The sequence below is a fragment of the Nonomuraea sp. NPDC049129 genome, from assembly GCF_040648495.1.
GTDB lineage: Bacteria > Actinomycetota > Actinomycetes > Streptosporangiales > Streptosporangiaceae > Nonomuraea.
The window spans coordinates 1-227,644 of the sequence record NZ_JBEZDU010000017.1 but is presented as its reverse complement, the minus strand read 5'-3'; the positions used below and the strand labels follow the sequence as shown (position 1 = coordinate 227,644).

200 protein-coding genes and 2 pseudogenes (1 of these 202 cut by a window edge) are annotated in these 227,644 nt (G+C 69.8%); 111 read left to right on the top strand and 91 right to left on the bottom strand.

Annotated features, from left to right (window positions below; translation table 11 throughout):
• Positions 1-1,260, bottom strand: partial view of a sensor histidine kinase gene (locus AB0B64_RS40945; RefSeq protein WP_358184792.1) — the 5' portion only. Its footprint begins 258 nt before the window's first position; the window shows 1,260 of its 1,518 coding nt (coding positions 1-1,260); it begins with the start codon at positions 1,258-1,260; its stop codon lies off the left edge, out of view.
• Positions 1,261-1,365: 105 nt separating this feature from the next.
• On the opposite strand from AB0B64_RS40945, the gene AB0B64_RS40940 reads away from it, so the two are divergent.
• On the top strand, positions 1,366-2,706 hold the full coding sequence (locus AB0B64_RS40940; protein WP_357952574.1) for a cation:dicarboxylase symporter family transporter: 1,341 nt from the start codon (positions 1,366-1,368) through the stop codon (positions 2,704-2,706).
• Between the two features lie 40 nt (positions 2,707-2,746).
• Here AB0B64_RS40940 and AB0B64_RS40935 read toward each other — a convergent pair whose 3' ends face one another.
• The 3 genes from AB0B64_RS40935 to AB0B64_RS40925 all read right to left on the bottom strand — a co-directional run bounded on the left by AB0B64_RS40935 (position 2,747) and on the right by AB0B64_RS40925 (position 6,550).
• Positions 2,747-3,565, bottom strand: a complete 819-nt coding sequence (locus AB0B64_RS40935) for an SAM-dependent methyltransferase (protein ID WP_358184789.1) — start codon at positions 3,563-3,565, stop codon at positions 2,747-2,749.
• Positions 3,566-3,642: 77 nt separating this feature from the next.
• The gene (locus AB0B64_RS40930) at positions 3,643-4,983 is read right to left on the bottom strand and encodes a HAMP domain-containing sensor histidine kinase (RefSeq protein ID WP_357952576.1); all 1,341 of its coding nucleotides are present in this window, start codon (positions 4,981-4,983) and stop codon (positions 3,643-3,645) included.
• A 79-nt stretch (positions 4,984-5,062) separates the two neighbouring features.
• Positions 5,063-6,550, bottom strand: a complete 1,488-nt coding sequence (locus tag AB0B64_RS40925) for a glycoside hydrolase family 13 protein (RefSeq protein ID WP_358184786.1) — start codon at positions 6,548-6,550, stop codon at positions 5,063-5,065.
• Between the two features lie 267 nt (positions 6,551-6,817).
• Here AB0B64_RS40925 and AB0B64_RS40920 point away from each other — a divergent pair, with 267 nt between their 5' ends.
• From AB0B64_RS40920 to AB0B64_RS40900, 5 genes are read left to right on the top strand one after another with little or no spacing between them, the layout of a single operon-like run.
• On the top strand, positions 6,818-8,101 hold the full coding sequence (locus tag AB0B64_RS40920; protein ID WP_358184783.1) for a maltose ABC transporter substrate-binding protein: 1,284 nt from the start codon (positions 6,818-6,820) through the stop codon (positions 8,099-8,101).
• 4 nt (positions 8,102-8,105) lie between these two features.
• Positions 8,106-9,674, top strand: a complete 1,569-nt coding sequence (locus AB0B64_RS40915) for an ABC transporter permease subunit (protein ID WP_357952579.1) — start codon at positions 8,106-8,108, stop codon at positions 9,672-9,674.
• Positions 9,671-10,510, top strand: a complete 840-nt coding sequence (locus AB0B64_RS40910; RefSeq protein ID WP_358184781.1) for a sugar ABC transporter permease — start codon at positions 9,671-9,673, stop codon at positions 10,508-10,510. Before AB0B64_RS40915 ends, AB0B64_RS40910 begins: the two co-directional genes overlap by 4 nt.
• 6 nt (positions 10,511-10,516) lie before the next feature.
• Complete coding sequence (locus AB0B64_RS40905; RefSeq protein WP_358184778.1) at positions 10,517-12,292, top strand: glycoside hydrolase family 13 protein; 1,776 nt, start codon at positions 10,517-10,519, stop codon at positions 12,290-12,292.
• 59 nt (positions 12,293-12,351) lie between these two features.
• Complete coding sequence (locus AB0B64_RS40900) at positions 12,352-13,596, top strand: right-handed parallel beta-helix repeat-containing protein (RefSeq protein ID WP_357952582.1); 1,245 nt, start codon at positions 12,352-12,354, stop codon at positions 13,594-13,596.
• Positions 13,597-13,604: 8 nt separating this feature from the next.
• Here AB0B64_RS40900 and AB0B64_RS40895 read toward each other — a convergent pair whose 3' ends face one another.
• The gene (locus AB0B64_RS40895; protein ID WP_357952583.1) at positions 13,605-14,723 is read right to left on the bottom strand and encodes a hypothetical protein; all 1,119 of its coding nucleotides are present in this window, start codon (positions 14,721-14,723) and stop codon (positions 13,605-13,607) included.
• Positions 14,720-15,220, bottom strand: a complete 501-nt coding sequence (locus AB0B64_RS40890; protein ID WP_358184775.1) for a SigE family RNA polymerase sigma factor — start codon at positions 15,218-15,220, stop codon at positions 14,720-14,722. The genes AB0B64_RS40895 and AB0B64_RS40890 overlap by 4 nt, the downstream gene beginning before the upstream one ends.
• 145 nt (positions 15,221-15,365) lie before the next feature.
• Here AB0B64_RS40890 and AB0B64_RS40885 point away from each other — a divergent pair, with 145 nt between their 5' ends.
• Positions 15,366-17,045 carry a family 43 glycosylhydrolase gene (locus AB0B64_RS40885; RefSeq protein WP_358184772.1) on the top strand — a complete coding sequence of 560 codons (1,680 nt, stop codon included), beginning with the start codon at positions 15,366-15,368 and terminating at the stop codon, positions 17,043-17,045.
• Positions 17,029-17,217 carry a helix-turn-helix domain-containing protein gene (locus AB0B64_RS40880; RefSeq protein WP_358184845.1) on the top strand — a complete coding sequence of 63 codons (189 nt, stop codon included), beginning with the start codon at positions 17,029-17,031 and terminating at the stop codon, positions 17,215-17,217. Before AB0B64_RS40885 ends, AB0B64_RS40880 begins: the two co-directional genes overlap by 17 nt.
• Positions 17,218-17,262: 45 nt before the next feature.
• Here the strand turns inward: AB0B64_RS40880 and tnpA (AB0B64_RS40875) are convergent, their stop codons facing one another.
• Positions 17,263-17,691 (bottom strand): IS200/IS605 family transposase, encoded by a 429-nt coding sequence (tnpA, locus tag AB0B64_RS40875; protein ID WP_358184769.1) that lies wholly within the window; start codon positions 17,689-17,691, stop codon positions 17,263-17,265.
• A gap of 23 nt (positions 17,692-17,714) precedes the next feature.
• Between tnpA (AB0B64_RS40875) and AB0B64_RS40870 the strand changes: the two genes are divergently transcribed.
• Complete coding sequence (locus tag AB0B64_RS40870) at positions 17,715-19,028, top strand: transposase (RefSeq protein WP_358184766.1); 1,314 nt, start codon at positions 17,715-17,717, stop codon at positions 19,026-19,028.
• 121 nt (positions 19,029-19,149) lie between these two features.
• Here the strand turns inward: AB0B64_RS40870 and AB0B64_RS40865 are convergent, their stop codons facing one another.
• Together AB0B64_RS40865 and AB0B64_RS40860 are read right to left on the bottom strand one after the other, a co-directional pair.
• The gene (locus tag AB0B64_RS40865) at positions 19,150-20,163 is read right to left on the bottom strand and encodes a LacI family DNA-binding transcriptional regulator (RefSeq protein WP_358184763.1); all 1,014 of its coding nucleotides are present in this window, start codon (positions 20,161-20,163) and stop codon (positions 19,150-19,152) included.
• Positions 20,164-20,318: 155 nt separating this feature from the next.
• Entirely contained in the window at positions 20,319-20,843 is a 525-nt protein-coding gene (locus tag AB0B64_RS40860; protein ID WP_358184760.1) for a hypothetical protein, read from the bottom strand.
• A gap of 98 nt (positions 20,844-20,941) precedes the next feature.
• Here AB0B64_RS40860 and AB0B64_RS40855 point away from each other — a divergent pair, with 98 nt between their 5' ends.
• Positions 20,942-21,718 (top strand): TetR/AcrR family transcriptional regulator, encoded by a 777-nt coding sequence (locus AB0B64_RS40855; protein ID WP_358184757.1) that lies wholly within the window; start codon positions 20,942-20,944, stop codon positions 21,716-21,718.
• 32 nt (positions 21,719-21,750) lie between these two features.
• Here the strand turns inward: AB0B64_RS40855 and AB0B64_RS40850 are convergent, their stop codons facing one another.
• Positions 21,751-22,422, bottom strand: coding sequence for a class I SAM-dependent methyltransferase (locus AB0B64_RS40850; protein WP_357952591.1), 672 nt, complete (start codon positions 22,420-22,422; stop codon positions 21,751-21,753).
• Positions 22,423-22,490: 68 nt separating this feature from the next.
• On the opposite strand from AB0B64_RS40850, the gene AB0B64_RS40845 reads away from it, so the two are divergent.
• Positions 22,491-23,468 (top strand): aldo/keto reductase, encoded by a 978-nt coding sequence (locus tag AB0B64_RS40845; protein ID WP_357952592.1) that lies wholly within the window; start codon positions 22,491-22,493, stop codon positions 23,466-23,468.
• A 131-nt stretch (positions 23,469-23,599) separates the two neighbouring features.
• Here the strand turns inward: AB0B64_RS40845 and AB0B64_RS40840 are convergent, their stop codons facing one another.
• The 3 genes from AB0B64_RS40840 to AB0B64_RS40830 form a co-directional block, all read right to left on the bottom strand.
• The gene (locus tag AB0B64_RS40840) at positions 23,600-24,748 is read right to left on the bottom strand and encodes an FAD-dependent oxidoreductase (protein ID WP_357952593.1); all 1,149 of its coding nucleotides are present in this window, start codon (positions 24,746-24,748) and stop codon (positions 23,600-23,602) included.
• A gap of 139 nt (positions 24,749-24,887) precedes the next feature.
• Positions 24,888-26,015: a S1 family peptidase gene (locus AB0B64_RS40835; RefSeq protein ID WP_357952594.1), complete on the bottom strand. Its 1,128-nt coding sequence runs from the start codon at positions 26,013-26,015 to the stop codon at positions 24,888-24,890.
• Positions 26,016-26,163: 148 nt separating this feature from the next.
• Positions 26,164-26,724 (bottom strand): WHG domain-containing protein, encoded by a 561-nt coding sequence (locus AB0B64_RS40830; RefSeq protein ID WP_358184754.1) that lies wholly within the window; start codon positions 26,722-26,724, stop codon positions 26,164-26,166.
• A 56-nt stretch (positions 26,725-26,780) separates the two neighbouring features.
• Here AB0B64_RS40830 and AB0B64_RS40825 point away from each other — a divergent pair, with 56 nt between their 5' ends.
• The 6 genes from AB0B64_RS40825 to AB0B64_RS40800 all read left to right on the top strand — a co-directional run bounded on the left by AB0B64_RS40825 (position 26,781) and on the right by AB0B64_RS40800 (position 35,746).
• Complete coding sequence (locus AB0B64_RS40825; RefSeq protein WP_358184751.1) at positions 26,781-29,894, top strand: cytochrome P450; 3,114 nt, start codon at positions 26,781-26,783, stop codon at positions 29,892-29,894.
• Positions 29,895-30,073: 179 nt separating this feature from the next.
• Complete coding sequence (locus AB0B64_RS40820; protein ID WP_357952597.1) at positions 30,074-30,688, top strand: amino acid-binding protein; 615 nt, start codon at positions 30,074-30,076, stop codon at positions 30,686-30,688.
• A gap of 31 nt (positions 30,689-30,719) precedes the next feature.
• A complete protein-coding gene (locus AB0B64_RS40815; RefSeq protein WP_358184748.1) occupies positions 30,720-32,150 on the top strand; it encodes a hypothetical protein in 1,431 nt (476 codons plus the stop codon).
• A 74-nt stretch (positions 32,151-32,224) separates the two neighbouring features.
• Entirely contained in the window at positions 32,225-33,388 is a 1,164-nt protein-coding gene (locus AB0B64_RS40810) for an acyl-CoA dehydrogenase family protein (protein WP_225294962.1), read from the top strand.
• A gap of 51 nt (positions 33,389-33,439) precedes the next feature.
• Positions 33,440-34,522 carry a cation diffusion facilitator family transporter gene (locus AB0B64_RS40805; protein ID WP_358184745.1) on the top strand — a complete coding sequence of 361 codons (1,083 nt, stop codon included), beginning with the start codon at positions 33,440-33,442 and terminating at the stop codon, positions 34,520-34,522.
• 42 nt (positions 34,523-34,564) lie between these two features.
• Complete coding sequence (locus AB0B64_RS40800; RefSeq protein WP_357952600.1) at positions 34,565-35,746, top strand: acyltransferase; 1,182 nt, start codon at positions 34,565-34,567, stop codon at positions 35,744-35,746.
• Between the two features lie 122 nt (positions 35,747-35,868).
• Here the strand turns inward: AB0B64_RS40800 and AB0B64_RS40795 are convergent, their stop codons facing one another.
• Complete coding sequence (locus AB0B64_RS40795) at positions 35,869-36,333, bottom strand: hypothetical protein (protein WP_358184742.1); 465 nt, start codon at positions 36,331-36,333, stop codon at positions 35,869-35,871.
• Between the two features lie 89 nt (positions 36,334-36,422).
• Between AB0B64_RS40795 and AB0B64_RS40790 the strand changes: the two genes are divergently transcribed.
• Positions 36,423-37,598, top strand: a complete 1,176-nt coding sequence (locus tag AB0B64_RS40790; RefSeq protein ID WP_358184739.1) for a hypothetical protein — start codon at positions 36,423-36,425, stop codon at positions 37,596-37,598.
• 33 nt (positions 37,599-37,631) lie between these two features.
• Positions 37,632-38,768, top strand: a complete 1,137-nt coding sequence (locus AB0B64_RS40785) for an SPFH domain-containing protein (protein ID WP_358184736.1) — start codon at positions 37,632-37,634, stop codon at positions 38,766-38,768.
• Between the two features lie 45 nt (positions 38,769-38,813).
• Here AB0B64_RS40785 and AB0B64_RS40780 read toward each other — a convergent pair whose 3' ends face one another.
• Positions 38,814-40,214: an MmgE/PrpD family protein gene (locus AB0B64_RS40780; protein ID WP_357952604.1), complete on the bottom strand. Its 1,401-nt coding sequence runs from the start codon at positions 40,212-40,214 to the stop codon at positions 38,814-38,816.
• Positions 40,215-40,227: 13 nt separating this feature from the next.
• Complete coding sequence (locus AB0B64_RS40775) at positions 40,228-41,025, bottom strand: cyclase family protein (protein WP_358184733.1); 798 nt, start codon at positions 41,023-41,025, stop codon at positions 40,228-40,230.
• 77 nt (positions 41,026-41,102) lie between these two features.
• Between AB0B64_RS40775 and AB0B64_RS40770 the strand changes: the two genes are divergently transcribed.
• Entirely contained in the window at positions 41,103-41,861 is a 759-nt protein-coding gene (locus AB0B64_RS40770) for an IclR family transcriptional regulator (protein ID WP_357952606.1), read from the top strand.
• A gap of 447 nt (positions 41,862-42,308) precedes the next feature.
• On the opposite strand, the gene AB0B64_RS40765 is transcribed toward AB0B64_RS40770, so the two are convergent.
• A complete protein-coding gene (locus AB0B64_RS40765) occupies positions 42,309-43,307 on the bottom strand; it encodes a hypothetical protein (protein ID WP_357952607.1) in 999 nt (332 codons plus the stop codon).
• 395 nt (positions 43,308-43,702) lie between these two features.
• On the opposite strand from AB0B64_RS40765, the gene cutA reads away from it, so the two are divergent.
• The gene (cutA, locus tag AB0B64_RS40760; protein WP_357952608.1) at positions 43,703-44,050 is read left to right on the top strand and encodes a divalent cation tolerance protein CutA; all 348 of its coding nucleotides are present in this window, start codon (positions 43,703-43,705) and stop codon (positions 44,048-44,050) included.
• Here cutA and AB0B64_RS40755 read toward each other — a convergent pair.
• Positions 44,047-44,577 (bottom strand): NTF2-like N-terminal transpeptidase domain-containing protein, encoded by a 531-nt coding sequence (locus AB0B64_RS40755; RefSeq protein ID WP_358184729.1) that lies wholly within the window; start codon positions 44,575-44,577, stop codon positions 44,047-44,049. The two genes, cutA and AB0B64_RS40755, sit on opposite strands and share 4 nt — an antisense overlap.
• Positions 44,578-44,956: 379 nt before the next feature.
• Positions 44,957-45,580: an NAD(P)H-dependent oxidoreductase gene (locus AB0B64_RS40750; RefSeq protein ID WP_357952610.1), complete on the bottom strand. Its 624-nt coding sequence runs from the start codon at positions 45,578-45,580 to the stop codon at positions 44,957-44,959.
• Between the two features lie 247 nt (positions 45,581-45,827).
• On the opposite strand from AB0B64_RS40750, the gene AB0B64_RS40745 reads away from it, so the two are divergent.
• From AB0B64_RS40745 to AB0B64_RS40735, 3 genes are all read left to right on the top strand, one after another.
• Complete coding sequence (locus AB0B64_RS40745) at positions 45,828-46,100, top strand: hypothetical protein (protein WP_357952611.1); 273 nt, start codon at positions 45,828-45,830, stop codon at positions 46,098-46,100.
• Positions 46,101-46,165: 65 nt separating this feature from the next.
• Positions 46,166-46,666 carry a hypothetical protein gene (locus tag AB0B64_RS40740; protein WP_358184726.1) on the top strand — a complete coding sequence of 167 codons (501 nt, stop codon included), beginning with the start codon at positions 46,166-46,168 and terminating at the stop codon, positions 46,664-46,666.
• Between the two features lie 499 nt (positions 46,667-47,165).
• Positions 47,166-47,666 carry a hypothetical protein gene (locus AB0B64_RS40735; protein ID WP_357952613.1) on the top strand — a complete coding sequence of 167 codons (501 nt, stop codon included), beginning with the start codon at positions 47,166-47,168 and terminating at the stop codon, positions 47,664-47,666.
• A gap of 474 nt (positions 47,667-48,140) precedes the next feature.
• Here AB0B64_RS40735 and AB0B64_RS40730 read toward each other — a convergent pair whose 3' ends face one another.
• Positions 48,141-49,421, bottom strand: coding sequence for an ATP-binding cassette domain-containing protein (locus AB0B64_RS40730; protein WP_357952614.1), 1,281 nt, complete (start codon positions 49,419-49,421; stop codon positions 48,141-48,143).
• Between the two features lie 352 nt (positions 49,422-49,773).
• Here AB0B64_RS40730 and AB0B64_RS40725 point away from each other — a divergent pair, with 352 nt between their 5' ends.
• Together AB0B64_RS40725 and AB0B64_RS40720 are read left to right on the top strand one after the other, a co-directional pair.
• On the top strand, positions 49,774-50,799 hold the full coding sequence (locus tag AB0B64_RS40725; protein WP_358184723.1) for a LacI family DNA-binding transcriptional regulator: 1,026 nt from the start codon (positions 49,774-49,776) through the stop codon (positions 50,797-50,799).
• Positions 50,800-50,833: 34 nt separating this feature from the next.
• The gene (locus tag AB0B64_RS40720) at positions 50,834-51,751 is read left to right on the top strand and encodes a PfkB family carbohydrate kinase (RefSeq protein WP_358184721.1); all 918 of its coding nucleotides are present in this window, start codon (positions 50,834-50,836) and stop codon (positions 51,749-51,751) included.
• A 48-nt stretch (positions 51,752-51,799) separates the two neighbouring features.
• Here AB0B64_RS40720 and AB0B64_RS40715 read toward each other — a convergent pair whose 3' ends face one another.
• Positions 51,800-53,008 carry a hypothetical protein gene (locus AB0B64_RS40715; protein ID WP_357952617.1) on the bottom strand — a complete coding sequence of 403 codons (1,209 nt, stop codon included), beginning with the start codon at positions 53,006-53,008 and terminating at the stop codon, positions 51,800-51,802.
• A gap of 221 nt (positions 53,009-53,229) precedes the next feature.
• Between AB0B64_RS40715 and lexA the strand changes: the two genes are divergently transcribed.
• On the top strand, positions 53,230-53,889 hold the full coding sequence (gene lexA / locus AB0B64_RS40710) for a transcriptional repressor LexA (RefSeq protein WP_357952618.1): 660 nt from the start codon (positions 53,230-53,232) through the stop codon (positions 53,887-53,889).
• A gap of 153 nt (positions 53,890-54,042) precedes the next feature.
• On the opposite strand, the gene AB0B64_RS40705 is transcribed toward lexA, so the two are convergent.
• From AB0B64_RS40705 to AB0B64_RS40695, 3 genes are all read right to left on the bottom strand, one after another.
• Positions 54,043-54,522 (bottom strand): NUDIX hydrolase, encoded by a 480-nt coding sequence (locus tag AB0B64_RS40705; protein WP_358184718.1) that lies wholly within the window; start codon positions 54,520-54,522, stop codon positions 54,043-54,045.
• Positions 54,523-54,706: 184 nt separating this feature from the next.
• A complete protein-coding gene (locus tag AB0B64_RS40700; RefSeq protein ID WP_357952620.1) occupies positions 54,707-55,342 on the bottom strand; it encodes a transcriptional regulator in 636 nt (211 codons plus the stop codon).
• Positions 55,339-55,734 carry a DNA-binding protein gene (locus AB0B64_RS40695; protein ID WP_358184715.1) on the bottom strand — a complete coding sequence of 132 codons (396 nt, stop codon included), beginning with the start codon at positions 55,732-55,734 and terminating at the stop codon, positions 55,339-55,341. The genes AB0B64_RS40700 and AB0B64_RS40695 overlap by 4 nt, the downstream gene beginning before the upstream one ends.
• Before the next feature lie 59 nt (positions 55,735-55,793).
• Here AB0B64_RS40695 and AB0B64_RS40690 point away from each other — a divergent pair, with 59 nt between their 5' ends.
• The 4 genes from AB0B64_RS40690 (at position 55,794) to AB0B64_RS40675 (ending at position 59,630) form a co-directional block, all read left to right on the top strand.
• Positions 55,794-57,062, top strand: a complete 1,269-nt coding sequence (locus tag AB0B64_RS40690; RefSeq protein WP_358184712.1) for a PEP/pyruvate-binding domain-containing protein — start codon at positions 55,794-55,796, stop codon at positions 57,060-57,062.
• 143 nt (positions 57,063-57,205) lie between these two features.
• The gene (locus AB0B64_RS40685; RefSeq protein ID WP_358184709.1) at positions 57,206-57,820 is read left to right on the top strand and encodes a histidine phosphatase family protein; all 615 of its coding nucleotides are present in this window, start codon (positions 57,206-57,208) and stop codon (positions 57,818-57,820) included.
• Positions 57,821-57,867: 47 nt separating this feature from the next.
• Positions 57,868-58,893 (top strand): histidine kinase, encoded by a 1,026-nt coding sequence (locus AB0B64_RS40680; protein ID WP_357952624.1) that lies wholly within the window; start codon positions 57,868-57,870, stop codon positions 58,891-58,893.
• A gap of 113 nt (positions 58,894-59,006) precedes the next feature.
• Positions 59,007-59,630, top strand: coding sequence for a response regulator transcription factor (locus tag AB0B64_RS40675; RefSeq protein ID WP_357952625.1), 624 nt, complete (start codon positions 59,007-59,009; stop codon positions 59,628-59,630).
• A gap of 424 nt (positions 59,631-60,054) precedes the next feature.
• Here AB0B64_RS40675 and AB0B64_RS40670 read toward each other — a convergent pair whose 3' ends face one another.
• Positions 60,055-60,615 (bottom strand): helix-turn-helix domain-containing protein, encoded by a 561-nt coding sequence (locus AB0B64_RS40670; RefSeq protein ID WP_357952627.1) that lies wholly within the window; start codon positions 60,613-60,615, stop codon positions 60,055-60,057.
• Positions 60,616-60,695: 80 nt separating this feature from the next.
• Here AB0B64_RS40670 and AB0B64_RS40665 point away from each other — a divergent pair, with 80 nt between their 5' ends.
• Both AB0B64_RS40665 and AB0B64_RS40660 read left to right on the top strand, forming a co-directional pair.
• Positions 60,696-61,322 carry an NAD(P)H-dependent oxidoreductase gene (locus tag AB0B64_RS40665; RefSeq protein WP_357952628.1) on the top strand — a complete coding sequence of 209 codons (627 nt, stop codon included), beginning with the start codon at positions 60,696-60,698 and terminating at the stop codon, positions 61,320-61,322.
• Positions 61,319-61,633: a multidrug efflux SMR transporter gene (locus tag AB0B64_RS40660; protein ID WP_357952629.1), complete on the top strand. Its 315-nt coding sequence runs from the start codon at positions 61,319-61,321 to the stop codon at positions 61,631-61,633. The genes AB0B64_RS40665 and AB0B64_RS40660 overlap by 4 nt, the downstream gene beginning before the upstream one ends.
• A 62-nt stretch (positions 61,634-61,695) precedes the next feature.
• Here AB0B64_RS40660 and AB0B64_RS40655 read toward each other — a convergent pair whose 3' ends face one another.
• Positions 61,696-61,848 (bottom strand): hypothetical protein, encoded by a 153-nt coding sequence (locus AB0B64_RS40655; RefSeq protein ID WP_357952630.1) that lies wholly within the window; start codon positions 61,846-61,848, stop codon positions 61,696-61,698.
• 288 nt (positions 61,849-62,136) lie between these two features.
• Between AB0B64_RS40655 and AB0B64_RS40650 the strand changes: the two genes are divergently transcribed.
• Entirely contained in the window at positions 62,137-63,420 is a 1,284-nt protein-coding gene (locus tag AB0B64_RS40650) for an MFS transporter (protein ID WP_358184706.1), read from the top strand.
• Here the strand turns inward: AB0B64_RS40650 and AB0B64_RS40645 are convergent.
• Together AB0B64_RS40645 and AB0B64_RS40640 are read right to left on the bottom strand one after the other, a co-directional pair.
• A complete protein-coding gene (locus AB0B64_RS40645; protein WP_358184703.1) occupies positions 63,407-65,194 on the bottom strand; it encodes a protein kinase in 1,788 nt (595 codons plus the stop codon). The genes AB0B64_RS40650 and AB0B64_RS40645 overlap by 14 nt on opposite strands.
• Before the next feature lie 186 nt (positions 65,195-65,380).
• Positions 65,381-65,905, bottom strand: coding sequence for an NUDIX hydrolase (locus tag AB0B64_RS40640; RefSeq protein WP_357952633.1), 525 nt, complete (start codon positions 65,903-65,905; stop codon positions 65,381-65,383).
• 209 nt (positions 65,906-66,114) lie between these two features.
• Here AB0B64_RS40640 and AB0B64_RS40635 point away from each other — a divergent pair, with 209 nt between their 5' ends.
• The gene (locus AB0B64_RS40635) at positions 66,115-67,269 is read left to right on the top strand and encodes an RtcB family protein (RefSeq protein ID WP_357952634.1); all 1,155 of its coding nucleotides are present in this window, start codon (positions 66,115-66,117) and stop codon (positions 67,267-67,269) included.
• Between the two features lies 1 nt (position 67,270).
• Here AB0B64_RS40635 and AB0B64_RS40630 read toward each other — a convergent pair whose 3' ends face one another.
• From AB0B64_RS40630 to zwf, 6 genes are all read right to left on the bottom strand, one after another.
• Positions 67,271-67,651, bottom strand: coding sequence for a hypothetical protein (locus tag AB0B64_RS40630; protein ID WP_358184700.1), 381 nt, complete (start codon positions 67,649-67,651; stop codon positions 67,271-67,273).
• Between the two features lie 80 nt (positions 67,652-67,731).
• On the bottom strand, positions 67,732-70,722 hold the full coding sequence (locus AB0B64_RS40625; protein WP_357952636.1) for a BTAD domain-containing putative transcriptional regulator: 2,991 nt from the start codon (positions 70,720-70,722) through the stop codon (positions 67,732-67,734).
• A 428-nt stretch (positions 70,723-71,150) separates the two neighbouring features.
• Positions 71,151-71,762 (bottom strand): bifunctional 4-hydroxy-2-oxoglutarate aldolase/2-dehydro-3-deoxy-phosphogluconate aldolase, encoded by a 612-nt coding sequence (gene eda, locus AB0B64_RS40620; RefSeq protein ID WP_357952637.1) that lies wholly within the window; start codon positions 71,760-71,762, stop codon positions 71,151-71,153.
• The gene (gene glk / locus AB0B64_RS40615; protein ID WP_357952638.1) at positions 71,759-72,772 is read right to left on the bottom strand and encodes a glucokinase; all 1,014 of its coding nucleotides are present in this window, start codon (positions 72,770-72,772) and stop codon (positions 71,759-71,761) included. Before glk ends, eda begins: the two co-directional genes overlap by 4 nt.
• A gap of 43 nt (positions 72,773-72,815) precedes the next feature.
• Complete coding sequence (edd, locus tag AB0B64_RS40610; RefSeq protein WP_357952639.1) at positions 72,816-74,756, bottom strand: phosphogluconate dehydratase; 1,941 nt, start codon at positions 74,754-74,756, stop codon at positions 72,816-72,818.
• A 41-nt stretch (positions 74,757-74,797) separates the two neighbouring features.
• Positions 74,798-76,273, bottom strand: a complete 1,476-nt coding sequence (zwf, locus tag AB0B64_RS40605) for a glucose-6-phosphate dehydrogenase (protein WP_357952640.1) — start codon at positions 76,271-76,273, stop codon at positions 74,798-74,800.
• 142 nt (positions 76,274-76,415) lie between these two features.
• Between zwf and AB0B64_RS40600 the strand changes: the two genes are divergently transcribed.
• The gene (locus tag AB0B64_RS40600; RefSeq protein WP_357952641.1) at positions 76,416-77,606 is read left to right on the top strand and encodes an ROK family transcriptional regulator; all 1,191 of its coding nucleotides are present in this window, start codon (positions 76,416-76,418) and stop codon (positions 77,604-77,606) included.
• 78 nt (positions 77,607-77,684) lie between these two features.
• Here AB0B64_RS40600 and AB0B64_RS40595 read toward each other — a convergent pair whose 3' ends face one another.
• On the bottom strand, positions 77,685-78,203 hold the full coding sequence (locus AB0B64_RS40595; protein ID WP_358184697.1) for a hypothetical protein: 519 nt from the start codon (positions 78,201-78,203) through the stop codon (positions 77,685-77,687).
• A 121-nt stretch (positions 78,204-78,324) separates the two neighbouring features.
• The gene (locus AB0B64_RS40590; protein WP_358184694.1) at positions 78,325-79,026 is read right to left on the bottom strand and encodes a DUF2470 domain-containing protein; all 702 of its coding nucleotides are present in this window, start codon (positions 79,024-79,026) and stop codon (positions 78,325-78,327) included.
• Between the two features lie 76 nt (positions 79,027-79,102).
• On the opposite strand from AB0B64_RS40590, the gene rpsD reads away from it, so the two are divergent.
• Positions 79,103-79,717 carry a 30S ribosomal protein S4 gene (gene rpsD, locus AB0B64_RS40585; RefSeq protein WP_358184842.1) on the top strand — a complete coding sequence of 205 codons (615 nt, stop codon included), beginning with the start codon at positions 79,103-79,105 and terminating at the stop codon, positions 79,715-79,717.
• Positions 79,718-79,719: 2 nt separating this feature from the next.
• Positions 79,720-80,982, top strand: a complete 1,263-nt coding sequence (locus tag AB0B64_RS40580) for a low temperature requirement protein A (RefSeq protein WP_358184691.1) — start codon at positions 79,720-79,722, stop codon at positions 80,980-80,982.
• On the opposite strand, the gene AB0B64_RS40575 is transcribed toward AB0B64_RS40580, so the two are convergent.
• Together AB0B64_RS40575 and AB0B64_RS40570 are read right to left on the bottom strand one after the other, a co-directional pair.
• Positions 80,963-81,844, bottom strand: coding sequence for an ion transporter (locus tag AB0B64_RS40575; RefSeq protein ID WP_358184688.1), 882 nt, complete (start codon positions 81,842-81,844; stop codon positions 80,963-80,965). The two genes, AB0B64_RS40580 and AB0B64_RS40575, sit on opposite strands and share 20 nt — an antisense overlap.
• 53 nt (positions 81,845-81,897) lie before the next feature.
• Positions 81,898-82,374: a nitroreductase family deazaflavin-dependent oxidoreductase gene (locus AB0B64_RS40570; protein ID WP_357952646.1), complete on the bottom strand. Its 477-nt coding sequence runs from the start codon at positions 82,372-82,374 to the stop codon at positions 81,898-81,900.
• A 91-nt stretch (positions 82,375-82,465) separates the two neighbouring features.
• Between AB0B64_RS40570 and AB0B64_RS40565 the strand changes: the two genes are divergently transcribed.
• Positions 82,466-82,783: a DUF4190 domain-containing protein gene (locus AB0B64_RS40565; RefSeq protein ID WP_357952647.1), complete on the top strand. Its 318-nt coding sequence runs from the start codon at positions 82,466-82,468 to the stop codon at positions 82,781-82,783.
• Here the strand turns inward: AB0B64_RS40565 and AB0B64_RS40560 are convergent.
• Positions 82,706-83,416, bottom strand: a complete 711-nt coding sequence (locus AB0B64_RS40560) for a TetR/AcrR family transcriptional regulator (protein ID WP_357952648.1) — start codon at positions 83,414-83,416, stop codon at positions 82,706-82,708. The two genes, AB0B64_RS40565 and AB0B64_RS40560, sit on opposite strands and share 78 nt — an antisense overlap.
• A gap of 67 nt (positions 83,417-83,483) precedes the next feature.
• On the opposite strand from AB0B64_RS40560, the gene AB0B64_RS40555 reads away from it, so the two are divergent.
• Together AB0B64_RS40555 and AB0B64_RS40550 are read left to right on the top strand one after the other, a co-directional pair.
• Positions 83,484-84,224 (top strand): ATP-binding cassette domain-containing protein, encoded by a 741-nt coding sequence (locus AB0B64_RS40555; RefSeq protein WP_357952649.1) that lies wholly within the window; start codon positions 83,484-83,486, stop codon positions 84,222-84,224.
• Positions 84,224-84,949 carry an ABC transporter permease gene (locus AB0B64_RS40550; protein ID WP_357952650.1) on the top strand — a complete coding sequence of 242 codons (726 nt, stop codon included), beginning with the start codon at positions 84,224-84,226 and terminating at the stop codon, positions 84,947-84,949. Before AB0B64_RS40555 ends, AB0B64_RS40550 begins: the two co-directional genes overlap by 1 nt.
• Before the next feature lie 27 nt (positions 84,950-84,976).
• On the opposite strand, the gene AB0B64_RS40545 is transcribed toward AB0B64_RS40550, so the two are convergent.
• On the bottom strand, positions 84,977-86,335 hold the full coding sequence (locus tag AB0B64_RS40545; protein ID WP_358184683.1) for a S8 family serine peptidase: 1,359 nt from the start codon (positions 86,333-86,335) through the stop codon (positions 84,977-84,979).
• A gap of 183 nt (positions 86,336-86,518) precedes the next feature.
• On the opposite strand from AB0B64_RS40545, the gene AB0B64_RS40540 reads away from it, so the two are divergent.
• Entirely contained in the window at positions 86,519-88,558 is a 2,040-nt protein-coding gene (locus tag AB0B64_RS40540) for a spermidine synthase (RefSeq protein ID WP_358184680.1), read from the top strand.
• A 58-nt stretch (positions 88,559-88,616) separates the two neighbouring features.
• Here the strand turns inward: AB0B64_RS40540 and AB0B64_RS40535 are convergent, their stop codons facing one another.
• On the bottom strand, positions 88,617-89,549 hold the full coding sequence (locus tag AB0B64_RS40535; RefSeq protein WP_358184677.1) for a MurR/RpiR family transcriptional regulator: 933 nt from the start codon (positions 89,547-89,549) through the stop codon (positions 88,617-88,619).
• A gap of 130 nt (positions 89,550-89,679) precedes the next feature.
• Between AB0B64_RS40535 and AB0B64_RS40530 the strand changes: the two genes are divergently transcribed.
• The 3 genes from AB0B64_RS40530 to AB0B64_RS40520 are packed head-to-tail and all read left to right on the top strand — an operon-like array spanning position 89,680 to position 92,736.
• A complete protein-coding gene (locus AB0B64_RS40530) occupies positions 89,680-91,071 on the top strand; it encodes an MFS transporter (RefSeq protein ID WP_357952654.1) in 1,392 nt (463 codons plus the stop codon).
• The gene (locus AB0B64_RS40525) at positions 91,068-91,514 is read left to right on the top strand and encodes a GAF domain-containing protein (RefSeq protein WP_358184674.1); all 447 of its coding nucleotides are present in this window, start codon (positions 91,068-91,070) and stop codon (positions 91,512-91,514) included. The genes AB0B64_RS40530 and AB0B64_RS40525 overlap by 4 nt, the downstream gene beginning before the upstream one ends.
• 10 nt (positions 91,515-91,524) lie before the next feature.
• A complete protein-coding gene (locus tag AB0B64_RS40520; RefSeq protein ID WP_357952656.1) occupies positions 91,525-92,736 on the top strand; it encodes an amidohydrolase family protein in 1,212 nt (403 codons plus the stop codon).
• A 7-nt stretch (positions 92,737-92,743) separates the two neighbouring features.
• On the opposite strand, the gene AB0B64_RS40515 is transcribed toward AB0B64_RS40520, so the two are convergent.
• From AB0B64_RS40515 to AB0B64_RS40505, 3 genes are read right to left on the bottom strand one after another with little or no spacing between them, the layout of a single operon-like run.
• On the bottom strand, positions 92,744-93,556 hold the full coding sequence (locus AB0B64_RS40515) for a carbohydrate ABC transporter permease (RefSeq protein ID WP_357952657.1): 813 nt from the start codon (positions 93,554-93,556) through the stop codon (positions 92,744-92,746).
• A complete protein-coding gene (locus tag AB0B64_RS40510) occupies positions 93,553-94,467 on the bottom strand; it encodes a sugar ABC transporter permease (protein ID WP_357952658.1) in 915 nt (304 codons plus the stop codon). Before AB0B64_RS40510 ends, AB0B64_RS40515 begins: the two co-directional genes overlap by 4 nt.
• A 2-nt stretch (positions 94,468-94,469) precedes the next feature.
• On the bottom strand, positions 94,470-95,774 hold the full coding sequence (locus AB0B64_RS40505) for an extracellular solute-binding protein (RefSeq protein ID WP_358184671.1): 1,305 nt from the start codon (positions 95,772-95,774) through the stop codon (positions 94,470-94,472).
• 268 nt (positions 95,775-96,042) lie between these two features.
• Here AB0B64_RS40505 and AB0B64_RS40500 point away from each other — a divergent pair, with 268 nt between their 5' ends.
• Complete coding sequence (locus tag AB0B64_RS40500; protein ID WP_357952660.1) at positions 96,043-96,777, top strand: DeoR/GlpR family DNA-binding transcription regulator; 735 nt, start codon at positions 96,043-96,045, stop codon at positions 96,775-96,777.
• A gap of 50 nt (positions 96,778-96,827) precedes the next feature.
• Positions 96,828-97,778: an RNA polymerase sigma factor SigJ gene (gene sigJ, locus AB0B64_RS40495; protein ID WP_358184668.1), complete on the top strand. Its 951-nt coding sequence runs from the start codon at positions 96,828-96,830 to the stop codon at positions 97,776-97,778.
• A gap of 61 nt (positions 97,779-97,839) precedes the next feature.
• On the opposite strand, the gene AB0B64_RS40490 is transcribed toward sigJ, so the two are convergent.
• Positions 97,840-98,103: a nuclear transport factor 2 family protein gene (locus AB0B64_RS40490; RefSeq protein ID WP_358184665.1), complete on the bottom strand. Its 264-nt coding sequence runs from the start codon at positions 98,101-98,103 to the stop codon at positions 97,840-97,842.
• A 31-nt stretch (positions 98,104-98,134) separates the two neighbouring features.
• Entirely contained in the window at positions 98,135-98,743 is a 609-nt protein-coding gene (gene wrbA / locus AB0B64_RS40485) for an NAD(P)H:quinone oxidoreductase (protein ID WP_357952663.1), read from the bottom strand.
• Between the two features lie 203 nt (positions 98,744-98,946).
• On the opposite strand from wrbA, the gene AB0B64_RS40480 reads away from it, so the two are divergent.
• Together AB0B64_RS40480 and AB0B64_RS40475 are read left to right on the top strand one after the other, a co-directional pair.
• Positions 98,947-99,441, top strand: coding sequence for a cupin domain-containing protein (locus tag AB0B64_RS40480; protein WP_358184661.1), 495 nt, complete (start codon positions 98,947-98,949; stop codon positions 99,439-99,441).
• A gap of 72 nt (positions 99,442-99,513) precedes the next feature.
• The gene (locus AB0B64_RS40475) at positions 99,514-100,542 is read left to right on the top strand and encodes an AsnC family transcriptional regulator (RefSeq protein WP_357952665.1); all 1,029 of its coding nucleotides are present in this window, start codon (positions 99,514-99,516) and stop codon (positions 100,540-100,542) included.
• Here AB0B64_RS40475 and AB0B64_RS40470 read toward each other — a convergent pair.
• The 5 genes from AB0B64_RS40470 to AB0B64_RS40450 all read right to left on the bottom strand — a co-directional run bounded on the left by AB0B64_RS40470 (position 100,475) and on the right by AB0B64_RS40450 (position 104,777).
• Entirely contained in the window at positions 100,475-101,629 is a 1,155-nt protein-coding gene (locus AB0B64_RS40470) for a carboxylesterase family protein (protein WP_357952666.1), read from the bottom strand. The genes AB0B64_RS40475 and AB0B64_RS40470 overlap by 68 nt on opposite strands.
• A complete protein-coding gene (locus tag AB0B64_RS40465) occupies positions 101,626-102,507 on the bottom strand; it encodes a VOC family protein (RefSeq protein ID WP_358184658.1) in 882 nt (293 codons plus the stop codon). Before AB0B64_RS40465 ends, AB0B64_RS40470 begins: the two co-directional genes overlap by 4 nt.
• Before the next feature lie 149 nt (positions 102,508-102,656).
• Positions 102,657-103,517: a haloalkane dehalogenase gene (locus tag AB0B64_RS40460; protein ID WP_358184655.1), complete on the bottom strand. Its 861-nt coding sequence runs from the start codon at positions 103,515-103,517 to the stop codon at positions 102,657-102,659.
• A gap of 10 nt (positions 103,518-103,527) precedes the next feature.
• Positions 103,528-103,971 (bottom strand): TIGR03618 family F420-dependent PPOX class oxidoreductase, encoded by a 444-nt coding sequence (locus AB0B64_RS40455; RefSeq protein ID WP_358184652.1) that lies wholly within the window; start codon positions 103,969-103,971, stop codon positions 103,528-103,530.
• Entirely contained in the window at positions 103,968-104,777 is an 810-nt protein-coding gene (locus tag AB0B64_RS40450; RefSeq protein ID WP_357952670.1) for an NAD(P)H-binding protein, read from the bottom strand. The genes AB0B64_RS40455 and AB0B64_RS40450 overlap by 4 nt, the downstream gene beginning before the upstream one ends.
• 169 nt (positions 104,778-104,946) lie before the next feature.
• Here AB0B64_RS40450 and AB0B64_RS40445 point away from each other — a divergent pair, with 169 nt between their 5' ends.
• From AB0B64_RS40445 to AB0B64_RS40430, 4 genes are all read left to right on the top strand, one after another.
• Complete coding sequence (locus AB0B64_RS40445) at positions 104,947-105,930, top strand: LacI family DNA-binding transcriptional regulator (RefSeq protein ID WP_358184649.1); 984 nt, start codon at positions 104,947-104,949, stop codon at positions 105,928-105,930.
• Positions 105,931-106,085: 155 nt separating this feature from the next.
• Complete coding sequence (locus tag AB0B64_RS40440; RefSeq protein ID WP_357952672.1) at positions 106,086-107,255, top strand: MFS transporter; 1,170 nt, start codon at positions 106,086-106,088, stop codon at positions 107,253-107,255.
• A gap of 41 nt (positions 107,256-107,296) precedes the next feature.
• The gene (locus tag AB0B64_RS40435; RefSeq protein WP_358184646.1) at positions 107,297-107,761 is read left to right on the top strand and encodes a hypothetical protein; all 465 of its coding nucleotides are present in this window, start codon (positions 107,297-107,299) and stop codon (positions 107,759-107,761) included.
• A 126-nt stretch (positions 107,762-107,887) separates the two neighbouring features.
• Positions 107,888-109,438: a M4 family metallopeptidase gene (locus AB0B64_RS40430; protein WP_358184643.1), complete on the top strand. Its 1,551-nt coding sequence runs from the start codon at positions 107,888-107,890 to the stop codon at positions 109,436-109,438.
• Positions 109,439-109,504: 66 nt separating this feature from the next.
• On the opposite strand, the gene AB0B64_RS40425 is transcribed toward AB0B64_RS40430, so the two are convergent.
• Both AB0B64_RS40425 and AB0B64_RS40420 read right to left on the bottom strand, forming a co-directional pair.
• Positions 109,505-109,981 carry a MarR family transcriptional regulator gene (locus AB0B64_RS40425; protein WP_358184640.1) on the bottom strand — a complete coding sequence of 159 codons (477 nt, stop codon included), beginning with the start codon at positions 109,979-109,981 and terminating at the stop codon, positions 109,505-109,507.
• Positions 109,978-111,456 (bottom strand): MFS transporter, encoded by a 1,479-nt coding sequence (locus AB0B64_RS40420; RefSeq protein ID WP_358184637.1) that lies wholly within the window; start codon positions 111,454-111,456, stop codon positions 109,978-109,980. The genes AB0B64_RS40425 and AB0B64_RS40420 overlap by 4 nt, the downstream gene beginning before the upstream one ends.
• Positions 111,457-111,606: 150 nt before the next feature.
• Between AB0B64_RS40420 and AB0B64_RS40415 the strand changes: the two genes are divergently transcribed.
• Positions 111,607-114,066 carry a glycoside hydrolase family 3 C-terminal domain-containing protein gene (locus AB0B64_RS40415; RefSeq protein ID WP_358184634.1) on the top strand — a complete coding sequence of 820 codons (2,460 nt, stop codon included), beginning with the start codon at positions 111,607-111,609 and terminating at the stop codon, positions 114,064-114,066.
• A 121-nt stretch (positions 114,067-114,187) separates the two neighbouring features.
• On the opposite strand, the gene AB0B64_RS40410 is transcribed toward AB0B64_RS40415, so the two are convergent.
• On the bottom strand, positions 114,188-115,246 hold the full coding sequence (locus tag AB0B64_RS40410) for a hypothetical protein (RefSeq protein ID WP_358184631.1): 1,059 nt from the start codon (positions 115,244-115,246) through the stop codon (positions 114,188-114,190).
• Between the two features lie 131 nt (positions 115,247-115,377).
• Between AB0B64_RS40410 and AB0B64_RS40405 the strand changes: the two genes are divergently transcribed.
• Positions 115,378-116,646 carry a histidine kinase gene (locus AB0B64_RS40405; protein WP_358184628.1) on the top strand — a complete coding sequence of 423 codons (1,269 nt, stop codon included), beginning with the start codon at positions 115,378-115,380 and terminating at the stop codon, positions 116,644-116,646.
• On the top strand, positions 116,643-117,353 hold the full coding sequence (locus AB0B64_RS40400; protein WP_358184625.1) for a response regulator transcription factor: 711 nt from the start codon (positions 116,643-116,645) through the stop codon (positions 117,351-117,353). The genes AB0B64_RS40405 and AB0B64_RS40400 overlap by 4 nt, the downstream gene beginning before the upstream one ends.
• Here AB0B64_RS40400 and AB0B64_RS40395 read toward each other — a convergent pair.
• Positions 117,348-118,370, bottom strand: a complete 1,023-nt coding sequence (locus AB0B64_RS40395) for a LacI family DNA-binding transcriptional regulator (RefSeq protein ID WP_358184622.1) — start codon at positions 118,368-118,370, stop codon at positions 117,348-117,350. The two genes, AB0B64_RS40400 and AB0B64_RS40395, sit on opposite strands and share 6 nt — an antisense overlap.
• Before the next feature lie 96 nt (positions 118,371-118,466).
• On the opposite strand from AB0B64_RS40395, the gene AB0B64_RS40390 reads away from it, so the two are divergent.
• From AB0B64_RS40390 to AB0B64_RS40350, 9 genes are read left to right on the top strand one after another with little or no spacing between them, the layout of a single operon-like run.
• Positions 118,467-120,410 (top strand): primary-amine oxidase, encoded by a 1,944-nt coding sequence (locus AB0B64_RS40390; RefSeq protein WP_358184619.1) that lies wholly within the window; start codon positions 118,467-118,469, stop codon positions 120,408-120,410.
• 12 nt (positions 120,411-120,422) lie between these two features.
• On the top strand, positions 120,423-122,042 hold the full coding sequence (locus AB0B64_RS40385) for an ABC transporter substrate-binding protein (protein ID WP_358184616.1): 1,620 nt from the start codon (positions 120,423-120,425) through the stop codon (positions 122,040-122,042).
• A gap of 2 nt (positions 122,043-122,044) precedes the next feature.
• Positions 122,045-122,953, top strand: a complete 909-nt coding sequence (locus AB0B64_RS40380; RefSeq protein WP_357952692.1) for an ABC transporter permease — start codon at positions 122,045-122,047, stop codon at positions 122,951-122,953.
• Complete coding sequence (locus AB0B64_RS40375; RefSeq protein WP_357952693.1) at positions 122,950-123,795, top strand: ABC transporter permease; 846 nt, start codon at positions 122,950-122,952, stop codon at positions 123,793-123,795. Before AB0B64_RS40380 ends, AB0B64_RS40375 begins: the two co-directional genes overlap by 4 nt.
• Positions 123,792-124,790, top strand: a complete 999-nt coding sequence (locus AB0B64_RS40370) for an ABC transporter ATP-binding protein (protein WP_358184610.1) — start codon at positions 123,792-123,794, stop codon at positions 124,788-124,790. The genes AB0B64_RS40375 and AB0B64_RS40370 overlap by 4 nt, the downstream gene beginning before the upstream one ends.
• Positions 124,787-125,524, top strand: a complete 738-nt coding sequence (locus AB0B64_RS40365; protein ID WP_358184607.1) for an ATP-binding cassette domain-containing protein — start codon at positions 124,787-124,789, stop codon at positions 125,522-125,524. Before AB0B64_RS40370 ends, AB0B64_RS40365 begins: the two co-directional genes overlap by 4 nt.
• Positions 125,521-126,489: a P1 family peptidase gene (locus AB0B64_RS40360; protein WP_358184604.1), complete on the top strand. Its 969-nt coding sequence runs from the start codon at positions 125,521-125,523 to the stop codon at positions 126,487-126,489. The genes AB0B64_RS40365 and AB0B64_RS40360 overlap by 4 nt, the downstream gene beginning before the upstream one ends.
• A gap of 5 nt (positions 126,490-126,494) precedes the next feature.
• Positions 126,495-127,112, top strand: coding sequence for an FMN-binding negative transcriptional regulator (locus AB0B64_RS40355; RefSeq protein WP_358184601.1), 618 nt, complete (start codon positions 126,495-126,497; stop codon positions 127,110-127,112).
• On the top strand, positions 127,109-128,191 hold the full coding sequence (locus AB0B64_RS40350; protein ID WP_358184598.1) for a C45 family peptidase: 1,083 nt from the start codon (positions 127,109-127,111) through the stop codon (positions 128,189-128,191). The genes AB0B64_RS40355 and AB0B64_RS40350 overlap by 4 nt, the downstream gene beginning before the upstream one ends.
• Positions 128,192-128,197: 6 nt before the next feature.
• On the opposite strand, the gene AB0B64_RS40345 is transcribed toward AB0B64_RS40350, so the two are convergent.
• Entirely contained in the window at positions 128,198-129,358 is a 1,161-nt protein-coding gene (locus AB0B64_RS40345) for an acyl-CoA dehydrogenase family protein (RefSeq protein ID WP_358184595.1), read from the bottom strand.
• Between the two features lie 66 nt (positions 129,359-129,424).
• Here AB0B64_RS40345 and AB0B64_RS40340 point away from each other — a divergent pair, with 66 nt between their 5' ends.
• From AB0B64_RS40340 to AB0B64_RS40330, 3 genes are read left to right on the top strand one after another with little or no spacing between them, the layout of a single operon-like run.
• A complete protein-coding gene (locus AB0B64_RS40340; protein ID WP_358184592.1) occupies positions 129,425-130,870 on the top strand; it encodes an aldehyde dehydrogenase family protein in 1,446 nt (481 codons plus the stop codon).
• Positions 130,867-131,982: a CoA transferase gene (locus AB0B64_RS40335; protein ID WP_358184589.1), complete on the top strand. Its 1,116-nt coding sequence runs from the start codon at positions 130,867-130,869 to the stop codon at positions 131,980-131,982. Before AB0B64_RS40340 ends, AB0B64_RS40335 begins: the two co-directional genes overlap by 4 nt.
• Positions 131,979-132,653, top strand: a complete 675-nt coding sequence (locus tag AB0B64_RS40330) for a GntR family transcriptional regulator (RefSeq protein ID WP_358184586.1) — start codon at positions 131,979-131,981, stop codon at positions 132,651-132,653. Before AB0B64_RS40335 ends, AB0B64_RS40330 begins: the two co-directional genes overlap by 4 nt.
• 27 nt (positions 132,654-132,680) lie before the next feature.
• Here the strand turns inward: AB0B64_RS40330 and AB0B64_RS40325 are convergent, their stop codons facing one another.
• Genes AB0B64_RS40325 through AB0B64_RS40315 form a run of 3 tightly spaced genes read right to left on the bottom strand, consistent with a single transcriptional unit; the run spans position 132,681 to position 135,410 of the window.
• Positions 132,681-133,817 (bottom strand): mandelate racemase/muconate lactonizing enzyme family protein, encoded by a 1,137-nt coding sequence (locus tag AB0B64_RS40325; protein WP_357952724.1) that lies wholly within the window; start codon positions 133,815-133,817, stop codon positions 132,681-132,683.
• Positions 133,814-134,749, bottom strand: coding sequence for a dihydrodipicolinate synthase family protein (locus tag AB0B64_RS40320; RefSeq protein ID WP_358184583.1), 936 nt, complete (start codon positions 134,747-134,749; stop codon positions 133,814-133,816). Before AB0B64_RS40320 ends, AB0B64_RS40325 begins: the two co-directional genes overlap by 4 nt.
• Positions 134,736-135,410 carry a GntR family transcriptional regulator gene (locus AB0B64_RS40315; protein ID WP_357952726.1) on the bottom strand — a complete coding sequence of 225 codons (675 nt, stop codon included), beginning with the start codon at positions 135,408-135,410 and terminating at the stop codon, positions 134,736-134,738. The genes AB0B64_RS40320 and AB0B64_RS40315 overlap by 14 nt, the downstream gene beginning before the upstream one ends.
• A 176-nt stretch (positions 135,411-135,586) precedes the next feature.
• Here AB0B64_RS40315 and AB0B64_RS40310 point away from each other — a divergent pair, with 176 nt between their 5' ends.
• From AB0B64_RS40310 to AB0B64_RS40290, 5 genes are all read left to right on the top strand, one after another.
• On the top strand, positions 135,587-136,945 hold the full coding sequence (locus AB0B64_RS40310) for a sugar ABC transporter substrate-binding protein (protein ID WP_358184580.1): 1,359 nt from the start codon (positions 135,587-135,589) through the stop codon (positions 136,943-136,945).
• Positions 136,942-137,874 carry a sugar ABC transporter permease gene (locus AB0B64_RS40305; RefSeq protein WP_358184577.1) on the top strand — a complete coding sequence of 311 codons (933 nt, stop codon included), beginning with the start codon at positions 136,942-136,944 and terminating at the stop codon, positions 137,872-137,874. Before AB0B64_RS40310 ends, AB0B64_RS40305 begins: the two co-directional genes overlap by 4 nt.
• Positions 137,871-138,776 carry a carbohydrate ABC transporter permease gene (locus AB0B64_RS40300; protein ID WP_358184574.1) on the top strand — a complete coding sequence of 302 codons (906 nt, stop codon included), beginning with the start codon at positions 137,871-137,873 and terminating at the stop codon, positions 138,774-138,776. The genes AB0B64_RS40305 and AB0B64_RS40300 overlap by 4 nt, the downstream gene beginning before the upstream one ends.
• A 96-nt stretch (positions 138,777-138,872) precedes the next feature.
• Positions 138,873-139,142, top strand: coding sequence for an FCD domain-containing protein (locus tag AB0B64_RS40295; protein ID WP_358184571.1), 270 nt, complete (start codon positions 138,873-138,875; stop codon positions 139,140-139,142).
• Between the two features lie 70 nt (positions 139,143-139,212).
• Positions 139,213-140,280, top strand: coding sequence for a DUF6461 domain-containing protein (locus tag AB0B64_RS40290; RefSeq protein ID WP_358184568.1), 1,068 nt, complete (start codon positions 139,213-139,215; stop codon positions 140,278-140,280).
• A gap of 334 nt (positions 140,281-140,614) precedes the next feature.
• Here AB0B64_RS40290 and AB0B64_RS40285 read toward each other — a convergent pair whose 3' ends face one another.
• Positions 140,615-140,899 carry a hypothetical protein gene (locus tag AB0B64_RS40285; protein WP_357952732.1) on the bottom strand — a complete coding sequence of 95 codons (285 nt, stop codon included), beginning with the start codon at positions 140,897-140,899 and terminating at the stop codon, positions 140,615-140,617.
• Between the two features lie 195 nt (positions 140,900-141,094).
• The gene (locus AB0B64_RS40280; protein WP_358184565.1) at positions 141,095-141,349 is read right to left on the bottom strand and encodes a GTP cyclohydrolase I; all 255 of its coding nucleotides are present in this window, start codon (positions 141,347-141,349) and stop codon (positions 141,095-141,097) included.
• Between the two features lie 159 nt (positions 141,350-141,508).
• Here AB0B64_RS40280 and AB0B64_RS40275 point away from each other — a divergent pair, with 159 nt between their 5' ends.
• The 3 genes from AB0B64_RS40275 to AB0B64_RS40265 are packed head-to-tail and all read left to right on the top strand — an operon-like array spanning position 141,509 to position 143,304.
• Positions 141,509-141,880: a helix-turn-helix transcriptional regulator gene (locus AB0B64_RS40275; RefSeq protein WP_358184562.1), complete on the top strand. Its 372-nt coding sequence runs from the start codon at positions 141,509-141,511 to the stop codon at positions 141,878-141,880.
• The gene (locus AB0B64_RS40270; protein WP_358184848.1) at positions 141,813-142,916 is read left to right on the top strand and encodes a transcriptional regulator; all 1,104 of its coding nucleotides are present in this window, start codon (positions 141,813-141,815) and stop codon (positions 142,914-142,916) included. The genes AB0B64_RS40275 and AB0B64_RS40270 overlap by 68 nt, the downstream gene beginning before the upstream one ends.
• Before the next feature lie 7 nt (positions 142,917-142,923).
• Positions 142,924-143,304 (top strand): hypothetical protein, encoded by a 381-nt coding sequence (locus tag AB0B64_RS40265; RefSeq protein ID WP_358184559.1) that lies wholly within the window; start codon positions 142,924-142,926, stop codon positions 143,302-143,304.
• A gap of 9 nt (positions 143,305-143,313) precedes the next feature.
• Here AB0B64_RS40265 and AB0B64_RS40260 read toward each other — a convergent pair whose 3' ends face one another.
• Positions 143,314-143,625: an ATP-binding protein gene (locus tag AB0B64_RS40260; protein ID WP_358184556.1), complete on the bottom strand. Its 312-nt coding sequence runs from the start codon at positions 143,623-143,625 to the stop codon at positions 143,314-143,316.
• 39 nt (positions 143,626-143,664) lie between these two features.
• On the bottom strand, positions 143,665-144,780 hold the full coding sequence (locus AB0B64_RS40255; RefSeq protein WP_358184553.1) for a branched-chain amino acid aminotransferase: 1,116 nt from the start codon (positions 144,778-144,780) through the stop codon (positions 143,665-143,667).
• A gap of 96 nt (positions 144,781-144,876) precedes the next feature.
• On the opposite strand from AB0B64_RS40255, the gene AB0B64_RS40250 reads away from it, so the two are divergent.
• Positions 144,877-145,020: a hypothetical protein gene (locus AB0B64_RS40250; protein WP_357952737.1), complete on the top strand. Its 144-nt coding sequence runs from the start codon at positions 144,877-144,879 to the stop codon at positions 145,018-145,020.
• 63 nt (positions 145,021-145,083) lie between these two features.
• Here the strand turns inward: AB0B64_RS40250 and AB0B64_RS40245 are convergent, their stop codons facing one another.
• The 4 genes from AB0B64_RS40245 to AB0B64_RS40230 form a co-directional block, all read right to left on the bottom strand.
• Positions 145,084-147,699, bottom strand: a complete 2,616-nt coding sequence (locus tag AB0B64_RS40245; RefSeq protein WP_357952738.1) for a hypothetical protein — start codon at positions 147,697-147,699, stop codon at positions 145,084-145,086.
• Positions 147,696-149,534, bottom strand: a complete 1,839-nt coding sequence (locus tag AB0B64_RS40240; protein ID WP_357952739.1) for an HSP90 family protein — start codon at positions 149,532-149,534, stop codon at positions 147,696-147,698. Before AB0B64_RS40240 ends, AB0B64_RS40245 begins: the two co-directional genes overlap by 4 nt.
• Before the next feature lie 180 nt (positions 149,535-149,714).
• Positions 149,715-150,131, bottom strand: a complete 417-nt coding sequence (locus AB0B64_RS40235; protein WP_357952740.1) for an ATP-binding protein — start codon at positions 150,129-150,131, stop codon at positions 149,715-149,717.
• Positions 150,132-150,269: 138 nt separating this feature from the next.
• Complete coding sequence (locus AB0B64_RS40230) at positions 150,270-150,581, bottom strand: STAS domain-containing protein (RefSeq protein ID WP_357952741.1); 312 nt, start codon at positions 150,579-150,581, stop codon at positions 150,270-150,272.
• A gap of 193 nt (positions 150,582-150,774) precedes the next feature.
• Here AB0B64_RS40230 and AB0B64_RS40225 point away from each other — a divergent pair, with 193 nt between their 5' ends.
• The 6 genes from AB0B64_RS40225 to AB0B64_RS40200 all read left to right on the top strand — a co-directional run bounded on the left by AB0B64_RS40225 (position 150,775) and on the right by AB0B64_RS40200 (position 159,373).
• Positions 150,775-151,824: a LacI family DNA-binding transcriptional regulator gene (locus AB0B64_RS40225; RefSeq protein ID WP_357952742.1), complete on the top strand. Its 1,050-nt coding sequence runs from the start codon at positions 150,775-150,777 to the stop codon at positions 151,822-151,824.
• A gap of 111 nt (positions 151,825-151,935) precedes the next feature.
• Positions 151,936-154,101: a CBM35 domain-containing protein gene (locus tag AB0B64_RS40220; RefSeq protein ID WP_358184549.1), complete on the top strand. Its 2,166-nt coding sequence runs from the start codon at positions 151,936-151,938 to the stop codon at positions 154,099-154,101.
• A gap of 40 nt (positions 154,102-154,141) precedes the next feature.
• Entirely contained in the window at positions 154,142-156,238 is a 2,097-nt protein-coding gene (locus AB0B64_RS40215) for an alpha-galactosidase (RefSeq protein ID WP_358184546.1), read from the top strand.
• Between the two features lie 28 nt (positions 156,239-156,266).
• A complete protein-coding gene (locus AB0B64_RS40210) occupies positions 156,267-157,589 on the top strand; it encodes an ABC transporter substrate-binding protein (protein ID WP_357952745.1) in 1,323 nt (440 codons plus the stop codon).
• Positions 157,590-157,593: 4 nt separating this feature from the next.
• Complete coding sequence (locus tag AB0B64_RS40205) at positions 157,594-158,472, top strand: sugar ABC transporter permease (RefSeq protein WP_358184543.1); 879 nt, start codon at positions 157,594-157,596, stop codon at positions 158,470-158,472.
• A gap of 28 nt (positions 158,473-158,500) precedes the next feature.
• The gene (locus AB0B64_RS40200) at positions 158,501-159,373 is read left to right on the top strand and encodes a carbohydrate ABC transporter permease (RefSeq protein WP_358184540.1); all 873 of its coding nucleotides are present in this window, start codon (positions 158,501-158,503) and stop codon (positions 159,371-159,373) included.
• Between the two features lie 55 nt (positions 159,374-159,428).
• Here the strand turns inward: AB0B64_RS40200 and AB0B64_RS40195 are convergent, their stop codons facing one another.
• The 5 genes from AB0B64_RS40195 to AB0B64_RS40175 form a co-directional block, all read right to left on the bottom strand.
• Complete coding sequence (locus AB0B64_RS40195) at positions 159,429-162,239, bottom strand: AAA family ATPase (protein ID WP_358184537.1); 2,811 nt, start codon at positions 162,237-162,239, stop codon at positions 159,429-159,431.
• Between the two features lie 231 nt (positions 162,240-162,470).
• Complete coding sequence (locus tag AB0B64_RS40190; RefSeq protein ID WP_357952749.1) at positions 162,471-162,848, bottom strand: hypothetical protein; 378 nt, start codon at positions 162,846-162,848, stop codon at positions 162,471-162,473.
• 124 nt (positions 162,849-162,972) lie between these two features.
• Positions 162,973-163,377: a hypothetical protein gene (locus tag AB0B64_RS40185; RefSeq protein ID WP_357952750.1), complete on the bottom strand. Its 405-nt coding sequence runs from the start codon at positions 163,375-163,377 to the stop codon at positions 162,973-162,975.
• Positions 163,378-163,412: 35 nt separating this feature from the next.
• Positions 163,413-165,449 (bottom strand): sugar-binding domain-containing protein, encoded by a 2,037-nt coding sequence (locus AB0B64_RS40180; RefSeq protein WP_358184534.1) that lies wholly within the window; start codon positions 165,447-165,449, stop codon positions 163,413-163,415.
• Positions 165,450-165,485: 36 nt separating this feature from the next.
• A complete protein-coding gene (locus AB0B64_RS40175; RefSeq protein WP_357952753.1) occupies positions 165,486-166,328 on the bottom strand; it encodes a carbohydrate ABC transporter permease in 843 nt (280 codons plus the stop codon).
• A 65-nt stretch (positions 166,329-166,393) separates the two neighbouring features.
• On the opposite strand from AB0B64_RS40175, the gene AB0B64_RS40170 reads away from it, so the two are divergent.
• On the top strand, positions 166,394-167,596 hold the full coding sequence (locus AB0B64_RS40170; RefSeq protein ID WP_358184530.1) for a transposase: 1,203 nt from the start codon (positions 166,394-166,396) through the stop codon (positions 167,594-167,596).
• Here AB0B64_RS40170 and AB0B64_RS40165 read toward each other — a convergent pair.
• Positions 167,579-168,508, bottom strand: a complete 930-nt coding sequence (locus AB0B64_RS40165) for a sugar ABC transporter permease (protein WP_357952755.1) — start codon at positions 168,506-168,508, stop codon at positions 167,579-167,581. The genes AB0B64_RS40170 and AB0B64_RS40165 overlap by 18 nt on opposite strands.
• Positions 168,508-169,869 carry an extracellular solute-binding protein gene (locus AB0B64_RS40160; RefSeq protein ID WP_358184527.1) on the bottom strand — a complete coding sequence of 454 codons (1,362 nt, stop codon included), beginning with the start codon at positions 169,867-169,869 and terminating at the stop codon, positions 168,508-168,510. Before AB0B64_RS40160 ends, AB0B64_RS40165 begins: the two co-directional genes overlap by 1 nt.
• A 127-nt stretch (positions 169,870-169,996) precedes the next feature.
• Between AB0B64_RS40160 and AB0B64_RS40155 the strand changes: the two genes are divergently transcribed.
• Positions 169,997-171,007, top strand: coding sequence for a LacI family DNA-binding transcriptional regulator (locus AB0B64_RS40155; protein WP_358184524.1), 1,011 nt, complete (start codon positions 169,997-169,999; stop codon positions 171,005-171,007).
• A 508-nt stretch (positions 171,008-171,515) separates the two neighbouring features.
• Positions 171,516-174,689 (top strand): S8 family serine peptidase, encoded by a 3,174-nt coding sequence (locus AB0B64_RS40150; protein ID WP_358184521.1) that lies wholly within the window; start codon positions 171,516-171,518, stop codon positions 174,687-174,689.
• 753 nt (positions 174,690-175,442) lie between these two features.
• Here AB0B64_RS40150 and AB0B64_RS40145 read toward each other — a convergent pair.
• Positions 175,443-176,024 (bottom strand): annotated as a pseudogene (locus AB0B64_RS40145) (aminoglycoside phosphotransferase family protein); the annotation flags it as partial.
• An 86-nt stretch (positions 176,025-176,110) separates the two neighbouring features.
• On the opposite strand from AB0B64_RS40145, the gene AB0B64_RS40140 reads away from it, so the two are divergent.
• The 10 genes from AB0B64_RS40140 to AB0B64_RS40095 all read left to right on the top strand — a co-directional run bounded on the left by AB0B64_RS40140 (position 176,111) and on the right by AB0B64_RS40095 (position 190,927).
• Positions 176,111-177,034 (top strand): hypothetical protein, encoded by a 924-nt coding sequence (locus AB0B64_RS40140; RefSeq protein WP_358184518.1) that lies wholly within the window; start codon positions 176,111-176,113, stop codon positions 177,032-177,034.
• A 202-nt stretch (positions 177,035-177,236) separates the two neighbouring features.
• A complete protein-coding gene (locus AB0B64_RS40135) occupies positions 177,237-178,049 on the top strand; it encodes an SAM-dependent methyltransferase (protein WP_357952760.1) in 813 nt (270 codons plus the stop codon).
• A gap of 437 nt (positions 178,050-178,486) precedes the next feature.
• Positions 178,487-179,389: a helix-turn-helix transcriptional regulator gene (locus AB0B64_RS40130; RefSeq protein WP_358184515.1), complete on the top strand. Its 903-nt coding sequence runs from the start codon at positions 178,487-178,489 to the stop codon at positions 179,387-179,389.
• 27 nt (positions 179,390-179,416) lie between these two features.
• Positions 179,417-179,635 (top strand): hypothetical protein, encoded by a 219-nt coding sequence (locus AB0B64_RS40125; protein WP_357952762.1) that lies wholly within the window; start codon positions 179,417-179,419, stop codon positions 179,633-179,635.
• A 194-nt stretch (positions 179,636-179,829) separates the two neighbouring features.
• Positions 179,830-182,127, top strand: a complete 2,298-nt coding sequence (locus tag AB0B64_RS40120; RefSeq protein WP_358184512.1) for a TIM-barrel domain-containing protein — start codon at positions 179,830-179,832, stop codon at positions 182,125-182,127.
• Complete coding sequence (locus tag AB0B64_RS40115) at positions 182,124-183,431, top strand: extracellular solute-binding protein (RefSeq protein WP_357952764.1); 1,308 nt, start codon at positions 182,124-182,126, stop codon at positions 183,429-183,431. The genes AB0B64_RS40120 and AB0B64_RS40115 overlap by 4 nt, the downstream gene beginning before the upstream one ends.
• A complete protein-coding gene (locus AB0B64_RS40110) occupies positions 183,421-184,287 on the top strand; it encodes a sugar ABC transporter permease (RefSeq protein ID WP_357952765.1) in 867 nt (288 codons plus the stop codon). Before AB0B64_RS40115 ends, AB0B64_RS40110 begins: the two co-directional genes overlap by 11 nt.
• A complete protein-coding gene (locus AB0B64_RS40105; RefSeq protein ID WP_357952766.1) occupies positions 184,284-185,096 on the top strand; it encodes a carbohydrate ABC transporter permease in 813 nt (270 codons plus the stop codon). The genes AB0B64_RS40110 and AB0B64_RS40105 overlap by 4 nt, the downstream gene beginning before the upstream one ends.
• 8 nt (positions 185,097-185,104) lie before the next feature.
• A complete protein-coding gene (locus AB0B64_RS40100; RefSeq protein WP_358184509.1) occupies positions 185,105-188,038 on the top strand; it encodes a glycoside hydrolase family 3 C-terminal domain-containing protein in 2,934 nt (977 codons plus the stop codon).
• A gap of 177 nt (positions 188,039-188,215) precedes the next feature.
• Positions 188,216-190,927: a cellulose binding domain-containing protein gene (locus AB0B64_RS40095; protein ID WP_358184506.1), complete on the top strand. Its 2,712-nt coding sequence runs from the start codon at positions 188,216-188,218 to the stop codon at positions 190,925-190,927.
• A gap of 40 nt (positions 190,928-190,967) precedes the next feature.
• Here the strand turns inward: AB0B64_RS40095 and AB0B64_RS40090 are convergent, their stop codons facing one another.
• Genes AB0B64_RS40090 through AB0B64_RS40080 form a run of 3 tightly spaced genes read right to left on the bottom strand, consistent with a single transcriptional unit; the run spans position 190,968 to position 194,525 of the window.
• The gene (locus AB0B64_RS40090) at positions 190,968-191,864 is read right to left on the bottom strand and encodes a carbohydrate ABC transporter permease (protein ID WP_358184503.1); all 897 of its coding nucleotides are present in this window, start codon (positions 191,862-191,864) and stop codon (positions 190,968-190,970) included.
• Positions 191,861-192,883 (bottom strand): ABC transporter permease subunit, encoded by a 1,023-nt coding sequence (locus AB0B64_RS40085; RefSeq protein ID WP_357952770.1) that lies wholly within the window; start codon positions 192,881-192,883, stop codon positions 191,861-191,863. The genes AB0B64_RS40090 and AB0B64_RS40085 overlap by 4 nt, the downstream gene beginning before the upstream one ends.
• Positions 192,870-194,525, bottom strand: a complete 1,656-nt coding sequence (locus AB0B64_RS40080) for an extracellular solute-binding protein (RefSeq protein WP_357952771.1) — start codon at positions 194,523-194,525, stop codon at positions 192,870-192,872. The genes AB0B64_RS40085 and AB0B64_RS40080 overlap by 14 nt, the downstream gene beginning before the upstream one ends.
• A 295-nt stretch (positions 194,526-194,820) precedes the next feature.
• Here AB0B64_RS40080 and AB0B64_RS40075 point away from each other — a divergent pair, with 295 nt between their 5' ends.
• From AB0B64_RS40075 to AB0B64_RS40065, 3 genes are all read left to right on the top strand, one after another.
• Positions 194,821-196,005: an ROK family transcriptional regulator gene (locus tag AB0B64_RS40075; protein WP_357952772.1), complete on the top strand. Its 1,185-nt coding sequence runs from the start codon at positions 194,821-194,823 to the stop codon at positions 196,003-196,005.
• 161 nt (positions 196,006-196,166) lie between these two features.
• Entirely contained in the window at positions 196,167-199,034 is a 2,868-nt protein-coding gene (locus tag AB0B64_RS40070) for a glycoside hydrolase family 3 C-terminal domain-containing protein (RefSeq protein WP_357952773.1), read from the top strand.
• Entirely contained in the window at positions 199,031-200,104 is a 1,074-nt protein-coding gene (locus AB0B64_RS40065; RefSeq protein ID WP_357952774.1) for a LacI family DNA-binding transcriptional regulator, read from the top strand. The genes AB0B64_RS40070 and AB0B64_RS40065 overlap by 4 nt, the downstream gene beginning before the upstream one ends.
• Positions 200,105-200,125: 21 nt before the next feature.
• Here the strand turns inward: AB0B64_RS40065 and AB0B64_RS40060 are convergent, their stop codons facing one another.
• Together AB0B64_RS40060 and AB0B64_RS40055 are read right to left on the bottom strand one after the other, a co-directional pair.
• Positions 200,126-200,770 (bottom strand): TetR/AcrR family transcriptional regulator, encoded by a 645-nt coding sequence (locus AB0B64_RS40060; RefSeq protein WP_358184500.1) that lies wholly within the window; start codon positions 200,768-200,770, stop codon positions 200,126-200,128.
• Positions 200,771-200,814: 44 nt separating this feature from the next.
• A complete protein-coding gene (locus AB0B64_RS40055) occupies positions 200,815-202,002 on the bottom strand; it encodes a cytochrome P450 (RefSeq protein WP_357952776.1) in 1,188 nt (395 codons plus the stop codon).
• A 215-nt stretch (positions 202,003-202,217) separates the two neighbouring features.
• Here AB0B64_RS40055 and AB0B64_RS40050 point away from each other — a divergent pair, with 215 nt between their 5' ends.
• Positions 202,218-203,609, top strand: coding sequence for a glycoside hydrolase family 43 protein (locus tag AB0B64_RS40050; RefSeq protein ID WP_358184497.1), 1,392 nt, complete (start codon positions 202,218-202,220; stop codon positions 203,607-203,609).
• Positions 203,606-204,871: a hypothetical protein gene (locus AB0B64_RS40045; RefSeq protein ID WP_357952778.1), complete on the top strand. Its 1,266-nt coding sequence runs from the start codon at positions 203,606-203,608 to the stop codon at positions 204,869-204,871. The genes AB0B64_RS40050 and AB0B64_RS40045 overlap by 4 nt, the downstream gene beginning before the upstream one ends.
• A 45-nt stretch (positions 204,872-204,916) precedes the next feature.
• Here the strand turns inward: AB0B64_RS40045 and AB0B64_RS40040 are convergent, their stop codons facing one another.
• Genes AB0B64_RS40040 through AB0B64_RS40015 form a run of 6 tightly spaced genes read right to left on the bottom strand, consistent with a single transcriptional unit; the run spans position 204,917 to position 213,382 of the window.
• The gene (locus AB0B64_RS40040) at positions 204,917-206,419 is read right to left on the bottom strand and encodes an Ig domain-containing protein (RefSeq protein ID WP_358184494.1); all 1,503 of its coding nucleotides are present in this window, start codon (positions 206,417-206,419) and stop codon (positions 204,917-204,919) included.
• Between the two features lie 16 nt (positions 206,420-206,435).
• Positions 206,436-208,349: an Ig domain-containing protein gene (locus AB0B64_RS40035; protein ID WP_358184491.1), complete on the bottom strand. Its 1,914-nt coding sequence runs from the start codon at positions 208,347-208,349 to the stop codon at positions 206,436-206,438.
• Positions 208,350-208,362: 13 nt separating this feature from the next.
• Positions 208,363-209,265, bottom strand: a complete 903-nt coding sequence (locus AB0B64_RS40030) for a carbohydrate ABC transporter permease (RefSeq protein WP_357952781.1) — start codon at positions 209,263-209,265, stop codon at positions 208,363-208,365.
• Positions 209,262-210,143 carry a sugar ABC transporter permease gene (locus AB0B64_RS40025; protein ID WP_358184488.1) on the bottom strand — a complete coding sequence of 294 codons (882 nt, stop codon included), beginning with the start codon at positions 210,141-210,143 and terminating at the stop codon, positions 209,262-209,264. The genes AB0B64_RS40030 and AB0B64_RS40025 overlap by 4 nt, the downstream gene beginning before the upstream one ends.
• A complete protein-coding gene (locus AB0B64_RS40020) occupies positions 210,143-211,510 on the bottom strand; it encodes an extracellular solute-binding protein (RefSeq protein ID WP_358184485.1) in 1,368 nt (455 codons plus the stop codon). The genes AB0B64_RS40025 and AB0B64_RS40020 overlap by 1 nt, the downstream gene beginning before the upstream one ends.
• 12 nt (positions 211,511-211,522) lie before the next feature.
• On the bottom strand, positions 211,523-213,382 hold the full coding sequence (locus AB0B64_RS40015) for a beta-L-arabinofuranosidase domain-containing protein (RefSeq protein WP_358184482.1): 1,860 nt from the start codon (positions 213,380-213,382) through the stop codon (positions 211,523-211,525).
• Positions 213,383-213,571: 189 nt separating this feature from the next.
• Between AB0B64_RS40015 and AB0B64_RS40010 the strand changes: the two genes are divergently transcribed.
• Positions 213,572-214,561, top strand: a complete 990-nt coding sequence (locus AB0B64_RS40010) for a LacI family DNA-binding transcriptional regulator (RefSeq protein WP_357952785.1) — start codon at positions 213,572-213,574, stop codon at positions 214,559-214,561.
• Positions 214,562-214,877: 316 nt separating this feature from the next.
• Here the strand turns inward: AB0B64_RS40010 and AB0B64_RS40005 are convergent, their stop codons facing one another.
• Positions 214,878-215,222 (bottom strand): Lsr2 family protein, encoded by a 345-nt coding sequence (locus AB0B64_RS40005; protein WP_214643165.1) that lies wholly within the window; start codon positions 215,220-215,222, stop codon positions 214,878-214,880.
• A 124-nt stretch (positions 215,223-215,346) separates the two neighbouring features.
• Positions 215,347-215,823: an Lrp/AsnC family transcriptional regulator gene (locus AB0B64_RS40000; RefSeq protein ID WP_357952786.1), complete on the bottom strand. Its 477-nt coding sequence runs from the start codon at positions 215,821-215,823 to the stop codon at positions 215,347-215,349.
• Between the two features lie 71 nt (positions 215,824-215,894).
• Between AB0B64_RS40000 and AB0B64_RS39995 the strand changes: the two genes are divergently transcribed.
• The 5 genes from AB0B64_RS39995 (at position 215,895) to AB0B64_RS39975 (ending at position 223,364) form a co-directional block, all read left to right on the top strand.
• Positions 215,895-219,506 (top strand): indolepyruvate ferredoxin oxidoreductase family protein, encoded by a 3,612-nt coding sequence (locus AB0B64_RS39995; protein ID WP_358184479.1) that lies wholly within the window; start codon positions 215,895-215,897, stop codon positions 219,504-219,506.
• A gap of 37 nt (positions 219,507-219,543) precedes the next feature.
• Positions 219,544-220,683, top strand: a complete 1,140-nt coding sequence (locus AB0B64_RS39990) for an acyl-CoA dehydrogenase family protein (RefSeq protein WP_358184476.1) — start codon at positions 219,544-219,546, stop codon at positions 220,681-220,683.
• Between the two features lie 1,066 nt (positions 220,684-221,749).
• On the top strand, positions 221,750-222,010 hold the full coding sequence (locus AB0B64_RS39985) for a hypothetical protein (protein WP_357952789.1): 261 nt from the start codon (positions 221,750-221,752) through the stop codon (positions 222,008-222,010).
• 414 nt (positions 222,011-222,424) lie between these two features.
• The gene (locus AB0B64_RS39980) at positions 222,425-222,976 is read left to right on the top strand and encodes a TetR/AcrR family transcriptional regulator (protein WP_357952790.1); all 552 of its coding nucleotides are present in this window, start codon (positions 222,425-222,427) and stop codon (positions 222,974-222,976) included.
• Between the two features lie 7 nt (positions 222,977-222,983).
• Positions 222,984-223,364 carry a DUF5360 family protein gene (locus AB0B64_RS39975; RefSeq protein WP_358184473.1) on the top strand — a complete coding sequence of 127 codons (381 nt, stop codon included), beginning with the start codon at positions 222,984-222,986 and terminating at the stop codon, positions 223,362-223,364.
• 94 nt (positions 223,365-223,458) lie between these two features.
• On the opposite strand, the pseudogene AB0B64_RS39970 reads toward AB0B64_RS39975, so the two are convergent.
• A pseudogene (locus tag AB0B64_RS39970) lies at positions 223,459-223,581 on the bottom strand (IS5/IS1182 family transposase); the annotation flags it as partial.
• 288 nt (positions 223,582-223,869) lie between these two features.
• On the opposite strand from AB0B64_RS39970, the gene AB0B64_RS39965 reads away from it, so the two are divergent.
• Together AB0B64_RS39965 and AB0B64_RS39960 are read left to right on the top strand one after the other, a co-directional pair.
• Positions 223,870-224,871 carry a hypothetical protein gene (locus tag AB0B64_RS39965; protein WP_358184470.1) on the top strand — a complete coding sequence of 334 codons (1,002 nt, stop codon included), beginning with the start codon at positions 223,870-223,872 and terminating at the stop codon, positions 224,869-224,871.
• A 347-nt stretch (positions 224,872-225,218) separates the two neighbouring features.
• Positions 225,219-225,428 carry a hypothetical protein gene (locus tag AB0B64_RS39960; RefSeq protein ID WP_357952793.1) on the top strand — a complete coding sequence of 70 codons (210 nt, stop codon included), beginning with the start codon at positions 225,219-225,221 and terminating at the stop codon, positions 225,426-225,428.
• Positions 225,429-225,570: 142 nt separating this feature from the next.
• Here the strand turns inward: AB0B64_RS39960 and AB0B64_RS39955 are convergent, their stop codons facing one another.
• On the bottom strand, positions 225,571-226,461 hold the full coding sequence (locus AB0B64_RS39955) for an aminoglycoside phosphotransferase family protein (protein ID WP_357952794.1): 891 nt from the start codon (positions 226,459-226,461) through the stop codon (positions 225,571-225,573).
• A gap of 38 nt (positions 226,462-226,499) precedes the next feature.
• Here AB0B64_RS39955 and AB0B64_RS39950 point away from each other — a divergent pair, with 38 nt between their 5' ends.
• Complete coding sequence (locus AB0B64_RS39950) at positions 226,500-226,625, top strand: hypothetical protein (protein WP_358184467.1); 126 nt, start codon at positions 226,500-226,502, stop codon at positions 226,623-226,625.
• A gap of 297 nt (positions 226,626-226,922) precedes the next feature.
• Here the strand turns inward: AB0B64_RS39950 and tnpA (AB0B64_RS39945) are convergent, their stop codons facing one another.
• Positions 226,923-227,339 carry an IS200/IS605 family transposase gene (gene tnpA / locus AB0B64_RS39945; RefSeq protein ID WP_358184464.1) on the bottom strand — a complete coding sequence of 139 codons (417 nt, stop codon included), beginning with the start codon at positions 227,337-227,339 and terminating at the stop codon, positions 226,923-226,925.
• 67 nt (positions 227,340-227,406) lie between these two features.
• On the opposite strand from tnpA (AB0B64_RS39945), the gene AB0B64_RS39940 reads away from it, so the two are divergent.
• The coding region (locus AB0B64_RS39940; RefSeq protein ID WP_358184839.1) for a helix-turn-helix domain-containing protein at positions 227,407-227,644 on the top strand (238 nt) is incomplete at its 3' end.

Sequence of the window (227,644 nt, the reverse complement as noted above, 5' to 3'; positions counted from 1 at the left end):
GATCGCGTTGTCGATGAGGTTGCCGACGATCGTGACGAGCTCCCCGGCGTCCAGGCCGAGGTCGTCCAGCTCGCTGTCCTCGCTGATCACCAGCTCGCCGCCGCGCTCGGCCGCCTCCGCGCTCTTGCCCAGCAGCAGCGCGGCCAGGACCGGCTCGCGTACCGCGCCCATCACCCGGTCCGTCAGATGCTGCGCCGCCCGCAGCTCCGCGGTGCCGAACGCCACGGCCTGCTCCGTGCGGCCCAGCTCCACCAGTGTGATGACCGTGTGCAGCTTGTTGGCCGACTCGTGGGCGGCCGACCGGAGCGACTCGGCGAACCCGCGCTCGGCGTCCAGCTGTCCGGCCAGCGCCTGCAGCTCGGTGTGATCGCGCACGGTCACCACCGTGCCCAGCCTGCTGGCCGCGCCGTTGACGGCCAGCACCCGGTCGCCGACCAGGTGCACCCGCTCCTCCTGGCCGGCGTCCAGCACCTCCGACAGGCCCAGCTCGTCCAGGTGCCGCCCTTCGGCGTCGGCGGGCAGGCCGAGCAGCTGCCGCGCGGCGTCGTTGCAGAGCGTCAGCGTGCCGTCCTTGCCGACCAGCAGCAGCCCCTCGCGTACGGCGTGCAGCACCGCGTCATGGTGCTCGTGGATGCGGCCCAGCTCGGCCGGCCCGAGCCCGTGTGTCTGCCTGCGCAGCCGGGCCGTCACCAGCCAGGTGCCGGCGGCGCCGAGGGCGAGCACGACCAGCGCGATGAGCCCGGTCCAGAAGAGCAGGCCGCGCAGCCTGGCGCTCACTCTCTCGACCTTGATGCCCGCGCTGACCAGCGCCCGCACCGGGCCGGTCGCGCCGTGCGCGCGGACCGGGGCGACCGCCCGCACGGACGGGCCGAGCGTGCCGGTGTAGGTCTCCGTGAACGTCTGCCCGCGCAGGGCCTGGTCGATGTGGCCGAGGAAGCGCTTGCCGATCTCCGCCGGGTTGGGGTGGGTGTAGCGGGTTCCGTCGGGCTTCATGATGGTGACGAAGTCGACGCCCGTCTGGGTACGCACCTGCTCGGCGAACGGCTGCAGGCGGCTGGTCGGCGACGGAGCGTCCAGCGCGGCCAGCACGTCGGGCGAGGCCGCCACCGCGGTGGCCGCCGCCCTGGCCTGGGCCGCCGCCTCGGCCGTGACGAGGTTGCCGGCCAGCACGGAGACGAGCGTGGCGGCGCTCACCAGGGTGAGGACGACAACGAACAGTTGCAGGGCCAGCATCTGGCCGGCCAGGGTCCATCGGCTCATGGGAATCTCTTCAGTGTACGAAACTTACGCAATGGTGACCTGCGTCACCACAGAGCGCATATTCGCATGGTTAGCAGTCTCGTCCATACGACCGGAGACCGTCCCATGCGTCGTGATCGCACCCACCTTCTCTACATGGCCGTCATCGTGGCGGTGCTGCTAGGGATCCTGGTCGGATTCGTCTGGCCGGACGTCGGCAAGGAGCTCAAGCCGCTCGGCACCGCGTTCGTCAACCTCGTCAAGATGATGATCGGCCCGATCATCTTCTGCACGATCGTGCTCGGTGTCGGCTCGGTCAGCAAGGCGGCCAAGGTCGGCAAGGTCGGTGGCCTCACCATCGGCTACTTCACCATCATGTCCACCGTAGCCCTGATCATCGGACTCGTGGTCGGCAACTTCATCGACCCGGGCTCAGGGCTGCACCTCACCGACGCGGCCAAGCAGGCCGCGGAGGCCGAGGCGGCCAAGGGGGCCGCCGCCGGATCGACCGACTTCCTGCTCAGCATCATCCCGACCACGCTGGTGTCGGCGTTCACCGAGGGACAGACGCTGCAGACGCTGCTGGTCGCGCTCCTCGTCGGGTTCGCGCTGCTGGCCATGGGACCCAAGGCCGCGCCGATCCTGACGGCCGTCGAGCACATCCAGCGGCTGGTGTTCCGCATCCTCGCCATGATCATGTGGGCGGCGCCGATCGGCGCGTTCGGCGCCATCGCCGCCGTCGTCGGCGCCACCGGCCTGGACGCGCTCAAGGCCCTGGGCATCATCATGGTCGCCTTCTACATCACCTGCCTGCTGTTCGTCGGCCTCGTGCTCGGCCCGCTGCTGTGGATGGTGGCCAAGGTGGGCATGTGGCCGCTCTTCCGCTACCTGGGGCGCGAGTTCCTGCTGATCCTGTCCACGTCGTCGTCCGAGGCCGCGCTGCCCAGGCTGATCGCCAAGATGGAGCACCTCGGCGTGAGCCGTACGGTGGCCGGCATCACCGTGCCGACCGGTTACTCCTTCAACCTCGACGGCACCGCGATCTACCTGACCATGGCCACGCTGTTCGTCGCCTCGGCCACCGGAGCGCCGCTGTCGTTCGGTGAGCAGATCGCGCTGCTGCTGTTCATGATGATCGCCTCCAAGGGCGCGGCGGGCGTGACCGGAGCGGGCCTGGCCACGCTGGCCGGTGCTCTCCAGTCGCACCGGCCGGCGCTGGTCGACGGCGTCGGCCTCATCGTCGGCATCGACCGGTTCATGTCCGAGGCCCGCGCCCTGACGAACTTCGCCGGCAACGCGGTCGGCACCATCCTCGTCGCCACCTGGACGGGGGATTTCGACAAGGAACGAGCCGCCGAGGTGCTCGCCGGCAACGCGCCGTTCGACGAGTCGACGCTGCTGGACGAGGACGAGCGGCCCGAGCCGCCCGCGGCGGACGACGAGCGGCGGGAGATGTCGCCGGTCTGAGCCGCTGGTCGCCGCAAGCTCTGCTCCGTCGTCAGATGGGTCAGAGCTTGCGGCCGATGCCCGCGTAGCCCATCCGCGCCATCTCGTCGTCGAGGAAGATCGTCTCCTGTGGGTCGTTGAACGGCCAGCCGACCTCCGGCCCCAGGCCGCTGGCCAGCCCCGGCGGGATCAGCTCGAAGTCACCGAAGAACCGGGCGATCTCCGCGCCGGGGCGCGGGCAGAACGGCGAGTTGGCCTTCTGGTAGAACTCAACGATCTTGGCCACCCGCTCCGGCACGACGTCGTTGCCGACATGGGAGATGGCCAGGTAGCTGCCCGGCGCCAGCGCGTCCCGGTAGGCGGCCACGAACTCCTGCGGGCGGTCCTCGTCGGGCACCAGGTGCAGGAAGAACATCATGAGCACCGCGACCGGCTGGTCGAAGTCCAGCACCGACAGCACCTCGGGATGCCGCAGGAGCTTCTCCGGCTCGCGGCCGTCGCCCAGCACCATGGCGACCTTCTTCGGGTCGGCCAGCAGGGCGCGGCCATGCGCGGCGACCACGGGGTCGTTGTCGACGTAGACGATGCGCGCGTCCGGCGCGAACCGGTGGGCGACCTCGTGCACGTTCTCCGCGGCCGGGAGGCCGGAGCCGAGATCGAGGAACTGGGTGATGCCCTGACGGCACAGGTATTCGACCACTCGCCCGATGAACTTGCGGTTCTGCCTCGTGCCCTCTCTGACCTCGGGGAGGACGCTCATCACCAGTTCGGCGAGATCCCGGTCGGCCTTGAAGTTGTCCTTGCCACCGAGAAAGTAGTCGTACATCCGCGACGCATTGGGGATGTGCGGGTCCACACCTTGCGGCGCTTGTTCCGTCATGTGCCCATGATCTCGGACAAACAATCAGGAAATCCACCGTTTCATGTCACAAGGTGACTAACGGGAGGTGGATCGTGTCACACGGCAGGCAGCCTCAGGACGAAGCGGGCGCCGCCGCGACACTCCTCGACGTGGATCTCGCCGCGATGCGCCACCGCCACGTCGCGCGCGATGGCCAGGCCCAGGCCGGTGCCGCCGGAGTCGCGGCTGCGGGCCGCGTCCAGGCGGGTGAAGCGCTCGAAGATGGACTCGCGGTCGGCCCGCGCGATCTCCACGCCGTCGTTCTCCACGGCCAGTACGGCCATGTCCCCGTCCCTGGTGACCGCCACCTTGACGATGCTCTCGGCATGGCGCTGGGCGTTGTCCAGCAGGTTCGTCAGCACCCGGGCCAGTTGCAGGCGTACCCCCTCCACCACCACGCCCTCGTCCAGCATCAGCTTGACGGGCAGCCGGTCATTGCGGGTTGACAGCTCGTCGCGGACCAGGACGGCGAGATCCACCCGCTCCTTCACCACGTCCACGCGGGAGCCGATCCTGGCCAGCAGCAGCAGGTCGGTGATGATCGCTTCGAGCCGGTCGGTGTCGCGCAGCGCGCTGTCCACCAGCGCGATGAAGTCGGTGTCCTCGGGGTAGAGCTGGGCGCTCTCCAGCTGCGCGCGCAGCCCGGCGATGGGGGTACGCAGCTCGTGCGAGGCGTCGGAGGCGAACCGGCGCTGCTGGTACGCCGAGCGTTCCAGGCGGGCCAGCGTGCCGTTGACGGACCTGGCGAGCTGGGCGACCTCGTCCTTGCCCGGCGGCTGGCTCACCCGGCTGCTCAGGTCGCTGGCGTTGACCGCGTCGAGCTCGGCCCGCATCGCGCCCACCGGCCGCAGCGCCCGGCCCATGACCAGCCAGGTCGTCCAGGTGGCCAGCGCGATGAGCACGAGGATCTCGGTGAGTACGACGGCCTCCAGGATCCTCGTGTCCAGCAGGCCGGGGGTGGTGCGCCCGGCGTACACGACGTTCGAGGTCGGGGACGGCGACGTGCGGACGGCCGTCAGGTGGACGCACTGCCTCGGCAGGCAGTGCGTGGTGCTGATGACCCGGTTGTCCGCGGTGGGCCAGACGTCGCTGAGCGGCGGCAGGTTGCGGGCCGCGTCGCTGGTCGCCACCACCTGACCGGTCGGCGTGACGACCTGGATCAGGTCGACGGAGGGGTCGATCAGCGGCATCGCCGCGCCCAGCGGGAGGTCGCCCACGCGCCACTCGGCCGCCACCTGCTCGGCGGTGTCCCTGGTCTGCTTCCACACGTTCGCCTCGACCACGGACCTGGCCACGAGGATCGTGCCGGTCCCCACGGGAATCAGCACAGCGGTAGCCACCGCGGCCGCCACCAGCGTGATGCGGCCGCGGAGAGAACTCGCCCATAGGCGTGACATCAAATCGAGGCTACTAACGGCATTTACCCCGATATGTCGGACAAGGGGAAAGTTTGTCCCATTCTCCAACAGCCCCGTGTCAGTGCTGGAGCCACACCGTGGTGTCGGGCGGCAGGGTGCCGTCCGCGGTGAGCGGGCCGCTCGACAGCAGCACCTCGCCGGTCACCTCCACCGGCTGGTCACTGGTGTTCAGCATGACGACCAGGCCGGGCGAGCGCTCGATGGCCAGCACGTCCTTGGGCGAGTCGAGCCAGGTCAGCGTGCCGCCGCCGAGTGCCGGGTGGGCCTTGCGCAGGCGCAGCGCGGTCCGGTAGAGGTTCAGCGTGGAGCCGGGGTCGTCGTGCTGGGCCTCGACCGACAGCGCCGCCCACGAGGCGGGGATCGGCAGCCACGGGTCCTGCCAGCCGAGGCCGGGGGCGGTGGTCCACGGGATCGGCACCCGGCAGCCGTCGCGGCTCTCGCCGCTGCGCAGGAACGCCGGGTCCTGCCGCAGCTCGTCGGGCAGGTCGAGCACCTCGGGCAGACCGAGCTCCTCGCCGTTGTAGAGGTAGGCCGAGCCGGGCAGCGCCAGCATCAGCAGCGTGGCCGCCTTGGCCCTGGCCAGGCCGCCGTGGCGGGTGACGTGCCGGGGCTTGTCGTGGTTGGACAGTACCCAGGTGGTCGGCGCGCCCACCAATTCCGCCTCGGCCAGCGCCTTCTCGATGACCGCGCGGAAGGACTTGGCGTGGAAGTCGGCCAGCAGGAAGTCGAAGTTGAACGCCTGGTGCAGCTCGTCGGGGCCGACGTAGCGGGCCAGCCGCTCGGGGGAGGACACCCACGCCTCGGCGACGGCCATCCGCCCGCCGGGGTAGGAGTCGAGGATCGGCCGCCACTCGCGGTAGATCTCGTGCACGCCGTCCTGGTCGAAGTACGGCACGCGCTCGTCGCCGAGCATCTCGGCCTGGCGGCCCTCCTTAGGCCCCACGTCGGGCAGCCCGGCGGCCTTGACCATGCCGTGCGCCACGTCGACGCGGAAGCCGTCCACCCCGCGCTCCAGCCAGAACCGCAGGATGTCGCGGAACTCGGCCCGCACCTCCGGGTTGTCCCAGTTGAGGTCGGGCTGTTCGGGCGCGAACAGGTGCAGATACCACTGCCCGTCGGCCACCTGGGTCCAGGCGGGGCCGCCGAAGATGGACTCCCAGTCGTTGGGCTCGTCCCGGAAGATGTAGCGGTCGCGCAGCCCTGCCTGGAACCACGGGTGCCGGTCGGAGGAGTGGTTCGGCACCAGGTCCACGATCACCCTGATGCCCCGCTCGTGCGCGTCGGCGATCAGCCCGTCGAGGTCGGCCAGCGTGCCGAACATCGGATCCACGTCGCGGTAGTCGGCCACGTCGTAACCGCCGTCGGCCATCGGCGAGGTGTAGAAGGGGCTCAGCCAGATGGCGTCCACGCCCAGCTCGGCGAGGTAGTCCAGGCGTTCGCGCACGCCCGGCAGGTCTCCCATGCCGTCGCCGTTCGCGTCGGCGAAGCTGCGTGGGTAGACCTGGTACACGACGGCGTCCCGCCACCAGTCGTCGTTGCCGAGCATGGGGGTCCTTCCGGGGTTTGTCCGTGATGTCTGGTGCAGGATGGCCTGCATGGTTCAGTGGGGTCAAGTGTAAGTTGCGGAAAGTTGCAGATGGGGCCCCACTTCTCCGCCGCGTTCGGTTGGCGAGGTCAAGGGAGTATCCAGCGGGTCTGGATCGGGTAACGCTCTTTCGCAAGTTCTTCCAAATTTTGCAAAGAGTCGCTAACGTCCCGGAAACATAAGCCGCGAAAGCGGTCAATTGCTCCCTCCGTGACCTCAGGAGGTCCCATGCGCAAGCGAGCCCTGGGTGTGGCCGCTCTCACGTCCCTGGCATTAGCCGCCACGGCCTGCGGCGGTTCTCAGCCCGGCACCCCCTCCGCCGCCCCCAGCGGTTCCGCCGCCGCCTCCTCCTCGGCCCCCGCCGACAAGGGCAGCGGCAAGCTGGTGATCTGGGCCGACCCCAACCGAGTCAAGGCGCTCAAGCCCTTCGCCGAGCAGTTCGGCACCGAGAACGGCGTGACCGTCGAGGTGAAGGAGATCAGCAAGGACAACCAGCAGACCTTCCTCACCGCCTCCCAGCAGGGCAGCGGCCCGGACATCATGGTCGGCGCGCACGACTGGATCGGCAACCTGGTGCAGAACGGCGCCATCGACCCGGTCAACCTCACCGACGCGCAGAAGGCGGCGTTCCCGGAGATCGCCATCAAGGCGGTCACCTTCGACGGGCAGGTGATGGCCGCGCCGTACGCGGTGGAGAACATCGCGCTGATCCGCAACACCAAGCTCGCGCCCGAGGCCCCCGCGACGCTCGAGGACATGGTCAAGAAGGGCAAGGAGCTCAAGGCGGCGGGCAAGGTCAAGGAGGTGCTCTGCCTGCCGGTGGCGCAGAAGGGCGACGCCTTCCACGTCTACCCGATCTTCGCGGCGGGCGGCGGCTCGCTGTTCGGCACCACCGCCTCCGGCGACCCGGACCCGAAGAAGGTGCTGCTCGGCTCGCCCGACTCGGTCAAGGCGTTCGGCAAGCTGAAGGAGCTGGGGGAGAAGGGTGACGGCGCGCTCAAGACGTCCATCACCAACGAGAACTACATCGCCAGCTTCGCCGGTGGCAAGTGCGCGTTCCTGATCTCCGGACCCTGGGCCATGGGCGATGTGAAGAAGGGCGGCATCAGCTACGACATCACGCCCGTCCCGTCGTTCAAGGACGGCAAGCCCGCCACCCCGTTCGTCGGCGTCCAGTCGTTCTTCGTGGCCTCCAAGGGCAAGAGCAAGACCCTGGCGCAGGAGTTCGTCGCCAACTACGTGACCAACAAGGACGTGGCCAAGGCCCTGTACGCGGCCGACCCGCGGCCCCCGGCGCTGACCGAGGCGCTGCAGGAGGTCGGCGCGACCGACCCCGACGCGGGCAAGTTCATGGACGCGGGCAAGAACGGTATGCCGATGCCGGCCATCCCCGAGATGCAGGCCGTCTGGGAGCCGTTCGGCATCGCCGAGGCGGCGGTGGTCAAGGGCGGCGACGCGGCCAAGGCCGCCGAGGCCGCGCAGAAGGCCATCGACAGCTCGCTCAAGAACTGACGTCATGTCCCTGGACGTGCGTGCGGCCGCGGGATCCCATGCTCCCCCGCGGCCCCGCCGCGAGATCACCACGGCGTTCCTGGTCAGCAGAGTCGTGGTGCTCGCGGTGGCGGCGGCGCTCCTGGTGTACGCGGCGCCGCCCCTGATCGCCGCCGGGTCGTGGCCCGCCCTGGCGGTCCTCGGCCTGGCCACCGCGGCCATCGCCTACCTCTACCTGACCCGCCGCTTCATCCCGGCCAAGTACCTGATCCCCGGCACCGTCTTCCTGATCGCCTTCCAGGTGTTCCCGGTCCTCTACACGGTCAGCACGGCGTTCACGAACTTCGGCGACGGCCACCGCGGCGACAAGCAGGCCGCCATCACGGCGATCGAGACCGGCTCCGTACGCCAGGCGCCCGGCTCACCCGAGTACAGCCTGACCACGGCGCTCAAGGGCGACCGGCTGGTCTTCCTCCTCGTGGACCCGAAGACCAAGCAGGTCCAGGCCGGCGACCCGGCCGGGCTCGCGCCGGTGACCGGTGCCGAGGTGGGCGTGACGGGCAAGGTGCTGCGGGCGCCCGGCTTCACCGTGCTGACGGCACCGCAGGCGGCGGCCAGGGCGCAGCAGATCGCGGCGCTGGCCGTACCGACCCGCGGCGGCCTGATCAAGGCGAACGGCCTGAGCCGCGCGGTCGAGGGCCGCTCGGCGCTGGTCTATGACGCGCGCTGCGACTGCGTCCAGGGCGAGGGCGACCGATGGAAGGCCGACGAGGGGCAGGGTTACTTCGTCAACGCCGCGGGCGCGCACCTCGCGCAGGGCTGGCAGGTGAGCGTCGGCTTCGCGAACTTCACCCGCGTCCTGACGAATCCCACGATCTCCGGATATTTCATCGGGGTCTTCGGATGGAACGTGGTGTTCGCCCTGGTATCCGTGGCGGCCACGTTCGCGCTCGGCATGGCCGTGGCGCTCGCGCTGCACCATCCGCGCATGCGCGGCACCCGCTTCTACCGGATCGCGCTGATCCTGCCGTACGCGATGCCCGCCTTCGCGATGCTGCTGGTCTGGCGGGACATGTTCAACCGCGACTTCGGGCTGATCAACCAGCTGTTCGGGCTGGACGTCGACTGGATGGGGCAGCCGTCCACCGCCAGGTTCGCGGTCATTCTGGTCAACCTCTGGCTGGGCTTTCCATACATGTTCCTGGTGACCACGGGCGCGCTGCAGGCCATCCCGCGCGAGCTGACCGAGGCGGCCTCCATCGACGGGGCGACGCCGTGGCAGGGCTTCCGCAAGGTGACGCTGCCGCTGCTGCTGGTGGCGCTGACGCCGCTGCTGATCTCGTCGTTCGCCTACAACTTCAACAACTTCAACGCGATCGCCCTCACCAGCGAGGGCGGCCCGTTCCCGGCGGAGAGCCCGCAGGTGGGGGCCACCGACCTGCTGATCACCTACACCTTCCGGCTGGCGTTCGGCACCTATGGCGCCCAGTTCGGCTTCGCCGCCTCGATCTCGGTGTTCATCTTCGCGATCGTGGCGATCATCTCCGCGGTGGCCTTCCGCCGGACCCGCAGACAGGAGGAGGTCTACGCATGAGACTCGCGCTGCGGCACGTGTTCGTGCTGGTGGTGTGCGCGTTCGCGGTCTTTCCGATCCTGTTCGTGGTCTCCGCCGCGATCAACCCGCTGGGCACGCTGGCCTCCACCGACCTGCTGCCGACCGGGGCCAGCCTCGGGAACTTCGCCGACCTGTTCACCTCCGACCGGTATCCGTTCGCCAGGTGGTTCATCAACTCGGTGTTCGTCGCGCTGACGTCGTCGTTCGCCAGTCTGCTGCTGTCGATGTTCGCCGCCTACGCCTTCAGCCGGATGCGCTTCCGGGGGCGCCGGGTCGGGCTGCTGGCGCTGCTGCTCATCCAGATGTTCCCGCAGTTCCTGGCCATCGTGACGATCTTCATGATCTTCACCAAGGTGACCGAGCTCTATCCCGCGTTCGGCTTCAACACCGTGTGGGGGCTCATGCTGCTCTACCTGGGCGGCGCGCTGGGCGTCAACACGTGGCTGATGAAAGGCTTCCTCGACACTGTCCCCAAGGAGCTCGACGAGGCGGCCACGGTCGACGGCGCCACGCACGCGCAGATCTTCTGGCGGGTCATCATGCCGCTGGTCACGCCGATCCTCGCGGTCACCGCGCTGCTGGCCTTCATCGGCACGATGAGCGAGTTCATCATGGCCAACGTCTTCCTGCGCGATCCCGAGAGCAAGACACTGGCCGTGGGCATGTACGGGATGATCGCGGGGGACCAGCGCAACGCCAACTTCGGCATGTTCGCCGCGGCCACGCTGCTCACCGCCGTCCCCACGGTCGGCGTGTTCCTGTGGTTGCAGAAGTACATCGTCTCCGGGCTCACGGCCGGTGCCGTCAAGGGATAGGTCTCATTGCGCTTCCTCGGCGAGCCGCATCACGACGGCTCCGCTCTGTACGTCTCCACCCAGGCGCCGGCGCCCGGCTCGACGGTGACGGTCCGGCTGCGGGCGCCGCTGTCGGCCGGGATCACCGGTGTGCACGTCCGTACGGTCCGCGACGGCGAACCCCGCTTCACCGCCGCCTCACCCGACACCCCCGGCTCCGTTGGCGGGTACGGCGAGACGGACATCTGGTGGCGCGCGGACCTCGTCGCCGCCAACCCGGTCACCCCCTATCGCTTCCTCCTGCACACCACGTCCGGCCAGGCGTGGCTGACCGCGGCCGGGCTCGTCGCGCACGACGTCACCGACGCCACCGACTTCCGGCTGGTCTGCCACGAGACGCCGCCCCCGTGGCTGGCCGACGCGATCGTCTACCAGATCTTCCCTGACCGTTTCGCCAGGTCCAGGCCGATGCGGGAGCTGCCGGACTGGGCGCTGCCGCGCGACTGGGACCGCGACCCGGTCATCCCCTCGGGCCCCGGCACGTCCCAGCAGTTCTACGGCGGCGACCTCGACGGCATCGTCCAGCGTCTTGACCACGTCCAGGCGCTCGGCGCGGACACCGTCTACCTGACACCGATCTTCCCGGCCCGCTCCAACCACCGCTACGACGCCGCCGACTTCGACCGCGTCGACCCCCTGCTCGGCGGAGACGAGGCGCTGCACCGGCTCGCCGACGCGCTGCACGCGCGCGGCATGCGGCTGATCGGCGACATCACCACGAACCACTGCGGCCAGACGCACCCCTGGTTCACCGCCGCGATGTCCGACGCGGGCGCGCCGGAGCGGGAGATGTTCTACATCGACCCCGCCACCGGCGACTACGAGTCCTGGTACGGCGTCAAGTCGCTGCCCAAGCTCAACTGGGGCGGCGACCTGGTGCGGGCGCGGATACCGGCCGTACTGAAGAAGTGGCTGGGCCCGCTCGACGGCTGGCGCGTCGACGTCGCGAACATGACCGGCAGGCACGGCCGCGACGACCACAACCACGAGATCGCCGCCCTGCTGCGGCGCGAGATCGGGCCCGGCGCGGCGCTCATCGCCGAGCACTGCCATGACGCCTCGCCCGACCTGGACCGCGACGGCTGGCACGGCACAATGAACTACGGCGGCTTCACCCGGCCGGTGTGGGCCTGGCTGCGCTCGCCCGACCTGGAGCTGGCGAACTTCCTCGGCGTGCCCGGCGGGGTGCCGTCGCGTGACGGGCTCCAGACGTACGCGACGTTCCGCGCCTTCGCCTCCCACCTGTCGTGGCGCTCGCAGGCGCACTCATGGCAACTGCTCGACTCGCACGACTCGCCGCGCATCCGCACCGTGACCGGCTCGGCGGAGCGCCACCTCGTCGCGCTCGGGCTGCAGGCCACGCTGCCGGGCACGCCGATGGTGTTCGCGGGCAGCGAGTTCGGGCTGACGGGGGTCAACGGCGAGCACGCGCGTACCCCCATGCCCTGGGACCGGCCCGCCGACCAGGACCTCGCGACGCTGGCCGCCTATCGGGAGCTGCTCGGCCTGCGCCGGGCCGAGCCCGCGCTGCGCCACGGCGGGCTGCGGTGGCTGCACGCCGACGCCGACTGCCTGGTCTTTCTCCGGGAGGCCGCCGAGGAGTCGCTGCTGGTGTGCGCGCGCAGAGCACCGGGCCAGGCCATTCCCCTTCCCATGCGTGCGGCAGGGGTTTATAACGCTTCTGACACCGATGTGTTGCCGGGTGATGGCCCTTCGCTGCGTGTCTGGCGCCTCGCGCGGTGACGCGCTAGCGTGGGCGGCCCCCCATCGTTCAGATTTAAACTAGATAGTGGTGTGTTCGCATGAGGTTGCTCTCCGTGGCCGTCATCGCCTCGCTCGCGCCCGCCCTCCCGGCCTCGGCCCTGGCCCGCGCGGGCACCACCTACTACGTCGATTCGCGGACGGGCGACGACTCGGCTGCCGGGACCAGCGCCACCAAACCCTGGAAATCCCTCGAGAAGATCGGCGCCGCCGACCTCAAACCCGGCGACGCGGTCAGCGTCAAACGCGGCAGCAAGTGGACGGGCACCCTCACCCTGAGCGCCAAGGGCACGGCGGCCAAACCCATCGTCATCCAGCCGTACGGGACCGGCCCCATGGCGAAGATCTCCGGCATGGACGGCAACTGCGTCGTCGTGACCGGCAACCACTGGCGCATCAGCGGCCTGCGCGCCTCCGGCTGCCAATGGGCGGGGTTCGAGCTGAGCGGCGACGGCAACGAGCTCGTCGGCGTACGGGCCGACCGCAACATCGCCGGAGTGCTGGTCACCCCCAGCGGCTCCCGCAACGTCATCAGGGACAGCACGCTGACCTCCAACGCCCGGATGAGCGTGAACGACTCCGAGCCCGACAACGACTCCGGGGCGTTCGGCATCCTGCTGAACGGCGACGACAACACGGTGACGGGCAGCACCATCACCGGCAGCTACGCGCCGAGTAACGACTATGGCTTCGACGGGGCGGCGATCGAGATCTTCGACGGCGACCGCAACCTGATCACGCACAACACCGCCCGCGACAACGAGACGTTCACCGAGCTCGGCGCCCGCAAGGGGAAGACGGCCGCCGGGAACGTGTTCGCCTTCAACGTGGTCACCTCCTCGCGCAAGCATGGATCGTTCCTGATCACCCGTGGCCCCCAGCACATCGTCGGCCCGGTGACGGGGACCATCGCGGTGCACAACTCGGTCTACCTGCCCGCGCGCGAGACGATCGGCTGGTCCTGCCACGGCGGGTGCTCGCCGTCGATACTCAAGCTGCGCAACAACGCGATCTCGGTCGGCGGTGAGGCCGGGTACGAGGACGGGAAGGGCGCCGACGACGCGGGCGGCGTTTACAAGGGGCGGACGTACGCCTTCAAACTGGGGCCCAAGTCGGTGAAGGCGGACCCCCGCTTCGTCTCCCGTACTGACCTGCACCTACGGCCCGGTTCGCCGGCGCTGGGCCGGGGCGTCCGGCTCGGTGCCGCGTGGTTCGGCCGGGCGTCGGGCGGCACGGACATCGCGGGCCTGCCCGCCGCCCCGAACGCCGGCGCCTTTCAGCGCTGAAACCCTGTTCAGCGCTTTTCTTGGGTCTGCTGCCAGATCTCCACGCCCGCGTCGTCGTAGCCGATGATCTGGAAGCGTTCGTAGATGATGCTGCGGGCGCGATCGTGCGTCCCGGCGAACAAGCGGATGCCGAGGTTCCACGGGTCCGGCCGGGTGACGGCCGACAGGGAACGGCCGTCGCCGAAGAGCAGGGTGACCCGGGCGGTCTTCGCGCTGGCGATGCCCAGCCAGCGCTTGTCGTGCTCGGCCAGCTCCACGGGGTACTTCTTGCCGCCCATGTCGGTCATCAGGCGGTCGGGATCGACGAGATTCATGACGACGGTCTGTCCGTTCAGCTTCCAGAGCAGCGTCTCGCCGGGCACCTTGTAGAGACCTACGGACAGACCTCCCGGCATCCGCACGGCCGGGCCGACCGGCTGGGCCTTTTCCTCGGGGAAGATGGCGGGCTCGTTCTTGATCCGTGCCACGATCTGGCCCTTGGCATCCGTGAACTCGAACGCCGTCACCGTCTCGCTCGTGGGCGCGGACACGGTCCAGATGCCCTGGGGAGCGCCCTTCGGCCGGTGGATCGTCCCGGTCACCCGGTCGCCGCCCTCGATCAGGGCGGTCACGCGGGCGACCTCGGGCCGCGCGGTGCCGAAGAACATCACCACGCCCGTGGACGGATAGGGGAACGAGTCGGTCGAACTCTGCTTGGTGGCCTTCCGGTCGTCGAGCGGCTTGCCGCACCCTTGCGTCGTGACGCCGGTCCTGCTCTCGTAGGACTGGCAGAGGAACGTGCCCGTCTTACCCTTGGCGTACCAGAGAGTCAGGGGCCGCTCCTCGGACGGGTTGTCGATCAGCAGACGGTCGCCCATCGGAGTCTTGCCCTCCATGACGTCCCAGCTGCGGCGTGGGTCGATGGTGCCGGTGGCGACGTCGCCACCCTGCTGCCCGCCGGTGGCCGTCAGCGTGACCGGCAGGGCCACGGCGGTGACGGCCAGTGCCACGACGAGGGCCTGCCGGCGCGTCCTGCGCCGCCGCGACCGCGACACGACCTCCGCACGCAGCCCGAAAGGCGCCTTCGGCGCATGCTCGGCGGCGTGGCCGAGGGTCGAACGCAGGTGGGATTCCAACTGGTCGGTCATGCGGGGCTCCCGTCGATCGCTGAGGGGTGGGGCACGGTGGAACGGAGCTTGGCCAGGCCGAGCGACGCGTGACTGCGCACGGTCCCCCGGGAGATGCCGAGGACGCCGGCGATCTCCTCGTCGGCGAGGTCCTCGTAGTAGCGCAGGACCAGTACGGCCCGCTGCTTGCGCGGCAGGCCGGCGAGCGCCTGCCACAGGTCCTGCTCGATGCCGGAGGGCAGCACGTCGAGCTGGGCGGTCTCGGGCAGCGCCCAGTCGAGCCGCTCGCGCCTGCGCAGCCGCCAGACGCTGATGTGCAACCTGGCCATGATCATCCTGGTGTAGCTCTCGGGAGCCTGCTTCTGGCGCACCCGTGGCCAGGCCCGGTGCAGCCGGATCAGCGCCTCCTGGGTGAGGTCGGCCGCGTCGTGCGGGTTGCCGCTGAGCAGGTATCCGTAGCGCAGCAGGGCATCGGCCCGTTCCGCGACGAAGTCCTCGAAGCGCGAAATTTCATCCAATGGCCTATGCCTTTCCTTGGTCCGTCACGGCATAGACGGGCCGAGGGGCCGAACCGTTGAATCGGATCTGGATCGGAGCGGCGACGGAGGGCGTGCCAGAATAGCGGGGAAACGTTTTCTCAGCTGGCTGCGGGAGCTTGGACACATGGCAGACGAACCGGCCGGGCGGCTCACGTACCGCAACCCCGTGCTCAACGCCGACTGGCCCGATCCGGACGTCATCCGCGTCGGTGAGACCTACTACCTGGTCACGTCGAGCTTCAACCGCGCCCCCGGCCTGCCTGTCCTGCGCTCGCCCGACCTGTTGCGCTGGGAGCTGATCGGCCGCGCGCTGCCCGCCGTGCCACCGGCGGAGCACTTCACGGTGCCCCGGCACGGCGGCGGGGCGTGGGCGCCCTCCATCAGGCATCACGACGGCCTGTTCTGGATCTTCTACCCCGACCCCGACCACGGGGTTCATGTGCTGACGGCGACGGACCCCGCCGGGCCGTGGTCGGCGCCCCACCTCCTGCTCCCCGGCCCTGGGGTGATCGACCCCTGCCCCCTTTGGGACGACGACGGGCGCGCCTGGCTGGTGTTCGGGTGGGCGAAGAGCCGCAGCGGCATCAGCAACCGGCTGTCGCTGGTGGAGATGACGCCGGACGCCCGCGAGATCATCGGCACACCCGTCACCGTCATCGACGGGGACGCCCTGCCCGGCTACTCGACGCTGGAGGGGCCCAAGGTCTACAAGCGCGACGGCTGGTACTGGATCTTCGCCCCGGCCGGGGGAGTCGCGACCGGCTGGCAGTCGGTGTTCCGGTCACGGTCGCTGGCGGGCCCGTACGAGGACCGCGTCGTCCTGGAGCAGGGCGACACGCCGGTCAACGGGCCGCACCAGGGGGCCTGGGTCACCACACCGGAGGGCGAGGACTGGTTCCTGCACTTCCAGGACCGTGGCGTGTTCGGCAGGGTGGTCCACCTGCAGCCGATGCGATGGGGGGACGACGGGTGGCCGGTGATGGGGGCGGACGGACATCCCGTCCTGGAACACCCGGCCCCGGCGCGCGCCTCGGCGGCGGTCCTTCACTCGGCACCCGCGCTGGGACCGCATCCGGCTCCGGCCCGTGCTTCGGCGCTGGACCCTCGCCCTGCCTCGGCTCGTGCTTCGGCGCTGGACCCTCGCCCGGCCGGTTCCGGGCAGGCGGAGCCGGGGCGGGACGACGACTTCCGGGCGGGGGAGCTGGGGCCGCAGTGGTACTGGCAGGCGAATCCGGCTCCCGGCCTGCTGCGTCTGGACGGCGACGGTCACGCCAGACTGCGCGCGGTGCCCAACGACGAGGGCAACCTGCGGAACCTGCCACAGGTGCTCGGCCAGCAGGTGCCCGGTGTGGCCGCGCGGTTCACCACCACACTCCAGCTGGCGGCGGATGAGCCGGGGACCAGAGCCGGAGTGGTCGTGCTCGGCGCCTCTTACGCGTATGTGGGATTGGCGCGCGACCGTGACGGGCTCAGCGTCGAGGTCCGGACGTACCAGGACGGTGATGAGGGCGAGGTGACACGGTTCAGCGCACGGCTGCCCGACGAGACCGCGATCGTCGGGCTACGGATCGACTCCGACGGCGCGGGGGTCTGCGTGCTGCGCTTCCGCCACCGCGGTGGCAACGGCGGCGCTGATGAGAGTGGCGCTGGTGACGGCTGGGTCACCGGATTCGAGGGGTTCCAGGCGGAGCAGGGACGGTGGATCTCGGCGGAACTCGGCCTGTTCGCGGCCGCCCCGCCCGGTTCGCCCGGCGAGGGCACGGCCGTCTTCGGCCCGGTGACCATCCATCCCCGCGCGCGTTGACAGCAGCTCCGGCTTCGCCGAGCTGGAACGCCGCGGGTTCTTCCTGGTCAAGCAGGCACCCGAAACGGCGGCCGCCGCACTCGGAGTCAGCCGCTTCACCATTTACCAGAATGTGGGCCAGTGCTCCGGCGTTTACACCGGGGGTGAAGGCCCACGCGGGAGTGCCCGCTAGGGCGCGAGCGTGCCCTGACCTTTCAGGTTTTGTCGGCAGTTTCGCTCACACGGGTCGTTTCTGCTGCTCGATGTACTGCTTGAGCACGGTGAGTGGCGCCCCGCCGACCGACCCGGCGAAGTAGGAACCAGACCAGAAATGTCCGCCCCAGAGGTATGTGCGGACGTGTGCGCTGTATTCCTTACGAAGGATCCGGGCCGAGACCCCTTTCAGCGAGTTGACGAGTTTGGACAGGGCGACCTTGGGCGGGTAGTGGACCAGCAGGTGGACGTGGTCGTGCTCGCCGTTGAACTCGCGCAGTTCGACCTCGAAGTCGGCGCATACCTCGCGCATGAGTTCCTCGCAGCGAATCAGCATCTCGTCGGTGAACACCCCACGCCGGTACTTTGTCACGAACACCAAATGGGCATGAAGGTGGTAGACGACATGTCGTCCCCTTCTCACATCGGGATTCGGATTCCATCGCGGTGACATAAACCAAACGATACGATCAGCGCGTGGAGCAGGTGAAGCGGACTCGTGCGCACGTGGCGCGACTCGACCTCAGCCCAGCCCAGGAGGCCGCTTTGGACGGTCAAGCCCACACCGCGCGTGCCGTGTGGAACCTGCTCCATGAGTTCACCACCTTCCGCCAGGCCCGCCTCGCGTCGCTGAGGGAGTGTGACGCGGCGATTCGGCAGGCCCGCCAGGAGATCGCGTGGATGGGGCAGCTGCCCGCTCAGGCCGCGCAGGCGGTGCTGAAGATCTACCGGCAGGCGTGGGCGAACTTCTTCAACCCCGACCACCCGGCCGAACGCCCGACGTTCAAGGCCCGGTTCGGGTGCCGGATGGCCGTGGACGTCCCCCAGGCCCGCGACTTGCGGATCACCCGGATCAGCCGCAGGTGGGGTGCGGTGAACCTGCCCAAACTCGGGCGGGTGAGGTTCCGGTGGACGAAAGACCTGCCTGGCGTCACCAAGGGCGGCCCGTCTGGGAGGGTCACTGGGGCTCGCCTGGTGAAACAAGCCTACGGGTGGAACATCGTCTTCCGCATCGAGCTGCTCGTTGCCGCTCCCGTGCCGCACACCGGGCCGAAGGTCGGCATGGACCGGGGCATCGCGGTCGCCCTGGCTCTGTCCAACGGGGAGCATCTTCGGCATGGTCCGTGGCTCAGTAGCGGGCAGCGTGAGCGGCTGTTGCGTCTGGAGCGCAAAAGCGCCCGTCAGCGTGCCAGCCGCAGGAAAGGTGCCCCGGTCTCCAATCGGGAACGCCGCACCTATGACCAGATCGCCCGGCTCCGCGCGACAGCCAAGCGCCGAGCCGTCGACTGGCAGCATCGGAGCACGACCGACCTCGCGCGGCGGTTCAGTGGGATCGTGGTCGAAGACCTGAACATCACCGCCATGATGGCCTCGGCGTCCGGGACGGTGCGGCAGCCGGGGCGGGGCGTCGCCCAGAAGCGGGGCCTGAACCGCTCGATCGCGGGTGAGGCGTGGGGCCGGACGGTGGAGTTGCTGACCTACAAGGCCGCCGACCGTGGCGGTCTGGTCGCCACGGTCGACCCGCGCGGCACCAGCCAGGAGTGCCACCGCTGCCACACCACCACGAAAGGATCGCGCGAGACGCAGGCGCGGTTCGTGTGCAAGAACCCGGCGTGCGGATGGATCGGCAACGCCGACACCAACGCCGCCCGAAACCTGCTTCATCGGTACAACTCTGCCGCCGGACGGGCGGTCACAGGACGTGGAGACTCCGCGATAGCGGGGCCTGTGAAGCGTCAAGCATCCTGTCCCACAGTCTCGCCCGCACCCGCGCTGCGAGCTGCTGCGTAAGCAGCACAGGAACCCTCCACATCTATTTATGTGGAGGAGCACATCAAAACTACCTCAACGAGCTGAACGGCTCCGCTGAGCAATCCGCTTGACGGCCGGACACGCCCGTCGGCACGGCGCATCAAAGGCCGGGGACGGGACCCGTGCTGCCACGCACTTCGATGCGGGGACGGAAGCTGAGATCGTGATCCGGCGTGTCACCGTTGAGCAGCGCGTGCAGCCGCTTCCACGCCTCCTCGCCCAGCTCGACGACCGGCACCGACGCCGTGGTCAGCGGCGGCGTCGTGTACTTCGCGAACGGGATGTCGTCGAACCCGGTCAGCGACAACTGCTCCGGCACCCGTACGCCCCGCTCGTTCAGCGCGCTGAGCAGCCCCATCGCCACCAGGTCGTTGAACCCGAGCACCCCGGTCGCCCCCGACGCGAGCACCGCGTCCGCCACGGCGTGCCCGCGCTCGAACGTGACCCCGCACGGAATGCCGAGCACGTCGGCGTCGGGATGCTCGGCTCGGAACCGGGCGAGCCCGGTCCGCCGCTGGGTGTTGGAGACGCTGTCGGGATTGCCCTCCAGGTAGGCGATCCGGCGGTGCCCGAGCTGATAGAGGTGCCGGGCGAGCGGCTGGATGCCCGCCTCGTAGTCGGCGGTGAGGGTCGGCGCCGGGACGTACGGGCTCTCTCGGTTGATCAGGACGACCGGCGCCAGCTCGGGCAGCAGGACCCTGAGCTTGTCCTCCGGCATCCTGGGCGCGCAGAGCACGATCGCGTCGCAGCAGCGGCGCGTCTCCAGCGCCAGGATGCCCTCCTCATCGGCCGTTTCGAGGGAGTCCGCCACCAGTACGTGGTAGCCGTCCCTGGCAGCGGCGCGGGTCAGGCCGCGCAGCACGCTCTGGAACGTCGGATTCTCCAGGTCCGGCACCAGGATGGCGACGCGCTGCGTGCGGCCCAGCACAAGCGAACGGGCCAGCGGGCTGGCCGAGTAGTGCAACTCGCTCGCCACGGCGCGAACCCGCTCGGCGATCGCCGGATCCACGTGCGCGTTGCCGTTCATCACCCGGGACACCGTGGAGATGGAGACCCCGGCCTGCTTGGCGACGGCGGTGATGGTCGCCGGCCTGCCGCTCGCGCCCCTGGCCATGCGCCGTCCTTTGTGTGACTCGCTGGAGGTGGCTCGGGAATGCCGCCGAGAAAACCCTTTCAAGCGATGATATCCACAGCCGGGGAGGGGAATCCGTCGCCGCGTCCTGATCACGTTTCACACGCGCATCCACGCCTCAGCCCATCTGACGACAATCAGACGATCGCCTCCAGCCCTGCGACAACACCTCCGCTCAGCAAGCCGACGACCAGGATCAATGGGCTGCCTTTGAGCGCCGCCACGGCGTGGAAGCGTAGGTCCCTGTACTCCCGCATGCCCTCGGTGCCCGGTAGCACCATCAGGCGGGGGCGTAGTCCGGCGAAGACGATCCAGTCGAGCACCACCAGGTCGTACACCGACAGGGTGAGGAACATGAGCGTCCCGGCCACGGCGGCCGGGCCGAAGCCCAGGTCCGTGCCGAGGTCCGCGCGCAGGCGGAGCATCGCCGCGACCGTGAGGGGCACGCAGCAAACTCCCCAGAAGAGCACTCCCACCCAGACCGCCACCCGGCGGCCGCGCGCGCTCTTGGGTTTGGCGTAACGCTCCTGGATGGCCGGCGGGTAGTCGTCCAGCAGGAAGTCCCGGCTGACGAACGCGCCGGCGAAGATCGCCACGGTGAAGAGCACGCTCATCACCAGCCCGAATCCCACTCCGTATTCGACGACCAGGGACCACCGCATGCCGTTTCCTCCTTGGTAAGGGTCGCCTAAGTGTGGCGGGGGAGGCGGCTTAAAGTCAACGGTGTGTGAAGTTCAAGGGATCCGGCTAGCATGGCTCGGTGCCCGCCCGCCGCCGACGCCCCGAAGTCCGTATGGGCAGGCCCACCCTGACCAAGGAACGGATCGCCCGCGCCGCGCTGCGCGTTCTCGGCCGGGGCGGTCCCACGGAGCTGACCATGCGCAACGTCGCCGCCGAGCTCCAGGTCTCGCCGCGCGCCCTGTACAACTACGTGAGCGACCGTGACGACCTGCTGCGCGAGGTGCTGGCGATCTGCCACGCCGACCGCCCCGAACCGCGCCTGGATCCCGGGCGGTGGCGCGAGAGCCTGCGCGACTACTGCCTCGACCTGCGGTCCTGGTATCGGGCCCACCCCGGCCTGCTGGCGCTCGCCCACGCCGAGAACCTCACCCACCTGGCCACCCCCGGCCTGCTCGACGCCGACGACGCGCTGGTGGGCTTCTTCCTTGCGCTCGGGCTGAGCTCGCAGAACGCCTACCGGGCCTGGACGATCACCGTGCTCCAGGTGGCCGGGTTCGCCGAGATCTGGGACACCTGGCACGACCGCCCACCCGCTGGGCTGCTCCCCGCCGCCGTGGCGACGGCACCGCCCGCCGAGGGCCGGCCACACCTGGGGCGGATCAGCGAGGAGGCCGTGGTGGAGCCGCCGGACGTGCTGTTCGAGTCGGTGGTGGTCATGCTGACTGCCGGTATCGAAGGGGCCCTTCTCCGCCCGGCCTCGGGAGGCGCCGACGCCCCGGTCTCGGGAGGCGCTGGCGCTCCGGCCTCGGGGGGCGCTGGCGCCTCGGCCCCGGGAGGCGCCGATGCTCCGGCCTGAGCGTCGGCCGATCCGTCCGGCTGTACGTCGGGTCAGCTGTACGTCGTGGCGCCGCCGGTGTGGCAGCTGATCTCCATGCCGTCCTCCACCGGGAAGGCGACGCTGACGTATCCGTTGGCCGGATCGCGCACATAGTCCAGATAGTCGGCCATGGAGGCGAAGGTGACGTCGTCGGCCACCACCAGCGCGCCCGGCGCCAACCGGGGCTCCAGTAGCCGGAGCACCGGCACGCTCAGCTCCTTCCACCCGTCCAGCAGCACCAGGCCGATCGGTCCTGGCACGTCGGCGAGGGTGTCCAGGGCGTTGCCGGGCAGGATCGTCACCACGTCGCCGAGACCGGCCTCGTCCAGGTTCGCGCGGGCGGTGGCGACCTTGGTCGCGCTCATCTCGGTGCCGTACACCCGGCCCGTCCCGTTGTCGGTGACCGCGGCGGCGAGGTACACCGTGGAGATCCCGAACGAGGTGCCGAACTCCACGACGGTCTCCGGGCGGGCGGCCCGCACCAGCGTGTAGAGGAGGTCGCCGCCCCGAGCGGAGACCGGCATGTACACGGCCGCCAAGGCGTCGGCGCGCTCCTGCGCGGTGGCCGTCTCCAGGGAACCGCCGGGGAGCGGCCCGTGAGGCGCGTCGTCGTCGAGCGCCGCGGCGGCGAACAGCCGGTCGAGCACGGTACGGACCAGCGGAGAGTGCAGAGTGTTTGCCATGGCCCGTAGATTAGACTCACCGTTGCGTCTTGTCTATCGGGAAGGTGTGTGCCCTTACGATCGGGAATGTGGAGAAGCGTGAGCTGGGCAGGACGGGCAGACAGGTCGGCGTGGTCGGCCTCGGGGCATGGCAGCTGGGCGCCGACTGGGGCGCGGTCGGAGAGGATGACGCGCTGGCGACGCTGCACGGCGCCGTCGACGCCGGGGTGACGTTCATCGACACCGCCGACGTGTACGGCGACGGGCGCAGCGAGCGGATCGTCGGGCAGTTGATCAAGGAACGCCCCGGCCTGACGGTGGCCACCAAGATGGGGCGCCGGGTGCCGCAGGAGGTGTCGGCCTACACCCTGGACAACTTCCGGGCCTGGAACGACCGATCCCGGAAGAACCTCGGCGTGGACACCCTCGACCTGGTGCAGCTCCACTGCCCGCCGACTCCGGTCTATTCGGACCAGGCGGTCTACGACGCGCTCGACACCATGGTCGAGGAGGGCAGGATCGCCGCCTACGGCGTGAGCGTCGAGACCTGCGCCGAGGCGCTGACCGCGATCGCGCGGCCGAACGTCGCCACCGTGCAGATCATTCTCAACGCCTTCCGGCTGAAGCCGCTGGAGGAGGTGCTGCCGGCGGCCGCCGCGGCCGGGGTCGGGATCATCGCCCGGGTCCCGCTGGCCAGCGGTCTGCTGTCAGGCCGGTACGACGAGCACACCCGCTTCTCCGACGACGACCACCGCGCCTACAACCGGCACGGGGAGGCGTTCGACGTCGGTGAGACGTTCTCGGGCGTCGACTACGACACCGGGCTGCGGGCCGTGGCGAGGCTCAAGCCGCTGGTGCCGGAGGGGATGACGACCGCCCAGTTCGCGCTGCGGTGGATCATCGACCAGCCCGGCGTCAGCGTGGTCATCCCCGGAGCCCGCGACGCGCGGCAGGCCGGCGCCAACGCCGCCGCGGCCGGGCTCCCCGCGCTCACGGAGGAGACCCGGGCGGCGGTCACCGCCGTCTACGACGAGCTGATCCGCCCGCAGGTCCACGACCGCTGGTAAGCAAGCCGCCACTGGTAAGAAGCCGGACCCGAGAAGCGCTAGCTGGGGCGCACCCGCCTGGGGAGCACCCGCCCGGGAGCGCGGGCAAGGGAAGCGCGGGCCCGGGGAGTGAGCGCCGTTTCCGGGCCGGGTTACTGCTGGCCGGGCCGGCGGGCCGGGGTCGGGGCGGGCCCGGCCGTGCCGTCCGTGAAGCGGCCCGGCCGGAACGTCGCCAGCAGCGCCGACTCCTCCCCGAACAGCTCGCCCGCCACCTCCTCCATCAGCAGCGGCGCCAGCGTGATTCCGCTGTGCGTGGCCACCGTGTACACCCGCCGCCCCGCGTCCGCGAACCCGGCCACGGTCAGCCCGTCGCCGGGCATCGCCCGGCGGCCCACGACGGCGCGCTCCACCGTCGCGCCCTCGGTGCCCCGCAGCACGTTCGGCAGCAGCCCCATGATCTCGTCCAGGACCGCGCCCGGCACGTCGGCCGCCGGGTCGTTCGCCCGGTCGTCCAGGTGCAGGGAGTGCAGCAGCAGCCGCCCGCCGCCGTCGGGCCGCAGGTTGAGCCCGGTGGTGGTGAGGAACCGGGACAGCCGCGCCGGCACCGGCGAGGTGGTGACCAGGAATCCGTTGGTGACCCGACCGGACACCGCCGGATCCAGCATCGGGACGGTCAACCCGGCCAGCGCCGCGACCCCTTGCGTCCAGCGCCCGGCGCAGGTGACGACCACGTCGCAGACGAACGTACGCCCGTCGGCCAGCGTCACTTTCGCGCCCGCCGCCGTCGTGTCGATGGCGGTGACCTCGGCCCCGCACTCGACCGTGGCGCCCCGGTCCCGCGCCTCGCCGAGCAGCCGCCCGAGCAGCCGCAGCGCGTCGACGTATCCCTCGCCGGGGAAGAACGCGTACTCGGTGCCGGTGGGCGGCGGCACCAGGTCGGGTTCCAGGGCCAGAGCCCGGCGGGCGGTCACCCGCTCCACCGGGTAGCCCAGGCCGACCAGCCGCTCCACCCGGGCCGCCAGCAGCTCCTTGTGCTCGGCGCTCACCGCGTACTCGAGCATGCCCGTGGGGAAGAACCAGTCGCCCGCGAGCTGGTGGTGCGCCCACACGGCGGCGTGGTTCAGGGCGAAGTACGCCTTGGGCGTCTTGTTGTTGGCGTTGACCCACGCCATGGAGGTGGACGTCGTACCGGATCCCGGCGTACGTGCCTCCAGGACTGTGACCTGCGCGCCGCGCCGGGTGAGCCCGGCCGCGACGGCGGATCCGACCACCCCCGCACCGATGACGACGACTCGCACCATGACTCCTCTCGGTGGGGGGGACGGCTCAGCACCAGCGCAGTGTGATCCCCTGCGGCCGGAATGTCACGTACCGGCCGTGACCGGGCACACGTGAAGCGTGCCCGGCGCCGAGGGCACCGGGCACGCGAGGGTGTGGGAATCAGCCGGTACGGAGCGTCAGCCCGTACACGCTGAGGATCTCGTTGACCGGCTGGAAGTAGGTCGTCCCGCCGCTGCTGCAGTTTCCGGAGCCGCCGGAGGTGACGCCCTGGGCCTGGCTGCCGGAGATGAACGATCCGCCGGAGTCGCCGGGCTCGGCGCACACGTTGGTGCGGGTGAGGCCGGTGACGGTGCCCTCCGCGTACCTCACGGTGGCGTTGAGCTGCTGGACGGTCCCGCAGTGCCAGCCGGTGGTCGAACCGGAGCGGCAGATGGAGGAGCCGACGCCGGCCACGGTGGAGCCGCGGACGGTGACGTTCGCGCCGCCCGCGCCGCGTACGTACGGCGTAGCGGTGTTACCGGGAGCCGAGACCCAGGAGTAGTCGTTGCCCGGGAACGAGGCGCCCTGGAAGGTGCCCGTCGGGTTGGTGGTGTTGTTGGCTACCCGGCAGTGCCCGGCGGAGACGAAGCCGGGGGTGCTGCCCTTGGTGACGGCGAAGCCGATGCTGCACCGGGCGCCGCCGATGTAGTAGGGGGCGCCGCCGACGATGTTGATCAAGGTCCGCGGCTGCTCGCCGGAGACGGTCACGCGGATCGCGTTCCGGTCGACGCCGGCGGCCGCGGCGAGGGCGTCACCGGCCGCCTGCTGCCCGGCGACGATGACCACGCTGTTGGTGGTCACGTCGATGTACCACAGGGACGCGCCGGCCTTGGCCTGGTCCGACGCCCGGTCGATCTGATCCTTGACCGCGGTGAGCTGGGCCAGCGTCCGCGAGACGAGCACGGGTTGCGCGCCCTTCGCCTCGATGGCGCCGGTGGTGGCCGGGTCCGTCGTCGCGACCATGAGCTTGGCGGCGTCGGCGGTCAGCCAGGATCCGCCGTAGGAGGCGCCGAGCGAGGACGTCAGTGCGGCCTCCGTGGCCGCCGCGCGCTGCTCGTTGGCCAGCCGGGTGATGACCTGCTGCTCGGACAGGCCGAGGTCGCGCTCGAGGGAGTCGATCACGGACGGCGGGGTCGACTCCGAGGGGACGGGAGACGGGGAGGACGCCGCGGCGGGGGTGAGGGGGGTGGTGGCCAGGCAGGCGGCCACGATGGTGGCGCCTAAGAGAGGCCAGCGCTTACTCCGCATGTGCACTCCTTTGTGGGGGTGCCTGTCAAGCTAGCGGTTGCTAGGGATTGGCATAGATGGCAAACGACCCCTATCACGGTGATATGGCCCCGGCTCGCGGTGGTGGGACGCCCCCCGGTGGCTGATCAGCCAGGCCCTTAGCGGTTGGTCAGCCGCCCAGGCCGCGGATGATGAGGTCGACCGCCGCCTCGAAGGTGCGGTCGGCCTCCTCGGTGTCCTGGCCCTGGCCGATGTGCCCGGCCGTCTCGGCGAACACCAGGCCCGCCACGAACCCGTACAGCACGTCCGCCGTGCGCCGCTGCTCCTCCTGCGGCACGCCCGCCGCCTCCAGGATCGGGAACAGCACGCCCCACAGGCCGCCCTCCCGGTCGGCGGTGATCTCCGGGTGGGCGTACACGTAGCGCCACATCGCCGGGTGGTCGGTGGTGAGCCGGCGATAGGCGCGCCCGAGGATGCGCAGCCGCTCCTGCCAGGGCAGTGTCTCGTCCGGCGGGAGGTCGAGGCGCTGGACGTTGGTGTCGCAGATCTGCGTGAGCAGCGCCATCTTGTTGTCCACGTGGTGATAGAGCGACATCGGATTGACGTCGAGCTCGGCGGCCAGCCTGCGCATCGACAGCCCTTCCACGCCCACCTCGTCCACCATGCGCAATGCCGTGGTGTAGATCTCCTCCAGGGTCAGCGGGGTTCCCCTGCGCGCGCTCACTGCCATACACCGTATGGTAGCGTGAGCCATACGGTGTATGGCTACCAGGACCAGGAGTGCTCATGAGAGAGATCCCCGCCCCCAGGGGGCTGCCGATCGTGGGAAACGCGTTCCAGATGCCCGCGCACTCGCCCATGACCTACTTCGAGGAGGTCGCGCGGGCGCACCCGGAGGGCATCTATCAGCTCGACCTGCTCGGTCGTCATGTCGTGGTGATCCACGATCCGGACCTGGTGGCCGAGGCGTGCGACGAGACGCGGTTCCGCAAGGAGATCAACCCGCCCTTGTCGATCGTCCGCGACTTCGCCGGCGACGGACTGTTCACGGCCAGGCCGGACGAGCCCGTCTGGGGTCACGCGCACCGGATCCTCATGCCGGCCTTCAGCCAGCGGTCGATGAAGGCGTACTACCCGCAGATGCTGGAGGTCGCCGACCGGCTCGTGGAGTCCTGGGCGGCGCGCCCGGGGCAGGATCTGCCGGTGGCCGACGACATGACCAGGCTCACCCTCGACACGATCTCGCTGACCGGGTTCGGCTACCGGTTCGACTCCTTCGACTCGCCTGAGCTGCACCCGTTCCTGACGGCGATGGGCGGCGCGCTGACCGAGGCGATGCTGCGCAACCAGCAGCTCCCGTTCGTCACCAAGCTCAAGCGCAAGCAGGAGGTCGCCTACCGGGCCGACATCGAGCTGATGCGCGAGCTGGTCGACGACGTGATCAGGCGGCGCCGCGCGGAGGACGGCGCCGCCACCAAGGACCTACTCGGCCTGATGCTGGAGGCGTCCGACCCCAAGACCGGCGCCCGGCTCTCCGACGCGAACATCCGCGACCAGGTCCTCACCTTCCTGATCGCCGGGCATGAGACCACCAGCGGCCTGCTCTCCTTCGCGCTGTACAACCTGCTGCGCGACCCCCACACCCTGGCCAGGGCCTACGACGAGGTCGACCGGCTGCTGCCGGGCGACGAGCCGCCGGCCTACGAGACGGTCATGAAGCTGGACGTGATCTCCCGGATCCTGGAGGAGACGCTGCGGGTCTGGTCCCCGATCCCGGCCTTCTCCGTGAACGCCATCGCGGACACCACGCTCGGCGGTGAGTACGCGCTGGCGGCGGGGACGCCGGTCATCATCCTGCTGCCGTCGCTGCACCGCAACCCGAAGGCGTGGGAGCGGCCCGACGAGTTCGACATCGACCGCTGGCTGCCCGAGAACAAGCGTGACCATCACCCGGCCGCCTACAAGCCGTTCGGCAACGGCGAACGGGCCTGCATCGGCCGCCAGTTCGCGCTCACCGAGGCCAGGCTGGCGCTGGCGATGATCCTGCGGCGCTTCGCCGTCTCCGACCCCGCCGTCTACAAGATGAAGATCAAGCAGACGCTCACCCTGAAGCCCGACGGGTTCACCGTCCGGGTGCGCGAGCGCCGTCCCCACGAGCGCGTCACCGTGCTCGGGCAGCCGATCGAGGTGGAGGAGCAGCAGGACATCGCCGTCACCGGCGTCGCGCTCACCGTCGCCTACGGCTCCAACCTGGGCACCTGCGCCGACATCGCCGAGCGGCTGGCCGAACGCGCCGGGCGGGCCGGCTTCGCCACCACGCTGACCACCCTCGACGAGCTGGTCCCGCCGAGCGAGGGGCTGCTCCTGGTGGTCGCCTCCTCCTACAACGGAAAGGCGCCCGACAACGCCCAGCGCTTCGACGCGCTGGAAGACCTGCCCGACCTGTCGGGAGTACGGCTGGCGCTGCTGGGCTGCGGCAACACCCAGTGGCCCACGTACCAGGACTTTCCCCGCCGCGCCTTCGCCAAGCTGACGGCGGCCGGTGCCGTACCCCTGATCGAGCGGGGCGAGGCCGACGCCGACGGCGACTTCGACGGCGACGTGTCGGCGTGGACCGCCAAGCTGTGGGCGGCGACGGCCGAGGAGTACAGCGCCTCAGCCGCCGACGCGGGCCCCCGCTACCAGATGGAGGTGCTCAGCGAGGCGGAGGTACGGCCCGCGGTGGTGTCCGCGCGGGCGTTCCCGCTGACCGTGGTCTCCAACGAGGAGCTGACCGGCGACCCGGCCGGGCTGTGGGACTTCTCGCTGGAGGCGCCGCGGCCCGGCGTGCGCTCGATCGTGGCGCGGCTGCCCGAGGGTGTGACCTACTCGGCGGGCGACCACGTGGCCGCCTTCGCCAAGAACGACCCGGAGCTGGTGGAGTGGGCGCTGCGCTGCCTGCGCGTCCCGCGTGAGCAGGTCGTACGCCTGCGCACCGGCGGGGCCACGCACCTGCCCGTGGACACGCCGGTGACGGCCGGGCTGCTGCTGACCGAGTTCGCCGAACTGCAGGAGGTGGCCACCCGGTCGGACCTGGCGGCCCTGGCCGCGCACACCTCGTGCCCGTGGACGCGGAGCCAGCTCGACGCGCTGACCACGGACTACGCCGACGAGATCCTGGCCAAGCGGGTATCCCCGCTGGCGCTGCTCGACCGCTTCCCGGCGATCGAGCTGCCGCTGCCGGTCTTCCTGGAGATGGCCGGGCCGATCCGGCCGCGCTACTACTCCGTCTCCTCCTCGCCGCTGGCCGACCCCGGCCTGGTGAGGATCACGGTCGGGCTGGTGGAGGGGCCCGCCTGGTCGGGCAGCGGCGAATACCGCGGGATGTGCTCGGCCTACCTGGCCGGGCTGGCTCCGGGGGAGAGCTTCTACGGCTACATCCGGGTGCCCGCGCCGCCGTTCCGGCTGCCCGAGGACCCTGCCACGCCGGTGATCCTCGTGGGTCCCGGCACCGGGTTCGCGCCGCTGCGGGGGTTCCTGGAGGAGCGGGCGCTGACCGGGGCCACCGGGCGGGCCGAGGTGTTCGCCGGGTGCCGCCATCCTTCGCATGACTGGCTCTACCGGGACGAGGTGGAGAGCTGGGCGTCGGCTGACGGGGTGCACGTCACCGTGGCCTACTCGGCGGTGGCCGGGCATCCGTACCGGTTCGTGCAGGACGCGATCGCCGCGCGGGGCGAGGCGGTGTGGGAGCTGCTGGAGGCCGGGGCGCATGTGTACGTCTGCGGTGACGGGCTGCGCATGGCGCCCGCCGTACGGCGTGCCTTGCTCGCCATCCACCGGGACAAGACCGGGACGGACGGAGAGGCGTGGCTGGCCGCGCTCGAAGAGCAGGGTCGTTACCAGCAGGACGTCTTCGCCTGATCTCCGCGTTCTTGGGCGCCACCTGCGGCTTTCCGCAGGTGGCGCTGGGCGAACCTTTATCCCAAAACCCGGATTAGCGGACCATCCTTGGATATAAGTGCAGCATGCGTGACATATCCGTGGAACATGCTGGAAACCTTCCACGGGCACTGTGAAAGCCTCTGGAAAGGGGGCGGGTCATGCTGCTCAGACTGAGGGTGTCGTTGCCGGACCGGCCCGGGGGGCTGGGCCAGGTCGCGCGGTCACTCGGTGCGTTGGGTGCCGACATTCTGCAGGTCACCGTGCTGGAACGGGAGACGGGCCGGGCGGTGGACGACTTCACGGTGTCATGGCCGGGGAAGGTGACCCCGGACGAGGTGCGCGACCGGCTCTCGGCCGTCCCGGGCGTACGCGTCGAGGGGGTCTGGCCGACCAAGGACCTCCCGGGCTCGGCGCCCGACTACGACCTGCTCATGCACGTCGCGTCGGAACCGTCGCGGGGGATCGCGACGCTGGTGGACGCGCTGCCGGGGCTGTGCGGCGCCGAGTGGTCGATTGCGCTGGCGGGTGACGTCGTACGGCATGCCAGTCTGGGCGCGCCGGAGGTGTTCGAACTGCTGGAGCCGCCGCTCAGGGCCGCCACACGCGCGGCCGACGATCTACGGCTGATGCTGCTGCCGGTCGCCACCCACGGGCTGCACGTGGTCGTCGCCCGCGCGGCGGGACCGCACTTCCACCGCGCCGAACTCGAACGCGCCGCGCGCATCGTGGCCGTGGTCTCCAAGCTGTCCTCTGTGCTGCCCGCCCCCAACTGACTTTCCTTCGCGGTGCCTTAATGTCGGTGTCGTGCCTCGACGATCATGGATTCTGTGGAGTACGGCGTTATTACTAACGCTGATTCCCGACGTCTTCTTCTGGATCCGCTCGCTTCTGGTCGGAGATGACGGCGGCCGGAGCTACGCGTGGATGTGGGTGGGTTCGTGCCTGGGTAACCAGATCAACGACCTGATCGGATATCCGGAACGCCTGATCAGGGTTCTCCCCCTTTTCTGGTTCGGCGGCGCGCCGATGATCGTCGTGGCCTGCGCCTGCTGTTACCTGAGCGTCCGGACCGGGCGTGCCCGGCTCGGCCGGATCATCGCCCGCTCAGGCGCCGTGACGTTGCTCTTCTTCCGCCTCCCAGAGCTTTTGCTGTTCACGCTCGACGGGGCGCTGGGCCCGCGATGCCTGGAGGCGTGGGGTCCGTCCGCGATTCTTAGCTGGAACGCGGGCATGGACCTCTACTTCCTGGCGCCGCCGATCCTGGTTCTGCTCGCGGTGCGCCCAGCCCGCCGCGGCTACGTCCGCAGAGGGCGCTTCGCCCGTACGGCGGTCGCGGCCCTGACGCTGATGACGACCCTCCTGGTCGTGGACCGGGCGGCCCCACCCGGCAAAGTGAGCAGTGAAGGCGAGCTCGACTGCGCCGGTTTCGGGGGCGGCACCGTCCACGACCTGACCAAGGCGGAAAAGGACTTCCTGTGCCAGGTCCGCGGCTACGCCCCCTTCATGAACAACGGCATTGAGATCTGGGACAAGGCTCCCGACCGGGTGGTCCTGACTCAGGGCCGCGACCTGTGCCGTCTGGCCGAACAGCACGGCGGCGAGATCAACGCTCCCGCCGTGCGCGAGGCACCCCACGCGGCGCTGGCCGGCGCGCTGGGATCGTTGTGCCCTGCGGTGGCCCGGGCCCAGGAGCTGGCCGGCCGGCGGCAACAGGAGGAAGAGGACGCGTACGTCGCCAAGGAGGAGAAGGCCTGCGCCGCGCACCCCGCGCACCGCCCGAAGATCAAACCGGTCCGGCAGCACCGCGCCACCACGTGGACCGAGTTCTGGACCATCAACGGCTGGGAGGACGGATATGAAGACGCCTCTCCTGACCTGGTCAAGGAGCTGATCGGCAGCGAACGGGGCGCGCTGGCCATCTGGGCGGCCGACGAGGTCGGGTACGCCTGCGTGACCACCGAGTCCTATACCCGGCGGCCGCCGCTGGAGACCAAGGGGTGGAAGGAGGTGGTCGAGGTCGCCTACGAGAGCCCGACCGGCTCGCTGACCCTCGGCGACGGCTTGGGGAACACGTCGCCCAAGCTGACGACCAGCGGCCCCGGGTCCTACCGGGTCCGGGTCCACCTGCGCGGCCGTGAACGCGTCTACCAGGTCCCCTACCCTCCGGACGGCGCCGTGGAGTTGCTGATCATGGTGTTCCCCGGCAAGCGGAAGGAGCCGGCCGTCTACCGGTGACGGTCCGTCCGAGGGGATGATCCTCCGGCGCGCGTATCGTTGGCCCCGGCCGTGGTAGCACTGAGGAGGAGCCGGTGGATTTCGAGCTGAGCGACGAGCAGAGGGCCTTCCGGGAGACCCTGCGGGCCTTCGTCGACAAAGAGATCATGCCCGTCGCCATCGAGTGGGAGCACTCCGGGCGATACCCCACGGAGATCGTCGACAAGATGAAAGCGATGGGGCTCTTCGGCCTCAGCGTGCCCGAGGAGTACGGCGGGCTCGGGGCGGACATGGTGTCGTTCGCCCTGGTCTTCGAGGAGATCGCCCGGGGCTGGATGGGGGTCGCCGGCACCATCGGGTCTCACTCGCTGGCCTGCTGGATGATCGCCCGGCATGGCACCGAGGAGCAGAAGTCGCGCCATCTCCCGGATCTGGCCACCGGAGCCCGCCGTACCGGCATCGCGCTCACCGAGCCCGGGGCCGGGACGGATCTGCAGGGCATTCAGACCAGGGCCGTACGTGACGGCGACCACTATGTCGTGACCGGCACCAAGACGTGGATCACCAACGCCCGCCACGCCGATCCGTTGCCCGTGCTGGTGAAGACGTCCGTCACCGAGCCCGCGCACAAGGGGATGTCGGTGCTGCTCGTCGATCCGGCGGCCGAGGGGTTCGGGGTCAGCCGGGATCTGCCCAAGCTCGGCTACAAGGGGACCGAGACGTGCGAGGTCGTGCTCGACGGTGTGCGCGTGCCCGTGGACGCGCTGCTCGGCGGGGTCGAGGGGCGCGGCATGCAGCAGGTGCTCGGCGGGCTGGAGATCGGGCGGATCAACATCGCCGCCCGCGCGGTCGGCGTCGCCCAGGCCGCCTACGACGCCGCGCTCGGCTACGCCCGTGAACGCAACGCCTTCGGCCAGCCCATCGCCGACTTCCAGGCCGTACAGCTCAAGCTGGCCGACATGGCGACCGAGATCCAGGCGGCCCGGCTGCTGACCTACTGGGCGGCCTCCCAGGCCGACAGCGGGAAGCGGGTCGACATGGAGGCGGGGATGGCCAAATACTTCGCCTCCGAGGTGGCGTTGAAGGCGTCGCTGGAGTCGATGCGCATTCATGGCGGATATGGCTATTCGCAGGAGTTCGTGGTCGAGCGGCTCTACCGGGACGCGCCGCTGATGGCCATCGGCGAGGGCACCAACGACGTCCAGCGGCTGGTGATCGCCCGCTCGCTCGTCTCCGGCAAGAACCACGTCGGGTGGTGATGACTCGGGGGGCGCGGTAGAGCACGCGACTTGTTGGGCAAATGAGGTGCTATGACCGGTCAGCACGATTCCACCTCTTCAGGCCTTTCACCCGAACCTGCGCATGGACACGGGCACGGTCATGGGCATGAGGGCGAGCGCGGGCGCGGTGGGATCAGAGGGCTGCTGGCGAAGGCCGGGCATGCCCTCACGCCGCACAGTCACGACAGCGCCGACAAGACCGACGCCGCCCTGGAAGGCAGCAGTCGCGGGCTGCGCGTACTGGCCGTCTCGTTCGGTGTGCTGCTGGTCACCGCCGCCGTCCAGGCCGTGATCGTCGTCATGTCCGGCTCCGTCGCGCTGCTCGGCGACACCCTGCACAACGTCGCCGACGCGCTCACGGCCGTACCGCTCGCGATCGCCTTCTCGCTCGGCCGCCGGGCCGCCACCCGCCGCTTCACCTACGGGTACGGCAGAGCCGAGGACCTGGCCGGCATCGCCATCGTGCTGATCATCGCCGCCTCCGCCGTCCTTGCCGGGTACGAGGCGGTCACGCGGTTGCTCCACCCCCAGGACATGCGGGCCGTCGGGTGGGTGGCCGCGGCGGCCGTGGTCGGGTTCCTCGGCAACGAGTGGGTGGCGCGCTATCGGATCGGGGTCGGCAGGGAGATCGGCTCCGCCGCGCTGGTCGCCGACGGGCTGCACGCCAGGACCGACGGCTTCACCTCGCTCGCCGTGCTCATCGGCGCGGGCGGCGCCGCGCTGGGCTTCCCCCTCGCCGACCCGATCGTCGGCCTGCTCATCACCGTCGCCATCTGCTTCGTGCTGCGCGACGCCGCCCGCGAGATCTATCACCGGCTCATGGACGCCGTCGACCCGGCCATCGTCGACGAGGCCGAAGCCATCCTGGGCGGAGTCGAGGGAGTGGAACGCGTCGGCTCCGTACGATTGCGCTGGATCGGCCACGCGCTGCACGCCGAGGTGGAGATCCTGGTGGGCCACGAACTCTCGCTCGTGGACGCGCACGCTGTGGCGGTGGCCGCCGAACACCGCCTCATCCACGAGCTGCCCAGACTGCGCGCCGCCACCGTACACACCGACCCGCACGGCCCGGCGGGCGCCGACCATCACGCCCCGCTGACCAGCCATCGCTGACGACAGGGCATTATCGGTGCGGGTCAGGGTAGGTTTGGGCGGGTGTCGATCGCCCCCGCCACGACCACACCCACCACGACCCCCGCCCCCGCGCGCCTCGCCTGGCTCGACGCCCTGCGCGGCATCGGGGCGCTCGCCGTGGTCGCCGAGCACCTGCTGCCCTGGTTCCTGCCGGCGCTCCGGCCCTTTTGGTTCAGTCTCGGCGTCTACGGCATTCTGGTGTTCTTCCTGGTCAGCGGCTACATCATCCCGACGTCGCTGGAGCGGCACGGCGATGTGCGGACGTTCTGGGTAAGCCGCGCCTTCCGTCTCTACCCGCTCTACCTCGCCGTGGCGGCCCTGGTGCTGGCGGCGGCCTGGTGGGTGCCGGTACGCGCGGAGGTGCCCCGCGACGGCACGGCTGTGGCGGCGCACGCGACGATGCTGCTCGACGTGGTGGGCGTCGGGGGTGTGGCCGACACCATGTGGACGCTCTCGTACGAGATGGTGTTCTACCTGCTCGTCACCGCGCTGTTCGTGACCCGGCTGCACGAGCGGAGCGGGCTGTTCGCAGTGCTGTTCGCGGCCGGTTCGGTGGTCGTCGGGCTGCTGGTCGGTGGGGCGCTGCTGAAGGGCGGCTGGGTCGCGTACGCCTCCGGGGCCGCGTTCTTCGCCGGGCTGGCGTGCGTGATCTCGGGCAGATTCCGTACGGCGGCGGCGTGCGCGCTGGGCCTGATGGCGGTGGCGCTGCTGGTCCTCGGCAGCCGGGTGCCGTGGATGGGCGTGGCCGTGCTGGGCGTCATGTTCGCCGGGACCGCGATCCACCGCTGGGAACGCGGCACGGGCGGGCTGTGGCCGGTGGCGGCGACTGCCGGACTGGTCGCGCTGGCCCCGATCTGGGCGATCGAGGCGGGATGGTGGTGGGTCGAGCCGGACGTGTGGATCACCACGATCGCGCTGGCGGCGGCCACCTTCGCGGGCGGGATGGCGCTGCGGGGGCGGCGGGTGCCGAGGGTGCTGACCTGGCTCGGGCTGATCAGCTACTCGCTGTATTTGGTGCATCATCCGCTGCTGAAGTTCTTCGTGGAGGTGAGCGGGGATCTGCGGCGGTCGCCGCTGCCGCTGCAGCTCGGGATGGCTACCTTGGCCATCGTGCTGGTCCTGCTGGCCAGCGCCCTGGCTTACCGCTTCGTCGAGAAGCCGATGCAGTCGTTAGGCCGTCGGGTGTCCCGTCGCGCCGCCTAGGGCCAAGGGTTTCCTGGGTGGTTCGTCACGCGACCGCCTCAATCCGTGTGATGGTCCGTGGTGGCTGGGGTCCCGTGGAGGGACAACCTCGTCGGGGGCGGACGGCGACGACCGGCTGGTGCTTAGAGAGTCGGGACGCACCGCCGGGGCTGGTCCAGGGCTGAGACGATCTCCGGGTGGTGGGCCAATGCCTGCCGTACGACGGGATCCTCGGCTGTCAGGAACGCCAGGTGCCGGATGGCGTGGGCCACCACATTGGCCACCTCGACGCGGCCGGGCGCGGGCGTGGCGGGTGCGTCACCGGCGACGATCTCCAGCACGGGCAGGTCGATCGCGGGCAGCCACGGCTCCGGGTCCGGGCAGACGGCGTACGTGAGCACGATCTCGCCCTCGGGACGGCAGCGCCAGCTCGTGGAGTGCACGACGGTGGACGGCGCGTCGGCCGGGATCCCGCTGACCCGGCGCGCGGTCTGGTCGGGCGTCTCTCCGGGGGCGGGCACGGCGGTGGCGTGCCGGTACGCCCACTCACTGTCAGTGCTCGCCCGTAGCATGAGCGTCTCGACCGAGACGACGTGTCTTCCCGTCACCCCCGACAATCTACTGCCAGCTGTATGCAGAAGCGATCTATTCGCAGAAGGCCGTAGGTGGGGAGGCGCGAAGAGAGAGGCGGACAGCCATGCCCGGGTTGCTGGTGCTCATGGGGTCGGGCGAGACGAGCCCGACCATGGTGGAGGTCCACCGCTCCGCCGCGCGGCGGCTGCGGCCGGGCGCGCGGGCCGTGCTGCTCGACACCCCTTACGCCTTCCAGGAGAACGCGGCCGATATCTCCGCCCGTGCCCGCCGCTACTTCGCCCGGAGTGTCGGCCTTGAGGTCGAGGTGGCGACCGGGGCGGCCGGAGCCGACTGGGTGTTCTCCGGGCCCGGCAGCCCGACCTACGCCCTCGATCAGTGGACGGCCGCGCCCACGGCGGGCGACCTGCGGGCCCGCGTCCGGGCCCGCCAGGGTGTGACCGTGCTGGCCTCGGCCGCCGCCTGCACGGCCGGGCTCGCGACGGTGCCGGTCTATGAGATCTACAAGGTGGGCGCCGAGCCGCACTGGCGCGAGGGCCTCGACCTGCTGGCGGCGCTCGACCTGCGGGCGGTCCTGATCCCGCACTTCGACAACGCCGAAGGCGGCACCCACGACACCCGCTACTGCTACCTGGGGGAGCGGCGGCTGTCCCGGATGGAGCGGGAGCTGCCGCCGGGCACGGCCGTTCTCGGCATCGACGAGCACACCGCGGTCGTCATCGACCTCGACGCCGAGACCGTCGAGGTGGCGGGCCGTGGCGGGCTGACCGTACGTCGTCCCGGCTCGCAGGCGGTCCTGCCCGCGGGCACCCACATCGGTCTGGAGGAGGTCCGCCGCCTGGCCGAAGGCGGTCGCGTCGCCGCCGCGCCATCGCCCCGGCCCGCCGCCGTCTCGGCGCCGGCCCAGATCACGCTGGAGGAGACCGTACGCTCCTGCGAGCGGCGCTTCCAGCTCGCGGCGGCGGCGCCCGACCTGGTCGCCGCGGCCCGCGCCGTCCTCGACATGGAGGCCGAGCTGGTCAAGTGGGCGGCCGACACCGAGGAGGACGCGGGCGGCGTCGACGAGGCAAGAGAGCTCATGCGGCTGCTGATCGCTCGGCTCGCCGAGGTGGCCACCACCGCCGATCTGCGTGCCCTCGTCGAGGCCCTCCTGGCGTTCCGCAACGACCTGCGCAGGCAGGGCCGCTACGAGGTCGCCGACGCGCTGCGGGCGGCGATGCTCAGCGGCGGCGTGCTCGTCGAGGACACCCCTGACGGACCGCGGTGGACCACCTCGCGGTAACCGGCCTACTCTCGGAGCGGAAGGGACACCACCATGGTCACCAGCATTCTCTTCTCCGTCCTCGCCGTCATCCTGCTCTGGTCCGCCTTCAGCTTCATCAGGGTCGTCAACCAGGTCGAACGGGGCATCGTCTTCCGCTTCGGCCGGGCTCAGAAACAGGTGCGGCAGCCGGGGCTGAGCTTCCTCATCCCCTTTGTGGACAAGATGAAGAAGATCAACGTGCAGATCGTCACCATGCCGATCCCCACCCAGGAGGGCATCACCCGCGACAACGTCTCGGTCCGGGTCGACGCGGTCGTCTATTTCCGGGTCCAGGACCCGCTGCGGGCGGCCATCGAGGTCCAGGACTACCTGTTCGCGGTCGAACAGGTGGCGCAGACCTCCCTGCGCTCGATCATCGGCAAGAGTGAGCTCGACGACCTGCTGTCCAACCGCGAAGAGCTGCACAGGGGCCTCGCCCTCATGATCGACAGCCCGGCGCTCGGCTGGGGCATCCACATCGACCGGGTCGAGATCAAGGACGTGCAGCTGCCCGAGTCGATGAAGCGCTCGATGTCGCGGCAGGCGGAGGCCGAACGCGAGCGCCGGGCCCGGGTCATCACCGCCGACGGGGAGTTCCAGGCCGCCCAGAAGCTGGCCGACGCCTCCGCCATCATGTCCGAGACGCCGGCGGCGTTGCAGCTGCGCCTGCTGCAGACGGTGGTCGAGGTGGCGGCGGAGAAGACGACCACGCTGATCATGCCGCTGCCGGTCGAGCTGCTGCGCTTCTTCGACCGCATGGGGCGCGACCCCGCGCCGGTCGACGCGTTGGCGGACGCATCTGCCGCGGCCGCGACCTCCCGGGAGGAAGCCATTCGCGAGACGCCCATTCGCGAGACGCCCACTCGCGAGGAGACGGCTCCGCTGGAGTCGCTCCGGCGGGAGGTGCCCGCCCAGCTGCCGCCGCTCGACGAGGTCCGCAAGGTCATGCCGCCGCCGTCCCCGGAGGCGGAGATCCCGGAGGCGGCGTTCGCTGCCACGGCGGACCGCTCAGAGGCGGACCGCTCAGAGGCGGGCCGCCTGGAGACAGGCCTTCCGGAGGCGGTGGACAGCTCTGAGATGGCCGACCGGGTGGAGACAGCGGAGCGCTCGGAGGCGGCGGAGCGGACTCCCGGCGCACGGTCGATGTAGCCGCCCGAGCGGCTCCCTAGCGGTTCGTCGAGCCGGCGCGGTGGCTCAGGCGGTCGTCAGCCGGAGGAGCGGTGCCACAGTAGGGGCCTCGGGCAGGTCGCGGCCCGCCGCGACGAGAGCCGCCACGCGGTCCGGGTCGAGCGCCCGCCCCGCGTTCGTGCGGAACTTCACCGCGAGCTCCTCCGCCGTCAGCGGATGTTCCGGACCGCCACGGGAGGAGTCGACCCGATGCTCCAGCAGCGAGCCGTCACGCAGCCGTACCCGCAGCACGGCCGCGAACGCGTGCGGGAAGATCTCCGTCGCCCGCTCGTCCGCCACGCAGCGCACCCGCTCGGCCAGCGCCAGCCGTGCGGGATCGAGGGCGGCGAAGTCGTCCAGTGACAGCCCCAGCCCGCCGCCGCCGTGCAGCGCCGCCGCGACCGTGTACGGTCCCGAGAACTTCGCGTGGTACGGCGACTCCGGCCTGACCTTGTCGGCCCGGGGCTCGGCGATGGTACGCAGCACCGGAGCCGCGACCCCCAGTTCGACCTCCTCGATGTCGGCGGGGGACAGGCCGCCGGCGCGCAGGGCGAGGGCGCAGTCGATGGCCGGATGGGTGAAGTGGTTCGTCGGATACGGCTTGTAGACCGTACGCAGGAGTTCCCACCGCTCGCCCAGCCCCGACAGCAGCGCCTCGGCGTCGAACCGGCCGTCCAGCCACGCCTGGAAGAAGCCGAACCGGCCCTCCAGCACCGTGGGCGGCCCCGTCAGCCCCTCCAGCGCGAGCACGGCCGCCGTAACCCCCGAGTGGGCCGCCCAGCCGCAGTGCACCCGCTTGATCGTGCCGCCCGTGCGGTTGGCCTCGAGGACGCCGGCGCCCATGCTGGCCGCCACCCCGACGGCGTGGGCGATGCCGGCGGCGTCCAGGTCGTACAGCAGCCCGGCCGCGACCGCCGCGCCGAGCGTGCCGCAGATCGAGGTGGCGTGCTGGCCCTTCTCGAAGAACAGCGAGTTGCCGGCCTCCGGCAGGTAGGAGGCCATGCCGAGCCGGTTGCACACCTCGACGCCGGCCGCGACGGCCGCGATCAGCCGCTCGCCGGACGCGCCCGTGGCCTCCGCGGCGGCCAGCGCGGCGGGCACCACGGGAGCGCTCGGATGCAGCACGGACGGCAGATGCGTGTCGTCGTAGTCGAGCGCGTGCGCCAGCGTGCCGTTGACCAGCGCCGCCGACGGCGCGGGCAGCCGGTCGCCGCTCCCGATCGCGGTCGACTCCCCGGCCCCCTGCCACCGTCGTACGGCCCGCAGCACGGCCGGGGCCGCGTCACCCGCCGGCTCCGCGTAGGCGGCCAGGCAGTTGCCGAGCACGTCGAGCACCCGGCCCGTCACGTCGTCGCGCACCTCGGCCGGGACGCCGCGATCCCGGCAATCCACGGCGAATTCCGCGAGCCGCTGAACATGAGTGGTCACTTCCGCTCCCCGATCAGGCGATGACGGCGAGCGGGCGGACCGGGGCTCCCGTGGCGCCGACGATCGGCAGCGGGTTCAGCACCAGCAGGAACTCGCGGACTCCAGAGTCGAGCAGTTCGGCCAGCCGCATCGTCTCCACGATGTTGATGCCCGACTCCACCAGCATGATCCGGTGCACGGGGAGCGTGGCATGCCCGCGGCCCGCCGCGATGTGCTCGAAGGCGATGGTCTCGCCGCCCACCACGCGCGGTCGCCGCGCGGCCAGCCAGCGGCCGGCATCGGCGCCCGGACCCGGAACGCCGTTCCGCTGACCGACGAAGTCGTCCCCCGACTCCCACAGCCGTGACCAGCCGGTCCCGACCAGTACGGCGTCGCCCGCGCGGATCTCCAGGTCTCCGGCGGCCCGCTCCAGATCGTCGGCGGTGACCTCGTAGCCGGCGGGCAGCGTGGTCACCCCGTGCACGGCGGCCACGTCGAGCAGCACGCACCGGCCCACGTACGGCTCGAACCCGTCGATGCCCATGGCGCTGAACCCCTCGTGCGACATCACCTCGCCCGCCGGCCGCCCGCCGTACAGCAGGCCCTCCTGGGAGACGTGCGCCAGCGCGTCGACGTGCGTGCCGACGTGGCCGCCCGTGACGATGATCTCGTTGGCGGCCGAGCCGCCGTCGGTCCTGACCAGGTCGCCGTGCCGGCGTTCCAGCGCCATCCGGAACGGCGGGTGGTTGGGGGACTGCGGCATGCCCTTGCGCATCGGCTGCGCCAGGTCCAGCACGCGCGAGCCCTCCAGGGCCTTCCACAACGACGACATATCCGGTGGCTCCTTGTGTTCCAATAGTAGGAATGCTGTTCCCGACAGTACACATGATTCACCGGGGAAGGCCCACCATGCCCAGCCAGACCGCCGCCACCGTCGAACGGGCCGCCGACATCCTCGTCCGGTTCGCCGAGGCGGGCACGGACACACTCGGCGTCACCGAGCTCGCCGAGAGCCTGGGCATGTCGAAGGCGGCGGTGCATCGGGTGCTGGCCTCGTTCAGGAGCCGGGGGCTGGTCGTGCTCGACGAGGAGAGCAGGCGCTATTCGCTGGGGCTGACGGCGATGCGGCTCGGCCTGGCCTACCTCGACCGCATCGACGTACGGCGGCTGGCCGCGCCCGAACTGCCCGCCCTGTCGAGGCTGACCGGCGAGACCGCCACTTTGTCGATCAGGACCGGCGACACCCGCGTCTACATCGACCAGGCGACACCCGAGCGGGAGGTGATCATGTCGGTCTCGCTGGGCGTGCCGTATCCGCTGCACGCGGGCGGATCATCGAAGGCGTTCCTGGCGTACCTCTCGGAAGAGGAGATCACCCGCTATCTCAGCCGATCACTGGAAGCCATGACGCCCGCCACCGTCACGGACCCCGGCCGCCTGCACACCGACCTGACCCTCATCCGCCGCCGCGGCTACGCGATGTCGATCGCCGAACGGCAGAGCGGCGCGGCCTCCGTGGCGGCCCCCATCCTCGACCACCATGGCCGGCCGGCGGCGGTCATCAGCGTGTGCGGCCCGGCCGACCGCTTCATGGCCGAAGCCGACGCCTGCGCCGCCGCCCTCCTGCGGACCACCGACCGCCTGTCTGCCGAGCTTGGCCACCACTGACCCGACCACAACGGGCCTTCGCTTCGCTCCGGGCGTTCTTCCTCCCCGCCCGTTACCCGATTCGGTGGTTGGCCGTCTGATGCCCACCCGCCCAAAAAGGGCCTCCGCTACGCTCCGGACGTCCTCTCAGGCGGGCTTACGCCCGCCCCCTGAAGGGCCTCGCTGCGCTCGGACCGCCTTCCCGAACACGCTTCGCCGGGTCGGCTGGTTGGAGCGGGTTTGACCGTCACGGCAACATCATCGAGACCGGCATCGACTCCTACCGCCTGGCCCAAACCCGCGTACCGCGGAGGGGAACTCCAGCGCGGTGGCCGACATTACGATCATGCGCAATGCACGCATGGTGCCCCCGAATCCCGATGGTGCTGATCATGGGTGTTCGACGATCGGTGCCATCGGAAAGTTCGTGGGGGATTCGCATCCCAGAGCGCCTGCGAGTCCGGAGGCCTATGTGTCGAGCAGTTCCGGAGCGAAGACATCTTCGAGCTTCCATTGCCCGGAGGACAGGCCCTGCTCGTGGTGGTAGCGCAGATAGGTGTCAAGAGCGGAGCGGTTGGACGAGATGCCGTACGGCCACCAGTCCTCGGAGAATTGCTCGCCGTTGCGCTCGACCAGGGCATTCATCCACGGCACCATGGTCGGGACCTGGTAGAGCCTGCGGTTGCGGCGGTAGCGGTCGGCGGCGGCGTCCTTCGCCTCGGCGAATGCGCGGTAGACCTTGTGCGCGAGGTCAGGACGGTGGCGGAGGAGCTCTCGCCGGATGACGATCGTGTGCATGATCGGGAAGATCCCGGTTCGCCGGTGGTAGTCGCGCTCCAGCGGCTCGAAGTCGGGGAACAGACGGGCGACGTTCGGGGATCCATCGAGCACGCACTGCGGGACGTTCGCCGAGAACAGGGCGTCGATCTCGCCCGCGTCGAGCATCGCACCAAGTGTCTTCCCCTCAGGCGCGACGGTCACGTCGACGTCGGCCGGATGTGGATGGGGGATGAAGTCGAAGGGAGTCGCAGGGTGCTCCAGACCGCCGATCACCCAACGGCTCTGTTCGGGTTTGAATCCGTACTCGTCCATCAGGATTCCCTTGGCCCACACGCCGGAGTCCTGACCGTAGGTGCCGAATTCACCGATGGTCTTGTCCGCGAGATCACCTGGTTCAACGATCCCGCTGTGGGTGTTGATGAAGATGCACGAGTGCCGGAATACGCGGTTCGGGAAGATCGGCAGCGCTACGAACGGCAGACCGGTGCCCAGTAGCCGCAGGTAGAACGTGAGGCCGAGCTCGGCGACGTCGAACTCGTTTCCGCGGATCAGCCGATCAAAGATCTCCGGCAAGGTGACCCCGGTTTTCATCCTGACGTCGACGCCGTCGACGCTTACGCTCCCGTCGAACAGCGGCTGTGTCGTGTCGTACTGGAAGCACCCGATCGTGAGAACGGAGTCGGCCATGTGTATCGCTCCCATCGTTGACCGTCTCGGGCCTGCTGTCCAAGCCCATCCCGGCACGACCCCAGAACGGACCCGGCCGGTTAGCCGTGAGCGATCTTCGCAGCAAAGGCGCACAGCAGACCGGACAGAAGCGTGCCGATCGCGGCGGTTGTCACCTGCGCGCGGCTTCCCGTCCTGTCGTAGGTCATCTACCCGCTGCCTCGATCCCGCCGGGCGCAATCAGCGAACCGCGACGCACACGTTCCTTTCTTGGATGTTCACTTCCCAGATGCTCGAAGCGTAGGCACACTGCGCAGCAACTCGGGTACGGCCGTCATCTCGCCGTGTCCTTCGACGACGGAGGCGATCGTGACCCACAGAGAAGGTGATCGTTCATGGGACGTACGCTCGGAGCCATGACCCGCCATGTCGAAGTTCGCGTGACCGCCGACAGCCGCGAAGAGGCCGAACGCATCGTCAACGCGGCGGTCGAGAGCCGGGTGGCGGCCGGCGCCCAGATCAGCGGTCAGATCGTCTCCACCTACTGGTGGAAGGGCGAGATCCAGACGGCACCGCGCGAGCGCTATCTCTGCCTTGACGACGCACAACTTCATTCGCCGGGCCGGCTGATCGGAGTGGGCTTGCCCGTAGTGGCAACACCATCGAGACCGGCACCGACTCCTACCGCCTGCCCCAGACCCAAGCGCGCCACCGACCCCACCGCGCAAGCAACGGAGCCGAATCGCCTGATCTCAGTGGTCTAGCCGGTGACCCCTGGTTGGGCCGAGTCGGCCAGGGTTGCGACCAGTTTGAGGCCTTCGTCGGCGAAGAGGGATCCTGCCTGCTCTCCCTCGGCCCGCGTTTCTAGCAGGACCAGGCGGGAGGAACCATCGGGTTGGGGGACGACGCGGATCTGCCGTATCTCGCTGGAGCCGACCTCCTGCAGGCAGGGGTGGATCGCCGTCGGGGTCCAGTGAACTTTCCACGCGCGGTCGAAATCGATGACCTCGAAGTGCCCCTCGTAGGAGTAGGGGACCGGCCCGTCGAGAGTGACAGAGAACATGGCGTCATAGGCGGCGGCCTGCCCGAAATTCCGGTTGGACTCGGGACGGACGCGGGTCTCCCGGATGGTGATCTTCTTGGCCTGGGAGCCTCTGGTGAAGGCGTCATAGATGCCGTCGAAGTCGCGAGGCGGTTCCAGTACCTGGGCTTTCATGGCGGGCAGGTCGCCGCGTTGCCAGGCCGTCAGGAACGCGGTCGCCGTCTGCTGGGGTGAGCCTTCGGTGCGCATCGACAGGTAGACGGCAGTGCCCAGACCGAGGACGGCAGCCAGGGCTAGGGCGATGGTGATCCCTGGCCGTCGCCAAAATGGAGAAAAGACTGACATTAGTGGGCGATTTTACTGGCTAGATGCGGCTGTGGCCGCCCGAGTTGCGACATGTGCACAAGATCCGCACTTATCGCCAGACGGCGTCAAGGCCCCTAGCCAGATCGGCTTGTTCACCACGGCGACCCTGCGGCCCAGCTCCGATGCCGTCCATTATGAGGGTGTCGTTGCCAGTGCCCTGCTGGCAGGCGAGGACAGCTCCGCTTCGCCGACGCGGCCTACTCCACCGGCTCCTACCGCCCTCAGGCTGTCAAAAAAGGATCCAGGAACATCAGCGGATTCGCTAGAAGCGCCTGGCGACCTCGCGGGCCCGCTCGTCGGCCTGCTTCCGCTCGTCCTCGTACGACCCGGTCAACGTCGGATGGTGGCGGATCTCCTGGACATCGTCGATCCCGGCCCAGCGCAACCACCCGTCGAAGAACGTCGACTGGAAGTCACTCCCGAACTCGGCCCCGATCCCCGGCCCCCAGACCGAGCTGGTGTAGACGACAGCTGCCCGCTTCCCGCTCAGCAGGTGCTGGTACCCGGTCTCCGGGTCCACCCCGAACACCATGCCCGGCTGGCTGACCACGTCGATGAACTGTTTGAGCTTGTACGGCACGCCCATGTTCCACATGGGCACGCTGAACAGATACCGATCATAGGCATCGAAGCGCTCGAACATCCGCACAGCCGCCTCCCAGGCCACCGCCTCCTCTCCTACGGGCGTACCCCCTCCGAACACGGTCATCTTGGCCTTCGCCGCAGCGGGCCCGAACTCCGGCAGGCTCCCGTCCCACAGATCGAAGTGGTCGACCCGCCCCCCGGGATGCGTGGCGAGGTACTCCTCGGCAAAGGTCGAGGCGATGGCGATCGAGATCGACTCCGCTCCTCTGGGGGAGGCGGAGATGTGCAGCAAACGGCTCATGATTGTCCCCTTCCGGACTGCGGTCCGCTTGTGGGAAAGACAATACGGACCACGGTCCGGTTGGTCAACTACGGGTCGTACGGGCGTCCGGTCCCGTGTGGGCTCAGGGGTGGCCTCCCTGAGCTGTAGATCTTGGAGGGACCCCCATGAGGTCGGCTCCGAAACGGTTCGGCAACCGTCGTCGGCTTTCCCGGTCATCGCGCGGCGGAATGAGCCCGGCGCGCTGGGCATTTCAATTAAGTGATAAGTGGAATGGCAAGAGTGGATCATCTCCGTTTGCCGTCCTGATGGCGAGGAAATCAAGGCGATGCCGCGCATTGGCAATGGGTGGCCGGAGTGGGCGTTCCCGATCGAAGTGGGCAATTCGGAAACCAGCGCGATGCTGAGCGCCAATAAACGCGACAACGGCGGGGGTTGCACATGTCCCGAGCGCGTACACAGCGGCGCTCATTCGCGCCTGAGCCGTCGCACTTTCGGAACCCGCGCTCCTCTCTTGCCGCCCGTTCGTGGCATTTCCTGACCGGCGCGTACGCAGCGCGCCCTCTGCAGCGTCCATAGCCCTACCGGCCCTCCTGAGGAGTTCTCATGAAGCGACTCTCGATCCTCGTTTCTACGCCGCTGGCCCTGCTTGTCGCGGCGGCACTACCCGCGCAGGCTGTAAGCCCGCACTTCGTTTCAGCCAGCGCCCAGCTGGGTGGTACGAACTTGATCGTCTCGTTCAAGGAAGCCGGACTCGGCACCAACGAGAGCATCGACTATGCCGCGAGGGCGAGCGCGGCGGCCACGTACGTCTGCGTCAACCGGGGCGGGAGGAATCCCAGTGCCCAGAACAAGCAAGTCAATTCCGGCGAGGTGACCGCGACCGGCACATTCAGCTCCGGCAGGAACGGCCAGGTGACGGCCTCGCTCGCGATCCTCCCGCCGTCGCCGGAGGGCTTCTCCTGTCCGCCTGGACAGAGCCTGGAGATCGCGCAGGTGACCTATAAGGAGGTGGAGATCGCCGATGACACGAATGGTGTCACGGCGTCGATCCCGGGCACGTTCGGCACTGGGTGCCTGTTGCCTGAAGTGAAGGGTGCCTGCTAGGGAGCCAAGGGCTCGAGCGCGGAGGACCGGCCTGTGGGCCGGTCCTCCGCTGTTTGATAGCGGACAACTATCGCGCAGCGGACACGCCGACTATATAGGGCAATATGGCTTACATTATTATACCTAGCGGCGCAGAGAGTATATTAGCGGCCGAAGTAGGGCGGCTGGGTGAGCATTTCAATTAAATGACAAGCGGAGTGGCAAGTGTGCATCATCTCCGTTTGGGGTCCTGATGGCGAGGAAATCAAGGCGATGTCGAACGCCAGGCAATGGGCGACCTGGAACGAGCGTTTCTGATCGAAGCGGACAATTTCCAACACATCGGAATTGGTATCCCTGAAAGGAAACAGAACTTGCTCAGGTCGAATGACATTGTTGGCGTTTCGGTCTGATCGGCAGGTAATTCGCACTTCTGTCGAACAGTGACTCTTCCCTGCACCTCATGTCGGCAAATGCCAAAATCCCGAATTCAGTGTAGAGCAACGCCTGAGGAGTTCCCATGAAGCGACTCTCGATCCTCGTTTCTACGCCGCTGGCCCTGCTTGTCGCGGCGGCACTACCCGCGCAGGCTGTAAGCCCGCACTTCGTTTCAGCCAGCGCCCAGCTGGGTGGTACGAACTTGATCGTCTCGTTCAAGGAAGCCGGACTCGGCACCAACGAGAACATCGACTACGTCGCGAGTGCGACCTCGACGGCGACGTACGTCTGCGTCAACCGGGGCGGGAAGAATCCCAGTGCCCAGAACAAGCAAGTCAACTCCGGCGAGGTGACCGCGACCGGCACGTTCAGCTCCGGCAGGAACGGCCAGGTGACGGCCTCGCTCGCGATCCTCCCGCCATCGGCGGGGACCTTCTCCTGTCCGCCTGGACAGAGCCTGGAGATCGCGCAGGTGACCTACACGAGCGTTAAGATCACCGATGACACGAATGGCGTCACGGCGTCGATCCCGGGCACGTTCGACACCGGGTGCCTCTTGCCTAACGTGCGGGGCGCCTGCTAGGGAGCCAAGGGCTCGAACACGGAGGGCCGGCCCATGGGCCGGCCCTCCGTGTTCGCTCCTCCCGATCAGGCGGCCACGACCCGGACGATCTCACGGAGACCTGGTGCACACGTGCGATGAACTCCTCTCGGTGGGAGGCGTGCGGATGGTGGCTTGCGATCATTCCGACCTTCACGATGCGCTCCTTCGCCGGCTGCGTCCGATCGGTCGAATCAATGCCGGGTCCACGATCAGGTGGCGGAAGGGCCCGATCGCGGCCCTCACCGGTGACCATGCCGCACCAGCCGTTCCAGGGCGCCGGGCCGCCGGGTGCGGGAAACTCAGTGACAACACGACGAGAGCAGACCAGCAACGAGAGTCGCGAGTTGATCCTCGACGCGGCGGCGGAGCTGTTCGCCGAGAAGGGGTACCGGCAGACGACCTTCATTGGCCGCCCAGATGGCGCAGTGGCCGCCGAAGATCGCGCCGACGCGGTCAGCGGCGGGGTGGGTCGATGCGGGCGCCGTCCGGGGTGAAGATCATCAGGCGGCTCTGGTCGATGGCCACCTTGGCCGGTTCACCGGCGCGCCAGACCGGGCGGCCGCCCAGGCGGACGATGATGTCGGAGCGGCGGTGGATGCCGCTGCCGACGTTCTGACCGACCTGTTCTTGTTCCTCCCGCTCCTCGCGGTTGGAGAACATCCGGCGGACCAGCCCGCCGAGTCCGGCGGAGCGGTCCTTGCGACCGTTGACCTGGGCACGCCGGTCCGGCGGCTCGGGCACCGGTACGGCCGGGACGCCGCACTCGATGTAGGCCAGCCACTCGTGGCCGTGGTACTCCAGCGCCCGCACCCGGCCGAAGAACGACGGCCCCTCGTACGACTCGGGCACGGGCGCCAGGCCGTCGGGGCGCAGGCCGACCAGCACCTGGCCGCCGGTGTGCTGGGAGATGGCGTAGGCGCGGGGATCGCTCCACGGGAGCGTCAGCCGGTGCGGGCCGAAGTCGAGCATGACGTACTGGTTCTGCGGCGTCCGGACGGTCGCGGCCAGGAGGTTCAGCTGCTGGGAGTTGAGAAAGGCCGCCACGAACGCCGTCGCCGGGTCGTTGTAGATCTGCGCCGGAGTGCCGACGTCCTGCAGGACGCCGCGGTTGAGTATGGCGATCCGGTCGGCCAGCGTGAGCGCCTCGACCTGGTCGTGTGTCACGTAGATGGTGGTGACGTTCAGCGACCTGACCAGGGCGGAGATCTCCATGCGCAGCTCGGTGCGCATGCCGGCGTCGAGGTTGGACAGCGGCTCGTCCATGAGGAACAGCTTGGGCTGGCGGACGATCGCCCGTCCCATCGCGACGCGCTGACGCTGGCCGCCGGATAAGGTGCCCGGGCGGCGTTCCAGCGTGTCGTCGATGTGCAGCGCCTTGGACAACTCGGTGACGCGCTCGCGTACCTGTGCCGGGTCCGACTTGGCGATCTCCAGGGGGAAGGCGATGTTGCCGCGTACGGTCCTGTGCGGGTAGAGGGCGCCGTTCTGGAACACCATGGCGACGTCGCGGTCACGCGGCGCCAGGTTGTTGGCCAGCTGGCCGTCCAGCCAGAGGTCCCCCTCGGTGATCTCCTCGAGGCCCGCGATCATCCGCAGCAGCGTGGACTTGCCACAGCCGGAGGGGCCGAGCAGAACGAGGAACTCGCCATTTTCGGCCTTCAGGCTCAGTCGGTCTACCGCCAGGTAGCTACCCGGGTACACCTTGGTCACTTTGTCGAGAACGACCGAGCTCATGGGCCCAACACCTTGCGCACGTGTCACCTGTGACGGGGCTGATTGAAGGGGTAGTACATCGCGCCTTAACGCCACATGTCCACCCTTGTCATAAAAGATCTCTGCCCAATCGGGTTTCGGCTAGGGGTTTTGGGCATCCGATGGCGGAAACATCCGGAAAAATCGTGACTTGGAAGGGCTTGCGGGAAATTGCGGCAAGAGCTTTCATTGTCGGGACCGTCTTAGGGGCTGCGGAGCATGATCAGGGGTGGCGCGAGGCTGTGACGTACTCCGTGTACAGGCGCGGCTTCGCCGCCCCCGACGTCCCGCGCGCGTCACATCCGGCGGCCCGGTGGAAAGTAAAGTGGCGCGCATGACCGGTCACGCGCGCCTCGCCGACATCGCCGTCCAGGCCGGGGTGAGCGAGGCCACGGTCAGCCGGGTGCTCAACGGCAAGCCCGGCGTCTCCGTCGCCACCCGCCAGGCCGTGATGACCGCGCTCGACCTCATGGGCTACGAACGGCCACCCCGGCTGCGGCAGCGCAGCAACGGGCTCGTCGGCCTGGTCACCCCCGAGCTGGACAATCCGATCTTCCCGGCGTTCGCCCAGTCCATCGAGAAGGCGCTGACCCAGCACGGCTACACGCCCGTGCTCTGCACGCAGCTGCCGGGCGGCGCGCCCGAGGACGAGTTCACCGAACTGCTGGTCGACCGCGGGGTGAGCGGCATCGTGTTCGTGTCGGGGCTGCACGCCGACACCACCGCGCGGATGGACCGTTACACCAGGCTCACCGACCGCGGGCTGCCGATCGTGCTGGTCGACGGCTACAGCGAGCACATCGACGCGCCGTTCATCTCGCCCGACGACCGGCTCGCCGCGCGGCTGGCCGTACAGCATCTCGTGGACCTCGGACACGAGCGGATCGGGCTGGCGCTGGGGCCGCGCAGGTTCGTACCCGTGATCAGGAAGATCGAGGGTTACCGGCAGGCCATGGCCCAGCTGCTCGGCACGAACGCCGTCGACGAGCTGATCGCGCACTCGCTGTTCTCCGTCGAGGGCGGGCAGGCGGCGGCCATGCAGCTCCTGTCGCGCGGCTGCACCGGCATAGTGTGCGCCAGCGACCTGATGGCGCTGGGCGCGATCCGCGCCTGCCGCGAGAAGGGGCTGGCCGTGCCGGGCGAGGTGTCGGTGGTCGGCTTCGACGACTCGCCGCTGATCGCGTTCACGGATCCGCCGCTGACCACCGTACGCAAGCCGATCGGCGCGATGGCCACGGCCGCGGTGCAGACCCTGCTCGAAGAGGTCAACGGGGCGCCCGCCAAGCACGTCGAGCTCGTCTTCCAGCCCGAGCTGGTGGTCCGCGGCTCCACGGGCTCCGGCCCGCTGGTGAACCGATGACCGGGGCACGCCCGCTCTACTCGCTCCAGCGCCGATGATGCGCGATGTCCTGGTCCTCGGCGGCGCCGGGGTCGACACCACCGTGTACGTGCCCGCGCTGCCCCTCCCGTACGAGGACACCTACTCCGTACCGCCCGTGATCGACCGGATCGGCAACACCGGCGCCGGTGTCGCGCTCGGCTGTGCGGCGCTCGGGCTCGACGTCACGTTCGCCGACCTGATCGGTGACGACCCGCAGGGCGCGCTGATCCGCCACGCGCTGCGCGGCCTCGACTTCATCTGGGCGCCGGCGCGGGCGGGCACCCGGCGCAGCGTCTTGCTGGTCGATCCGGACGGCCGCCGCACCTCGCTGTTCGACCCCAGGGCCACGCCCGGCGAGCGGCTCCCGAGCCACCTCTACAAGGGCGTGCGCGCGCGGCACGCGCACGTGTCGATCACCGACTTCTGCCGCCATGTGTACCCGGACCTGGACATGCCCGTCTCCACGGACCTGCACGACTGGAACGGCGTCGACGACTACCACCAGGACTTCGCCTACCGCTCCGACCTCGTCTTCCTCTCGGCCGCCGCGCTCGCCGACCCGGCCGCCACCATGGCCGTCATCATCGAACGCGGCCGCGCCCACACGGTCGTCTGCACGCGCGGCGCCGACGGCTGCCTGGTCCTCACCCGCGACGCGCCCCTGCGCGCCTTCCCGGCCGCGCCCCTGCCCGGTCCGGTCGCCGACAGCAACGGCGCGGGCGACGCGTTCGTCTCTGGCTTCCTGTACGGCACTCTGCGCGGACTACCCCTGGAGCAGCGCGTAGGGCTCGGCGCCACCGCCGGAGCCCACGCCTGCACCGTCCTCGGCACCCACGAGTCCCCGATCACCGAGCCCACGCTGCTGAGCCGCGCGCTCGGCCAGGATGGGGTCACCGACCCCACCCGTGCTGACCCGCGCGCTCGGCCATGACGCCATTCACCGGACCCGCCCCGCTGAGCCGCGCGAAGGAGCCGAGCGCTAGCGATACTCCGTGATCGCGTCCCGGCCGATCGCCCACAACGGCTTCCCGCCGGGGAGCGCGGTCATCGCGGTCACGGGGGCGGGAGGTGTGACCCGCGACCACCTTCCGCCCGCTTCGGCCAGCAGCCGGTAGGCGTCTTTCGCGTCCTCGGAGACGGACTTCCGGGAGGCGACCCACACCACGCCATCACTGTCGCGGGCGATCCCGGTCAACTGCCCGCCGTCGATGGCGACCGCCCGCCAGGCCGTGCCGTTCCACCGGTAGGACAGAGGGCGGAACGCGCCGTCCGACGTCTCGTAGCCGCCCACGGCCCACACGTCGTCGGCGGCCACGGCCAGCACCGCCAAGACCCGCGAGTCGACCGAGCCGGACGGCGACGGCGAGGGCAGCGACGACGTGGGCTCCGACGGCGTGGGCTCCGACGGCGAGGGCAGCGACGGCGCGGGCAGCGGTACGCGTCGCCAGGCGCGGCCGTCGAAGCGCGCGACGGCGGGCTCCGACTGCACGTAGCCGTCGTCCGGCAGCGGGTCCACCTCGCCGACCGCCCAGATGTCCTGCGGCGACACGGCGACGGCCGCGTACGTCGCGATGGGGATCGCCTGACTGGTCCAGCGCTGCCCGTCGAAGTGCCGCGCCCACCCGTCACCGAGCGCCCACACCTTCCCCCCACCCAGCGCGACCACCTCTGACGGACTCGCGGTATCCCCCTCGGACGTGATCACCGGATCGGGGATGAACGACCAGCGCCGCCCGTCGAAGCGCAGCAGCCCGGACTCACCGCCCTCCTTGTCCTCGGCGATCACCCACACGTTGCCGGGATCCGATGCGTCTACCTTGGTGAGCGTGACGTACCGGGCCTGCTTCGGCAGTTCCTTCGTCAGCCGTCGCCAATGCTTGCCATCCCAGTGGACCAGTAACGCCTCGTGGCCGTCGGTGCCGAACGTCCGCTCACCGACCGCCCACGCGTCGGCCGCGCCCGTGGCCGCGATGTCCAGGAAGTCGGCACCGTAGTCCAGCCCCTTCTGCCGGTAGACCACCCGCCAGCGGCCCTTGGGGTGCGTCGCCACCGGGGTACTGTCACTCGGGCTGGGCCGGGAGGTGACGCGATCAGTCGGGCCGGGCTCGCGGCCGGTAGCCGAGACGACCGAACATCCGGTCAATGCCACCATCACCAGGGTGACGGCCGCCAGTCGCAGGCCCACCATGCCTCCTGTGCGCGTCCGTCTTGGGTGATCTCCGTGGGCACGGGCCAAAAGGAGCGGCGTTCACACTACCGCGAGGCACCGGCGACCGGTCAGGAACGGGAGCCACATTGAAGCAGCGGCATCTCCGGCGAGCGGACGGCGACTTCGTCCACCATCGATCCGATCGTCGCGCGGATGGCCGCCCACGCCTGCGGGGCGGAGAAACCCTTAACATTTCGCACGTGACCACCTACGACGGCCATGACACGTTCGAGCACCTGGGCGCTTCGGCGCTGCCGCAGCGCCAGCAACGGATCCTGGCCACGATCCGGGACTGGGTGGTCAGATACGGATACCCTCCGAGCACCCGCGAGATCGGCCACGCCGTCGGGCTGCGGTCGTCCTCGTCGGTGTCCAAGCACTTGAGGAGCTTGGAGGAGAAAGGGTTCCTCCACCGGGGCACGACGATGACCCGGCCGATCGACGTACGCCTGTTCCTGGGGGCCTCGGCGCCGGAACCGGCAGGGGACCTGGTGACCGTGCCTGTGGTCGGGGACATCGCCGCGGGCACTCCCATCCCGGCCGACGAGTACATGGACGACACACTGACCCTGCCCCGTGACCTCACCGGACGTGGCAACGTGTTCGGCCTGCGGGTGCGGGGCGATTCGATGATCGACGCCGCGATCTGCGACGGCGACATCGTCGTCGTACGGCAGCAGCCCGAGGCGCATTCGGGCCAGATCGTCGCCGCGATGATCGACGGCGAGGCCACCGTCAAGGTGTACCGCCGCCGCGACGGGCACGTCTATCTCGAACCGCGCAATCCCGTCTACGACATCATCGACGGCGACGGCGCCGTGGTGCTGGGCATCGTGGTCTCGGTCCTTCGCAGCCTCTGAGCAGCGTGCGGCGACCTTCACCGGCGCTCGCCACCTCCGCGATCACCTGGACAGGCCTGACGGTCGTGACCCGAACCCGGGGAAAGGCGCAGCCACGAATTTTTCGAGAGCGACCCGAGCGGGCGCCGGGGTGCGGCCGTCTTCGTGTGCGTCTTATGAGTTCAGTCGTTTGGTGTGTTGGGCCAGGGTCGTGTCGATGATCTGGGTGTTGCTGGGGGGAGGGTTGGTCGTGTCCCACCAGCAGATGGCGCTGATCTCTTGGTTGGGGATGAAGTCGTGGTGGCGGGTGGCGGCATGGGTGGTGTAGACGGCGGCGTATTCGTTGTGCGGCGGGGTGGTCAGCCAGAAGCGTGCGTATCCCGCGAGGGTGAGGGTGGGCAGGTGCAGGCCGCTCTCCTCGCGCAGTTCCCGTACGGCTGCTTGGAGGGGAGTCTCGCCAGGGTCGATCCGGCCGCCTGGTAGTTCCCACTGCTGACGGAAGCGGTCGAAGACCAGCAGCAGGTGCCGGCCGTACCAGACCACGACCAGAGCTGCCGGCATCGGCGCGTCGTCCGGCATGCCGGGGACTCGTGTGGCTGGCAGGAACGCCGTCAGCGCGTTCCCCCTCTTGTCCATGGCCAAAGCTCGATCCATACGTCCCATGGTGAGTGCTCCGCGGACGGACTCCGCGGGTAACACCTCAACCAGACCGTCGGCAGGCCATCCGGGCGCGTGAGGCCATCGCGTAGCGCTGGGCCCCACAGCATGTCCTAAGCCGGTGATGCGCCTGACCGGCGCCCCGAGGGTCATCGCGGATGCGGGGCGGCGGAGCGCGGGGTCAGGGTTCGGCGTGGCGGTCGATGCCGAGCGTGGCGATGAGGTCTTCGTGGAGCTCGAACCAGACACGATGGCAGGAGTCGACATCGGTGCGGTCGACCCAGGCGCCCTGCCCGGCTCGGGCGCGCGCCAGGGCCGCGCCGAATCGTGCGTCGTATCCGCGGAACCGGGTGAGTACGCCCCGGAGCCGGTCCGCGAGTGGCAGGAGCGCACGGTCGATGCCGGCGAGCTCGTCGAGGATCCGGGCATCCCAGACGGGATCGGAGTGGTCGTTGGCGGCGAGCCGGTCACCGGCGGTGGGCCGGAGCTGCCAGTCGGTGCAGGCTCGTAGCAGGAGGGCGTTCAGCGGGAGGAACTCGCGGTAGGCGTCACGGACCTCGTCGGCACCGCCGACGCGGGCGAGCTCGGCCGCGAGCAGGCGCTCGTTCTCGGCTCGGCCTGTTTCGGTCAACGACCAACCTCCGCTACCGGCGAAGGCGGTGTGCTCGACCCACCCACGTGCCTCGGCGTCGTGCAGCACCTCTTTCGTCTCGGCCGCGTCGAGCCCGTACCGATAAGCGATCACCGGGGTGTCCGCGAACCCGGTGATGCGTACGGAGTGCAGGACCAGGAGATCGGTCGCGGAGTCCCGTGTCATGAGCCGGCGTCCGATCGTCCTGCCAGGCGGGTGTAATGCTGCTGGCATGCCTGCGGGGAGTTGAACCCCATCGCCTGCGCCATCTGTGCCCAGGTCAGCCCCGCGCTCCGGGCCGTGAACAGCAGGCCGGCTTCGAGTCCTTCGACCTCGGCGCGTGCGGCGGGCAGGAGGGCGAGCGCGCTCAGGACGTCCTCCGGGTCCAGGTCGGCGTTGCGCCAGACGGCGAACTGCACGAGGTCGACCGCCGACAGCGGGGCGGGCGAGGGTCGCCATGGACGGGCGTCGAGCTCATCTGCGCCCAGATCCAGGAGACGCTCACGCGCGTCCTGCTCGCGGCGGGCCTGTACGTGATCGGTCTGCATGTTGTGAGCGATGTCCTGCTTGCGTGGCATGCACTTACCCTGCACAATCAACAAAACGTTGTCAATCATTTGTTGAAAGGTAAGGGTGGATGATCGTACCCCTCATGGAGGCTGCCGCCGATACCTGCGGAGGTAAGGCCGGCGCGCTCGGCGCGTTGCTCCGCGCGGGCCTGCCGGTTCCTGACGGCTTCGTCGTCTCGTACGCCGCCTACCTCGCCGCCGTCCGCGACCTGGACCTCGGGCGGTTCGCCGGCGAGCCGGACGTGGCGCGGCAGGTGCTTGAGTCCCGCCCGGTCCACGCCACCGTGGTCGATGCGCTACGCCGCGCACTCGACGAGCTCGGCGATCCGCCCGTGGCGGTCAGATCGTCGGCGGCGGACGAGGACACCGGCCAGGCATCGGCGGCCGGTCAGTACGAGAGCTTTCTCGCCGTGCGCGGAGCCGGTGAGGTCGCCGATGCCGTACGTGCCTGCTGGGCCTCGTTGTTCTCCGCACGTGCCATCGGCTACCGGCGCCACGGCCAGCCGTCCGACGATCTTGTGATGGCCGTCCTCGTCCAACGCCATGTGGATGCCGAGGTGTCCGGGGTCATGTTCACACCCGCGGGCCCGGACGACGCGACCCAGATCGAGGCGTCCTGGGGGCTCGGCCCCAGCGTCGTCGGAGGCACGGTAACCCCAGACGCCTACCGCGTCGCCGAGGACGGGTCGGTCACCCGTAGCGTCGCGGACAAACGGACCCGCCTTGACCGGCACGGCACGCGGCTCGTCATCAGCGACGTGCCTACTGGTACCCGGGACCAGCCGGCGATCGACGACGCGACGGCCACGCGGCTGGCCGAGCTGGGCAAAGACATCGCGGCCGTACGCGGTGGACCACAGGACATCGAGTGGGCGATGGTCGACGGCCGCGTCTGGATTCTGCAAGCACGGCCGGTCACCGCCGCACCCCCACCGGCGACCTCGCCTTCCAGTGCCTCGCACACCCCAGCCGCCACGCCCCCCGGAACCCTGGGCCACCACGGGACCGTAACCGGCACGCTCACCGGAACGCCAGGCAGCCACGGGATCGTAACCGGCACCGCGAGAATCGTCCGCGGCCCCGGCGACTTCGCGCGCGTGCGCCCGGGCGACATCCTCGTCTGCCCCTTCACCGACCCCGCTTGGACGCCGCTGCTGCGCGTCGCCGCCGGTGTCATCACCGAGACCGGAGGCGTGCTCTCCCACGCCGCGATCGTCGCTCGTGAGCACGCCATCCCCGCCGTCCTCGGCATCCCGAACGCGACGAGCACGCTCCACGACGACACCGTCATCACCCTCGACGGCACCAACGGCACCGTCACGGCGGCACGCGCGTGACTGATCACTTCCGTCCCTGGCCGGTCTACGTCAGGCCAAGAGCCGAGCCCACCCAGGCATCCCGCCACCGAACCCACACCTACGGATCCACATCGAAGGAGATGGGAAGCGGGCCCGCACGGGCACCGCGCCCCTGACCACTCATGGCAACGCGACACCTCTACCTGGCACGCCACGGCGCGGCCAACGCGTTCGGGGAGCTCACCGACATCGGGCACCAGCAGGCGGGCCTGCTGGGCGAACGGCTCGCCGGCGTACCGGTCGACGCCGTGTGGCACTCTCCGCTGCCACGCGCCGTAGCGAGCGCGCACGAACTCGCCCGGCATCTACCGAACGTGCCCGTGGCCGAGGCCGCCGAACTCATCGACCACGTGCCCTACGTTCCCAGTACGGCCGAAACGCCCCCGTCCTGGGCCGGCTTCTTCGACGGCTACGACGACGCGGAGGCGGCCTCGGGCCAGAAGCTCGCCGAGGCCCTGGTCGCCCGGTTCGCGAAGGTTCCCGAGACGACCGCACAAGGGGCTCGGCGTGACACGCACGAGGTCCTGGTGACGCACGCCTATCCGATCGCGTGGCTGGTGCGGCACGCGCTGGACGCGCCGCCAGCCCGATGGCTCGGCCTGAACAGCGCCAACACCGCACTGACGGTCATCGAGTACCGCGACGGCCTGCCGCCCACGATCGTGATGGTCAACGACATGAGTCACCTTCCGACCGGCCTGCGCTGGACCGGGTTCCCCGAAAGCATCAGGCCGTGAGGTAGCTCCTGCTGTCCGTACGGCCGAGGCGTTCTAGGGTCGACATCGTGAACCTCATCGGTGCGGTGCTGCAGCTGTGCGCGCTGGTGGTGGCGTTCCGGCCGCGCGTCCCTCCCGCGTACTCGGCCGTGGGCGGGGGAGCGGTCTCCCTGGCGATCACCGCCTACCATCCGCTGACCGGCACCCGTGGAGACACCACCTTCTGGCTGCTGATCGAGGTGCCGGCGCTGCTCGCCCTGACGATGCTCGCGGGCCGCCGCGCGCCTCTCGCAGCTCTCGTCCCCGGTCTCGCGGTTTCGACCATCCTGCTGAGAATGGTCTGGCCCGGCCCGCCCTCGCTGATACTGGCCGGTTGCGCGGGCTGGTCGCTGGGGGCGGTCGGGGTCGCCGCGGCCGGGCTCTATCTGCGTTCGCTCGATGGCAACCGGCGTCGGGCGGTGGCGCAGGCCGTACGGGATCAGCGGCTCGCTCTGGCGCGTGACCTGCACGATTTCGTGGCGCACGATGTCAGCGGCATGCTCGTACAGGCCCAGGCCGCCCGGCTCGCACCAGAGCTGCCGCCGCGGATCGAGGACGCCCTGCGGCGCATCGAGGAGGGTGGCCAGCGGGCTTTGACCTCGCTCGACCGTACGGTCCACATGCTCAACGAACCTGCCAGAGGCCCCTTCCCCGGCATCGACGGCCTGCGGGAACTGGCCGACGGGTTCTCGCCGACCGTCCGAGTGAATCTCGCCGTCGAGGCGGAGCAGATCTCCCGCGAGGCGTCGGCAACCGTCTACCGGGTGGTGACGGAGGCGCTGACCAACGTACGCAGGCACGCGCCGCGGGCGACCACTGTCGACATCGCGGTGACGAGAGACGGCGACATGGTCCGCATCCGGGTGGACGACGATGGCAGCGCTGGCCTGCCGGAGGGCAACGATCGCGGTGGCGGGAGTCGTTTCGCTGAACACCGTCGCAACGGCGGCTTCGGCCTGGCGGGACTCGCCGAGGTGCTCGGGACGGTCGGCGGCTCCCTTTCCGCGGGTCCCCACGGTGCGGGCTGGCGCGTCACGGCGGCCGTCCCCGTCTGAGTCCGGAGCCGCGGGTCGGAGTGGGAGGGTTATATGACGTACACGCGGCTGGAAGGGGGCAAGGACATGTGTCCGGGCGGTGTCGGTGGTATCCGGTTGGTGGGGGCGGTGACGTGACGACTCGGGTTCTGATCGCGGACGATCAAGATGACGTACGGATCGGCTTCCGGCTCATTCTCGACTCGCAGCCCGACATGACGGTCGTGGGGGAGGCGGCTGACGGGCAGGCGGCAGTCGGGCTCGCCCGGCATCTCAAGCCCGACGTCGTACTGGCCGACATCCGCATGCCCAAGCTCGACGGACTTGAGGTCACCAGGGTGCTCGCGCCGGAGACGCGGGTGATCGTGGTGACCACGTTCGACCTCGATGACTATGTGCACACGGCACTACGCAACGGTGCTTGCGGGTTTCTGCTGAAGCGGTCGGGACCGACGCTGCTCGTCGAGGCCATCCGTGCCGCCATGGCCGGGGACACGCTCATCAGCCCGCAGGTCACCGTACGGCTGTTGCGCCACCTCCGTGCCGCCCGGCCGGAGCCGCCGGGGGAGCCGCTCACGGAGCGAGAGATGGAGATCGCGCGGCTGGTCGCGCATGGGCGTACGAATGGTGAGATCGCCGCCGAGCTGTTCATCAGCGCCGGCACGGCGAAGACGCATGTGGCCAACATCCAGCGCAAGGTGGGAGCGGCCAATCGGGTCGGGATCGCGGCCTGGGCGTGGAACTCGGGGATCGCCTGAGGCTGCGTAAGATCTCACGGATGTCTTCTGCGACCTACCTTGCCCAGGGGCCACGCGTGGCCATTCGTCACCTCTCCCTCCAGGACTACGAGCAATATACGGCCCTGGTTCGGGAGAGCGCCGAGCTGCACCGCCCCTGGATGCCCGGCCGGTCCATGAAGGCTTGGTGATCTGTTCGCGGGACACCGGAGCGATCGTCGGCCGGGTCAACGTCAACAACATCGTCCGGGGAACGAACCAGAGCGGAACCCTGGGTTATGCCGCCTATGCGTCCACGACTGGTCGCGGCTATATGACCGTGGCCACCGCGCCAGAACAGGAGCCGGTCCGGCGCCCCCGGTGACGAGGCCCCGTGCGAGAAGGCTCCAAGGAGGTCTCCCTGGGGCCGCCCGAGCCGGCTCGCGCGTCCGTGGAAGGCCACGGCTTACGGGGGCCCTGGGGTCAGGATCCTGGTGAGTCTGGCCAGCGCCTGGGTGATCTGCTCCGGGGTGAGGCCGAGCACCGCGCGCTGGTAGCCGTACACCTCGGGGGCCAGGGGGGCGAGCAGGAGGTCGACCAGCCCGTCCCGGCTCGGCGTGCCCGCGGCGACCAGGAGTGCGTGCACGTGGGCGCGCCAGAAGCCGTACGCGCCGGTTTCGAAGCGGGAGCGGCCCACCTCCGAGCCGAGCACCAGGTGAGAGTGGTCCTCCAGCAGGCGCACCATGGCGGCGTAGAAGGCGGCCAGCCGCTCGGCGGGTGGCGCGCCCGGGCCCAGGGGGGGCTCGCCGCGCAGCAGGCGTTCTTGCAGGTCCCGCTCGTGCTCATCGAGCAGCGCGACGGCGATCGAGGCCCGGTCCGGATAGCGGCGGTAAAGCGTGCCCCGGCCCACCCCGGCCGCCTTGGCGATGTCCTCCATCGTCACGTCCTGCGGAGACCGCTCCGTGAACAGCAACGCGGCCGCCTCGAGGATCCGTGCCCGGTTGCGCGCGGCGTCGGCTCTCTCCATGCGCCCCATTGTATGTGGACATGACGTCCGGTTATAGTTAAGTGGACAGTGTGTCCACATATCTGTGATGAGGAGAGAGCATGCTGCTGCACCTGGACGCCAGCGCCCGCCGGGCGTCGTTCTCGCGGAGGCTGTCCGACGTGTACGCCGAGACCTGGCGGGCCGCCCACCCGCAGGCCGGCTACGTCTACCGCGACCTGGCCGCGCAACCCGTGCCGCACATCGGCGAGGCATGGACCGAGCTGTGCGACCACATCCTGCGGCACGAGATCACCGACATCTCGCGCTATCGGGAGGCGGTTCGCACCCCTGCTCAGCGCCGGGCGTGGGCCGTTGTGGAGCCGCTGCTCGACGAGGTGGTCGCGGCCGAGGTGATCCTCATCGGTACGCCGATGTACAACTACTCCATCCCCTCGGCGCTGAAAGCCTGGCTCGACCAGATCACCTTCCCCAAGATGTCGCTCGAAGGACGGTCGTTCGTGGTGACCAGCGCGCGCGGCGGCGCGTACGGTCCGGGCACGCCGCGCGAGCCATACGACCACCAGGAGCGCTACCTGCGCGACTTCTTCAAGGGCCACTTCCGGGTCGAGGACGTGACGTTCATTCACGCGGAGCTGGTCAACGCCCGCCTCGACCCGGCGCTGGCGCACCTGCGCGAGCGGCACGAGGAGTCACTGGCCGCGGCGCTCAAGGAGGCGGCCCGATGAACTGGCTGATCCTGTTGCTGGCCGGGCTGATCGAGGTGGCGTGGTCCCAGAGCATCAAGCCGACGCACAACTTCACCCGGCCGCTGCCCACGCTGATCTGCCTGGTCCTGATGGTCGCCGCCGTCTGGCTGCTGTCCCAGGCCATGAACGCGCTGCCGGTCGGCACCGCGTACGCCGTCTTCACCGGCATCGGCGCCGTCGGCGCGATCACCTTGGGCATCGTCGTCAACGACGACCCGGTGTCGGTGGGCAGGATGGCGGCGCTCGCCCTGATCATCGGCGGCATAGTGCTGGCCCGGGTTACCACCTGAGCCAGAAGGCGAGCGACACGGGAAAGGCGGTCCTGACCTGGTAGGTCGGCTCCGCCGTTGGCTCACAGCAGGCCCTCCCCGGCCCCGGCTCTCTCGGGAGCCCACGGGAACAGGCGGCGCAGCGTCGCCAGGGCGATTTCCTCCGAAGGGACGAACTCCGTCTCCAGGCCGCGGGAGACGTCGTACGTGTGGAGGAGCAGCTCGTCGCAGCCCATGGCGATGAGCTCCCGAGGAGGGGTGCTGGGCCGTACCGCGTCGAGTGGGGTACGTGAAAGCGGTTATGCCTTCGGCGACGAGGCCGCAACAGATGTCGTCCGACACCAGAAAGGCACCATTTGTCGCTAACGATCTGACAAATCCAGTGTTCGCCCCCCGCCAGCCGGGTACGCATGGCGCAAACCGGGTGACGTGTGAGCCGGATCACACTGGGAGTCCCGGTCCGGGCTGAGGAGGCGCAGGTGACGCACGATCACGGGTTACCAGCCGCGGAGCACCAATCCCAGGTGAGGAGAGCGGCGACGGCGAGTGTCGTCGGTACGGCCATCGAGTGGTATGACTTCTTTCTCTATGGCACGGCCGCGGCGACCGTGTTCGCCGACGTCTTCTTCCCCAAGTCCACCCCTTATGCGGGCGTTCTGGCGTCCTTCGCCACGTACGCGGTCGGGTTCGCCGCCCGGCCGGTCGGCGCGGCGATCTTCGGGCACTGGGGCGACCGCATCGGGCGCAAGGCCACGCTCATCATCACCCTTGTCATGATGGGCGTCTCCAGCGCGCTCATCGGCGTGCTGCCCGGCACCGCCACCATCGGCGTGATCGCGCCGATCCTGCTCGTCGTCCTGCGCATCCTGCAAGGGATCGCGGTCGGCGGCGAGTGGAGCGGCTCGGTGCTGCTGTCGATGGAGTGGGGCGACCAGCGCAGGCGCGGCCTGATGGCCAGCTGGCCGCAGGTCGGTGTGCCCATCGGCCTCATACTGGGCACCGGCGCGATGTCGCTGGTGGCTCTCGCGGCCGGCGACTCGTTCAAGGACTGGGGCTGGCGGATTCCGTTCCTGGCCAGCCTGGTGCTGGTCGCCGTGGGTCTCTGGGTGCGGTTGCGGGTCATGGAGACGCCGCTGTTCGCCAAGCTCCTCGAGACCAGGCAGGTGGCCAAGCTGCCGGTGGTCGAGGTACTCAAGAAGCACCCGAAGGAGGTCCTGCTCAGCGCGCTCCTGCGCATCCCGGAGCAGATGCCGTTCTACCTCTACACGACATTCGTGATCACCTACATCACGTCCCCGACCATCGGGATGTCGCGAACGTTCGCCTTCGCCGCCGTCAGCGCCGCGGCGGCCGTCGAGCTCTTCGCGATCCCGTACTTCGGGCATCTCAGCGATCGAATAGGCCGCCGCAGGCTCTACCTCATCGGGGCCGCGCTGCTGGCGGTGATCGCCTTCCCCTACTACGCGCTGCTCAACACCGGCATCGCCGTCGTCATCCTGGTCACGATGATGGTCACGCAGCTCCAGCACTCCATGGAGTACGGTCCGCAGGCGGCGCTCATCGCGGAGAGCTTCCCGACCAGTCTGCGGTACGGGGGTGCCGGGCTGGGATATCAGCTGGCCTCCGTCATCGCGGGTGGACCGGCACCGCTGATCGCCACCTGGCTGCTGCACGACTACGGCTGGCAGGCCATCTCCGTGTTCATGATCATCGGTGCGGTGATCGGCTTGGTCGCGACGTACGCGCTGCCCGATCGGTCGAAGGTCGATATCTCCGACCCCGCCTCGTACAGCACTAATCGAGCCTGACCCGCACTCCGGTGCTCAGGCCGGAGTCATGCAGCTCCAGTCCCGCGGGCTGGGCCTCCTTCGGCAGCTCGAACAGCAGCGCGCCGCTGAAGGACTGGCCCGGCCCGATGCGGACCGGCGTGACCTCGGCGCCCGCCTTGTCGAGCAGCTTGGTGCCGCCGTGTAACGCGTCGTCCTCGTCCAGCAGTTTCTGCTGGCCGGGGTAGAGGACCCTGGCCTCCTGGCCGATGTTGTTGACCTTGAGGCTCACCTGGCAGGTGCGCTGCTTTGCGCCCTTGGCCGGTTTGGGGCACTTGGTGCCCGTCACCGCGAACTTCAGCTTCCCGTCCTGCGCCGGGCTGTCCGCGCCGACCGGGTCGGGGGACCTGAGCGCCCACGCCAGTACGGCCAGCAGCAGCACCAACAGCACGATGGCCACCACGATGGCGGTCACGCAGCCGGTGAACACGCTCCTCTTCCGCTTGACCGGGAACGCCACCGGGCCCCTCGGCCCAGGCGGCAGTGGCGCTTGCCCTGTCTGATGGGCGGAAAGCGGCACTTGTCCCGTCTGATGAGCGGAGAGTGGCACCTGTCCCGTCTGGAGGGATGGCGGTCCCTGGCTCGCCGGACCAGGAGGCGGCGATGCCTGGCGGGGCGATGCCTGATGGGGTGGCGCCTGGCGAGGAGGTGACTGGCGGGGCGGCGGCGGGGGCGGCGCCTGGGCGGGCGGGTGTGGTGCCGGCCCGCGTCCCGGCAGCGGCCCCATACCGGTCTGCTGGTGCGCCTGAGGCTGGTGAGACGACGGCTGGTGGGCCGACGGCTGGTGGCCCTGCGGCGGCGGGGTCCAGCCCGGCGGCGCCTGGCGTACCTGCGGATTGTTCGGGAACTCGGCCAGCGGCGGGAACTCCGACGGGTTCCACGAGCTGGTGAGATGGCGGGTCGCGGCGAGCTGGGCGGCCGGCTCGTCGGCCGCGCCCACGAGTTCGAGCAGGAGCTGCTTGGCCGCCGGTCGGCGCGCGGGGTCGGGGTGGATGGCCGCGGCCACCAGCCGGTCGAGCGGCGCGGGCAGGCCGCGCAGGTCCGGCGGGGCGGTGCGGGCGCGCGCCGCCATGACGTAGGCGTCGCCCTCGCCGAACGGGTGGCCGCCGAGCCCGGCGTAGGCGATCAGCGATCCCCAGGCGAACACGTCGCCGGCCGGGCTGGTGCGGCCCTCGAAGACCTGCTCGGGAGCGATCCAGCCGGGCGTGCCCATCACCATGCCCGCGTTGGTGTGGCGGGTGGAGACGTGGGACGAGCGGGCCAGCCCGAAGTCGATCACTCGCGGGCCGCCCAGCGTCAGCATCACGTTGGCGGGCTTGAGGTCCCGGTGCACCAGGCCGACGGCGTGGATCGCGGTCAGCGCCGCCGCCACGCCCACGGCCGCCGAGTGCAGTACGGACGGTGTCAGCGGGCCGTGCTCGATCAGGTGGTTCTCGAGGGAGATGCCCTCGATGTACTCGGTGACGAGGTAGAGGACCCCGTCGTGCTCGCCGTGGTCGAGGACGCGGGCCGTGCAGAACGAGGCGACCTTGCGGGCGTTGGACACCTCTTCGTGGAAGCGCGCCCGGTAGACCGGGTCCATGGTGTAATCGCGGCGGATCGCCTTGAGCGCGACCTGTACGCCGTCGGCGGCCTTGGCCAGGTAGACGGTGCCCATGCCGCCCGAGCCGAGGCGGCTGATCAGCTCATAGGGGCCGATCGCCGACGGGTCTTCCGGCGTCAGCGGAGTGCCTGCGGAGCGCCCCTGCTGCCCCAACGTCGCTTTCCTCTCGCCTTCGTTGCCGTGTTGCCTCAACCGACCAGATCCTCCGCCCGGCATGCCCGTTCCCCAAGACTCTAACGGAGGAACGGGTCACCCGGTGGCCACTGAGTTTGGACGGGTTTGGGGCTCGCCTCCCAGTCCGCACGGCACGTGGCCGCCCGGCCGCGCGAGAGGCACCATTCACCCCTCGATGAGGAGGTAGAGCAGCGCGTTCATGGTGGTGCCGCAGACGATGCCGCGCTTGTCGATCAGGCGGCGGACGTCGGTGAGCGGGACCCACTCGATGCGCTCGGCCTCCCAGGGTTCCGCGGGCGGCCCGATGTGCCGGGCGCCGTCGGCGCGGAAGACGTGCTGCGCGGAGTCGGAGATGCCGTTGGACGGCTGGGTGTAGAGCAGCGGTCGCAAGGGGCCGGGGCGCCAGCCGGTCTCCTCCTCGACCTCGCGGGCGGCGGCCACGATCGGCTCCTCGCCCTCCTCGATCCGGCCGGTCGGGATCTCCCAGCCCCACGTGTCGGTGATGAAGCGATGCCGCCAGATCAGCAGTACGCGGCCCTGATCGTCGGTGACGACGGCTCCGGCTCCCGACGCCGTACGGATGAGGCGATGGTCGAGATGCCTGCCGTCCGGAAGCTCCACGTCGGCCACGCGGACATCGAGCCAGCGGTCGGTGTAGAGGGGCTCTTCGGAGTGGACCTGCCAGCGCATGCGGCTGCTCCCAGCGTGGACGCCTGAACCGGCACCACGCTACAAGGCGATGCCCGCCTGAACCGGCACCACGTTACAAGGCGATGCCCGCCTGAACCGGCACCACGCGAAGCGCACGCCACTCCACAAATCCGGAATTCGGTAAAATGAGTGGGAAATGCCTCCTGGTCTCGCCAAACTGATCACGAACCAGCGAGGAGACCTATCCCATGCCGAACCAGCCCGCACCGAACCTGTTGTCGTGGGCCAGCGAGATCGATGAAGGCGCGATCACGCAGGCCGCTCGTGCTGCCCGCCTGCCATTCGTCTCCGGGCACGTCGCGCTCATGCCCGACGCTCATGTCGGCATCGGCGCCACGGTCGGCTCGGTCATTCCCACCGAGAACGCGATCATCCCCGCCGCCGTCGGCGTGGACATCGGCTGCGGCATGGTCGCCACCGAGACGACGCTGACGGCCGCGGACCTGCCCGACACCCTCGCCGCCCTGATGCCGATGGTGGAGCACCGCATCCCGGCCGGCGTCGGAAAGGGCCATGACGACCCGTCGATGGACCGTGCCCTCAGCGATCTCGGCCTGCCGCACACCGATCTCAACCCGAAGCAGACCAAGAAGGTGTCCGACCAGTTCGGCACCCTCGGCTCCGGCAACCACTTCGTCGAGGTCTGCCTGGACGAGCGCGATCGGGTCTGGACGGTGCTGCACTCGGGTTCGCGCGGCATCGGCAACCAGCTCGCCCAGACGCACATCACGGGCGCGAAGAAGCTGATGAAGAAGCAGGAGATCGGCCTGGAGGACCCGGATCTGGCCTACCTCGTGCAGAGCACGCCGGAGTTCACCGCGTACATCGAGGACATGCTGTGGGCCCAGCGCTACGCCATGGCCTCCCGGGCCCGGATGGACAAGGTCCTGGTCAACGCCCTGTTCCGGGTCGCGGGCCAGGGTGAGCGGGTTCGTACGATCAACTGTCACCACAACTTCACCCAGCAGGAGACGCACTACGGCAAGTCCCTGTGGATCACCCGTAAGGGAGCCATCAAGGCCGACACCGGTGACGAAGGCGTGATCCCCGGTTCGATGGGCACCCGCTCGTACATCGTGCGCGGCCGGGGGAATCCCGAGTCGTACAACTCCTGCTCGCACGGGGCGGGCCGCCGCATGTCCCGTACGAAGGCGAAGCGGGAGCTGTCCGCGGCCTCCCTGACCGCGGCGATGAGCGGCCGGACCTGGAACGCGGACCGGGCCGCCGCGCTGGTCGACGAGCATCCCGAGGCCTACAAGTCCATCGACCAGGTGATGGCGGACCAGAAGGATCTGGTGGCGGTTCAGCACACCCTCCGCCAGATCTTCAACTACAAGGGGTGACTCACCCCCGCGCCCTGGCGACCAGCGAGGTCGCCAGGGCCGCGATCAGCGGGATGAGCGTGAGGCCGACCAGGTACAGCAGGCCGACCGGCCAGAGACCCTGGCCACCTTCCCGCAGTTCCCTGACCACGCCCGACGCGAAGTAGACGTAGAACGGAGCGGCGGCGAGCAGGCCCCACAGGAGGCCCACCTGAGGGGCGAACCACCCGGCCAGACCGGCCAGGACCGCCAGGACGAGGAAGGCAGGCAGCAGGAAGGGCGAGTCGAAGAACTCACGCGGGGCCTCGGCGGACACCACGGGTGCGGTGGCGACGCAGAGCGCCACGGCGACGGCTCCCACGACGACGAGGACCAGGGCCCACACAAGGACGGAACGGGTCATGAGACTCCCCAAGACGAGGTGTGAAGGCCACCCTGATCGGCGACGGACCTTCCCACCATCCGCCGTGATACTCATCCGGCCTAGGTAGATCCCGTGAGCGCGGTCGCCTCACTACGGGCGGCGGCGGCCGCCGTGAGGTCGCCGGCGGCGGTGTAGGCCTCCGCGAGGTCGGCCAGCGCGCCCGCCAGGAACTCCTGCCACCCCCGAGTACGCCAGAGCCTGACCGACTCCTCCAGATGGGCGACCGCCTCGTCGATCCTGCCCTCCGCCAGGTCCACGCCGCCGAGCACCCAGAGCGCATCGGCCTGGTGGTGGGCCAGACGGTGTGAGCGGCTCAGCATCTCGGCCGCCTCGGCCGCGGGCCGCGCCCTTGGATCGTGGTGCCCGGCGTACAGCCGGGCCAGGGCGACCAGGCCCATCGCCTCCAGCAGCGGATCGCGGATCTGGCGGTAGATGGCCAGGGCCCTGACCAGGTACTCCAGCCCGGCGTCGAACTCCTGCGCATGGGCGTGCGCCAGGCCCAGGAACTGCAGTGTCGTCGCCTCGAAGCGCGGATTGCCGAGCTTCTCGGCCAGCTCCAGGCCCCGCAGCAGGTGCACGATGGCCATCTTGATGTCGCGCGTCCCGTACGCCACCGCCATGCACACCAGCGCCCTGGCCTGCCCGCTCTGGTGGCCGCTGCTCTCGGCCAGGCTCAAGGCGATCTGCCCGGACCGCAGGCCCTCCGCCATGTCGCCTCTGGCCGCCTCGCCCCAGGCCCGCAGCACGTACGCGTCGGACAGCCCGCGCTCCTCACCCAGTTCGGAGAACAGGGTGATCAGCCGCTCGGCCCCCTCGTACTGCGCGGCCATGGCCTCGCCGCCCGTCTCCATCCACGTCGTGGCGTGCATGAGCCCGCGCCGGATCACCGCCTCCCCGAGCCGGTTGCCTGTCGCGAGGCAGACCTCCAGGACGCGTTCGTGCAGCCCGCGCCAGTCGTCGAACTGCCCGCACACGTCGAAGTAGCGCTCCACGCAGCAGGCGGTATCCCAGGCGACCTCGGCCAGGCCCAGCGAGCACGCCTGGCGGATCGCCGCGATCAGCGCCGTCCGCTCGGTGTCGAACCAGGCCATCGGATCCTGTACGGCCGGACCGTCCCAGGGGGCGCCGTCGGGGGAGTTCCAGCGCGGGGCGGTGCCGTGGATGATGGCCGAGGAGGTGCCCGGCACGCGCTCGGTGGCGCGTTCGGCCAGCGCGAGCCAGGCGCCGAAGGCCCTGCTCAGGGCCGCGGCCACGGCCTCCGGCTCGTCCTCGAGCTCACCGCGCTCGCGGGCGTAGAGGCGGACGAGGTCGTGGAAGCGGTAGCGCGGCTGGCCCGCCGCGTCCATCCCGCTGAACAGCACCAGCTGCGTGTCCACCAGCGTCTCGACCAGCTCCTCGCCGGCCGCCACGGGAAGGTCGAGCAGCGCCCCGGCCACCCAGCCCGCGAAGTCGGGCACGTCCAGCGAGCCGAGCAGCCGGAACGCCCGGCGCGCGTCGGGATCCAGCCCCACATAGCTGAGCGCCAGGCTGGCCCGGACGGCCAGGTCGCCGGTGGTGAACTGGTCCAGCCGCCGCCGCTCGTCGGTGAGCTGCCCGGCCAGGCGGGTCAGCGGCCAGTGCGGCCGGGCTACGAGGCGGGCGCCCGCCACCCGGACGGCCAGGGGTATGCCGTCCGACAGCCGGACGAGCTCGGCCGCCGCCTCCGGCTCGGCGGCCACCCGGTCGGCTCCGACGATCCTGGAGAGCAGTTGCACGCCCTGCTCGGGGTGGAGCACCGAGAGCTCGACCACCGCCGCGCCGGACAGGCCGGTCAGCCGGGTCCTGCTGGTGATGATGACGGCGCAGCCGGACGTACCGGGGAACAGCGGGCGAACCTGCTGCTCCGAGGCGGCGTTGTCGAGCACGATGAGCATCCGGCGCTCCGCCAGCCGGCTTCTGAAGACGGCGGCCCGCTCCTCAAGGGTTTCCGGCAGGGTGGGCCGCGGCACGCCGAGTGCGGTGAGGAAGGCCGCGAGCACCTGCGCGGGATCGGCGGGGGAGGACTCGGCGCCGTGCAGGTTGGTGTGCAGCTGCCCGTCGGGGTAGTGCTGGGCGATCAGATGGGCCGCGTGTACGGCCAGCGTCGTCTTGCCGACCCCGCCCATCCCCGCGATGACGTACACGCGCATGGGCCCCGGTCCCGGGGGTGGGCCGTCGCCGAGGAGGTCCGTCAGTTCGGCGAGCTGCTCGCTCCGTCCGGTGAAGTCGGAGATGTCGGCCGGCAACTGGGCGGGGGAGCGAAGGGAGGGGTCGTCCGGCGGTACGGTCGCGGACTCGACGGGCAGGGTGCCCGTGAGGATGGCCTGGTGCAGGCGCCGGAGCTCGGCGCCGGGATCGAGGCCGAGCTCGGCGGCGAAGACCCGGCGGGCGTCGCGGTAGGTGGCCAGCGCCTCCGCCTGGCGGCCCGACCTGGCCAGGGCGAGCATGAGCTGCCAGCGCGGCCGTTCCCGCAGGGGATGCTCGCCGACCAGCCCGGTCAGCTCGGCGACGAGCGCCGCGTGCATCCCGCGGGCCAGGTCCGCCTCGATCCGGTTCTCCAGCGCGATCAGCCGCTCCTCCTCCAGGCGGTGCGCGTGGTCGCTGAGCCCGACGGTCAGGTTCAGCTCCGCGTACGCCGGACCGCGCCACAGGTCCAGCGCCTGCTTGAGCAGTTCGGCGGCCCGTTCGTGCTCGCCGGCGGACAGGGCGCTCCTGCCCTGTTCGGCCAGCTCCTCGAACCTGTCCGCGTCGAGCTCGCCCGGATGGAGGGTGAGTACGTAGCCTGCGGCGGTGCGGGTGATCCGGTCGTGGCCCAGCGTCCTGCGGAGCTGGTGCACGTAGAGCCGGAGGTTGTCCGGCGCGGTGCGGGGCTGGCTCTGGCCCCAGAGCGCCTGGATGAGCGTGGCGGGGGAGACGGGGCGCCCCGGACGGCAGAGGAGTTCGGCGAGCAGGGCACGCTGTTTTCCGGCGCCGAGTGGTAAGGACTGGGCATCGGCCGAGATGTCAAGCGGCCCCAGAACGGCGAACTCCATCGCGCCCCCGGACAAGGCTAAAGTGCACAAAGAAGATCAAAGTCGCTTAAATGTGCACGATGGTTCTTTTCCCGTCAACCCATGCAACGCCAACATCGACGGAAGCCTTTATGACGGCTCCCGCCGATGTCAAGCCCGATTGTCAGCCGAAGGCGGCGGGCACGGCGAGGAAGAAGTTCAGGGCGATGGAGTCGCGGGTTCCCTTCCGGAAATCAGCTGCGGCTGCTGAAGGGGTCGTAGGTGTAGCGAGGAGTGATCACTATGCTCTCCGAGTAGGCACCGGGCGTCAGTGGCGGGGCGACGGAGAGCGGTGGCCCCCAAGGCTTCTTGAACACCGTCCACCTCCGCTGCGACGCGAAAAGCCAGTCAGGCTCAGGCTGCTCAGCGGCCGTATAGGTGCCGTATAGAACGCGTTGGGGGCGGGTGCCTCAGCGGAGGGCGGCGGCCTCGGAGGCCAGCTTCTCCACCCGGCCCCAGTCGCCCGCGGCCAGGGCGTCGGCCGGGGTCAGCCAGGTGCCGCCGACGCAGCCGACGTTCGGCAGCGCGAGGTAGTCGGGCGCGGTGGCCGGCCTGATGCCGCCCGTGGGGCAGAACCGCACATCCGGCAGCGGCGCCGACAGCGCCTTCAGGTACGCCACGCCGCCCGCGGGCTCCGCGGGGAAGAACTTCAGCTCCTTCAGCCCCCGCTCGGCCAGCGCCATCGCCTCGGAGGCGGTCGCCGCGCCCGGCAGGTACGGCAGCCCGCTCGCGTCCAGCGCGTCGGCCAGGGTCAGCGTCGTCCCGGGCGAGACCAGGAACTTCGCCCCAGCCGCCAAAGACGCCGCAATATCATCAGAAGTCCGGATTGTTCCGGCACCGACCGTGGCCTCCGGCACCTCGGCGGCGATCCTGGCGATGGCCTCCAGCGCGCCCGCCGTACGCAGGGTCACCTCGATGACCGGCAGGCCGCCCGCGACGAGCGCCCGCGTCAGCGGCACGGCCGTCTCCACGTCGTCGATCACCACGACGGGGATGACGGGGGCGAGATCGAGCAGGCTCATGAAAGTTCTCTCCTCAATGGGTACAGCTCATTTACTCGGCCGCCCGAGGGCAGCCGCTCTCCTGCGGCGCGCTGCGCCAGCCAGGCGGCGGCGCCCGTCAGCGCCGGTTGCGGGGCGACGATGAGCGTGGTCGCGATGGCCGACAGGTAGCCGGCCATGTCCGGGTTGTCGGCGAACCTGGCTCGGAAGTCGCTGGTACGCACGCGCTCCACGATACGGGGCAGCACTCCGCCGCCGAGATAGACGCCACCCCGGGCGCCGAGGGTCAGCGCCACGTTCCCGGCGAAACTCCCCAGCATCCCGCAGAACACCTCGACCGTCTCCGCGCACAGCGAGTCGTCCAGCCGCGCCACGATGTCCGCCGACGACAGGCGAGGCGCGTCGACGCCGTTGACCTCGGCGAGGGCCCGGTGCAGCACCACCAGGCCGGGGCCCGACAGCACATGCTCGGCCACCACGTGGTCCAGGCCCCCGGCGCGGAGCACCCGGACGATCTCCCGCTCCCGGTCGTCGCGCACCGGTATCGTGACGTGCCCGCCCTCGCCGGAGACCGGCGTCCAGCCGCCGTCGGTGGGCACCAGCCCGGCGACACCGAGCCCGGTGCCGGGCCCGAGCACGGCCTTGACGCCGTGGGCGGGTTCCGGGCCGCCCAGGGACGCCAGGTCGCTGGCCTCCAGACGGGGCAGCGAGACGGCCAGCGCCTCGAAGTCGTTCAGCATCATCGTGTACGGCAGGCCGAGGTCGCTCGCCGAGCCGCTCCAGGCCGAGTTCGTCAGCGCGTAGCGCTCGCCCTCGACGGGTCCGGCCACGGCCAGGCACGCCGCCCCCGGCCGCACTCCGCCCGCGTGCTGCGCGAGGTAGGCGGCTACGGCTTCCGGGAGAGTGGCGTAGTCGGCCCCCGCCAGGACCGCGACGTGCGACGGCCGCGCTCCCGGCGAGGTGACCAGCCCGAACCGGGCGTTGGTGCCGCCGATGTCGGCGACCAGCCACGGCAGATCGAACGCGCTCACGACGGCTCGCCGACGCGCCGCGGAGAACTGAAGAGCACGATGTTCACCTGGCGATGCTCGCGTGCCGCCCGCGAGGGGCGCCCGACTCCAGGTGAGAGGCGCCCGCCTCGGCGGGGAAGCCCAGTCCGGGGCCGTGGTCCGGCGACTCGGCGCCGCTGATCCCGAAGATCCCCGCCCCCTGCTCCGCGTGCCCCGCCATGCGGCGGAACGTCGCGAACAGCTCGCGCCCGGTCCCCACCCACTGCGCGTCGCTCAGCGGCCGTCCGCCGGGCGTGCGCCGGGCCAGCTCCTCGGCCGGGACCAGCACCTCCAGCGTCCCCGCCGCCGAGTCGAGCCTGATCACGTCGCCCTCGCGGACCAGCGCGATCGGCCCGCCGTCCGCCGCCTCGGGCGACAGGTGGATGGCCGCGGGCACCTTGCCGGAGGCGCCCGACATGCGGCCGTCGGTCACGATCGCCACCCGCTGCCCCCGATCGAGCAGTACGGCCAGCGGCGGCGTGAGCTTGTGCAGCTCGGGCATGCCGTTCGCGCTCGGCCCCTGGTAGCGGATGACCGCGACGAAGTCCTGCCCGTCCAGCTCGCCCGCCTCGAAGGCGCGCAGCAGTTCGAGCTGGTCGTCGAACACCTTGGCCGGCGCCTCGATCACCAGGTGCTCGGCCTTGACCGCCGACACCTTGCTGACGGCCCGGCCCAGGTTGCCCTCGACCATGTGGATGCCGCCGTCGGCGGAGAACGGCGCGGCCACCGGCCGCAGCACGTCGAGGTCGGCGCTGCCGCCGGTCACCTCCGACCAGGTCAGCTTCCCGTCGGACAGTGTCGGAGCCGACCGGTAGTGGTCCAGCCCACGCCCGGCCACGGTCAGCACGTCGGCGTGCAGCAGGCCCTCGTCCAGCAGGTCGCCGATGAGCACCTGCATGCCGCCGGCGTCGCGGAAGTGGTTCACGTCCGCCTGGCCGTTCGGGTAGATCTTGGTCAGCGAGGGCACGACGGCCGACAGGCAGGCCAGGTCGTCCCAGGTCAGGACGATGCCCGCGGCGGCGGCCATGGCGACCAGGTGCAGCGTGTGGTTGGTGGAGCCGCCGGTGGCCAGCAGCGCCACGCAGGCGTTCACGATCGACTTCTCGTCGACCAGCTCGCCGACCGGGGTGTACTCGGGGCCGTGCGCGGTGATCTCCACCGCCCGGCGCCCGGCCGCCTCGGTCAGCGCGTGCCGCAGCTCGGTGTGCGGGTTGACGAACGTCGAGCCCGGCAGGTGCAGGCCCATGACCTCCATCAGCGCCTGGTTGGAGTTGGCGGTGCCGTAGAAGGTGCAGGTGCCGGGGGAGTGGTACGACTTGGCCTCGGCGTCGAGCAGCTCGTCCCGGCCCACCTTGCCCTCGGCGAACAGCTGCCGGGTGCGGGCCTTGACCTTGTTCGGCAGCCCCGAGGTCATCGGGCCGGCCGGCACGAAGATCGCGGGCAGGTGCCCGAAGTGCAGCGCCCCGATCAGCAGGCCCGGCACGATCTTGTCGCAGACGCCCAGCAGCAGCGACGCGTCGAACATGTCGTGCGACAGCGCGATCGCGGCCGACATGGCGATCACGTCCCGGCTGTAGAGCGACAGCTCCATACCGGCGCGGCCCTGGGTGATGCCGTCGCACATCGCGGGCACGCCGCCCGCCACCTGCGCCACGCCACCGGCCGCGCGCACCGCCGCCTTCAATTCGGCCGGGTACGTCTCGTACGGCTGGTGCGCGGAGAGCATGTCGTTGTAGCTGGTCACGATCGCCACGCCGGGCTTGGCCGTACCCATCAGGAGGGGCTTGTCGGCGGCCGGCGCGGCGGCGAAGCCATGTGCCAGGTTGGCGCAGCCGAGGTGCGCGCGGGCCGGGCCCTTGGCGCGGGCGGCTTCACCTTCGCGCCGGATCCGCTCCAGGTAGACGGTGCGGCTGGCTCGGCTGCGTTCGGTGATCCTGTCGGTGATCTCCTGGACGACGGGGTGCATAGACCCTCCTTCAGTGGGTCCTCGACCCCAAGTCGGCTTGTTCACGCTTGGTCCTCTTCGTGCCACTCGCGACCGCTGCGGGCGAGCAGCTCGTGGGCGCCCGCCGGTCCGGTGGACCCGGCGGGGTAGGGCTCGGGCAGTTCGGCGGACGACTCCCAGGCGGCCAGGATCGGGTCGATCCACTGCCAGGCCGCGGCCACCTCGTCACGGCGCATGAACAGCGTCGGGTTGCCCGCCAGCACGTCCATGAGCAGCCGCTCGTACGCCTCCGGTACGCGCGCGGTGAACGTCTTGCCGAAGCTGAGGCTCAGCGGCACCGGCTTGAGCGCCACCTCGCCCGCTCCCGGCTCCTTGGCCATGATGTGCAGCTCGATGCCCTCTTCCGGCTGCAGCCGCAGGACGAGCCGGTTCGGCGAGCCGCCGGGGTAGATGGAGTGCGGCACGTCCTTGAACTGCACCACGATCTCCGACGCCCGGCGCGGCAGGCGCTTGCCGGTACGCAGGTAGAACGGCACCCCGGCCCATCGCCAGTTCTTGACCTCGGCGCGGATCGCGGTGAACGTCTCCACCCGGCGCGAGGCCTCGGTGGGCGGGGTGGAGGCGGGCTCGTCCAGGTAGCCGGGCATGCCGTCGGCCTCGGTGTACTGGCCGCGCACGGTGAAGCGGTCGACCTCGGTGCCGGTGATGGGCCGCAGCGCCTGGAGCACCTTCACCTTCTCGTCGCGGATCGCCTCGCGGTCGTTGCGGGCCGGCGGCTCCATGGCGGTCATGCAGAGCAGCTGGAGCAGGTGGTTCTGCACCATGTCGCGCAGCGCGCCGGCCTGGTCGTAGTAGCCGCGCCGGCCGGGCGTGCCCACGGTCTCGGCGGCGGTGATCTGCACGTGGTCGATCCAGAGGGAGTTCCAGATCGGCTCCAGGAAGGCGTTGGCGAAGCGGAGCACGAGCAGGTTCTGCACGGTCTCCTTGCCCAGGTAGTGGTCGATGCGGAAGATCTGCGCCTCGTCGAAGATGGCGCCGACCTCCTCGTTGATCCGCTGGGCGCTGGCCAGGTCGCGGCCGAGCGGCTTCTCCAGCACCACCCGCGAGCGGGGCGTCACCAGGCCCGCCTGGTCCAGTTCGCGGCAGAACGGCCCGAACGTCATCGGCGGGCTGGCCAGGTAGAACACCCGGTCGCGCTGCTCGTGCCCGCCCAGCAGGGCGGCCAGCGCGCGCCAGCCGGACCGGTTCGTGCCGCCCACGTCGACGGACACGTGGTGCAGGCGGCCCAGGAAGCGCTGCCACGCGCCGAGGTCGGCCGGGACCTGGTCCCGTACCTCGGCGTCCACCTTGCCGCGGAAGTCCTCGTCGGTCAGCCCGCCCCGGGACATGGCGATGATCCGCGTCTCGGGCGAGAGCCGGCCCTCCACGTCGCTGTGGTAGAGCGCCGGGAGCAGCTTGCGCATGGACAGGTCGCCGGTGCCGCCGAAGACGACAAGGTCAGCGGCGTGCGCGGTGGCGGGGGTGGGAGAGGGGGACACGGCTGGGAACTCCGATGATCTACCAAGCAGGGACAGAACGGACACTAGCCAGAGTTGGGTAACTACACAAGCAGAGTTTTGCTATTTGAGATAAAAAAGTCGAGACTTTTCATTACCTAACCTCCTGTGATTCACTTGGCGGATGCCTCGACGTACCGCCGCGACGCTCGCCACGAGTGGCGAGGTGCTCCGCCTCATTCGCACCGGTGAGGCCGTGACGCGAGCGGATCTGGGCCGGGTGACCGGTCTGTCCCGCCCCGCGGTGCAACTGCGAGTCGGCGAGCTGCTCGACCGCGGTCTGGTCGTGGAGCGGGCCGACGCGCCGTCCACCGGCGGCCGGCCCCCGGTCCGGCTGGAGTTCAACGCCGTCGGCGGCGTGGTGCTGGTGGCCGCCCTCGGCGCCACCCGTACGCGGGTGGCGGTCTGCGACCTGGCCGGCCGCGAGCTCGAGGGGCGCGACTTCGCCATCGACGTCGAGCAGGGCCCCGACGTGGTGCTGCCGCTCGTCATGGACACCTGGGACGAACTCCTCGGCGACCGGCCGCGCTCGATGCTGCGGGGCGTGGGCATGGGCATGCCCGCCACGGTCGAGTTCGCGCAGGGCCGCACCGAGAGCGCCAGGGTGATGGCCTCGTGGACGGGCGTGGTGATCCCGCCGGTGGTCCGCGAACGCTTCCCGGTGCCCGTACTCATCGACAACGACGTCAACCTGCTGGCCATCGGCGAGCACCGGGGCGCCTATCCCGACCTGGACGACCTGATGTTCGTCAAGGTGTCCACCCGGATCGGCGCGGGCGTCATCGCGGGCGGCGAGATCCTGCGCGGCGCGCTCGGCGCGGCGGGCGAGATCGGCCACATCCCCGTACGCGACGGCGGCGGCGTGCTGTGCCGCTGCGGCAACATCGACTGCGTCGACTCGGTCGCCAGTGGCACCGCGCTGCTGCGCGACCTGCGGGCCGCGGGCAAGGACGTCAAGACCATCGCCGACGTGACCGCGCTGGTGCGCGCCGGGGACGCCGAGACGATGGCGATCGTCCGCGAGGCGGGCCGCCGGATCGGCGAGGTCCTGGCCATCGCCGTCAACATCCTCAACCCGTCGGTCGTGGTACTCGGTGGCGACGTGGCCGAGGCGTTCGGGCCGCTGGTGTCGAGCATCCGCGAGGTCGTCTACCGCCGCGGCACCGCGCTGGCCACCCGCCGGCTGCGCATCGAGCCCAGCAGGCTGGGCGCCGGGGCGGGCATCAGCGGGTGCGCGGTCATGGTCCTCGACCACGTGCTCTCGCCGGACGCCGTCGACGAGAGCATGATCGCCCGCCTCAAGGTCACTTCCTGACGGTCGGCTTCAAGGCCGCTTCCTGGCGGTCGGCGGCGGTCAGGCCCGCACCGCTGGGGATGCGGTTCGGTCAGGCTCTCACCGGTGGGGGTGCCGGCTCGGCCAGGGCTTCTTCGTCTTGCGCGGTGGCGTGATCCGGTCCGAGGGGATGCTCCTCGGTGGTTGCGTGTGGCCCATGGCCGCCTCGGGCAGCGCGGGCTGCAGCGTGGCGATGGCCGTGCCGTTGGGCCGCGGGGTCGGTGACGCGCTCCGGGTGGGGCTGGCCTGGGGGTGCGGGCTGCCGGTCGCCCGGGTGGCGGCAGGGGTGGGCGGGGCGGTCCTCCTGGTCCGGCGGGTGGGCGCGGGGTCCGCGGGGGGCGGCGTGGACTGGACCGGACGCGTGACCGGGACGCGATAGCGGGCGAGCTTCGACTCGATCGCTCCCGGCTCGCGCCGTGCCGGGCCCGGGTGGTGGCCACGGTCGGGCAGGCCGGCCATAGTGAGCTGTGTCCCGGGGAAGACGCCGCCGACGAGGATCGCCGCGGTGGCCAGCATCAGGCAACCGGCCATCAGTCCGGCGACCATCAGAATCCGCCTGCGCCGCTCTGTGTGATCCACAGGCGCCGATGATAGTAACTCGGCACCCCATCTCGGGCGACTCCCGGCGAATCGTGATCAAGTTCCCCGGCACGTCCCCCTGACGCTCAGCGCCGCGAACCCCTCACGGTCGGCAGGGCAGTCAACACGCGCACAGCAGGCCGCGCAGCGCGGTCTCCAGGCAGAGCGCGGTGTGCGCGGGGGCCGGCCACGCGAAGCGTACGAGCTGCTCGTCCGCCCGGACCGTCGCGCCGTAGCGGTCCAGCTCCCACAGCCACACGTCCCTGGCGTCCCCGCCCAGGTGCTTGGCCACCCCACCCGCGAGCTGGGCCCGGTGCGATTCGTTGATGTGGGCCAGCACGCGCTCGGCGGTGGTGGCCAGTGGATCGGGGATGGCGTCGAGGTAGTCGTCGGCGTCCAGCACTCCGGAGTCGTGCCCGGTCAGGTACACCACCTGGCCGACATCGAGCCGCAGCAGCCGGGGCGCGTCCGGCCGCCCGTACCTCTCCAGCGCCTCGAACAGGGCCTCGTCGGCGGTGTGCGCCGCGACCGCGACGGCGGCCCCGCGCGCCTCGCTCTCGGGCACCGCCTGTGCCCATCCCTGCACCTCGAGCAGCCCACGGGGATGCGAGACCTGGCCGAGCACGCGCATGGCGGTCAGGTTCACCGCGACGACGGCGTCGTCGCGCAGGCCGTGCAGCGCCTCGCCCGGCCGCACCAGCAGCACCGGGCGGCCCCGCTCGTCGACCCCGCCGCGGGCGGGCGCGGGGGCGCCGTCGACGGACAGGCGGGCGACGCTCGCCGACGCGGCAAGAGTGCGGATCCGCTCGGGGATCGTGAGCATGGCGCCTCCTTGAGATCTCGCTTCGCTATAGGTTAGCCTTGCCTAAGTAAGGACTACCTAACCACATGAGGTGAACGTGCGCTACACCGGTCCGAAGGTGCGACTGTCACGTCGCGCGGGCGTCCCGCTGACCAAGAAGGCCGTCCGCTACTTCGAGCAGCGCCCCTACCCGCCGGGCGAGCACGGCCGCAAGACCAACCGCCGCAACTCCGGCGACTACGGGCTGCGGCTGTTGGAGAAGCAGAAGCTGCGCTGGTACTACGACGTGTCGGAGCGGCAGCTGCGCCGCTACTGGGACCTCGCCGTGCGCAAGCCGAGCGCGTCGGGTGCCGAGCTGGTCACGCTGCTGGAGACCCGCCTGGCCTCGCTGGTGCTGCGGGCCGGCCTGGCCCCGTCGATCTACGCGGCCAGGCAGTACGTCAACCACGGCCACATCGCCGTTGACGGCCGCAAGGTGGACATTCCCAGCTACCTGGTCAAGCCCGGCCAGGTCATCACCGTGCGGGAGCGCTCACGGCGGATGCAGCCGTTCGTGGCCGCCGCCGAGGGCGTGTACGCCGACGAGCGGATCGCGGCCTACCTGTCCGTCGATCATTCCGACCTGCGGTTCACGCTGGTCAGCAGGCCCGAGCGCGAGCAGATCAGCGTCCCGGTGGACGAGCAGCTGGTCGTGGAGTTCTATTCTCGTTAGCCGTGAGTGATGCAGGAGCCGCGAGTAGCGCGGAAGCCGTGAGTGACGGCGCCGCGAGTGGCGTGGGTGAGCGGCATGCCAGCTGGCTGGAATTGTTCTTCGACCTCGTCGTGGTGGTGGCGGTCGCCCAGCTGGCGCACCGCCTGCAGCACCCGACTTGGGGCGATGTGGCGCTGTTCGCCATCCTCTACTACGCGGTGTGGAGCATCTGGACGTCCCTGACGCTCTATTCCAACGTCCGCGCCGAGAAGACGCACCTGCGCAGCATGCTGATCGGGATGTTCGGCATCGCGGTCATGGCGGCGGCGGCCCCCGACGTCGCCCACGCCATCCCCGGCGTGGGCACGCACGACAAGTGGTTCATCGCCGCCTACATCACCTGCCGGGTCAGCGCCTCCCGGTCGCTCCAGGCGGCCAGCACGGTGATGACCGCCTGGCCCGCGGCCCAGCTCGGCGCGGGCCTCACACCGTGGTTCGCCTCGCTCGGGGTGGAGGGCGAGTGGCGCTACTACCTGTGGGGCCTCGGCATCGCGCTGGACGTCACCTTCTCCATCCTGCAGAGCCGCCGGCCGGAGCGGTTGGTCAAGGAGATGACGGCACAGGCCGATCGGCTCAGGGCGCGCGAGCTGCGCCGGGCGGCCAGGGGCGGGAAGATCTTGGAGGCGCGCTACCTGGAGGCGCCGAAGGTCGCTGTGCTCGACCCCGCGCACCTGGGCGAGCGGCTCGGGCTGTTCGTCATCATCGTGCTGGGCGAGGCGGTCATGCAGGTCGTGATCGCCTCCTCCGGGCTCAGCTGGGACTGGCCGCTCGGCCTGGCCGCCGTGGCCGGGTTCGGGCTGATCGTGTCGCTGTGGTGGCTCACCCTCCAGTACGGCCTGAGCGCCGTGCCCGAGATCCACGAGCGGGGGCTCAAGCCGTACATCGCGCTGCCCGCGCACTACGCGATGACGGCGGGCATCACCGCGACCGCGGCGGGGCTCGGCGTGGTGGCGTCCGCGCCCGCCGAGCATCTGCACGGCGGGATCTCGTGGGTGCTGTGCGGTGGCCTCGCCGTCTACTTCGCCGCCTCCACAGTGCTCGGTGTGGCCAGCCGCGCCGGGCGCCGGTGGATCTGGGGCTGGGCCGTGCCCTCGATCGTGGTGCCGCTGCTGGTCGCCGCGATCGCGGGCCTGGTGCCGGCGTGGAGCGTGGTGGCTCTGCTGTTGGCGGTCGCCCTCTGGCGGGTGGTCTACAAGCCCGCCGCGCCTACCGCCGTCCCCGCTTGACCGAGCGGCCGCCGCCGCCACCTCCGCCCCCGTTTCCGTTTGATCGAGCGGCCGCCGCGGCCCCCGCCTGTTCGAGCATGTTCCGCTCTTCGCGCAGCTCGGTGACCTCTTTGCGGAGCGCCGTCAGCTCGGCCAGAATCAGCTGGAGCGAGGCCGCGGTGTCGACGTCCTGCTCCGCGCGCTCGGCGGCCGACTCCTCCTCCATGGCGCTCACCACGACGGCCATGAACAGGTTGAGCACGACGAACGTGCAGACCAGGATGAAGATCGTGAAGAAGATCCAGGCCGTGGGGTGGGTGTTCATCACCTCCCTGGCGATGTTGCCCCAGTCGTCGCCCGTCATCGTCTGGTAGAGGGTGAACAGCGAGGTGGGCAGGCTGCCGAAGCGGTTCGGCGCCGTGTCGCCGTACAACTTGGTGGCCATGACGGCGGCCACGTACAGGACCAGGGAGAGCAGCAGCACGATCGAGCTCATGCCGGGCATGGCGCGCAGCAGGGCCGAGACGACCCGGCGCAGGCTGGGCACCACCGACAGCAGGCGCAGCGCCCGCAGGATGCGCAGGGAGCGCAGCACCGACAGGCCGCTCGTGAAGGGGGCCAGGGCGATCGCCACGATCACGGTGTCGAAGATGTTCCACGGATCACGCGGGAAGCGCGAGCGTTCGACGTAGATCTTCGCGAGCAGTTCGGCCACGAAGATGTAGAGCGCCGCATGATCGACCACGGTCAGCAGGTGACCGTAGTTCTCGACCACGGCGGGCACGGTTTCGAGGCCGAGGGTGGCCGCGTTGAGCAGGATGACGCCGACGATGAACCGCTGGAAACGCTGGTGCTCGACGAAGGCTCGGGTGCGTTCACGCACGGGAAGGGGCTCCTAGAGAGGGAAAAGTTGCCCCACCATGATGACGCAGGAGATCACTGTGTCGGTGTCAGGCGGAAGACCCGCAGCTCCCGCCCGGACACCTCGGTGTAGCGGTCGAACAGCGGCCACCGCTCGATCAGCCACGGCCACGCCGCCTCGCGGTCGGCGCCGGTCAGCAGCGTGGCGGTGACGGGGAAGTCCTTCCCCCGGAAGCTGGCCGTGGCCCTGGGCGTCTTCAGCAGGTTGCCGCTCCACGCCGGGTGGTGGTCCTGGCCGAAGTTGCTGCCCACCACGAGGAGGGTGCCCTCTGGTTCGGGCAGGCAGGCGAGCGGCGAGCTGCGCGGCAGACCGGACTTGGCGCCCGTGGTGACCAGGATCAGCGTCGGGATGACCGGATTGTTGCTGAGCAGCCGTCCCCGGGTCAGCCGGTGCACGGTCCGGTCGAGCTGCGGCATGAACTTGGGACCGGCCCTCATGAACCACTTGGCCGCCGCCAGCCGATGGAGGAAGAGCCTCAGAACCCGGAGCATGCGGCGAGTGTAGCAAGCGTTTGGTCAACTGCGGACGGCAGAGCGCCTGTGGTATAAAAAACCGCCTAATCGACAACGGGGGCGAGTGCAGATGTCCTATCCCAACTACGGCCCCTCCTACTACGGGCCACCGCCTCAGACGCACCCCAACGGCACCACGATCCTGGTTCTGGGCATCCTGAGCCTGGTCGTCTGTACGTTCATCGGCCCCTTCGCCTGGTCGATGGGCACCAAGGCGCTTCGGGAGATCGACCAGAGCGGCTACATCTATGAGAATCGGGGCATGGTGTCGGCCGGCCGCGTCTGCGGCATCGTCAGCACCTGCCTGATGCTAGCGGTGATCGGCCTCTACGCGATCATGTTGGTGGTCTTCGGTGGCGCCGCCATCCTCGGCGGCCTCGACGACTAGCGATCGGCGGCCATAGCCGCCGATCCCCGACTCCAGCAGGTCGAACGCCCTCGCCGCCTGCGTGCGCACGTCCGCCCAGATCTCCTGCCACTGCTCGCCCGCCATCTTGCGCCGTAGCGCGTGCCGTGTCAGCAGTCGCGTCGTGCTCAGGATCTGGTCCGCCACGAGCTGCGGAGTGAGGTCGTCGGGCCCGGCGCCGGTCTCCTCGGCGATGATGGCCGCCAGGTTGGTGGTGGAGATGTGCTCCACCTCGCGCATTTTGGCGATCAGCGCCGCGCTCTCCTCGACCATCCGGCCGAACACCTCGGCGCCCTCGCCCATCCCGTATCGCCACTCGCGGGTGTCGAGCGCGTCGAAGTAGTCGCGCCGGAAGGCGGCCACGATGCTCTCGCCGGGCCGCCGCTCGCGCACCACCTTGCTCGACAGGTCCACCACCTCGTCCTGCCGGTCGGCGAACAGGTCCTCTTTGGTGCCGAAGTAGTTGAACACCGTGTTGACCGACACGTCGGCGGCCCGCGCCACCTGCGCGACGGTAACGTTGTCGAATCCGTGGATCATGAACAGCCCCATCGCCATGTCGGCGATGCGCTGCCTGGTCTCCCGCTTCTTCCGCTCGCGCAGCCCCTCGTCCATGCCTCCATGCTACCAATATTGCAGCGGCACCAAAATTGTGGCTACTCTATTTTTGGAGGCGATGAAAATGATCAAGACCGTAGGTCTGCGCAAGACCTTCAAAGGCGGCGTCGAAGCCGTCAAGGGTGTGGACATATCGGTGGAGCCCGGCGAGATCGTCGGCTTCCTCGGCCCCAACGGCGCCGGAAAGACCACGACCATGCGCATGCTGACCACGCTGCTCCAGCCCACGTCGGGCACCGCCACGGTGGCGGGCCACGACCTGCTGGGCGACGCCCGCGAGGTGCGCCGCCGCATCGGCTACGTGTCGCAGGGCGGAGGGATCAACCCGGCCGCCCCGCTCGGGGAGGAGCTCGAACTCCAGGCCATGCTGTACGGCCTCTCCCGCGACGAAGCCGGGCCGCGGGTACGCGAGGTGCTGGCCCGGCTCGACCTGACCGGCCTGGAGTCCAGACCCGGAGGCGCCCTGTCCGGCGGCCAGCGGCGCCGCTTCGACATCGCGTTCGCCCTGCTGCACCGGCCCGTGCTGCTGTTCCTGGACGAGCCGACGACCGGGCTCGACCCGCAGAGCCGGGCCAACCTGTGGGAGCACATCCGGGCGCTGCGCGCCGAGCAGGGCGTGACGGTCTTCCTGACCACGCACTACCTCGACGAGGCCGACGCCCTGTGCGACCGGCTGCTGATCATCGACCACGGCCGCATCGTGGCCGAGGGCGCCCCGGCCGAGCTCAAGACCGGTGGGCGCACGCTCGACGACGTGTTCCTGGACATCACCGGCAGGTCCCTGCGCGAGGAGGCGGGCGTCTGATGCTGCGCGAGACCTATCTGCTGTTCCGTCACAACCTGCGAAGCACGCTGCGGCAGAAGATCGCCATCATCTTCGGAGTCATCCAGCCGCTGGTCTTCCTCGTGCTGTTCGGGCCCATCTTCGCCACGATCGGCACCTGGGAGACGCTGGTGCCGGGCCTGATCATCCAGCTCGGCCTGATGAGCACCGGCATGGCCGGGTTCGGCGTGGTCTTCGAGAAACGCTCGGGCGTGCTGGAGCGCATGCGCGTCACCCCGGCCAGCCGCCTGGCCCTGCTGCTCGGCCGGGTGCTCAACAACGCGGTCACGCTCATCATCCAGGCCGTGCTGCTGGTCGCGGTCGGCTACGCGTTCGGCCTGCGCGCCCCGGCCACGGGGGTGGCGGCCGGGCTCGTGCTGGTGGTCGTGCTCGGGCTCAGCCTGGCCGCGCTGTCGTACGCGGTCGCGCTGACGCTCGATGACCAGCTCTTCGCGCCGGTGATGAGCACCGCGGTGCTGCCGCTGGTCCTGCTGTCGGGCGCGTTCCTGCCCATGTCGATGGCGCCCGGCTGGCTGGACGCGCTCTCGCACATCAGCCCGTTCCGGTATGTCCTGGAGGCGCTGCGTGATCTGTTCGCCGGACATTACGCCACCGGCACGGTCGGCGTCGGGGTGGCGGTGACCGTGGCCTTCGCCCTGGTCAGCGTCACGGTCGGGACGCGGGTGTTCAACCAGGAGAACGCCTGAGGCGGTCACCGCCACCACGGCACTCCGTCAGGACATGCTTCTGGCCCGGCGCTGGAGCGCGGCGATGATCCCGGTGGTGTCGACGATCCCGTAGCCGTAGTCGTAGTCGAAGCCCACCTCGCTGCGGTCCTCGCCTGTTCGGCGGAGCAGCGCGCGCAACTGCGCGGGCCGCAGCCGCGAGGTGGGCCAGAGCGTACGGATCGCCGCGACCAGCCCGGCCGCGACCGGAGTCGCGGCCGAGGTGCCCGAGTCGGGCTCGGCATCGCCGAACGCCTTGGACCCGGAGAAATGGGTGTAAGCGCAGATGTCGGGCTTGCGGGCGGTCAGCCGCCCCGGCCCCTGCGAGGAGTAGCCGACCCGGGTGCCGCTCACGTCGACGCCGCCGATCGACAGGGCCCTGGGATGGGAGTTCGCGCCGGTGATCGGCCGGTTCGGGTAGGCGCACCGGCCGTCGCGGCACTCGCGCCCGCAGTTGCCGGCCGCGAACAGCACGTCGGCGCCCGCGCTGTCGAGGCTGGAGATCATCAGGTTGAACGGGTGCGCCGCGTTGTCCGAGTAGTTGCCCGGATGGCCGACGGGGAAATCCCACTCGGGGGAGAACGACCCCCACGAGTTGCTGATCACCAGCGCCCTCGACTCCTCGGGCTGCGCCTCCAGCACCATGCGCAGGTGCGCGAACGCGGCCACGGCGTCCGACAGCAGCCCGTCGAGCGCCGAGCCGCCAGGACGGGTGGAGCGCAGCACCGGGATGTCGATCAGCGACGCTTGCGGCGCGCCGATGAGCGTGTCGAAGGCGCACATCGTGCCATGGGCGACCTCGAACTCGCCCGCCCGGCCCTCGACGCCCGTGGGGTTCCAGCTCCGCTGGGCGTCGAGCGTGACGCCCCGGCCGAGCTGCCTGGCGACATGGGCGGCGTTGATGCCGGTGTCGAGCACGGCCAGGGTCACCCCGGAGCCGTCCAGTCCCTCGGCGTGCAGTCCGGGGACGTTGAGCAGCCGTTCGACGTCGTGCCAGTCGCCGAACGGCGCGTCGCCGCCGCAGGTGAGCGAGGACTCGACGACCGGATCGGCGTAGACGCCGACGACGTCGGGCCGGAGGGTGGGCAGGAGGGTCACGCGGGTCAGGAGCTCGTCGTCGGAGATCGTGCCGCGAACCAGCACCGAGGCGTCCTCGGCCGCCAGGGAGAAGTCCAGCGGCTGGTTGAGTGACAGCGGGTCGCCGCCGGGCGGCGGGACGGGCCGGGGGAGGGGCACGGGCGTGAAGGCGTGGTCGAGCTCGACTCCGGGCAGGCCGTCCGCGACGTCGGCCGTGGTGGCGGTCTGGCCGGGATCGGCGACTGCCGCGACCAGATCGGGGGAGGGGCGCAGCTGGATCAGAACGCGCATGGGGCACCACCGGAATGTTCGGAGGGAAATGAACCTCCCAAGATTCCTTCATCTGTCCGGGCGTGTCCAGCGCATCTCATGGGCTTTGACCTGCTGAAATGCCGTAAAAGCCGCCAAGGGGACGATATTCATTCCCGCTGTCAGGCTTCCTTGTTCCCGGTCCGTTCACTAGCGTGAGGCGGCATGACGCTCCAGGCACAAAAGACGGTAGCGGGCGAGGACGGCGATCACTGGCTGGCGGTGCGGCCGAGGCTCATTCTCGCCAGTGCGTTCATGCTCTTCCTGGAGCTGGCGCTGATCCGGTGGACCGGATCGAACATCGTGCATCTCAGCTATTTCACCAATTTCGTGCTTCTCGGGTCGTTCCTCGGCATCGGGCTGGGGTTCCTGCGCGTGGGGCGGGCGCGGCGGCAGCCGTACTATTCGCCGGTCATCCTGTTCGGCCTGGTCTTCGTCGTGCTGACCTTTCCGGTGACCGTCGACCGCAACACCGAGGGCGTCCTCTACTGGACCAGCCTGCAGACCACGGGACCGCCCGCGTGGCTGATCCTGCCGGTGATCTTCTGCGCGGCGGCGCTCGTGCTGATGGGCCCGGCCGAGCTGGTCGGGCGCTGCTTCCCCGAGCTGCCCCGGCTGGAGGCCTACCGCTACGACCTGATCGGCAGCCTCTCGGGGATCGCGCTCTTCACCGCGCTGTCGTTCCTGAGCGCGCCGCCGGTGTTCTGGGGGCTGATCGCGGCCGCCGCCTACGGTGTGCTGCTGGTGCCCCGGCCGCGGATCATCTATCTCGGGCTCGTCACCGTGCCGTCGCTGGCGGTCGTGGGGCTGCTGCTGGCCGAGACGCTGACCGCCGGGGCGTTCTGGTCGCCGTACTACAAGGTCACCTACAAGCAGTTCCAGCAGCTCGGCGTGCCCGTCACCGACATCTCCGTGAACGGCATCCCGCACCAGCAGGCCGTGCCCGCCGCCGCCCGGCTGCAGTGGGAGCGCCAGTACGGCCTGCCGTACGAGCGGGCGAGCACCCCGCCCAAGAACGTGCTCATCGTCGGCGCGGGCAGCGGCACGGACGTGGCGATCGCCCTGTCCAAGGGCGCCACCCACGTCGACGCCGTCGAGATCGACCCCAAACTCCGCGAACTCGGCGGCTCCCTGCACCCGGACAAGCCCTACGACGATCCCCGGGTGACCACCCACGTCACCGACGGCCGCGCCTTCCTGGAACGGACCGGCGACAAGTACGACCTGATCCTGTTCGCCCTGCCCGACTCGCTCACGCTCGTGTCGGGGGCCAGTTCGCTGCGGCTGGAGAGCTACCTGTTCACCGAGGAGGCCATGCGGGCCGCCCGGGCGCACCTCAAGCCCACCGGGACCTTCTCGATGTACAACTACTACCGCGAGAGCTGGCTCGTCGACCGGCTCGCCTCGACCGTGCAGAACGCCTTCGGCCACAAGCCGTGCGTCGACGTGGTCAGCACGGCGGGCCAGCAGGCCGTGATCACGGCGGGCGCGACGGCGTCGGCGCAGCGGTGCGCGGGGGAGTGGGCGGGCGCCGCCGCGGGCACCCCGCCGCCGACCGGTGACGACCGGCCGTTCCTCTACCTGAAGGACGGCGACATCCCGTCCCTCTACCTCATCACGCTCGGCCTGATCCTCGCGGTCAGCCTGATCGCCGTCCGCGTCGTCGCCGGGCCCTACCGGCGGATGCGCCCCTACGCCGACCTGTTCCTGCTCGGGGTGGCGTTCCTGCTGCTGGAGACCAAGAGCGTGACGGGCTTCGCGCTGCTGTTCGGCACGACGTGGGTGGTCAACGCGATCGTGTTCGCCGGGGTGCTCGTCGCCGTGCTCGCCGCCGTCGAGATCACCCGCCGCTTCCGCACGCCGCCACTGCCGGTCATGTACGGGGTGCTGTTCGGCGGCCTGCTGCTGGCCTGGCTGGTGCCGAACACGTGGCTGCTGTCGCTGCCACTGCCCCTGCGGGCGGTCGCGGCGGTGACGGTGGCGTTCCTGCCGATCTTCGCGGCGAACGTGGTCTTCGCCAAACGCTTCTCCGACTCGGCGGACGCCACGACGTCCTTCGGCGCGAACCTCCTGGGGGCCATGGTGGGCGGCTGCCTGGAATACCTGGCGCTGGTGATCGGCTACAAGGGCCTGCTCATCGTGGCCGCCGTCCTCTACCTGGGCGCCTTCGTCCTGCTGCCGCGCAAGTCGGTGGCGGCCTCGTAGTACGGGGCCGGCCGCGCTACGGACCGGCTCAGGGCCGCTACGGACCGGCTCAGGGCCGCTACGGGCCCGCGCCGGGTTCGTCGTCGTGCTGGTCGACGGGGGCGGGTGGTGTGGGGCGTCGGTGCAGGAGGCCGAACTTCGACCACATGCCCTCGGCCGTCTCGATCGAGGCGGCCGTCCGGGCCGGGTCCACGGTGGCCAGCTGCGTGACCAGCGCCTGCGCGACGGCCATACCCGCGGTCAGCGACGGGAAGAACGCCACCCCCTCGGCCGGGACCATCACCACCTCCTCGGCGGCGTTGGCCAGGGCGGGGCTGGCCGCGTCCGTCAAGGCGAAGACGCGGACGCCACGGGCACGCGCCTCGTTGGCGGCCAGCACGGTGCTCTCGTACAGCCGCCAGAAGCTGATGGCGATCAGCACGTCACCCGGGCCGATCGCCGCGACGGAGTTGGCCAGCTCGGCGTCCCCGCTCGTCACGGCCGCGACCGGGTAGCCGGCCAGCCGGGCGTTGTGCGCGAGCGCCATGCCGACCGCCGCATAGCTGCCGTCCGCGACGATCACCGTGCGGCCCGCGGCGGCGACGGCCTCGGCGATGGTACGCAGCACGTCCTCGTCCAGACGCCTGTTGAGCAGCGCGAGGCTGTCCAGGTCGCGCCGGAGCGAGCGGGAGCTGGGCGAGCCGGCGCCGCTGTGCTCGGCCGCCACCTGGGGCGCGCTGAGTGAGGACAGGTAGCGGGCGCGCAGCTCCTGCTGGAGCGCGGGCCATCCGGCGAACCCGAGCGCCTGCGCGGTGCGGGTCACGGTCGCCACGTTCACGCCCGCGAGCTGGGCCAGCTCGGCGGCCGCGCCGAACGAGGCCCGGCGCGGCTGCGAGAGCAGCACCTCCAGCAGCGCCGCCGCCTTGGGGCGCAGCCCGCGCTCGGGCACCCGGTCGCGCAGCCAGTCCTGAAAGTTGTCCGTGACCTGCTCTGCCACCTGATCCTCTCCCATGGGGTGAGGAGCCATGCTACGCGTTCGCAACATGGACAATGTGCAAAGAACATTGCAATCTATGGGATTTGCACTATACGTTGCCAGGCAATCGTTCTACAGGGCTGTGACCTTGGGAAGGTGCGTTGGCATGACCTTGTTGGCCCGTCTGGACCGGCTCCCACTGAGCCGTCCGCACTATCTCCTTCTGCTCATAGGCGGACTCGGCTACACCTTCGACGGCATGGACTCCGCCGTGGTCGCCTTCCTACTGCCCAGCGCCCGCGCGGAATGGGGCCTCGACGACGGCCAGCTCGGGCTGATCGGGTCCGCGAGCCCGTTCGGGTTCCTGTTCGGGGCGGCCATCGCGGGCCTGCTCGGCGACCGCATCGGCCGCAAGAAGGTCATGATGTACGCGCTGGCCTTCTACGCGGTCTTCTCCGTGGTCGCCGCCTTCGCCCCCAACTACGAGGCGTTCCTGGGCTCCAGGATCCTCGCCGGGGCGGGAGCCGGCGCGGAGAGCGCGATCATCGCGCCGTTCCTGTCGGAGTTCGTCCCGGCCAAGCGGCGCGGCTGGTTCATCGGCGCGCTGGCCGGGTTCTTCTCCTTCGGCTTCGTCATGGCCGCGCTGATCGGGCGGTTCGTGGTCCCCACGATGGACGACGGCTGGCGCGTCGCGCAGCTGATCACCGCGGTGCCGATCGTGATGCTGCTGTGGTGGCGGCGCTCGCTGCCCGAATCGCCGCGCTTCCTGCTCCAGCAGGGCCGCCACGCGGAGGCCGAGGCGGTGGTCGTGGACATCGAACGCCGCGTCGAGCGGGCCACCGGGCAGGCTCTCCCGCCCGTGCCCGCCGCCACCGCGCAGGTCGCGACGGCCACGCCGAAGGTGAACCTGATCAGCGCGCTGCGGTTCCTGTGGAGCCCGGCCATGGCCAAGCGGACCGCCGTCATCTGGCTGATCTGGTTCGTGATCACGTTCTCCTACTACGGGTTCTTCTCCTGGATCCCGACCCTGCTCGTGGGGCGCGGCATCACGGTGACCAAGAGCTTCGAGTTCTCGATCATCATCTATCTGGCGCAGATCCCCGGCTACTTCTCCGCCGCCTGGCTCTCGGAGCGGCTGGACCGCAAGAACACCATCGCGCTCTACCTCGCGGGCTCGGCGATCAGCGCGTTCTGGCTGTCCCAGATGGACTCGCCGGTCGCCATCACGATCGCGGGCGCGGTGCTGTCCTTCTTCCTCAACGGAACGTACGCGGGCGTCTACTCCTACACGCCCGAGGTGTTCCCGACCTGGATCCGGGCCACCGGCACCGGCCTGTCCAGCGCGTTCGGCCGCGTCGGCAGCATTCTCGCGCCCACGATCATCGGCCTGTCGGCCGCGAGCCTGGGCTTCGCCGGAGTGTTCGGCCTCACCACGGCCGTGCTGGTGGCCGGGGTGATCTGCGTGATCGTCTTCGGCCTGGCCACGGCCGGACGGTCGCTGGAAGACCTGACCGAGCGGGGCGATCCCGCCGACACAGCGGGGGAGATGGCGAAATGACCGACCTGAAAGACGTGGAGGACAAGGTCCGGGAGTCACTGGGGGTACGGCTGTTCACGGTCCTGGCCTGGATTCCCGAACGGCAGGCGCTGCGGCGCGTCCACAGCAGCGACCCCGAGCGCTATCCCGTGGGCGGGGAGAAGACCGTGGAGGTGGCCAAGGGCTGGCTGACCCGCTGCATCGAGGCGGGCGAGCCGTACTTCGGCCCGGACCGGGCCGCCGTGCGGGAGGTGTTCGCCGACCACGAGCTGATCGAGAGCCTGGGCTGCGGGGCCATCGTCAACGTGCCCGTGATGGACGCGGGCGAGGTGCTCGGCGTGCTGAACATCCTGGACGCCGAGGGCAGTTACGACGAGGAGTCGGTCGCCGTCGCCGCGTCCCTGACGCCGCTCGCGGTGCCCGCCCTGCGTGCCGCCGTACACGGAACCGCCGAGAGAACCTGAGAGGTATCAAGTGAGTCTGCTGCTGCGTAACGCCCTCGTGCTCGACGTGGTCACCGGTGACTACGCCGAAGGTGACCTGCGCTTGGAGGAGGGCCGCATCGTCGAGGCGGGCCCGGGACTGGTCGGCACCGCGGGCACGCGGGTGATCGACGTGGCCGGCGGTGTGGTCGTACCCGGGCTGATCGACGCGCACGTGCACGTCACCGCCGCGACCGCCGACCTGGGCGGCCTGCCCGCCATGTCGCCTTCCTACGTCGCCGCGCACAGCGCCCGCCTGATGGGGCAGATGCTCGACCGCGGTTTCACCACGGTCCGGGACGCCTCGGGAGCCGACTACGGGCTGTGCGACGCCCAGGAGGAGGGCCTGATCCGCGGGCCGCGGCTGCTGTTCTGCGGCAAGGGGCTGAGCCAGACCGGCGGCCACGGCGACCAGCGCGGCCGGGGCCAGAACGGGAGCGCCGACCAGTCCTGCTGCGCCGGTCTCGGCCGGGTCGCCGACGGCGTGGACGCCGTGCGCACCGCCGCGCGCGATGAGTTGCGCAAGGGCGCCCACCACATCAAGGTCATGGCCTCCGGCGGTGTCGCCTCGCCCACCGACCGCATCGACTCGACCCAGTACTCCATGGACGAGCTGCGCGCGATCGTCGAGGAGGCCGAAGCCGCCAACCGCTACGTCGCCGCGCACGCCTACACGGCCCGCGCGGTCAACCGCGCCCTGGAGGCGGGGGTGCGCTCGATCGAGCACGGCAACCTGCTCGACGACCGCAGCGTGGAGCTGTTCCTGCGGCACGACGCCTACCTGGTGCCCACGCTCGTGACGTACTGGGCGCTCAAGGAGGAGGGCATGGCCTTCGGCCTGCCGGAGTCGAGCTGGCGCAAGGTCGACGAGGTGCTCGGCGCCGGGCTCCGGGCGCTGGAGCGCGCCGCCCGCGCGGGCGTACGGCTGGCCTACGGCAGCGACCTGCTGGGCGGCATGCACCGGCACCAGAACCACGAGTTCCGGCTGCGTGGCGAGGTGCAGCAGCCGATCGACGTGCTGCGGGCCGCCACGGTCAACGCGGCCGACCTCGTCGGACTGGCCGGCGAGATCGGCACGCTCGCGGTGGGCGCGCGGGCGGATGTGCTCGTGCTCGACGGCGACCCCCTGCGGGACCTCGGGGTGCTCGCCGAGCCCAAGCACATCCGCCACGTCGTGCAGGGCGGCCAGGTGGTCTCCGGGTGAGCTTGCCTCAGCCCTTGAGTCCGCTGGAGAAGCCCTTGATCACGTAGCGCTGCAGGAGGAGGAAGATCACCACGATCGGCAGCGCCCCGAGCACCAGCCCGGCGAAGACGAGACCGTGGTCGGAGACGTACTGGCCGACGAAGGCGAAGACGCTCACCGGCACCGTCTCGAACCCCGAGCCGCCCAGGTAGAGCAGGGGGGTGAAGAAGTCGTTCCAGATGAAGACGGCGTTGAGGATCAGCACCGTGCCGGTGATCGGCCGCAGCAGCGGGAAGACGACCCTGGTGAACGCGGTCAGATGCGAGGCGCCGTCGATCTGGGCGGCGCTGGCGTACTCGCGGGGCAGCGCGCGGATGAACCCGGTGTAGAGGAACACCGTGAACGGCAACTGGATCCCCGTGTAGAACAGGATCATCCCCGCGTGCGTGCCGATCAGCCCCAGGTCGGTCACCAGCTGGTAGAGCGGGATCATCCCGAGCTGGAAGGGCAGCACGATGCCCAGCAGGAACAGCACGTACAGCCCGTAGCCCAGATGGCTCTTGGCCCTGGCCAGGTAGTAGGCGGCGAAAGAGCCGAGGGCGATCAGCGCGACCAGGCTGACCGCGGTGATCACGGTGCTGTTCATCAGGGACGGGCCGAGCGCGGCCGCCGACCACGCCTTGGCGAAGTTGTCCGTCGTGGGCGGGGCGGGCAGCGCCAGCGGCGTCTGCGAGATCTGCGCCGGGTCCTTCAGCGACAGCGTGATCAGCGCGTACACCGGGAAGAGGAACGCCACCGCCACCACGATCATGACGATCTCCAGCAGGAACGTCCGCCTCACTGGGCCACCTCCCGGCCGCGCAGGTAGTAGACCTGCACGAGCGACACCGCGGCCACGAACAGCGCGAGCACCAGGGCGATCGCGGTGCTGTAGCCGAACTTGCCGAACACGAACGCCTGCTTGTAAAGCACGGTCGACAGCGTCTCGGTGGCGTAGCCCGGGCCGCCGTTGGTCGCCGCGAAGACCTGGTCGAACAGCTTGAGACCGCCGATCGTGGAGAGCATCAGATTGATCGTCAGAGCCGGGGCGAGCAGCGGCCAGGTGACGTACCGGAAGCGCTGCAGGGTGCTCGCGCCGTCGATCATCGCCGCCTCGTGCAGCTCCTTCGGCACGCCCTCCAGCCCGGCCAGGAAGATGACCATCGAGTAGCCGGCGTACTGCCACACGACCGTGGCCGCGATCGACCACAGCGCGAGCGACGGGTCGCCCAGCCAGTCGATCTTGAGGCCGAGCAGCCCGTTGAGCCCGGCGGACGGGTCGGGGTTGTAGATGTACTTCCACAGGAAGGCCACCATGACCGGGCTGACGACGACCGGCGCGAAGAAGATCACCCGCAGCAGTGCCCGGCTCTTCAGCTTCGCGTGCACGCCGAGCGCGAGCAGCAGCCCCACCGCGTTCTGCACGACGACGATCGCCACGGTCAGCAACAGCGTGTTGCCGATCGAGTCCATCGCCTGGTCGTCGTGCAGGAGCGTCTGGAAGTTCGCCAGCCCGACGAAGGACTTGTCCGCGCCGATGCCGCTCCAGTCGGTGAAGGCGTACAGCATGCCCGCCAGGCTGGGATAGAGCACGACGACGGCGTACACCACCAGGGCGGGCGCCGCGAACAGCCACGAGGGCGAGAGCGCGGCGAACCGCCGCCGCGGCTTGCCGGCCGCGGCGGTGGATCGTCCGACGGGCGTCGCTGTCATGGTCATTTGGCGTAGGCCTCGTCCATCTTCCGTAGCGCGTCGTCAATCTTGATCTTGCCGGCGAGCAGGTCCTGGATCACGGCGAAGTGGACCGGCTGCACCTCGGCGTTGGGCCAGCGCTGGTCCATGAACGGCACGGCCCGGTCCTTGGTGAACGGCAGGAACGACTGCACGGCGGGGTCGATGGTGGAGGAGGCGTCCTGGGTGAGCGGGATGGCCGCGATGGCCTTGGCCCAGCGGTTGATGTTCTCCTGCTTGCCGAGGAAGTCGATGAACGCCTTGGCCTCGGCCAGGTTCTTGCCCTTGGCGGCGGCGCCGAGGCCGACCACCACGCCGGCCGGGATCCACACCTGGTCCGCCACGTCCGCGCCGGGGACCGGGAACATCGACAGGTCGTCGGGACTGCCCGCCGACTTGCGGAAGTCCGGCAGCACCGCCGACACCTGGATGGCCATGCCCGCCTTGCCGGTGGCCACCATCGAGATCTGCTGCTCGAAGGTGGTGCCGTTCGGCTTGTCGTTGAAGAAGCCGCGCTTCTGCAGCTCCAGGTACATCTCCATCGCGTCGCGCCAGCCGGACTTGGCGAAGCTGGTCTGCCCCGCCGCCTGCTTGTCGTCGAAGGTGGGGTCCTTGGCGTACACGGTCGAGGGGACGAGGGCGTACGTGATGAGCTGGGTGACCCACGGCGTCTGCGCGCCCAGGGCGATCGGCGTCTTGCCGGCCTTCTTCAGCTTGTCGCAGACCGCCAGGAACTCCGTCCAGGTGGTCGGCGGCGCGTCCACGCCCGCCTCCTGGAACACCTTCTTGTTGTAGATCGCGCCGATGACCGAGGAACCGGCCGAGTAGATGTAGGTCTTGCCGTCCTTCTGGAAGGCGGGCTTGAAACCGGTCGGGATCGTCTGCGTCCACGACTGGTCGGACAGGTCGGCCAGCAGCCCGGCCCCGGCGATCTGGTCCATCGACATAGCGCTGCCGCTGCCCGGGTAGACCACGTGCACGTCGGGCGCGTTGCCCGCGCCGAGCTGCGTACGCAGCGAGGTCTGCACCTGGTCGGTCGGCGCGAACGAGGTGGCCAGCGTGACGCCCGGCTTGGCCTGCTTGTAGGCCGCCACCAGCTCGTCCATCGGCGCCTTCTGGTCGGCCACGCCGACGAACCTCAGCTCGACGGCGGAGGCCTGCCCCTGACCGGTGGAGCCGGTGGTCTGTGGCTTGGTCGAACACGCGGTCGCCGCGGCGGCGACCGCGAGACCGCCCATCATGCGGAAGAACTGAACGCGGCTCAGCCTGGCGTCGCGTAGTTCGGTCATGGCACTGTCTCCTCGGTCTGACGGGATTGGGGGGCTCCCGAGGGATGCGAACGTTTTAATTAGTTACATCTAACGTTAAAACGTGTGAAGTTGTGAAGGTGCGAGGAGACTACGAGCCGTTCCGCAGGGGTGTCAAGGGTGCGCGCCACGCTACGATGCGCTGTCATCACAGCTGCCATCGCGCTGTCATCGTTCTGTCATCGAGACCGGGAGGGCGCGGGTGAAATCACGTCAGCACTCGGACAGGGGAGTCGTCAGGCGCCAGGCGATGGCGGAGCATCTCATGCGGCACGGCTCCGCCTCGGTGAGCGAGCTCGCGGAGGTGTTCCGCGTGAGCGTGATGACCGTCCACCGCGACCTCGACGAGCTCGAGTTCCATGGCATGGTGCGCAAATACCGCGGCGGCGCGAGCGCGCAGGCGTCGAGCGTCTTCGAGAGCAACATCGCCTACCGGCTGACGGCCCAGACCGAGGAGAAGGAGGCGATCGCCCGCCACGTGGTGGGGCTGATCGAGCCGGGCAGCTCGGTCATGATCGACGACTCCACGACCGCGCTGGCCGTCGCCCGCCATCTCAACGAGGTGGCCCCCCTGACCGTGGTGACGAACTTCCTCGAGGCCATCAAGCTGCTCGCCCCCGTGCCCGGCATCCGGCTCATGGCGCTGGGCGGCGAATACCATCCGACGCACGACTCGTTCCTGGGCGTCGGCTGCGTCGACTCCGTCCAGGCCATGAACACCGACATGGTGATCGTCTCCACCTCGGCCATCTCCGACCGGCACGCCTTCCACCAGGAGCAGGAGATCGTGCTGGTGAAGCGGGCCATGGTGGCCGCGGGGACGCGCTGCGTGCTCGCGGTGGACCACACCAAGCTCGACCGGGTGGCGCTGCACCGGGTGGCGCCGCTGGAGAAGTTCGATGTCATCGTGGTGGACGCGGGGGCGCCGGCCGAGGCCGTCCAGCGCCTGCGCGACCGGCGGCACAACGTCGAGATCGCCGGCTAGCGCGCCGCCTCACATTCCGTGGTGTCGTCTCGTCGTACTGGGGAGAACACATGGGACAACGGAAAGTCGGCGACACCATGACCACCCCACCCGAGCCAGGAGGCGGCCGGCTCGATCCGGGCCTGAGCGCGATCATGAGCGAGCGGCGCAAGCTGATCAATCTCGCCTACCGCCTCCTGGGCTCCTTGGCCGATGCCGAGGATGCCGTACAAGAGACCTACACCCGCTGGTACGCCATGACCCAGCGGCAGCAGGACGCCATCGAATCCCCCAGCGGCTGGCTGACCACGGTCGCCAGTCGCATCTGCCTGGACCTGCTCCGCTCGGCACGCGCGAGGCGCGAACGCTACGTCGGCGAATGGATCCCCGAGCCGCTGCCCGACCCCACGGAGTGGATCACCGGCCGGTCGGCCGACCCGGTCGACCGCGTCACCCTCGACGAGTCGATCACCATGGCCTTCCTCGTCGTGCTGGAGTCGATGACTCCGGCCGAGCGCGTCGCGCTCGTCCTGCACGACGTCTTCCGCTACTCCTTCGCCGAGGTGGGCGAGATCGTCGGCCGTACGCCGGCGGCATGTCGCCAGCTGGCCTCCTCGGCCCGCCGCCGCATCGGCGCCGCGCAGGCTCCCGCGACTCCGGCGGCCCAGCAGGCCGGGATCGTCAGGGACTTCAAGCAGGCGTGGGAAGCCAAGGACATCGACGCCCTCATCGGCCTCCTCGACCCCGACGCCACGGCGATCGCCGACGGCGGCGGCCTGGTCAGCGCCAGGCTCCACCCGATCGAAGGCAGCGAGCAGGTCGCGCGCTACTGCGTCGAAATCGCCGATCTGGCACCCGATCTGACGCTTCTGGAGCGTACGGTCAACGGTCAGCCCGGTCTGGTGCTTCAGCTGGACGACGTCACCGTGGCGGTGATGGCGTTCGAGGTCGCGGGTGACCGGATCAAGCACATGTGGGGAGTGCGGAACCCTGACAAGCTCCGGCCCTGGACGACAGGCTGACGCGTGCCGGTCGTGTCCTGGGGCGCCGCAGCCAGTGCGGCGCCCCCTTCCGGCCAAACGATCAGGCCGGCTCGAACGCGATATCGGTGCTCGCCGCAATGGTAAGGTCGTGCGTTTCCAGGCCGATAGGGCCATCGTATTCGTCGAACCACCGCACAAAGTTGCCGCGGACTTGATCCGATCCCGCGAACTGGAGCGGCGGCACGACATCGTAATAAAAAATGTCAGAAGAGTAATGTGACATGAGGCGGTCAATGTCCTTTGCCTGGCAGGCATCGACTCGGCTCTCCAAGAGCGCCCTAACCTCGGACTCGTTCGAAGTCATCGCATTCTCCGTTCATCAATCCCGTGCTGGATCAGGCGGCGCGGCCGGCCTTGAGTGAGGCCGCGGTGTCGACGACGCGGCGGGCCTGGAAGCGAGCCGCCTGCAAGATCACCTCACTGGGCGGGCCATCGCCGCCCACGTGGGAGGTGCCATAGGGATTGCCCGACTGGAACTGGATGGGGTCGGCGTAGCCGGGGGGCACGATGATGCCGCCCCAGTGGTAGAAGGTGTTCCCCAGCGCCAGGAGGGTGGATTCCTGACCGCCGTGGGCGGTGTTGGAGGCGGTGAAAGCCGAGTACACCTTGTCCACGAGCTTGCCCTGAAACCACAGCGGACCAGTGGTGTCGATGAACTGCCTGAGCTGATTGGCCGGGTTGCCGAAGCGGCTGGGGGTGCCGAACATTACCGCGTCGGCCCACTCCAGATCGTCGTGGCCGGCCTCGGTGACGTCGGCGGTGTCCTGGCGGTACTGCACCCAGGCCGGGTTGGCGCTGATCGCCTCCGGTGGGGCCGTTTCGGCGACCCTGCGCAGTCGTACGTGTGCGCCGGCCTTCTCCGCGCCCTCGGCGACGGCTTGCGCCAGAGCATGCACGGTGCCTGTGGCGCTGTAGTAAATGATCGCGACCTTGACGGGTTCCATGATCGGTTCACTCCTTCGGGTTCGGTTCATCGGTAGGACAGTTCATGGATAGGACGACGTAGCCCTGCGCAATGTGAGGTGACGCGTCTGCACCGGAGCATGTTGGCTCAATCGAACAGGCGGGAATTGGCTCTCCCGACGGAGCCACTTCATCGCGTAGGGTCGGGCCGCCCGGAATGATCCACCGCTTGGAGCGAGTAACGATGTCCTATCCGCCGCCCCGATACTTGACGGAACACGGAACTGCCAGCGCGGCCTTCCGGTCGGCCGACGCACCGCCGGACCTGACGATCGGAGTCAAGTCCCGGGTCGGTTATCTGGCGACCGGCGCGAGCACCGATGGCCAATTCGGTCTCTACCGCTGGGACATGGCCGCGATCCCGAACGGCCCCGGCGCCCACTTTCACCGGACCTTTTCCGAGTCGTTCTTCGTCCTGGAGGGGACTGTCTCGCTGTACGACGGAGAGCGCTGGCTGGACGCGACACCGGGCGATTTCCTGTACGTGCCGCCAGGCGGAGTCCACGGCTTCAGTAACAATTCCGATGCGCCTGCCTCCATGCTGGTGCTGTTCACGCCGGGGGCGCCCCGGGAGGCGTACTTCCAGGAGCTCGCCGAAATCGTCGCTGCCGGCCGGCAGCTGACCGACGAGGAATGGACTGAGCTTTATGCCGCGCACGACCAATACGCCGTACCGTGAACCACGCGTAGCTCTGGCGGCTGCCCCTTGAGGCGGACGCAGTGGCATCGCCTGGACATTTAGCCTTGCTGGGTGGAACCAGTTGTCCTGGATGAGCTTGATCGAGCGATCGTTCACGCGCTGCACGTCGATGGACGTGCGGCGTTCAGGCAGATGGCGGCCGTGCTGGAGGTGTCGGATCAGACGGTGGCCCGACGTTATCGGCGGCTTCGTTCGGCCGGTGCGTTGCGGGTGGTGGGGCAGCCGGTGGCGCAGCGGCTGGGCTGGGTGGAGTGGGTATTACGTATCCAGGCCCTGCCGGAGGCGGCCACGGCGATCGCCGATGCGCTGGCGCGCAGGGACGACACCTCATGGGTGAGCCTGACCTCGGGCGGCACGCAGATCGTCTGTGTCGTCCAGGCGCGGGATCGGCGGCGACGAGACGCTCTGCTCCTCGGACAGCTGCCACGTACGCCGCAGGTCACCGGGGTCAGTGCCCATTGCGTGTTGCGGGTGTTCGCCGGCGGTCCGACCGGGTGGCACGGACGGGCCGACGCGCTTACCTCCGGGCAGATCGCGGCGCTGGTACCCGGACCAGGCGACTTGTCCGGGAAGGCCGTCGTGTCGGGCGAGGAGGACGAGCAGCTGCTTGCGGTGCTCGCCCAGGACGGACGGGCGGGATATGCCGAGCTGGCCAAAGCGATCGGGGCCTCGGAGATGACTGCCCGGCGCAGGCTGGAGTACCTGCGCCGGGCCGGGGCGGTCTTCTTCGACGTGGACATCGACCCGTTGCTCCTGGGATACGACACGATCGCGATGCTGTGGCTGACCGTTGAGCCATCCGCGCTACGGCAGACGGCCGAGGCGGTGGCCGGGCACCCCGAGGTCGCCTTCGTGGCGGCGACCACCGGCACGACGAACCTGCTGGTATTCGCGGCCTGCCGGGATGTGCCCGCTCTCTACGAGTACCTGGAGACCGGGATCGGCACCCTGCCGGGCGTCCGGCAGTTGGAGAGCGCGCCGATCATCCGCAGCAGCAAACGGGTCGGTGCGACTATGCGAAGTGATGCACGAACGAGCCCTGGTCGTAGCGACGCCAGCCGGGTGACTCGCCGTGGATGAAGGCGATCCAGGGCCGCTGGACCTGCTCGACCAGGCGTTCCAGATCGGCCGGGTCGGCCCCGGCCAGCATCGGGGCGTGTCGCCACGCCCGCAGGCCGCCGAACACGAACGGCAACTCGACGCAATGGCAGGCCCCGAGCGCGCTACCGGCGGGAGACCAGTCGAACTGGTAGGCGTGGGCGGTGGTCATGGCCGCCGCCAGTTCCAGGCTGCCGTGGCGGAACAGCCGGTCGGTCTCCTCCTCCGCCGCGCCGGGGAAGAACGCGCGGGCCTCATCCCGGGTGGTTCCGATCAGCGTGGGGATGTCCCGAGGAGCATCGGTCAGCGCCGGGTCCTCGACCAGTTGGAAGGGCGGAGTGACCTCGCCTGGCCTGGCGGTGCGCCGGGCGACCTCGCTCTGGGCGGCCAGGATCGACGCGGTCGGCGCCGTCATGACATCGGCGTCCAGCACCTCGAGGAAGAGATCGGCGATGGACGTGGCCGGTTCGAGGTCGTAGGGGCGTACACCCGCGGGCAGACTCTGCAGGATGACCCGCTGAAACAGCTCGCCGCAGTCCGGATGGCGCAGCATGGCAAGCGCCGACATCGCACCGGCGGACTGGCCGGCCAGCGTCAAGCGGTCCGGATCTCCGCCGAAGCGAGCGACGTTCCGCCGCACCCACCGCAGCGCCAGCATCTGGTCGAGCAGGCCGAGGTTGGCCTGACCGCCGGGCCGGTACAGGTATCCCAGAGCGCCCAGCCGATAGGTGACCGTGATCACCACCATCTCGCCGCGCCGGGCCAGCAGCGCACCGTCGTACCACGCCTCGCCGCCCGAGCCGCTGGTGAACCCGCCGCCATGCAGCCACACCAGGACGGGAAGCCCGCTGCCGCCCGGAGCCCAGACGTTCAACGACAGGCAGTCCTCGTCCTGCTCGAGCCCGCTGCCGGGGCCCATGACGTGCGCCAGGCGGGAGGCCGGCTGCGGCGCGGCCCGCCCGGGCAGCAGAGCCTCAGGCACGTCACCAAGGTCCGGTGCGGCCTGCGGCGCCGACAGCCGGTCGCCCCTGCCGTACCGGATGCCGGCGAACGCGCCGGTGAGGATCATGGCCGCACCTCGCGGAAGGCGAGCGTGGCGCCGCGTGCCTGGGCCGCGCCGACGAAGAACCCGCCGCCCGGCAGGTCCCGCGTGGCGAAGCCGTTGCCCTCCACCAGTGTGCGGGCGGCGGCGAGATCGGCAACCGCCACCGTCTGTCCGGCCATGTACGGCAGCGCCGGAACGTCCTCGCCGGGCAGCACCTCGGCGAAGCCGGAGACCGGGACGATCTCCATCTGCCCAAGCGCGAGCCGCAGCACCTGGCGCGGCCCATCGGCGACCGGCGTCACATCCAGGATGCGGGCATACCGTTGCACGGTGGCGGCCAGGTCACTGTCGTCCACCACCAGCAGGACGCTCTCCAGATGGGTGGCTCCGTTGGCGTGGCGTAGGTAGCGGGGCTGGTGGATGAGTTCGGGCGTCAGGTGACAGGCGGCGTGGACCAGCCCCTCGGGCGTGAGCGCCCTCTCCAGGTGGATCGCCTGGAATCGTGCCGTCGCGGTGCCGTCCGGGGTCTCCACCTCGCGCTGCAGGGGCAGGACGCCCGAGGAGGACAGCCCGGCCGCGCGCAGCCGCTCCTCGGTCACGGCCGCGTCGGCGCAGCCGAACGAGTTGCCGTGCAGGCCCTCGTACTGAGCGATCAGCGGGCGAATGTGCCACGGATCGACGCTTCCGTCGCCGAACAGGCCGAGCAGCTCCAGGTAGTTGCCGCCGAACAGGGCGCACCGGTTACCGGCGCCCATGGGCTCGCGCTCGCCACCGGGACGTGTGGATCCCAGGTGCATCGACAGCGGGCTCAGAGTGAAGCCCAATGCCTCATAGGTGGCGGCGGTGGTGTCCATGTCCGTGGTGTACAGGACGGAGTGATCGATCCGGTCAATGTCTGTCATGAGCCGAGACTGCACACCACCTGGCCCCGTACCCCAGTCACCCGACTTCAGGTGATGAATCTCGACACGAGAAGCTCTCTCATGAGAGAAACGCCCCATCCCCCTCGCCTGCCGACGGCGAAGGGGCAAGCGGGTGACCGTGGCTCTGGTCAGCGGAGGCCGTGCCGGTCCGCCCAGGCCGAGATGGCCGTGGCGATCAGGACGGGATGGTCCTCGGGGGTGTGGTGGCCGGCGACCTCCTCGGAGTGTTCGATCTCCAGGGCGGCCATGTTGGCCGCGCACCACGCGATCATGTCCTCGTGCATCATCGCCCCCGGCCCGGGTGCGAACGTGAGCAGCAGCTTGGGCACGTCCGTACTGGCCGCCAGCCACCGGTCGTACGCCTCGACCCTGGCCACGACGTCGGCGGGCTCGCCGCCCAGCGGCATCGCGCGCGGCCACTGCAAGAGCGGCCGCCTGCTCTCGCGCGTCGGGTACGGCTTGCCGTAGACGTCGAGGTCCCCCTGGGAGATCGGGGTGGCGACGGTGCCCGGCAGCCCCTGCTCGAGGAAGGCGTTGTCGTCCAGGATCATCGCCTCGCCGACGCCCTCGGTCTTGATCGCCCGGAACAGCTCGCGGCCGCCCTCGGGGAACTCCTCCCAGGTCATCGGCTTGACGATGGTCTCGGTGAACGCGATGCCGCGCACCCGGCCCGGGTGCCGCGTGGCCCAGTCGAAGGCCAGGGCGCCGCCCCAGTCATGCCCGACCAGCACCACGTCCTGGAGGTCCAGCGCGTCGAACCAGGCGTCCAGGAAACGGGCGTGATCGGCGAAGGTGTAGTCGATATCAGGTTTGCCCGACTCGCCCATGCCGATCAGGTCGGGGGCCAGGAGCCGTCCGGGTCCCACGGCCGGCATGACCTCTCGCCACAGATGGGACGAGGTCGGGTTGCCGTGCAGGAAGACGATCGGCGCCCCGGCGCCGGACTCGCGGTAGTGCAGGGTCGAGTCGAGAATGTCGAGAAAAGCCATGATCCAGTCCTTAGTCAAGGTTGAGCTGAGTGATGCGATCGACCGCGATCTCGATGACCACGCGGCCGGGCGGATGGGGTGGCGGTGATCCGTAGCGCTCGGCATAGCGCCTGACGCCCTCGGACACCCGATCGGGTACGTCGTGCACAGTGGCGACGCCCTCGAGCGTCACCCACCGGAACCCCACCGCCTGGCAGAGCGCCACACGGCCGCCCTGCCCGGCGAGGTTTCTGGCCTTCCGCGTGCCGCCGACGGTCAGGACACGGGCCAGCCCCGCCGCCTCGTCCCAGGTGAAGCGCACCGCGACCACATGCGGCGAGCCGTCGGGACGCAGGGTGGTCAGGGTGGCGACGTGCGGCTCGGCGAGGAAACCCGCGACACCCGCCGCCGCGCCCACCGGAAGGCGGCGAGTCGTGCCCGCCGGAAGGCTCGGAAGGCGGCGAGTCGTGCTCATCGGAAGGCGGGGAGGTTGCGCGCGGCCCAGTCGGCGAAGGTGCGCGGCGCGCGGCCGAGCACGCGCTGGACGTCGGGACTGACGGTCTGCTCGGCCGCGGTCGGCTCGCCCAGGATGGCGAGTGTGCCCTCGACGACGGGCTCGGGCATCACCTGGAGCATCTGCGCGCGTGCCTCCTCGCGGGTCTGCTCCACGAACCGCACCGGCTCGCCGAGCGCCGCGCCGAGCGCCGCCGCCCGCTCGCGCGGGGTGACCAGCGCGGGTCCGGTCAGCTCATAGGTACGGCCGGAGTGCCCGGACTCACGCAGGACCGCGGCCGCGACCGCGGCGATGTCGGCCGGGTCGATGGTCGGCAGCCCGACGTCCCCGAAGGGCGCGGCGGCGGTGCGCCGCGTCCGGACGGATTCGGCCCAGGCGTAGGCGTTGGAGTCGAAGCCGCCGGGCCGCAGGATCGTGAAGTCCAGCCCCGACTCGCGCACCGCCTGCTCGAACAGGGCCGGGTGCCGGTAGACCTCGGGACGGGTGCCCGCTCCTTGCGAGGAGAGCAGGACGACCCGCTTGACGTCCGCGGCCTCCTTCAGGATCCCGTGCGGGTCGTCTCCGGCCACGAGGAGGAAGAGCGCGTCGGCGCCTTCCAGCGCGGAGCGGAGGCTCGTGGGGTCGTTCAGGTCGGCCGGGATGTGCCGTACACCCTCGGCGAACTGGGCGGACTGGCGGGACACGGCCGTGACCTGCTCGCCTGCCGCGGCGAGGATGCTGACGAGCTCGCGTCCGACGTTACCCGTGGCGCCCGTGACAACGATCATGATGTTACTCCCGATCAGATTCTTAGTTAGTTGGCTGACTGAGAAGAACAGTAGTGTGTCCGCGCGGTGCTTGTCCACAGTTAGTTGGATGACTGACTCAGAAATCTCCCGGCGGGGCCCCGGCGGCACCACTGTTACGATTCAGCCCGGAGCCGTACTGGGGGGATGGATGGCAGCCAGGCAGCGCCGGATCACCTCGATCGATGTGGCCAGGGAAGCCGGGGTCTCGCAGACCACGGTCAGCTATGTGCTCAACAACGTGCCGCACCAGAAGATCTCCGAGGAGACCCGGAGCCGGATCTTCGCGGCGGTCGACAAGCTCGGCTACGCCCCCTCCGCCGCCGCGCGCACCCTGCGCCGGGGTCGCAGTGACCTCGTGCTGATCGTGCTGTCCGGCGTGCCGCTCGGCGCCACGCTCGCCCAGCTCGTCGAGAATCTCACCGACGACCTCGAACGACACGGCCTGACCGCGATCACCCGGCGCGAACGCCGCCTGCCCGTGACGGCGCTCGCCCGCGAGCTGGAGCCGACCGCCATCGTCGCGTTCACCGCCATCTCCCCCGAAGACCGGGCGAGCCTGCGGGCGGCCGGCATCAAGGTGGTCAGCGCCCGGCTCGACGGCGGCGGCGAGAACGTCCTGACGCTGCCGCAGACCGAGATCGGCCGCCTTCAGGCCGGGCATCTTGCCGCCACCGGCCGCCGCCGCATCGGCTACGCGGCGCCGGACGATCCACGCGTACGCGACTTCTACCACCTGCGTCTCGGCGGCGTCCGCCAAGCCTGCGCCGAGCTGGGGCTGGAGCCGCCGGACGTACGCGATGTGCCGCTCGACACGGCCACGGCCGCCGAGGTGGCGCGCGGCTGGCACGCCGCAGGTGTCGACGGCGTCTGCGCCTACAACGACGAGACCGCGTTCGCGCTGCTGGCCGGGATGCGGGCGGCGGGTCTGGCCGCCCCCGGCGACCTCGCGGTGATCGGCGTGGACGACATCCCGCTCGCGCCGTTCGCCGTACCGCCTCTGACCACGGTTGACCAGCACACCCAGACGGTGGCCGAGCACCTGACGGAGATGATCCTGCGGGCTGACGGCACGCGCTCGCCGCAGTCCCCTCGGTCGGAGACCGCGAGCCTGGTGATCCGCGAGTCCGCCTGAATCGGGGGCCGAGGAGAGCGGCCGGCTCCTCGCGACGTAGCGCGTAGACGCGAAAACGCGTTGCCGTTGATCCCCGCGAAACGTATGGTTTTGCGCTCGTGGTCACTGTGGTGGAGAGGGTCCTGCCTGCGCGGCTGGGGACAGGGTTTCGGTGGTTGCTGGCCTCGAGCTGGCTGACGAATCTCGGTGACGGGGTCGCGGCCGCCGCGGGCCCGCTGCTGATCGCGTCGTTGACCCGTGACCCGCTGCTGATTTCGCTGTCGGCCCTGGTGGGCTGGGCGCCGCCGCTGCTGTTCGGCCTGTACGCGGGCGTGCTGTCGGATCGGCGCGACCGGCGCAGGATCGTGCTCGTCGCGAACGCGGTACGGGTCATGGTGCTGGCGGCGCTCGTCGCGCTCATGGTGACCGGCACCGTGACCGTGGCGACGGCGCTGGCGGCGCTCACGCTCCGCTCCATCGCCGAGGTGTTCGCCGACAACGCGACGGCCACGCTGACGCCCATGATGGTCGGCAAGGACGATCTCGTCATCGCCAACGCCCGCCTGGGCACGGGGTTCATCACGCTCAATCAGCTCGCCGGGCCGCCGATCGGCGCGGCGCTGTTCGGCCTGGGCTTCACCTGGCCGTTCGCGAGCCAGCTGCTCCTGGTGACGGCGGGGATCGTCCTGGTCTCCCGGATCACGCTGCCGCCGCACGGCCGACAGGCCGACGGCCCCAAGCCCGACACCGTACGGGAACTCATCGCCGGGTTCACCTGGACCATCCGGCACGCGCCGGTCCGCACACTGGCGCTCACCATCCTGATCTTCAACTTCACGTTCGGCGCGGCCTGGTCGGTTCTCGTCCTCTACACCCAGGAACAGCTCGGCCTGGGCGCCATGGGATTCGGCCTGATGACCACAGTCGGCGCGATCGGCGGCCTGATCGGCACCGGCCTGTACGGGACCATCACCCGTAGCGTGAGTCTCGGCGCCCTGATGCGGATCGGACTCATCATCGAGACGTTTACCCACCTGGGCCTGGCCCTGACCCATTCACCGTGGGTAGCCGGAGCCATCTTCCTGGCCTTCGGCGCGCACGCCTTCATCTGGGGCACGACCTCGACCACCGTCCGCCAGCGCGCGGTCCCACACGAACTCCAGGGCAGGGTGGGCAGCGTCTACACCATCTGCGTCTACGCCGGTCTGGTGGTCGGCACCTTGATCGGCGGTGTCCTGGCCACCCGCTTCGGTGTCGTGGCGCCCTTCTGGTTCGCCTTCGCCGGCTCCGCGGTGTTCGTCGTGCTGCTGTGGCGGCAGCTCATGCACATCGCCCACGACGACTGAGTAGGCTGGCCGCTGCCGCCCGACCAGTGAAGGAGCCGCTGATGACCGCCGACGCGACGATGGCCCGGATCGGCCAGGGGGTGGAGTTACATCACCACCGAGGTCAGCGTGACGCCGCTCGCGAGCTGTTCGCGCAGATCTGGGATGACATCGGCGGCGAGCAAGGCGATCCGCTGCATGTCTGCGTTCTCGCCCACTCGATGGCCGATGTGCAGGACGACGTGCACCAGGAGCTGATGTGGGATCTGCGAGCGCTCGCCGCCGCTGATCAGGTCACCGACGAGCAGGTGGCGCAAGCCGGGGTGCCGCTTTCGGTGGCGGGCCTGTATCCGTCGTTGCACCTGAACATGAGTGAGTGCTATCGCAAGCTGGGCGATCTCGGCCGCGCCCGCGAGCACCTCCAGCAGGCCCGAGCCGGGATCGGCGCGCTTGGTGACGACGAGTACGGTCAGCTCATCAGGGATGGCCTGGAGCGGGTGGCCGAACAGTTGGATAACGCCACCTGACGAGGTCCATACCACGGCGTTATGGGCAAATTGGGAGGTATCTCTTAGGTCACTCGCGATGCGAGTCTGAGTGCGACCCCAGCCGGCCGGGGCTCGTCCACTCCACCCCCCTGAGGAGCAACGAGCGTGAACCCCAAGCTCAGGTTGGGCGCTGCCGCCATACTCGCGTTAGCCCTGACCATCACCGCACCGGCGGGCGTCACAAGCGCGAACGCCCAGGCGGCCGACCCACCCTCACCCTCGGAACGCGGCACCGCGGTGGCGACCGCGCAGAGCGTCATCGCGTCCAACCGGACGCAGCTCCTGGCCGCCGACCAGGACGCCTTCTCCCTGTCGTCGACCATCGCCGGCGTCAACGGCATACAGCACCTCACGTACACGCGTACCTACGCCGGCCTGCCCGTCTACGGTGGCGAGGTAGTCGTCACGACCGACAAGTCCGGCAAGGCCGTCAGCACGATCGACACCGGCCAGCAGGCGAAGATCGCCCTGGACACCAAGCCGCAGATCGCCGCGCAGGCGGCGGCGGACACGGCCCGTAACGTGGCGCCCAAGGCCACCTCGATCAGCACGCCGACTCTCGTGGTGCACGCCGCCACGACCACGCCACGCCTGGCGTGGGAGGTCGTGGCCGCCACCGCCGACCAGTCGAGCATCCTGCACGTGTACGTGGACGCGCGTGACGGCCAGGTCATCGACAAGTGGGACCAAGTGGTCGACGGCACCGGCAACAGCTACTACAACGGCAACCCGGTCACCATCGCCACGTCCCCGTCGTACCGGATGGTCGACCCCACACGCACCGGCGTCCAGTGCGGCGGCCAGAACGGCTCCGCGTACACCAAGTCGACCGACAGCTGGGGCAACGGCAGCGGCACGAACCTGGAGACGGCCTGCGTCGACGCGCTCTTCGCGGTCCAGCACGAATGGAGCATGCTCAGCGAGTGGCTCGGTCGTAACGGCATCAACGGCTCGGGCCGCGGCTACCCCGCGAGGGTCGGGCTGAACGACGCCAACGCCTTCTGGAACGGGTCGTACGCCTCCTTCGGCCGCAACTCCGCGGGCAGCAGGCAGGCCACGTCGATGGACGTCGTCGGGCACGAGTTCGGCCACGGCGTCTTCCAGTTCTCCGGCGGCAGCAGCGGCAGCGGCAACGAGGCCGGCGGCCTGAACGAGTCGACGGGTGACATCTTCGGCGCGCTGACCGAGGCGTACGCCAACGAGCCGGCCAGCTTCGACCCGCCCGACTACCTGGTCGGCGAGGAGGTCGACCTGGTGGGCAGCGGCCCGATCAGGAACATGTACAACCCGTCGGCGCTGGGTGACCCGAACTGCTACAGCTCCTCCATCCCGAGCACCGAGGTGCACGCGGCGGCCGGACCGCAGAACCACTGGTTCTACCTGCTGGCCGAGGGCACGAACCCGAGCGGTAAGCCGGCCAGCACCCGGTGCGACGGCGGCGCGGCCATCACCGGCGTCGGCATCCGCAAGGCGGGCCAGATCTTCCAGACCGGCCTGAACATGAAGACGGCCCCGTGGACGCACGCCAAGGCCCGCGTGGCCACGCTGCGGGCGGCCAAGACGCTGTTCACCGGCTGTGTCGAGTTCAACGTCGTCAAGGCGGCCTGGAGCGGGGTGAACGTACCCGCGCAGAGCGGCGAGCCGACCTGTCCCTGAGCACGATGGCGCCCTGTTCAGCGTTGATTGTCCGCAATCCGCCTGGGCAGGGCGCTTCCGGCCGTCTTAGGGCGCTTGTTCGCTCGTGATCTCTGCGGGTGACTGAAGCTTGGCCATGATCCGGTCAAGGGCGGCCAGTTCCGCCGGCTCCAGCTCCAGCAGGGCGCGCGGTGGCCGGGCCAGGATGCGTTCGGCCTGCTGGGCGGCGGCGACGCCGTCCGGGGTGAGGGTGACGAGCTTGGAGCGGCGATCGTCGGGATGCACGCTGCGCTCGACGTAGCCCGCCCGCTCCAGGTTGTCCACGACCAGCGTGGTGTACGGCTTCTCCGTGGCCAGGCGGGCGGTCAGCTCGCGCATGGTGAGCGGGCCGCCCAGCAGGCGGCGTAGCGCCTTGGCCCGGAAGAAGCTCATGCCGAGCGTGTCGGCGACCTCCTTGCGGCGGTTTTCCTGCTTCAGGACGAGGAAGCACATGGCCGCCCAGGAACGGGCGACGGCGTCCTGCGTGGCCTCGCCGCCTACGCTGTCGTTCGTCGCGTCGCTCATACGGTGCCCGCCATCCTGTGGACGAGCCGCTCCGTCGTGTGCTCGGCGGTGCGCCTGGCCCAGCGGCTTGTGGTGAGGATACCGAGCACCAGCACGACCGCGCCGGATGCCGTGCAGATCCACCAGCCGATGTGGCTGGCCTGCGGGAAGCCCGTACGCCATGGTCCCTGAACGGCGGCGGCGACCAATGATCCGAGCACCGCGACGCCGAGTGCCTGGCCGATCTGGCGGCTGGTGGAGGCCACGGCGGCGGCGACCCCGGCCTGGGCGCTCGGCATGCCGGAGACGGCGGTGTTGGTGATCGGGGCGTTGACCATGCCGAAGCCGAGCCCGAAGACCACGTACGAGGCTATGAGCTGCCACGTCGGGGTGTCGGCGGTGAGCCCGGTCAGGATCAGCGCGCTCACGGACATGGCGCCACCGGCGACGATCAGCGGCACGCGCGGCCCGGCGCCGCCGACGATCCGCCCGGACAGCGGCGCGCACACCACCGTCAGCCCGGCCATCGGCAGGGTGAGCAGCCCCGCGTGCAGCGCCGAGTAGCCGAGGACGTCCTGCAGGTACAGGGTGTTGAGGAACAGGAACCCGCCGAGCGAGGCGAACGCGCAGATCGCGATGACCGTCGCCCCCGCGAAGGGGACGCTGCGGAAGAACCTCGGGTTGATCAGTGGTTCCGCCCGGCGCAGCTCGTACGGGATGAGCAGCGCCAGTGCCAGCGCGGCCGCCCCGCAGCAGGCGATGGTCTGCCCCGAGCCCCACCCGGCGGACGGCGCCTCGATGACTCCGTACGTCAGCCCGGCCAGCAGCACGATGACCAGGAGCTGCCCGACGGGATCCATCGGGCGGGCCCGGGGGGCTCGCGACTCGGGCACGAACAAGGCGCACAGGACGAACGCGGCCAGCCCCACGGGAATGTTGATCCAGAAGATCGTCTGCCAGGTGCCCCAGTCCACCAGCGCCCCGCCGATCACGGGCCCCAGGGCCATGCTGATCCCGACCACGCCACCCCACACGCCGATGGCGCGCGCCCGCTCCCTCGGATCGGTGAACGTGTTCGTGATGATCGACATGGCGACCGGGTTGAGCATGGAGCCGCCGACGGCCTGCAGCGCTCGTGCGGCGACCAGCCAGCCGAGGCTCGGCGCGAGCGAGCACAGCAGGGAGCCCAGCGTGAACAGCGCCAGGCCCGTCTGGAAGGTGCGCCGCCGCCCGAACCGGTCCGCGGTCGAGCCGGAGAGCATGAGCAGGCTGGCCAGCACGACCGTGTAGGCGACGATGATCCACTGCAGACCGGAGACGGAGGCGTGCAGGTCGCGCTGGATGGCGGGCAGCGCGACGTTCACGATCGTGTTGTCCAGGCCCACGATGAACAGGCTCAGGCAGCAGATCGCGAGAATGAGCAACCGCCGCCGGCGATCCGGGCCGGGTGGCCCGGTCTCCTGGAGGGTGGCGACGGGCTCGTTAGTTGCTGGCATATAACAATTATACCCATGTAACCAAATGTCGGACTCTTGTGCTCCTCTCGGGGCTGCGGCTACGTTTACGGATACGTCTCACTTCTACGTATCAGTAGTGGGAGTGAAAGACGTGCTGACGGCCGTTACCCCCGAGCTCAGGGACCCCTCATGAAGCTGGAAAGCCTTGTCGCCGCCCTTCCCCTGGAGCGGAAGGTGAGGCTGCTCACCGGTGCCGACTTCTGGTCGCTCCACCCGGAACCCGCCGTCGGCCTGCGCCGGCTGGTCGTCTCGGACGGCCCGGCCGGTGTCCGCGGCGAGATCTGGGACGAGCGCGACACCTCCGTGAACGTGCCCTCGCCCACCGCCCTCGCCGCCACCTGGGACGAGACCCGCGTCGAGGCGATCGGCCGCCTGCTGGCCGCCGAGTCGCGGCGCAAGGGGGTGGACGTCCTGCTCGCCCCCACGGTCAACCTGCACAGGTCCCCGTACGGCGGGCGCCACTTCGAGTGCTTCAGCGAGGACCCGCTGCTGACGGCCAGGATCGGCGTCGCGTACGTACGGGGCGTGCAGGGCGGGGGAGTGGGCGCGACGGTCAAGCACTTCGTCGCCAACGACTCCGAGACCCAGCGGATGACCCTCGACGCCCGGGTGGACGAGCGGACGCTGCGCGAGCTCTACCTGGCGCCCTTCGAGGCCATCGTCCGGGAGGGCGAGGTGTGGGCGGTGATGGCCGCCTACAACGGTGTGAACGGCGCGACCATGACCGAGCACCCGCTGCTGCAGGACGTCCTGCGGGACGAGTGGGGGTTCGACGGGGTCGTGATGTCCGACTGGTTCGCCACCCGTTCGACGGCGGCGGCCGGCAACGCGGCGCTCGACCTGGTGATGCCCGGGCCGTCGGGTCCGTGGGGCGAGGCGCTGGTGGCGGCGGTACGGGCGGGCACGGTTCCGGAGTCGGCCGTCGACGAGAAGGTGCTGCGCATCCTCCGCCTGGCCGCCCGGGTCGGCGCCCTGGACAACGAAACCGCCGACACCGCCGGCGCCGCTGCCGGCGCGGCGTACACGGAGGAGCGGGTCGCGGCCGAAGTGCGTGCCACGGCGGCCGCCGGGTTCGTACTGGTTCGTAACGAGGGTGGGGCGCTGCCGCTCGCCCCCGCCGAGCTGCGCGGGATCGCCGTCCTGGGACCCAACGCGGAGGTCGCCAGGACCCTGGGCGGTGGGAGCGCCACCGTGTTCCCGCCGTACACGGTCTCCCCGCTGGACGGCCTGCGGGCGGCGGTCGGCGACGGTGTCGAGGTGACGCACGCCATCGGCGTCGTCGCGCACACCCGCACGCCGATCGCGCGGGCTCCCTGGCTCCGCCTGCCCGACGGTACGGATCATGGCGCTGAGGTGAGATACCTCGACGAGAACGGTTCCGTGCTCGCGGTGGAGCGGCGCGACGGGGGCGCGTTCAACTGGGTGATGGGCTCCTACCCGGAGGGGGTCGTGCCGGAGCGGCTCGCCGCGATCGAGGTCCGTGCCCTGATCAGGGCTACGGAGGCGGGTACGTACCTGATCGGCTCCTCCGGCCTCGGCCGGCACCGCCTCCTCGTCGCGGGTGAGGAGGCTTACGACGCCGTGCTCACGCTGCCGCCGGGCGCCGACATGGTCGAGGCCATGCTGACGCCGCCGCAGCGGACCCACCCCGTCCGGCTCGCGGCGGGTGAGAGCGTCGAGGTCACGCTGGTACATGATCGCGAGCGCACGGAAGGCGGGCTGCCCGGCCCCGCGCTCCAGCTCAACCTGCAGACGCCGCACGGCACGGATGAGGAGGAGATCGAGCGGGCCGTCGCGCTGGCCCGCGCCGCCGACGTCGCCGTGGTGGTCGTGGGCACCAACGAGGAGGTCGAGAGCGAGGGGTTCGATCGGACGAGCCTCGCGCTGCCTGGGCGGCAGGACGACCTCGTCCGCCGCGTCGCCGCCGCGAACCCGCGCACGATCGTCGTGGTCAACTCCGGCGCCCCCGTCCTGCTGCCCTGGCACGAGGAGGTCGCCGCGGTCCTGCTCACGTGGTTCCCCGGGCAGGAGTACGGCAACGCGCTGGCCGACGTACTGCTCGGCCGGGTGGAGCCCGGCGGGCGGCTGCCCACCTCATGGCCTCTCCACGAGGGCGACCACGCCGCCACGCAGCCGGTCGATGGCGTGCTCGCCTACGACGAGGGCCCGGCGATCGGCTACCGCGGCCAGATCGAGGCCCTGTACCCCTTCGGCCACGGCCTCGGCTACACGACCTGGGAGTACGGCGCCGCGGAGGTCCGCAACGTCGATGACGGTGCGGCGGGCGAGGTCACCGTTCGCGTGCGGAACGCCGGTGACAGGCCCGGGCGTGAGGTCGTGCAGGTGTACGCGAGCCGCCCCGACAGTGCCGTCGAGCGCCCCCGGCGCTGGCTGGCCGGGTTCGCCACGGTCGACGCGGCCCCCGGTGAGGAGGTCGCGGTGACGGTGACCGTCCGGCGGCGCGCTTTCGAGCACTGGGACGTCGCGGCGGGCCGCTGGGCCGTCGAGCCGGGCACCTTCCAGCTGGAGATCGGCTCCTCCTCGAACCCGAAGGCGCTTTCCGAGGCTCCCGGCCTCACCTTCGGGTAGCGAGCTTCGTTTCGGGTAGCGCCGAGGAGGTCGCGGACGTCTTCGGCGCTGCCAACCCTGTTGATCCAGGCGGGCTCCAGCCCCGACGGACGCCTGTTCGTCGCCGTCGCGGAAGACAAGATCATCCAGTTGTGGGAGCTGTCTGGCTGGCCCGTGAGCGGCGGCCGAGCAGTGCCAGCAGGCTGATCATGACCAGTCCGAGCGCTGTCAGTTCGGCCCGCTCGGTGAAGGTCGCGGCGTTGGCCAGCACTCCGAAGGCGGTGTGCGCCACCAGCGCCCCGCCGGCCAGCGCGAGGCTGTGCCGGTCGGTCCACGCGCCGCTCGTCGTCCAGCGGCGGACCAGCCACCACGCGAGCACCGCGAGGGCCGCGGCGGCCAGCATCGGCACCACCACCCAGTCGCCCCGGGTGAAGGCGGGCTGCGTGGCGCCGCCGAAGGGGAACAGGAGCGCGAGATAGCCGAACACGACGATCCCCCCGAAAACCGCCACGGTCCACGAACCGGGCACCGCGCCCGTACCGGTAGCCGGAGCCGATGAGCGCCGGGCGGTCTGTGATACGCCGGGAAGCGGGTGCGAGGCGCGGGGGACGACGCGCAGTGCCAGCACCGCGAGCAGCGCCACGGCCGCCAGGCAGCCTGCCACCACCGGGACCGGCGCCTGGTAGCCAGGGTCGATGAAGCTCGTCACGCTCACCCGCAGCAGCACCCCGCCCAGCACGAACACCACCCCGGTCACCACCAGGCCGGTCCGCTTCAGATACGGCCGGTCCCGCAGACCTGGGAACACCAGGTCGACCAGCAGGATCGGCAGCGCCACACTGAACACGGCGTGGTAGGGGAGGTTGAGCTCGGTGTACGCGCTGTTCAGCCCGAGGATCCTGGGCGCCCACCCGGCGACGCCGTACAGGGTGGGGCTGCTGAGCGCCTGCAACGCCAGGCCCTCCTCGACGATGCCGTACGCGAGCCCGAGCAGCAGGATCGAGAGCCAGCCCGCGCCGCGCCGGCGTACCAGCTCGCGGATCAGCACGGTGCCCGCGCCGTAGATCGGCACCCACAGGAGCATCAACCAGATCTGGCTCAGGGGTGGGTTGCCCAGGGTGAGCTCGGCGACGAGCGGGGTGATCACCGCGAGCAGCAGCGCGGCCCACCGGCGGCGTCCGCTGGAGTCTGTTGTGGTCATGCGGCCACGGTGCCGCGCGACGGGTGATCACCGCTGCTGCCGGAAGACCGCTCCATGGCAGCCTTGGTCGTCTTCCGGCAGTGACTTTGGTTGCTTACGCACGGGTCGGTGGCGGGCTAGCATCAGCGGTCATGTTCGTGGCCGGTGCGGAAGACGTACGGCCCGGCTGGATTCGGTCGCGGCGCGACTGGGTGGTCGGGGCGGGTGGGTTCATCCTCGCGCTCGCCGGCGCGGTCGGGGTCGTCTGGGGTGATCTGACGGGCGGCACGCCGGGCTGGTATCTGGTGGCCGATGTGGCGGGCGGCGCTCTGGCCTGCGCGGGGCTGTGGTTGTGCCGCAGGTGGCCGGTGAGCGTGGGGCTGGCCGTCATCGCGCTGTCGGTGCCCGCCGCGGCCGCCTCGGTGGCGGCCGGGATCGCCACGCTGATCGTGGCCCTCTACCGGAAGCCGCCCGCCGCGATCGCGGTGGGGGTGGCGGGGGTTGCCGCGACGCTGGGCAGGTTCGCCTGGCGGCCGCCGGGGCTGGCGCCCTATCCGGTGTGGGCGTTGGTGGGGGTGCTGTTCGGCGGGGCGCTGACCGGCTGGGGGATGCTGGCGCGCACCCGGCGGGAGCTGGTGCTGTCGCTGGCCGAGCGGGCCCGCCGGGCCGAGGCCGACCAGCGGCTGCGCGCCGAAGAGGCGCGCCGGGCCGAGCGGATCGGCATCGCACGGGAGATGCACGACGTGCTCGCCCACCGGCTGTCGTTGCTGGCGGTGCACGCGGGGGCGCTGGAGTTCAACGCGGACGCCACGCCGGGGGAGGTGGCCGACGCGGCGGGGGTGATCCGGTCGAGCGCTCGGCTGGCGCTGGAGGAGCTGCGGGCGGTGATCTCGGTGCTTCGCGAGGCGCCCCCGTCCGATGACGGTTCGCTGTCGCCCGGCCGCCCGGATCTCGCGTCGCTCGTGGCGGAGTCCCGGAGCGCCGGGATGCGGGTCGAGCTGCGCGATCACGGGCTCCGGCTGGCCGACTTGCCGGAGGTCACCGGGCGCGCCGCTTACCGCATCGTCCAGGAGGGGCTCACGAACGCGCGCAAGCACGCGCCCGGCCAGCCGGTCACGGTCGTCCTCTCTGGTACGGCGGGTGCTGAGCTGCGGGTCGAGGTGCACAATGCGCCGCCCGGCGGAATGACTTCATTCGGCCCGGACGCGGGGTCAGCCGGTGATGTGGGGCGGCCGGGGGCCGATGCGGGTCCCGGTGCGCTCGAAGCGCTGGCGTCAGGGGCGGATCTCGGGACGACCGGGGCGGGGGCGGGGCTGGCCGGGTTGGCGGAGCGGGCGGAGTTGGCGGGTGGGCGGTTGGCATGCGGGCCAGTGGCGGGCGGGGGGTTCCGGCTGGTGGCCTGGTTACCATGGCCCGTGTGACTGAGCCGCCGCCACAGCAGCCACCCACGCGGCAATCGCCGCCGTCCCGGCCGTCGATCCGGGTGCTGATCGTCGACGACGACGCGCTCGTCCGCGCCGGTCTGGCGTTGATGCTCAAAGGCGCGGCCGACCTCCAGGTGGTGGGGGCGGTGGCCGATGGCGGGGAGGTGGTGGCCGCGGTCGACGCGCACGCTCCCGACGTGGTGCTGATGGACATCCGGATGCCCGGCCTCGACGGCATCGAGGCGACCCGGCGGCTGCGTAGCCGGCCCCAGGCGCCCGAGGTGGTCGTGCTCACCACGTTCGACGCCGACGAGCACGTGTTCAAGGCGCTGCGGGCGGGGGCCGGCGGGTTCCTGCTCAAGGACACCCCGCCGGAGGGGATCGTCGATGCCATCCGCCGGGTCGTGGACGGCGAGCCGATCCTGTCCCCGAGCGTCACCCGGCGGCTGATCGCCCACCTGTTGCCTGAGGAGGAGAGCCGTCGCCGGGCCGACGCCCGGACGGTGCTGGCGCGGCTCAGCGAGCGGGAGCGTGAGGTCGCGCTGGCGGTGGGGCAGGGCAAGCCCAACGCGGTCATCGCCGCCGAGCTGCACATGAGCGTCGGCACGGTCAAGGGCTACATCTCGCGCATTCTCACCAAGGCGGCTCTGGACAACCGGGTCCAGCTCGCCCTGGTCGTCCACGATGCCGAAGGCGCGTCATGAACCCCGCGTGGAGGCTCGCAGGGTGAGCTCGATGGGGTGGATCCGCTCCGTCCCCGCCGGAGCCGTGCCCGACAGCAGGTCGAAGAGCAGCTCCGCGCATCGTACCCCCGCCTCTCTGGGACGCAGGTCGATGGCGGTGATGGGCGGGTCGGCCAGTTGCATGGCGGGGCTGTCGACGCACGACGCGAGCAGCAGGTGGCGACCCCCCGCGCGACGCGGGTCGCCGTCGTCTGCACGGCGGAGCAGGTCGCGGCCCTCCTCGCGCAGGAGCGGCAGCAGGTCCGTGGCCGATCCGGCGGGCCCGCACACCAGCGCGTCGATGCGCGGCTCCAGCGCCAGCAGCTCGCGGGCGGTCTCGTGGACCTCGCCCGCCGAGCAGTCGAAGGGGACCGTACGGACCAGCGGGTCCACGTCGTGCCGGACGCACCAGTCGCGGAACCCCCGGTGTACGGAGGCGGCCCAGTCACTCACGTCGCCGGCCACGATGAGCGCGGGACGGGTCGCGCCGGAGGCGCGCAGGTGGTCCATCAGACGGCCCAGCATCTCGGCGTGTTCGGAGCGGACCACGCCGTCGGCCCGGCCGGTGCCGGTGAAGCGTTCGCAGGTGACCGTGGGCAGGCCGGTGTCCATGAGCTTGGCCACGATCGGGTCGTCGCCCAGGGGGTCGCCCAGCACGAGGCCGTCGACGCGCGGGGTGCGGCGGCCCGAGGTGATCAGCGTGACGTCGTAGTCGTTGTCGGCCGCCCCCTGCACGACCCCGAACACGAACGACATGTAGTAGGACGAGCGGGTGAGCACCTCCGGCACGTGCAGGCCGATGGTGCCGGTGCTCGCGCGGCGCAGGTGCCTGGCCGACCCGTTGGGTACGTAGCCGAGCGCGTCGGCGGCCTCCATCACCCTGGCCCTGGTCTCCTCCGACACCCGGCCGGAGCCCCTGAGCGCGTCGGACGCGGTCGTCTTGGAGACCCCTGCCGTCTTGGCGACCGTGAGGATAGTGGCCGGCTCGTCTGCGCGCACGCCCTGATGCTAGCGCCACCGTTGATCTGTTTCCGCCATGTATCGACCTGGCGAAAGGTCTTGTCCTCGTCCTGAGGCGGAAGTATGTTGGCCCGCATGCCGGAACGTTCCGGCAAGAAAGGGGCGGAAAGCCGGATGGCAGCTGGACGGCGGGTTCTCGGGGTCGGGGAGCGGTCGCATCCGCTCGACCCGCTCAGTGCGCAGGAGATCGAGGACGCCAGGCGGATCATGGCGGACGACGGAGTGCTGGCCGCCACCGGCCGGGTGGCCTACCTCGGGATCGAGGAGCCCCCGAAGGAGGACGTGCTCGGCGAGGCGCCCGCTGCCCGGCGGGCCCGCGCCCTCGTGCTCGACCTGGCGAGCGAGCAGGCGCAGGACGTGGTCGTCTCGCTCACCGAGGGACACGTGGTGGAGCGCCGGCCGATCGACCCGATCACCGACGGCCAAGTCCCCATGCTGGACGAGGAGCACGAGCTGGTCAGGCGGGTGCTCGGCGCCGACGCCGGCTGGGCCGCGGCGCTGGCCCGGCGCGGCCTGGACGACACGGCCCTGGTGTGGCTCGCCGCCCTGTCGGCGGGTAGCTACGGCCTGCCGGGCGAGGAGGGCAGGCGGATCGCCCGCGTGCTGGCCCACCTGCGCCCGACCGAGGAGAGCCTGCCCTGGGCGCACCCGATCGACGGCCTGGTGGCCTTCGTCGACCTGCTCAAGGGGGTGGTGATCGAGATCGTCGACACCGGCGTGCTGCCCATCCCCGCCGAGCCGGGCGACTACCACCTGGAGCGCGAGCACCGCACCAGCCAGCGCCCGATCCACATCACCCAGCCGGAGGGCCCCAGCTTCGGCATCGACGGCAATCTCGTCACCTGGGAGAAGTGGAACGTCCGCCTCGGCTACGACATGCGCGAGGGCCTGGTCCTGCACCAGATCGGCTTCGACGGCCGGCCCATCGTCTACCGGGCGTCGGTGGCCGAGATGCTGGTGCCCTACGGGGACCCGAGCCCGGTCCGGTTCTGGCAGAACTACTTCGACACCGGCGAATACCAGCTCGGCAAGCTGGCCAACGCGCTGGAGCTGGGCTGCGACTGCCTGGGCGAGATCACCTACTTCGACGTCACCGTCACCGGCGGCGACGGCTCGCCCAAGGTGCTGCCGAACGCGATCTGCATGCACGAAGAGGACTACGGCGTGCTGTGGAAGCACACCGACCCGGCCAACGACTCCCGCGAGACACGCAGGCAGCGGCGGCTGGTGATCTCCTTCTTCGTCACCGTCGGCAACTACGACTATGGCTTCTACTGGTACCTCTACCTGGACGGCACCATCGAGCTGGAGGTCAAGGCCACCGGCATCGTGTTCACCGGCGCCTACGACGAGCGGGCCGCGCCGTACGGCTCGCAGGTGGCGCCGGGGCTGGCGGCGCCCTACCACCAGCACCTGTTCTCCGCGCGGCTGGACATGATGGTCGACGGCCCGGCCAACGCGGTGGACGAGGTGGAGGTCGTACGCCTGCCCATGGACGAGCGCAACCCGTACGGCAACGCCTTCGGCCGCAAGGCCACCCGGCTGCGCACCGAAGCGGAGGGCCGGCGCGACGCCGACCTGGCCACGGGCCGCACCTGGCACGTGGTCAACCCGGAGGTGACCAACCGCCTGGGCGAGCCCGTCGGCTACGCGCTGTACCCCGAGGGCCTGCCCACCCTGCTCGCCCACGAGAACTCCTCGATTCGCGCCAGGGCGGAGTTCGCCACCAGCCATCTCTGGGTCACCAGGTACCATCCCCGGGAGCGCTATCCGGCTGGTGACCTGGTCAATCAGCATCCGGGTGGCGCCGGGCTGCCCGCGTACACGGCCGCGGACCGCGACATCGACGGCCAGGACATCGTGCTGTGGCACACGTTCGGGCTGACCCATTTCCCCCGTACCGAAGACTGGCCGATCATGCCCGTCGACACGTGCGGGTTCACCCTGAAGCCCGTCGGGTTCTTCGATCGCAACCCCACGCTCGACGTCCCGCCGAGCAGCCAGGGCTCCTGTCACTAGAGATGAGGCGTCATGCGATACAGACTGGCCGGTAGCGTCGCGGCGGTCGTGTTGGCCACCTCCGCCTGCGGCGGCGGCACGGAAGCGGCCCCGCCGGGCACCGCGGCGACCGGCTCGGCCGCCGCCCCCGGCTACCTGGCCGTGGCCGACGGCAAGCTGCCCGCGGGCGGCGCGCTCAACGTCGCGGTGCACATCGACAGCGGCGCGGCGACCGGGCTCGACCCGCAGCTCGCCGACGTGGCCACCTCCTGGCAGCTGATGTCGCTGGTCTACGAGACGCTGGTCACCGTGGGGCCCGACTTCAGCCCGCAGCCGCGGCTCGCCGAGAGCTGGGACAACCCCGATCCGACCACGTACGTGTTCCACCTGCGCAAGGGCGTCGCCTTCTCCAACGGCAGGCAGATGACCGCCGACGACGTGGTGGGCAGCCTGAAGCGGCTGCTGGCCGCCAAGTCGGTGTGGCGGGGGCAGCTCGGCCCGGTCGAGAAGGTGACCAAGGTCGACGCGGCCACGGTCAAGGTCACGCTGGCCAAGCCGTACACGCCGTTCCTGGCGGCGCTCGCCAACGTGCCGGCCGCGATCCTGCCGATGAAGGAGATCGAGGCGAAGACGCTCGACCCGGCCAAGGAGATGCTGGGCACCGGGCCGTTCAAGGTGCAGGCACACCGCCAGGACGTGTCCTGGAATTTCGCCCGCAATGAGCATTACTGGGACAAGGGAAAGCCGGCCGCCGACAGCCTGACCGTCACGATCGCGCCCGAGGAGGCCGCCCGCGTCGCCGCCGTGCAGAACGGCAGCTCCGCCCTGGCCGCCCTGGGCAACGTCGACTCCGCCGCGATGCTGGCCGGCGCCGCGAACGTCAAGGTCGCCACCCAGGCCACCACCGACTTCTACTACCTGATGCTCAACTCCAAGAACCCCAAGTTCGCCGATCCCCGGGTCCGCCAGGCGCTGAACATGGCGCTGGACCGCAAGCAGATGGCCGAAGTGGCCCTCGGCGGCCAGGGCAAGCCCACCGGCGTTACCCCCGCCGGCCTGCCCGGCGCCTGCGACCCGGCCACGCTGCCCTCGGCCACCGCCGGTGGCGCCGCGAAGGCCAAGGAACTGCTCGCCCAGGCGGGCGTCGCGAACCTGTCGTTCACGCTCAGCATCTACTCCACCGAGCCGGCCCCCGCCGTCGCCCAGGTGATCCAGCAGAACCTCCAGCAGGCCGGCGTCACCGTCAAGATCGAGCAGATGGACGAGGCGAGCTGGGCGGGCAAGGTGTACGGCAAGGTGCCCGCGACGTTCGACGCCGCGCTGTCGTGGTTCGCCGGATACGCCGACCCAGGCATGGTCACCACCTGGTGGAACCCCGACGTCGCCGGCTTCAACGCGGGCTTCATGCAGGCCGACAAGGACCTCAACTCGCTGATCACCGCCGCGACGGAGACCCCGTCGGGCGCCGAGCGCGACAAGGCGCTGGCCGCGGTGTGCGCCAAGGTGGACACCGACGCGCAGATGATCCCGCTGGTCACCCGCCCGGCCACGATCGCCTATCGCGCCGACGGGGTCAGCCCGAGCCTGTACGCCACCGAGGGCTACGGCAACCTGCTCCGGCTGGTCGCCGACGCCCGGGTCAAGAAGGGCTGACGATGCGGCTCCTGCTGTGGTGGGCGGGCCGGGCGCTGAGCTCGGCCGTCACCCTCCTCGGCATCTCCGTCCTGATCTTCGCGGCGCTGCGGCTGATGCCGGGCGGCTTCGCCGAGACGATCCTGGGCCCGTTCGCCACGCCCGCGCAGAAGGCCGAACTGGCCGCCAGGTACGGGCTCGACCAGTCGGTGTTCGCCCAGTACGGGCACTGGCTGGCCGCGGTCGGCACCGGGGACTTCGGCACCTCGATGATCAGCAGGCAGCCGGTCGCGGCCGAGCTGTGGGCCCGGCTTCCGGTGACGGCCCAGCTCACGCTGTTCGCCGTCGCCGCCGCCGTACTGGCGGGGGTGCCGCTCGGCGTGCTGACCGCGCTGCGCGCCCGCCCCGGAGGCGGCGGCGCGGCGGGACGGCTGCTGAGCGGGCTGGGCGTGAGCGTCCCCGAGTTCGCGCTGGGCAGCCTGGTGGTGTTCGTGGTCTCCCGGTACGGCCTGCAGACCAGCGGCTACCTGCTGCCCGCCGCGGTGCTGTCGATCTTCGCCATCTCGGCGACGGCCAGGACCACCCGCGACGCCGTGCTGAACGTGCTGGTCGAGCCGCACGTCACGGCCGCCGTCGCCCGGGGTGAGACGCCGTGGTTCATCGTCCGGCACCACATCCTGCGCAACGCGGCCGGGCCCGTGCTGACGCTCACCGCGACGATCACCGCCTACCTCCTCGGCGGCGCGCTGATCGTGGAGTACCTGTTCAACCTGCCGGGCATCGGCTCGTACGTCGTCCAGGCGGTGGGGCGCAGGGACTACGCGGTCGTGCAGGCGGGCGTGCTGCTGGCGGCCACCGTGTTCATCGTGATGAACGTCCTGATAGACCTGCTCGTCGGCCTGGTCGACCCGAGACTCGGGAGGCGCGCGTGAACAGGACCGCGCGGGTGAAGAGGTCCAGGCGGCTCGATCCGTTGTCGCTGACCGGCCTGGGCTGCCTGCTGCTGCTCGTCCTGGTCGCGCTCGGCTCGCTCGTACACGCCGGGGGAGACCCCGACGCGATCGTGGGCCCGCGGCTGCGGCCGCCGGGTCCCGGCTGGTGGCTGGGCACTGACAACCTGGGCCGCTCGATGCTGCCGCGCATTATGGAGGGCGTCGGCACCACGCTGCTGCTCTCCTCGGCCGCCGTCCTGGTGACCGCCGCGCTCAGCGCGGGCTTCGGCATCCTGGCCGGATACCGAGGCGGCTACCTGAACGAGCTGATCATGCGGGTGGTGGAGCTGCTCTACTCCTTCCCCGCCATCGTCCTGGCGATCCTGGTGGCGGCCGTCGCCGGGCCCGGTCAGCTAGCGGCCGTGGCCAGCATCGTGCTGGTCACGATCCCGCTGATGACCCGGCTCGTACGCGCCGCCGCCGTCGCCGTGGCCGAACGCGACTACGTGACCGCGGCGGCCATCAGCGGCGCGGGACTGCCCCGCATCCTCGGCCGCCACGTACTCCCGAACGTGGCCGGCACCATCGCGGTCCAGGGTACCTACGCGCTGTCGGTCGGCATCTCGGTCGAGGGCGGCCTGAGCTTCCTCGGCTTCGGCGTGCAACCGCCGCAGGCGTCGCTCGGGGTGCTGATCCGCCAGGGTGGCACGTACATGATGGCCGCCCCCTGGCTGATCATCGGGCCCGGCGTCGTGCTGGTGCTCGCCATCCTGTCCATCAACGTGCTGGGCGACGGGCTGCGCGACCGGTTCGAGCCGAGGGAGACGAGGTCACTGATATGAGCGCGCTGCTCGAAGTGGACGGCCTGGAGGTCGACTACGGGACGGCCCGCGCCCTCGACGGCGCCGACCTGCGCGTGGCGGCGGGCGAGGCCGTCGGGGTGGTGGGCGAGAGCGGGTCGGGCAAGTCCACGCTCGGCGCGGCGATCGGCCGCCTGCTGCCCCGCCAGGCGGTGGTGGCCGCCGGTTCGGTACGCGTGGCCGGTGAGCCGGTGCTGGACCTGCCGCCCGCCGCGTTGCGGCGGCTGCGCAGGCAGCGGCTCGGCTTCGTCTTCCAGGACCCGATCGCCTCGCTCGACCCGACCATGCGGGTCGGCGCCCAACTCCGACTCGTCCTCCGCGCACACGGCCGCGACGGGCGCTCCGGGCGCGACGGCTCCGAGAAGCCGGACGGGCGTGCGGGTCTCCAGGCTCAGGTGGCGTTTCATCTGGGGCGGGTCAAGCTCGACGACCCGCGCGTGGCCGCCGCCTACCCCCACCAGCTGTCCGGCGGCATGGCCCAGCGGGTGGCCATCGCGCTGGCCATGGCCGCCTCGCCCGAGTTGCTGGTCGCCGACGAGCCGACCGCCTCGCTCGACAGCCAGGTACGCGAAGAAGTGCTGAACGTGGTGTTCGCGCTGGCCCGGCAGGCGGGCACGAGCATCGTCTGGCTCAGCCACGACCTGCCGGCCGTCGCCCGCAGGTGCGACCGCGTGGCGGTCATGTACGCCGGGCGCGTCGTGGAGAGCGGCCCGGCGGCCGACGTGCTCGGCGATCCCGTGCACCCCTACACCGCCGCCCTGGCCAGGTCGGCTCCCGCCGTGGCCGTTCCCGGGGTACGGCTGGAGCCGGTGCCGGGCCGCCCGCCAGTCCTGACCGGTCCCTCGCCCGGCTGCGCGTTCGCGCCCCGCTGCCCCTTCGCCGAGGACCGCTGCGCCACCGAGCGCCCCGAACCGGTCCGCGTCGGCGCCAAGGACGTGCTCTGCCACCGGGCCGCCGAGCTGGAGGTGATCGCGTGATCCTCGATCTCATCGACGTCACGGTCTCCTTCACCACCGGCCCGCCGCTGCGCCGTACTCGGCTGGACGCCATGCGCGGCGTCTCGCTCTCCGTCGCCGAGGGCGAGACGCTCGGCCTGGTGGGCGAGTCCGGCTCGGGCAAGACGACCACCAGCCGAGTCGCGCTCGGCTTGCAACGGCCCACGTCCGGCACGGTCAGATTCGACGGCCGCCCCTTCCCCCGGCGGCGCAAGGACCTGGCCGGGCGGATGCAGGCCGTGCTCCAGCACCCGCACTGGTCGCTGAACCCCCGGATGCGCATCGGGCAGAGCGTCGCCGAGCCACTCGCCGTACTCGGGAAGGCCGCCGGTGACCTGGTACCCGAGGCGCTCGAACAGGTCGGCCTGGAGGCCGGCTTCGCCGACCGCTACCCGCACGAGCTGTCGGGTGGCCAGCGGCAGCGGGTGTCGATCGCCCGCGCGCTGATCACCCGGCCGAGCTTCATCGTCTTCGACGAGGCCGTCAGCGCCCTGGACGTCTCTGTCCAGGTGCAGATCCTCAACCTGCTCAAGGACCTGCAGGCGGAGTACGGCTTCGCCGCGCTGTTCATCTCCCACGACCTCGGCGCCGTCCGCTATGTGGCCGACCGGATCGCCGTCATGCGCGGCGGCGAGGTCGTCGAGACCGCCGACGCGGCCACCTTCTACTCCGCCCCCGAACATCCGTACTCGCGACAACTCCTGGAGTCCCTGTGACCCTCGCTCCCGTGTCGGCCTTCGCCGCCGGCGTGCCCGGTAACTCCGACCTCCCGCTGACCCCGCAGCCCAGCCCGGGGCGCGGCTCGGTCGCGTTCGACCTGCCCGGCGTGTTCGTCGGCACGGCGGAGTACGGCGAGGGCCCCACCGGCTGCACCGTCGTGCACGTCCCGGCGGGCGCGCGGACCGCCGTGGACGCCCGCGGCGGCGCGGTGGGCCTGAGCGGCGGCTACGACTACAACCATGCCATCTGCCTGACCGGCGGGTCGGTGTACGGGATGTCGGCGGTGGCCGGGGTGAGCGAGGAACTGCTGGCCCGCCGGAGCAACCAGACCAAGTGGGACGAACTGCAGCTCGTCTCGGGCGCGGTGATCTACGACTTCTCCCCGCGGGACAACGCCGTGCACCCCGACGGGCCGCTGGGCCGAGCCGCGCTGCGCGCCGCCGTCGAGGGCGAGTTCCCGGTGGGGCGGTGCGGCGCCGGACGCAGCGCCAGCGCGGGCAAGGTCGACTTCGCCAGGGCCGAGTTCGCCGGGCAGGGCGCCGCGTTCGGCACCTTCGGGGCGGCCAAGGTGCTGGTGGCGACGGTGGTCAACTCCGTGGGCGTGGTCGTCGGCCGCGACGGGACGATCCTGCGCGGCAACTACCACGCCGACGAGGACGCCAGGCGTCACCCGAGCGTGGACTACGCGATCGCGTCGGACGCTCCGGCCGTCATGGGCAACACCACGCTGACGGTCCTGGTGACGAACGTACGGCTGCACGACGTCGAGCTCACCCAGCTGAGCCGTCAGGTGCACGGCTCGATGCACCGGGGCATCCAGCCGTTCCACACCCAGAACGACGGTGACGTGCTGTTCGCGCTGACCACCGACGAGGTGGACCTGGGCGGCCTCAAGCCCGCCGGGCTGGGCGCCCTGGCGTCGGAGATCGCCTGGGACGCCATCCTGAGCAGCGTGGAGTAGGAGGAATGTACAGCTTCCCGCGTTTCGCGGCGCCGGACCACGCGCACGTGGCGCGGCTGGTGCGGACGAACCCGTTCGCGCTCGTGATCACCGCGACCGGCGGCGTGCCCGTGGCCAGCCACGTGCCCGTCATCGTGGAGAGCGGCGGCGAGTCCACGTTCGTGGGCGCGACGCTGCTCGGCCACATGGCCAGGGTCAACCCGCAGTGGCACGCCTGGGACCCGCCCTCCTCTGAAGCGCCTGAGGTGCTCGTGGTCTTCTCCGCCGCGCATGGCTACGTCTCGCCGACCAGCTACGCGGTCGATCCCGCCGTACCGACGTGGGACTACGCGGCCGTCCACCTGACCGGCCTGATCGAGCCGTACCCCGACCCCCTGGACGTGGTACGGCGCACGGTGGCGGAGCTGGAGTCGGCACGGACGCCCAGCTGGCGGCCCAGCCCGGCCTCCGAGGAGCGCTTCGCCAAGCTCGTGCCCGGCGTGGCGGCCTTCCGGGTGCGGGTCACGGCCGAGCAGAGCGTGTTCAAGCTGAGCCAGGACAAGGACGACGAGCAGCGACACCGGGTCCGCCGCGACGCGGACGCCGCCGTCGCGGCACTGATGGACGAGGTAGCCCCCAGATGACGACGTTTCCTTCCAACATCTCGTTTCCCTCCTACACCTCCACCTGCCTCGACGCGGCGGGACGGGGACGGCAGTTCGGCGCCCGCTGGCGCGAGGCCGTACACGCCAACCTCGACGGATATCTGCGGCTGTTCGAGGTGAGCGGCGCGAGTCACGGGCGGGTCAGAGAGCTCGGCGAGCGGGCGCTCGACAGCACGGCCGCGTGGGCGCCGGAGCTGGCCGAGGAGATCGGCGGCATCGCGGCGGGCTGCGGCCTGGCGGACTGGCAGGTCGCCGTCGTCAACGCGCGGACCGAGATCCTGGCCGCGCTGCGCCACGACGGCGAGGGCGAGTGCTCCACCGCCGTCGTGCTCGGCGGCGGGCTGCCCCCGCGTACGACGCAGACCTGGGACTGGCACGACCATCTGCGCGACGCGCCGGTGTTGTGGGCGTACGAGCCGCGCGAAGGGCACAAGGTACGCACCTTCACCGAGTTCGGGGTGCTGGCCAAGATCGGCGTGAACAGTGCCGGCCTGGGCGCGCATTTCAACATCCTGCGCCACGAGTCGGACCACGCGAACGTCGGCGTGCCCGTGCACGTGGTCGCGCGCCGGATCCTGGACGAGGCCGCCACCCTGGAGCAGGCCACTGAGATCGCCAGATCGGCGAAGACGTCCGCGTCCACGGTCATCACCGTGGTCACGGCGGAGGGGGCCAGGTCGCTGGAGATCTGCCCGGACGGCGTCGCGGTCGTCGAGGCGGACACCGCCGGCGTACTGCTGCACGCCAACCACTTCCTGGACGGCGGGCTGAGCGCGGGGGAGCGGCTGGGCACCGAGCGGCCGGGCACGTACGCCAGGCTCGAACATCTGGAGGAGCGGACCGGCGAGCTGGGCGACCCGGACGCCACGGCCAGGGCGCGGGCGATGACCTGCCACGCGCCGGTGGCGCCCGTGTGCGCGCACGCCGACCCGGCGCTCCCGCTGGATCAGCGCTGGGAGACGCTCGCGGTGATCAGCCTGGACGTGGCCGCGGCCGAGATGCGGGTGCACAAGGGCAGGCTCTGCCAGGTCACCGCCTCGACCTGGCAGACCTTCTGAGCCTCGTCAGTGGAACGCGGGCACGCCGGTCAGCGCCTTGCCCAGGACCAGCGTGTGGATCTCCGAGGTGCCCTCGTAGGTCAGCACGGACTCCAGGTTGACCGCGTGCCTGATCACCGGGTACTCCAGCGTGATGCCGCTCGCGCCGAGCAGCGTGCGGCATGTCCGGGCGATGTCGAGGGCCTCGCGCACGTTGTTCAGCTTGCCGGCGCTCACCTGCTCGGGGGTGAGCTCGCCGCGCTCCTTCAGCCGCCCGAGATGCACCGCCAGCAGCAGGCCCTTGCCCAGCTCCAGCGCCATGTCGGCGAGCTTCTCCTGGGTGAGCTGGAAGGAGGCGAGCGGCCGGGCGAAGATCTCCCGCTCGGCCGCGTAGGAGAGCGCGGTTTCCAGGCAGTCGAGCGCCGCGCCCATCGCCCCGAACACGATGCCGAACCGGGCCTCGTTCAGGCAGCCGAGCGGCCCGGACAGGCCGCGGGCGCCGGGCAGCATCGCCTCTTCTGGAAGCCGTACACCATCCAGCACCAGCTCGCTCGTCACGCTGGCGCGCAGGGAGACCTTCCGCTTGAGATCGTGTACGGCGAAGCCCGGCGTGCCCGCCGGCACCAGGAAGCCGCGGATGCCCTCCTCGGCCCGCGCCCAGACCACGGCCACGTCGGACACCGAGCCGTTGGTGATCCACATCTTGGTGCCGTTCAGCACCCAGTCGGAGCCGTCCCGCTTGGCCGTGGTCCGCATGCCCGCCGGGTCGGAGCCGAAGTCGGGCTCGGTGAGGCCGAAGCAGCCGATGCGCTCCCCGGCGGCCATCGCGGGCAGCCACTCCCGCTTCTGCTCCTCGCTGCCGTACTTCCAGATCGCGTACATGGCCAGCGAGCCCTGCACAGACACCAGGCTGCGCAGACCGGAGTCGGCCGCTTCCAGCTCCAGGCAGGCCAGGCCGTAGGCGACGGCGCCGAGGCCCGCGCAGCCGTACCCGTCCAGGTGCATGCCGAGGACGCCGACGGAGCCGAGCGAGCGGGCCAGCTCGCGGGCGGGCAGCGCGCCCGCCTCGAACCAGTCGGCGACGTACGGCCGGATCTCCCGGTCGCACACCTGCCGGACGGCCTGGCGGATGTCGCGCTCCTCGTCGGTGAGCAGGCCGTCGATGGCGAAGAGGGCGGAAGGATGCATGTCCCAGCTCCGTATTTTGGATCCAATATTGATTATCCAATATGACACAGTTAGGGTGCGTTGACCATGGACATCCTGAACCTCGTGGACGGTCGCTGGATCGAGGGATCCGGCGCGGAGTTCGCCGACACCAACCCCGCCCGCCCGGACGAGATCGTCGCCCGCGGCCGGGCCGCCGGGCCCGAGCAGGTGGAGCGGGCGATCCGCGCGGCCCGCGACGCCGCGCCCGGCTGGCGGGCCACCCCGCACCACGAACGCGCGGCCGTCCTCACCGCGGCCGCCGCCCTGATCGAGGAGTCCGCCGAGGAGTGGGGACGGGAGCTGAGCCGCGAAGAGGGCAAGACCCTGCCCGAGGGCGTGGCGGAGGTACGCGGCGCGGCCAGGATCCTGCGGTACTACGCCGCCGAGGCCGACAGGGAGAGCGGCGAGATCTACGCCTCCCCGCGCCGCGGCGAGAACCTTCTCGTCATGCGCAAACCGGTCGGCGTCGCCGGAGTGATCACCCCGTTCAACTTCCCGATCGCGATCCCCGCCTGGAAGCTGGCGCCCGCGCTCACCTACGGCAACACGGTCGTCTGGAAGCCGTCCTCGCTCGTCCCGCTGCTCGCCGCCCGCCTGGCGGGCGCGCTGGCCGAGGCGGGCCTGCCCGCGGGCGTCCTCAACCTCGTGTACGGCGAGGCGGAGGCAGGCGCGGCCGTGATCGATCACCCCGGCGTGGACGTGGTCTCCTTCACCGGCTCCACCGAGGTCGGCCGGGCCGTCATCGCGCGCTGCGGTGAGCTGGCCAAACCGGTGCAGACCGAGATGGGCGGCAAGAACGCCGCCGTCGTCCTGGCCGACGCCGACCTCGACCACGCCGCCGAGCAGGTTTGTTTAGGCGCGTTCCGGTCCACCGGGCAGAAGTGCACGGCGACCTCCCGGCTGGTGGTCGAGGAGTCCGTCGCCGACGAGCTGCTGCGCAAGGTGGCCGCCAAGGCGGAGGAACTGGTCGTCGGCGACCCGCTCGGCGCCGGGGTGGACATGGGTCCGCTGGTCAGCGCCGCGGCCAGGGACCGGGTGGCGGCGGGCGTGCGCGACGCGCTCGGGCAGGGGGCCACGGTGCTGGCCGGCGCCCGGCCGTACACCGACGGCGACCTCGCGGCCGGCTGGTTCACGCCGCCGACCGTGCTCGCGCTACCGGGCACGGACGTGGACGTGTGGAGCAGGGAGCTGTTCGGGCCGGTCGTGGGCGCCGTGCGGGCCTCGGGTCCGGAGGAGGCGCTGCGGCTGGCCAACCGGAGCGAGCACGGCCTGTCGGCGGCGATCTTCACCAGGGACCTCGGCGCCGCCCTCCAGGCCGTCGAACACCTCGAGGTCGGCGTGCTGCACATCAACTCCGAGTCGGCGGGCACCTTCCCCTGGGTGCCGTTCGGCGGGCGCAAGCTCAGCGGCTTCGGGCCCAGGGAGCAGGGGCGCGCGGCCCGCGAGTTCTTCACCCAGACCGTGACCGTCTACCTCGGCGCCCCGGCGTGAGTGGCTCGTTGTCCGGGCTGCTGGTCGCCGACTTCAGCCGGGTGCTGGCCGGGCCGTACGCGACAATGCTGCTGGCCGACCTCGGCGCCGACGTCGTCAAGGTGGAACGCCCCGGCGCCGGCGACGACACCCGCTCATGGGGGCCGCCGCACGCTGGGGGAGTGGCCACCTACTACCTGGCCGTCAACCGGAACAAGCGCTCGATCGCCCTCGACCTGCGCGACCCGGCCGACCGGGAGGTGGCCCGCGCGCTGGCCGCCCGCGCCGACGTGCTCGTCGAGAACTTCAAGCCGGGCACCATGGACCGGCTGGGCCTCGGCTATGACGCGCTCAGGGAGGTTAACCCCGGGCTGGTCTACTGCTCGATCACCGGGTTCGGTGACGGCAAGGGCGCGGAACTGCCCGGATACGACCTGATCGCACAGGCCGTCGGCGGGCTGATGAGCGTGACGGGCGAGCCGGAAGGCCCCGGCACGAAGGCGGGCGTGGCCCTCGTCGACGTGATCACCGGGCTGCACGCGGGGCTTGGCATACTGGCCGCGCTGCGCCACCGCGACGCCACCGGGCAGGGGCAGCGGGTCTCGGTGTCGCTCCTGTCATCGCTGCTGTCGGCTCTGACCAACCACGCCTCCGGGTACGCCGCCGCCGGGGTGGTGCCGAAGGCCATGGGGAACCGGCATCCCAGCATCGTGCCGTACGAGGTGTTCCAGGCCGCCGACCGGCCGATCGTCATCGCGGCGGGCAACGACCGGCAGTTCCGCGCCCTGTGCGAGGTGCTGGGCCGGGCCGACCTGGCCGACGACCCCCGGTTCGCCGCCAACACCGGCCGGGTCGCCGGCCGGGAAGAGCTCGTGGCCGAGCTCGACCGGACCCTCGGGACGCGTACGGCCGACGAGTGGTTCGCCGCGCTCACCCCGGCCGGGGTGCCGTGCGGGCCGATCAACACCCTGGACGCGGCGTTCGCCTTCGCCGCCGAGCTCGGGCTGGAGCCCCTGGCCGGCGATCAGGTGGCCAACCCCATCGGGCTCGGCGCGACGCCGCCGGAGTACCGCCTCCCGCCGCCGTCGCTCGGGCAGGACGCGGACTGGGTCCGTGAGATATTGGGGCAATGACCTCGGTAGAAGGGCACCGCAGGCCGCCCACGGCCCAGCAGTTCGTCCTGGAGGAGCTCAGGCGGGCGATCACCACCGGCCGGCTGCGTCCAGGCGACCCGATCAGGCAGGAGGCGCTGGCCGAGGAGTTCGACGTCAGCCGGGTCCCGCTGCGCGAGGCGCTCAAGACCCTGGAGGGCGAGGGGCTGGTCACGTACAAGGCGCATCGCGGCTACTGCGTGCAGCGGCTCTCGCTCGACGACCTGCGCGAGGTCTACCTGATCCGCGAGCTGCTGGAGGCCGAGGCGGTCCGCCGCGCGGTCGAACGCCTCACCGACGCTGGGCTGGCGGCGGCCGAGCATGCGCAGGCCGAGGTCGAGCGGGCCGCGGCGGCGGGTGACGTGCTGGAGATGGCCGAGGCCAACCGCCGCTTCCACATGACGATCTTCGAGTGGTCGGGGCTGCCGCGGCTGGTCCGGCTGATCAGGACGCTGTGGGACTCCACCGACGCCTACCGGTCGCTGTACTACGGTGAGGAGCTCAACAGGCAGCGGGTCATCGAGGAGCACCGTGCCACGCTCGACCTCCTGCGCCGCCGCGACGCGGAGGCCGTGGTGCGCGTCCTGGCCGCCCACCGCGCCCACGCGGTTACGGCCATAGAGACGCAACTGGCTCCCGGAACGGTCGGCTGACCGTCTCTCGGCGCGGCGGCTGCGGTGTCAGCAGAACGCGAGGGACCCGTCCGGCCGGACGGGAACCCGGCGTTCCCAGTGCACGTAATCGTCCTCCGCCAGGGCGTCCTCGTCGATGGTGATGCCCCAGCCGGGCCGGTCGGGCCGCAGCTCCAGGTGCCCGTCGACCGGCACGTACGGGTCCGGGCACCACCTCGTCGTCTCCGGCTTGTACTCCAGGATCGAGAAGTTGCTGCAGGCCGCGGCGAAGTGCACGTTGTGCGCGGTGGCCAGCGGCCCCATCGGGTTGTGGGGCGCCACCATGGTGTTGAAGGTCTCGGCGAGGGTCGCGATGCGCCGCATCTGGGACATGCCGCCCACCACGCAGATGTCCGGCTGGACGATGTCGGCGCCCCCGTGGGTGAGCAGGTTCAGGAACTCGTGGGGGGAGTACAGGCTCTCCCCGGTGGCCAGGGGCACCCGCAACTGCTGGCGCAGGTAGCCCCAGGAGGCGAAGTGCTCCGGGCGGAGCGGCTCCTCCAGGAAGAGCGGGTCCATCGGCTCCAGGGCGTTGCCGAGCTGAACCGCCTGGTAGGGCTCGAAGATCTTGGCGTGCGCGTCGAAGGCGAAGTCGAACTCCTCCGGGCAGCACCGCCTGATCTCCTGAGCCCATTCCGCCGTCTCGGCGACGACGAGGCCCCAGCGTCTGGCGTGCAGGTCCGTACGGAACGGGCTCAGCTTGAAGGCGGTGAATCCGTGGCGCCGATGCAGCTCGGTGGCCTGGCGGCGGCACTCGTCGGGGTCGGGCGCGGAGTAGAGCCCGCAGTAGACGCGCACCCGGTCCCGTACGGCGCCACCGAGCACCTGGTAGACGGGTACGCCGAGCGCCTTGGCGGTGATGTCCCACAGCGCGTGGTCGATGGCGGCGATCGCCGCCAGCCCGAGCGCCCCCTGCGGGAACCTGGCGGTGCGGAGGAGGAGCTGGGACACGTATTCCACGCGCCGCGGGTCCGCACCCTTGATCTGCCCCCCGAGGTAGTCGAGCAGGGGGCCGAGCGCCAGGTCGGGACCATGGTTGTAGGCCTCGCCCCAGCCGCTGACGCCCTCATCGGTGTCGACGCGCACCAGCACCCGGGGACGCTCGCCGACGCGCTGCACGAACGAGCGGAGACCGCTGATCCTCATGACGCCGCCACGGGCAGGGGCCCGAGGTCGTCGGCCTTCGCCCACTCGGTGAGGATCCGCGCGACCTCCTGCCGTTCGGGTTCGCCGAGGACGGTGCTCGGCGCCCGGACCGCGCGGTCGCACAGGCCGAGCTGGTGCATCGCCTCCTTGACGACGCTGACGTTGTTGGCTCCGCCGTCGACCGCGCGCAGGTGCTCGAACCGCGAGATGTCGTGGAGCATCCGCTCCGCCGCCGGATAGCGCTCCTCGCGCAGGGCGTCCCTGAGCCGGAGTGAGAAGGCGGGGTTGACGTTCACCAGCCCGGAGGTGAAGCCCTCGGCCCCGTGGACGGCGTAGGACAGCGCGTACGGTTCGGCCAGCCCGGCGATCCAGACGAACCGGTCGGGGCCTGTCTCCGCGCGTAGCTGCGCGAAGCGGTTCACGTCCGTGACGGCGTACTTCAGGGCGATCACGTTGGGGCACAGGTCGCCCAGCCGCGCCAGCAGCCGGCCGTCCACCCAGGCGTTGCGCAGGTAGAGGACCAGGGCCAGGTCCGGCACCGCGTCGGCGATCTCCCTGTGGTAGTCGAGCCAGCCCTGGGCGGACACGTGCGGGTGCACCGGCTGGTGGACCATGACCATCCGGATGCCGTGCGCCGCCGCGTGGCGGGCCTCCTCGACGGCGGTGGCGACGTCGAGGCCGATCCCGGCCAGGAGGTGCGCCTCTCCCCGCACGGCCTCCGCGGCGGCCGTGATCAGCTGAAGCCGCTCCTCGGCGCTCAGGGCGTAGAACTCGCCGGTGTTGCCGTTCGGGGTGATCACGTTGACGCCCGCGTCGACCAGGCGGCGCAGCAGCGAACGGTACAGCGCGAGGTCGGGGACGCCGTCGGCGTAGGGCGTGACCGGGATCGCGACGACGTCGCGCAGGGCCCGGGAGAGCTCACCGAACCTCATTGCCGGCCTCCTTGATCTGCTGGAGCGCCCGCTCCTGGAACACGCTGATGTGCTGCAACACGAGCCGGGCCGCCTCGTCGGCCTGCCCGTTCAGTGCCGCCTCGAGAATCTGCCGGTGCTCCTGCGCCTCGTCCTCCCAGGAGGGACGCTGGGACCAGACGTTGACGGAGATGAGGGCCGTCTGGTCGCGCAGCTGGTCGAGCACGCCGACCAGCACCTCGTTGTCGCAGTCGGCGTAGAGGGCGCGGTGGAAGTCGCGATTGGCGAGGCTGCGGGTCACCTCGTCCGTGGCCTCGTCCGACTTGCGCAGGGCCTCGCGGGCGAGCCGGCCGCCGTCGCGCAGTCCCGCCTCGACGCTTCGCCGCACCGCGGCCGGCTCGATCAGGCACCGGGCGTCGAACACGCTGCGCGTGAGGCGCTCGTCGACCTTGCGGACCGTCACCCCGGTGTATTCGCTGATGGTGACCAGGCCGGCGCCGCTGAGCGTCTTGAGCGCCTCGCGCACCGGAGTCTTGGAGACACCGAAACGGCTGGCGAGCTCCACCTCCACGAGGGCCCGCCCGGCCGGCAGCTCGCCGCTCAGAATGCCGCGACGCAGCGCTTCGAGGACGAGAGCCGTCCTGGAAGACGCTTTGATCGCGCCCAACGCTGTCTCACTCACCCGCACTCCTTCACTTGTCGTCGACCACCGTAACCGGCGCTCCGTCTCGCCGTCCGGTGATCGTGGGGCACATGGCCCATTGTATAGAACCGACCATACCCTAAATCTCATATCTCATGTACCGTATGGCAACCGCACAGCGGAGCGCAGTTCTTGGTGAACGAGAGGAAAGACCCATGACTCGTCAGCAGCATCCGGCCGAGGTCCTCGGCCGGCACGCCCTGTCCCGGCGCGGCTTCATCCGGACGGCGGCACAGGCCGGCGTCGCCATGGGCCTGGCATCCGCGGTGAGCGCCTGCGGCGACTCAGGCGGCGGCAGTGGCGGCGCCGTCACGCTGCAGTTGTGGGACACCGACACCCGCCCGGAGCGCACGGCCAACCTCAAGAAGCTGATCTCGATGTTCGAGGCCAAGAACCCTGGCATCCGCATCAACTACCTGGGCCTGCCCACTGACCAGTACATGCAGAAGATCAACACCGCGATCGCCACACGCTCCACACCCGACCTGCTCACCCCGAAGGCGTCCGACCTCGCGGCCCTGGTGGCCCAGAACGCGCTCGCTCCCCTGGACGAACGCCTGAAGAAGGCCGGCCTCGAACAGCAGATCTCCGAGCAGATGCTCAAGTCCTCCCGGGCCGCCGCCCCCGACGGCAAGCTCTACCTGACGCCCACCACCAGCCTCGCCGACGTGATCTACTATCGCGCCGACTGGTTCCAGGAGGCCGGGCTGAAGCCGCCGGCCACCTGGGCGGACTTCGACGCGGCCGCGAGCCGCCTCACCGACGCCTCCTCCGGCCGCTTCGGCTACACGCTGCGCGGCGGCAACGGCTTCTTCGGCCAGCTCGTGCAGATGGTCTATCCACGCGCGGGCGTGAGCACGTTCTTCCGCGAGGACGGGTCCTCCACGCTGGACGACCCCGCGGTCATCGCCGCCTGTGAGAAGTACGTTGCCCTGTTCGGCAAGCAGACCGCGCGCAGTGACCTGACCGCCGACTTCAAGACCATGGTGGCCCAGTTCGGCAACGGCGGCGCGGCCATGTTGAGCCACAGCATCGGCTCCTACCCCAACCACGTCGCCGCCCTGGGGGCCGAGAAGGTCGGCGCCGTCGCGCCCTTCCCCGGTCCGGACAACCAGGTGCTGACCGGCTGGATGACGACCGGGTTCGCGATGTTCCAGAAGAGCGAGCACCAGGAGGAGGCCTGGAAGTTCCTCGCCTACACGATGGAACCCGAGGGCAACAGCTTCTGGGCCCAGAAGTCCGGATACCTCCCGGGCAACAAGACGGTCGCGAAAGAGAAGTGGGTGACCGAGAACGCCGCCATGAAGGCCGCGCTGGACGCCGCCGCGAAGCCCGGTGTCGTGACCCTGGAACAGCCCTACTACCTGCCGGAATTCACCTCCATCACCGTCACGGACCTGCTTCCGGAGTGGCAGAAGGTGCTGCAGGGCAGCCTGACGCCCCGTGACTTCCTCACCGCCGCGGCCGGGGCCCTGACCACGGCCAAGCGCAAGTACGACAAGGAGCACGGATGAGCTCCACGACCGCCGAACCGCTGCGCCGCCCGTCCGCGGCGCGCCGCCCCACCGGGTCCCGGGCCGGGCACGCGTACCTGCTGATCGCGCCGGCCGTCGTGCTGGTGCTGGTCTTCCTGCTCTATCCCGTGCTCAGCGTCTTCTGGGAGAGCCTGCGCCACCACAACCTCACCCGGCCCCTCGACGACGGGTTCGCCGGCCTGGACAACTACCGGGCACTGCTGGCCGACGAGCTGTTCTGGCGGAGCCTGCGCTTCACCGCCCAGTGGGTGTTCGTGGAGGTGGGGCTGCAGTTCGTGCTCGGCCTGGCGCTGGCGCTGGTGCTGAACCGCACCTTCGTGGGCCGCGGGCTGGCCCGCGCCCTGGCCTTCAGCCCATGGGCGGTGTCGGGCATCCTCACGACGACGATCTGGATCCTGCTCTACAACCCCACCACCGGGATCGGGCACTACCTGGCGTCCATGGGCATCGGCGAGTACGGGACCTCCCTGCTGTCGGAGCCCGGCACGACCTTCTGGGCCTTGGTCATCGCCGAGCTGTGGAAGGGCATCCCGTTCTTCGCCATCCTCATCCTCGCCGACCTGCAGTCGGTGCCGCTGGAGCTGTACGAGGCCGCGAACGTCGACGGCGCCGGGCCGCTGCGCCGCTTCTCGGCGGTGACCTGGCCGCACATCCGCAGGGCCGTGGTCATCGCCACGCTGCTGCGGGCGGTGTGGGAGTTCAACAACGTCGACCTGCTGTACACGATGACCGCCGGCGGCCCGGCGGGTTCGACGACCACACTGCCGCTCTACGTGGCCCAGACCGCCATCCACGACCAGGACTTCGGCTACGGCTCCGCGCTCACCGTCACGGCGTTCCTGCTGCTGACCTTCGCGTCCATGGTCTACCTGCGCATCAGCTCCGGCGATTCCAAGGAGGGCAAGTGAGCCTCGCCACCCGCGACGACGTCGGGCGAGTCCCGGCGGAACCACCGACCCGGCGGGACGCGACCGGCGCGCACGCGGCCCGCAAGCGACGGCGCTCGATGGGCGACCGTCTGATGCTGTGGCTGCCGCTGACGTTGTTCCTGCTTTTCACGCTCGTCCCGTTGTACTGGATGGTGCTGTTCGCCTTCCGGCCGGCGGGTTCCACGGCCCTCGTACCGTGGCCCATCACCCTGGAGAACTTCAGCAGGGTCTGGGAGGGCTCGGGCTTCGGCGTCTATTTCCGCAACAGCATCGCCGTCGCGGTCGCCAGCCTCGTCGTGTCGACGGTGATCGGCATGCTCGGCGGATACGCGCTCGCCCGCCTCACCTTCCGCGGCAAGAACGTCTTCCTGGTCATCATGCTGTGCACGCAGTTCATCCCGGGCGCCATGATGCTCATCCCGCTCTTCCAGATCTTCAACGGGCTCTATCTGACGAACAGCCTATGGAGCCTGATCATCGCCGACACCGTCTTCCACCTGCCGCTCTCCCTCGTCCTCATGGCGGGCTTCATCAGAAATGTGCCGGTCACCCTGGAGGAGTCGGCTCAGGTGGACGGGTGCGGCCGGATCCGGGCGTTCTGCGCGGTCGTCCTGCCGCTGCTGAAGCCCGGGATCGTCGCCGTCGGGTCCTTCGCGTTCATCAGCGCGTGGAACAACTTCCTGTTCGCCATCATGTTCATCAGCTCGCAGGACCGGTTCACCGTGCCCGTCGGGCTGAGCTACCTGCTGGGCGAGTTCGGCTCCGACTTCGGCGCTCTCGCCGCCGGGGGCCTGATCGCCGTCGCGCCCGTCGTCGTGCTCTTCGCGTACGTCCAGCGCTTCCTCATCCAGGGGTTGAGCGCCGGCGCGGTCAAGGGCTGACGCCGGTGCGCGGTTCGATGTGGATCCCGCGGCGACGGTGGCCCGCTCGGCGTCGCTGAGCTTCGGCAACCGCGACGCCAGCCCTTCGGCGTCGTCGTGAACCACGAGATTCCTGATCTCGATACGGATGGCCTCACCGACGCCGGGCCGGCGGCGGCCGAGCGCGCGCAGGCCGAGGTCGACCGGGCAGCGGCGGCGGGTGACGTGCTGGAGATGGCCGAGGCCAACCGCCGCTTCCACATGACGATCTTCGAGTGGCCGGGACTACCGCGGCTGGTCCGGCCGATCAGGACGCTGTGGGACTCCACGGACGCCTACCGGTCGCTGTACTACGGTGAGGAGCCCAGGGAGGGCCCGCCGGGCTGATCACGTTCCCGGGACGGCGGGGTCACTGAGCCTCGCGGGCCTTCTCACCACACATGCGGGAGATGATGAGGTGGACATCGATGCCGCCGTGGCTGCGGATGACGTGTGGGAATTGCTGGACGAGGACATCTGCGTTACGTGGGTTCGCGGCGCCGAACCCGAGGACGTCGTTCGGGCCTTCAACGGCGAGCCCACCGACGCAGCCCAAGGCCAGGTCACCAGTCTCGCCGACCAACTGGCGCTCCGGTTGGCCGGGCAGCCAGAACCGGTGGTCCTGCTGCGCAGGCAAGGAGAATGGATCATCGTGCTGGAACCGGACAGCACCATCGGCGCACACGATGACGTCCTGCTCGACGCCTGCGGCTCCGGTGAGGGGCTCAACCTGACCTGGTGCGCCGGCACGGACGCGAACCTCTCCTACGCCACCGGTTCGGCGATCACCGTGGCCTTCGACCCCGCCGACATGCATGACGACCAGGAGGGCCTCGACGACGCCCGCCGATGGAGCAGGTCCCTGGGGATCGATGACGGGGACTGGCGCGCATCGTGGAAGGCCGCGGCCTTCACCCTAGCCGAGGCGGTCACCGGCATCGAGACCGACGACGCCTGGATGGACTCGGTGTGGACGCCCATCCGGATCCGCCCGTCCCGTCCTGCGCGTCAAGGCGCCGTCCGACTGCCGTACGCGGACATGCGGGAACTTCTCACCCGGGCACCGCAGATCCGCGACATCGTCCACCACCCCGGACCAGAGCAGGTGCCCAGGATGCTGCGGATGTTCATCGCCATCGGCCTGTCCACCGCCGACCTGCGCACTCCCCTCACAGAGGCCGCCTTGGCCGCCATCGACGCCCGGCCACCAGAAGCGGAGATCGAGCTCCTTGTGCACCGGCTGCGGGCCCTGTCCGACGAGTACGGCCGCCAGATCGGCATAGCTGGTACGCAGACACAGGTAGATGACCTGCACCGCAAGCGCAACGCGCTGTCGGCCGCCACTATTGCGCTGGGTCCCGACCCCCTGGATGCCTTCCCCCAAGTGGCCAGTCTCACCCGGAGCCTCGGGCTACGCCGGGACAACGACGATTATCTGAGTCTCGAGGTATTGAACATCTGCTACAGGCACATCGTCTCTACCTGAACCTGCGCCTGGGCATGCTCCGGGGCCGGCGACGGGTAGTCATCGAGATCGACGGCGTCCAGCACTATGCGGTGGGACGGGAAGCCACCCCAAATTGTACGGGCAGATGGTCGCCGAGGAACGTACCGTGCGTCGTGGCCGCGGGCGTCCTTGTCCATCTCGGCCACGCGCGGACAAGCAGGAGAAGGCCCGGCAGGCAGTCGCGGAGGGAGGGGGGCGACCCTTCCAGGGGTGTGGGCTCGACCACCTGCCGGACGATGAGGCGCGACGAGACGGGGAAGGACCTGCCCTGTCCCCTCCGAACGGGGACTCACCGCTCCGCCGCGCCCGCCTGTTACTTGGCGATGTACTCCGCCAAGACGTTCGCCGCACCCTCCACGTCATCGACCGGATGCCGCTTCTCAGCGCTCTGCCAGGAGAAGTACGCGCCGCCGTACCCGATGAACACCCATACCGGCAGCCCCGGCTCAGGCTTGCGCACCAGAAGCGCGCTGTTGTTGTCCCGCAGGTCGGCATTGACGCCGAGCCTCGTGAGCGCGTCGCGCAACCGCACGAGCAGCTCACTCTCCTCCTGGCTCTGCGGAAAGCCAGATGCCGCCGCCAGCATGATCGGATTCATCTCCCGCTCCTTACGGCCGGGCCGCTTCCGAGGCAGTCGAGACACTCCCGCTCCCCACCCGTGCTCTGATCTCCGTCGTCGCCGCCGATGAGGAGCGCACGGCGCGAGTTGCGCAGCGTGATCTCGCGATCCCGCAAGCAGAGCGGGCGACGTCTTGCTTGTCTCGTCGGGCCGGATCACCGTCGCCACCCCCGTTCATCCGGCGTTCCCTGTGGCGGGAAGCACCCCCACGTGCGCTACACCCGAGAACGGAACCAGATGGTGCGCCCACAGCGAGGTGAACGGCGCATCACGGGCCAGCACCAGTTCGTGCTGCCCTTCCCGATTGGGGAAGGCGGCGAACTCCCACGCCGGGCGGCTGAGCAGTTCCGCCAACCCGGCCACCATCCGGGCCGGCGTCCGGTCAGTGGCCTCGCGCCGATGGCCGCGAGGAGGGCAGCGGCGGCTCATGCGGCCGCTTCCACGTCGATGCCTGGCGATCCCGGGAACAGGTCTGCGGGCAGGCGATTGCGTTCGGGGTGTGCGACGAGCATCTGATCTCCTCCGATCGAATTTCCGGCGAGCACCCCCTTAGCCAATCGCGCGGCAACGGCGCAGGCCACGGCATCAGTGACGCATCCATGCGGCACCTATGCGGCATCGCAGCCGCTGAGCGGGCACGTCCCGTACGCTGCCCTTGACGGGACCACACGTGGGCGGAGGTGCGCTGTGGCGGGCAAACGCAGACGCCTCGCCGATCGAAGGAAGGCGCTCGGCTACAGCCAGGAATACTTCGCTGATCAGCTTGGGATCGACCGGACCACCGCGGGACGGTGGGAGCTGGGGAAGACCGAGCCCTGCCCGTATATCCGGCCCAAGATCTGCGATCTTCTGAAGGTCACCGCGGACGAGTTGGATCATCTCCTGGTTCTTTGTGAAGAACCCGAGAAGCCCTCTCGCCTCCACCTCGACACCGGTCGTCATCGGCCAGGTCGTGACTGAACCCCAACAGAGGGGTGAAGCTGACGACATGTACCGTCGCGAACTCCTCCGCCTGCTGAGCATCGCGGGCACGCTCATGGTGCTTCCCCCGCCGGCCAACGCCGACATCCAGGATTGGGCTGGCCAATCCGACGAAGCCGATGACCTAGAACAGCACGCGTTGCTCAGCAGCCACCTCTGGCAGGTCTTCGCCTTGTCCAAGTCGAAGCGCCTGGTCTACCCGCTGGTCCATGACCAGCTCAAGCTTCTCATCAAGCAGCTGGACCAGGCCCGTTCAGCGCGAGCCCGCCGGCAACTGTGCGTCTTGGCCTGTGACCTTTTCCAGCTTGCGGGAGAGATCTGCTTCGACAGCAACCGCTACACCGACGCCACCTACTGCTACACCATGGCCGTGACCGCCGGCCGCGAAGCTCGCTGCTACGACCGTTGGGCTTGCGCCCTCACTCGCCAGGCGTTCGTCAACATGTACGACCATGAATACCCCGAGGCCACCGCGGTGCTCTCGGCGGCTGCCCGCATCGCCGAGCAGGGCGACAGCCAACTGTCCACACGGCACTGGGTCGCCGCCGTACAGGCCGAGGCATTTGCCAGAGACGGCGACCGAGCAGGCTGTGAACGCGCCCTCGACACCGCCGACCAGGTTCTCGACCTCGCAGGTCCCGTCAGCCCTGGAGGTTGGCTCCGCTTCGACGGCTCCCGCCTGGCTGAGGAACGCGGTACCTGCTACCTCACTCTCGGCCAGACAGACCTCGCCGAGGCATCACTCCTCGCGGCACTCAACCAGGCCACCTCGCTTCGGCGCCGTGGCAGCCTCCTCACCGACCTGGCAGCCCTCGGCATTCAACGCCGCAACATGGATCAATTCCTGCATCACGCGGGGCGCGCCGTGAACGTGGCCGAGCAGACGCAATCCGCCGGATACGTCGGCCGCAAGCTTCACGGCATCCAAAAGCAGCTCCAACCCCTTCTCGCCGACAAGCGGGTGGTCCAGTTGAACGATCGCATCACCCGTCTGTCGGCCCCCGCCCAACACTGAGAGGATCATGATGCTGACTGCGACGGACGAGCAGGGCCGCGCCTTCCGCGAAGCATGGATCGCTGGGGTGAACAAGCACTACCCAGGCGAGCCCAAGTCTTCCTACGTCGCTCCGTGGGAAGAGACGCCCGCGTGGGAACGCCAAGCTGCTGCCGCTGTCTACATCCAAGTGCGGACCTTCGTCGAGGTTAGTGCTGGCAGCACCGCAAAGCTGACCCGCGAACAGAGAGGCCGCTTCGTGGCCCTGTGCTGGATCGCTCAAATCCATAAGCACATTGAAACTCCGAAGCCGTCCTATGTGGCCGATTGGGAGGACCTTCCCGAGTGGCAGCGTGAGACCGACGCGGATATTTTTCAACGTATCGAAGATGACGCTGTGCATCGCTAAGGATCTTGCTCAGGGATGGTCCGGCTGCGGGGGCGTGGCCTCCAGGGTGACGGTGGTGCCGTTGGCATCGCTCTCGATGGTCAGCCGGTTGACCCACTGCCGGGCCTGCCACAGGCTGAGCCGCCCGCGCTCGCCGTCATGGCGCACCGCGTTGGTGGTGATCTCGTTGACCGCCACCACGAACCGGTACAGGTCCGGCCCGGTGAGACCGTGTCGCGCGGCGTACCGCTCCACCAACCGGCGCAGCAGCACGAGCGTGCCGAAGTCGAAGCCGTACCGCGTCTCCGGACGGCACTCTCCGACGGCGACAGAGCCGTGCACATGGGAGCCCACCCCAGGGAATGGCGTCCTTCGCGCAGGTCAGTGCGCTGTCGTGCGCGGATGGTGCACCCAGCCGTGCGGGTCGGGGGCACGGCCGGTCTGTACGGCCATGAGCTTCTCGCGCAACCCGAGGGTGAGGGGACCGGGCCGGCCGTCTGCCATCTGCCAGGCGGTGGTGCGGGTGCGGGCCCGGCCGACGGGGGTGATGACAGCGGCGGTGCCGCAGCCGAAGACCTCGGTGATCGAGCCGTCCGCCGCGCCCGTCTGCCACTCCTCCAGGCTGATGCGGCTCTCGCTGACGGGGTGGCCGAGGTCGCGGGCGAGGGTGAGGACACAGTCGCGGGTGATCCCGGGCAGGAGTGAGCCGGTGAGGGCGGGGGTGGTGATCTCGGCGGCAGGGCCGTGGCCGCGTACGAAGAAGAGGTTCATGGCGCCCACTTCCTCGATCCAGCGCCGCTCGACCGCATCGAGCCAGACCACCTGGTCGCAGCCGTGCTCGGCGGCGTCGTTCTGGGCGAGGAACGCGGCGGCGTAGTTCCCGGCGAACTTGGCGGCGCCGGTGCCACCCGGGGCGGCCCGTACATAGTCCTCGGCGATCCACACCGACAGGGGTCTGATGCCGTCGGGGAAGAACGACCCGGCCGGGGAGGCGATGAGCAGGAACAGGTACTCGGCCGAGGGCCGGACGCTGAGCGTGCTCTCGGTGGCGAACATCAGCGGCCGCAGATACAGAGAATGGTCATCGGCGTCGGGAACCCAGCACCGATCCTGACTCACGAGCAGCTCACATGCCTTCATGAACAGCTCGACGGGTAACTCCGGCATGGCCATCCGGCGGGCGCTCGCCTGGAAGCGGTGCGCGTTGGCCTCGGGCCGGAACAGCGCGACCGTACCGTCCGGCTGCCGGTACGCCTTGAGCCCCTCGAAGATCGACTGGCCGTAGTGCAGTCCCGTGGCGGCCGGGTCGATGGTCAGCGGGGCGTATGGGCCCAGTGCGGCGTCATGCCAGCCCGCCTCGCCGGTCCACTTGATGGTGACCATGTGATCTGTCATGTACCGGCCGAAGCCGGGCGCGGCCAGAATCTGCTGCCGCTCGGCATCAGGACGCAGGTGAGGATGCGGTTTGATGGTGAACTGCGGGAGCGTGAGGGGCATCTGGGTTTCCCTTACGGCGAGTGCTCACCGTGGTGCGCGGTCAGCGGGTGCGGAACGGGTTTCGGAAACAGGCAGGGGTCGAGATCTTCCAAAACCATGAGCAAGCAGCTGCCCGTTGCCCGTGCGTACAGCGTAGACCCACTGGATGCCGGGGTGAATGGCGTCGACGAAGGAGAACGGCACGGCGACCAGTTCGACGTCGCGGTCGAGCTGTACTGGTCAAGCGGGAGCTGCCGATGATCCCGGGCGACGGCGTCGGGGCATCATCATGGCGGTCGGTGAGGGCGTGCCAGTGCCCGCGCGCTAGTCGACGTCGTCGTACTCGTCGAAGCTGTCCGTGATCATCTGCTCGAGTTGCCTCTGCGTCTCTGCGAGCTCCGCCAGCACCTCCTCGGACGGGCTGTGCTCGGCCAGCCCTACCAGTTCGGCGAGGACCGCACGCATCTCGGCGACGCCGGGCCGCTCCGCATCCTGGTGCTCCTCGGAATCAGGCTCGCCCATATAGCGCAGCAACCAGGCCGCCGACCGAAGACAGCGTACGCGCGGGGTGAGTTCGCCGAGTTCGGTCCAGAGCGCGGCCGCCCGCTGATAGGCGGCCAGCGCTTCTGCGGTCTGTCCGGAATACTGCAGAGCTTGGGCGGCGGACCAGGCCAGTTCGGCATGCATGGCTCGTTGGTCCGAATCATTCTGGACCAGCTCCGCACCTTGGAGAAACTGCTCAGCAGCCTCGCGGTGGCGGCCCAGCTCGCCCAGTGATGCGGCGTATTGTCCGCGGGTCATCGCGATGACCGGTGCGTCGTAAGGGATCTCCACCCTCGGGATCACGTCCTCGAACAGTGCCACTGCTTCGGCATGCCTCTCGAGACGGTGATAGGCGCGCGCCGCCGTGAACGTGTTGTGCAGGGTGTCGGGTTCGGACAGGCCATTCCAGCGGGCGGCCGCGGTCAGTGCCGCTCCGACCAGGTCGTGTTCACGGCCGGGCTGTCTCGAGATGGCCTCGACGAGCAGGGAGCTCAGCTGGGCGGTCTGGTCGTGCGGGACGAGATCGGCGCCGTACGTGATCGCCTTCGACGCGAACTCCTCGGCCGCCTTCGGATCGTCGCTCCCGAGGGCGTGCTCGCTGAGCAGGGAGGCGGGATTCGCGGCGCGCCACGGCTGCCCGGCTTCGAGATAACCCGCCACGGCGGCCTGCAGATGGGCACGCGCGCCGTCCTCATCACCGAGCGGGAAGGAGATCCGGGCCAGCAGGTCGTGATACATGGCCATGCGCTCGGTCACCGCGAGTTTCACCGCCACGGCGAGTTCGGCCTCCAGCAGCGCATGGGTGGCCTTGAGCTCGGCCTCGGCCGGGTTCTCCTGCTGCCCCAGCGCCGCCATTGCCATGAGGGGACCGGCTCTTCGCACGCTCAGGTATTCGCGCGAGGTGAGCTTTCCGGCCGCGTACGCGCTTTCCGCCTGCGCCATGACGCTTTCCGCCAATGCCTCGCCTCCGGTCTGGTCCCTGGTCTGGAAGCGCGCCAGGGCCGCGGCGGCGCGGGCCTCCAGAGCCTTGGCAGTGTCGGCGAGCCGGTCGAAGCTCTCGGCGACAGCCAGCAGCGCGTCGTAGGCCGCGCCGGGGTCCGAGTCCAGCAGGGAGAGCACTTTGGCGTACTCGACCTCCGCGACAACGATCTCGGGCAGCGGCAGTTCACTGGCCGCGACGCGTTCCCACGCTCTGTCGGCGTGGGGATGGCGAGTCTCCGACAGGCGCCGCGCCTCTGCGACCAGGCCGTCGAGGCTCGAATCGGTGCCCTTCGGCGGGACCGGTACGGCACGACCGGCCGGCTGCGGCAGCGTCGCCGGGACGCCGAGCGGCAGCCGATCCGCCAACGGCTCCTGGGCGAGGCGCTTGGCGACGCGCTCGCTGAAGACGCTGCTGCCGTTGCGCGCGTCATAGCGGGCGCACAGCTCGCTGATCTCCTGTTCCAACCTGGCGAGAGTCGTCTCAAGAGTCAGCTCGCCGATCCGGATGCCACCGTGGCCCAGCATGGCCAGGCGGCGGAGCAGTACGACGACACCGCTCACGAAGCCGACCCGCTGCGAGACGTCCTCGTGCTGATTCATGAGCCAGGACGCGTGCTCGTTCAGGATCTCCAGGCCACGCGCCTCGTTGCCGGTCAGGGCGCAGAACTCGATGTGGTAGCCGACCGACTCGCGCAGGCTGACATCGTGGCGGACCAGCGAGTATCCCCTGAGGAAGGCGCTGCGAGCGTCCTCGGTTCGCCCGGTGCGCAGCAGGGGAAGCAGTGCCTTGGCCAGGACCCTGTGCGGCTCCTCCGCACATGACCACTCGCCGTCGATCAGCGGCGCCCAGTGGTCCAACGCCCCCGCGTCATCACCCGCCATGACGCGCCACGTGCCCCAGTCGTTGCCCTCGCAGGCTTCGCAGTCGGCCATCTGGTCGCGTGGAGCGGAGATCGACGACTCCATCGCCGCCGCTGCCGTCTCGTCGTCGCCGAGGTGCTGCGCCAGCAGCGAACGCAGGCTGAGCACCGGGCGCGGGCTGTATCCGCGCTGCCGATAGCGGTTCTGCAGCTCGTCGAGCCAGCGGTGGATGGTCGCCAGCGGCACGGCCGGGTTGAGGACGAGGTAGTAGCTCATCCACTTGAGCTCCCAGTGGATGTTATGGCTGAACGTGCCCACCTCGGCTGGGAAGTCGTCGTGAATCTGCAGGAGCCGTCCGAACGCGACCGGCATGCGGTCACGTTCGGCGCCGTCTTCGTAGGCCTGGATGAGAGTGAGCAGCACCTCGGCTTCCAGCGACCGGTCCTCGACCGCCTTGGCCGCGGTGGCGAGCAGTTCCAGGCGTTCGGCTTTCTGGCGTCCGCTCGGCAGCGCGTAGGTCTGACGCAGGGCGTCGCGGATCTCGGCGACGTTCATGCTTTGCCATCCTCTTCAGTGGATTCGGTCACGTTCTGGGAGGCCCAGCCGAGCAGCTCGTCGAAGGCGCGGTTGAGCAGTGCGGTGTCGACCGACCGCAGGGGCCGATGCGTCATCAGCAGCGCCTGGCCGTACAGCGCCTCGACGGCGGTGACGAGGAGTGCGGGATCGCTGATCGTCGCAAGCCGGCGGACCACCGGGCTGCGGTGGTTGAGTACGAGTTGCGCGCGAGGCTCAGCGGACTTGAGCGCCCCCAGGATCTCGGCCCACAGGTCATCCGCGTCGGCGGCGACCTCCGCGCGGGTTCGTTCGTTGCGTGCCTCGCGGGAGTCCAGATGCAGAGCGGACACCGATGCCGGAAAGAACGCGCGAAGGATCACATCGCAGCCCAGCGGGTCAAGCGTGGAGCGCGCCATCGCCATGAACCCGGCCATGGCCAGCTCATTCGCGCTGTCAACCGGGTCGAGCGCGGCGGTGACCACGTCCGAACCGAGCTCCTCGACCACCACTCCCGGCATGACATCAGGGAGCAGCGCGACCAGCTCGCTGTCGTAGGTGTAACCCCCGTTGACGACCGCCACGCCGTGGGCGGCCGCGATCGGCGCGATCTGCCGGAACTCCTCAACGGTGGGCGTGATCCGAACCACGGGGTGTTTCCTGGCGACCTCGGCAAACGTGACTTGACCGTCGGTCGTCTCCAACGTGAGATACGGCAGCATGATCCGGAACAGCTCGGCGTCATGCCTGGCCATCGCCTTCACCCCGAGGCTGTGCACAGCGAGGAAGGCGGCCAGGCGCTGCGGCTCCTGCGCGGCCAGCCCGGTGAGCCAGTCCCGCAGCCGGACACCTAGCGCCTCGCGGACCGCGACCAGCGTCTCGTCCTCGTACAGACCCTCACGCGATGCGGTCGGGCGCAGCGTGTCCGTATCGATCACGCAGCGGACGAAGAACGCCCAGTCAGGGAGCAGGCCGGTGGTCGCGTCGTTGAGCAGCATGCCCTTCAGGTAGACGCGGTGGCGGCCGCTGTCGGCCGGATTCGCCGGCTGCGGCAACACGTAGGCGGCGCCCCTGATCCCGGCCAGCTCCACGTCGAGCTCGACGACGTCGAGCGCGGTGAAGCCGAGCGCGCGCTCGCCGTACTCGATCAGCGCGACCCGGCGTGCGGCGGCCGAATCGTAGGAGCGGTCCCACACCGGCGGGCTGTCCGTGGTGCGGATCGTCCGCCCACTCGTGTCGATCGTCACCTCGTATGGCAGCAGCGAACCGAAGTCGCGGGCAAGGTCGGTGACCACGTCCGGGGCGAACCACCGTTCGGCTCCCGCTCGTGGCGTCAGGGAAACGGTCGTTCCGGGAACGGCGTGCTCATGCGGCGCAAGCCGCCGGACCGAGTACGTCCCATCGGACGCGGCCAGCCACTCAATGCCCGGCGCATCCGGGACGGTGGCAGAACGGCTGATCACCTGGATCCGCTCGGCGACGGTGAAGCAGGCCAGGAGGCCGATACCGAACTGGCCAAGGAACTCGCGGCGAGCCCCTTCCAGGTCATCGCGCTTCGATGACCGGCCGATGGTCGCGAGGAAACGATGGACGTCCGCCTCCGTCAAACCGATACCCGGATCATCGATCCGCAGCCCCGCGTCGTTCAAAGTGATCCGGATGGCGGTGGATGCCGTCGGGTCCATCCGCTGCCGCGCTGTCACCGCGTCGACCGCGTTCTGCAGCAGCTCTCTCAGGTAGACGCGTGGACTGGAATAAAGGTGGTGCGACAGGAGATCAACAAGTCCTCGCAGGTCAACCTGAAAGGAGTGGGCATTTCCCGACTCTTGGTCCAGCATGTGGAAGATCGTAGCGTCAAGCTATGACATTGAACTGATCAATTTCGGCCGCGAGCTCGAACACCGGCATCCTCCCTCCGGGCCTGACAGGGCCAGACGACCACCAGGTTCGCCTTCCGTTCCGTCTCGGCAGCCGGAGGGAATGCCACTTTCGGCAACCGAGCGACTAAAGGATCTAGCTCAGGGACGGTCCGGCTGCGAGGCGGCGGCCTCCAGAGTGACGATGGTGCCGTTGGCGTCGCTCTCAATGGTCAGCCGGCTGACGCACTGCCGGGCCAGCCAAAGGCCTCGGCCGCTGCTGCTGTCGGCCGGTACGGCGTGGTGGCCCTGTGAGTCCGGCCGCGCCAGTCCCGGGCCGTTGTCGGTGACCCGGCAGTAGAGTCGGCCGCCGGTCTGCCACAGGCTGAGTCGCCCGCGCTCGCCGCCGTGGCGCACCGCGTTGGTGGTGATCTCGTTGACCGCTACCACGAACCGGTACAGGTCTCGCCCGGTGAGACCGTGCCGCGCGGCGTACCGCTCCACCAACCGGCGCAGCAGGACGAGCGTGCCGAAGTCGAAGTCGTACCGCGTCTCCAGGGTTTCGGCGGGTTCACTCATCGGCTCGTCCGCCCCGACCGGCGCGGGCAGGACAGGGCGGGGCCGCGGAGCGGAGACCACGGCGGAGCCCAGCCCTCATCAGCCCTGCCCTCTTCAGCCCTGCCCTCTTCAGCCCGGCCGTCTTCAGCCCGGCCCTCCTCAGGCCAGACCGAACGCGGACAGCAGCCCCGTGATGCGCAGCTGGTCGAAGACTCGAGATGTGGGGTGCCGCACGCTGAAGGCCGCCTCGACCTCGGCGGACGCCTTCATCGCGTCCACGAGCACGCCGATCCCGGAGGAGTCGATGAAGGCCACCTCGCCCATCTCGATCCACACCACGGAAGGGCGCTGGTCGAGTACGGCGGCGGAGACCGTGCTCCGCACCCAGGCCGCGTTCGTGAAGTCGATGTCGCCGCGCAGCACCACTTCCAGCGTGCCGTCGGTCACGGTGCCTACCGACACCACCTCCATGCGCGTTCCTTCCTCTGCCGATGCCGAGCACGGCGAGTCTGCCCCCATGATGCGCTCCGGACTGCCGGTCGGCGCTGCCGCATCCCAACATTGTCCGGTACATAGGGGTATTTATCACCCGTCCGGCCGCCACACCACCCGACGACGGCTCCCAGCGGGCAGGCGAGCCGGGGCGGAGCCTTACGATGTGATCGTGAGTCCGAGCCCTCGGCGCGAGCCGCGCTCCGGCGCCCGCAGAGGGGCCGTGCCCAGCATTCGCGACGTCGCGGCCGCGGCGGGCGTCTCCTACCAGACCGTCTCGCGTGTGCTCAACGACTCGCCGCGGGTGCGCCCCGACACCAGGGCGGCGGTGCGCGCGGCCATCGAGACGCTGGGGTTCCGGCCCAACCGGGCCGCGCGGGCGCTTGGCCTGGGGCGCGCTCCGGGCATCACCGTGGTGACGTCCAACACCATGCTGTACGGCTACGCGTCCACACTGCAGGGTATCGAGGAGGCGGCGCGGACCGAGGGCCTGGCCGTGGGGGTCAGGGTCGTGGAGTCGGACTCGCCCGCCGAGATCAAGCAGACCGTCGACTACGTGAGCGACCCGAGCGCGGGCGGCCTGGTCGTCATCGCGTTCGACCCGGCGGGTACGGCGGTGCTGGAGGCGTTGCCGGCGGACATACCGGCGATCGCCGCGACCGAGCCGGTGGCGCCCGACACGGGCCGGGTCACGATCGCGCTGGACGAGCGGGGTGCCGCCGCCGATGCCACCGAGCACCTGCTGGCTCTGGGCCACCGGACCGTGCACCATGTGGCGATCCCGTCCGAGGGGCGCTCCAGCGGCAGGCAGGCCGGTTGGCGCGACGCCTTGTCGCGGGCGGGGGCCGAGATCCCCGAGGTGGTCGGCTCCGGCTGGGACATCCGGGCCGCCTATCTGGCCGGGCAGCGGCTGGCCGGTGATCCGGACGTCACGGCGGTGCTGTGCGGCAACGACGACATCGCCCAGGGCGTGCGCCGCGCCCTCTACGACGCGGGCAGGGACGTGCCCGGTGACGTGAGCATCGTCGGGTTCGACGACATTCCCGGCTCGGCCTTCTGGATCCCCGCGCTGACCACCGTACGGATGGACTTCGTCGGGCTGGGGCGGGCGTGCTTCCTGGCGGCGGTGGCCGAGCTGACCGGCCAGCCGCAGCCCGAGACCGAGCTGACCTCACCCCGCCTCATCGTGCGCGAGTCGACCGCCCCTCCGCGCCACGGCTGAAATCAGCACGTAACAATCCGGCAAAGGGCCCTTCCGCTCCTGCCGTGTGACCGCTCACACTCCATGTGACCGGTCACATGGCCGCTCCTCTCCCGGCAGGAGGTACTCCCGTTGACTTCGTTCCGGCTCCTGGGTGTCACGACCGTCGTCTCCGCGCTCGTCTCGGCCCTGCTCTGCGCCGCCGCCCCCGCGCAGGCCGCGTCCCCTGCCCTCGTCGTCGACCTCGCCTCGGACACGGGCCCGCTGAAGTACGGCGCAACCGGCTTCCTGTACGGCCTGGGCAACGACGGAATCCCCACCGACACCATGCTGGCGGCCCTCAAGCCCCAGGTCACCGCGCAGAAGGCGCCCGACGGCCGCCAGCATCCCAACGGCGACGCCCTCCAGATCGCCCCCATGTTCAAGCGCACCGGCGGCCGTGACATCCAGGTCTACATGCAGGACGTCTACCGCCAATGGCCGTACGAGAACCTCGGCATCGACGACTACCTGGCCAAGGTCGACACGATGACCCGCAAGATCGTCGCGGACCCGTACCGGACGTCGTACGTGTACGTGCCCTTCAACGAGCCCGACCAGATCTGGTACCAGGGCAACCTCAACGGCCTGCTCGACGCCTGGAAGCGCGTCTACCAGAAGATCCGCTCGATCGACCCGGCCGCCCGGATCGCGGGCCCCAACTTCGCCAGTTACCGCTCGGCCGACCACCGCGCGTTCCTCACCTACGCCAAGGCCAACAACGTGCTGCCCGACGTCTTCACCTGGCACGAGCTCGGCAACGACTTCTTTACCAGCTGGTACGACCACCACGCCGACTACCGGGCCATCGAGACGAGCCTCGGCATCAGCCCCCGGCCCATCGCGATCAACGAGTACGCCCGCTCCTCCGGCGACCTCGGTGTGCCCGGCAACCTGGTCCAGTACGTGACCCGGTTCGAGAACAGCAAGGTGGACGCCTGCCTGGCCTACTGGACCACGGCCGGAGCGCTCAACGACCTGGTGACCAGGAACAACCAGGCCACCGGCGGGTGGTGGCTGTACAAGTGGTACGGCGAGCTGACCGGCCACACGGTCACCGTCACCCCGCCCACCAGGAACGGCTCCCTGCAGGGGCTGGCCGCCCTGGACCCGGCCAGGAAGCAGGCCCGGGTGATCTTCGGCGGCTCGCTCAACGTTAGCGACACCTATGCCGCCGACGTCGTGGTCAAGGGCATCGCCTCGGCCCCGTACCTCGGTAGCTCGGTCCACGTGACGGTGTGGGGGGTGAACAGCACCGGCCTCAACGCCTCCCCGGGCCCGGCCCTGATCCACGAGGGCGACTACACCGTCTCGGGCGGCCAGATCACCGTCCCGCTCACCGGACTGAACGGCGCCGCCGCGTACCAGGTCATCGTCACCCCGAACACCGACCTGACGCCCGCGGGCCCGGCCACCCGCTACCAGGCCGAGTACGCGGCGCTCGGCGGCACCGCCCGCGTCACCTACGGCCCCAACACCGGCTACTCCGGCACCTCCTTCTCCGAGGGGTACGGCGCCAGCGACACGGCCGCGACCACGTTCGTGGTGAGCGCGCCCAATGACGGCTACTACAACCTGGGCCTGCGTTACTCGGCGGGCCCGTACACCGGCGCGCCGCAGAACCGGGCCGCCCGCCTGGTGCTCAACGGCACCGCGTTAACCGACCTCACGCTGCCGGGAACCGCCGACTGGAACACCTGGAACACCGTGACGACCAAGGTGTTCCTCCAGGCCGGCGTCAACCGGGTCGGCGTGCACGCCTTCACCACCGACGACCGCGACGCCGTCAACCTCGACTACCTGGACGTGACCGCCACCACCGGCACCGTCACCGCCTATGAGGCCGAGAGCGGCGCCAACGTCCTGGGCGGCACGGCCGTGGTCGGCGCCAACGGCGCCGCATCCGGCGGCTCGTACGTCGGCTACATCGGCAAGGGCGCCGCCAACATCCTGCGCTTCACCGGCGTCAACGCCCCGGCCGCCGGCCGCTACCGCGTGGTGATCACCTACGCCAACGGCGAGCTGGGCGAGGGCGCGTCCAACTACAACACCAACATCGTGGACCGCTACGCCGACATCCGCGTCAACGGCGGCGCGGCCACCCGGGTCTACTTCCGCAACACGCTGGGCTGGTCGAACTTCCGTACCACCGTGATGACCGCCGACCTCAGGGCCGGCGCCAACACGATCGAGTTCGGCAACGCCGCCGCGTACGGCCCCGACGTCGACCGGATCCAGATCGCCGCCGCCCTCGGCTGACGCCTGTCTCACAACCACCGCACAACCGAAGGAGAGTTACGTGAAGCCTGCCGACGTGGTCGAGACCCTGCGCTGGGGGCATGGCGCCCTGGCGGCGGTGGTGGAGATCCACCCGGACCGGCCGGTGGCCCTCCAGAGGCTGGGACCGCCCGGCGCCGCGCCGTCCCGTCTGTCGCAGCCGCTGGTCGAGGTCCTGATCCCCGGCGAGGGCCGGGCCAAGGCCTCGCAGCGGCTGTCGGAGACGGCGGTCGGCTCCCGGTTGCGGTACGCGGGCGCCGAGCAGAGCCGCGACGGCGACTGGCACACGCTGCGCGTCGCGCTGCGCGACGAGGTGTCCGGGCTGGCGGCCGAGCTGACGCTGCGCTCCTTCGACGGCGTGGCCGCCTGCCAGGCCCAGGTACGGGTGACCAACCAGGGCACGGACCCGGTGCTCCTGCTCGCCGTGTCCTCCTTCGCTGGCGGGTTCCTCGGCCGCCCGGTGAGCGAGGTGGACGTCCTGTCCGCCGACAGCGAGTGGCTGGGCGAGAGCAGGTGGAGCAGGCGGCCGCTCGGCGAGCACATCGCCGACCTCGGCCTGGCCGCGCACGGCCAGCACGGGCGCGGCCGGTACGCGCTGAGCAGCACCGGCACCTGGTCCAGCGGGCGGTACGTGCCGATGGGCGGGCTGGCCGACCGGCGCACCGGCCAGACCTGGCTGTGGCAGATCGAGCACAACGGCGCCTGGGGGTGGGAGACCGGTGAGCGGCTGGACGGCGTGTACGTGGTGGCCACCGGCCCCACCGACGCCGACCACCAGTGGAGCCAGACCCTGGCCGCGGGGGAGTCCTTCACCACGGTGCCGGTCTCGGTCGCCGTCTCGGACGACGGGCTCGAGGGCGCGGTGGCCGCGCTGACCGCGCACCGCCGCGCGCTGCTGCGCCCGCACCCCGACAGGTCCGCGCTGCCTGTCGTGTTCAACGACTACATGAACACCCTGATGGGCGACCCGACGACGGCCAAGCTGCTGCCGCTGGTGGACGCCGCCGCCGCGGCCGGGGCGGAGATCTTCTGCGTCGACGCGGGCTGGTACGACGACGACGGCGCCTGGTGGGACAGCGTCGGCGCGTGGGAGCCCTCCCGGACCCGCTTCCCCGGCGGCATCCAGGAGGTCCTCGGCCACATCAGGGACCGGGGGATGACGCCGGGGCTGTGGCTGGAGCCCGAGGTGATCGGCGTACGCAGCCCGATGGCCGACAAGCTGCCGCCCGAGGCGTTCCTGCAGCGCGGCGGCCGGCGCGTGGCCGAGCACGGCCGCTACCACCTGGACCTGCGCCACCCCGCGGCCACCGGGCACCTGGACCAGGTGGTGGACCGGCTGGTGGAAGAGCTCGGCGTCGGCTACTTCAAGCTCGACTACAACATCAACCCGGGCGCCGGCACCGACCTGGACGCCGACAGCGCCGGCGCCGGGCTGCTGGCCTGCAACCGGGCCCACCTCGCCTGGCTGGACGGCGTCCTGGACCGGCACCCCGGGCTCGTCCTGGAGAACTGCGCGTCGGGCGCGATGCGCATGGACTACGCGCTGCTGTCCCGGCTGAACCTGCAGTCGACCAGCGATCAGCAGGACTTCCTGCGCTACCCGCCGATCGCCGTGGCCGCGCCGCTGTCCATGCTGCCGGAACAGGCCGCCAACTGGGCGTACCCGCAACCGGACATGACGGACGAGGAGCTCGTCTTCACCATGTGCACCGGCGTGCTGGGGCGGCTCTACCTGTCGGGCAACCTGCCCGCCATGAGCGCCGCCCAACTCGACCTGGTGCGGGCGGGCGTACGCGCGCACCGCGACCTGCGCGCCGACCTGGTGCGCGCGATCCCGTGCTGGCCGCTCGGCCTGCCCGGCTGGGCCGATCACTGGCTCGCCCTCGGCCTGCGCGCCGGGGACACCACCCATCTCGGGCTGTGGCGCCGCCCCGGCGCCGCCGAGACCTCGGTCCTGTCGCTGCCCCACCTGGCCGGGCGGGCCGTCCAGATCGAGACCGTCTACCCGGGCGATAAGGCAGGATGGGGCCACTCGTGGGACCCGCAGACCGCCGAGCTGTCCGTGACCAGCACCGTTACCGGACCGACCGCCCGAATCCTGAAGCTCCGCACCCTCTGACCCCCCACGGACCAAAAGGAAACACACCGTGAAACTCACCGCGATCACGGCCGCGGCCGCCACCGCGCTCCTGACCCTCACCGCGTGCAGCGACCCGGCCTCCGGACCCGCCGCCACCCCGGCCGGGAGCGGGCAGCCCGCCGCCTGGGCCGCGCCCACCGGCCGGCTCGACGGCACCACGCTCACCATCTGGGCCGCCCAGAACAGCAACACCGTGCCCAAGGCCGTGACCGACGCCTTCACCCAGGCCACCGGCGCCAAGGTCGACGTGGTCACCATCCCGGACCCGTACGAACAGGGCGTACAGACCAAGGTGGCCACCGGCGACAAGCCCGACCTGGCCTTCTGGCAGCCGACCGCCTCCATGCTCACCGCACTGAACGCCAGGACCAACCTCCAGCCGCTGGACGGCGCCCCCTGGATCGCCTCGATGACGCCCGAACTACGCGACATCACCGGCCTGCTGGACAAGACCCGCTACGCCGCCCTCATCACCAGCCCGGCCGTCGAAGGCGTCTACTACAACAAGGAGGTCTTCGCCGCCAACGGCATCACCGCGACGCCCAAGAACTTCGACGAGATGGTGGAGACGGCCCGCAAGCTCAAGGCCAAGGGCGTCACCCCGTTCTTCGAGATGGCCGGCGACAAGTGGGCCACCCAGTGGTGGGTACAGGTGCAGCTCGCCGACGCCGCCCGCGACGGCTTGTGGGACCGGGTCAACACCGGCAAGGAGACCTTCTCCGACAAGACCATCCTGGACGCGATCAAGAAGTACAAGGCGCTGATCGGCGAGGGCCTGTTCAACTCCGACATCAAGACGGCGAAGTTCGAGGACCAGGGCGCGGCGCTGCTGTCGGGCAAGGCGGCGATGGCCGTCCAGGTGAACTCCTTCTTCGGTCAGCTCCAGGCCAAGGCCGACACCGCGACGCTGGACAAGAAGATCGGCTTCTTCCCGATCTCGCCGTCCGGCAACATAGGCACCTTCATCCCCGACCAGAGCAACGCGCTGGTGGCCTTCAGGACCGGCGACGCCAAGCGCGAGGCGGCGGCCCGCCAGCTGCTGTCGTACTGGATGGGCCCCGGCTACCAGGGCTTCGTCGCCGACCGGAAGACCGTCTCGCTGCGCGCCGACGTGCCGAGCCCGGCGGGCGTGCCGCAGGCGCTGCTCGACGTGCACAAGTCGCTCGGCGACGCGGTCGGCTCGATGCAGGCGCTCGCGGTGGCCAACCCCGACCTGTACCTCAACCTGGCCGACATGATCACCGGCAGCCTGACGCCCGAGCAGGTGGCCGCCGCGACCCAGAAGCAGTTCGCCCAGCTCGCGAAGGCGGCTGGCGCGTCCGGGTTCTGACCACATGTCCGCTACCAGCGCGCGCCACACGCATCCGATGTGGTTCCTGATCCCGGCCTTCGCGATCCTGTTCGTCTTCTTCTTCCTGCCGACCCTGTTCAACTTCATCTACGCCTTCACCGACTGGTCCAGCTTCAAGAGCGAGATCCGCCCCGTGGGGCTGGACAACCTCACCGACCTGCTGTCGGACGGCACACTGTTCAGCGCGCTGCGCATCACGGTGAGTTACGCCGTCCTGGTGGCGCTGTTCCAGAACCTGTTCGGGTTCGGCCTGGCCGTGCTGCTGGAGCGCGACACCTGGCTGAACCGGGTCGCCCGGCTGTTCTTCCTCATCCCGGTGCTGATGTCGGCGCTGGCGGTCGGCTACGTCTTCCAGGCGCTGCTGAAACCCAACGGCAGCCTGAACGGCCTGCTCGGCGGCCTGCTCGGCCACCCGGTGAGCGTCGCCTGGCTCGGCGACACCACCTGGACGCTGGTCGTGGTCTCGGTCATCCACGCCTGGAAGTGGATGGGGCTTTCCATGCTCATCTACCTGGCCGGGCTGAAGACCGTGCCGGAGGACGTCACCGAGGCCGCCAGGATGGACGGCGCCTCGCCCTGGCAGGCGTTCTGGTCGATCCGCTTCCCGCTGCTGGCGCCGGCGGTGACCTTCAACGTCGCCACCGCGCTGCTCGGCTCGATGAACGGCTTCGACATCGTCCAGGCCACCACCGGGGGCGGGCCGGCGCGCAGCACCGAGATCCTCAACATCTTCATCTACCGCACCTTCGGCCAGGGCCTGTTCGCGCAGGCCACGACCATGAGCCTGGTGCTGTTCCTGCTGGTCGGGCTGCTGGCCTTCCCCGTCATCCGGATTCTGCGCAAGCGGGAGAAGATCCTGTGACCGTTCGTACGGGCGGGAGTGTCCGCCCATGACCATCCCCGCTTACGGCGTCCGCGGCCGCCGGGTCCGGCCGCCCCGCGCGAGCGGCCTCGCGGCGCGGCTGCGTCCCTTCGCCGTCGTCGCGCTCGTTGTCACCGTGATGGGCGTGCCGCTGTGGCTGATCGTCTCGACGGCGGCCAAGTCACAGTCCGAGGCGCTCTCGCCGGACCTGTCGCTCCCGTCGCGCTGGCTCCTGTGGGACAACCTCGCGCAGGTGTGGACCCAGGGCGACATCCCGGCCGCGTTCCTCGGCAGCGTACTGATCGTGGTCCCGGCCGTCGCCCTGGTCCTGACGTTCGGCTCGATGGCGGCGTGGATCCTGGCCCGCCGGGCCACCCGGCTCAACGCCGTCCTGTACGCGCTGGCCATCAGTGGCATCGTGCTGCCGCCCGCCGTGGTGACGATCGTGCTGCTGCTGCGCCAGCTCGGCCTGGCCGGCACCCTCACCGGCATGATCGGCGTCTACGTCGGCATCTACCTGTCGACCGTCGTCTTCTTCGTCACCGGCTTCGTCCGTACGGTGCCGCTGTCGATCGAGGAGGCCGCGCGCATGGACGGCGCGGGCCCCGTGCGGGTCTTCGTCTCGGTCATCCTGCCGATGCTGCGCCCGGTGCTGGCCACCGCCACGATCCTCATCTGCCTGTACGTGTGGAACGACGTCTTCTACGCGTTCTTCGTCATCGGCGGACGGATGGACACGCTGCCCCTGAACCTGTTCCAGGTGGCCAACGCCGGGCTCTACCTCAACAACTGGCACCTGATCTTCGCCTACATCATCCTGATGAGCCTGCCGTTGCTGGTCGTCTTCGCCGTGGCGCAGCGCAAAATCATCTCCGGGATCACCGGGGGCGCGGTGAAGTGACGCCTATCAGGGGCAGGCCAGGACGGCACCCCAACCCGGCGTACGGCAGGCGCGCTCAATCGAGAAGTCGTCCGCCTTCTCCGAGATCGAGCGTGGCCAGCTCGGCCCGGGACGCCACTCCGAGCTTCGGGTACGCCTTGTACAGGTGATAGCCGATGGTCCGCGGACTGAGGAAGAGTTGTGCGGCGATGTCCCTGTTACTCATGCCCCTGGCCGCCATTCGGATGATCTGCAGTTCCTGGGGCGTGAGCCGGTCCAGCGCTCCGGGGGGAACATGTCCCCCCATGATCTGGCGTTCCCCTGCGGCGCGCAGCTCCGCGCGAGCGCGGTCGGCCCACGGACGCGAGCCGAGCCGTTCGAAGATCTCCATGGCGGACCGCAACTGATGGCAGGCGTCCGCGCGCCGCCGCAGCCGCCGCAGCCACTCGCCGTAGAGCAGTTCCGTACGGGCCCGCTCGAACAAACGGCCGCCCCGCAGGTGCAGCCGAAGCGCCTGTTCGTAGTGCCGCTCGGCCTCCTCGTCCGGGGCCAGCAGTGCCCGGCAGCGCAGTGCCACCGCGCCGGCCCAGGGCACGGGGTTCTGCGCGGCCCACATCTGCACCCGTTCAGAGGCCACCTTCGCGAAGTCGTTCCGACCGGCCCGCACCGCCGCCTCGACCAGGTCCGGCATACGGTGCATGACCATCACGGTACGGGCGGCGGGCCCGAAGGCGCCGAACTCCTCGGCCCTGTGCAGAGCCGCCTCCGGCCGCCCCAAGGCGAGATCGAGCAGGTTGAGTGAGACGCATCGCATGCCTCCCGTGGCGGCGTCGCGAACGCCGGCGATCTCTTCCGCCAGCGCCCGGCAGCGTTCTTCGTCGCCTTCGATCGCGGCCAGGTAGGTCATGACTCCGGTCAGCAGAGCCGCGTAGTGCCCCTGGTCGGTGTCACGCGCGATGCGCAGTCCTTCCTTGGCGCTGGCCAGGGCGTCACGGTGCAGCCCGAGGAACATCTGGGAGCGGGCCACGAGGACGAGCGCCAGCGGCAGGAGTCCGATCGCGCCCTGGGCGCGACATTCCCGCTCGATGCTCGCGGCCCTTTCGTAGGCGACCAGGTCGTCGCCGATCACCAGGTCCCAGATGGCGAGCTGGGCGCGTTCCTGGAGTTCCACCGGCTCGGAGCTGTCGCGTAAGCCTTCGATCAGGTCACGCAGCCACGCCAGGCCCGTCGGTGGGTCCTCGGCGGCCAGGCCGCCCATTCCCGCGAGCACTCGCGTCAACGGCCGCAGCCGGCCCGCGGTGGGGAGGCGCAATTGGGATACGCGTGCCGCCGTCTGAGTGAGAGCGGTGTAGTCGCTGCCGATCCAGGCGGGGGTGAGTGCTTCGAAGTACAGCGTGATGGCCACGTCCTCGGCCTGCTCGATGACGGTCTCAGCCGCCTGGGCGAGCAGCGTGTGGGCGGTCTGCGCGTGACCGTGCGCCATCGCGACCATCGCGCGAGTCCGGGCGAGAAACGCCAGCATCATCGGGTCGGTCACATCTGATGCCGCCCGGTCGGCGAGGTCGGCCGCACGTGCGTACAGCCCGGCCTCCGCGGCCGCCGCCGCGGCCGCGGAGAGACGACGGCCTCGGTCGCGCGGGTCGGGGCTCAGCTGGGCCGCGCGACTGAAGGCCGCCGCCACCGCCGCGTGCCCTCCTCTGGTACGGGCATGCTCCGCGCTGCGTTCCAGCGCCGCGGCGGTCTCCTCGTCGGGCCCTGTCGCCGCCTCGGACAGGTGCCAGGCCCAGCGATCCACGTCGCCGGTACGTCCGGCCAAGGTCTGCGCCAGGGCGCGGTGGACCGCCAGCCGCGGTACCAAGGAAGCGACGTGGTAGGCGGCGGCACGTACGAGCGGATGCCGGAAGCGGATGCGGCCGTCACCGACGTGGATCAGGCCCGCGGCCTCGGCGGCGTCGACGTCTGCCAGGCCGGCGCCGAGTTTGCCTACCGCTCCCAGCACGACGTCGAGGTCGCCGGTGTCGTCCGCGGCGGCCACCAGCAGCGCGGTCTGAACGCCCTCCGGCAGCCGCGTGATGCGGTCACGGAAGGCCTGATGAACGCGGCCGGGCGCGGGACCGGATCCGATGCCGATGGCCCGGATGGGTGACTCGCCGGCGCGTTGCGCCTGGGTGAGGAGCGTCGGGAGCTCCAGCAGGGCCAGAGGGTTGCCCTGCGCCTCTTCGAGCAGGTGCGCACATGCCTGCGGGGCCAGGTCGCCGGCGTGCTTGGTCAGCAGTTCGGCGGCGCACCCCGCGTCGAGCCCCGACAGGTGCAAGTCCGGCACGCCGACGGCGGGAAACACCTGCTCGTCCTCGCGGGCGGCGAAGATGATCACGACGCCTTCCGCCTCCAGGCGACGGGCGGCGAACAGCAACGCCTCCGCCGACGCGTGATCGAGCCACTGCGCGTCATCCACCAGGCACAGCAGCGGACGCCGCTCCGCGAGATCGGCCAGCAGGGTGAGCACCGCCAGCCCGGCCAGAAACCGATCCCCGCCCGATGCGCGCCCCATACCGAGCGCGCCCCGCAGCGCCCCCGCCTGCCCGTCGGGCAGCCGGCCGATGCCGTCGAGCGCGCCACGCAGGAGGAGGTGCAAGCCGGCGAAGGGCAGTTCCATCTCCGGCTCGAAACCCGCTCCGCGCAGCACGCGGATCTCGTCATCGGCCGCCTCGGCGGCGTAGTCGAGCAGCGCCGACTTGCCGATCCCGGCCTCGCCACGCACCACCAGCACCCCGCTCCTGCCGGAGCGGGCGTCCACGAGCAGCCGATCGATGGCCACCTGCTCCTCCACCCGCCCTATGAGCATGACCGATCCCATCCGCTCGACGCTGTCATGGCGAGTTCCCACGCTATAGATCCAAGTCTGGTCGCGAATCCGTCAGTGGCCTTCAGCAGCGCATCATCGAGGTACCGGGTGCGCACCGCCACCCGCCCGGCCGGCATTCAACCGCCTTCTATAAGCCGATACCGGCCGGGCCGCACCACTCGGTCAGGCACGGACCAGGTCGCCGTTGCCGGGCTTGTCACTCGCCCAGGCGAGGTAGCCGTTGGGCCGGACGAGCATCTCAAGCGAACCGGGTCAGCACTCCGACGGGGAGGTTATTGACCGGAGCACCGCTCCAGTGGTGTAGACCTTCTTCTTTCCCTTGGTCTTCGGATTGACGGTGAAGCACACATCGGTGGCCTGCTTGAAGTCGAGCTTGAGGTTGCGCTTCTGCTTGCAGTGATTATTGAAGTAGACGGTGACGGAGACGTTTCCCGGATCCCAGGAGATGTTGAGCTTCTCGCCCTTGGGCGAGGCGCACTTGAACGACTTGCGTTTCACCCCCGCGCTCTCGGCCTTGCCTTGGGCGGCCATGGTGACGTTCGACGGATGAGCGATGGCCGTCGCCGCATCGGCTGTCATGATGACAAGAGCGGCCGCCGCCGGAACCAGGATGAACTTTGCCACAGACACGCTTTCTCCCTAGCTTGCCGTTTTTCGCTGGTCACGAATCACGCTAATGACGGCAGCTGCGGGGTGAAATAAGCAATTTGACTGGTCGGCTTATGCCAGTCATACCGGCATTCCCGATCGAGGCCTACCGGAGCAGTTCCATGACCTGGCCCGTCGCGTCCATACCGCCCTCCAGGAGGGTGATGTGGCCGAACCCGAGCTGCTCGTGGTTCTTGCGCAGCTTGTCGGCGATCTGCAGGGTCGTGCCGTGGCGCTGGTGCGACGGTCCGGATCGTGCTGATGTGCGCGGATCCTCGCTCCACGAAGGCATGACGATGACCTCCCTTGCCGCAGCGGGGGAGGTCATCGGCGTGAGCAGCCTGGTCGTCATGGTGATGAGCGCGCCGCGTACGACGAGCGCCGACATCCGGACAAGCCCGGACGTGACGGTCCAGAGCGTGTGCACGCGCCGCAGGTTGGTGACCACGCGGGAGATGCGCTCGTACGCTTCGCTCGCCCGGTCGCGGGTCTCCTGCGCGGAGGCCCACACGCCGCGATGATCAACGCGGCGGCCATGCGGGACGTTCAGGGGCGGGCCTGGGGGTCGTCGCCGATGACCGGCGCGGTGCGGGTGTCCACGTCCACGGCGGAGCGGGCCAGAACGGTGCCGTCGGACACCAGGGCGATGTGCAGGCGGCCGCTGGTCCAGCCGTCGGGCAGCTCGGCGTGGACCTCGGTGGCTGCGCCGAGCAGGAACGGTTTGGCCTCGGCGCGCTCCCCGGCCGTCCCCGGTCGCGTGGGCGCGGGGCCGAAGACGGCCGACCAGGCGGTGTGCAGGTGACCGCTGACGGAGTCCGTGCCGTGATGGGAGATCCGGACCGGGACCGCGACCCGCCCGGTCTCGCTGAGCAGGTCGCGGCCGGGGGCGACGGGAACCACGTCCAGGACGAGCGTCGTCATGGCGTTGACGTGCGCAGGGTCCACTCCGGCCAGGTCCTTGGCGCGGCGCTCGAAGTCCAGCAGCCCGGCCGACTCGTGCTCGATGTCGTACAGCTCGGTGTAGACGTAGCCGGCCAGCCGGTCGTGGCGCCGCATCTCCTGGGTCTGCCAGCGCAACTGCCAGCCCCGCTGCACGCTGGTGAAGCCGGTGCCGTACTCGCTGTTCAGGTTGGGCAGGCCGCGCAGCGGCTGCGTCGGCGTCCCGGCCAGCTTCTTGCGGACCACGTAGTCGGGGCCGAGCGGCACGGGGAAGTCGTCCTGGTCGCCGTTCAGCAGCGCGGCGATCGTCCTGCCCCAGGAGGCGGCCGATTCGTCGTAGTAGTGCCAGTCGAGCAGGTCCGTCTTCACGTGCGCCCAGCCGGAGTTGTCGACCGCGGGCCGGGTCGGGTCGAGGGCCTTGAGCAGGTCGTACGCGCGGGCCGCGGCCTCCTGCTTGGCCGGGTCGCCGGGAATGTCCCAGTCCAGGCCCCACTCCTCGTTGTACAGGCCCCAGATGACGATCGCGGGGGAGTTGCCGTCGCGCTCGGCCATCGGGGCGATCTGCGCCTCGAAGGCGGCGACCGACTCCGCCGAGAACCGGCCGGTGGCGGCGGGTTCCGCCCAGATCAGCATGCCGAGCGTGTCGGCATGGTGAACGAAGCGCGGATCCTCCAGCTTGAGATGCTTGCGCACCAGGTTGTAGCCCGCGGCGGCGGCCAGCTCGAGGTCGCGGCGCAGCGCGGCGTCGTCGGGCGCGGTGATGCCGGTACGCGGCCAGTAGCCCTGGTCGAGGACGCCGCGTACGAACAGGCGGTGGCCGTTGAGGTACAGGTCCTCGCCGGACACCTCGATCCGGCGCAGCCCGGTGTAGCCGGTGACCCGGTCGGTGCCGTCGGCCGAGACCAGTTCGGCGTCCACGTGGTACAGATGCGGGTCCTCGGGCGACCACAGGCGCGGCTCGGCGATCGGCAGCACACCCCGCGCGACACCATCGGAGATCGCCACGTCCACCGTCGTTCCGTGGTCGCGCACGGTCAGCCGGAGTGTCGCCGGAGCCGGGCCCTCGACGCGGGCCTCGACCTCGATGCCGTCCAGCCCCTCGGTCGGCCGCAGCTTCAGCGCGGCCACGTGGGTGGCGGGCCGCGCTTCCAGCCAGACGCTCTGCCAGATGCCCGACGAAGGGGTGAAGCACACGCCGTCGAAGTCGTCGCGCGGGATGCTGCGCTGCTTGCCGTGCGCGATCTCCCGCTTGTCGGCGGGGGAGAAGACCCGTACCAGGATCTCCTGCTCGCCCTCGCGCAGCGCGTCGGTGATGTCCGCCTCGAACGGCGTGTAGCCGCCCACGTGGCGGGCCACCTCGGTGTCGTTGACCCAGACGGTGGCCTCGTGGTGCACGGCCCCGAAGTGCAGGACGATCCGCTGCCCCGCCCAGCCGGCGGGGACGGTGATCCGGCGGCGGTACCAGGCGACCGGCAGCCAGTGGGCCTCGATGCCGGAGGCCGGGGTCTCCCAGGCGAACGGCACGGTGATGGTCCGGTCCCAGCCTTGGTCGGCGTCGGCCCGGAAGTCCCAGTCGCCGTTCAGGCTCGACCAGGAGTGCGACCGGTCGAAGTGGGGGCGCGGGTATTCCGCACGCGGCGTCATTGGAAGGGTGCTCCGATCATGAGAAGGTGTGCCCGGTCAGCCCTTGACGCTGCCGGCGAGGATGCCGCTGATGAAGTGGCGCTGCAGCAGGATGAAGATCACCAGCAGTGGCAGCATGGCGATGCTGCCGGCGGCGAGCAGCTCACCCCAGACGGTGGCGAAGTCGGCGCCGACGCGGTTGCCGGTGACGTTCTGCGCCAGGGTCGACAGCACCACCTGGACCGTCTGGTGCGCGGTGTCGTTGACGGCGACGACCGGCCAGACGAAGTCGTTGTAGATGTTCATGGTGGTCAGCACGGCCAGCGCGGCCAGGCCGGGCCGGATCACCGGGATGACGACCCGGGCGAAGACCCCGAACTCGCTCGCGCCGTCCACCCGCCCGGCGTCGAGTAGTTCGTCCGGGATGGCGGCGATGACCTGGCGCATCCAGAAGATGCTGAAGGCGTCGACGCTGCCCGGCAGGATCAGCGCCTGGTAGGTGTTGACCCAGCCCAGCGAGCTCATCTCCAGCAGCAGCGGGATGATCAGCACCAGGGTCGGCAGCATCAGCGTGAGCATCACCACCCCGAACAGCGCGTTCTTGCCGGGGAAGGTGTACTTGGCGAAGGCGTAGCCGGCCAGCGGGCAGAACACCATCGTCATCGCGCCCTTGACCGCCAGGACCAGCGCGGTGTTCACGAAGCCGGTGCCGATCGGCACGTCGGCGAACATCGCCCGATAGTTGTCCAGCGTCGGGCCGCCCACCGACAGCGGGCTGGTGATGATCTCGGCGGCGGGTTTGAGCGAGGAGCTGAGCGCCCACCAGATCGGGTACAGGAACGCGACGGCGAGCAGCGCGAGCACCACGTACTGCACCGGACCGGGCCTGGCCTGCTTCATCTGAATGGTGGCGCGGGGACCCGGTTCCTCGGGGCCGAAGCGCCACTCCTCCTTTCGAAAATAGAATGGAAAGACTCGGTAACGTCGTGCAGCTGCGGCTCACTCCCGCTTCGGCCCAGGCCGAGGCGCTGGCGGCGGCGGTGCTGTTGTGCAATCAGGCGGCCACCGTCGTCTCCCGGTTGGCTTGGCAGCACCGTGTCTTCGCGGTGGTGGAGTTGCATCGGCTGGCCTATTACGAGGTGCGCGGGCAGGTGGCCGGGCTGGGCGCGCAAGCGGCCGTGCGGGCGATCGCCCGGGTCGCCGGCGCCTACGCCAACCGGCGTGCCAGCAAGAAGCGCGCTCACATCTTCCGCCCGCATGGCGCCGTCCCCTACGACGCCCGGCTGATGAGCTTCAACCGAGACGCCCGCACCGTGTCGCTGTGGACCCCCACCGGCCGCGTCACCATCCCCTACACCGGCCGACCAGAAGACCTCAAAGCCGTGGACACGCTGCCGGTGGGGGAGGCCGACCTGATCTGCCGCCGTGGCGTCTGGCTGCTGCAGGTCACCCTCACCCTGCCCCAACCGGCGATACGCGAGCCCGTCCATGGCTTCATCGGGGTGGATCAAGGGGTGGCGAACCTGGCGGTCACCTCCGATGGCGCGGTGCTGCCCGGCCCCGCCCTGTCGGGGCCGGTCGGTGGCAACGGCCATGTCCGCACCCTGCGGGAGCGGCGGCACCGGCAACGCCGGCGGCTGCAGAAGAAGGGCACGGCTGCGGCGCGGCGGGTGCTGCGCCGTCTGTCCGGTCGTGAGCACCGGATGATGACCGACCTCAACCACCAAATCTCGACGTTTGTGGTGCGTGAAGCCGAACGCACCGGCCGTGGTGTCGCCCTGGAGGATCTGCAGGGCATCCGCGGCCGGGTAAGGGCTCATCGGTTCCAGCGGCGCACCCTGCACAGCTGGGCCTTCGCCCAGCAGATCACCTTCACCCGCTACAAGGCCGCCCGCGCCGGAGTCGCGTTTTTGCTGGTCGACCCCGCGTATACCTCGCAGGCGTGTCCGGAGTGCGGGTGCGTGGCCAGGGCGAACCGGCCGGCGCGGGGCCGGTTCGTCTGCAAAAGGTGTGGCCTCGCTGGGCACGCCGACCACATCGCGGCCCGCAACATCGCCGCACGCGGCGCTGCGGGCTGGGCTGCTGTCAACCAGCCACACGCTACCGGCCTCCTTTCAGCCAGATGGGACCGTGAGAGCAAACCACCGGGTTCAGCCGGTGGTAGTTGACGACACCTCGTCTTTCGGGCGCAGCAGCCGGACCGCGCCCAGCGAGAGGCCGAACACCAGCAGCACCAGCAAGAAGGAGTTGGCGGCACCGGTGCCCAGGTCGGATGCCGAGATGTGGTCATAGAGGTAGAGGCCGGCCGTGGTGGTGGAGCCGTAGGGGCCGCCCTCGGTGACCACGTACGGCTCGGCGAACATCTGGAAGACCGCCAGCGTCTGCACGACCACCAGGAAGGCGATGCTGCGCCGGACGAGCGGCACGGTCAGCGACCAGAACTGCCGCCATCGCGAGGCGCCGTCGATCGAGGCGGCCTCGTACACGGCACCCGGTACGGCCTGCAGCCCGGCGAGCAGGATGATGATCGCGAAGCCGGTGGTCTTCCACAGGAACAGCAGCGCGAGCGTCGGCTTGGCCCACGCGGTGGAGGTCAGCCAGCTGACGGCGGGCAGGCCCACCAGCCCGAGCACGTGGTTGACCAGCCCGTAGTCCTCGTCGAACACCACGATCCACACCTGCGCCATGGCCACCAGCGGTGTCACGAAGGGCGCGATGAAGGCGACCCTGAACAGCCCGCGCAGCCGCAGCCGCGCGTTGGCCAGCAGTACCGCCGCGCCCAGCCCGGCGATGACCTGGACCGGCACGATCAGCAGCCACATCACCGCGCTGTTGCCGAGCGAGGCCCAGAAGTCGGGGTTGGTCAGCAGGTAGACGTAGTTGCCCACGCCGACCCAGGTGGCCTCGCCCGCGCCGCGCCAGCGGGTGAAGCTGAGGCGCAGCGCGTAGACCAGCGGGTAGACGCCGAAGGCCGCGAAGACCGCGAAGAACGGCGCGATGAACAGGTACGGCGAGAGCCGGGGCAGGCGCCGCGAGCCGGTGGCGGCCCGCCCTGCCGTCGTGGCGGTGAGACTCGACATCAGGCCCGGTCGATCAGGTTGCGCTGGATCTTCTTGGCCGACTCGGCGATCACGTCGTCGGGGGACATCTTCCCCTCGATCAGGCGCTGGGTGTTGTCACCGAGATAGTCCACGGACTGGGCCCACCACACGGGGATCGGCGCGGCGGCCGGGATGGTGGCGGCGGACTCGACGGCGACCTTCCACAGGTCCTGGCCGCCGAGCGCGTCGATCGGCTTGAACAGCGGCTTGTCCGGCTTCAGCGCCGGGGTGAAGGAGGGCACGGAGGTGGACAGGCCGCCGGGGTAGATGCTGTTGGGGCCGTAGACTGCGGTGCAGCCGGGCTCGGTGAAGCACAGGAACTCGTACAGCAGCCAGGCCAGCTCCGGGTTCTTCGCCTTGGCGGGGATGATGAAGCTGCTGCCGCCCATGGCGCCGCTGCGGGCGCCGCCGGGCGTCCACGCGGGCAGGGGCGCCGCCCGCCACCTGCCCTTGGTGGCCTTGAGCAGCTGCTGCGGCGCGAAAGACCACCAGATCGCCCACGGGACGAACACCTGCTGCCCGCCGTCGAGGGTGTTGATGTCGGCCGCTTCCAGGTAGGGCGCGTGGGTGACCAGATCGCCCTTGACCGCGTCCTGGATCCAGGTCAGGATCCGCCGGTACTCGGCCGACTCCAGCCGGAGCCTGCCCTGCGCGTCGGCGAGGCTCGTGCCCTGCTGGTTGGCCAGCATCTCCAGCCAGAGCTGGCCGAGGAAGGGGTTCTTGTCCAGGTGGATGGGCTTGGTCTTCGGGTCCTTCTCCTTGATCGTCCGGGCCGCGGTCAGCAGGTCGTCGTAGGTGCCGATCCCGGCCGGGTCGACGCCGGCGTCCTGCAGGATGTCCTCGCGGTACCAGAGCAGGCCGGGGTCCAGATCCCACAGCACGCCGAAGATCTTGCCGCCGACGGTGTTGACGGACAGCTTGTACGGGGCGACCTTGTCGCGGTAGGGGGCGATCAGGTCGGTCAGGTCGTACAGGTGCTCGGACTGGCCGCCGATCTTGGCGTCGTCCCAGAAGCTGCCGTCCGGCACGCCGGTGCCGCTGATCAGGGTGTTGGCCAGCTTGGCGTCGATGTCGACGGCCAGGTGGTTCACCTTGACCCCGGGATGGGCCTCCCGGAACTTGCCGATCGCCGCGTCGAACACCTTGAACAGGTCACCGGACCGGTTCCAGATCGTGATCTCGCCCTTGGCGGACGTGGACGCCGAGACGGTGGGCTTGGCCAGCTTGCTCGGCGCCGCGCTGGTGCCGCCGCCGGGAGCGCAGGCGCCGGCCGCGGCCAGCGCGCCCATTCCGAGCGCTCCCTTGAGGAAGCCGCGGCGGGCCATGGCGGGTGTGGACATCTCTACTCCTCGGACGGGGTACGGCGCGGCTTGCGGAGAAACGCTCTGCAACGATGCAGACATCATGCATACTCCTCTGCAACGATGCAAGAGTGAGTTATGATCGCAGCAACCGCAGAGGAGGAACATGGCCCGTCCAACGTTGCGTGACGTCGCCAAGCGGGCGAACGTCTCGATCCGCACGGTGTCCAACGTGGTCAACGGCTACGCGCCGGTCTCCGACGAGCTGCGGGCCCGGGTGCAGGTCGTGCTGGACGAGGTGGGTTACCGGCCCAACCTGATCGCCCGCAACCTCAAGCAGGGCCGTACCGGGATGATCGGCCTGGTCGTCCCCGAGCTGGACGTCCCCTACTTCGCCGAGCTGGTGCGCGAGGTGATCACCGCGGCCCGGGCGCACGGCTACGTGGTGATGGTCGACCAGACCGACGGCGACGCCGAGCGGGAGCGGGAGCTGCTGGCCCGCGACTCGCGGGCCACGATGTTCGACGGCCTGCTGCTGAGCCCGCTGGCCATCTCCGCCGAGGAACTGCGAGGCCGGGGCAACCGGGTCCCGATCGTGCTGCTCGGCGAGCACATCTTCAACGGCAGCTTCCACCACGTCGCCATCGACAACGTGGCCGCCGCCCGTACGGCCACCGGGCATCTGCTGGAGCAGGGTCGCCGCCGCGTCGCCGCCATCGGCGACCAGCCGTACGCGACCGGCGAGACCGCGCAGCTGCGCACGTCCGGCTACCGGCAGGCGCACGCCCGGATGGGCCTGGACGTCGACGAGCGGCTCATCGTCCCGACCCCGCGCTTCCACCGGCGTCTGGGCCTGGAGGCGATGGAGCGCCTGCTCGCGCTGCCCGACCCGCCCGACGCCGTGTTCTGCTACAACGACCTGCTCGCCCTCGGCGCGATGCGTGCCCTGAACAGGGCCGGGCGCCGCATTCCGGAGGACGTCGCGGTGGTCGGCATCGACGACATCGAAGAGGGCGAGTACAGCACGCCCAGCCTCACCACGGTCGCCCCGGACAAGGCGGAGATCGCCCGGCTGGCGGTGGGCGTCCTCATCGACTCGATCAACGGCTCGGCGCCCACGCCGTCGGAGATCGTCGTCCCCCACCGCCTCATCGTCCGGGAGAGCACCGCTCTCTGACCCGGCGTAGTCTTTCCCAGCGGAGTCGGAACGCCACAGCGACCCATCCGCGGCGTAAAGCGCGGGGGGCAGCACCGCGACCTGAGCCTCGGCATGGGTGCGGGAGATGAAAATCCAGGTCACAAGCCCTCTGGCGGGGCAGTCTGGGGGCGCGCGCGTTGTTCTACCGTGGAGAGCGGGGGCAGCACCCGTCCCCGCTGACACCAGAATCCCACGGAGAACATTATGTCTATTCTGTGCTTCTTCGGCATGATCCGCCCGCCGGTTCCTGCGCCTCCGGATCTGTCCAGCGGTAGCAATGGAGCGGCGCTTGCGCGCCGTCGCCGCCGCCATCGCCACTGAGCTCAACGCTCAGACATAGAAAGACGCTCGGCAGGGAAGGCCCCTTGCCGGGCGTCTCGCTGTGCTTCCCCCCAGACGGCACGGAATTTCGTGATCGGGAAGACGAATACGCCTTTCGGTGAATAGTAGAGGAGAAGATCATCAACCTACGTCTATGAGGTAGACCGTGAATTTAGGCAAGTCGCTCATCGCCGCTCTCGCGGCGGGAGCAATCGGCGTCACGCCGGCGTGGGCCCGGCAGGCCCCGCCTCAGCAGGAGAACGGGGTGACCCTGATCACCGGTGACCGGGTCGTGGTCACCGGGCCGGGGCACCGTGTGGAGCCCGGTCCCGGCAGGCGGACGGACTTCACGAGCCAGGTGCTCGGAGGCCACCTGTACGTGATACCCGCCGACGCCACGCCGCTGATCGCCCAGGGCGTGCTGGACCGGCGGCTGTTCGACGTCACCCAGCTCCTGGCCTGGAAGTACGGCGACGCCGACACCCCCGACATCCCCGTGATCTCTCAAGGGACCGCCGGGCAGGCCGTCGCACCGCAGGGCGCCCAGCGGGTCCGGCAGTTATCCAGCCTCGGGATGAGCGCGGCGCGCGTGCCGAAGGCGAACGTCGCCCAGACCTGGAAGGATCTGACAGGCGGTGGCGCCCGCGCCCTGACGGCGGGTCGTACCAAGCTGTGGCTGGACGGCCGCAGGTCGTTCTCGCTGGACGAGAGCGTCAAGCAGATCGGCGCCCCGCAGGCGTGGCAGCAGGGCATGACGGGCAAGGGCGTCACCGTCGCGGTCCTCGACTCCGGCTACGACCCCGACCATCCGGACCTGAAGGACGCGGTACAGCAGGAGCGCAACTTCAGCGACGAACCCGACATCCGCGACTCCCTCGGCCACGGCACTCATGTCGCCTCGATCGTGGCGGGAAGGGATCAGAAGTATCGGGGCGTGGCGCCGGAGGCGACGCTGGCCATCGGGAAGGTGGGCGGTCCCGCGGGCCCGACCGATTCGGCCATCCTCGCTGGCATGGAGTGGGCGGCCGTCGAGATCAAGGCCAAAGTCGTCAACATGAGCTTCGGCGACGTGGACGCTCTCGATCTGGACCCACTGGAGCAGGCGGTCAACACGCTTTCTGAGCGGACCGGCACGCTGTTCGTCGCGGCGGCGGGAAATGACGGCGCCAGGGGCAGGGTGATCAGCCCCGGTAGCGCTGAAGCGGCGCTGACCGTGGGCGCGGTGGACAAAAAGAGTCGCCTGGCCGAATTCTCCAGCCCGGGGCCGCGAGTGAGCGACCACGCGATCAAACCCGACGTGACCGCGCCGGGCGTGAACATCGTCGCCGCGGCCGCGGCGGGCACCGCCGACGGCCTCCACCGGCCGCTCAGCGGCACCTCGATGGCCACCCCGCACGTGGCGGGAGCGGCGGCCATCCTGGCTCAGCGCCACCCGGAGTGGACGGGCGCGCAGCTCAAGGCCGCGCTGATCGGCAGCGCCGCGCCCGCTCAAGGCGCGACGCTCTATCAGCAGGGAGCCGGGCTGATCGACCTGGAACGCGCGCTGAAGCAGCAGGTCACGGTCGCGCAGGGCAACGTCTGGGCGGCCTTCCCCTGGAACGCCGCCGGCGAGCGAGTGACGACCAAAACGATCACGTACGCCAACGCGAGTGACGCTCCGGTCGCCCTCGACCTGTCGGCTCAGGGCGAGGTGCTGAAGCTGCCGGCCGACCAGGTCACGGTCCCGGCCAAGGGCGAGGCCTCGGTCACGCTCACCATCGACGCCGGTGGCAAGGCGCCGGGCGACTACCCGGGAACGGTCACCGCCAGGTCGGGCGAGACGGTGATCCGCACGCTGGCCGGCGCCTACGTCGAGCCCGAGTCCTACGACGTCACGCTCACCGTCGTCGGCAAGCAGGGCCAGCCCATCAACCCCATGCAGAGCCAGATCTATGACGCGAAGACCGGAGCCCTCCACCAGCCGGCCTTCCGTGACGGTGTGGCCAAGGTACGACTGTCCGAGGGCGACTGGAGCGTCTACACCGAGATCACGGAGAAGATCGACGGGAAGTGGGTCATGACGATCGCCGACCCCGCGCTGAAGATCGACGGCGGCGACCAGAAGCTGACGGTGGACGCGCGCCAGGGCAAGGCGGCCAAGATCACGCTTGACGATCCGAGCGCCGAACGTCAGCGCGGTTACGCCCTCGGGGTGACCCACGGCGCATGGAACTCCTGGTGGTCGACAAATGGCGACGTCAACGACAACCTCTTCGTCGTTCCCAGCCGCCAGGCAGGTCTGACCTACGGTGTGGAGACCATGTGGCTCAGCAAGGACGCGTCTCCCAGCCCGTACGTCTACCAGATCGTCGACCACCGCACCGACGGCCTCCCCGAGGATCCTGTCCACAACTTCCGGCAGAAGGATCTGGCGAAGGTCACCGCGACCTACCGGGCCGCGGGAGTGGCGGCCACGGGCATGCCGATGTCCGGACTGCGCATGGCTGATTTCCCCGGCTCGGCCCTGAGGCCGCTGGTCGACGATATCGCCTTGCCCGGCACGCTCATCCACTACCGCACACCCGGGCTGACCTACGAGAGCGGGCTTGAGGTCGGCACCTCGCTGGTGTTCGACGGCGGCAAGCTCATGAAGCGCGGTCAGACCAGCGAGGTCTGGAACAGCGCGGTCACCGGGCCGGCGTTCCTGCTGCCGGGCGGCAGCCGTACCGGCGACAAGCTGACCTTCTCCGGAGTGGGGCTGTTCTCCGACGGGGGCGCGGGCAGGACGGGGTCGGACACCGCCGCCACCGGCGTCGCCACCCTCGCCAAGGACGGGCAGGTGCTGGCCAAGGCCGACCTCGCCGGCTGCTGGGTCTACGAGCAGGAAAAGTGCCAGTTGCGCGCCGACCTTCCCTCGGGGCGCGGCTCCTACACGCTGACCGCGTCGATGCGCAGGCAGGTCCCGCACTCGGCGCTGTCCACCGGCGTGGAGTCCGTGTGGACGTTCCCGTCCGCGACCACGGCCACGGAGCAGCCGCTGCCGCTGACCGCGGTCCGGTACAACCCCGAGGGCCTGGACGCATCGAACCGCGCCAAGCCAGGCAGCGTGACCCGCCTGCCCATTCGGATCGAGCGCAACGCCGGGTCCGCGCCGGTGAAGGCGAAGTCGGTCGGGCTGGAGATGTCCGTCGACGACGGCGCGAACTGGCGCAAGATCCCGGTCGTCCGCACCGGCTCGGGCTGGTCCGCCATGGTGCCGAACCCGGGTACGGCCGGCTTCGTCTCACTCCGCGCGGTGGTGACCGACACGGCGGGCATCGGACTGACCCAGACGATCACCCGCGCCTACGCCATCGGCTGACCGGTCGGCCACACCCACCGTCCTGGCCGGGTCCGGCCGGGGCGGTTGTGTGAGAATCTCGCCGCTCGGAGGGCTCGGTAGCCGGACTTGTTTTTGAAGCGTGCTTTGCGGCGATACGCGGGTCGGCGCTGACGATGGCCGGGTGATGTTGCTGGGTCTGGAGCGCTTTCCGTCCTTGGGGTGGTGGTGATCATGCGTTCCAGGCTCGTACTGTGGCCAGGTCCTCTGTGCAAGGGGGATGTGGGTTGGTGATACTGCTGATGGGCTTTTCTGGTTGTGTGCTTCGGAACCTGTAGTGCTCATGCGACGCGCCGGGTGTTCCGAGGGAGATATGGCCCTGTATGTTGCTTGATAGGTGAATCGTTCGAGAGTGGTTTCTGGTCTTGAGAGGCGTATTGCCCGATCAGAGGCCGTAGCGGTCGCCCTTCGGGGCGGCCGAGCATCGCAACCCCGTGGCCGACAGGCCCGGCAGGGTGTTGGTCTCCAGGTGTGGCGGTCGCCTTGCGGGGCGGCCGAGCATCGCAACAACATCTTCAAGGGGCGCGCGGTGGAGTTGTACCGATGGCGGTCGCCCTTCGGGGCGGCGAGCATCGTAACTGGAGAAGCCCCGGTGTCCCGTATCCAATCAGGCACGTGGCGGGCCTCCGCGCTGATGGCTGCCTCGCGCACGATCTGATGATCGAAGTCCTATCACAGGCGTGAAAGAGATACCTGGCCATTCGGGCCCGCGCCGATCGTGGAAACCATGCAACGCTACGGTACGGCTGTCCAGGACCAAAGCCTTGGTCCATGCTCGCCACGCAGACACGCCAACCTCAGCATTACTTCGTCGTGCCGAGCGGGATTCTCGGCGGCGACCTGGGCCGCCATACAGGTCATACGGAACTCGCGGACGTCCCGCAGCGTCTCGAACCCGGCCCACGAGGTGACGTCGTGCTCGTATACCCGGACGAAGGTGCCATAGTCCTCGGCGGTGATGCCGGCCAAGGTGAAAGCCTTGACAGCCGTGGAGGTCAGGTCCCATTCGGGCGGGCCGACCGAGCAGCGTTCCAGGTCGAGCAGCACAACGCCGCCGTCGTCCGTGCTCACCACGTTGCCGATCCATGCGTCCCCATGCACGACGGTCTCCGGCAGGCCCTCGGGTAGCGCTGCGTAGCGCGCCCTCAAATCGGCCAGGCGGGCGCGCATCCAGGCCAGGTCCGACTCGTCAAGGGTGGCCGCACGATCGATCCGCTCTGCGAGTCGTACGAACGGATCCAATCGGCCGATGTCGAACTCGGTCGGTGGCGGGAGGCCGTGAAGGCGGCGCAGCGTCGTCGCGACCATCAGCGTCGTGCCGTGTCGGTGGGGTGGTAGCTCTCGCCACCAGGTGACCGCGCGGCCGTCTCTCCGACGGGGCTATCTCGCGGGGGTGGCAGGACGTGAGCAGCAAGTTATGGACGGTGGCGGCCCTGGTGGCGGTCATGGTGACCGTCTCGTCTTGCGACGCAGACACCCCGCCGAAGGACACGCCCCAGCCCTCCGCCGCGAGCTGCGCGACCTCGCTCCCGCCGAATCCGCCCCCTTCTCCCACCCAGTCGACTGCCTGGGCGGCCGGGCTCTGCCTTGATGTCCAGATGCCCAAGCCGGACAGCCAGGTTCCCGCGCTGGCCGATTGCGCACTCGCGACGGCCGGGGCCCAGATCACCAAGCTCGTCTACCAGGGCAACGGGCCGGTGGAGTGCCCGAAGGACACCGACGGGATGCTGGACACCCCGACCGGTCTGGAGCCGCCGCGTACGGTCTGCCTGCGCAACCGCCGCGCCCCGCACCCGGGGGACGTCGGCAAGGGTGGCGGGATCCTACGCGTCGGCGACTGCACGCTCATCGAGGACGAGCCCGTCGTATCCGTCGAGGAGCGGGCCTGTTACGACGGCCACGGCCCCGGCAGGATCAGGAAGTTCACCAGGACGAAGAAGGCGTGTACGCGCAAGATCTGGTCCTACGCCTACAAGTGGCAGGGCTCCTACTTATGCGTCGGGCCGGGTGAGGACGCCAAGGAGGTCGGTCCCCAGTACGCGCTCGCGAGCTGCCTGACCGCTCCCAAGACGAAGCGCCGCAAGACGGTCTTCGGCACGGAGAACTCCATCGTCGGGGGACTGAAGAAGGTGTCCTGCAAGGCCAAGAAGGCGTGGGGGAAGGTGGTCGGGCACGTCAGCATCGAGTTCGAGTGTCGGCGGCCCGCCGATTACTCGGTGACGAGCTCGACGTCACTTTGTACGGGCTCGCCTCCGGCCCCGACCCCTGCCCGGCGATCACCTGCATCCGGAGACTCTGACCCGCGCGTACGGAGCGTGACCTGTTGAGCGCCAGGAGAATGTCGGTCCTGATGGCCGGGTCCACCACGACATAAAACGCGGGGTCGTATTCCTCTGGCTCCGAGACGCGCAGGTCGTGGAGCGCCATGGTCAAAAGCGCGGGACACGCTGCCACAGTCACGTTCAGGAGCGCCTTGGGCGACTACGTTAAGGCCTGACAAATACGGACAAGACGACGCAGGAGATTTCCATGACCGACACCTCGGGCCAGGAGCTCTTAGCCAAGATCGACACTACGAGACCGCATTCGGCGCGGGTGTGGAACTATCTCCTCGGGGGCAAAGATTTCTACCCCGTCGACCGCGAGGCCGCCGACCAGTACAAGAAGACCTTCCCCGGGATCGTCGACATCGCCCGCACTGACCGAGCCTTCCTCGGCCGGGCCGTACGGTTCCTCACCGGCGAAGGCGTCCGCCAGTTCCTGGACATCGGAACCGGCCTGCCAACGATGGACAACACCCACGAGGTCGCCCAGCGGGTCGCCCCAGAGTGCCGCATCGTCTACGTCGACAACGATCCGCTGGTCCTGCTGCACGCCGAGGCGTTGCTGAAAAGCTCCGAAGAGGGGGTCTGCGACTACATCGACGCCGACCTGCGCGACCCGGACAAAATCTTGGAACGGGCCGCGCAGACGCTGAACTTCGACGAGCCAGTCGCGATCATGCTGCTGGGCATCTTGCATCTCGTCCCGGACTTCGCCCAGGTGCACCAGAGCGTGATGCGGCTGCTGGACGCCGTGCCCCCGGGCAGCTACCTGGCGATCACCCACGCCACCCTCGATTTCGACGGCGAGACGACCGCCCAGGCCGAGGCCCAGCAGGAATGGAACAAGAAGGCCGACTCGATGACCCCCCGTACCCGCGCCGACATCAGCCGCTTCTTCGACGGCCTGCAAATGGTAGAACCCGGCCTGGTCTCGATGTCACGGTGGCGGGTCGAGGCCACCCCCTGGGGTGAACCCGCCGAACTGGCTGGCTACTGCGGAGTCGGCCGAAAGCCCTGAAACCGCAGATGCCGCCCTGGAGATCTGCATCGATCTTGGGAGTCCAGCGAGGATGCGCCGCGGACAGGGTAAATCAGTATCACTGAGGTCAGGTTCTTTGGTGTAGCGCGTGAAGGGTATCGCGTCGAAAGTATTGCCGTATCGGCTTAGTCACCATGCGTGATTTTCTTGGTGAACTGGAGCCTGGGGGCAGAACGGTCAGAAGTCGTGCCGTCATATGCGGCGGGAATTCCCGATACCGGGAATTTCCGCTGGTCAGAAGCTTTCGAGACGAGTTGACTCGCTCGCACATGGGAAGTTTCCATAGCCCAGTGCCAGGCGCGGCGCTCGAAGGGAAGAGGCGGCGGGAGATCAAGTGGAATATGGTGTTTGAGCCAGCTGCCGTGGCAGGATGATCGACGGTCAGGCCGGGGAAATTCACCGATTTGGGAGCATGCATGCCGACTGTTCGCGGTACAGGCGACTTGCCGCGAATCTCCGACGGGGATTTGCGTCAGTCTGGGCCGACAGCGTTACGGATGTTAGTCGGCGCGTACCTGCGACAGTTGCGCGAGTCACGGGAGATCACTCGCGAAGCCGCCGGATATGTCATCCGGAGTTCACATTCCAAGATCAGCCGCTTGGAGTGCGGGCGGACCAGTTTCAAGTTGCGTGATGTGGCTGACCTGCTCACCCTGTACGGCGTGGACGAGGCCGAACGCCAGACCGTACTCATCATGGCCAAGCAGGCCAACGCGCCCGGCTGGTGGCAGGACTACCGAGATGTACTCCCCGACTGGTTCGACGCTTACCTTGGGCTGGAGCAGGACGCGGCCATCATCCGCACCTACGGGGTCCAGTTCGTCCCCGGCCTGCTGCAGACCGAGGATTACGCCCGCGCGGTCATCGCAGACGGCTACGAGAACGCCTCTGCCGAGCAGATCGAGCGCCGGGTCGCGGTACGGATGCGCCGGCAGCAGATCCTGATGTCACCCACGTCGCGCAAGCTTTGGGTGGTGATGGACGAGGCGGCGCTGCGCCGTCAGGTCGGCGGCAGCACGACGATGCGCTCCCAGCTCGAACATCTCCTGGAGATGGCCGTGTTGCGTCACGTCACCCTTCAGGTTCTTCCCTTCAGCTCTGGCAGCCGCGTTGGAGGTGTCGGCCCCATCACCCTCCTTCGGTTCGCCCAGGCAGAACTGGATGATGTTGTCTATCTTGAGCAACTCGCTAGCGCGCAATATCTGAGCAAGGAATCCGACGTTCGCCCGTACCGGCATCTGCTGAACCAGCTCGGTGTCCACGCGCAGTCCGCGGCCGAGTCCCGGACGACTCTCCGCCAGATCATCAGCACGTTGTAGCTCGCTGCTCCGGGCAGCGGTGACTCGATGGGCCGAGGAGACCGCTGCCAGTTCGAGCGCGGGGATAAGGCGCTGGAGATCGAGCCCATGCAGGCGTCGGGCGGCTCGCGTCCGGGCGGAGATCCCCGCGCGGCCAAGCGCCGGGTGGGCCATCGGGTCGATCGTCCGGTCTCGGTGCAGGAGAAGATCGAGGCCCGGTTGCTGCAGGCCGGTGTCTGCTCGGTCGGCCATCCCAGAGCGGCCTGACGCGTTTCGGCGTCGCCGCTGTTGGCTTGCCAAGAGCTTGTCGCGAGCCACTGCCAAGAACACCTGCCGCTCCGCGCAGGGTCCTCTCTTCTTTTGTTTGGCTGGCATCTAAACTAATCGGCGACCGTTGACGTTTGTTCGTTGGAACGGAAAACTAACGCGCGAGCCCGTGCCGGTCAGCCGAAGGAGCCTTCATGCCCTACCGCCCGCCCCTGGTCGCGCACGAGTACTTTGTCGCCGACCCGCCGGAGCTGCCGGTCCGCCCGCGGGGTGAACAGGGCCTGTCCGCGTTGACCGCCGCCGAGCCGGTGGCCGTGGACGACTCCGGAGTGACGCTGAAGGGCATCACCTCGGCGGAGGAGAGCCTGGTCGTACAGGTGCGGGTGGCGGGCGAAGGGGTGATCCGGGTCCGGCTCGGCCAGGACGTGGACGCCCGCGCCCGCTCGGCCCGGGCGACCTCCTTGGTGACGCCGGGCACGTACGCGGGAGCCCGGGTGGAGACCCGGCCCGGCGGGCTGACCATCGACGCGGGCTCGTTGCGCGCGGAGATCACCCTGGACCCGTGGCGGCTGCGGTTCACCGACGCGGCGGGCGTCACGCTGGTGGAGCAGGACCGGGGGCACACCGACATCAGCGGGCGGCTGCGTACGCTGCCGTTCGGGCGCTCCCACGCCGACGGCGTCACGGTGGCCTACCACGAGAGCTTCGCCGCGCCGGCCGACGAGGCGTTCGCCGGGTTCGGGGAGTCGTTCACCCCGCTCGACAAGCGCGGCCAGCGGCCCGTCATGTGGAACTTCGACGCCTTCGGCGCCGAGTCGCAGCGCGCGTACAAGAACGTGCCGTTCTACCAGTCGAGCAGGGGATACGGCATCGTCGTCGACAGCGGGGCGCCGACGGAGTTCGACGTCTGCCAGTCCACGCACAGCGTCGTGCAGATCGTCGTCCCCGACGACCTGATCGACTACTACGTGGTCGCCGGGCCGACGCCACCGGAGATCCTCGACCGCTACGACCGGCTGACCTGCCGTCCGGCGCTGCCGCCGAAGTGGGCGTTCGGCACCTGGATCTCCTCGGGCTTCTTCGTGGACAGCCAGGAGCGGGTCATGACGCGGGCCCGGACGATCCGCGAGCGCGGCATCCCGTGCGACGTCCTGCACCTGGACACCTACTGGCAGACCGACGGCCACTGGTCGGACCTGCGCTGGGACGAGGCCCGCTTCCCCGACCCGGCCGGGATGCTCGCCGAGCTCGACGAGATGGGCTTCAAGGTCTGCCTCTGGATGAACCCCTACATCTCCCACCTGAGCCCAGCTTTCCCCCAAGCCGCCGAAGCCGGATATTTCCTGAAAAATCAGGATGGGGAGGCGTACGTCGCCGACTGCTGGCACGGGTCCTACCCGGCCTGCGGCATCGTCGACTTCACCAACCCGGCCGCCGTCTCATGGTTCAAAAACCTGCTCCGCCCCCTGCTCCAGCAGGGCGCGCAGGCGTTCAAGACCGACTTCGCCGAAGGCGTGCCGCACGACGCGACGGCCTTCAACGGCATGACCGGCACCGACCTGCACAACGTCTACACGCTGCTGTTCAACGACGCCGTCGCCGAGGTGACCCGCGAGGTCAACGGGCACGGCCTGGTCTGGGCCCGCTCGTCGTTCCTGGGCGGCCAGCGGCACTCGGCCCAGTGGAGCGGCGACACCTTCACCAGCTACCCGGCGATGGGCAGCACGCTGCGCGGCGGCCTGGCCCACGGCCTGTCGGGCGTGCCGTTCTGGAGCCACGACGCGGGCGGCTTCACCGGCCGCCCGGCCGACGACCTCTACGTCCGCTGGACCCAGTTCGGCGCGCTGTCCCCGCTGCTGCGGCTGCACGGCACCACCAGCCGCGAGCCGTGGGAGTTCCCCGAGGTGGAGGCCGAGGCGGTGGCCGCGCTGCGGCTGAGGTACCGGCTCATGCCCTACCTCTACTCGGCGGCCGTGGACGCCGCGCGGACCGGCGCGCCGATGATGCGGGCGCTGTGCGTCGACCATCCGGGCGACCCCGTCGCCTGGCGGGCCGACCTGGAGTATCTGCTCGGCCGCGACCTGCTGGTCGCGCCCATGATCACGCCCGATGGCACCCGGCAGGTGTACCTGCCCGAGGGCCGGTGGGTCGACTACTGGACGGGGGAGTTGCTGGAGGGCGGGCGCTACCGCGCCGTCTCGGCGCCGCTGGAGCAGATCCCGCTGTTCGTCCGGTACGGCGCGCTCATCCCGGTCACCACGCCCGGGGACACCGTGGACGTCCCCTCGGAGATCACCCTTGTCGCCTTCGGGGGCGGCGACAGCCGTAGCACGGTCCACGATCTCGACGGCGAGACCGTCGTTGAGGCCACCCGCGACGGCGACACCCTGCACGTCACCGTCACCGGTCCGAAGCGGGTCGCCGGGGTCGAGTTCGCCCCGGTGGCGGGCGCCCCGGTCCGGGCGGTCATCACCTCCCAGGAGACACCATGATCAAGCTGAGAAGTGCCGCGGCGGCGCTCGCCGTCGCGGCATTGACCCTGACCGCCTGCGGCTCCGGCTCGGACGGGCAGCAGCCCGCCGCGAGCGGCCAGCCGCGCGTGCTCAAACTGTGGCACTACGAGAGCGCCGAAGGCGCGATGGGCAAGGCCTGGGCGGCGGCGATCAAGAAGTTCGAGTCGACCCACCCGGGCGTGACGGTGAAGTTCGAGGAGAAGGGCTTCGAGCAGATCCAGAAGACGGCCAGCATGGTGCTCAACTCCGACGAGGCGCCCGACGTCATGGAGTACAACAAGGGCAACGCCACCGCCGGGCTGCTGTCGAAGCAGGGCCTGCTGACGGACCTGTCGGAGCAGGCGACCAAGCGCGGCTGGGACAAACTGCTGTCGGCCAGCCTGCAGACCACCGCCAAGTATGACGACCGGGGCATCATGGGCTCGGGCAAGTGGTTCGGCGTGCCGAACTACGGCGAGTACGTGATGGTCTACTACAACAAGAAGCTGTTCGAGAAGAACGGCGTCACGGTGCCGACCACGTTCGAGGAGTTCACCGCGGCGCTGGACAAGTTCGCCAAGGCCGGCGTCACGCCCATCTCCACCGCCGGGGCCGAATACCCCGCCCAGCAGATCTTCTACCTGCTCGCGCTGAGCAAGGCCAACCGGGCGTGGGTCGACTCCTACGAGCTCTACAAGGGCAAGGTCGACTTCCACGGCCCCGAGCTCACCTACGCCGCCGACACGATGGCCGACTGGGTGAAGAAGGGCTACATCGCCAAGGACTCGGCCGGGATCAAGGCCGAGGACATGGCCACCGCGTTCATCGGCGGCAAGTTCCCGATCATGGTGTCCGGCAGCTGGTGGTACGGCCGGTTCCAGACGGAGATCAAGAAGTTCGAGTGGGGCTCGTTCCTGTGGCCCGGCAACCAGCTCGCCCCCGGCTCCAGCGGCAACATCTGGGTCGTCCCCGAGAAGTCCAAGAACAAGGACCTGGCCTACGACTTCATCGACATCACGATGAGCAAGGAGATCCAGAACCTGCTCGGCAACTCCGGCGGCGTCCCCGTCGCGGCCGACCCGGCCGCCATCACCGACCCCAAGAGCAAGGAGCTCATCGACAACTTCAACAAGCTCACCTCGCAGGACCAGCTGGCCTTCTACCCCGACTGGCCGGCTCCCGGCTACTACGACGTCCTCGTGGCCGGCGTCCAGAACCTCATCAACGGCAGCAAGCCCCCGGCGAAGGTGCTCGACGAGATCGCCCAGCCGTACAACGAGAACCTCGCCGACCTTGGCAACTAGAGGAGAACGCGGGTACTGGCCGTACCTGATCCCCAGCGCGGTGCTGTTCACCGCGGTCATCGTCGTGCCGTTCGTGATGAATGTCGCGACGAGCTTCACCCGCTGGTCGGGGGTGGGCACACCCACCTGGATCGGTACGCAGAACTACGTCCGGCTGTTCGCGGACGAGCGCTTCTGGACGTCCTTCCGCAACAACGTCGGGTTGATCGTCGCGATGGCGATCATCCCGACGGTGATCGGGCTGGTGCTGGCCGCCGCGCTGTTCGACTACATCGGCAAGAGGTTCGGCCCCCGCACGGCCTCGGCCCTGCGGGCGGCCTACTACCTGCCGCAGGTGCTGCCCGTCGCGGTGGCCGGGGTGGTGTGGGGCTGGATGCTGCACCCGACCTACGGCGCGGTCAACCAGATCTTCGGGCTGAAGGTCAACTGGCTCGGCGATCCCGACTACGCGCTGGCCACCGTGATGGCGGTGATGGTGTGGTTCCAGCTCGGCTACCCGGTCGTCATCTTCATGGCCGGGCTGCAGCGGGCCGACCCGGCCCTGCACGAGGCGGCGGAGATCGACGGGGCCTCGTGGTGGCGCAGGTTCTGGCACATCACGATCCCGCAGATCCGTCCCGAGATCTTCGTCGTGCTGCTGACGTGCACGATCGCCGCGCTCAAGGTGTTCGGGCCGATCTTCGTGCTCACCAGGGGAGGGCCGGGCAACGCCACGATGGTGCCCTCGTACTTCTCCTACCTCAACTTCTTCCAGAAGGCCAACATCGGCTACGGCTCGGCCATCGCCACCGTGCTGGCGCTGATCATCGTCGTGGTGACCTCGGCCTTCCTGTTCCTCCAGGAGCGGAAGCCGTGAGACGCTACCCGATCCTGGCCGCGCTGACGGTGCTCGCCGCCGTCATGCTGTTCCCGTTCGTCATCGTCACCTTCAACGCCTTCAAGACGCCCGCCGAGTATTCGGCGGGCAGCCCGCTGAGCCCGCCGCAGGGCCTGAACCTGGACGGGATCATCGCGTTCTGGACCCGGGTCGACTTCGGCGAGAAGCTCCTCAACAGCCTGGTGATCAGCGGCTCCGTCGCCGTGCTCGCCGTGCTGCTGTCGGTGCTCAACGCCTACGCCCTCGGCATCGGCCGGGTACGCGGCCGGCTGTGGATCCTCGTGCTGTTCCTGGTGGCCAACACGCTGCCGCAGGAGGCGCTGGCCTACCCGCTCTACTACCTGGCCAAGGCGGCCGGCCTGTACGACTCCAAGCTGTCGGTGATCATCGTGTTCACCGTCATCCAGGCCGCCTTCGGCACCTACCTGCTCAGCGCCGTGCTCGGCCAGTTCCCGAAGGAGATCCTCGAGGCGGCGCGGATGGACGGCGCGGGGCGCTTCCTGGCGCTGTGGCGGATCGTCGTCCCGATCAGCAGGCCCACGCTGTCGGTCCTGGTGATCTTCTTCTTCATCTGGACCTGGAACGAGTTCTTCCTTCCGCTCATCTTCCTGGTCTCCAACGACACCCAGACGGTGCCGGTCGCGCTCGGCGTGCTGCAGGGCGAGAAGTACATGGACGCCACCATGTCCAGTGCCTCGGCGCTGCTCGGCATCGTCCCGGCCGTCGCGTTCTTCCTCATCTTCCAGCGGACGCTGACCAGGGGCATCACGGTCGGCGCCATCAAGTAGGAGCTTCGATGAAGCGATTCCTAGCGGCCGCCTTATTGGCGGTCACCATGGGCGTGGCGCCCGTCAACGCCGTGCCCGTCCATGCCGCGGCGACCCTGCCGTACCAGGACCCGGCCGTGCCGCTCGACCAGCGCGTCGGCGACCTCCTGGGCCGGCTCACCCTCGACGAGAAGATCTCGCTGCTGCACCAGTCGCAGCCGGCGATCCCCAGACTCGGCCTGCCGTACTTCAAGGCCGGGACCGAGGCGCTGCACGGCGTCGCCTGGTCCAACGACCACAACGACGCCTGGAACCAGAAGCTGGCCAGCGGCACCGTCTTCCCGCAGGCCGTCGGCCTGGCCAGCACCTGGGACCCGGAGCTGATCAAGCGGGTCGGCTCGGCCGTCGGCGACGAGGTGCGCGGCTACAACGCCATCGACCCGGTCCTGTGGGGCACCCAGGTGTGGGCGCCGGTGGTCAACCTGCTGCGCGACCCGCGCTGGGGCCGCAACGAGGAGGGCTACTCGGAGGACCCGCTGCTGACCGGCGCCATCTCCACCGCCTACGGCAAGGGCCTGTCCGGCGACGACCCCGTCTACCTCAAGACCGCGCCGGTGCTCAAGCACTACCTGGCCAACAACAACGAGTACCTGCGCGGCCTGACCTCCTCCAACCTGCGGCCGAGGATCAAGCACGAGTACGACGAGGCCGCGTTCAAGCCGGCCATCTCCAACGACGCCGCCACCGGCGTGATGGCCTCCTACAACCTGGTCAATGGACGGCCGAACACCGTCAACCCCGACCTCGACACGGTCGTCCGCTCGTGGACGACCAAGGACCTCTACAACGTGAGCGACGCCTGGGCGCCGGACGCGCTGCAGGAGTACGAGCACTACTACGACACCAAGCCCGAGGCCGTCGCCGCGACGCTCAAGGCGGGCCTGGACAGCTTCACGGTCAACAACGACGATCCCTCCCTCATGACCGCGAACATCAAGTCCGCCCTCTCCCAAGGGCTGATCACCGAGGCCGACATCGACCGGGCCGTGCGGCACGTGCTGTCGATCAGGATCCGGCTCGGCCAGCTCGACCCCGACGGCGGACCGTACGCGAAGATCACCAAGGACGTGATCAACTCGGCGGCGAACCAGCGGCTCAACCGGCAGACCGCGGGCGAGGCCATGGTCCTGCTGGAGAACTCCGGCAAGACGCTGCCGCTCTCGCCAGGGCTGAAGAAGGTCGCGGTGCTCGGGCCGCTGCAGGACACCCTCTTCAGCGACTGGTACGGCGGCACGATGCCGTACAAGGTGACCCCGCTGGCCGGCATCAAGGAGCGGCTCGGCGCGCGGGCGGCCGTGACCGGCGCCGACGCGCTCGACCGGATCGCGCTCAAGGACCTGGCCAGCGGCAAGTACGTCACCGCGACCGGCACCACGGGCCAGAGCGTCGTCGTCTCGGACACCGCGCCCGGCGGCGCCTCGACCTGGGACCAGACCGACTGGACCGGCGACGTCTCGACCCTGCGCAACGTGGGCAACGGCAAGCTGCTCACCGGCAACTTCGGGCCGTACGTCACCAACTCCGACGTCCCGGGCGGCTGGTTCGTCCAGCAGCAGTTCCGGCTGGAGGCTCAGGCGGACGGCACGTACCTGATCCAGTACGTCGGCTACGAGGTCAACGAGGGCTGGTGGCCCTTCCCCGAGCACTACGTGACCGTCGGCGCGGACGGCACACTCGGCACCGGGACGAAGGCCGCCGCGGCGCACTTCGCCAGGGAGGTCGTCCAGAGCGGCGCCAAGACCGCGGCGGCGGCGGCCAAGGGCGCCGACGCGGCGGTGGTCGTGGTCGGCAGCAACCCGTTCGTCTACGGCCGCGAGAACCACGACCGCTCCAGTCTCGCGCTCGGCCAGGGCCAGCAGGAGCTGATCAAGGCCGTGCGGGCGGCCAACCCCAACACCGTGGTCGTCCTGGAGGACAGCTACCCGACCACCATGAACGTGGACACCCCGGCCCTGCTCTGGACCACCCACGCGGGCGCCGAGACCGGGCACGCCGTGGCCGACGTGCTCTTCGGCGACCGCAACCCGGCGGGCCGGCTGACCCAGACCTGGTACCGCTCCGACGACCTGCCGGACATCCTGGACTACGACCTCACCAAGACCGGGATGACCTACCTCTATCACCGGGGCGACCCGCGCTACGCCTTCGGCCACGGCCTCAGCTACACCGCCTTCGGCTACCAGGGCCTGAAGGTGACCCCGCGCGGCGACTCCTACGACGTCACCGTCAAGGTCACCAACACCGGGTCGCGGGCCGGTGACGAGGTCGTCCAGCTCTACACCCACCAGCGGAGCTCGCGCGTCACCCAGCCGGTCAAGCAGCTGCGCGGCTTCACCCGCCTCACGCTGCGCCCCGGCGAGAGCCGTACGGTGAAGCTGACCGTCAAGAAGGCCGACCTGGCCCTGTGGGACGTCACCCGCGGCAAGTGGACCGTGGAGACGGCCACCCACGACGTCCTGGTCGGCGGCTCCTCCTCGGCCATCAGGCAGCGCGCGACCCTCCAGGTGAGCGGCGAGCGGATCCCGCCCCGCGACCTGACCAGGAGCACCCGGGCGATCGACTTCGACGACTACTCCGGCGTGGACCTGGTCGACACCTCGAAGGCGAGCGGTGAGGCGGTCGGGGCGGCCACGGGCGACTGGCTGAAGTTCGCCGACGCGGATCTGCGCGGCGGGCTCACCGGCATCACCGCGGGCGTGTCCTCGGTGGCGGGCGGCTCCTTCGAGGTCCGCACGGGCTCCCCGTCGGGCGCGCTGCTGGCCACCGTCGCGGTCCCGACCACCGGCGGGATCTACCAGTACGCCCCCGCGTCGGCGACGCTGTCCGCCGCCGGCGGGGTCCGGGACCTCTACCTGGTCTTCAAGGGCGACCTGCGGATCAAGGACCTGACCCTCACCAAGTAAGTTTGGTTAATAACCAAACTATTGACCTCACCCGGAGGCTGTGTGAGCCTCTGAGTGAGGGTTCGGGGACCTCGCGACCATGTGCGCTGGAGCGGCGACGGCAGGGTCCTGTACCCGGTCGTGCATGGCGGTCATCTGCTGCTGTGGGGCGCTTGGCCCCGGAGAGGGAAACCGCTCATGCGAAGAAGGTTGTTCAGCCTGCTCGCGGTGGCCGTCGTCGTCGTGGCGATGGTGGTGGTGCGGATGGCGCCGGTCGGCGCCGTCGCCGCGGATCCGTACGCCTTCAAGGGAGTGAAGATCGGCGGCGGCGGCTTCGTCCCCGGCATCGTCTTCAACCAGAAGGAGAAGGACCTCATCTACGCCCGGACCGACATCGGCGGCGTCTACCGCTGGGACAAGACCAAGTGGACGCCGCTGCTCGACGGCATCGGCTGGGACAAGTGGAGCTGGGTCGGCGGCGTCAGCGTCGCCACCGACCCCGTCGACCCGAACCGGGTCTACGTCGCCACCGGCATGTACACCAACGACTGGGACGCCAACAACGGCGCCATCCTGCGCTCCACCGACCGGGGCAATACCTGGGCCGCCACCGAGCTGCCGTTCAAGGGCTTCGGCAACATGCCGGGCCGCGGCATGGGCGAGCGCCTGGTCATCGACCCGAACAAGAACAACATCCTCTTCTACGGCACCGCCAACAAGAACGGCCTGTGGAAGAGCACCGACTACGGCGTCACCTGGGCCAAGGTCACGAGCTTCCCGAACGTCGGCAACTTCGCCCAGGACCCCAACGACACCCAGAACAACTACAACACGATGACCCAGGGCATCCCCTGGATCACCTTCGACCCGCGCACCGGCTCGGCCGGCACCGCCACCAAGACGATCTACGCCGGGGTGGCGGACAAGGACAACAACGTCTACCGCTCCACCGACGGCGGCGCCACCTGGAGCCGGGTGGCCGGCCAGCCGACCGGCTACATCCCGCACAAGGGCGTGCTCGACCCCGTCAACGGCTACCTCTACCTGGCCACCGGCAACACCGGCGGGCCGTACGTGGGCGAGGACGGCGAGGTGTGGCGCTACGCCACCGCCACCGGCACCTGGACCGAGATCACCCCGACGCCCGACGCCGACCGCTACTACGGCTTCAGCGGCATGACCATCGACCGCCAGAACCCGAGCACGATCATGGTCGCCAGCCAGGTGTCGTGGTGGCCGGACAACATCATGTTCCGCAGCACCGACAGCGGCGCCACCTGGACGCGGATCTGGGACTGGAACGGCTACCCCGACCGGACCTTCCGCTACACCCAGGACGTCTCCTCCCATCCGTGGCTGGCCATGGGCAACCCGCAGCCCCCTGAGATCACGCCCAAGCTCGGCTGGATGACCGAGGCGATGGAGATCGACCCGTTCGACTCCAACCGGCTGCTGTACGGCACCGGCGCCACCATCTACGGCACCTCCAACCTCAAGCAGTGGGACGCCGCCGGCGGCAAGATCACCATCAAGCCGTTCATCGAGGGGCTGGAGGAGACCGCGGTCCTCGACCTGATCAGCCCGCCGACCGGGGCGCCCCTGCTCTCGGCGGTCGGCGACATCGGCGGCTTCGTGCACAGCAACCTCGACGCCGTGCCGCCGATGATGTACACCCAGCCCAACCTCGTCACCACCAGGAGCATGGACTACGCCGAGCTCAGCCCGTCGAACATGGTCCGCGCCGGCGACAACGACACGGCCGGGGTGACCCGCATCGGGTTCTCCTCCAACGGCGGCGCCAACTGGTGGCAGGCCAGCAGCGAGCCGGGCGGGGTCACCCAGGGCGGCAGCGTCGCGATCTCGGCCAACGCCGGCACCACGGTGTGGTCGCCGACCGGCGGGGCGGTGAGCCGCTCGACCGACTCGGGCAGCTCGTGGACCGCCGCCTCGGGCATCCCGGCCCAGGCGCAGGTACGCTCCGACCGGGTCAATCCGAACAAGTTCTACGGCTACTCCGGCGGCAAGTTCTACGTCAGCACCAACGCGGGCGCCACCTTCACCCAGTCCGCCGCCACCGGGCTGCCCACCGGCACCGCCACCGTCAGGTTCAAGGTCGTACCCGGCAAGGAGGGCCACATCTGGCTCGTCGGCGGCGCCCCGTCGACCGGCAAGTACGACCCCGCTGGCACCTACGGCCTGTGGCGCTCGACCGACTCCGGCGCCACCTTCACCAAGCTCGGCAACGTCACCGCGGCCGAGAACGTCGGCTTCGGCAAGGCGGCCCCCGGCGGCTCGTACATGGCGATCTACCTGGTCGGCCAGATCGACGGCGTGCACGGGTTGTTCCGCTCCGACGACGCGGGCGCCTCGTGGGTGCGGATCAACGACGACCGGCACCAGTACGCCAACATGGGCGAGGCGCTCACCGGTGACCCCCGCGTGTACGGCCGCGTCTACCTCGGCACCAACGGCCGCGGCATCATCTACGGCGACCGTACCGGCCCCAACCCGACGCCCACGCCGACTCCGACTCCGACTCCGACGCCCACCCCGACCCCGACCCCCACACCCACGCCCACCCCGACGCCCACGCCGGTGCCGGGCAAGGCGTGCGCGGCGACCTACGCGTCCACCGGCCAGTGGCAGGGCGGCTTCCAGGCCGGGGTGACGGTGAAGAACTCCGGCACCGTCGCCATCACCGGGTGGACGGTCGGCTGGACCTTCCCCAACGGCCAGACCATCACCCAGCTCTGGAACGGCGCCCACACCCAGACCGGCGCCGCCGTCAAGGTCACCAACGTCAGCTACAACGGCGCGCTGGATCCGGGCGCGAGCACCACGTTCGGCTTCACGGGCAACTGGACGAGCAGCAACGACCCGCCCGCCACGGTCACCTGCACGCCCGCCTGACAACGCGGAGAGAGAGGGCCCGCACGAGGCCCTCTCTCGGTCAGCCCTTGACGGCGCCGATGATGACGCCCTTCGTGAAGTGCTTCTGCACGAACGGGTAGATCACCAGCACCGGGATCAGCGCCAGCGTCACGATGGCCATCTGGATCGCCAGGCTCGGCGGCAGCGCGTGCCCGCCGACCGCGGTGTCGCCCGTCTGCCCGACGAACATCGACTGCCCCTGAAGCACGAACTGCCGCAGCACCACCTGCAGCGGCCACTTGGTGCTGTCGTTGAGATAGAGGGTGGCGTTGAAGAAGGCGTTCCAGTAGCCGACCGCGTAGAACAGCCCGATCACCGCCGTGACGCCCTTGGACATGGGCAGCACGATCCGCCACAGGATGCGGAACTCGCTCGCCCCGTCGATCCGCGCGCTGTCGGTGACCTCCTCCGGGATGTTCATGAAGAAGGCCCGCATGACGACCAGGTTGAAGGCGGTGACGGCGGTCGGCAGGATCAGCGCCCAGTACGAGTCGATCAGCCCCAGCGAGCTGACCAGCAGGTAGCTCGGGATCATGCCCGGCCCGAACAGGAAGGTCAGCAGCACGAGGAACAGCATCGGCCGGTGCAGCAGCGAGCCGGGCCGCGACAGCCCGTAGGCCGCCAGGACCGTGACCGTGAGGCTGAGCAGGGTCCCGACCACGGTCACCCCGAGGCTGACCCCGATCGACCGGGTCACCACCCCGCCCGCGAACAGCTGCTCGTAGGCGGCGAAGGACAGCTCGCCCGGCACGGTGACCAGGCCACCCGCCTTCGACACCGCCTCCTGCGTGGACAGGCTGGTCAGCACGACCATGTAGATCGGGAACAGCACGGCCGCCACGATGAGGGCCAGCACCAGCCCCTTGACGCTCGCGCCGAACCGGGTGGGCCGCTCGGCCCAGACAGGCATAGTCATGATCGTTTGTAGATTCCCTGCTCGCCGAAACGGTGGGCGACCTTGTTGGCTATGAGGATCAGGATCAGCCCGGCCACGCCCTTGACCAGGCCCGCCGCGGCGCCGTAGCTCCACTCGCCGGTCAGCAGCGTGCGCCAGTACATGAACGTGTCGAGCACCTCGGCGGCGTCACGGCCGACGGCGTCGCGCTGCAGGAAGAACTGCTCGAAGCCGACGTTGAGCGCGTCGCCCAGCCGCAGGATCAGCAGCAGCACGAACACCGGGCGCAGGCCGGGCAGCGTGATGTGCCACAGCCGCCGCCACCGGGAGGCGCCGTCCACGGCGGCGGCCTCGTAGAGGTGCGGGTTGATGGCGGCCAGCGCCGCGAGGAAGATGATCGTCCCCCAGCCGGCGTCCTTCCAGACCGTCTCGGCGGTGACCAGCAGAATAAACGTGTCCGGATTTGTCATGATGTCCACGCCCGCGAAGCCGTGGTCGCGCAGGATCTGCGCGAGCAGTCCCGCGCCGCCGAACATCTGCTGGAACAGGGTGACGACCAGGACCCAGGAGAAGAAGTGCGGCATGTACACGATGCCCTGGATGAACAGCCGCAGGCGGGGCCGTACGACGCTGTCGAGCAGGATGGCCAGCAGGATCGGCAGCGGGAAGTAGAAGATCAGCTGGAACGTGGTGATCGACAGCGTGTTGAGCGTCGCGTCCCAGAAGCTCTGGTCGAACATCAGCCACTGGAAGTTCGACATCCCCACCCACGGGCTGTCCTTGACGCCGACGTAGGGGGAGTAGTCCTGGAAGGCGATCACGTTGCCGAGCAGCGGTACGTAGTGGAACAGGAGCAGCAGCCCGATCGCCGGCACGGTCATGAGCAGCAGCTGCCAGTCGCGCCGGAACCGGGCCCGCAGCGAGCCCTGCTTGATCCGGACCCGGGTCTGGGTGATGCCCGAGCCGGCGGGAGAGGGCAGGTCTCCCGCCGGCCCGGCGTCCGTGGCCCGCTCGCCCGCGATGTGGTCAGGCGCGGCCATTGTCCCGAAGGACCTTCATGTAGAACTCGCGTGCCTCGTCGCCGCCGTCGCGCCGCCACTCCGCCGCGATCTGCTTGGCGTCGCTGACCGGGCGGCGGCCGCGCATGATGTCGGTGAACTTGTCCTCGGTGGGCACCTGCAGGCCCGAGTACTTCGACGGCCGCTGGATCCTGATCCCGTCGAACGGCGTCTTCTCGATGTACTTGAAGGAGGCGTTCTGCCAGTCGATGTTGGCCTTGGCCGCCTCGGGGAAGGGCCAGTCCACGTAGAGGGGCCGGCCGCCCAGGAAGCCGTAGGTGTAGGCGACCTCCTTGCGGCCCAGGTCGGTGCTCTGCGGGATGCCCTTGGCGTCCAGGGTGAAGTGCTTGCCCTTGACCCCGAAGTTGGAGAGCTCGTACTCCTTGGTCCCGTACGGGGCGGCGCACCAGTTGAGGATGGACAGGATCTCCTCCATCTTCTCCTTCGGCAGCCCCTTCTTGATGAAGGTGAACATGCCCGCCGCGTTGTTGTGATACATGATCGGCGTGCCGCCGTCATGTGCGAACAGCGGGAAGACACCCAGCGCGAAGTCGGGGTTCTTGCCGGTGTGCTGCTGGAGCAGTTCCTTCCAGGCGCCGATGCCGTCCCGGTAGATGGCGATCTGGCCCGCGCCGATCAGGTCCTTCTCGTTGGCGCCCTTGCTGCCGGCGACGCTCGGATGGATGAGCCCCTCGGTGAAGAGCCTGCGCATCCACGCGAGCATCTCCTCGAACTCCGGCGTCTCGTACTTGTGCGTCAGCTTGCCGCCGGCGTAGCGCCATTCCTGCGGGACGCCGAAGATGGGCCAGGCCATCTCGTGGATGTCGCCGAACGCCCAGCGCTTGGCCTTCGCGTCGGTGATCGTCTTGCCGAGCTGGTAGAGCTCGTCGGCGGTCTTGGGCTTCTGGTTCCAGCCGTTCTTGTCGAACAGGTCCTTGCGGTAGAGCAGGCAGAACGGGAAGGGCTCGGTGGGGTAGGGGATCGCCATCAGCTTGCCGTTCCACACCGACCACTCCCACGCGGCGGTCGGCAGGTTGGCCAGCAGCGGGTACGGCTTCACCTTGTCGCCCTGCAGGTACGGCGTGAGGTCCTCGAACGCCTTGTCCACGGCGGTGTTGAAGTCCGCCATCTTGTCGATCTCCCAGCTCGGGAGGGCGAAGATGTCGGGCAGGTCGCCGGAGGCCAGCCGGGCGATCGCCTTGTCGGCGTAGGTGTTGCCGTCGGCGATCTGGAACTCGACCGTCGCGCCAATGTCGGCGTTGACCGCCTGGAAGTAGGTGTTGCCCGGCAGTCCGGGCGGCGGCGGGCCCCACAGCGGGGTCATCGCCTTGTAGGTGCCGCCCTTGCCGGCCTTCTGGGTGAGGGCCGCGGTGGGGGTGGCCGGGTAGGTGGTGAAGCCGCCGGCGATGCCCGGCACGCCCGGCAGGTTGGAGACCGTGCCGGCCAGGTCGGGCTTGACGCCGGCGAACTCGACGTACGCCGGCGTGAGCTGGGTCAGCTTGTCCGCGGCGGCCGCGGTCGCGCCGCTCGAGCCGGGCCGGGTCCCGGTCGGGGCGGAGCAGGCGGCGAGGGTGGTCAGACCGGCCAGGCCGAGAAATCCACGGCGAGTCATCGACGGTGTCACGACGGCTCCCTTCGTTGGTCGGAGCAGGGTGAGGGGGTGTCGGAAGGGGAGGTCTACGGGCTAGAATTAGTTCGTCTAATGACCAAACAAACTAAACCCGAGGCGATGCTGACCACAAGGTGTGGCACCGGTCACAGATTGATGTCGGGAGTGAGATGAGATTCGCTGACGGCTCCCTGCCCGCCGTTCCCGGGGGCCCGCACGGCTCTCGGCGACGGCACGGGGACACCGGGGGACGGCGCACACTGGTACGGCGGCATGACCACCCGCGACGGCCTGACGGACGGGACAGACTTTGATCACCTCATCGACCGACCCGCAGCCGGCCGACTTCGCCGACGTGCGGGCCACCAACCTCGCCGTCGTGCTGCGTTTCGTCCGCGAGCACGCGCCGTGCTCGCGGGCCGACATCGCGGCCTCCACGGGCCTGAACAAGGCGACCGTGTCGAGCCTGGTCGCCGACCTGATCGACAGGCGGCTCGTCCGGGAGACCGGCCTGACCGAGAACCGCGTGGGGAGGCCGGCCACGATGCTGGTGCTGGACGGCTCGCCGTACGCGGCGATCGGGCTGGAGATCAACGTCGACTACGTGACGGCCGTCGCTGTCGACCTGGCGGGGGAGCGGCTGCTGTCCTGGCGGCGCGCCTTCCCCGGCTCGGTGGCCGCCGTCGCCGCGATCGTCAGGCGGGTGGTCAACCGCATGGCCAAGGAGGACAAGCAGATCCTCGGCCTGACCGTGGCCGTGCCGGGCCTGGTCGACGGGCAGGGCGTCGTACGGGTCGCGCCCAACCTGGGCTGGCTCGACACCGACGTCAGCGGCGACCTCGCCAAGGCGCTGCGCGACCCCGGCTTCCCCATCCAGGCCGACAACGACGCCAACCTCGGCGCCCTGGCCGAGCACCGGTTCGGCCCTCACGGGGCGGTCACCGACCTGGTCTACCTCACCGGTGAGATGGGCGTGGGCGCCGGCGTGATCCTTGACGGGCGGCTGCGCCGGGGCGGGCGCGGCTACAGCGGCGAGATCGGCCACATCCAGATCGACCCGCTGGGGCCGGAGTGCCGGTGCGGCCGGACCGGCTGCCTGGAAGCGGTGGCCGGCATCGGCGCGGTCCTGGAGCACGTCTCGCCCTCGCCGGTCGAGGTGGAGCTGGAGATCGAGGAGGTCGTCCGGCGGGCCCGCGCGGGCGACGCGCATACTCTGGGCCTGCTCCGCGGCGTGGGCCGCGACCTCGGCCGCGGGGTGGCCATCCTGGCCAACCTGCTCAACCCCCAGGTGGTGATCCTCGGGGGCTACTACGTGCCGCTGGCGCCCTGGCTGCTGCCCGCCGTGGAGGCCGAGGTGCGCGAGCGCACCATCGCGCCGGAGGCCGGCGGCTGCCAGGTGGTGATCTCGTCCCTCGGCTACGACGCGGCCGCGCTCGGCGGAGCCGCCCGGGTGCTCGACTCCATCGATTCAGGAAGATTGCCGCGAATCTCTTGACCCCGCTCGCACACGCGTGCACCCTTCAGAAGAACTCCGTTCGAAACACTCGTGTAACGGGCGGGGTTTTTCTGGACCGGCTATCGAAGCGCTTCGACAGAGACCCGAAGTGCGCTCCCCCCGCTAGTCGAAGCGTTTCGACGCTTTCAGAAGGTGGCCCCATGAACGAACCGTTCCGCGACCCGGACCTTCCCCTCGCCGAGCGGATCGCCGATCTGCAGGCCCGGCTGACCGTGACCGAGAAGCTCGCGCTGCTGCACCAGTATCAGGCGCCGGTTGAGCGGCTCGGCGTGGGCGCCTTCCGTACCGGCACCGAGGCCCTGCACGGCCTGGCCTGGCTGGGTCCGGCGACGGTGTTCCCGCAGGCCGTGGGGCTGGCCTCGACCTGGGACCCGGAGCTGGTCCGCAGAGTGGGGGAGGCGGCGGGCGAGGAGGTCCTGGCCTTCCACCACAAGGACCCCTCGGGCGCCGGGCGCAACGTGTGGGCCCCCGTGGTCAACCTGCTGCGCGATCCGCGCTGGGGCCGCAACGAGGAGGGCTACTCCGAAGATCCGTTGCTGACCGGCGTCATGGCCACGGCCTACGCGCGCGGGCTTCGTGGGAGCGCTCCCGTGATGCGGACCGCGCCCACCCTCAAGCACTTCCTCGGCTACAACAACGAGACCTACCGCTGCGTCACCTCCAGCAACCTGCCGCCTCGGGTCCTGCACGAGTACGAGCTGCCCGCCTACCGGCCCGCCCTGGAGAGCGGCGCCGCCGTCGCGGTCATGCCCTCCTACAACCTGGTCAACGGCCGCCCCGCGCACCTCAGCCCGCTGATCGGGGAGGTGCTGCGGGCCTGGGCGCCGGACGACCTGCTCGTGGTCAGCGACGCCTACGCCCCCGGCAACCTCACCGGGCTGCAGGGCTACTACGACGACCCCGCCGAGGCGTACGCGCACGCCGTACGGGCCGGGCTCGACAGCTTCACCCAGGACGACGACCGGGCCGAAGCGACCCTCGGCCACCTGCGCGAGGCGCTGGAGCGCGGCCTGCTGACCGAGGCCGACCTCGACACCGCCGTACGCCACACGCTGTCGATCCGCTTCCGGCTCGGCGAGTTCGACCCCGCCACGCCGTACGACGACATCACCGAGGCGGTCGTCAACTGCCCCGAGCACCAGGCGCTGGCCCGCGAGGCGGCCGCCCGCTCGATCGTGCTGCTGAAGAACGACGGCCTGCTGCCCCTGGCGCCGGCCGCCTGCCGCCGGATCGCGGTGCTCGGCCAGCTCGGCGACACCCTGCTGGAGGACTGGTACAGCGGCACGCTGCCGTACGAGGTGACCGCCCGCGCCGGTCTGGCCGAGCGCTGCGAGACGGTCTTCTGCGAGGCCGTCGACCGCGTCACGCTGACCGCCGACGCGGGCCCGGTGGTGGCCGGGCTCGACGGCGGGGCCCTGGGCATCGGGACGCCGGGGGGCCGGTTCGACCTGTTCGACTGGGGTGGCGGGGCCTTCGCCTTCCGCGCGGTCGCGACCGGCCGCTTCCTGTCCGTGGACGACGACGGCGTCCTGGTCAACGACCAGCCCGGCCCGAACGGCTGGGAGGTACGCCAGACCTTCCGGCTGGAACAGCGCACTCGCGGCGCCGTCGTCCTGCGCCACATCTCCACGGGCCGCTACATCGGCCTGTCCCCCGACGGGGTCTTCCGGCTGGTGGACGACGCCGACGCCGCCACGTGGCTGACGGTGGAGGTCGTCGAGAGCGGCGCCGCGGCGGCGGCCGCGCTGGCGGCCACCGCGGACGTGGCGGTCGTGGTGGTGGGCGACCATCCGCTGGTCAACGGCCGCGAGACCGAGGACCGCACGGACCTGGCCCTGGCCCCCGCCCAGGACGCCGTCGTCCGGGCGGTGCGGGCGGCCAACCCGCGCACGGTCATGGTGATCACCAGCGGCTACCCCGTCACCTGGTCGGACCCGGACGTGCCCGCGGTGCTGTGGTCCTCGCACGGCGGCCAGGAGTACGGCCACGCGCTGGCCGACGTGCTGTTCGGCGACGCCGACCCGCAAGGGCGGCTCACCCAGACCTGGTACCGCTCGGCCAGCGAGCTGCCCGACCTGCTCGACTACGACATCATCGCCACGGATGCCACCTATCTCTATTACCGGAGCACTCCGCTGTACCCCTTCGGCCACGGCCTCAGCTACACCGTGTTCGACTACTCCGGCCTCACCGTCGCGGTCGACGGGGAGACCATCGCCGCCACGGTCACGGTCACCAACACCGGCTCGCGGGCCGGCACCGAGGTCGTGCAGTTCTACACCCACCAGCGGCGTTCCCGGGTCAAGCAGCCGCTGCGCCGGTTGCGGGGCTTCGAGCGGGTACGGCTGGCGCCCGGTGAGAGCCGGGCCGTCACGCTCACCTTCCCCGTACGGGATCTGGCCTTCTGGGACGTGACGCGCGGCGCCTTCGCCGTCGAGGACGCGCCGCACCAGCTCATGGTCGGCCGCAGCGCGACCGACCTGCGGCTGAGCGCGGCCTTCCACGTCGAGGGCGAGACCATCCCGCCCCGGCGCGGCGCCCTGGCCGCGGCGGACCACGACGCCTACGACGCGGTCGCCTTCGTCGACGCGGCCAAGGTCTCGGGCGACGCGGTGCGCTCCGAGGCCGAGGGGGCGTGGATCCTGTTCCGCGACGTCGAGCTCACCGGGGCCGCGTCGTGCCTGATCGAGGCGGCGAGCACCGAAGGCGGGGTCGTCACGCTCCGGCTGGACGACCTCCTCCACGGCCCCACACTGGGCGCGATCCCCGTGCCCCCGGCCGGGCGCTACGCTCCGGCGGCGTCCTCGGGCGAGCTTGCGGAAGCCTCGGGGGTGCACGATCTTTATGTCGTGTTCGAGAACGTGGGCATCACGCTGGGCAGGCTGGAACTGACCGGCACGGGTCGGGCCGCCCCCCGATCGCCCGGCGCCGTACACGCCGACCGAGGACGAACGGGCCGAAGCCGCCCGGACCGAGACCACGCCGGCACCGGACGGACCACCACATGACGGAACGCCACATAACGGACGGCCACCCGGTGGACGGGGGAGCGGCGGACGCGCGCGCTGAGGACGGGCACGCGACCGGCCGGGCGGTCACCATCGTCGAGGTGGCGCGGCACGCGGGTGTGGCGGTGAGCACGGTCTCCTATGTGCTCAGCGGAAAGCGGGCGATCTCGGCCGACACCCGGCGGCGGGTGCTCGACAGCGTGCGGACGCTCGGCTACCACCCCAACGCCGGCGCCAGGGCGCTGGCCAGCAAGCGGGCCAACGTGATCGCGCTGGTGCTGCCCCTGCGAGCCGGCATGCACGTGCCGGTGCTGATGCGCTTCGCCACCTCGGTGGTCACCGCCGCCCGCCACTTCGACCACGACGTGCTGCTCATGACCGCCGACGAGGGCCTCGACGGGCTGCGCCGGGCCGCGGCCAGCGCGCTGGTCGACGGCCTGGTGCTGATGGACGTCGAGCTCGACGACCCCAGAGTCCCGCTGCTGCGCCGGCTCGCCGAGCCCAGCGTGCTGATCGGCTTCCCCGCCGACGCCGCCGGGGTGACCTGCGTCGACCTCGACTTCGCCGCCGCCGGGGCGCTGTGTGTAGCGCACCTGGCCGAGCGCGGGCACCACGAGGTGGTCCTGCTCGGCGCGCCGGCGGTGGTCTACGAGCGGGGGACCGGCTTCGCCCGCCGTACGCTCGAAGGCTTCACCGCCGCCCTGGCCGAGCACGGGCTCGACGGTACGGCACTGCCGTGCGAGGAGAGCTTCGAGGAGGTCCACGCCACCGTGAGCGGGCTCCTGGCGGCCCGGCCCGGTCTGTCGGGACTGGTCGTGCACAACGAGGCGGCCGTCAACCACGTGCTGAGCTCGCTGCGGCAGCTGGGCCGCAAGGTGCCGCAGGATCTCGCGGTGGTGGCGATCTGCCCGGACGACGTGGCCGAGCCCGCCCGGCTCACCTCGGTGCTGATCCCGGCAGAGGAGGTCGGCAGGGAGGCCGTCGGGCTGCTGATGGACAAGCTCGCGGGCCGCCCGGTGCCACCGGCGACCCTGCTGGTCCCTCGCCTGACGATCCGCGCGAGCACCTGACCGCACAGCCAGGCCCTTGCGTCAGCGGTGGTGGCGGCGCGGGCAGTGGTCCGTCGACTCGCGGGCGAAGAGGTCGACGGTGGACGGCCGGGGGAGCGGCACGGCCGAGGGGCGGGTGCCGTCGAGGAGGAGCGCCAGGTAGCGCCGCCGGTCGGCGCGGTCGTCGGAGTCGGCCCCGTAGTGGAGGGTCGTCGCCAGCGCCATCACCACGATCGCCGCCAGGTCGCGGACCAGCAGGTCGTCACGGACCAGCCCGCGCTCCCGCGCGGCGGCCAGCACGTCGCCGAGCGGCCCCATGAACCGCTCGGCGATGCCGATCGTGAACGCCCCGGCCTCCTTCGCGGCCGACAGGAGCGCCCGGTGGCCGGACAGGGTGTCGACCACGGCCGTCAGCGCGTCGGCCAGCCCCTGCCGGGGATCGGCGGCCACGCGGGCGGCCTGGAGGACCGGCTCGATCTCCTCGGCGAAGTAGGTCTCGAAGCAGGCCAGGATCACGCCGTCGCGGTCGCCGAAGCGCCGGTAGACGGTGGCGATGCCGACTCCGGCGCGGCGGGCGATCTCCTCCAGCGGGACGGCCGTGCCCGACTCGTGCAGGGCGGTGATCGCCGCCCTGACGATCCTGTCGGAATTACGCAGTGCGTCCGCACGACGTCGCTGCTCTGGCACACGCCGAACGCTAGCAGCATCCACGCGGTCACTCCACGGCAGCGTTACCAGGCCACCTCGAGCGAGGCCAGCCCGTACACGACGTGGAAGGAGCGGAAGTCCGCGATGGGCGCGACGGTACGCAGTCCGGGGAAGCGCTGGAAGAGAGCCTGGAAGGCGATCCGCATCTCCATCCGGGCCAGCGGCGCGCCCAGGCAGTGGTGCACGCCGTGGCCGAAGGCGAGGTGGCCGGGCGCGCCGCGGGTGATGTCCAGCTCGTCGGCCTGGTCCATGAAGGCGGGGTCGCGGTTGGCGAGGGGCAGCGAGCACATCACCAGGTCGCCGGGTTGGATCGTCTGACCGGCCACCTCGGTCTCCGTGGTGCACACCCTGCCGATGCTGGCATGGAGAATGCTGAGCCAGCGCATCAGCTCCTCCACGGTGGCCTCGATCCGCTCGGGCTCCTTCTTGAGCAGGTCCAGCTGGTCCGGCTGCCGGAGCAGGGCCAGCGTGCCCAGGCCGAGCATGTTGGAGGTGGTCTCGTGCCCGGCGATCAGCAGGAGGTTGCCGATGCCGATCAGCTCGTTCGTGGTCAGGTCGTCGCCGTGCTCGCGTACGAGCATGCCCAGCAGTTCCTCGCCGGGGTCGGCCTGGATGCCCTCGACCAGCTCGGTCATGTACGCGCGCGACTCCTGCTGCAGCTTGAGGCGCTCGTCCATGGGCAGCGACACGTCGAGCAGCCGGCCGGTCCTGCGCTGGAAGTCGGCGCGGTGGGCGTACGGCACGCCGAGCAGTTCGCAGATCACCAGTGACGGGATCGGCAGGGCGAACGATGACACCAGGTCGACAGGTGAGCCGGCTTGTTCCATGGCGTCGAGGTGCTCCTCGACGATGTCCTTGATCCGCGGCTCCAGCCGCCGCATCCGGCGGATGGTGAACTCCGGCGTCAGGAACCGGCGCAGCCGGCTGTGCTCGGGCGGGTCGAAGGAGAGCAGGTTGCCGGCGCGGAGCACCTTGAGCTCCTCCTCCGTCGCGCCGGGCGGCTGGAAGACGGTCTGGCGGGCGTTGCTGAACCGCTCGGCGTCGCCCAGCACCGCACGCGTGTCGGCGTAGCGGGTCACCAGCCAGGCGTCGATGCCGAACGACGTGGTGACGCGGGTGATCCCCTCCTTCTCCCGCAGCTCCGCCAGCTCGGTGGCGGGATTGAACTCCGTCCGCCGCATGTAAAGAGGCAGTGTTGAGATGTCGCTCATACATCCCCCAGGATGACCGGTCTTCACGAAATACCCTGACAAGAAACGATAGCAACCTATCGATTAGCCGCAAGACCATCGCGGTAAACATTGGGCCTTGACGACCTTGGTGGTATCGCTAACACTCGACAACGCCCCGACGACCGCACAGATCCGGGATTGAAAATGTTAGCGCTAACCAAGCAATCGCTAGCTCAGACGAGGAGTGCCCTGACATGAGACGTCTGAAATCCATGACCCTGGCCGTGGCGGCTGCCGCCGGCCTGGTCCTCATCACCGCAGTCCCGGCGCCCGCCGCCGCGCCGATCACCACCTCCATCTATACCGCCGATCCGGCCGCGCTGGTGGTCGGCGACACGATGTACCTCTACACGGGGCACGACGAGGCGCCCGCCGGCGGCACGAACTTCGTCATGCGGGATTGGCACGTCTTCACTTCCGGCGACGCGACGACCTGGACGGACCAGGGCGCGAAGCTGAAACTTTCAGACTTCTCATGGGCGGGCGCCGACGCGTGGGCGGGCGAGGTCGAGCCGCGCAACGGCAAGTACTACTGGTACGCCCCCGTCAACGGCAACGGCGCCGGCTGGATGGACATCGGCGTGGCGGTCGGCGACAGCCCGCTCGGCCCCTTCCACGACGCCAAGGGCGGCCCGCTGATCAGCGACAGCACCCCCAACTCCTCGCCGCTCAACATCGACCCGACCGTCTTCACCGACGACGACGGCCAGGCCTACATCTACTGGGGCTCCTACTACGGCCTGCGCGCCGCCAAGCTCATGCCCGACATGATCAACCTCGACGGCGGCGTGGTCACGCCGAGCGGCGTGTCGAACTTCTGGGAGGCGCCCTGGATGTTCAAGCGCAACGGCACCTACTACCTCGCCTACTCCGCCAACGACTCGGCCTGCTCCGCGCCCGGCTACGCGTGCATCCGCTACGCCACCGCGAGCAACCCCCTGGGACCGTGGACACACCGGGGAGTGGTGCTCGACCAGGTCTCCTCGACCACCAACCACCCGGCGATCATCGAGTTCAAAGGCCAGTGGTACATGGTCTACCACAACGCGGGCAGCCCGGGAGGCGGCAACTTCCGCCGCTCGGTGACGCTCGACAAGCTCTACTGGAACGCCGACGGCACCATGCAGAAGGTCGTGCAGACGACGGGTCCCGCCAACCCCGGCAATCTGGCGCTCAGCGCGACGGCGTCCACCTCCTACGTCTCGCCGTGGGAGACCCTCGGCGCGGTCAACGACGGCTTCACCCCGGCCAACTCGGCCGACCACAGCCACGGCGCCTACGGCAACTGGAACCACCAGGGCGCCGAGTGGCTGGAGTACCAGTGGCCGTCCGCGCAGACCGTCAACCGGGTCGGCGTCTACTGGTTCGACGATGACCAGGGCATCGACCTGCCCGCCTCGTGCAAGGTCCAGTACTGGAACGGCAGCGCGTACGTGGACGTGCCCGGACAGTCGGCCTGCGGAGTGGCGGCCAATACCTTCAACACCACGACGTTCACGGCGGTCTCGACGACCAGGCTCCGGCTGAGCGTCACCTCGAAGACCGGCTTCTCGACCGGCGTCCTCGAATGGCAGGTACCGCGATGAAACGCATGGCATTCCTCCCGATCCTGTTACTCGGCTTCTTCCTCGTCCCCGCCGGTCCCGCCGTGGCCGCCGAGGTCAACCTGGCCACGACGGCGACCCCGAGCGCGTCGTACACCTCCTCGTGGGAGAGCGTCGCGGCGATCAACGACAACATCGACCCGCCGAGCTCCAACGACACCGTCAACCGCCGCTGGGGCACCTGGCCCAACACCGGCCAGCAGTGGGCCGAGCTGACCTGGGCCCAGGCGCAGACGCTCAGGGTCGCCCAGGTCTACTTCTTCGACGACAACGGCGGCGTGCGCGTCCCCGCCTCGTGGAAGCTGCAGTACTGGACCGGCAGCGCCTACAACGACGTGCCGAACGCGACCGGCTACCCCACGGCGCTCAACACCTACAACAAGGTGACGTTCGGCCAGGTGAGCACCACGCGGCTGCGCGTACTCCTGCAGAGCGGCCAGGGCTCGGTCGGGCTGCTGGAGGTCAAGGCGTTCACCAACGACCCGGGCGGCGGCGGCAGCCCGAGCACCTGGAACCCGCCCGCCAACCTGGTCACGCCGCTCAACGAGGTCTGGGCGCACGTCGAGAGCACCTATCCCGACCTGTACGGCTTCCGCAACTACGGCTGGGACCAGGTCATGGCCAACGGCGGCTCGATCAACTACTGCGTGCGCTGGGACAGCTCGGCCACGGTGACCGCCGCCCAGCGTGACCAGATCCACGCGACGCTGGCCAGGCAGTTCAAGAAGTGGATGGACGTGATGGCCGGGCACAACAACTGGCCCTACACCAACGTGCCGGTCAAGGTCGTCGGCTGGGCCGTGCGCGACCGCGCCCAGCTCCAGTGGAGCGACAACTCCGTCGACATCTACGTCAACAACATCCGCGAGAACGCGCCGCAGTGCGCCGAGCCGTGCGGCCGCTTCTTCAACCAGAGCGGCAATTACCCGAACTGTCCCGGTGGCGCGTCCCACCACTACGACATGTCGCTGTGGCTCACCGCGGGCTTCGGCGGTGGCGCGGGCGGTGACTGGGGTCAGCGCATCGGCAGCGAGTACTACATGAGCAACCTCAACACCGACAATGTGCACATCCTGCTGCACGAGATGGGCCATTCGTTCGGCCTGGATGACTTCTACGACTGGACTCCGACGGGGGTGTGCTGCTTCCTGATGAAGGCCGGCAGCGCGACCTCGATCACCGACTTCGACGCCTGGATGCTCCGCGACTGGTGGCGGCACCTGAAGAGCCGCTACGGGCGCTGATCCTCCGTGAAGTAGGGCGGCGGCCACGCGAGGCCGCCGCCCTACTTACGCGTTGACGGTGAGCTTGTAGTCGCGAGTGACGGGAGTGCTGAGCTTGTCGTAGTCCCTGAGCTGCACGGTGAAGGAGAAGGTGCCCGCCGCGGCGGGCTTGCCGGTGATCGCGCCGGTGAACCGGTCGAGGGCCAGCCCTTCGGGCAGCGCGCCGCCGGTGACCTGCCAGTCGTAGAAGGGCACGCCCCCCTTGGCCTGGAGCCGCTGGTCGTAGGCGGCGCCTGCCTTGCCGGCCTTGACCGAGGCGGTCTCGATCGAGGGCTTGAGGAACGGGGTGAGCTTCTTGTTCAGCTTCCAGCCGGCGTTCTCCGCGATCAGCAGCGTCAGCTTGGTCAGCTCCCACTGCCGGGTCGGGAAGACGTGGCGCCAGCCGCCGCTCTGGCCGCTGAGCCGGTCCCAGTACGGCTCGTCACCGGGCACGTGATAGCTGGTGTCGAGCGGGACCGGGTAGCCCTGGTAGTCGATGACCTCCTGGTCGTCCCTGCCCTTGCTCTCGACGTACTTCGCCATGCCTTCCCAGTCGCTGTGGAAGGTGACGGCGTGGCCGTACTCGTGCATGACCAGGCCGTGCACGTCGATGACCTGGCCGAGGTCGGTCTTGTACCAGTCCTCGTCGGCCAGCGAGCTGACCAGCTTCATGAGCTGCTCGTCGTACTCCAGGATCATGCTGGTCGAGCGGTGGTAGGGGGTGGGCTTGCCGTTCTGGGTGTGGAACTTGCCGTTGATGGTCGGGTAGCCGGTCGAGTACGGCGTCTGGATGCCGCGGAAGAAGACGTACATGCCGTTGTACGGCTTGGCGTTGGTGGCCTCGACCTCGTTCTGCCAGTCGTCGCCCGGCAGCTTGTTGACCTCGTCCCCGGCGGGGACGGTGTCGAACGGCTTGAGGTCGAAGAAGGCGAACCAGTTCCGTACCGCCGTCTCGGCGGCCTTGCGCACGCCCGGGTCGGAGAAGTAGCGGGTGATCGTGTCGTAGCGGTAGTCGAAGTCGATGGGGATCGTCGGCCGCAGGGCGGTCTTCTCGTCCTGCTGGACCGTGATCGGCATCGTCTGGGTGATCGTGGCGCCGGTCGCGTCCGTGGTCTTCATGACCCACTTGTGCCGCTCGTCCTGGCCGGGGCCCTGCTTGGAGTGGATGGCCAGCCGGACGACCTCACGGTCGGCCGGGCCGGTGAGCGTGAAGGTCTTGGTCGCGCCGGTCGCCGTGAGCTCGCTCGGCATGTTGAGCATCAGCCTGGAGGTGCCCTCGGCCTTGAGGTCGACGGTCAGCGGGTAGGCGATGCCCGCCACCTTCGGCGCCCGCACGGTCAGCTCGATGTACGGGTTGGCCAGGTAGCCCTGCCAGTCCACGAGCCGGACGCCATGATCGTTGACGTTGCGGTAGAAGATGTCGAACACGTCCAGGGCCGGGGCCGCCTGGCGGGCCGCCAGGCCGGGCGTGGGCACGGAGAGCGCGCCCACGAGCCCGGCCAGGACGGTAACGACGCCGATCTTTCTCACTGAGCGCTCTTTCTTCTCAAGCGAATGCCTTCACTTCCAGCAGTCCGACGGATGCCTGGCCGCTCTGGAGCGCGACCCTGAGCTTGGTGGTGTTCACACCGGTGAACGTCACGTGGTTGTAGGCGTTGAGCACTGTCGGGTAGGTGCCCGGGATGTCGACGTACGCGGTGCCGTTCCAGTACTGGAGCTTCCAGGAGGCCGGCAGGCGCACGCCGTCGTTGTCGTCGAAGAAGTACACGTCCGCCGACCGGATCGTCTGCGCGGCCGGCCAGGTCAGCTCGGCCCACTGCGCGCCGGTGTTGGGCCAGGTGCCCCAGCGCCGGTTGACGGTGTCGTTGGAGCTCGGCGGGTCGATGCCGTCGTTGATCGCCGCGATGCTCTCCCAGGGCGAGGTGTACGAAGCGGACGGCGTCGCGCTCGTGGCCAGGTTGACGGGCGTGGGGCCACCGCCGCCGACCTGGAGCTGGAACGACTTGGTCACCGGCGTGCTCCTGCTGTCGTAGTCACGCAGTTGCACGGTGAATGTCGAGGTCCCGGCCGTCGTGGGCGTGCCGCTGATCGCGCCGGTGAACCGGTCGAGGCTGAGCCCGGCGGGCAGCGAGCCGCTCGTGACCTGCCAGTCGTAGAACGGCACTCCGCCCTTGGCGGCGAGCGTCTGCTGGTAGCTCTGGCCGGGCGTGGCCTGCGGCAGGGAGGTGGTGGTGATGGAGGGCTTGAGGAACGGGGTGAGGTTGCGGTTCAGCTTCCAGCCCGCGTTCTCGGCCACCAGCAGGGCGAGCTTGGTGAGCATCCACCTGCGGGTCGGGAAGTAGTGCGTCCAGCCGCCGCTCTGCCCGCTGAGCCGGTCCCAGTTACGCTGGTCGCCGGGGATGTGGTAGCTGCTGTCGAGTGGCACGGCGTAGCCCATGTAGTCGACGACGTCCGGGTCGTTGCCGCCGCCGCTGACGTAGGAGCGCATGCCGGCCCAGTCGCTGTGGTAGGCGACGGCGTGGCCGTACTCGTGCATGACCAGGCCGTGCACGTCGAGCACCGAGCCGGCGATGTCGGTCTTGTACCAGTCCTCGTCGGCCAGGGAGGTGAACAGCTGCTTGTTCGCCTCGTCGTACTCGAAGATCATCGCGGTGGAGCGGTGGAGCGGGCCCGCGACCTGCTGGCCGTTCCTGGTGAAGTACTTGCCGTTGGCGGCCGGGTAGCCGGTCGAGTAGGGCGACTGGATGCCCCTGAAGAAGACGTACATGCCGTTGTAGGCGGCGTTGTTGGTGACCGTGATCTCGTTCTGCCAGTCGTTGCCCGGCAGGTGGTTGTTCTCCGCCCCGGCCGCCACCGTGTCGAAGGGCGTCACGTCGAAGAACCTGAACCAGTCCTTGACGGCCTCCTCGGCGGCGGTCCTGAAGGCCGGGTCGGAGAAGTAACCGGTGACCGTGTCATAGCGGTAGTCGAAGGTGATCGGGATCGTCGGCTGCAGGGCGGTCTTCTCGTCCTGCTGGACCCTGATCGGCATCGACTGCTGGAACGTCGCGCCGCTGCCGTCCCTGATCGCCAGCCGCAGCGTGTGCATCTCGTCCTGGCCGGCGCCGCGCTTGGAGGCGATCTCCAGCTTGAACGTCTTCTGCTCCGACGCGTTCGCGAACGTCAGCGTCTTGGTGGCGCCCGTCGCGGTCAGCTGGCTGGGCAGGTCCATCATCAGCCGGGAGGTGCCCTCGGCCTTGAGGTCGATCGTGACGGGGAACTGGGCGTCCTGCGGGGGTTTGACGGTCAGCTGGATGTACGGGTTGGCCAGGTACCCCTCCCAGTCGACCAGCTTGACGCCGTAGGTGTTGACCGTTCTGCCGAACATGTCGACGACCTGGGCGGCGGACAGGGCGTGCGCTGGCTGCACTCCGACGAACAAGGAGCTCAGCAGCAGAAGCGCGACGGTTAATCGCTTCATGATGTGACACCTTTCAGTTCTTGATGCCGGTGAGCGTGACTCCCTCGATGAAGTAGCGCTGGAGGAAGAAGAACAGGGCCACGATGGGCACGATGACGGCCGCCGAGGCCGCCATCAGGTAGCCCCACTGCGTGATGAAGACGCTCTGGAACGAGGCCAGCCCGAGCGAGAGCGTGTACTTCTCCTCGTCCTGCAGGTAGAGCAGCGGGCCGAGGAAGTCGTTCCACGTGCCGATGAAGGTGAAGATGGTGACCACGATGATGGCCGGCTTGGACAGCGGCATGACGATCGTCCAGTACACCCGCCACGGCGACGCCCCGTCGATGTAGGCGGCCTCGTCGAGCTCGAAGGGGATCGTCAGGAAGAACTGCCGCAGCAGGAACACGTTGAACACCCCGCCGCCCGCCCCGGCGAACCAGGCGGGCACGGTGAGCGGGACGAAGGTGTTCAGCGCGCCCAGCTCCTGCCACATGACGAACGTCGGGATGATCGTCACCGCGTACGGCAGCATGACGCCGGTCAGCAGCAGCGCGAAGACGACGTTGCGCCCCTTCCACCGCAGCCGGGAGAAGCTGAAGGCGGCCACCGAGCAGGTGAACACCGTGCCGAGCACGCAGATCACCGCGATGATCACCGTGTTGACCAGGTAGAGGCCGAACGGCTGGGCGGTCAGCGCCTCGCCGAAGTTCGACCACTGGAACGGGCGCGGGATCCACTCCGGCGGCGCGACGAACATCTGGCTGTCGGTCATCAGCGCGCTGCGCACCAGCCAGACGAACGGCAGCAGCGTCGGGATCGCGCCCGCGGCCAGCGCCACGTACAGCAGCGCCCTGCCGTACCTGCGCGGCCGCCGCAGGCCCTGGGTCGGCGCCACGCCCTTCGCGCGGGTCCTCTCCCGCGCCGCCAGCGTGGTCATCGGGCACCTGCCATCTCGTAGTAGACCCAGCGGCGGGCGTTGCGGAACATCAGGAACGTCACCACCATGATGATCATGAAAAGCACCCAGGCGAGCGCGCTGGCGTAGCCCATCTCGCTCTCGGTGAAGGCCTTGCGGAAGAGGTAGTAGACGTAGAAGAGCGTGGCGTGGTTGGGCCCGCCCTCGGTCATCACGTACGCCTGGTTGAACACCTGGAAGGTACCGACCACGCCCACCACCAGGTTGTAGAAGATGGTGGGCGTCATCATCGGCAGCGTCACGTGCCAGAAGCGGCGCAACGGGCCGCCCCCGTCGATGGACACCGCCTCGTACAGGTGGCGCGGCACGCCCTGCAGCCCGGCCAGGAAGATCACCATGGTGTTGCCGAAGCCCCAAGTGCTCATGATGATCAGCGACGGGATCGCCATCTCCTCGCTGTAGACCCACTGGGAGGTCGGCAGCCCGGCCTGGCGCAGCAGCGAGTTGAGCAGCCCGAAGTCCGGATTGAAGATCCAGATCCAGAGCACCACGTTGGCGATCGCCGGGACCAGCGTCGGCAGGTAGAAGATCGTCCGCCAGAGCGACAGGCCGCGCGCCTTCTGGTTGAGCAGCATGGCGACCGCGAAGCTGACGATCAGCGTGAGCGGCACCGCGCCGAGCGTGTAGTACGTCGTGGCGCTCAGCGACTTCCAGAACAGCTCGTCGTCCACCATCCTGCTGTAGTTGTCCAGGCCGACGAACGACGGGCTGCCGCCGATCTGCCAGTCGGTCAGGCTGAAGAAGAACGAGGCGACCATCGGGCCGATGGTGAAGATGGCGAACCCGAGGATGGCCGGCAACGCCATGAGGATGCCCCACCGCGTCTCGAACCGGCGCATCAGAGCGCCTGCGTGTGCTGCCAGCCCTGCAGCATCCCGGTGATCTTCGGCGCGACCGCCTTGAGGATCTCACCCGCCGGGCGCTTGCCGGACTCGATCTCCTGCAGGGCGGGGGCGAGCACGTCGCTGCTGATCACGGACATGTTCTTGACCCGGTTGCCGAACACGGGCACGCCGTGGTCGCGCGCGAAGTCGACGACCGCGGTCCTGAACTCCGGCGGGTGCTGGTCGTTCTTGATCCAGGAGTCGATGGACGCCTGGTCCTCGTAGTACTTCTTCTCCTGCGGCATCCACAGGCCCTGCTTGTACAGGTCGACGTAGCGCGGGTCGTTGTGGAAGGCGAACAGCTCGACGGCCTCCTCCACGTGCTTGGTCCCGGCGAACACCGCCGACGCGCCCGCCACCTGGGTGGCGGTGAACGGTTCCGCGTATTTGGGCAGCACACCGAGGCCGAAGTCGGTCTTGCTCTCGTTCATGTCGAGCAGTGACCAGTGGCCGTCGACCACCATGGCCACGCGCTTGGTCTTGAGGAGAATGTTCGTGCCGGGCACGTCGTCGCCGGTGGCCGCGAGCTGGCCGGGGCCGGGCATGACCCGGTGCTTGTAGATGAGGTCCTGGAGGTTCTGGAACACCTTGATCGCCTCGGGCGAGTCGAGCAGGCACCGCTTGCCGGCCTCGTCGGCGAAGTCGCCGCCGTTGCCGCGCAGGAAGCCGTACCAGGCCGCGCCGTAGGTGATGCTGCTGGAGATGCCGAACTGCTTGATCTGTTTGGGGTCGAAGCCTGACTCGTCGGGATGCTTGCCGTTCTGGTCGATGGTGAGTTTGTAGGCGTTCTGCACCATCTGGTCCCACGTCCAGGCGGAGGCGGCGTCGGCCGGTGGGGGAGCGATGCCGGCATCGGCGATGGCCTGTTTGCTGTACCAGAGCAGCTCGACCTCGTTGGCCGTGGCCACGCCGTGTAGCTTGTCCTGGCCGTACCAGAGGTAGGCATCCGGCAGATAGCCAGCCAGCTGCGGATATTTCTTCAAATAGGGGAACAGGTCGACCAGCTTGCCCTGCTCGGCCAAGCGGAAGGACATGGCCATCGGCACGTAGCCGACGTCCGGCACCCGGCCGCTGGCCACCAGGGTGTTGAGCTTGACGTCGTACTCGTCGGGGGTGAACAGCGCCTTGACCTTGACGCCCGGCTTCTTCTGCTCGAACTGCCTGAGCATCTTCTCCACGGCCTTCTGCTCGAAGGTGGAGCCCCAGTACATGAACTGCAGCTGCTTGGCGCCGCTCGAGCTGCCGCCGCCGCTCCCGCACGCGGCCGCCGCCGCGCCGAGCGCCGCGAGACCGCCGATCTTGAAGAGGTCACGTCTATTCATGGGGTGATTCCTTTACGCGAGGGGGATCCAGACCCGCATCCCGCGGCCGTCGCGGTTGTCCCACTGGTAGTAGGGGATCGCCGTGGCGGTCACGCGGGAGCCGGTCGAGAGCTCCCCGGGGGGTGTGGTGGTGTACGGCAGGCCGCCCACCGGCTGGGAAACGACTTGGGCGTCGGCCTCGATCAGGACGGTGCGCCCGACGCCGTCGAGGTCGTCCTTGTCCAGGACGCGCAGTTCGGCGCCCGCGGGCAGCGCCAGATCAGGAAGGTCCACGCCTTCGGCCTGGTCGGCCTGCTCGAAGCAGTAGACGAGCGGCCCGCGCTCCACGGCGACGCATCCCCTGACGGCGTCGACGCGGCGATGCGGGTGGACGAGCCGGGGCGCCATGTCCAGCTCCAGCTCGACGGTGTCGCCCGCCCGCCACTCGCGGGTCAGCACGACGTAGCCGCGCTCGTCCGGTACGACCGCCGCCGACTCGCCCCCGACCGTCACCGTGGTGGAGGCGCTCCACGCGGGCACCCGCAGCGCCAGCGACCATGGAGTTCCGGGCGCGCGCTCCACGGTGAACGTGACGCGGCCGTCCCAGGGGTAGTCGGTGGCGACGGCCAGCGCGAGCGCGCCGTCGGTGACGGTCCCCGGCATGAACTGGTGGACGAGCAGGGTGTTCTCGGCGGAGGTCGCGACGTGGCCGCCGAGGGAGGAGACGAGCCGCATGATGTTCGGCGGGCAGCAGGCGCAGGCGAACCACTCGCGCCGCCGACCGGCGTAGGCTCCTTCGACGTGGTCGTCCCTGCGCTGGAGCGGGTTGACATAGAAGAAGCGGATGCCGTCCGCCGACGTCGAGGCGGCGAAGGCGTTGTAGAGCGTGCGCTCGATCAGGTCGGCGTAGCGGCCGTGGCCGGTGGCCAGGAGCAGCCGCCAGTTCCAGTGGATGCTGGCGATGGCCGCGCAGCTCTCGTTGTAGGCGCGGTCCGGCGGCAGCTCCCAGCGGTCGCCGAACGCCTCGTCGGAGTGGCGGCTGCCCATGCCCCCGGTCAGGTGGGTCTTGGTGGCGACCAGGTCCTCCCAGCGCCGGATCGAGCACTCCAGCAGCGACTCGTCGCCGGTCTCCAGGTAGACGTCGACGATGCCCGCCTCCAGGTACAGCTGGCGCACCGCGTGGCCGACCGCCGTGTCCGCCTCCCTGACCGGCAGGTGGTCCTGGGCGTACAGGATGCCGAGCCCGCTGTCGCGGATGAGCCCCTTGCCCCTGTTGTCGATCAGCTTCGCGGCCAGGTCCAGGTAGGAACGCTCACCGGTGACCCGGTAGAGCTCCACCAGCGCGGTCTCGACCTCGGCGTGCCCGTCGATGCCGTCGTTGCCGCCGCGCAGGAAGACCTCCGCCAGGTGGTCGGCGAACTTCCGGGCGACCTCCAGCAGCTCCGCCCCGGTGCCCGCGCGGGTGGCGGCGACGGCGGCCTGGAACAGGTGGCCCGCGCAGTACATCTCGTGGCTGTACTCGAGCTCGGCGTAGATCTTGTCCGGCTTGACGACCTGATAGTGGGAGTTGAGGTAGCCGTCGGGCCGCTGAGCGCGCTTGAGCACCTCGGCCGCCTGCTCCACGAACTCCGGGTACTCCGCCGACGGGCGCCTGGCGTGCTCCCAAGCGACGGCCTCGAGCTGCTTGTACAGGTCGGAGTCCTGGAAGCGGTAGCCCCGGAACTCGCCCTCGCCCGCTCCTCCGGCTCCGGCCAGCCGCAGGTTGGGCAGGCTGCCCGCCTCTTCCATCTGCTCCAGCCCGAGCGGGATGCTCGCCGCGCGGTTGACGCTCTGCCACCGCCCGAACGGACCACCGGTGATCACGACGTCGTGGATGCCCAGCGGCCGCTGCACGGCCTTAGATTCCGCGGTCGGTACGGCAGGGCCGCAGGCCTGGTCCATCGAACTCCTCGCACATGGGGAATAGGCTTTCCTTGGCGAACAGTAAGGTGTTACACATCACTGGTCAACCCTCTGGGTAGTTGGACCGTGACCAGGATGTCGAGGGAGGGAAACCGGTTGTCTGAATTTTCCCAGCGCGCAGTGACCATCCGTGAGGTCGCCGCGGCCGCCGGAGTGTCGATCGGCACGGCGTCCAAGGCGCTCAACGGCCAGGGCCGGCTGCGCGAGGAGACCAGGGCGCGGGTGATCGCCGCCGCCGAGCGTCTGGAGTTCCGGCCGAACACGCTCGCCCGGGGCCTGCTGCACGGCCGTACCTTCACCGTCGGCCTGGTGACGTGCGACAGCTTCGGGCGCTTCAGCATCCCGGTCATGCTCGGCGCCGAGGACGCGCTGGGCGCCGGTCAGATCTCGGTGTTCATGTGCGACACGCGCGACGACCCGATCAGGGAGCAGCACTACGTCGAGCGCCTCCTGGCCAGGCGGGTGGAGGGCATCATCGTCACCGGCCGCCGTACCGAGCCCCGGCCGAGCATCGGCACCGGCCTGCCCGTCCCGGTCGTCTACGCCATGACCCAGTCGACCGAACCCACCGACTTCTCGGTGATCCCCGACGATCTGGGCGGGAGCCTCCTGGCCGTCCGGCATCTGCTGGCCACCGGGCGGCGGCGGATCGGCCACATCACCGGGCCGCAGCGGTTCCTGGCCGCGCGGACCCGCGCGGCGGGATTCGCCGACGCCCTGGCGGAGGCGGGGGCGACGGCGGCGGGCGAGACGCTGTTCGGGGAGTGGTCGGAGGAGTGGGGGCGGCAGGGCGCCGACATCCTGCTCCGCACCCAGCCGGACGTGGACGCGGTGTTCTGCGGCAGCGACCAGATCGCCAGGGGGGTCGCCGAGACGCTCAGGGATCGGGGCCGGCGCATTCCCGACGACGTGGCGCTCGTGGGCTTCGACAACTGGGCGCCGATGGCGCTCGGCTCACGGCCGCCGCTCACCACGGTCGACATGAACCTCGGTGAGATCGGGCGGGCGGCCGCCACGCATCTGCTGGACGTGATCGGCGGTGTGCCGCATCAGGGCGGGGTACGGCGGATGCCGTGCAGCCTGGTGCTGCGGGAGTCGACCCGCGCCTGAGGGGGTTGCCTGAGGGGTCGTCTGGGGGGGGTGTCGACCCGCGCCTGAGGAGCTTTGGTCAAGCGGCCTAGCGGTCAGGCGGTCGGACATTCGGAGCGAATCTGGAGTGTCTGGGCAACGTCGGCTGACGGCTGCGCCACCGGTCCCCTCGCCTGGACCGGCGGGCCGTACGGCCTTAAAGGCAGCCGGCCGACTCTGATCGCCATCCTCCCGCCGCGCACCCGTCGTCGCGGCGGCCAAAGGCCGATGGGCGGGCGCATTTCGAATTCAGGAGGTGCCGGTCATTATCGCCGCGGTGATTGCCGGAGCGGCAATCTCAGTGAGCCGCCTCGTACTGCTCCACGATGGTCGCGGCGATACGTCCGCGCTCGCTCACGGGTAGTCCCGCCTGCTTCGCCCACTGGCGAATTTCGGTGGACTTGTCGCGGCTGACCGAGCGTGCCGAGCCGACTCCGCGACGGACCTTACCACCGCGCTCCTTGCGGACCTGACGCGCCTTGACCAGGAACGGGGCAAGGGCTTTGCGCAACTTCTCCTCGTTCTTATCCGACAGGTCGATCTCGTAGGCAAAGCCGTCGAGGCCGAACCTGATTGTGTTCTCGGACGACAAGGCGGATCCGTCGAGGTCGTCAAGGAAGATCTCTTGAATTTGCTTGGCCATGCTGGTGCTCCGAATTCAGAGGCGAGAAGACAATGAGTACTGTAGCGTATGGTGCCGTTGTCCGGCGCACCCCTGGGGCGGTGGATAGCCAGGACAAAGAAAGCTCGCCTAATTGCATAGCGAGCTATTTCATTCCCGCTATCCGGGGCGGTCGCGGCGTCAGTGCGTCGCGGGTCCACGAGCCCAGCACCAACAGCGTTTTGGTGCCCGTGACGTTCCCGGCGCGGCGCAGGTGATCGATGACCTGCTGGAGATGACCGAGGTCGCGGACCCGTACGTGGATCAGCGCGTCGGGGTCGCCGGCGATGGTGAAAACGGCCTGAACCTCCGCCACGTCGGTCGCCGTGCGGACGATCTCGCTCACCGGCGTCGTGCCCGCGTAACGCAGTTCGGTGAACGCCTCGATGCCCCATCCGAGCTTGGCGTAGTCGATCTGCACACTGAAACCGGTGATGACGCCGAGCTCTTTGAGCCGGTCCACCCGGCGCTTGACCGCGGCCACGGAAAGGCCGATCGTGCCCGCCATGTCGGAGAAGGTGCGGCGCCCGTCCTCGCGCAGCAGGCGCAACACCCGATGATCAATGTCATCTATTTCTGGCATGTGGGCACTCCTCGGTTTTTGATGGAAAGAACCATAGCGAAAGAGGCCGAGGCCGCAAAGGTTTTGCGTCTTTGTCGTGTCTTCTTGGCCGATACTTGCGCGATGCCCGCCCGCGTTGCTGTGCTGGGGTCTCCACGAACCCCAGGGAGGCCCGCATGAGCGTCACCCTCGACGACAAGTACACGGCCGCGGACGGTCGCGTGCTCATGTCGGGCCTGCAGGCCCTCGTCCGGCTGACGCTCGAACAGCGCCGCCTGGACCAGGAGCGCGGGCTGGACACGCGCGTGTTCGTCTCCGGCTACCCGGGCTCGCCGCTGGCCGGCGTCGACCTGGAGATGGGCCGGGCCGCCCGGCTGCTCGACCCAGCGGGCGTGGTCGTCCGTCCGGCCCTCAACGAGGAGCTGGCCGCCACCGCCGTGGCGGGGACCCAGCTCCTGGAGCGCCTGCCGGGCCGGCGGCACGACGGCGTGACCGGCTTCTGGTACGGCAAGAGCCCCGGCCTCGACCGGGCCGCCGACGCCATCCGCCACGGCAACCTGGCCGGCACCGCCGCGCTCGGCGGCGCGGTGGCCTGGATCGGCGACGATCCCGGCAGCAAGTCCTCGACCGTGCCCAGCACATGCGAGCCGATGTGCCAGAGCCTGTGCGTGCCGCTGCTCGCGCCCGGCTCGGTGGCGGAGATCATCGAGTTCGGGCTGCACGCGGTCGCCCTCTCGCGCGCCAGCGGCCTGTGGACCGGCCTGAAGATCGTCGCCGACCTGGCGGACGCGTCGGCCACCGTCGACCTCGGCTCGCTGCGTGACGGCATCCCGGCCCCGGACCACCCGAGCCGCCCAACGCCGGCCGCCCTGGTCGGCCCGGCCGCGCTGGACGCCGAGCACGACATGCTGACCCGGCGGCTCGACCTGGCCCGCGACTACGCCCGCGCGCACGGCCTGAACCGGGTGGTGGCCGGCTCGTCGCACGCCCGCCTGGGCATCGTCGCCTCCGGCGCGTCCTTCGCGGTGGTACGCCGGGCGCTGGCCGACCTCGGGCTGGACGAGGCCGCGATCGAGGACCTGGGGCTGCGGCTGATCCGGCTCGGCATGCCGTACCCGCTGGCGCCCGCCGACCTGGCCGCCATGACCGCGGACCTCGACCGGGTGCTCGTGGTGGAGGACAAGGTGCCGTTCCTGGAGGGGCAGCTGAAGCAGGCGCTGTACGACGCCGCGCGCACCCCCGCCGCCGGTAGCGACCTGCTCGCCGCCCGTGGGGCCCCCGCTGTGGTCGGGCGCGAGTTGCTCACCCCCCGCGGCACGCTCGGCGCGGAGGACGTGGCCAAGGCGCTGGCCTCCTTCGCCGACACGCTGCCGCGGGCCACCGTCCACCTGGCTCCCGCCCGGAAGCCGCAGCCGCGCCGCCTGCTGCCGGTGGTCGCCGCGCGCACGCCGTACTTCTGCTCGGGCTGCCCGCACAACACCTCCACCCGTACGTCGGACAGCACGCTGGTCGGCGTCGGGATCGGCTGCCACGCCATGATCGCCCTGGACGGCGCCGGCCGCGGCAACCAGGTCGGCCTCACCCAGATGGGCGGCGAGGGCGCCCAGTGGATCGGCCTGGCCCCCTTCACCGACGACCGGCACTTCGTGCAGAACCTCGGCGACGGCACCTTCCACCACTCCGGCTCGCTGGCCGTCCGGGCCGCCGTCGCGGCCGGGGTGCGGATCACGTACAAGCTGCTCTACAACGACGCGGTCGCCATGACCGGCGGGCAGCGCGCGGAAGGCCGGCTCGACGTGCCCGCGCTGACGCGGTCGCTGGCCGCAGAGGGGGTCCGCCGGATCGTGATCACCACGCCCGAACCGGAGACCTACCGGGGTGTCCGGCTCGCGCCGATCGCCACGGTACGGCACCGCGACGGGCTGGCGGCGGCCGAGAAGGAGCTGGCCGAGCTCGACGGGGTGAGCGTGCTCATCCACGACGACCGATGCGCGGCCGACGAACGCCGGCTGCGCAAGCGCGGCAAACTGCCCGTACCCGTGGAGAAGGTCGTGGTCAACGAGCGGGTCTGCGAGGGGTGTGGCGACTGCGGCGAGGTGTCGACCTGCCTGTCCGTGCAGCCCGTGGAGACCGTGTACGGCCGCAAGACCCGGATCCACCAGCCGTCCTGCAACTCCGACCTGAGCTGCCTCAAGGGCGACTGCCCATCGTTCCTGCTGGTCAAGCCGGGCAAGGCGCGGCCAGCCCCGGAGCTTCCGGTGGATCGTGGACCACGGCCGGTTCCGGAGCTTTCGGCGGATCGTGGACCACGGCCGATCCAAGCACTCGGTGCACGGCCGGTTCTGGAGCTTCCGGTGGAGCTGACCGAGCCGGTCACCCGATTCCCCGGCCGTGAGGTGCTGCTGCGGATGCCCGGCATCGGCGGCACGGGCGTCGTGACGGTCTCGCAGATCCTGCAGATGGCGGCCCACCTCGACGGCCTGCACGCGGCCGGCCTCGAACAGACCGGCCTGGCGCAGAAGGGCGGCCCGGTCGTCAGCGACGTCCGCATCTCCCCGCACCCGATCGCCGGCTCCCCGAAGGCGTCGCGCGGCACCGCCGACGTACTGATCGGCTTCGATCTGCTCGGCGCGGCGGCCGACACGAACCTGGCGGTCGCCGCCCCGGACCGTACCGTCGCCGTGGTCAGCAGCGCCGTCGTGCCGACCGCCGCCATGGTGACCGGCCGCGTCACCGTACCGGACTCGCCCGCCGACGCGATCACCCGCGTCGAGTCGGCCACCCGGAGCGCCGACAACCTCTACCTCGACGCTCACGGGCTCGCCGAGGCGCTGTTCGGCGACCACATGCCCGCCAACATGCTGCTCGTCGGCGCCGCGTACCAGCACGGCTGCCTGCCGGTGTCCGCCGAGGCCGTCGAACGGGCCATCCGGCTCAACGGGGCCGCGGCCGAGCAGAACCTCGCGGCGTTCCGCTGGGGCCGGGCCGCCGTCGCCGACCGCCAGGCGGTGCTGGCGGCCGTGGAGACTCCCGCTCCGCAGGCCGAGACGTTCGATCAGGCCCTGGCCACGCGGATCGCCGACCTGACCGGCTACCGCGACGCGGCCTACGCCGCCCGGTACGCCGAGGACGTGCGCCGCGTGGCCGCGCTCGCCGCCGACCGCGCGGGGGAGGAGGCCGCCGCGCCGATCGCCCTCGCCTACGCCAAGGGGCTGCACAAGCTCATGGCCTACAAGGACGAGTACGAGGTCGCCCGGCTGCACCTGGACCCGGCCGAGCGGGCCAGGCGGGAGCGGGAGTACGGCGCGGACGCCACCGTGTCGGTGCTGCTGCACCCGCCGCTGCTGCGCGCGCTGGGCATGAAGCGCAAGATCCGGCTGCGCCGCTCGGCGAACGTCGTCTTCCGCGTGCTGCGCGCCGCCAGGTTCCTGCGGGGTACGCCGTTCGACGTGTTCGGGTACGCAGGAGTACGCCGCGTCGAGCGGGCGATCATCACCGAGTACCGTGACCTGATGCGTGACGCTCTCGCCCGGCTGAGCCCGGCGACCGCCGACGCCGTGGCCGCGATCGCGGCGCTGCCGGAGGCGGTTCGCGGGTATGAGGACATCAAGCTCGCGCGGGTCGCGGAGTTCCGCGATCGCGCCAGGACCGCCCTCGCGCAGCTGAGCGAGCCCACCGGACCCCGCTCTCTGGAGAGAACGTGACCGTCGACCGCTTGCTGCCCAGCCCTCTGGAGAGAACGTGACCGTCGACCGCCTGCTGCCCACCCAGGACGCCGAGGACCTCATCGCCCTCACCCGGGACATCGCCGACAAAGAGCTGGCGAGCCGGGTCGACGAGCATGAGCGCGCCGAGACCTATCCGGAGGGCCTGTTCGCCACGCTCGGCGCCGCCGGACTGCTCGGCCTGCCGTACCCGGAGGAGCTTGGCGGCGGCGGCCAGCCGTACGAGGTCTACCTGCAGGTGCTGGAGGAGCTGGCGGCCCGCTGGGCCGCCGTCGCGGTGGCCACCAGCGTGCACACCCTCGCCTGCTTCCCCGTGGCCACCTACGGCACACCCGAGCAGCGCGAACGCTGGCTGCCCGACATGCTGGCGGGCCGGCTCGTCGGCGGCTACAGCCTGTCCGAACCCCAGGCCGGATCCGACGCCGCCGCCCTGACCTGCAAGGCGGAGAAGGTCGAGAACGGCTACCGGATCACCGGCAACAAGGCGTGGATCACCCACGGCGGCAAGGCCGACTTCTACGCCCTGTTCGCCCGCACGGGACAGGGCAGCCGGGGCATCTCCTGCTTCCTGGCCCCCGGCGCGGCCGACGGCCTGACCTTCGGCCGCCCGGAGGAGAAGATGGGCCTGCACGCCATCCCCACCACCAGCGCGCACTGGGACGGCGCCGTCATCGAGGCCGACCGCCTGCTCGGCGAGGAGGGCCAGGGCCTGCCCATCGCCTTCAGCGCCCTCGACTCCGGCCGCCTCGGCATCGCGGCGTGCGCGACCGGCCTCGCCCAGGCCGCACTGGACGCCTCGGTCGCCTACGCCAAGGAACGCCAGACATTCGGCCGCAAGATCATCGACCACCAGGGTCTGGGCTTCCTGCTCGCGGACATGGCGGTGGCCGTGGACAGCGCCCGCGCCACGTACCTGGACGCGGCCCGCCGCCGCGACGCCGGCCGTCCGTACGGACGACAGGCCAGCGTCGCCAAGCTGGTGGCCACGGACGCCGCGATGAAGGTGACGACGGACGCGGTGCAGGTGTTCGGGGGGTATGGGTACACGCGTGAGTTTCGGGTGGAGCGGTACATGCGCGAGGCGAAGATTATGCAGATTTTCGAGGGCACAAACCAGATCCAAAGGCTGGTGATCAGCCGCGACCTGGCCCGCTGACCCTGACCTGTCTCGCGCCCACCCGTTACCCGATTCGGTGGTTGCCCGTCTGATGCCCGCCCCGCCAAAAAGGGCCTCCGCTTCGCTCCGGGCGCTCTTTTGGGGGCGCCTTCGGCGCACAACGGGCTTCGCTTGGGGGCGCCTTCGGCGCACAACGGGCTTCGCTTGGGGGCGCCTTCGGCGCACAACGGGCTTCGCTTGGGGGCGCTTCGCGCCTTTCAGGGCTCAGGCGTTGCTTCCAGTCGGGCCAAAGCCCCGACCCCTGAAGGACCTCGCTGCGCTCGGACGCCCCTTCCAGGCAGGCTTCGCCTGCATGGCCCTTGTTGACCGTGGCCGACCCGAGACGGATAGCAGGTGCGAAACTCGCGATTGTATGCAGTCCGCGGTCGTCCTCTCCAAGGAGCGTCGTAGAGCCAGACGCTGCCCAGATCCCAGACCTTGGACGTTCGTAGCTTTGCCACCCGCCGCAGCGGTGTTTTCCAGGCACCCACTCGGTCTGCCAGTTCCCGCAGCTCAGTCGACGCGGGATCCTGCATCGACAACAGATCCGACGCGAGTTGCCGCACGATCTGATCTGTTCCGGAGCGATGGCCTCATCCTCAAGGAGCTGGGCCACCGCCTCATCAACCTGACGACACTGCGCATGCGCGCGAGCCAGATCAACGGCCAGCCGCGCCCGCCGCTCTGCCGACAGCGTCGAGGCGTTTACTGCGGCTCCGACGCGCAGCGCGTGACCGGCCTCGCCCACTTCCACCGCCACGGCCACCTCATGCAGCGCGACGTTGGCCGGTCCGAACTCGGTGTTGTCATCATTGCGCCCTTCGCCAACCCGCGCCGCCATCTCACGGGCTCGCGACAGGTGCTCTTAGGCGACGTCGGCTTGATTCAGTCGGGAGGCGGAGGCGGGGATGAGGGCTCTGGCCCGCGCTAAGAGGGCTTGTCACGGCCAGGATCCCTCGCGTCGCCGCACAGCTGACGGAAATCCGCGCAACGGAACTCGGCCGGAAGCAACAGAGAAGAGACACAGAAGCCCCGGCTGCGAGGCTCTCTGTGCAATCGAGAAAGGATGAGTGACTTCAGGATGTGGAACAAGGTGAGGAATGTGGCGGTCGCGGTGTCGGCAGCGGCCGCCGTCGGCGCGTTCGTACCGGCTCCGGCCAGCGCCGACGTCTGGGAATACGTCGCGGCCTATCCGCTCACCACTGCGGGCTACAACAAGTGCATGGTCGAGGGCAAGCAGTGGCAGGGGAGTTGGCGGTGCCGCAAAATGACGGGTGAGCACTGGTCGCACAAGAAGTCGGACTACCATCTCGAGATCCTCAAGTAGCGTCTCGCGCTACGGCTTCCTGGCCACGCCGGAGCGGGAGTTCCTCCCCGGGGGCGAGGGGCCAGGGATGCGCTCGTCCGGGTGCCATTCGGGGGAGTGCACCACGCTGGGCTTCCTCAACCAGGTGGCCGTATCGCCGGCGCCGTGGGCGAGACCGAGACTGTGCGGGCCGTGCGCCGTCGTAACGATGCCAACTCGGTTGCTCACCGTAGGCGGGGCGGCTGGACGATCGGCTGCCGAGGCCGCCCAGGCGGATGCCTCACCAGTGGAGATCGGTGACACACGTCATCGCATGGCGCAGTGCTTGAGAACCGGCACGTGAGGAAATAGTCCCTGCGCCCCAGGTCTCACCGGGGCCCTGCCGGCCACCTCAACAAAAGCAAACTATACCGGTTGGCCGGTATAGTTTCCTTTGTGCCACGTCTCAGTTCGAAAGAGCGACTGCTCGACGCCGCGGCCGAGGTGCTGCTGTCCAAGGGGGCCGAGGCCTTGACGCTGGAAGCGGTGGCCCGGCAGGCAGGCGTGTCCAAGGGCGGCTTGTTCTACCACTTCCCCACCAAGCAGGCACTGGTCGCCGCCATGGTCGACCGCCTGATCAAGGCCTTCGACCAGGCACTGGCCGAGGTGGGCGCCGAGCCGGGCGACTTCCTGCGCGCTTACCTGAACGCGACGATCCCCGAACACCACACCGCGACCAACACTCCGGCCGACCGGGTGACCGCAGCACTGCTGGCCGCGGTGCTCGTGGACCCGGCAGGCCTGGCGCCGCTGAGAGAGCGGTTCGCTGCTTGGCAGGCCAGACTGACCGACGACGGCATCGATCCGGCTGCGGCGACGGCGGTACGGCTGGCCATCGACGGCTGGTGGGCGGCCAGGCTTCTCGGCCTCGGCGAACCAGACGCAGCACTGCACGAACACACCAGGCGCTACCTGATGGAGGCGATCGACCGTGCTACGCGCCACTAAAGCGTTGATGCTGCTCACGGATCTGGCATTCGTCGTCTACTTCACCATCACCGGGCTGGGTGCGATCCCGCCCGAATGGGCGTTCGCCGACTACACCAACCCGGTAATGGCCGACTGGAACTGGTCGTTTCTCTGGATCGACCTGCTGGCCAGCGCCACCGGCCTAGCCAGCCTGTACCTCCTGCGCCGAGCGTCGCGGTCGGGTCCAGGCCTGATGCTGGTCTCGCTCGTGCTCACCATGGCGTCCGGCTTGATGGCGATCGCGTTCTGGACCCTGCGCGGCGACTTCTCACTGGCCTGGTGGCTGCCGAACCTCTACCTCATGCTCTTCCCGATCCCCGCGATCGTCTGCCTGACCGAGCCACGACCACACTTCACCGCCTCATAGAGCTACAGGCCTCAGCTGACGCGGCCTTCCGGTGCCCGCGCAGGCGAAGCGCGCACGCCGCCGACCGACCACCGTTACGGCTGGGCGGTCCGGTCTTCTCCGGGATCGTGCAGGTGATACCGCTCCTGCGCAAGTAGGCGCGGCGGGAACGGGAGCCGTACGCCTTATCGGCACGGACCCTGCCGGGACCCGTGCGCGGGCGTCCCGGTCCGAGCCGGGCACACTGAGTGAGCAGAACGCGGCGATCGACGGTCGGCACAACACCCGCGCCCAACCGAATGTCAACGGCCAAGTGCTCCGGTTCTGGCTAATTTCCGGGATTCCTGCCAGACCCAGGATTCACCCGTCGTCGGCACATGAGTTCGGGAATGATGTCGTTTCCGGCGACTCCATGCACTTGGATCAGCTGATGCCTCGGCTACCACAGATCAGAGGCTGCTATCGAATCGTTGAGACATGAGAGGGGCACTTGGTCGTTTTCGCATGCGCGGGGTGTGGTGCCGTTTTGACCGCGAAGGTGTCGCGGGTCGCGCTTCCCGACCACGCCGATCAGAAGTACGGCCACGACTTGCTCCCCGCACTTCTGGAGCCCGGAACGTACGCGGTGCATTCCCAAGCCTCCGACCCGCCATGGCGGGTCTGGGAGGAGGCGGCAGCCGGTGGCGTGTACCTACAGGTGTATTCCCTGCCGTATGGACCCTCGGGGATCATCGGGATCGCGCCCGGCGATGTCCGACGAACCGTCCTCATCCGAGAGCGCTGTGATGGCTGCTGCTGTGGCCTGGACGGCCGGAACGGCGCCAACCTCGCGTGTGTGGAGTGCGGGCGTGCGGTGGCGACCCGCATTGATGACTGCGGGTTCTGGCAGGTGGTGTGGCTGGATCCGAGTGCCGTACGACCCGTCTGCGTCGATGGCCCCGCGTGCACGGTGGTCGGCTGGGAGGCGCTGCGGACGGCCTATCCGGCCACACCGCCCGTTGAGCAGCCCGGATGGTGGAGCCCACGGTGGGAAGCAGCGGTCGCGGTGGCGTTGGCACACCTGTTGGCGTTGTCAGGCGGCCAGCGGATTGCCGTCCCTGACGGACCGGTCGCCGAGGCTTTTCGCAAGGCGCTCGACACGCTGCTCCCTGCAGGCCCGTCGGCACGGAACCTCGTCTTGGCCGGGCCTGGCCTGTCCGGCGTGACCGCGGATATCGCCCTGGTGCCGCGGCATCCGCAAAGCGGCGAGGTGTGGCCGTGCGGCGCGGGAGCGGTGGTGCCGCTGGCGGCTGACGTGTGGACGTACATGGCCTTCAATGACGATCGGCGTCTTACCCTCGCGGCGGCAGGGATGCCCGACATTGTCCGCCGCGACGATCCGCCGCCACGGCTGCCATGGAGGCCCTTCAGACCTGATGTAGGCGTGTTCCTCCACACGCTGGCGCGGCTACCGGCGGCTCGTGAGTCGTGGTTGCGCGCTATCTACGACCATGTGGAAGACCGCCGATACAGCTTGCCATGCTTCTAGGAGCCAGCGGGGCTCCAGGCGCAGGAGTATGTGCCCTTGCGGTATCTCGGCCTCCGCTTCGTCCCGTGCGGCCGTTCCTCGTTGTGGAACTGGATGGAACGCCCTTGCAGTGAGGGGGGCCTGCGGCGATCACGACATTCGCGCTGAGCCGACCGGCCGCCGCCCTTCCCCTCAGCCAGGCGATGTGCGATCCCCGCGGTTTCCCGCTTACCGCGAGTTCGGCCGTGTACGTGGGCCTCCTCGATAACCCGGTCTTCGTCGACGTTCCGGCTACGACGACAGTAAAGGTGGAGGTCACCGCGGACGTCTCCGTTGAGGCGGGTGCCGAGATGCGACTCACTTACAGTTTGAACGACTCCCTTAAGTCGGAAGGGGCGTTCGGACCCGCCAACTTCGCCAATCATCAGGAGTTCGCCGAGACTCGATCGACCTTCGCCTTGATCACCGTGGGTCCTGGAAGGACCAACATCAGGCCGGTGATCAGGATCAACGGTCCCGCCGGCAAGACGGGCTCCGTGCTCCACCGATGCGTCTCGGTGGAGGCCTCGACCAGCTGAGTGCCGATCCGCGGCGCCGATCAGCCGGTGAGGCATCACCTCGCCGCGCTCCTCCGGCCGGACCCGGCCCAGCGCGGCCGGCCGGAGGAGATCCGCGACAACCTGACCGCCCGCATCGCTGAGGCCGAGCAAGAAGTGTGCGTCAAATGCCCTTCAGAACACGATCAAGTGCCGCCCGGCCCGCAGGTCCCCAGTGCGGCTTGCCGCCGGGAAGGCCCCGATCTCCGTTCTGCCCCATGAGCATCAGGAAGAGGCTCTTCATAGCGGCCAGCCCGCGGGCGCGCCGGATCGCCGCCTCGTCCGCATGCCCGTACATGTCGAAGAACCGTGCGGCCGTGCCCGCGGGTAGCAGCACCCATGCGGCGGCGAGGTCCCACGCCGGATCGCCGGCGAACATGCCACCGAAGTCGATGATGCCCGAGAGCGTTCCGTCTGAGACGACGACGTTCGCGGGATGGAGATCGCCGTGCACCCAGACCCGCGGGCCCTCCCACGCGTTGGCCGCGACGGCGTCATCCCAGACGTCCCGGACGTCGGCAGCGATGTCGTCGAGGGCAACGGCCTGGAAGAAGTTCTCGAAGCCGACCGTGCAGTTCCTGGGATGGGCACCGCGGTCCGTAGCGATCGGCGCCTCGGCGGGCGCCTCCACATGGAGCGCCTGGAGGAAACCCGCCAAAGTGTCGGCCGCGTGGGCGCCGCGGCTGATCGAGCCGTGGTCCAGCGGCTCGCCGGGAACCCACGTCATCACGGTCCAGTGCTTGGGGAAGCGCTCGGACGGTTCGCCGAACCGCACCGGGGTCGGCACCGGGAGCGGCAGGCGCGGGGCCAGCACGGGTAGCCACCGCCGCTCCTTGAGCTGGAGCTCCGGGCTGGGGTCCATGCGCTGCATGCGCACGGCCAACTCGTCCCCGAGGCGCCACATTTGGTTGCCCCAACCGCCCACCACCTCACGGATGGCCAGCCCCGCAAGGTCTGGATGCTGCTCCTGCAGCAGGTCGCGGACCAGGTCTGCGGTGATCTCGATCTCGGTCATGCGAAGTCACAGTACTGAGGCGGCAGGCGGAGCGGGAGGTGAAACCTGCCCAGCTCGACAACCTCATTGCCCGGCGCTCGGCGGCGGTCCGCCTGGGAATGCCGACTCTTGCCGACAGCGCGATCCGCACCACCACGTCGACGGGCCGCAGCACCCAGTCCTGAATATCCGTGGTCGTCGCAAACCCGCACAGCCTCCGCTCCTCCCCAGGCGCACTGTGTTCGTCTTCCCTGCCGGTGAGCGAGCTGAGACCGTCGCCTCACTTGATCAGCTCCTGCCTAACAGAGCGGACCGTGGACGCTGGACGGCAAGCTCTACATCGACATCGACGATGAGCAGACCGGTTACCGAAGGTCCGCAGAAAGCCTCGGCCTTCAGGCTGGGGATGAATGCGGTCCCCCTTTGGGGGATGGCCCGCCGTAGGCGGGGCATCCCGGAGCGCGGAGCGTGGATTTGGAGCCTCAGGTGGGGTGGCGTTGCTGTTCGATGTACGCCTTGATGATCGATAGGGGCGCTCCGCCACAGGAGGCGGCGAGGTAGCTGGGTGACCAGAAGGGGCCGTGCATGATGGCGTGGTTGACGCTGCCGGTGAACTCCTTGCGCAGGTAGTGCGAGGAGACGCCCTTCAACGAGTTGACGAGTTTGCTGATCGCGACCTTGGGCGGGTAGTGGACGAGCAGGTGGACGTGGTCGTGTTCGCCGTTGAACTCGCGCAGTTCGGCCTCGAAACTGTCGCACACCTCGATCATGATGTCTTCGCAGCGGCGCAGCATCGCGTCGTCGAAGGCGTTTCTGCGATATTTGGTGACAAAGACCAGATGGGCGTGCATCGCGGAAACCACGTGTCTGCCTCGTCGATATTCCACTTCCTGACTCATAGACCAGACGATAATATGTTCGAGTCGGTGAGACGTGAGCATCCCGAGGGAGAAGGGGGTGTTGCGCATGTTGGCGGGCCGGAAGTATCGCCTGGAGTTCGACTCCGGACAGCAGGCGTTCGCCGAGAGGCTGGGCGGGATCTGCCGGGCCGTGTGGAACACCGGCCTCGAACAACGGCGGCAATACCGGCGGCGCGGGCAGTGGATCACCTATGCCGAGCAGTGCGGGCAGCTCGCCGAGGCGAAGAAGGACCCGTACTGCGAGTGGCTCGCCGATGCCCCCGCCCAGGTGATCCAGCAGACCC

Coding starts and splice junctions, on each gene's coding strand:
- AB0B64_RS40740 (WP_358184726.1), top strand. CDS start 46,166: ATGAAGCGACTCTCGATCCTCGTTTCTACGCCGCTGGCCCTGCTTGTC.
- AB0B64_RS40255 (WP_358184553.1), bottom strand. CDS start 144,780: ATGCCCCTCACGCTCCCGCAGTTCACCATCAAACCGCATCCTCACCTG.
- AB0B64_RS40840 (WP_357952593.1), bottom strand. CDS start 24,748: ATGGTGCGAGTCGTCGTCATCGGTGCGGGGGTGGTCGGATCCGCCGTC.
- AB0B64_RS40640 (WP_357952633.1), bottom strand. CDS start 65,905: ATGCGCTGGCAGGTCCACTCCGAAGAGCCCCTCTACACCGACCGCTGG.
- AB0B64_RS40415 (WP_358184634.1), top strand. CDS start 111,607: ATGAAGCTGGAAAGCCTTGTCGCCGCCCTTCCCCTGGAGCGGAAGGTG.
- AB0B64_RS40030 (WP_357952781.1), bottom strand. CDS start 209,265: ATGACCACGCTGGCGGCGCGGGAGAGGACCCGCGCGAAGGGCGTGGCG.
- AB0B64_RS40470 (WP_357952666.1), bottom strand. CDS start 101,629: ATGATCCTCACCGGCGCGTTCGCCGGCATCCGGTACGGCAGGGGCGAC.
- AB0B64_RS40590 (WP_358184694.1), bottom strand. CDS start 79,026: ATGCTCACGATCCCCGAGCGGATCCGCACTCTTGCCGCGTCGGCGAGC.
- AB0B64_RS40695 (WP_358184715.1), bottom strand. CDS start 55,734: ATGCCACGCAAGCAGGACATCGCTCACAACATGCAGACCGATCACGTA.
- AB0B64_RS40625 (WP_357952636.1), bottom strand. CDS start 70,722: ATGGAGTTCGCCGTTCTGGGGCCGCTTGACATCTCGGCCGATGCCCAG.
- AB0B64_RS40035 (WP_358184491.1), bottom strand. CDS start 208,349: ATGAAGCGATTAACCGTCGCGCTTCTGCTGCTGAGCTCCTTGTTCGTC.
- AB0B64_RS40155 (WP_358184524.1), top strand. CDS start 169,997: ATGGCCCGTCCAACGTTGCGTGACGTCGCCAAGCGGGCGAACGTCTCG.
- AB0B64_RS40280 (WP_358184565.1), bottom strand. CDS start 141,349: ATGAGCCGCCGCTGCCCTCCTCGCGGCCATCGGCGCGAGGCCACTGAC.
- AB0B64_RS40665 (WP_357952628.1), top strand. CDS start 60,696: ATGCTGCTGCACCTGGACGCCAGCGCCCGCCGGGCGTCGTTCTCGCGG.
- AB0B64_RS40550 (WP_357952650.1), top strand. CDS start 84,224: ATGCTGCGCGAGACCTATCTGCTGTTCCGTCACAACCTGCGAAGCACG.
- AB0B64_RS40660 (WP_357952629.1), top strand. CDS start 61,319: ATGAACTGGCTGATCCTGTTGCTGGCCGGGCTGATCGAGGTGGCGTGG.
- AB0B64_RS40115 (WP_357952764.1), top strand. CDS start 182,124: ATGATCAAGCTGAGAAGTGCCGCGGCGGCGCTCGCCGTCGCGGCATTG.
- AB0B64_RS40095 (WP_358184506.1), top strand. CDS start 188,216: ATGCGAAGAAGGTTGTTCAGCCTGCTCGCGGTGGCCGTCGTCGTCGTG.
- AB0B64_RS40635 (WP_357952634.1), top strand. CDS start 66,115: ATGCCGAACCAGCCCGCACCGAACCTGTTGTCGTGGGCCAGCGAGATC.
- AB0B64_RS40535 (WP_358184677.1), bottom strand. CDS start 89,549: ATGGGAGAGGATCAGGTGGCAGAGCAGGTCACGGACAACTTTCAGGAC.
- AB0B64_RS40545 (WP_358184683.1), bottom strand. CDS start 86,335: ATGCGCGTTCTGATCCAGCTGCGCCCCTCCCCCGATCTGGTCGCGGCA.
- AB0B64_RS40025 (WP_358184488.1), bottom strand. CDS start 210,143: ATGCGCCGGTTCGAGACGCGGTGGGGCATCCTCATGGCGTTGCCGGCC.
- AB0B64_RS40250 (WP_357952737.1), top strand. CDS start 144,877: ATGAGCAAGCAGCTGCCCGTTGCCCGTGCGTACAGCGTAGACCCACTG.
- AB0B64_RS39955 (WP_357952794.1), bottom strand. CDS start 226,461: ATGACCGAGATCGAGATCACCGCAGACCTGGTCCGCGACCTGCTGCAG.
- AB0B64_RS40125 (WP_357952762.1), top strand. CDS start 179,417: ATGGGCCGAGGAGACCGCTGCCAGTTCGAGCGCGGGGATAAGGCGCTG.
- AB0B64_RS40020 (WP_358184485.1), bottom strand. CDS start 211,510: ATGAATAGACGTGACCTCTTCAAGATCGGCGGTCTCGCGGCGCTCGGC.
- AB0B64_RS40245 (WP_357952738.1), bottom strand. CDS start 147,699: ATGAACGTCGCCGAGATCCGCGACGCCCTGCGTCAGACCTACGCGCTG.
- AB0B64_RS40755 (WP_358184729.1), bottom strand. CDS start 44,577: ATGCGCACCGAAGGCTCACCCCAGCAGACGGCGACCGCGTTCCTGACG.
- AB0B64_RS40705 (WP_358184718.1), bottom strand. CDS start 54,522: ATGGATCGAGCTTTGGCCATGGACAAGAGGGGGAACGCGCTGACGGCG.
- AB0B64_RS40090 (WP_358184503.1), bottom strand. CDS start 191,864: ATGACTATGCCTGTCTGGGCCGAGCGGCCCACCCGGTTCGGCGCGAGC.
- AB0B64_RS40180 (WP_358184534.1), bottom strand. CDS start 165,449: ATGACGCCGCGTGCGGAATACCCGCGCCCCCACTTCGACCGGTCGCAC.
- AB0B64_RS40835 (WP_357952594.1), bottom strand. CDS start 26,015: ATGCGGAGTAAGCGCTGGCCTCTCTTAGGCGCCACCATCGTGGCCGCC.
- AB0B64_RS40460 (WP_358184655.1), bottom strand. CDS start 103,517: ATGGCTTTTCTCGACATTCTCGACTCGACCCTGCACTACCGCGAGTCC.
- AB0B64_RS40160 (WP_358184527.1), bottom strand. CDS start 169,869: ATGTCCACACCCGCCATGGCCCGCCGCGGCTTCCTCAAGGGAGCGCTC.
- AB0B64_RS40325 (WP_357952724.1), bottom strand. CDS start 133,817: ATGAGGATCAGCGGTCTCCGCTCGTTCGTGCAGCGCGTCGGCGAGCGT.
- AB0B64_RS40450 (WP_357952670.1), bottom strand. CDS start 104,777: ATGATCGTTGTCACGGGCGCCACGGGTAACGTCGGACGCGAGCTCGTC.
- AB0B64_RS40320 (WP_358184583.1), bottom strand. CDS start 134,749: ATGAGGTTCGGTGAGCTCTCCCGGGCCCTGCGCGACGTCGTCGCGATC.
- AB0B64_RS40715 (WP_357952617.1), bottom strand. CDS start 53,008: ATGGTGGGCCTGCGACTGGCGGCCGTCACCCTGGTGATGGTGGCATTG.
- AB0B64_RS40830 (WP_358184754.1), bottom strand. CDS start 26,724: ATGGCAGTGAGCGCGCGCAGGGGAACCCCGCTGACCCTGGAGGAGATC.
- AB0B64_RS40600 (WP_357952641.1), top strand. CDS start 76,416: ATGCCTCGACGTACCGCCGCGACGCTCGCCACGAGTGGCGAGGTGCTC.
- AB0B64_RS40455 (WP_358184652.1), bottom strand. CDS start 103,971: ATGAGCACGACTCGCCGCCTTCCGAGCCTTCCGGCGGGCACGACTCGC.
- AB0B64_RS40480 (WP_358184661.1), top strand. CDS start 98,947: ATGTCCTATCCGCCGCCCCGATACTTGACGGAACACGGAACTGCCAGC.
- AB0B64_RS40825 (WP_358184751.1), top strand. CDS start 26,781: ATGAGAGAGATCCCCGCCCCCAGGGGGCTGCCGATCGTGGGAAACGCG.
- AB0B64_RS40530 (WP_357952654.1), top strand. CDS start 89,680: ATGACCTTGTTGGCCCGTCTGGACCGGCTCCCACTGAGCCGTCCGCAC.
- AB0B64_RS40500 (WP_357952660.1), top strand. CDS start 96,043: ATGGCGGAGCATCTCATGCGGCACGGCTCCGCCTCGGTGAGCGAGCTC.
- AB0B64_RS40560 (WP_357952648.1), bottom strand. CDS start 83,416: ATGGACGAGGGGCTGCGCGAGCGGAAGAAGCGGGAGACCAGGCAGCGC.
- AB0B64_RS40910 (WP_358184781.1), top strand. CDS start 9,671: ATGAGACTCGCGCTGCGGCACGTGTTCGTGCTGGTGGTGTGCGCGTTC.
- AB0B64_RS40005 (WP_214643165.1), bottom strand. CDS start 215,222: ATGGCCAAGCAAATTCAAGAGATCTTCCTTGACGACCTCGACGGATCC.
- AB0B64_RS40000 (WP_357952786.1), bottom strand. CDS start 215,823: ATGCCAGAAATAGATGACATTGATCATCGGGTGTTGCGCCTGCTGCGC.
- AB0B64_RS40690 (WP_358184712.1), top strand. CDS start 55,794: ATGATCGTACCCCTCATGGAGGCTGCCGCCGATACCTGCGGAGGTAAG.
- edd (WP_357952639.1), bottom strand. CDS start 74,756: ATGCACCCCGTCGTCCAGGAGATCACCGACAGGATCACCGAACGCAGC.
- AB0B64_RS40865 (WP_358184763.1), bottom strand. CDS start 20,163: ATGGCCAGGGGCGCGAGCGGCAGGCCGGCGACCATCACCGCCGTCGCC.
- AB0B64_RS40405 (WP_358184628.1), top strand. CDS start 115,378: ATGTTCGTGGCCGGTGCGGAAGACGTACGGCCCGGCTGGATTCGGTCG.
- AB0B64_RS40085 (WP_357952770.1), bottom strand. CDS start 192,883: ATGGCCGCGCCTGACCACATCGCGGGCGAGCGGGCCACGGACGCCGGG.
- AB0B64_RS40385 (WP_358184616.1), top strand. CDS start 120,423: ATGCGATACAGACTGGCCGGTAGCGTCGCGGCGGTCGTGTTGGCCACC.
- AB0B64_RS40540 (WP_358184680.1), top strand. CDS start 86,519: ATGACGCTCCAGGCACAAAAGACGGTAGCGGGCGAGGACGGCGATCAC.
- AB0B64_RS40355 (WP_358184601.1), top strand. CDS start 126,495: ATGTACAGCTTCCCGCGTTTCGCGGCGCCGGACCACGCGCACGTGGCG.
- AB0B64_RS40490 (WP_358184665.1), bottom strand. CDS start 98,103: ATGACTTCGAACGAGTCCGAGGTTAGGGCGCTCTTGGAGAGCCGAGTC.
- AB0B64_RS40805 (WP_358184745.1), top strand. CDS start 33,440: ATGACCGGTCAGCACGATTCCACCTCTTCAGGCCTTTCACCCGAACCT.
- AB0B64_RS40050 (WP_358184497.1), top strand. CDS start 202,218: ATGAGACGTCTGAAATCCATGACCCTGGCCGTGGCGGCTGCCGCCGGC.
- AB0B64_RS40770 (WP_357952606.1), top strand. CDS start 41,103: ATGCCCAGCCAGACCGCCGCCACCGTCGAACGGGCCGCCGACATCCTC.
- AB0B64_RS40525 (WP_358184674.1), top strand. CDS start 91,068: ATGACCGACCTGAAAGACGTGGAGGACAAGGTCCGGGAGTCACTGGGG.
- AB0B64_RS40200 (WP_358184540.1), top strand. CDS start 158,501: ATGACCATCCCCGCTTACGGCGTCCGCGGCCGCCGGGTCCGGCCGCCC.
- tnpA (WP_358184464.1), bottom strand. CDS start 227,339: ATGAGTCAGGAAGTGGAATATCGACGAGGCAGACACGTGGTTTCCGCG.
- AB0B64_RS40345 (WP_358184595.1), bottom strand. CDS start 129,358: ATGCATCCTTCCGCCCTCTTCGCCATCGACGGCCTGCTCACCGACGAG.
- AB0B64_RS40390 (WP_358184619.1), top strand. CDS start 118,467: ATGCCGGAACGTTCCGGCAAGAAAGGGGCGGAAAGCCGGATGGCAGCT.
- AB0B64_RS40340 (WP_358184592.1), top strand. CDS start 129,425: ATGGACATCCTGAACCTCGTGGACGGTCGCTGGATCGAGGGATCCGGC.
- AB0B64_RS40305 (WP_358184577.1), top strand. CDS start 136,942: ATGAGCTCCACGACCGCCGAACCGCTGCGCCGCCCGTCCGCGGCGCGC.
- AB0B64_RS40940 (WP_357952574.1), top strand. CDS start 1,366: ATGCGTCGTGATCGCACCCACCTTCTCTACATGGCCGTCATCGTGGCG.
- AB0B64_RS40465 (WP_358184658.1), bottom strand. CDS start 102,507: ATGACAGACATTGACCGGATCGATCACTCCGTCCTGTACACCACGGAC.
- sigJ (WP_358184668.1), top strand. CDS start 96,828: ATGGGACAACGGAAAGTCGGCGACACCATGACCACCCCACCCGAGCCA.
- AB0B64_RS40175 (WP_357952753.1), bottom strand. CDS start 166,328: ATGAAGCAGGCCAGGCCCGGTCCGGTGCAGTACGTGGTGCTCGCGCTG.
- AB0B64_RS40885 (WP_358184772.1), top strand. CDS start 15,366: ATGGCAGACGAACCGGCCGGGCGGCTCACGTACCGCAACCCCGTGCTC.
- AB0B64_RS40230 (WP_357952741.1), bottom strand. CDS start 150,581: ATGGAGGTGGTGTCGGTAGGCACCGTGACCGACGGCACGCTGGAAGTG.
- AB0B64_RS40425 (WP_358184640.1), bottom strand. CDS start 109,981: ATGAGCGACGCGACGAACGACAGCGTAGGCGGCGAGGCCACGCAGGAC.
- AB0B64_RS40735 (WP_357952613.1), top strand. CDS start 47,166: ATGAAGCGACTCTCGATCCTCGTTTCTACGCCGCTGGCCCTGCTTGTC.
- AB0B64_RS40730 (WP_357952614.1), bottom strand. CDS start 49,421: ATGAGCTCGGTCGTTCTCGACAAAGTGACCAAGGTGTACCCGGGTAGC.
- AB0B64_RS40850 (WP_357952591.1), bottom strand. CDS start 22,422: ATGGCAAACACTCTGCACTCTCCGCTGGTCCGTACCGTGCTCGACCGG.
- AB0B64_RS40205 (WP_358184543.1), top strand. CDS start 157,594: ATGTCCGCTACCAGCGCGCGCCACACGCATCCGATGTGGTTCCTGATC.
- AB0B64_RS40120 (WP_358184512.1), top strand. CDS start 179,830: ATGCCCTACCGCCCGCCCCTGGTCGCGCACGAGTACTTTGTCGCCGAC.
- AB0B64_RS40445 (WP_358184649.1), top strand. CDS start 104,947: ATGGCAGCCAGGCAGCGCCGGATCACCTCGATCGATGTGGCCAGGGAA.
- AB0B64_RS40775 (WP_358184733.1), bottom strand. CDS start 41,025: ATGTCGTCGTTGTGGAAGGCCCTGGAGGGCTCGCGCGTGCTGGACCTG.
- AB0B64_RS40370 (WP_358184610.1), top strand. CDS start 123,792: ATGAGCGCGCTGCTCGAAGTGGACGGCCTGGAGGTCGACTACGGGACG.
- AB0B64_RS40055 (WP_357952776.1), bottom strand. CDS start 202,002: ATGAGCGACATCTCAACACTGCCTCTTTACATGCGGCGGACGGAGTTC.
- AB0B64_RS40820 (WP_357952597.1), top strand. CDS start 30,074: ATGCTGCTCAGACTGAGGGTGTCGTTGCCGGACCGGCCCGGGGGGCTG.
- AB0B64_RS40630 (WP_358184700.1), bottom strand. CDS start 67,651: ATGACCCGTTCCGTCCTTGTGTGGGCCCTGGTCCTCGTCGTCGTGGGA.
- AB0B64_RS40510 (WP_357952658.1), bottom strand. CDS start 94,467: ATGACAGCGACGCCCGTCGGACGATCCACCGCCGCGGCCGGCAAGCCG.
- AB0B64_RS40900 (WP_357952582.1), top strand. CDS start 12,352: ATGAGGTTGCTCTCCGTGGCCGTCATCGCCTCGCTCGCGCCCGCCCTC.
- AB0B64_RS40135 (WP_357952760.1), top strand. CDS start 177,237: ATGACCGACACCTCGGGCCAGGAGCTCTTAGCCAAGATCGACACTACG.
- AB0B64_RS40285 (WP_357952732.1), bottom strand. CDS start 140,899: ATGAATCCGATCATGCTGGCGGCGGCATCTGGCTTTCCGCAGAGCCAG.
- AB0B64_RS40555 (WP_357952649.1), top strand. CDS start 83,484: ATGATCAAGACCGTAGGTCTGCGCAAGACCTTCAAAGGCGGCGTCGAA.
- eda (WP_357952637.1), bottom strand. CDS start 71,762: ATGAGCCTGCTCGATCTCGCCCCCGTCATCCCCGTCGTGGTGATCGAC.
- AB0B64_RS40915 (WP_357952579.1), top strand. CDS start 8,106: ATGTCCCTGGACGTGCGTGCGGCCGCGGGATCCCATGCTCCCCCGCGG.
- AB0B64_RS40895 (WP_357952583.1), bottom strand. CDS start 14,723: ATGACCGACCAGTTGGAATCCCACCTGCGTTCGACCCTCGGCCACGCC.
- AB0B64_RS40130 (WP_358184515.1), top strand. CDS start 178,487: ATGCCGACTGTTCGCGGTACAGGCGACTTGCCGCGAATCTCCGACGGG.
- AB0B64_RS40435 (WP_358184646.1), top strand. CDS start 107,297: ATGACCGCCGACGCGACGATGGCCCGGATCGGCCAGGGGGTGGAGTTA.
- AB0B64_RS40410 (WP_358184631.1), bottom strand. CDS start 115,246: ATGACCACAACAGACTCCAGCGGACGCCGCCGGTGGGCCGCGCTGCTG.
- AB0B64_RS40670 (WP_357952627.1), bottom strand. CDS start 60,615: ATGGAGAGAGCCGACGCCGCGCGCAACCGGGCACGGATCCTCGAGGCG.
- AB0B64_RS40100 (WP_358184509.1), top strand. CDS start 185,105: ATGAAGCGATTCCTAGCGGCCGCCTTATTGGCGGTCACCATGGGCGTG.
- AB0B64_RS39985 (WP_357952789.1), top strand. CDS start 221,750: ATGAGTGACTTCAGGATGTGGAACAAGGTGAGGAATGTGGCGGTCGCG.
- AB0B64_RS40565 (WP_357952647.1), top strand. CDS start 82,466: ATGTCCTATCCCAACTACGGCCCCTCCTACTACGGGCCACCGCCTCAG.
- AB0B64_RS40930 (WP_357952576.1), bottom strand. CDS start 4,983: ATGTCACGCCTATGGGCGAGTTCTCTCCGCGGCCGCATCACGCTGGTG.
- AB0B64_RS40935 (WP_358184789.1), bottom strand. CDS start 3,565: ATGACGGAACAAGCGCCGCAAGGTGTGGACCCGCACATCCCCAATGCG.
- AB0B64_RS40265 (WP_358184559.1), top strand. CDS start 142,924: ATGATGCTGACTGCGACGGACGAGCAGGGCCGCGCCTTCCGCGAAGCA.
- AB0B64_RS40350 (WP_358184598.1), top strand. CDS start 127,109: ATGACGACGTTTCCTTCCAACATCTCGTTTCCCTCCTACACCTCCACC.
- AB0B64_RS40685 (WP_358184709.1), top strand. CDS start 57,206: ATGGCAACGCGACACCTCTACCTGGCACGCCACGGCGCGGCCAACGCG.
- AB0B64_RS40785 (WP_358184736.1), top strand. CDS start 37,632: ATGGTCACCAGCATTCTCTTCTCCGTCCTCGCCGTCATCCTGCTCTGG.
- AB0B64_RS40235 (WP_357952740.1), bottom strand. CDS start 150,131: ATGAGTGAACCCGCCGAAACCCTGGAGACGCGGTACGACTTCGACTTC.
- tnpA (WP_358184769.1), bottom strand. CDS start 17,691: ATGTCACCGCGATGGAATCCGAATCCCGATGTGAGAAGGGGACGACAT.
- AB0B64_RS40925 (WP_358184786.1), bottom strand. CDS start 6,550: ATGCTCGGCAACGACGACTGGTGGCGGGACGCCGTCGTGTACCAGGTC.
- AB0B64_RS40505 (WP_358184671.1), bottom strand. CDS start 95,774: ATGACCGAACTACGCGACGCCAGGCTGAGCCGCGTTCAGTTCTTCCGC.
- AB0B64_RS40330 (WP_358184586.1), top strand. CDS start 131,979: ATGACCTCGGTAGAAGGGCACCGCAGGCCGCCCACGGCCCAGCAGTTC.
- AB0B64_RS40725 (WP_358184723.1), top strand. CDS start 49,774: ATGACCGGTCACGCGCGCCTCGCCGACATCGCCGTCCAGGCCGGGGTG.
- AB0B64_RS40240 (WP_357952739.1), bottom strand. CDS start 149,534: ATGCTGGACCAAGAGTCGGGAAATGCCCACTCCTTTCAGGTTGACCTG.
- AB0B64_RS40920 (WP_358184783.1), top strand. CDS start 6,818: ATGCGCAAGCGAGCCCTGGGTGTGGCCGCTCTCACGTCCCTGGCATTA.
- AB0B64_RS40310 (WP_358184580.1), top strand. CDS start 135,587: ATGACTCGTCAGCAGCATCCGGCCGAGGTCCTCGGCCGGCACGCCCTG.
- AB0B64_RS40790 (WP_358184739.1), top strand. CDS start 36,423: ATGCCCGGGTTGCTGGTGCTCATGGGGTCGGGCGAGACGAGCCCGACC.
- AB0B64_RS40765 (WP_357952607.1), bottom strand. CDS start 43,307: ATGGCCGACTCCGTTCTCACGATCGGGTGCTTCCAGTACGACACGACA.
- AB0B64_RS40165 (WP_357952755.1), bottom strand. CDS start 168,508: ATGTCGAGTCTCACCGCCACGACGGCAGGGCGGGCCGCCACCGGCTCG.
- AB0B64_RS40700 (WP_357952620.1), bottom strand. CDS start 55,342: ATGACACGGGACTCCGCGACCGATCTCCTGGTCCTGCACTCCGTACGC.
- AB0B64_RS40420 (WP_358184637.1), bottom strand. CDS start 111,456: ATGCCAGCAACTAACGAGCCCGTCGCCACCCTCCAGGAGACCGGGCCA.
- wrbA (WP_357952663.1), bottom strand. CDS start 98,743: ATGGAACCCGTCAAGGTCGCGATCATTTACTACAGCGCCACAGGCACC.
- AB0B64_RS40170 (WP_358184530.1), top strand. CDS start 166,394: ATGGAAAGACTCGGTAACGTCGTGCAGCTGCGGCTCACTCCCGCTTCG.
- AB0B64_RS40065 (WP_357952774.1), top strand. CDS start 199,031: ATGACGGAACGCCACATAACGGACGGCCACCCGGTGGACGGGGGAGCG.
- AB0B64_RS40070 (WP_357952773.1), top strand. CDS start 196,167: ATGAACGAACCGTTCCGCGACCCGGACCTTCCCCTCGCCGAGCGGATC.
- AB0B64_RS40380 (WP_357952692.1), top strand. CDS start 122,045: ATGCGGCTCCTGCTGTGGTGGGCGGGCCGGGCGCTGAGCTCGGCCGTC.
- AB0B64_RS40655 (WP_357952630.1), bottom strand. CDS start 61,848: ATGGGCTGCGACGAGCTGCTCCTCCACACGTACGACGTCTCCCGCGGC.
- AB0B64_RS40750 (WP_357952610.1), bottom strand. CDS start 45,580: ATGAGCCGTTTGCTGCACATCTCCGCCTCCCCCAGAGGAGCGGAGTCG.
- cutA (WP_357952608.1), top strand. CDS start 43,703: ATGACCCGCCATGTCGAAGTTCGCGTGACCGCCGACAGCCGCGAAGAG.
- AB0B64_RS40860 (WP_358184760.1), bottom strand. CDS start 20,843: ATGCGGTGGTCCCTGGTCGTCGAATACGGAGTGGGATTCGGGCTGGTG.
- AB0B64_RS40045 (WP_357952778.1), top strand. CDS start 203,606: ATGAAACGCATGGCATTCCTCCCGATCCTGTTACTCGGCTTCTTCCTC.
- AB0B64_RS40720 (WP_358184721.1), top strand. CDS start 50,834: ATGATGCGCGATGTCCTGGTCCTCGGCGGCGCCGGGGTCGACACCACC.
- AB0B64_RS40570 (WP_357952646.1), bottom strand. CDS start 82,374: ATGCTCCGGGTTCTGAGGCTCTTCCTCCATCGGCTGGCGGCGGCCAAG.
- AB0B64_RS39975 (WP_358184473.1), top strand. CDS start 222,984: ATGCTGCTCACGGATCTGGCATTCGTCGTCTACTTCACCATCACCGGG.